214 protein-coding genes, 4 tRNA genes, 6 pseudogenes and 1 riboswitch (1 of these 225 running past the window's edge) are annotated in these 230,686 nt (G+C 65.8%); of the genes and pseudogenes, 70 read left to right on the top strand and 154 right to left on the bottom strand.

The features are described 5' to 3' along the window. From AB0L63_RS13365 to pgsA, 5 genes are all read right to left on the bottom strand, one after another. Positions 1-222: the 5' portion of a hypothetical protein gene (locus AB0L63_RS13365; protein ID WP_364499081.1), read on the bottom strand. 669 nt of this gene lie to the left of the window's left edge; 222 of the gene's 891 nt are visible here — the first part of the coding sequence; its start codon is at positions 220-222; the stop codon falls past the left edge of the window. Between the two features lie 148 nt (positions 223-370). Next, positions 371-1,207 (bottom strand): PspA/IM30 family protein, encoded by an 837-nt coding sequence (locus tag AB0L63_RS13360; RefSeq protein WP_364499078.1) that lies wholly within the window; start codon positions 1,205-1,207, stop codon positions 371-373. A gap of 202 nt (positions 1,208-1,409) precedes the next feature. After that, the gene (locus AB0L63_RS13355; protein ID WP_364499075.1) at positions 1,410-1,847 is read right to left on the bottom strand and encodes a helix-turn-helix transcriptional regulator; all 438 of its coding nucleotides are present in this window, start codon (positions 1,845-1,847) and stop codon (positions 1,410-1,412) included. A gap of 167 nt (positions 1,848-2,014) precedes the next feature. Further along, on the bottom strand, positions 2,015-2,509 hold the full coding sequence (locus AB0L63_RS13350) for a CinA family protein (protein WP_364499072.1): 495 nt from the start codon (positions 2,507-2,509) through the stop codon (positions 2,015-2,017). Next, on the bottom strand, positions 2,506-3,162 hold the full coding sequence (gene pgsA / locus AB0L63_RS13345) for a CDP-diacylglycerol--glycerol-3-phosphate 3-phosphatidyltransferase (RefSeq protein ID WP_364499068.1): 657 nt from the start codon (positions 3,160-3,162) through the stop codon (positions 2,506-2,508). The genes AB0L63_RS13350 and pgsA overlap by 4 nt, the downstream gene beginning before the upstream one ends. 317 nt (positions 3,163-3,479) lie before the next feature. Between pgsA and AB0L63_RS13340 the strand changes: the two genes are divergently transcribed. Together AB0L63_RS13340 and AB0L63_RS13335 are read left to right on the top strand one after the other, a co-directional pair. Then, the gene (locus tag AB0L63_RS13340; RefSeq protein WP_364499065.1) at positions 3,480-3,962 is read left to right on the top strand and encodes an amino-acid N-acetyltransferase; all 483 of its coding nucleotides are present in this window, start codon (positions 3,480-3,482) and stop codon (positions 3,960-3,962) included. 16 nt (positions 3,963-3,978) lie between these two features. Then, positions 3,979-4,263, top strand: a complete 285-nt coding sequence (locus AB0L63_RS13335) for a YciI family protein (protein WP_364499063.1) — start codon at positions 3,979-3,981, stop codon at positions 4,261-4,263. Between the two features lie 299 nt (positions 4,264-4,562). Here the strand turns inward: AB0L63_RS13335 and AB0L63_RS13330 are convergent. Further along, positions 4,563-4,916: pseudogene (locus tag AB0L63_RS13330) on the bottom strand (TerC family protein); the annotation flags it as partial. A gap of 567 nt (positions 4,917-5,483) precedes the next feature. Here AB0L63_RS13330 and AB0L63_RS13325 point away from each other — a divergent pair. Both AB0L63_RS13325 and AB0L63_RS13320 read left to right on the top strand, forming a co-directional pair. Further along, positions 5,484-5,557, top strand: a tRNA-Trp gene (locus AB0L63_RS13325). A 200-nt stretch (positions 5,558-5,757) separates the two neighbouring features. Further along, positions 5,758-5,834, top strand: a tRNA-Leu gene (locus tag AB0L63_RS13320). Here the strand turns inward: AB0L63_RS13320 and AB0L63_RS13315 are convergent. The 5 genes from AB0L63_RS13315 to dapA all read right to left on the bottom strand — a co-directional run bounded on the left by AB0L63_RS13315 (position 5,791) and on the right by dapA (position 12,665). Further along, the gene (locus AB0L63_RS13315; protein WP_364499223.1) at positions 5,791-5,937 is read right to left on the bottom strand and encodes a carbamoyltransferase N-terminal domain-containing protein; all 147 of its coding nucleotides are present in this window, start codon (positions 5,935-5,937) and stop codon (positions 5,791-5,793) included. The genes AB0L63_RS13320 and AB0L63_RS13315 overlap by 44 nt on opposite strands. Positions 5,938-6,006: 69 nt before the next feature. Beyond that, complete coding sequence (locus tag AB0L63_RS13310; protein WP_364499060.1) at positions 6,007-8,592, bottom strand: DNA translocase FtsK; 2,586 nt, start codon at positions 8,590-8,592, stop codon at positions 6,007-6,009. Positions 8,593-8,818: 226 nt separating this feature from the next. Next, positions 8,819-9,445: a TIGR03085 family metal-binding protein gene (locus AB0L63_RS13305; RefSeq protein WP_364499057.1), complete on the bottom strand. Its 627-nt coding sequence runs from the start codon at positions 9,443-9,445 to the stop codon at positions 8,819-8,821. 240 nt (positions 9,446-9,685) lie between these two features. Continuing rightward, a complete protein-coding gene (locus AB0L63_RS13300; protein ID WP_364499054.1) occupies positions 9,686-11,674 on the bottom strand; it encodes a ribonuclease J in 1,989 nt (662 codons plus the stop codon). A 67-nt stretch (positions 11,675-11,741) separates the two neighbouring features. Further along, positions 11,742-12,665, bottom strand: coding sequence for a 4-hydroxy-tetrahydrodipicolinate synthase (gene dapA, locus AB0L63_RS13295; RefSeq protein WP_364499051.1), 924 nt, complete (start codon positions 12,663-12,665; stop codon positions 11,742-11,744). Positions 12,666-12,873: 208 nt separating this feature from the next. Here dapA and AB0L63_RS13290 point away from each other — a divergent pair, with 208 nt between their 5' ends. Then, positions 12,874-13,323 (top strand): toxin-antitoxin system HicB family antitoxin, encoded by a 450-nt coding sequence (locus AB0L63_RS13290; RefSeq protein ID WP_364499048.1) that lies wholly within the window; start codon positions 12,874-12,876, stop codon positions 13,321-13,323. Positions 13,324-13,376: 53 nt separating this feature from the next. On the opposite strand, the gene AB0L63_RS13285 is transcribed toward AB0L63_RS13290, so the two are convergent. The 7 genes from AB0L63_RS13285 to dapB all read right to left on the bottom strand — a co-directional run bounded on the left by AB0L63_RS13285 (position 13,377) and on the right by dapB (position 20,142). Then, on the bottom strand, positions 13,377-14,576 hold the full coding sequence (locus tag AB0L63_RS13285; RefSeq protein WP_364499220.1) for a crosslink repair DNA glycosylase YcaQ family protein: 1,200 nt from the start codon (positions 14,574-14,576) through the stop codon (positions 13,377-13,379). 347 nt (positions 14,577-14,923) lie between these two features. Next, positions 14,924-15,937 (bottom strand): hypothetical protein, encoded by a 1,014-nt coding sequence (locus tag AB0L63_RS13280; protein ID WP_364499045.1) that lies wholly within the window; start codon positions 15,935-15,937, stop codon positions 14,924-14,926. Further along, complete coding sequence (locus tag AB0L63_RS13275) at positions 15,927-17,222, bottom strand: ATP-binding protein (RefSeq protein ID WP_364499042.1); 1,296 nt, start codon at positions 17,220-17,222, stop codon at positions 15,927-15,929. The genes AB0L63_RS13280 and AB0L63_RS13275 overlap by 11 nt, the downstream gene beginning before the upstream one ends. Positions 17,223-17,340: 118 nt before the next feature. Continuing rightward, positions 17,341-18,024: a response regulator transcription factor gene (locus AB0L63_RS13270; RefSeq protein WP_364499217.1), complete on the bottom strand. Its 684-nt coding sequence runs from the start codon at positions 18,022-18,024 to the stop codon at positions 17,341-17,343. A gap of 118 nt (positions 18,025-18,142) precedes the next feature. Continuing rightward, complete coding sequence (locus AB0L63_RS13265) at positions 18,143-18,595, bottom strand: NAD(P)H-dependent oxidoreductase (protein ID WP_364499039.1); 453 nt, start codon at positions 18,593-18,595, stop codon at positions 18,143-18,145. 276 nt (positions 18,596-18,871) lie between these two features. Continuing rightward, on the bottom strand, positions 18,872-19,315 hold the full coding sequence (locus tag AB0L63_RS13260) for a hypothetical protein (RefSeq protein WP_364499214.1): 444 nt from the start codon (positions 19,313-19,315) through the stop codon (positions 18,872-18,874). Between the two features lie 80 nt (positions 19,316-19,395). Beyond that, the gene (gene dapB / locus AB0L63_RS13255) at positions 19,396-20,142 is read right to left on the bottom strand and encodes a 4-hydroxy-tetrahydrodipicolinate reductase (protein WP_364499036.1); all 747 of its coding nucleotides are present in this window, start codon (positions 20,140-20,142) and stop codon (positions 19,396-19,398) included. A 376-nt stretch (positions 20,143-20,518) separates the two neighbouring features. Between dapB and AB0L63_RS13250 the strand changes: the two are divergent. After that, a pseudogene (locus AB0L63_RS13250) lies at positions 20,519-20,620 on the top strand (helix-turn-helix domain-containing protein); the annotation flags it as partial. A 240-nt stretch (positions 20,621-20,860) separates the two neighbouring features. Here the strand turns inward: AB0L63_RS13250 and AB0L63_RS13245 are convergent. Beyond that, positions 20,861-21,967, bottom strand: coding sequence for a zinc-binding dehydrogenase (locus AB0L63_RS13245; RefSeq protein WP_364499033.1), 1,107 nt, complete (start codon positions 21,965-21,967; stop codon positions 20,861-20,863). Positions 21,968-22,135: 168 nt separating this feature from the next. On the opposite strand from AB0L63_RS13245, the gene AB0L63_RS13240 reads away from it, so the two are divergent. Then, positions 22,136-22,531 carry a VOC family protein gene (locus AB0L63_RS13240; protein WP_364499030.1) on the top strand — a complete coding sequence of 132 codons (396 nt, stop codon included), beginning with the start codon at positions 22,136-22,138 and terminating at the stop codon, positions 22,529-22,531. A 14-nt stretch (positions 22,532-22,545) separates the two neighbouring features. Here AB0L63_RS13240 and AB0L63_RS13235 read toward each other — a convergent pair whose 3' ends face one another. Further along, positions 22,546-24,024: a pentapeptide repeat-containing protein gene (locus tag AB0L63_RS13235; RefSeq protein ID WP_364499028.1), complete on the bottom strand. Its 1,479-nt coding sequence runs from the start codon at positions 24,022-24,024 to the stop codon at positions 22,546-22,548. A 47-nt stretch (positions 24,025-24,071) separates the two neighbouring features. After that, positions 24,072-25,292, bottom strand: a complete 1,221-nt coding sequence (locus tag AB0L63_RS13230; protein ID WP_364499025.1) for an MFS transporter — start codon at positions 25,290-25,292, stop codon at positions 24,072-24,074. Positions 25,293-25,383: 91 nt separating this feature from the next. Between AB0L63_RS13230 and AB0L63_RS13225 the strand changes: the two genes are divergently transcribed. Further along, positions 25,384-25,713 carry a helix-turn-helix domain-containing protein gene (locus AB0L63_RS13225; RefSeq protein WP_364499023.1) on the top strand — a complete coding sequence of 110 codons (330 nt, stop codon included), beginning with the start codon at positions 25,384-25,386 and terminating at the stop codon, positions 25,711-25,713. Position 25,714: 1 nt separating this feature from the next. On the opposite strand, the gene AB0L63_RS13220 is transcribed toward AB0L63_RS13225, so the two are convergent. The 5 genes from AB0L63_RS13220 to AB0L63_RS13200 all read right to left on the bottom strand — a co-directional run bounded on the left by AB0L63_RS13220 (position 25,715) and on the right by AB0L63_RS13200 (position 32,746). Beyond that, a complete protein-coding gene (locus tag AB0L63_RS13220) occupies positions 25,715-27,184 on the bottom strand; it encodes a hypothetical protein (RefSeq protein WP_364499020.1) in 1,470 nt (489 codons plus the stop codon). Between the two features lie 61 nt (positions 27,185-27,245). After that, positions 27,246-28,568: a pitrilysin family protein gene (locus tag AB0L63_RS13215; RefSeq protein ID WP_364499211.1), complete on the bottom strand. Its 1,323-nt coding sequence runs from the start codon at positions 28,566-28,568 to the stop codon at positions 27,246-27,248. 68 nt (positions 28,569-28,636) lie between these two features. Further along, positions 28,637-30,910 (bottom strand): polyribonucleotide nucleotidyltransferase, encoded by a 2,274-nt coding sequence (locus tag AB0L63_RS13210; protein ID WP_364499017.1) that lies wholly within the window; start codon positions 30,908-30,910, stop codon positions 28,637-28,639. Positions 30,911-31,378: 468 nt separating this feature from the next. Further along, complete coding sequence (gene rpsO, locus AB0L63_RS13205; RefSeq protein ID WP_062991119.1) at positions 31,379-31,648, bottom strand: 30S ribosomal protein S15; 270 nt, start codon at positions 31,646-31,648, stop codon at positions 31,379-31,381. 126 nt (positions 31,649-31,774) lie between these two features. Further along, positions 31,775-32,746: a bifunctional riboflavin kinase/FAD synthetase gene (locus AB0L63_RS13200; protein ID WP_364499014.1), complete on the bottom strand. Its 972-nt coding sequence runs from the start codon at positions 32,744-32,746 to the stop codon at positions 31,775-31,777. 414 nt (positions 32,747-33,160) lie between these two features. Between AB0L63_RS13200 and AB0L63_RS13195 the strand changes: the two genes are divergently transcribed. From AB0L63_RS13195 to AB0L63_RS13185, 3 genes are all read left to right on the top strand, one after another. Next, positions 33,161-34,264, top strand: a complete 1,104-nt coding sequence (locus AB0L63_RS13195; RefSeq protein WP_364499012.1) for an AMP-binding protein — start codon at positions 33,161-33,163, stop codon at positions 34,262-34,264. Further along, positions 34,261-34,944, top strand: coding sequence for a DUF6875 domain-containing protein (locus tag AB0L63_RS13190; protein ID WP_364499009.1), 684 nt, complete (start codon positions 34,261-34,263; stop codon positions 34,942-34,944). The genes AB0L63_RS13195 and AB0L63_RS13190 overlap by 4 nt, the downstream gene beginning before the upstream one ends. Before the next feature lie 113 nt (positions 34,945-35,057). Continuing rightward, positions 35,058-35,834 (top strand): metal-dependent transcriptional regulator, encoded by a 777-nt coding sequence (locus tag AB0L63_RS13185; protein ID WP_364499006.1) that lies wholly within the window; start codon positions 35,058-35,060, stop codon positions 35,832-35,834. A 185-nt stretch (positions 35,835-36,019) separates the two neighbouring features. Here the strand turns inward: AB0L63_RS13185 and truB are convergent, their stop codons facing one another. The 11 genes from truB to rimP form a co-directional block, all read right to left on the bottom strand. Next, a complete protein-coding gene (gene truB / locus AB0L63_RS13180) occupies positions 36,020-36,934 on the bottom strand; it encodes a tRNA pseudouridine(55) synthase TruB (protein ID WP_364499003.1) in 915 nt (304 codons plus the stop codon). Continuing rightward, positions 36,934-37,605, bottom strand: coding sequence for a 4'-phosphopantetheinyl transferase Npt (npt, locus tag AB0L63_RS13175; protein ID WP_364499208.1), 672 nt, complete (start codon positions 37,603-37,605; stop codon positions 36,934-36,936). The genes truB and npt overlap by 1 nt, the downstream gene beginning before the upstream one ends. A 171-nt stretch (positions 37,606-37,776) precedes the next feature. Beyond that, positions 37,777-38,733 (bottom strand): metallophosphoesterase, encoded by a 957-nt coding sequence (locus AB0L63_RS13170; RefSeq protein WP_364499206.1) that lies wholly within the window; start codon positions 38,731-38,733, stop codon positions 37,777-37,779. A gap of 154 nt (positions 38,734-38,887) precedes the next feature. Then, positions 38,888-40,327, bottom strand: a complete 1,440-nt coding sequence (locus tag AB0L63_RS13165) for an MATE family efflux transporter (protein ID WP_364499001.1) — start codon at positions 40,325-40,327, stop codon at positions 38,888-38,890. A 147-nt stretch (positions 40,328-40,474) separates the two neighbouring features. Then, the gene (locus tag AB0L63_RS13160; RefSeq protein ID WP_364498998.1) at positions 40,475-41,494 is read right to left on the bottom strand and encodes a bifunctional oligoribonuclease/PAP phosphatase NrnA; all 1,020 of its coding nucleotides are present in this window, start codon (positions 41,492-41,494) and stop codon (positions 40,475-40,477) included. Positions 41,495-41,516: 22 nt separating this feature from the next. Further along, the gene (rbfA, locus tag AB0L63_RS13155) at positions 41,517-41,960 is read right to left on the bottom strand and encodes a 30S ribosome-binding factor RbfA (RefSeq protein ID WP_364498995.1); all 444 of its coding nucleotides are present in this window, start codon (positions 41,958-41,960) and stop codon (positions 41,517-41,519) included. Between the two features lie 102 nt (positions 41,961-42,062). After that, positions 42,063-42,353 (bottom strand): DUF503 domain-containing protein, encoded by a 291-nt coding sequence (locus AB0L63_RS13150; RefSeq protein ID WP_364498992.1) that lies wholly within the window; start codon positions 42,351-42,353, stop codon positions 42,063-42,065. Positions 42,354-42,438: 85 nt separating this feature from the next. After that, complete coding sequence (gene infB, locus AB0L63_RS13145) at positions 42,439-45,495, bottom strand: translation initiation factor IF-2 (protein ID WP_364498990.1); 3,057 nt, start codon at positions 45,493-45,495, stop codon at positions 42,439-42,441. A 108-nt stretch (positions 45,496-45,603) separates the two neighbouring features. Continuing rightward, positions 45,604-45,936 carry a YlxR family protein gene (locus AB0L63_RS13140; RefSeq protein WP_364498987.1) on the bottom strand — a complete coding sequence of 111 codons (333 nt, stop codon included), beginning with the start codon at positions 45,934-45,936 and terminating at the stop codon, positions 45,604-45,606. A 122-nt stretch (positions 45,937-46,058) separates the two neighbouring features. After that, on the bottom strand, positions 46,059-47,090 hold the full coding sequence (gene nusA / locus AB0L63_RS13135) for a transcription termination factor NusA (protein WP_364498985.1): 1,032 nt from the start codon (positions 47,088-47,090) through the stop codon (positions 46,059-46,061). After that, on the bottom strand, positions 47,087-47,755 hold the full coding sequence (gene rimP, locus AB0L63_RS13130; protein WP_364498982.1) for a ribosome maturation factor RimP: 669 nt from the start codon (positions 47,753-47,755) through the stop codon (positions 47,087-47,089). Before rimP ends, nusA begins: the two co-directional genes overlap by 4 nt. Positions 47,756-48,029: 274 nt before the next feature. Here rimP and AB0L63_RS13125 point away from each other — a divergent pair, with 274 nt between their 5' ends. Together AB0L63_RS13125 and AB0L63_RS13120 are read left to right on the top strand one after the other, a co-directional pair. Continuing rightward, complete coding sequence (locus AB0L63_RS13125; protein WP_364498979.1) at positions 48,030-48,659, top strand: hypothetical protein; 630 nt, start codon at positions 48,030-48,032, stop codon at positions 48,657-48,659. Positions 48,660-48,777: 118 nt separating this feature from the next. Beyond that, the gene (locus AB0L63_RS13120) at positions 48,778-49,212 is read left to right on the top strand and encodes a ferritin-like domain-containing protein (RefSeq protein WP_364498976.1); all 435 of its coding nucleotides are present in this window, start codon (positions 48,778-48,780) and stop codon (positions 49,210-49,212) included. Positions 49,213-49,376: 164 nt separating this feature from the next. On the opposite strand, the gene AB0L63_RS13115 is transcribed toward AB0L63_RS13120, so the two are convergent. Together AB0L63_RS13115 and AB0L63_RS13110 are read right to left on the bottom strand one after the other, a co-directional pair. Then, complete coding sequence (locus AB0L63_RS13115) at positions 49,377-51,128, bottom strand: acyl-CoA dehydrogenase family protein (RefSeq protein WP_364498973.1); 1,752 nt, start codon at positions 51,126-51,128, stop codon at positions 49,377-49,379. A 170-nt stretch (positions 51,129-51,298) separates the two neighbouring features. Further along, positions 51,299-53,053: a proline--tRNA ligase gene (locus AB0L63_RS13110; protein WP_364498970.1), complete on the bottom strand. Its 1,755-nt coding sequence runs from the start codon at positions 53,051-53,053 to the stop codon at positions 51,299-51,301. 135 nt (positions 53,054-53,188) lie between these two features. Here AB0L63_RS13110 and yaaA point away from each other — a divergent pair, with 135 nt between their 5' ends. Then, a complete protein-coding gene (yaaA, locus tag AB0L63_RS13105) occupies positions 53,189-53,932 on the top strand; it encodes a peroxide stress protein YaaA (protein ID WP_364498966.1) in 744 nt (247 codons plus the stop codon). Between the two features lie 317 nt (positions 53,933-54,249). On the opposite strand, the gene AB0L63_RS13100 is transcribed toward yaaA, so the two are convergent. The 3 genes from AB0L63_RS13100 to cobA all read right to left on the bottom strand — a co-directional run bounded on the left by AB0L63_RS13100 (position 54,250) and on the right by cobA (position 58,735). Continuing rightward, positions 54,250-55,731: an MFS transporter gene (locus tag AB0L63_RS13100; RefSeq protein ID WP_364498963.1), complete on the bottom strand. Its 1,482-nt coding sequence runs from the start codon at positions 55,729-55,731 to the stop codon at positions 54,250-54,252. A 2-nt stretch (positions 55,732-55,733) separates the two neighbouring features. Next, positions 55,734-57,284: an MFS transporter gene (locus tag AB0L63_RS13095; RefSeq protein ID WP_364498960.1), complete on the bottom strand. Its 1,551-nt coding sequence runs from the start codon at positions 57,282-57,284 to the stop codon at positions 55,734-55,736. 230 nt (positions 57,285-57,514) lie between these two features. After that, positions 57,515-58,735: a uroporphyrinogen-III C-methyltransferase gene (gene cobA, locus AB0L63_RS13090; RefSeq protein WP_364499203.1), complete on the bottom strand. Its 1,221-nt coding sequence runs from the start codon at positions 58,733-58,735 to the stop codon at positions 57,515-57,517. 282 nt (positions 58,736-59,017) lie between these two features. On the opposite strand from cobA, the gene AB0L63_RS13085 reads away from it, so the two are divergent. Next, a complete protein-coding gene (locus AB0L63_RS13085; RefSeq protein WP_364498957.1) occupies positions 59,018-59,488 on the top strand; it encodes a nucleoside deaminase in 471 nt (156 codons plus the stop codon). A 22-nt stretch (positions 59,489-59,510) separates the two neighbouring features. On the opposite strand, the gene AB0L63_RS13080 is transcribed toward AB0L63_RS13085, so the two are convergent. Together AB0L63_RS13080 and AB0L63_RS13075 are read right to left on the bottom strand one after the other, a co-directional pair. After that, the gene (locus tag AB0L63_RS13080) at positions 59,511-60,863 is read right to left on the bottom strand and encodes a DoxX family protein (protein WP_364498954.1); all 1,353 of its coding nucleotides are present in this window, start codon (positions 60,861-60,863) and stop codon (positions 59,511-59,513) included. A gap of 314 nt (positions 60,864-61,177) precedes the next feature. Beyond that, complete coding sequence (locus AB0L63_RS13075) at positions 61,178-62,365, bottom strand: carboxylesterase family protein (RefSeq protein ID WP_364498951.1); 1,188 nt, start codon at positions 62,363-62,365, stop codon at positions 61,178-61,180. A gap of 114 nt (positions 62,366-62,479) precedes the next feature. Between AB0L63_RS13075 and AB0L63_RS13070 the strand changes: the two genes are divergently transcribed. The 3 genes from AB0L63_RS13070 (at position 62,480) to AB0L63_RS13060 (ending at position 65,634) form a co-directional block, all read left to right on the top strand. Next, complete coding sequence (locus AB0L63_RS13070; RefSeq protein WP_364498948.1) at positions 62,480-63,049, top strand: TetR/AcrR family transcriptional regulator; 570 nt, start codon at positions 62,480-62,482, stop codon at positions 63,047-63,049. Between the two features lie 315 nt (positions 63,050-63,364). Further along, positions 63,365-64,495 carry a phosphotransferase family protein gene (locus AB0L63_RS13065; RefSeq protein ID WP_364498946.1) on the top strand — a complete coding sequence of 377 codons (1,131 nt, stop codon included), beginning with the start codon at positions 63,365-63,367 and terminating at the stop codon, positions 64,493-64,495. Between the two features lie 8 nt (positions 64,496-64,503). After that, a complete protein-coding gene (locus AB0L63_RS13060) occupies positions 64,504-65,634 on the top strand; it encodes a hypothetical protein (protein ID WP_364498943.1) in 1,131 nt (376 codons plus the stop codon). Between the two features lie 221 nt (positions 65,635-65,855). On the opposite strand, the gene AB0L63_RS13055 is transcribed toward AB0L63_RS13060, so the two are convergent. The 6 genes from AB0L63_RS13055 to mqo form a co-directional block, all read right to left on the bottom strand. After that, on the bottom strand, positions 65,856-66,269 hold the full coding sequence (locus AB0L63_RS13055) for a cobalamin biosynthesis protein (protein WP_364498941.1): 414 nt from the start codon (positions 66,267-66,269) through the stop codon (positions 65,856-65,858). After that, complete coding sequence (locus AB0L63_RS13050; protein WP_364498938.1) at positions 66,256-67,863, bottom strand: cobyrinate a,c-diamide synthase; 1,608 nt, start codon at positions 67,861-67,863, stop codon at positions 66,256-66,258. The genes AB0L63_RS13055 and AB0L63_RS13050 overlap by 14 nt, the downstream gene beginning before the upstream one ends. Before the next feature lie 166 nt (positions 67,864-68,029). Continuing rightward, the gene (cobO, locus tag AB0L63_RS13045) at positions 68,030-68,644 is read right to left on the bottom strand and encodes a cob(I)yrinic acid a,c-diamide adenosyltransferase (protein WP_364498935.1); all 615 of its coding nucleotides are present in this window, start codon (positions 68,642-68,644) and stop codon (positions 68,030-68,032) included. Positions 68,645-68,661: 17 nt separating this feature from the next. Further along, the gene (locus AB0L63_RS13040) at positions 68,662-70,764 is read right to left on the bottom strand and encodes a magnesium chelatase subunit D family protein (protein ID WP_364498932.1); all 2,103 of its coding nucleotides are present in this window, start codon (positions 70,762-70,764) and stop codon (positions 68,662-68,664) included. A gap of 312 nt (positions 70,765-71,076) precedes the next feature. Then, positions 71,077-71,526, bottom strand: coding sequence for a GNAT family N-acetyltransferase (locus tag AB0L63_RS13035; RefSeq protein WP_364498929.1), 450 nt, complete (start codon positions 71,524-71,526; stop codon positions 71,077-71,079). Between the two features lie 18 nt (positions 71,527-71,544). Next, positions 71,545-73,059 carry a malate dehydrogenase (quinone) gene (gene mqo / locus AB0L63_RS13030; protein WP_364498926.1) on the bottom strand — a complete coding sequence of 505 codons (1,515 nt, stop codon included), beginning with the start codon at positions 73,057-73,059 and terminating at the stop codon, positions 71,545-71,547. Positions 73,060-73,356: 297 nt separating this feature from the next. On the opposite strand from mqo, the gene AB0L63_RS13025 reads away from it, so the two are divergent. Further along, positions 73,357-74,448, top strand: coding sequence for an alpha/beta hydrolase (locus AB0L63_RS13025; protein ID WP_364498923.1), 1,092 nt, complete (start codon positions 73,357-73,359; stop codon positions 74,446-74,448). 26 nt (positions 74,449-74,474) lie between these two features. Here the strand turns inward: AB0L63_RS13025 and AB0L63_RS13020 are convergent, their stop codons facing one another. The 3 genes from AB0L63_RS13020 to map all read right to left on the bottom strand — a co-directional run bounded on the left by AB0L63_RS13020 (position 74,475) and on the right by map (position 77,703). Continuing rightward, complete coding sequence (locus AB0L63_RS13020) at positions 74,475-75,038, bottom strand: alpha/beta hydrolase (RefSeq protein ID WP_364498920.1); 564 nt, start codon at positions 75,036-75,038, stop codon at positions 74,475-74,477. Positions 75,039-75,110: 72 nt separating this feature from the next. Next, a complete protein-coding gene (locus AB0L63_RS13015; protein WP_364499200.1) occupies positions 75,111-76,658 on the bottom strand; it encodes a cobyric acid synthase in 1,548 nt (515 codons plus the stop codon). A 181-nt stretch (positions 76,659-76,839) separates the two neighbouring features. Further along, positions 76,840-77,703 (bottom strand): type I methionyl aminopeptidase, encoded by an 864-nt coding sequence (gene map / locus AB0L63_RS13010; RefSeq protein ID WP_364498917.1) that lies wholly within the window; start codon positions 77,701-77,703, stop codon positions 76,840-76,842. 144 nt (positions 77,704-77,847) lie between these two features. Here map and AB0L63_RS13005 point away from each other — a divergent pair, with 144 nt between their 5' ends. Next, on the top strand, positions 77,848-78,858 hold the full coding sequence (locus AB0L63_RS13005; RefSeq protein ID WP_364498914.1) for an LLM class flavin-dependent oxidoreductase: 1,011 nt from the start codon (positions 77,848-77,850) through the stop codon (positions 78,856-78,858). 21 nt (positions 78,859-78,879) lie between these two features. Here the strand turns inward: AB0L63_RS13005 and AB0L63_RS13000 are convergent, their stop codons facing one another. Further along, positions 78,880-79,173, bottom strand: a complete 294-nt coding sequence (locus tag AB0L63_RS13000) for a hypothetical protein (protein WP_364498911.1) — start codon at positions 79,171-79,173, stop codon at positions 78,880-78,882. Continuing rightward, complete coding sequence (locus tag AB0L63_RS12995; RefSeq protein ID WP_364499231.1) at positions 79,157-79,471, bottom strand: hypothetical protein; 315 nt, start codon at positions 79,469-79,471, stop codon at positions 79,157-79,159. The genes AB0L63_RS13000 and AB0L63_RS12995 overlap by 17 nt, the downstream gene beginning before the upstream one ends. A 39-nt stretch (positions 79,472-79,510) precedes the next feature. Between AB0L63_RS12995 and AB0L63_RS12990 the strand changes: the two are divergent. Both AB0L63_RS12990 and AB0L63_RS12985 read left to right on the top strand, forming a co-directional pair. Then, positions 79,511-79,759, top strand: a pseudogene (locus AB0L63_RS12990) (ABC transporter permease); the annotation flags it as partial. A gap of 18 nt (positions 79,760-79,777) precedes the next feature. Next, entirely contained in the window at positions 79,778-80,374 is a 597-nt protein-coding gene (locus AB0L63_RS12985; protein WP_364498908.1) for a DUF4126 domain-containing protein, read from the top strand. A gap of 6 nt (positions 80,375-80,380) precedes the next feature. Here AB0L63_RS12985 and AB0L63_RS12980 read toward each other — a convergent pair whose 3' ends face one another. After that, the gene (locus tag AB0L63_RS12980; protein ID WP_364498904.1) at positions 80,381-81,016 is read right to left on the bottom strand and encodes a class I SAM-dependent methyltransferase; all 636 of its coding nucleotides are present in this window, start codon (positions 81,014-81,016) and stop codon (positions 80,381-80,383) included. Positions 81,017-81,131: 115 nt separating this feature from the next. Between AB0L63_RS12980 and AB0L63_RS12975 the strand changes: the two genes are divergently transcribed. From AB0L63_RS12975 to AB0L63_RS12955, 5 genes and pseudogenes are all read left to right on the top strand, one after another. After that, a complete protein-coding gene (locus AB0L63_RS12975; RefSeq protein ID WP_364499228.1) occupies positions 81,132-81,272 on the top strand; it encodes a hypothetical protein in 141 nt (46 codons plus the stop codon). Positions 81,273-81,382: 110 nt separating this feature from the next. Next, positions 81,383-81,508 (top strand): hypothetical protein, encoded by a 126-nt coding sequence (locus AB0L63_RS12970; RefSeq protein ID WP_364498901.1) that lies wholly within the window; start codon positions 81,383-81,385, stop codon positions 81,506-81,508. 11 nt (positions 81,509-81,519) lie between these two features. Beyond that, entirely contained in the window at positions 81,520-81,738 is a 219-nt protein-coding gene (locus AB0L63_RS12965) for a hypothetical protein (RefSeq protein WP_364498898.1), read from the top strand. After that, on the top strand, positions 81,735-81,896 hold the full coding sequence (locus AB0L63_RS12960) for a hypothetical protein (protein ID WP_364498895.1): 162 nt from the start codon (positions 81,735-81,737) through the stop codon (positions 81,894-81,896). Before AB0L63_RS12965 ends, AB0L63_RS12960 begins: the two co-directional genes overlap by 4 nt. Positions 81,897-82,045: 149 nt before the next feature. Beyond that, positions 82,046-82,383: pseudogene (locus tag AB0L63_RS12955) on the top strand (helicase); the annotation flags it as partial. Positions 82,384-82,600: 217 nt separating this feature from the next. Here the strand turns inward: AB0L63_RS12955 and AB0L63_RS12950 are convergent. After that, positions 82,601-82,960 (bottom strand): DUF4254 domain-containing protein, encoded by a 360-nt coding sequence (locus tag AB0L63_RS12950; RefSeq protein ID WP_364499198.1) that lies wholly within the window; start codon positions 82,958-82,960, stop codon positions 82,601-82,603. Positions 82,961-83,610: 650 nt separating this feature from the next. Here AB0L63_RS12950 and AB0L63_RS12945 point away from each other — a divergent pair. Continuing rightward, positions 83,611-84,471 (top strand): helix-turn-helix transcriptional regulator, encoded by an 861-nt coding sequence (locus tag AB0L63_RS12945; RefSeq protein ID WP_364498892.1) that lies wholly within the window; start codon positions 83,611-83,613, stop codon positions 84,469-84,471. Here AB0L63_RS12945 and AB0L63_RS12940 read toward each other — a convergent pair whose 3' ends face one another. Together AB0L63_RS12940 and AB0L63_RS12935 are read right to left on the bottom strand one after the other, a co-directional pair. Then, positions 84,472-85,215 (bottom strand): ABC transporter permease, encoded by a 744-nt coding sequence (locus AB0L63_RS12940; RefSeq protein ID WP_364499195.1) that lies wholly within the window; start codon positions 85,213-85,215, stop codon positions 84,472-84,474. A 77-nt stretch (positions 85,216-85,292) separates the two neighbouring features. Then, the gene (locus AB0L63_RS12935; RefSeq protein ID WP_364499192.1) at positions 85,293-86,183 is read right to left on the bottom strand and encodes an ABC transporter permease; all 891 of its coding nucleotides are present in this window, start codon (positions 86,181-86,183) and stop codon (positions 85,293-85,295) included. A 415-nt stretch (positions 86,184-86,598) separates the two neighbouring features. Between AB0L63_RS12935 and AB0L63_RS12930 the strand changes: the two genes are divergently transcribed. Then, positions 86,599-87,099 carry a hypothetical protein gene (locus AB0L63_RS12930; protein ID WP_364498889.1) on the top strand — a complete coding sequence of 167 codons (501 nt, stop codon included), beginning with the start codon at positions 86,599-86,601 and terminating at the stop codon, positions 87,097-87,099. Here AB0L63_RS12930 and AB0L63_RS12925 read toward each other — a convergent pair. Both AB0L63_RS12925 and AB0L63_RS12920 read right to left on the bottom strand, forming a co-directional pair. Continuing rightward, the gene (locus AB0L63_RS12925) at positions 87,096-87,533 is read right to left on the bottom strand and encodes a DUF4254 domain-containing protein (RefSeq protein ID WP_364498886.1); all 438 of its coding nucleotides are present in this window, start codon (positions 87,531-87,533) and stop codon (positions 87,096-87,098) included. The two genes, AB0L63_RS12930 and AB0L63_RS12925, sit on opposite strands and share 4 nt — an antisense overlap. Before the next feature lie 189 nt (positions 87,534-87,722). Further along, positions 87,723-88,538, bottom strand: a complete 816-nt coding sequence (locus AB0L63_RS12920) for an SDR family oxidoreductase (RefSeq protein WP_364498883.1) — start codon at positions 88,536-88,538, stop codon at positions 87,723-87,725. Positions 88,539-88,601: 63 nt separating this feature from the next. Here AB0L63_RS12920 and AB0L63_RS12915 point away from each other — a divergent pair, with 63 nt between their 5' ends. After that, positions 88,602-88,946, top strand: a complete 345-nt coding sequence (locus AB0L63_RS12915) for a helix-turn-helix domain-containing protein (protein ID WP_364498880.1) — start codon at positions 88,602-88,604, stop codon at positions 88,944-88,946. A gap of 61 nt (positions 88,947-89,007) precedes the next feature. Here AB0L63_RS12915 and AB0L63_RS12910 read toward each other — a convergent pair whose 3' ends face one another. After that, positions 89,008-90,282, bottom strand: coding sequence for a TIGR03118 family protein (locus AB0L63_RS12910; RefSeq protein WP_364499190.1), 1,275 nt, complete (start codon positions 90,280-90,282; stop codon positions 89,008-89,010). 205 nt (positions 90,283-90,487) lie between these two features. Between AB0L63_RS12910 and AB0L63_RS12905 the strand changes: the two genes are divergently transcribed. Beyond that, positions 90,488-90,994 carry a peroxynitrite isomerase gene (locus AB0L63_RS12905; RefSeq protein WP_364499187.1) on the top strand — a complete coding sequence of 169 codons (507 nt, stop codon included), beginning with the start codon at positions 90,488-90,490 and terminating at the stop codon, positions 90,992-90,994. A gap of 377 nt (positions 90,995-91,371) precedes the next feature. Here the strand turns inward: AB0L63_RS12905 and AB0L63_RS12900 are convergent, their stop codons facing one another. From AB0L63_RS12900 to dxr, 5 genes are all read right to left on the bottom strand, one after another. After that, positions 91,372-93,159, bottom strand: coding sequence for a penicillin-binding transpeptidase domain-containing protein (locus AB0L63_RS12900; protein WP_364498877.1), 1,788 nt, complete (start codon positions 93,157-93,159; stop codon positions 91,372-91,374). A 64-nt stretch (positions 93,160-93,223) separates the two neighbouring features. Next, complete coding sequence (locus AB0L63_RS12895) at positions 93,224-94,087, bottom strand: GNAT family N-acetyltransferase (RefSeq protein WP_364498874.1); 864 nt, start codon at positions 94,085-94,087, stop codon at positions 93,224-93,226. A 79-nt stretch (positions 94,088-94,166) separates the two neighbouring features. After that, entirely contained in the window at positions 94,167-95,324 is a 1,158-nt protein-coding gene (ispG, locus tag AB0L63_RS12890) for a flavodoxin-dependent (E)-4-hydroxy-3-methylbut-2-enyl-diphosphate synthase (protein WP_364498871.1), read from the bottom strand. Between the two features lie 179 nt (positions 95,325-95,503). Continuing rightward, positions 95,504-96,706, bottom strand: a complete 1,203-nt coding sequence (locus AB0L63_RS12885) for a site-2 protease family protein (RefSeq protein ID WP_364498868.1) — start codon at positions 96,704-96,706, stop codon at positions 95,504-95,506. A 192-nt stretch (positions 96,707-96,898) separates the two neighbouring features. Next, the gene (dxr, locus tag AB0L63_RS12880; RefSeq protein ID WP_364498865.1) at positions 96,899-98,038 is read right to left on the bottom strand and encodes a 1-deoxy-D-xylulose-5-phosphate reductoisomerase; all 1,140 of its coding nucleotides are present in this window, start codon (positions 98,036-98,038) and stop codon (positions 96,899-96,901) included. 166 nt (positions 98,039-98,204) lie between these two features. Here dxr and AB0L63_RS12875 point away from each other — a divergent pair, with 166 nt between their 5' ends. Continuing rightward, positions 98,205-98,471: a DUF2631 domain-containing protein gene (locus AB0L63_RS12875; RefSeq protein WP_364498863.1), complete on the top strand. Its 267-nt coding sequence runs from the start codon at positions 98,205-98,207 to the stop codon at positions 98,469-98,471. 41 nt (positions 98,472-98,512) lie between these two features. Here AB0L63_RS12875 and AB0L63_RS12870 read toward each other — a convergent pair whose 3' ends face one another. Then, the gene (locus tag AB0L63_RS12870) at positions 98,513-99,445 is read right to left on the bottom strand and encodes a LysR substrate-binding domain-containing protein (protein ID WP_364498860.1); all 933 of its coding nucleotides are present in this window, start codon (positions 99,443-99,445) and stop codon (positions 98,513-98,515) included. 152 nt (positions 99,446-99,597) lie between these two features. On the opposite strand from AB0L63_RS12870, the gene AB0L63_RS12865 reads away from it, so the two are divergent. After that, on the top strand, positions 99,598-100,011 hold the full coding sequence (locus AB0L63_RS12865) for a DUF5997 family protein (protein WP_364498857.1): 414 nt from the start codon (positions 99,598-99,600) through the stop codon (positions 100,009-100,011). 55 nt (positions 100,012-100,066) lie between these two features. On the opposite strand, the gene AB0L63_RS12860 is transcribed toward AB0L63_RS12865, so the two are convergent. Next, on the bottom strand, positions 100,067-100,381 hold the full coding sequence (locus AB0L63_RS12860) for a hypothetical protein (protein WP_364498854.1): 315 nt from the start codon (positions 100,379-100,381) through the stop codon (positions 100,067-100,069). Next, complete coding sequence (locus AB0L63_RS12855) at positions 100,362-100,901, bottom strand: RNA polymerase sigma factor (protein ID WP_364499184.1); 540 nt, start codon at positions 100,899-100,901, stop codon at positions 100,362-100,364. Before AB0L63_RS12855 ends, AB0L63_RS12860 begins: the two co-directional genes overlap by 20 nt. 249 nt (positions 100,902-101,150) lie before the next feature. Between AB0L63_RS12855 and AB0L63_RS12850 the strand changes: the two genes are divergently transcribed. Then, complete coding sequence (locus tag AB0L63_RS12850) at positions 101,151-101,942, top strand: SAM-dependent methyltransferase (RefSeq protein WP_364498852.1); 792 nt, start codon at positions 101,151-101,153, stop codon at positions 101,940-101,942. Here AB0L63_RS12850 and AB0L63_RS12845 read toward each other — a convergent pair. Continuing rightward, positions 101,939-102,976: a hypothetical protein gene (locus AB0L63_RS12845; RefSeq protein WP_364498848.1), complete on the bottom strand. Its 1,038-nt coding sequence runs from the start codon at positions 102,974-102,976 to the stop codon at positions 101,939-101,941. The two genes, AB0L63_RS12850 and AB0L63_RS12845, sit on opposite strands and share 4 nt — an antisense overlap. Before the next feature lie 121 nt (positions 102,977-103,097). Here AB0L63_RS12845 and AB0L63_RS12840 point away from each other — a divergent pair, with 121 nt between their 5' ends. After that, positions 103,098-104,123, top strand: a complete 1,026-nt coding sequence (locus AB0L63_RS12840; protein ID WP_364498845.1) for an alpha/beta hydrolase — start codon at positions 103,098-103,100, stop codon at positions 104,121-104,123. 9 nt (positions 104,124-104,132) lie between these two features. Here the strand turns inward: AB0L63_RS12840 and AB0L63_RS12835 are convergent, their stop codons facing one another. The 3 genes from AB0L63_RS12835 to rlmN form a co-directional block, all read right to left on the bottom strand. Beyond that, the gene (locus AB0L63_RS12835; RefSeq protein ID WP_364498842.1) at positions 104,133-104,615 is read right to left on the bottom strand and encodes a cold shock domain-containing protein; all 483 of its coding nucleotides are present in this window, start codon (positions 104,613-104,615) and stop codon (positions 104,133-104,135) included. A gap of 121 nt (positions 104,616-104,736) precedes the next feature. Next, complete coding sequence (locus AB0L63_RS12830; RefSeq protein WP_364498839.1) at positions 104,737-104,880, bottom strand: hypothetical protein; 144 nt, start codon at positions 104,878-104,880, stop codon at positions 104,737-104,739. 61 nt (positions 104,881-104,941) lie between these two features. Then, on the bottom strand, positions 104,942-106,051 hold the full coding sequence (gene rlmN / locus AB0L63_RS12825) for a 23S rRNA (adenine(2503)-C(2))-methyltransferase RlmN (protein ID WP_364498836.1): 1,110 nt from the start codon (positions 106,049-106,051) through the stop codon (positions 104,942-104,944). Between the two features lie 190 nt (positions 106,052-106,241). On the opposite strand from rlmN, the gene AB0L63_RS12820 reads away from it, so the two are divergent. Next, positions 106,242-106,583 (top strand): lipopolysaccharide assembly protein LapA domain-containing protein, encoded by a 342-nt coding sequence (locus AB0L63_RS12820; RefSeq protein ID WP_364498833.1) that lies wholly within the window; start codon positions 106,242-106,244, stop codon positions 106,581-106,583. A 146-nt stretch (positions 106,584-106,729) separates the two neighbouring features. On the opposite strand, the gene AB0L63_RS12815 is transcribed toward AB0L63_RS12820, so the two are convergent. The 5 genes from AB0L63_RS12815 to rpsB all read right to left on the bottom strand — a co-directional run bounded on the left by AB0L63_RS12815 (position 106,730) and on the right by rpsB (position 111,403). Then, the gene (locus AB0L63_RS12815; protein WP_364499181.1) at positions 106,730-107,605 is read right to left on the bottom strand and encodes a phosphatidate cytidylyltransferase; all 876 of its coding nucleotides are present in this window, start codon (positions 107,603-107,605) and stop codon (positions 106,730-106,732) included. A 380-nt stretch (positions 107,606-107,985) separates the two neighbouring features. Next, entirely contained in the window at positions 107,986-108,543 is a 558-nt protein-coding gene (gene frr / locus AB0L63_RS12810) for a ribosome recycling factor (RefSeq protein ID WP_040693344.1), read from the bottom strand. Positions 108,544-108,592: 49 nt separating this feature from the next. Continuing rightward, complete coding sequence (gene pyrH / locus AB0L63_RS12805; protein WP_364498831.1) at positions 108,593-109,321, bottom strand: UMP kinase; 729 nt, start codon at positions 109,319-109,321, stop codon at positions 108,593-108,595. Between the two features lie 248 nt (positions 109,322-109,569). After that, complete coding sequence (gene tsf / locus AB0L63_RS12800) at positions 109,570-110,394, bottom strand: translation elongation factor Ts (protein ID WP_364498828.1); 825 nt, start codon at positions 110,392-110,394, stop codon at positions 109,570-109,572. 178 nt (positions 110,395-110,572) lie between these two features. Next, the gene (gene rpsB / locus AB0L63_RS12795) at positions 110,573-111,403 is read right to left on the bottom strand and encodes a 30S ribosomal protein S2 (protein ID WP_364498826.1); all 831 of its coding nucleotides are present in this window, start codon (positions 111,401-111,403) and stop codon (positions 110,573-110,575) included. Positions 111,404-111,998: 595 nt separating this feature from the next. On the opposite strand from rpsB, the gene AB0L63_RS12790 reads away from it, so the two are divergent. The 3 genes from AB0L63_RS12790 (at position 111,999) to AB0L63_RS12780 (ending at position 113,766) form a co-directional block, all read left to right on the top strand. After that, complete coding sequence (locus tag AB0L63_RS12790) at positions 111,999-112,583, top strand: hypothetical protein (RefSeq protein WP_364498823.1); 585 nt, start codon at positions 111,999-112,001, stop codon at positions 112,581-112,583. Between the two features lie 6 nt (positions 112,584-112,589). Further along, positions 112,590-113,132, top strand: a complete 543-nt coding sequence (locus AB0L63_RS12785) for a M23 family metallopeptidase (protein ID WP_364498820.1) — start codon at positions 112,590-112,592, stop codon at positions 113,130-113,132. Positions 113,133-113,247: 115 nt separating this feature from the next. Then, on the top strand, positions 113,248-113,766 hold the full coding sequence (locus AB0L63_RS12780; RefSeq protein ID WP_364498817.1) for a DUF1990 domain-containing protein: 519 nt from the start codon (positions 113,248-113,250) through the stop codon (positions 113,764-113,766). A gap of 80 nt (positions 113,767-113,846) precedes the next feature. Here AB0L63_RS12780 and AB0L63_RS12775 read toward each other — a convergent pair whose 3' ends face one another. The 17 genes from AB0L63_RS12775 to AB0L63_RS12695 form a co-directional block, all read right to left on the bottom strand. Continuing rightward, complete coding sequence (locus tag AB0L63_RS12775) at positions 113,847-114,212, bottom strand: hypothetical protein (RefSeq protein WP_364498814.1); 366 nt, start codon at positions 114,210-114,212, stop codon at positions 113,847-113,849. Between the two features lie 75 nt (positions 114,213-114,287). Continuing rightward, the gene (locus tag AB0L63_RS12770) at positions 114,288-116,186 is read right to left on the bottom strand and encodes an alkyl sulfatase dimerization domain-containing protein (protein WP_364498812.1); all 1,899 of its coding nucleotides are present in this window, start codon (positions 116,184-116,186) and stop codon (positions 114,288-114,290) included. 48 nt (positions 116,187-116,234) lie between these two features. Continuing rightward, complete coding sequence (locus tag AB0L63_RS12765; RefSeq protein ID WP_364498809.1) at positions 116,235-116,543, bottom strand: DUF202 domain-containing protein; 309 nt, start codon at positions 116,541-116,543, stop codon at positions 116,235-116,237. Further along, positions 116,540-116,905 (bottom strand): DUF202 domain-containing protein, encoded by a 366-nt coding sequence (locus AB0L63_RS12760; protein WP_364498806.1) that lies wholly within the window; start codon positions 116,903-116,905, stop codon positions 116,540-116,542. The genes AB0L63_RS12765 and AB0L63_RS12760 overlap by 4 nt, the downstream gene beginning before the upstream one ends. A gap of 158 nt (positions 116,906-117,063) precedes the next feature. Next, complete coding sequence (locus AB0L63_RS12755) at positions 117,064-117,792, bottom strand: acetoacetate decarboxylase family protein (protein WP_364498803.1); 729 nt, start codon at positions 117,790-117,792, stop codon at positions 117,064-117,066. 386 nt (positions 117,793-118,178) lie between these two features. Further along, positions 118,179-119,099, bottom strand: a complete 921-nt coding sequence (locus AB0L63_RS12750; RefSeq protein WP_364498800.1) for a tyrosine recombinase XerC — start codon at positions 119,097-119,099, stop codon at positions 118,179-118,181. 393 nt (positions 119,100-119,492) lie between these two features. Beyond that, entirely contained in the window at positions 119,493-120,938 is a 1,446-nt protein-coding gene (dprA, locus tag AB0L63_RS12745; RefSeq protein WP_364498797.1) for a DNA-processing protein DprA, read from the bottom strand. Between the two features lie 296 nt (positions 120,939-121,234). Beyond that, positions 121,235-122,743 (bottom strand): YifB family Mg chelatase-like AAA ATPase, encoded by a 1,509-nt coding sequence (locus AB0L63_RS12740; protein ID WP_364498794.1) that lies wholly within the window; start codon positions 122,741-122,743, stop codon positions 121,235-121,237. Next, the gene (locus AB0L63_RS12735) at positions 122,743-123,099 is read right to left on the bottom strand and encodes a YraN family protein (RefSeq protein ID WP_364498791.1); all 357 of its coding nucleotides are present in this window, start codon (positions 123,097-123,099) and stop codon (positions 122,743-122,745) included. Before AB0L63_RS12735 ends, AB0L63_RS12740 begins: the two co-directional genes overlap by 1 nt. 193 nt (positions 123,100-123,292) lie before the next feature. Beyond that, positions 123,293-123,598, bottom strand: coding sequence for a DUF2469 domain-containing protein (locus AB0L63_RS12730; RefSeq protein ID WP_011210678.1), 306 nt, complete (start codon positions 123,596-123,598; stop codon positions 123,293-123,295). Between the two features lie 46 nt (positions 123,599-123,644). Next, positions 123,645-124,433, bottom strand: coding sequence for a ribonuclease HII (locus AB0L63_RS12725; RefSeq protein ID WP_364498788.1), 789 nt, complete (start codon positions 124,431-124,433; stop codon positions 123,645-123,647). Positions 124,434-124,476: 43 nt separating this feature from the next. Next, the gene (lepB, locus tag AB0L63_RS12720) at positions 124,477-125,211 is read right to left on the bottom strand and encodes a signal peptidase I (RefSeq protein WP_364498785.1); all 735 of its coding nucleotides are present in this window, start codon (positions 125,209-125,211) and stop codon (positions 124,477-124,479) included. A 107-nt stretch (positions 125,212-125,318) separates the two neighbouring features. Then, positions 125,319-125,660: a 50S ribosomal protein L19 gene (gene rplS / locus AB0L63_RS12715; protein WP_011210681.1), complete on the bottom strand. Its 342-nt coding sequence runs from the start codon at positions 125,658-125,660 to the stop codon at positions 125,319-125,321. Positions 125,661-125,826: 166 nt separating this feature from the next. Then, a complete protein-coding gene (locus tag AB0L63_RS12710; RefSeq protein WP_364498782.1) occupies positions 125,827-126,696 on the bottom strand; it encodes a hypothetical protein in 870 nt (289 codons plus the stop codon). Between the two features lie 30 nt (positions 126,697-126,726). Beyond that, positions 126,727-129,078: a Tex family protein gene (locus tag AB0L63_RS12705; protein ID WP_364499178.1), complete on the bottom strand. Its 2,352-nt coding sequence runs from the start codon at positions 129,076-129,078 to the stop codon at positions 126,727-126,729. Between the two features lie 260 nt (positions 129,079-129,338). Then, positions 129,339-130,973: an AMP-binding protein gene (locus tag AB0L63_RS12700; RefSeq protein ID WP_364498779.1), complete on the bottom strand. Its 1,635-nt coding sequence runs from the start codon at positions 130,971-130,973 to the stop codon at positions 129,339-129,341. Continuing rightward, positions 130,973-132,700 carry an AMP-binding protein gene (locus AB0L63_RS12695; RefSeq protein WP_364498777.1) on the bottom strand — a complete coding sequence of 576 codons (1,728 nt, stop codon included), beginning with the start codon at positions 132,698-132,700 and terminating at the stop codon, positions 130,973-130,975. The genes AB0L63_RS12700 and AB0L63_RS12695 overlap by 1 nt, the downstream gene beginning before the upstream one ends. A gap of 96 nt (positions 132,701-132,796) precedes the next feature. On the opposite strand from AB0L63_RS12695, the gene AB0L63_RS12690 reads away from it, so the two are divergent. Further along, positions 132,797-133,651, top strand: a complete 855-nt coding sequence (locus AB0L63_RS12690; protein ID WP_364498775.1) for a LuxR C-terminal-related transcriptional regulator — start codon at positions 132,797-132,799, stop codon at positions 133,649-133,651. A 26-nt stretch (positions 133,652-133,677) separates the two neighbouring features. Here the strand turns inward: AB0L63_RS12690 and AB0L63_RS12685 are convergent, their stop codons facing one another. The 12 genes from AB0L63_RS12685 to ftsY all read right to left on the bottom strand — a co-directional run bounded on the left by AB0L63_RS12685 (position 133,678) and on the right by ftsY (position 146,023). After that, positions 133,678-133,944, bottom strand: a complete 267-nt coding sequence (locus AB0L63_RS12685) for a hypothetical protein (protein ID WP_364498772.1) — start codon at positions 133,942-133,944, stop codon at positions 133,678-133,680. A gap of 70 nt (positions 133,945-134,014) precedes the next feature. Next, on the bottom strand, positions 134,015-134,704 hold the full coding sequence (trmD, locus tag AB0L63_RS12680) for a tRNA (guanosine(37)-N1)-methyltransferase TrmD (RefSeq protein ID WP_364498770.1): 690 nt from the start codon (positions 134,702-134,704) through the stop codon (positions 134,015-134,017). A 25-nt stretch (positions 134,705-134,729) separates the two neighbouring features. Continuing rightward, the gene (gene rimM / locus AB0L63_RS12675; protein ID WP_364498768.1) at positions 134,730-135,254 is read right to left on the bottom strand and encodes a ribosome maturation factor RimM; all 525 of its coding nucleotides are present in this window, start codon (positions 135,252-135,254) and stop codon (positions 134,730-134,732) included. Then, complete coding sequence (locus AB0L63_RS12670; RefSeq protein WP_040693288.1) at positions 135,255-135,497, bottom strand: RNA-binding protein; 243 nt, start codon at positions 135,495-135,497, stop codon at positions 135,255-135,257. Positions 135,498-135,544: 47 nt separating this feature from the next. Next, positions 135,545-135,970, bottom strand: coding sequence for a 30S ribosomal protein S16 (rpsP, locus tag AB0L63_RS12665; protein ID WP_364498765.1), 426 nt, complete (start codon positions 135,968-135,970; stop codon positions 135,545-135,547). 584 nt (positions 135,971-136,554) lie between these two features. Beyond that, positions 136,555-137,649 (bottom strand): amidohydrolase family protein, encoded by a 1,095-nt coding sequence (locus tag AB0L63_RS12660; protein WP_364498762.1) that lies wholly within the window; start codon positions 137,647-137,649, stop codon positions 136,555-136,557. A 52-nt stretch (positions 137,650-137,701) separates the two neighbouring features. Next, complete coding sequence (gene ffh / locus AB0L63_RS12655; protein ID WP_364498760.1) at positions 137,702-139,264, bottom strand: signal recognition particle protein; 1,563 nt, start codon at positions 139,262-139,264, stop codon at positions 137,702-137,704. A 168-nt stretch (positions 139,265-139,432) separates the two neighbouring features. After that, positions 139,433-139,747 (bottom strand): hypothetical protein, encoded by a 315-nt coding sequence (locus tag AB0L63_RS12650; protein ID WP_364498758.1) that lies wholly within the window; start codon positions 139,745-139,747, stop codon positions 139,433-139,435. A gap of 108 nt (positions 139,748-139,855) precedes the next feature. Then, positions 139,856-142,324, bottom strand: coding sequence for a [protein-PII] uridylyltransferase (locus AB0L63_RS12645; RefSeq protein ID WP_364498756.1), 2,469 nt, complete (start codon positions 142,322-142,324; stop codon positions 139,856-139,858). A 164-nt stretch (positions 142,325-142,488) separates the two neighbouring features. After that, complete coding sequence (locus tag AB0L63_RS12640) at positions 142,489-142,827, bottom strand: P-II family nitrogen regulator (protein WP_040868325.1); 339 nt, start codon at positions 142,825-142,827, stop codon at positions 142,489-142,491. Between the two features lie 4 nt (positions 142,828-142,831). Beyond that, positions 142,832-144,211, bottom strand: coding sequence for an ammonium transporter (locus AB0L63_RS12635; RefSeq protein ID WP_364498752.1), 1,380 nt, complete (start codon positions 144,209-144,211; stop codon positions 142,832-142,834). 210 nt (positions 144,212-144,421) lie between these two features. Next, the gene (ftsY, locus tag AB0L63_RS12630) at positions 144,422-146,023 is read right to left on the bottom strand and encodes a signal recognition particle-docking protein FtsY (RefSeq protein WP_364498749.1); all 1,602 of its coding nucleotides are present in this window, start codon (positions 146,021-146,023) and stop codon (positions 144,422-144,424) included. A 111-nt stretch (positions 146,024-146,134) separates the two neighbouring features. Between ftsY and AB0L63_RS12625 the strand changes: the two genes are divergently transcribed. Next, a complete protein-coding gene (locus tag AB0L63_RS12625) occupies positions 146,135-146,524 on the top strand; it encodes a DUF2237 domain-containing protein (protein ID WP_364498746.1) in 390 nt (129 codons plus the stop codon). Positions 146,525-146,617: 93 nt separating this feature from the next. Here the strand turns inward: AB0L63_RS12625 and AB0L63_RS12620 are convergent, their stop codons facing one another. Together AB0L63_RS12620 and smc are read right to left on the bottom strand one after the other, a co-directional pair. Continuing rightward, positions 146,618-147,229, bottom strand: coding sequence for a helix-turn-helix domain-containing protein (locus AB0L63_RS12620; RefSeq protein WP_364498743.1), 612 nt, complete (start codon positions 147,227-147,229; stop codon positions 146,618-146,620). 198 nt (positions 147,230-147,427) lie between these two features. Beyond that, positions 147,428-151,042: a chromosome segregation protein SMC gene (gene smc / locus AB0L63_RS12615; RefSeq protein ID WP_364498741.1), complete on the bottom strand. Its 3,615-nt coding sequence runs from the start codon at positions 151,040-151,042 to the stop codon at positions 147,428-147,430. 374 nt (positions 151,043-151,416) lie between these two features. On the opposite strand from smc, the gene AB0L63_RS12610 reads away from it, so the two are divergent. The 3 genes from AB0L63_RS12610 to AB0L63_RS12600 all read left to right on the top strand — a co-directional run bounded on the left by AB0L63_RS12610 (position 151,417) and on the right by AB0L63_RS12600 (position 155,617). Beyond that, on the top strand, positions 151,417-152,553 hold the full coding sequence (locus tag AB0L63_RS12610; protein WP_364498738.1) for a hypothetical protein: 1,137 nt from the start codon (positions 151,417-151,419) through the stop codon (positions 152,551-152,553). A gap of 185 nt (positions 152,554-152,738) precedes the next feature. After that, positions 152,739-153,164 carry a DUF1707 domain-containing protein gene (locus AB0L63_RS12605; RefSeq protein WP_364498735.1) on the top strand — a complete coding sequence of 142 codons (426 nt, stop codon included), beginning with the start codon at positions 152,739-152,741 and terminating at the stop codon, positions 153,162-153,164. Positions 153,165-153,436: 272 nt separating this feature from the next. Beyond that, complete coding sequence (locus tag AB0L63_RS12600; protein ID WP_364498732.1) at positions 153,437-155,617, top strand: hypothetical protein; 2,181 nt, start codon at positions 153,437-153,439, stop codon at positions 155,615-155,617. A gap of 304 nt (positions 155,618-155,921) precedes the next feature. Here the strand turns inward: AB0L63_RS12600 and AB0L63_RS12595 are convergent, their stop codons facing one another. Beyond that, positions 155,922-156,878: a LysR substrate-binding domain-containing protein gene (locus AB0L63_RS12595; RefSeq protein ID WP_364498729.1), complete on the bottom strand. Its 957-nt coding sequence runs from the start codon at positions 156,876-156,878 to the stop codon at positions 155,922-155,924. Positions 156,879-156,947: 69 nt separating this feature from the next. Here AB0L63_RS12595 and AB0L63_RS12590 point away from each other — a divergent pair, with 69 nt between their 5' ends. Beyond that, positions 156,948-157,460: a GNAT family N-acetyltransferase gene (locus tag AB0L63_RS12590; protein ID WP_364498726.1), complete on the top strand. Its 513-nt coding sequence runs from the start codon at positions 156,948-156,950 to the stop codon at positions 157,458-157,460. A 70-nt stretch (positions 157,461-157,530) separates the two neighbouring features. On the opposite strand, the gene AB0L63_RS12585 is transcribed toward AB0L63_RS12590, so the two are convergent. From AB0L63_RS12585 to AB0L63_RS12565, 5 genes are all read right to left on the bottom strand, one after another. Beyond that, positions 157,531-157,980 (bottom strand): DUF350 domain-containing protein, encoded by a 450-nt coding sequence (locus tag AB0L63_RS12585; RefSeq protein WP_364498723.1) that lies wholly within the window; start codon positions 157,978-157,980, stop codon positions 157,531-157,533. Positions 157,981-158,009: 29 nt separating this feature from the next. Beyond that, complete coding sequence (locus tag AB0L63_RS12580) at positions 158,010-159,173, bottom strand: glutathionylspermidine synthase family protein (protein ID WP_364498720.1); 1,164 nt, start codon at positions 159,171-159,173, stop codon at positions 158,010-158,012. Next, positions 159,173-159,784 (bottom strand): hypothetical protein, encoded by a 612-nt coding sequence (locus AB0L63_RS12575; RefSeq protein WP_364498718.1) that lies wholly within the window; start codon positions 159,782-159,784, stop codon positions 159,173-159,175. Before AB0L63_RS12575 ends, AB0L63_RS12580 begins: the two co-directional genes overlap by 1 nt. 466 nt (positions 159,785-160,250) lie before the next feature. Then, positions 160,251-160,529: an acylphosphatase gene (locus AB0L63_RS12570; RefSeq protein ID WP_364498716.1), complete on the bottom strand. Its 279-nt coding sequence runs from the start codon at positions 160,527-160,529 to the stop codon at positions 160,251-160,253. After that, the gene (locus AB0L63_RS12565) at positions 160,529-160,999 is read right to left on the bottom strand and encodes an OsmC family protein (protein ID WP_364498713.1); all 471 of its coding nucleotides are present in this window, start codon (positions 160,997-160,999) and stop codon (positions 160,529-160,531) included. The genes AB0L63_RS12570 and AB0L63_RS12565 overlap by 1 nt, the downstream gene beginning before the upstream one ends. Before the next feature lie 384 nt (positions 161,000-161,383). Between AB0L63_RS12565 and AB0L63_RS12560 the strand changes: the two genes are divergently transcribed. From AB0L63_RS12560 to AB0L63_RS12545, 4 genes are all read left to right on the top strand, one after another. Continuing rightward, a complete protein-coding gene (locus tag AB0L63_RS12560; protein WP_364498711.1) occupies positions 161,384-162,091 on the top strand; it encodes a helix-turn-helix domain-containing protein in 708 nt (235 codons plus the stop codon). Further along, positions 162,088-164,694: a PEP/pyruvate-binding domain-containing protein gene (locus tag AB0L63_RS12555; RefSeq protein ID WP_364498709.1), complete on the top strand. Its 2,607-nt coding sequence runs from the start codon at positions 162,088-162,090 to the stop codon at positions 164,692-164,694. Before AB0L63_RS12560 ends, AB0L63_RS12555 begins: the two co-directional genes overlap by 4 nt. A 23-nt stretch (positions 164,695-164,717) precedes the next feature. After that, entirely contained in the window at positions 164,718-165,599 is an 882-nt protein-coding gene (locus AB0L63_RS12550; protein WP_364498707.1) for an alpha/beta hydrolase fold domain-containing protein, read from the top strand. Positions 165,600-165,838: 239 nt separating this feature from the next. Further along, entirely contained in the window at positions 165,839-167,482 is a 1,644-nt protein-coding gene (locus AB0L63_RS12545; RefSeq protein WP_364498704.1) for a CocE/NonD family hydrolase, read from the top strand. A gap of 75 nt (positions 167,483-167,557) precedes the next feature. Here the strand turns inward: AB0L63_RS12545 and AB0L63_RS12540 are convergent, their stop codons facing one another. The 3 genes from AB0L63_RS12540 to AB0L63_RS12530 are packed head-to-tail and all read right to left on the bottom strand — an operon-like array spanning position 167,558 to position 170,960. Beyond that, positions 167,558-168,265 (bottom strand): response regulator, encoded by a 708-nt coding sequence (locus AB0L63_RS12540; protein WP_364498701.1) that lies wholly within the window; start codon positions 168,263-168,265, stop codon positions 167,558-167,560. A 38-nt stretch (positions 168,266-168,303) separates the two neighbouring features. Then, positions 168,304-170,805 carry a sensor histidine kinase KdpD gene (locus AB0L63_RS12535; RefSeq protein ID WP_364498698.1) on the bottom strand — a complete coding sequence of 834 codons (2,502 nt, stop codon included), beginning with the start codon at positions 170,803-170,805 and terminating at the stop codon, positions 168,304-168,306. Then, entirely contained in the window at positions 170,802-170,960 is a 159-nt protein-coding gene (locus tag AB0L63_RS12530; RefSeq protein ID WP_364498695.1) for a hypothetical protein, read from the bottom strand. The genes AB0L63_RS12535 and AB0L63_RS12530 overlap by 4 nt, the downstream gene beginning before the upstream one ends. A 378-nt stretch (positions 170,961-171,338) precedes the next feature. On the opposite strand from AB0L63_RS12530, the gene AB0L63_RS12525 reads away from it, so the two are divergent. Genes AB0L63_RS12525 through AB0L63_RS12510 form a run of 4 tightly spaced genes read left to right on the top strand, consistent with a single transcriptional unit; the run spans position 171,339 to position 176,128 of the window. Beyond that, positions 171,339-171,425: a potassium-transporting ATPase subunit F gene (locus tag AB0L63_RS12525; protein ID WP_364499176.1), complete on the top strand. Its 87-nt coding sequence runs from the start codon at positions 171,339-171,341 to the stop codon at positions 171,423-171,425. Then, entirely contained in the window at positions 171,426-173,096 is a 1,671-nt protein-coding gene (gene kdpA, locus AB0L63_RS12520) for a potassium-transporting ATPase subunit KdpA (RefSeq protein ID WP_364498692.1), read from the top strand. It begins immediately after the preceding gene. A 1-nt stretch (position 173,097) separates the two neighbouring features. After that, positions 173,098-175,239, top strand: coding sequence for a potassium-transporting ATPase subunit KdpB (gene kdpB / locus AB0L63_RS12515; RefSeq protein WP_364498689.1), 2,142 nt, complete (start codon positions 173,098-173,100; stop codon positions 175,237-175,239). A 1-nt stretch (position 175,240) separates the two neighbouring features. After that, positions 175,241-176,128, top strand: coding sequence for a potassium-transporting ATPase subunit C (locus AB0L63_RS12510; RefSeq protein ID WP_364498686.1), 888 nt, complete (start codon positions 175,241-175,243; stop codon positions 176,126-176,128). An 80-nt stretch (positions 176,129-176,208) separates the two neighbouring features. Here the strand turns inward: AB0L63_RS12510 and AB0L63_RS12505 are convergent, their stop codons facing one another. From AB0L63_RS12505 to AB0L63_RS12495, 3 genes and pseudogenes are all read right to left on the bottom strand, one after another. Continuing rightward, complete coding sequence (locus AB0L63_RS12505) at positions 176,209-176,394, bottom strand: hypothetical protein (protein WP_040693417.1); 186 nt, start codon at positions 176,392-176,394, stop codon at positions 176,209-176,211. Between the two features lie 98 nt (positions 176,395-176,492). Continuing rightward, a pseudogene (locus tag AB0L63_RS12500) lies at positions 176,493-177,503 on the bottom strand (glycogen debranching N-terminal domain-containing protein). Beyond that, entirely contained in the window at positions 177,500-178,603 is a 1,104-nt protein-coding gene (locus AB0L63_RS12495) for a glycosyltransferase family 4 protein (RefSeq protein ID WP_364499174.1), read from the bottom strand. Before AB0L63_RS12495 ends, AB0L63_RS12500 begins: the two are co-directional and overlap by 4 nt. Before the next feature lie 783 nt (positions 178,604-179,386). Between AB0L63_RS12495 and AB0L63_RS12490 the strand changes: the two genes are divergently transcribed. Then, a complete protein-coding gene (locus AB0L63_RS12490; RefSeq protein ID WP_364498684.1) occupies positions 179,387-179,692 on the top strand; it encodes a hypothetical protein in 306 nt (101 codons plus the stop codon). A gap of 90 nt (positions 179,693-179,782) precedes the next feature. Here AB0L63_RS12490 and AB0L63_RS12485 read toward each other — a convergent pair whose 3' ends face one another. The 10 genes from AB0L63_RS12485 to AB0L63_RS12440 all read right to left on the bottom strand — a co-directional run bounded on the left by AB0L63_RS12485 (position 179,783) and on the right by AB0L63_RS12440 (position 187,894). Next, positions 179,783-180,223, bottom strand: coding sequence for a carboxymuconolactone decarboxylase family protein (locus AB0L63_RS12485; RefSeq protein WP_364498682.1), 441 nt, complete (start codon positions 180,221-180,223; stop codon positions 179,783-179,785). A gap of 65 nt (positions 180,224-180,288) precedes the next feature. Beyond that, positions 180,289-181,815 (bottom strand): substrate-binding domain-containing protein, encoded by a 1,527-nt coding sequence (locus AB0L63_RS12480; RefSeq protein WP_364498680.1) that lies wholly within the window; start codon positions 181,813-181,815, stop codon positions 180,289-180,291. A 120-nt stretch (positions 181,816-181,935) separates the two neighbouring features. Beyond that, positions 181,936-182,814 carry a hypothetical protein gene (locus AB0L63_RS12475; protein WP_364498677.1) on the bottom strand — a complete coding sequence of 293 codons (879 nt, stop codon included), beginning with the start codon at positions 182,812-182,814 and terminating at the stop codon, positions 181,936-181,938. 58 nt (positions 182,815-182,872) lie between these two features. Continuing rightward, complete coding sequence (locus AB0L63_RS12470) at positions 182,873-183,946, bottom strand: PHP domain-containing protein (RefSeq protein WP_364498674.1); 1,074 nt, start codon at positions 183,944-183,946, stop codon at positions 182,873-182,875. A gap of 5 nt (positions 183,947-183,951) precedes the next feature. Further along, entirely contained in the window at positions 183,952-184,533 is a 582-nt protein-coding gene (locus AB0L63_RS12465; RefSeq protein WP_364498671.1) for a dihydrofolate reductase family protein, read from the bottom strand. 58 nt (positions 184,534-184,591) lie between these two features. Further along, positions 184,592-185,458 carry a bifunctional DNA-formamidopyrimidine glycosylase/DNA-(apurinic or apyrimidinic site) lyase gene (gene mutM / locus AB0L63_RS12460; protein ID WP_364498668.1) on the bottom strand — a complete coding sequence of 289 codons (867 nt, stop codon included), beginning with the start codon at positions 185,456-185,458 and terminating at the stop codon, positions 184,592-184,594. A gap of 1 nt (position 185,459) precedes the next feature. Continuing rightward, positions 185,460-186,182 (bottom strand): ribonuclease III, encoded by a 723-nt coding sequence (gene rnc, locus AB0L63_RS12455; protein WP_364498665.1) that lies wholly within the window; start codon positions 186,180-186,182, stop codon positions 185,460-185,462. A 22-nt stretch (positions 186,183-186,204) separates the two neighbouring features. Continuing rightward, on the bottom strand, positions 186,205-186,387 hold the full coding sequence (rpmF, locus tag AB0L63_RS12450) for a 50S ribosomal protein L32 (RefSeq protein ID WP_364498663.1): 183 nt from the start codon (positions 186,385-186,387) through the stop codon (positions 186,205-186,207). Positions 186,388-186,441: 54 nt separating this feature from the next. After that, complete coding sequence (locus AB0L63_RS12445; protein ID WP_364498660.1) at positions 186,442-187,071, bottom strand: DUF177 domain-containing protein; 630 nt, start codon at positions 187,069-187,071, stop codon at positions 186,442-186,444. Between the two features lie 76 nt (positions 187,072-187,147). Continuing rightward, positions 187,148-187,894: a DivIVA domain-containing protein gene (locus AB0L63_RS12440; RefSeq protein WP_364498658.1), complete on the bottom strand. Its 747-nt coding sequence runs from the start codon at positions 187,892-187,894 to the stop codon at positions 187,148-187,150. A 394-nt stretch (positions 187,895-188,288) separates the two neighbouring features. Here AB0L63_RS12440 and AB0L63_RS12435 point away from each other — a divergent pair, with 394 nt between their 5' ends. Continuing rightward, positions 188,289-188,801 carry a GtrA family protein gene (locus tag AB0L63_RS12435; protein WP_364498655.1) on the top strand — a complete coding sequence of 171 codons (513 nt, stop codon included), beginning with the start codon at positions 188,289-188,291 and terminating at the stop codon, positions 188,799-188,801. 135 nt (positions 188,802-188,936) lie between these two features. On the opposite strand, the gene coaD is transcribed toward AB0L63_RS12435, so the two are convergent. The 3 genes from coaD to AB0L63_RS12420 are packed head-to-tail and all read right to left on the bottom strand — an operon-like array spanning position 188,937 to position 193,447. Further along, positions 188,937-189,431, bottom strand: a complete 495-nt coding sequence (gene coaD, locus AB0L63_RS12430) for a pantetheine-phosphate adenylyltransferase (protein ID WP_364498652.1) — start codon at positions 189,429-189,431, stop codon at positions 188,937-188,939. 54 nt (positions 189,432-189,485) lie between these two features. Continuing rightward, positions 189,486-190,046, bottom strand: coding sequence for a 16S rRNA (guanine(966)-N(2))-methyltransferase RsmD (gene rsmD, locus AB0L63_RS12425; protein ID WP_364498649.1), 561 nt, complete (start codon positions 190,044-190,046; stop codon positions 189,486-189,488). Continuing rightward, on the bottom strand, positions 190,043-193,447 hold the full coding sequence (locus tag AB0L63_RS12420) for a pyruvate carboxylase (protein ID WP_364498647.1): 3,405 nt from the start codon (positions 193,445-193,447) through the stop codon (positions 190,043-190,045). The genes rsmD and AB0L63_RS12420 overlap by 4 nt, the downstream gene beginning before the upstream one ends. 626 nt (positions 193,448-194,073) lie before the next feature. Then, a riboswitch (cobalamin riboswitch) is annotated at positions 194,074-194,284 on the top strand. A gap of 147 nt (positions 194,285-194,431) precedes the next feature. On the opposite strand from AB0L63_RS12420, the gene metE reads away from it, so the two are divergent. After that, positions 194,432-196,696 (top strand): 5-methyltetrahydropteroyltriglutamate--homocysteine S-methyltransferase, encoded by a 2,265-nt coding sequence (metE, locus tag AB0L63_RS12415; RefSeq protein WP_364498644.1) that lies wholly within the window; start codon positions 194,432-194,434, stop codon positions 196,694-196,696. A gap of 246 nt (positions 196,697-196,942) precedes the next feature. Here metE and AB0L63_RS12410 read toward each other — a convergent pair whose 3' ends face one another. After that, complete coding sequence (locus AB0L63_RS12410) at positions 196,943-197,185, bottom strand: limonene-1,2-epoxide hydrolase family protein (protein ID WP_364498641.1); 243 nt, start codon at positions 197,183-197,185, stop codon at positions 196,943-196,945. Positions 197,186-197,437: 252 nt separating this feature from the next. Between AB0L63_RS12410 and AB0L63_RS12405 the strand changes: the two genes are divergently transcribed. Then, on the top strand, positions 197,438-198,859 hold the full coding sequence (locus AB0L63_RS12405) for a short-chain fatty acyl-CoA regulator family protein (RefSeq protein ID WP_364498638.1): 1,422 nt from the start codon (positions 197,438-197,440) through the stop codon (positions 198,857-198,859). A gap of 61 nt (positions 198,860-198,920) precedes the next feature. On the opposite strand, the gene recG is transcribed toward AB0L63_RS12405, so the two are convergent. Together recG and AB0L63_RS12395 are read right to left on the bottom strand one after the other, a co-directional pair. Further along, on the bottom strand, positions 198,921-201,203 hold the full coding sequence (gene recG / locus AB0L63_RS12400; protein WP_364498635.1) for an ATP-dependent DNA helicase RecG: 2,283 nt from the start codon (positions 201,201-201,203) through the stop codon (positions 198,921-198,923). Positions 201,204-201,207: 4 nt separating this feature from the next. Further along, a pseudogene (locus AB0L63_RS12395) lies at positions 201,208-203,055 on the bottom strand (DAK2 domain-containing protein); the annotation flags it as partial. Positions 203,056-204,010: 955 nt separating this feature from the next. On the opposite strand from AB0L63_RS12395, the gene rpmB reads away from it, so the two are divergent. From rpmB to AB0L63_RS12380, 3 genes are all read left to right on the top strand, one after another. After that, complete coding sequence (gene rpmB / locus AB0L63_RS12390) at positions 204,011-204,202, top strand: 50S ribosomal protein L28 (RefSeq protein ID WP_011210730.1); 192 nt, start codon at positions 204,011-204,013, stop codon at positions 204,200-204,202. An 83-nt stretch (positions 204,203-204,285) separates the two neighbouring features. Then, positions 204,286-204,777, top strand: a complete 492-nt coding sequence (locus AB0L63_RS12385) for a GNAT family N-acetyltransferase (protein ID WP_364498632.1) — start codon at positions 204,286-204,288, stop codon at positions 204,775-204,777. A 28-nt stretch (positions 204,778-204,805) separates the two neighbouring features. Beyond that, positions 204,806-205,588, top strand: coding sequence for an enoyl-CoA hydratase-related protein (locus AB0L63_RS12380; RefSeq protein ID WP_364498629.1), 783 nt, complete (start codon positions 204,806-204,808; stop codon positions 205,586-205,588). Here the strand turns inward: AB0L63_RS12380 and AB0L63_RS12375 are convergent, their stop codons facing one another. From AB0L63_RS12375 to thiL, 4 genes are read right to left on the bottom strand one after another with little or no spacing between them, the layout of a single operon-like run. After that, entirely contained in the window at positions 205,589-206,452 is an 864-nt protein-coding gene (locus AB0L63_RS12375) for an alpha/beta hydrolase (RefSeq protein ID WP_364498626.1), read from the bottom strand. 57 nt (positions 206,453-206,509) lie between these two features. Continuing rightward, a complete protein-coding gene (locus tag AB0L63_RS12370; RefSeq protein ID WP_364498623.1) occupies positions 206,510-206,773 on the bottom strand; it encodes a hypothetical protein in 264 nt (87 codons plus the stop codon). Positions 206,774-206,817: 44 nt separating this feature from the next. Beyond that, positions 206,818-207,501 (bottom strand): uracil-DNA glycosylase, encoded by a 684-nt coding sequence (locus AB0L63_RS12365; protein ID WP_364498621.1) that lies wholly within the window; start codon positions 207,499-207,501, stop codon positions 206,818-206,820. 11 nt (positions 207,502-207,512) lie between these two features. Next, positions 207,513-208,628, bottom strand: a complete 1,116-nt coding sequence (gene thiL, locus AB0L63_RS12360; RefSeq protein ID WP_364499171.1) for a thiamine-phosphate kinase — start codon at positions 208,626-208,628, stop codon at positions 207,513-207,515. Positions 208,629-208,800: 172 nt separating this feature from the next. Between thiL and AB0L63_RS12355 the strand changes: the two genes are divergently transcribed. Further along, on the top strand, positions 208,801-209,673 hold the full coding sequence (locus AB0L63_RS12355) for a DUF3515 domain-containing protein (RefSeq protein WP_364498618.1): 873 nt from the start codon (positions 208,801-208,803) through the stop codon (positions 209,671-209,673). Positions 209,674-209,716: 43 nt separating this feature from the next. Here the strand turns inward: AB0L63_RS12355 and AB0L63_RS12350 are convergent, their stop codons facing one another. Both AB0L63_RS12350 and AB0L63_RS12345 read right to left on the bottom strand, forming a co-directional pair. Further along, entirely contained in the window at positions 209,717-210,814 is a 1,098-nt protein-coding gene (locus tag AB0L63_RS12350; RefSeq protein WP_364498615.1) for a D-alanine--D-alanine ligase family protein, read from the bottom strand. A gap of 65 nt (positions 210,815-210,879) precedes the next feature. Next, positions 210,880-211,875, bottom strand: coding sequence for an NAD(P)H-dependent glycerol-3-phosphate dehydrogenase (locus AB0L63_RS12345; RefSeq protein ID WP_364498613.1), 996 nt, complete (start codon positions 211,873-211,875; stop codon positions 210,880-210,882). A 43-nt stretch (positions 211,876-211,918) separates the two neighbouring features. Between AB0L63_RS12345 and cofC the strand changes: the two genes are divergently transcribed. The 3 genes from cofC to AB0L63_RS12330 all read left to right on the top strand — a co-directional run bounded on the left by cofC (position 211,919) and on the right by AB0L63_RS12330 (position 216,164). Next, positions 211,919-212,617, top strand: coding sequence for a 2-phospho-L-lactate guanylyltransferase (gene cofC, locus AB0L63_RS12340; protein ID WP_364498610.1), 699 nt, complete (start codon positions 211,919-211,921; stop codon positions 212,615-212,617). Between the two features lie 161 nt (positions 212,618-212,778). Further along, complete coding sequence (locus tag AB0L63_RS12335) at positions 212,779-214,938, top strand: RNA degradosome polyphosphate kinase (protein WP_364498607.1); 2,160 nt, start codon at positions 212,779-212,781, stop codon at positions 214,936-214,938. A gap of 257 nt (positions 214,939-215,195) precedes the next feature. Beyond that, the gene (locus AB0L63_RS12330) at positions 215,196-216,164 is read left to right on the top strand and encodes an NUDIX hydrolase (RefSeq protein WP_364498604.1); all 969 of its coding nucleotides are present in this window, start codon (positions 215,196-215,198) and stop codon (positions 216,162-216,164) included. 165 nt (positions 216,165-216,329) lie between these two features. Here the strand turns inward: AB0L63_RS12330 and AB0L63_RS12325 are convergent, their stop codons facing one another. The 3 genes from AB0L63_RS12325 to leuC form a co-directional block, all read right to left on the bottom strand. After that, positions 216,330-216,962: an HU family DNA-binding protein gene (locus AB0L63_RS12325; RefSeq protein WP_364498601.1), complete on the bottom strand. Its 633-nt coding sequence runs from the start codon at positions 216,960-216,962 to the stop codon at positions 216,330-216,332. 156 nt (positions 216,963-217,118) lie between these two features. Further along, positions 217,119-217,727: a 3-isopropylmalate dehydratase small subunit gene (gene leuD, locus AB0L63_RS12320; protein ID WP_364498598.1), complete on the bottom strand. Its 609-nt coding sequence runs from the start codon at positions 217,725-217,727 to the stop codon at positions 217,119-217,121. A 154-nt stretch (positions 217,728-217,881) separates the two neighbouring features. Then, entirely contained in the window at positions 217,882-219,303 is a 1,422-nt protein-coding gene (gene leuC, locus AB0L63_RS12315) for a 3-isopropylmalate dehydratase large subunit (protein WP_364498595.1), read from the bottom strand. Positions 219,304-219,453: 150 nt separating this feature from the next. Between leuC and AB0L63_RS12310 the strand changes: the two genes are divergently transcribed. The 3 genes from AB0L63_RS12310 (at position 219,454) to AB0L63_RS12300 (ending at position 221,042) form a co-directional block, all read left to right on the top strand. Further along, positions 219,454-220,155 (top strand): IclR family transcriptional regulator, encoded by a 702-nt coding sequence (locus AB0L63_RS12310; protein WP_364498593.1) that lies wholly within the window; start codon positions 219,454-219,456, stop codon positions 220,153-220,155. A 35-nt stretch (positions 220,156-220,190) separates the two neighbouring features. Continuing rightward, positions 220,191-220,727, top strand: coding sequence for a PPOX class F420-dependent oxidoreductase (locus tag AB0L63_RS12305; RefSeq protein WP_364498590.1), 537 nt, complete (start codon positions 220,191-220,193; stop codon positions 220,725-220,727). Positions 220,728-220,853: 126 nt separating this feature from the next. Continuing rightward, complete coding sequence (locus AB0L63_RS12300; protein ID WP_364498587.1) at positions 220,854-221,042, top strand: DUF5302 domain-containing protein; 189 nt, start codon at positions 220,854-220,856, stop codon at positions 221,040-221,042. 207 nt (positions 221,043-221,249) lie between these two features. Here AB0L63_RS12300 and AB0L63_RS12295 read toward each other — a convergent pair. The 4 genes from AB0L63_RS12295 to AB0L63_RS12280 all read right to left on the bottom strand — a co-directional run bounded on the left by AB0L63_RS12295 (position 221,250) and on the right by AB0L63_RS12280 (position 223,943). After that, a tRNA-Glu gene (locus AB0L63_RS12295) sits at positions 221,250-221,322 on the bottom strand. Positions 221,323-221,477: 155 nt separating this feature from the next. Further along, positions 221,478-221,549, bottom strand: a tRNA-Gln gene (locus AB0L63_RS12290). A gap of 134 nt (positions 221,550-221,683) precedes the next feature. After that, the gene (gltX, locus tag AB0L63_RS12285; protein WP_364498584.1) at positions 221,684-223,156 is read right to left on the bottom strand and encodes a glutamate--tRNA ligase; all 1,473 of its coding nucleotides are present in this window, start codon (positions 223,154-223,156) and stop codon (positions 221,684-221,686) included. Positions 223,157-223,169: 13 nt separating this feature from the next. After that, a complete protein-coding gene (locus AB0L63_RS12280) occupies positions 223,170-223,943 on the bottom strand; it encodes a fumarylacetoacetate hydrolase family protein (protein ID WP_364498582.1) in 774 nt (257 codons plus the stop codon). Between the two features lie 209 nt (positions 223,944-224,152). On the opposite strand from AB0L63_RS12280, the gene AB0L63_RS12275 reads away from it, so the two are divergent. From AB0L63_RS12275 to AB0L63_RS12265, 3 genes are all read left to right on the top strand, one after another. Then, complete coding sequence (locus tag AB0L63_RS12275) at positions 224,153-225,334, top strand: MFS transporter (protein ID WP_364498579.1); 1,182 nt, start codon at positions 224,153-224,155, stop codon at positions 225,332-225,334. Between the two features lie 365 nt (positions 225,335-225,699). Then, a complete protein-coding gene (locus AB0L63_RS12270; protein WP_364498576.1) occupies positions 225,700-226,167 on the top strand; it encodes a hypothetical protein in 468 nt (155 codons plus the stop codon). A 465-nt stretch (positions 226,168-226,632) separates the two neighbouring features. Continuing rightward, a complete protein-coding gene (locus AB0L63_RS12265) occupies positions 226,633-226,833 on the top strand; it encodes a hypothetical protein (protein ID WP_364498573.1) in 201 nt (66 codons plus the stop codon). Between the two features lie 95 nt (positions 226,834-226,928). On the opposite strand, the gene AB0L63_RS12260 is transcribed toward AB0L63_RS12265, so the two are convergent. From AB0L63_RS12260 to AB0L63_RS12250, 3 genes are all read right to left on the bottom strand, one after another. Next, the gene (locus AB0L63_RS12260) at positions 226,929-227,936 is read right to left on the bottom strand and encodes a 3-isopropylmalate dehydrogenase (RefSeq protein ID WP_364498571.1); all 1,008 of its coding nucleotides are present in this window, start codon (positions 227,934-227,936) and stop codon (positions 226,929-226,931) included. Between the two features lie 194 nt (positions 227,937-228,130). Next, positions 228,131-229,750, bottom strand: a complete 1,620-nt coding sequence (gene serA, locus AB0L63_RS12255) for a phosphoglycerate dehydrogenase (RefSeq protein WP_364498568.1) — start codon at positions 229,748-229,750, stop codon at positions 228,131-228,133. Between the two features lie 666 nt (positions 229,751-230,416). After that, positions 230,417-230,632 carry a hypothetical protein gene (locus AB0L63_RS12250; protein WP_364498564.1) on the bottom strand — a complete coding sequence of 72 codons (216 nt, stop codon included), beginning with the start codon at positions 230,630-230,632 and terminating at the stop codon, positions 230,417-230,419. Between the last annotated feature and the right edge of the window lie 54 nt (positions 230,633-230,686).

Here is a 230,686-nt window from a genome sequence, read left to right as displayed (position 1 = left end):
ACCCAGTTGGAAGCTCCGGCGGCGAGCCCGGCGGCGCCTACGCAGTTCCCGCTCGCGTGGGTCCGCCCAGCGCCGCACCGCCACCAGCGCATGCTCGCCCACCTCGCGCAGACTGTCGGGCAGGCTCCCCGGCGGCGGCGCGAGTACCGCCTGTGCGCGCACCAGCGTCGCACCGCGACGACGACCGCCCTTACCTTGCTCGCGAGGTCCCTGCGGGCTCATCGCTGTCCTCCAAGGCTCGCGTTCGACGCGACCCGTCGTGGCCGGACAGGCAGGGCCCGAGCATGATCGACGGCCGACCCGCCAGGTACCCGTGCCATGTCTTCCACCGAACCAGTCCTCGCCGAATGTATTCACTTCGAACGACGCGCTACTGCTGCGCGGTCTGCCCCTTGTTCATCTGCGGCTGGGGCTGCGCCGGATTCGCCTGCGCCGCACCCGGATTGATCGCTGGCGCGGGCGCACCGCCGGCGGGCAGCGCATCGCCGCGCATCGAAGCGCGGATCTGTTCCAGCTTGCTGTGTCCGGCCATCTGGATGCTGGCCTGCTGCACCTCGAGCATCCGGCCCTGCACCGAATTGCCCGCGAGTTCGGCGGCACCCAGCGCATTCGCGTAGCGGCGCTCGATCTTCTCGCGCACCGCGTCCAGGCTCGGCGTGGCACCCGGCGCGGACAGCGTTGAATCCATCTGCTGGAGCGAGGCCGAGACCTGCTCCTGCATCTTGGCCTGCTCCAGCTGGCTGAGCAGCTTGGTGCGCTCGGCGACCTTCTGCTGCAACAGCATCGCGTTCTGCTCGACCGCCTTCTTGGCCTGCGCGGCTGCCTGCAGCGACTGGTCGTGCAGCACCTTGAGGTCCTCGACGGCCTGCTCGGCGGTGACCAACTGCGCGGCGAACGCCTCGGCGGCGTTGGTGTACTGGATCGCCTTCTCGGTATCACCAGCCGCGGCGGCCTGATCGGCCAGTATGACGGCCTGGCGCGCGTTGGCATTGAGCTTCTCGACATCGTCGAGCTGACGGTTGAGCTTCATCTCCAGCTGACGCTGGTTGCCGATGACCGATGCGGCCTGCTGCGAGAGGGCTTGATGCTGACGCTGAGCTTCCTCGATAGCCTGCTGAATCTGGACCTTCGGATCCGCATGCTCCTCGATCTTCGAATCGAAGAGGGCCATCAGATATTTCCAGGCCTTGACGAACGGATTAGCCATCGATTGATTCCGCCTCCATAAGATGCGCCGCGCTTTACCGCGACTCTGGTGCGCGACCGTCACGCACCTGCTATGTGCCTATCCTCCACCATGTGGCACCCGGACCGGGCGAACCCGGCCCAACCGACGCCTAGTACAGAATCTATCCGCATTGGGCACCGGTTCGCAGCGTCGGCCGCGGACGCCACCTATCGTCTGTCGATCAGTTGCTTTTCACCAGGACCAGCATGTCGGCGTTGGGCGCCGGGATGACGATCCGGGTGTCCTCGGCGATCTGCGGGCGGGCGCCGGCCACCGACATCGTCGCGGTCGCGGGCTCCGACGCGGCCTCGGCGGGCTCTGCCGCGGCGGTCCGCTCCGCCTCGGGCGCATCGGCGGTCTGGGCGGGCGCGTCGGCAGGCAGGCGATCGGCGCCGTCCATGATCGTGCTCACATCCCACAGCACCCGCGACAGCGGCACATCCAGGGCCGCGCAGATGGCGGCGAGCAGTTCGCTGGAGGCCTCTTTACGACCCCGCTCGACCTCCGACAGATATCCCAGGCTCACACGCGCCGAGGTGGAGACCTCACGCAAGGTCCGGCTCTGGGCGAGACGAGCACGCCGCAGACTGTCCCCGATCGCCTCTCGCAGCAGCGTCATGTCGTTCTCCTTAGCTCCCAGTAACCGGTCCGCGGGCGCCTACCAGCGCTGCGCACGCCGTCCTTTCTGGCACAACGTCGAACCGGGGCCGGTTGGTTCCCACGGTGGCAAACTCGGCGCCGAAGCACCCAGCTAGCCGACCCTTTCGAGCGACCTGCAAGCAGTCCCTAACGGTCGCCTCCCACGATACGACGCAACTCCCGTACCGCGCTGTGCGTAGCGCCGATTCGGATCGCCCACCGGTCGCCGTCCAGTTTCAGCCGCATGACCTCGGTATGCCGGGGCCCGGCCAGTCCTAGGAAGACGGTGCCGACGGCGTGTCCGCCCTGGGATTCGGGCCCGGCGACGCCGGTCAATCCGATTCCCCAATCCGCACCGCAGCGCAGCCGCGCACCGACGGCCAACTCCTCGGCGGTGCTCGCGGCGACCGGCCCCTCGGTCTCGAGCACTTCGACACTGACACCGGCCAGGCTGTGCTTGAGTTCCGTCGCGTAGACGACCAGCCCACCACGCAGCACCGCACTGGCGCCCGGCACCCCGGCGATGGTCGCCGCGAGCAGGCCCGCGGTCAGTGATTCCGCGGTCGCCACGGTCTGCCGTGCGGCACCGAGTTCACGCACCAACTCGACGACGGGCGCTCCGGTCGTCAAAGGATCGGTCATGCGCCGCGCGCCCGACCCGGACCTCCCGCGAGCCACACCCGCGCCGCCTGCCCCAGATAGTCGAGGCCGGTGATGACCGTCAGCGCGACGGCCACATACATCAATGTCATGCCCGCGGTGGCGAATCCGCCGTGCAGTGGCAAGAGCAGGACGGCGATCGCGACGGACTGCACCAGCGTCTTCAATTTGCCGCCGCGTCCGGCCGGAATCACCCCGCGCCGCACCACCACCAACCGCACCAGTGTGATCCCGATCTCGCGACCACAGATCACCAGGGTGATCCACCACGCCAGATCGCCCAGCATCGAAAGTCCGATCACCGCCGCACCGATCAGCGCCTTATCCGCGATCGGATCGGCGAGTTTGCCGAAATCGGTGACCAGGCCGTATTTGCGCGCCAATTGCCCGTCGAAGCGATCGGTAATCGCGGCGATGCCGAACAGTGCGGCGGCCGCGATCCGCCAGCCGGTCTGCTGACCGCCGCCCGCGAACAGTGCGAGCACGAACAGCGGCACCAGCGCGATGCGCAGCATGGTCAGCACATTCGCGATATTCATCAGCGGGACGACGGGATCGGCCTGGGTGGGCGGGAATCCGGTGCGGACCACCGGCTCGACCCAACGTCGATCGATCTCTTCGGGCTGCACGTTCACGCCTCCGCCTCGCTCGCGCTCGGCTCCAGCGCGTGCGTGCACGGCTGTGACATGGTTCGCTCGCTGCGCTCCCGCACAGCCTCCGTCTCGCCGACGCCAGTCCCGGCCGCGCGGGCTATGCCATCCACCGCCACGAGGCTCCGACGCACGCCGATGCGATGCGGTGAGCGGAGCGGGTGGATGTGCGACACACGTTCAGAGTATCGGTAACCGAGCCGACTACTGTGCACCCCATGACCTCTCGGGGACCACTTGGTGGTTCGACTAGCGACGCGTATCCAGACGCGGCTGCGGCCGCGCACAAATCCGTACCCCTCATGCGACGCGCCCGAACCTCCGATGTGCCCCAGATCAAAGCCCTGGTCGATGTATACGCCGGTCGGATCCTGCTGGAGAAAAACCTGGTCACGCTGTACGAGGCGGTGCAGGAATTCTGGGTGGCCGAACTCGATGGCCGGGTGGTCGGCTGCGGCGCGCTACATGTGCTGTGGGCCGATCTCGGCGAGGTGCGCACGGTCGCGGTGCATCCCGATGTCAAGGGGCATGGCGTAGGGCGGCTGATCGTGGAGCGGCTGGTCGCGGTGGCCAGGGAACTCGAACTGGGGCGGCTGTTCGTGCTCACCTTCGAGGTGGACTTCTTCGGCAGGCACGGATTCGTGGAGATCGACGGCACACCGGTGACCGCCGAGGTGTACGCGGAGATGTGCCGAACCTTCGATCCGGGCGTTGCCGAATTCCTCGATCTCAGCTACGTGAAACCGAACACTCTCGGCAATACTCGAATGCTGCTGAACCTCTGACCGGAACGGATCGATCATGCCAATCTTCGCCGTGCATTACACCTATTCCGACGCCACGGTCGAGGGGCGCGACAGCTTCCGCCCCGAACATCGGGCCTGGCTCAACGGCCTGATCGATGCGGGTTCGCTGCTGACCAGCGGCCCCTACCCGGACGGTTCCGGCGCACTGCTGCTGTTCCAGGTCGCGGACGAGGCGACCCTTGAGCAACTGCTGGCGCAGGATCCGTTCGCGCGCGAGCACCTCATCGACGATGTGCGCGCGGTGGAGTGGCTACCCGTGATGGGCGCATTCGCTTCCTGACCGATCCGACAGAAGCCCGCCCGTCACCGCCCGACGATCAGCGAATTTTCGGCGACACACCGGTTCGGGTGTCGTCGAACCACAGCGTCGAGCCGCAGACTCCCCCGTACCCGCATACCCGCCGCGATCTTCGCGTCGATGCCAGCTGCGGTTCGGACGCTGGCCGTTTGTTCCTGGCCCGCGTGGGATAACAAGTCGGGCGATCCGGCAATTCCCATGGTCGCCGGTCGCCCACTGCTCTGCCGCAATGACACGACCGGGCGCGGCTTCGAGATCGCGCCCGAATACAACCGGGTGTCTTAATCGCCGATCCGGCTCTCGGCGGACCGGAGCGCGCCGCGGGTTTCGATCAGGCTCACCACGGTCGCGATGAGCAGGATCCCGACAATCACGCTCAGTGAGATCGGCGTGGAAATCTCCGGGACCTCGACATGTCGACCACCGTTGACGAAAGGCAGGGTGTTCTCGTGCAATGCGTGCAGCACCAGTTTGACGCCGCTGAACGCGAGAATCGCCGAAAGGCCATAGGACAGGTAGACCAGTCGATCCAGCAGGCCGCCGATGAGGAAGTACAGCTGTCGTAGACCCATGAGCGCGAAGGCATTCGCGGTGAACACGAGGTAGGGCTGCTCGGTCAGACCGTAGATCGCGGGAGTAGTGCGGTGACTACGTCGCCGAGCCCGTGGTTCCACTCATGTGTCACGGTCTGTGCGAGCTCCGTCTCGGTCTCGACATAAGTCGTTCCAGACGAAGACACAGTGGGCTCAAGCATTTCGAAGTAGGGATAGCCGACAGTCGGTCGGTGTGGGTTTCGTCCAGTCGAATGGCGAGTGGCGACTCCGCGAGCATCCGGAACGCCTTCCACTGACTTACACACTGCAGGCGCAGCGACAACTCGCCGGTAGGGAATAAATGGGTTCCTCATCGCGCCTTTCGGTGTTAGCGTTGTTATCTACAACGTAATCGAGCGGTAATCGGAACCACGAAAGGCAAAGGCAATGACCAGCACCCGAGACCAGGGGCTACGCTCCCGCGCCGGTGCCTGGCAATTGCGTTCCGCCACCCGACGGTCGATGTCACAGCCGCGCCTGACCTGGCGATTAATGTTCCAGCTACGCCAGGTGAGTATCCGGAGCCGCCCCTAAGGTCTTGATTCGAGAAGGCCTGAAGGGGCCGCTCCAGGCGAAATACTCGCCAGGAGCGGCCCTATTTCTTGTCCAGCGGATGTGGCTCAACGGGAAGAGCAACGATCTCCAAAGTCGTGAGGCTGGAGGTTCGAGTCCCTCCATCCGTGCCGATAACTTCACAGTGAATATACGGCTGCAGACATTTCGTATTACCGGATTTGAATAGTCCTGCTGCATAGCGGTTTTGAGCCGGGGTAGCTCAGCGCAGGGAGCTGACCCTTTCGAGCGAACTGCGAGCAGTCGCTAGCGGTGTCCTCCGACGGCGCAGGGTCGGTGGTTCGATCCGACCCACGGGCACCGAAAACACTCCCTCGTAGCCCAATTGGCAGAGGCACCGGACTTAGAATCCGGTTGATGCGAGTTCGAATCTCGCCGAGGGAACCAGTCCGCGCGATGTGCGTTTCTCCGGTTCGATGCCGAATATCAGCCGGTCGTCCTCGATAACCGCGACCCCACCGTGGTGCGACATGCTGATTCCGCAGATCACCACGCCGGACCACGGTACCGACGCCGCAGCCGCCCACCATCGGTGAGAATATCGGCCGCCGAAGCGTTTTCACGCCTCTGGGCTTTCCGGCTCCGCATCCCGGCCACCGCGGATCGTCCACAGCAGCCCCTCGAGCTCATCGGGCTTGATGAGCACATCGCGCGCCTTCGACCCCTCACTGGGGCCGACGACGCCGCGGGTTTCCATCAGATCCATCAGCCGACCGGCCTTGGCGAAGCCGACACGCAATTTGCGCTGCAACATGGAAGTGGAGCCGAATTGTGAAGTGACGACCAGTTCCACAGCCTGCACGAAGACATCCAGATCGTCGCCGATATCGGGGTCGACATCCTTCTTCTCACCGGCCTTGGCGGCGGTGACCCCCTCCTGGTATTCGGGTTCAGCCTGGTTCTTGGTGAAGTCGACGACCGCGTGGATCTCCTCATCGGAGATGAAGGCGCCCTGCAGCCGGGTCGGCTTATTCGCGCCCATCGGCAGGAACAGTCCGTCACCCATACCGATCAGCTTCTCCGCGCCGGGCTGATCCAGAATGACCCGCGAATCCGTCAGTGACGACGTGGCGAAGGCCAATCGGGACGGCACGTTGGTCTTGATCAGACCGGTAACCACATCCACCGATGGCCGCTGCGTCGCGAGCACCAGGTGAATGCCCGCGGCGCGGGCCTTTTGGGTGATGCGCACGATCGCGTCCTCGACATCGCGCGGCGCGGTCATCATGAGGTCGGCGAGCTCGTCGACGATGGCGAGAATGTACGGATAGGGCCGGTAGACCCGTTCGCTGCCCAGCGGCGCGGTAATGGCACCCGACTTGACCTTCTTGTTGAAATCGTCGATGTGGCGCACCTTATTGGCCTGCATGTCCTGGTAACGCTGTTCCATCTCCTCCACCAGCCAGGCCAGCGCGGCGGCGGCCTTCTTCGGCTGGGTGATGATGGGCGTAATGAGGTGCGGAATGCCCTCGTACGGCGTGAGTTCCACCATCTTGGGATCGATGAGAATCATCCGAACCTCGTCCGGCGTCGAGCGCGCCAGCAGCGATACCAGCATCGAGTTCACGAAGCTCGACTTACCGGAACCGGTCGACCCGGCAACCAGCAGATGCGGCATTTTCGCGAGATTCGCCGAGACGAAATCGCCCTCGATATTCTTGCCGAGGCCGATCACCAACGGATGGTGGTCATTTCGGGTCGCCGGCGCCTTGAGCACATCGGCCAGGCGCACCAGTTCGCGATCGGCATTGGGCACCTCGATACCGACGGCGGACTTACCCGGAATCGGGGCCAGCAGCCGAACGTTCTCGGTGGCAACGGCATAAGCGATATTGCGGGCCAGCGCGGTGATCTTCTCGACCTTCACCCCCGGACCGAGCTCCACCTCATAGCGGGTGACCGTCGGGCCGCGTACGAAACCGGTGACCGCCGCGTCGATCTTGAACTGCACCAGCACCTCGGTGATCGCCTCGATCATCGATTCATTGGCGGCACTGCGCTTCTTGGGCGGATCGCCGTCGGTGAGCAGCGTCAGCGGCGGCAGGGTGTAATCACCCTCGACCTCGCGGTCGGTGATGAACTCCAGCTGCTTGGGCGGCGGTGGGGTCTGGTCTTCGACCTTGATCGGCGCGCGCTTCTTCGGCTTGGGCTTTTCCTCGGGCGCCGCCGTCGCAATCGGTTTCGCATCGCGCAGTGGCGGTTGGCCGATGATCTCGGTGGCCGCGTCGGAGCCGCCGAATTCGTCGGGCGGATAGTTCTCCTCGGGCGTGCGACCGCGCCGCTTGGACTTGGTTTTGCGATGCAGCGGAAATCCGTCGGCATCATAGTCGGCCGGATCGAATCCGGATTCGCCGTCGAAGTCACCGTATTCGTCGCCAGCGCTGCCGGTGTCGAAGTACTCGCGCAACCGCTGCGGCACCTCGCGCACGGTGGTCCCGGTAACAAGCAACACACCGAAAATGCTGGCCAGCAACAGAATCGGCACCGAAAGCCAGGCCGTAAGCCCATTGGTGAGCGGTCCGCCGACCACCAATCCGACGAAACCCGCCGCGCGCGAACGCCCGTGCGCATCGGTCGGCGAATCGGCCGCGATATGCCACAGTCCCAGAACCGGCAATCCGATCAGCAATCCGCCGAGTACCAACCGCGGCCGGATCTCCGGACGTGCCTCGGTCCGCATCAGGACAACGGCGATTCCAGTGGCCACGAACGGCAATCCGGCCGAAGCCGACCCGGAGACCGCCCGAATCGCCTCCTCGACCCAGTGCCCGATCGGTCCGCCCGCCGAGAGCCATACCGCGGCCGCGATGACCGCACTGACGGCAATGAGGGCAAGCGCGATGCCGTCGCGACGATGCCCGTGTTCGATTTCCCCGGCCCGACTCACCGCACGGGTGGTGGCTCCGAGCCCGCGGGCGAGCATATTCCAGCCGCTGCTGATGCCGCGGTTGATCACCTCGAGCGGCGCGGTATTCGACGTGCGCCGGACTGGGCGGCGCGCCGGTGTGGTGCGGCCACGCGATGCGGGCGAGCGGCGTTGCCCGGTGGTGCGAGCCTGGGCCGAACGAGATGCCGCCGTGGTCCGCCCCCGGGCCGATCCCGCCCGCGCACGAGTGGTCGTGGAGCTGCGGGACTTACCTGCCATGGACCTAGGCTAGCGGCAAACGCCCCATCCAGACCATCAACCACACACGTATCACAGATCGCTCCCCCGCCTCCCCGCGTATTTTGCCGGGCGAAAGTGCCACTGATCTCCCGCACCGGACCGTAAGTAAGAGCTAGGCAGCTTTTGGGCGTACCCGACGAGCTACCCAGGTACGAACCGAATCAGTCGTCACGAAATTGCGCACTCTTGGCGTGTCGGGCCCCGATTACACGGAGCGATCCGCGTCGAGAACAGCCCGCACATCGGCTGGATCACCCGCGGTTTCGATTCGGACCTCATCGCGGCCGAAGGCGTGCAGCAGCAGTTCCGAGGGCTTGCCGGTCAACGTCACCTGCGCCGTTCCGGACTTCGTATGCACCACCGCGCGGCGGCCGTCGGGAGTGGCGAGTTCGACGGTGACCGGCGCTTTGCGATAGGCCATCCGGCCCATGCGCCGCAGCGTCGACCACAGCTTGTCCTCATCGGCGGCGGGCAGCTCACGCGGCTCCCAGCCGGGTGCACCGCGCCGCACATCCTCGTGATGGACGAACATTTCGGTCAGATTGACGACGGAATCGACCGGTTTGAGCGGGGACCACCACGGCGGGCCGGAGCGCACCTGCGCCAGCAGTTCCGGAAAGGGCCGCCGCGCCGCCTTGGCCTGCACCGACTCCAGATATCCGGCAAGCGGTTTCAGCATGATGCCAGGGGACGCGTCCGGGCGGCGTTCGCGAACTACCAAGTGCGCGGCCAGATCTCGCACGGTCCAGCCACCGCACAATGTTGGCGCGTCCGGCCCCACCGCGGACATCGTATCCAGCAGTGCCCGACGTTCCCGTTGCGCCATGCTCATCTGCCGAACATACCGGATGCGGTGTCGGCACAGCAGTCCGAATCCGAAGGCGCACCGGGCGTCCTCCGGACCGGACGGTATCGCCCGAAACTCGTGGTGGCGATCAGCAGCAGATCGCGCACCAATTCGTGTGCAGCATTGTGATATCCGCAGAGCTGGACTCGGCGGCCTGTCAGCAATAGTGCCGTAACATGCGAAAACCGCCGGATAGCAACGGCTTCCGGCGGTTTCCGGTAGGTGTCAGACGCCGATGACCGTCGGCACGATCATCGGGCGGCGGCGGTAGGTCTCGGCCACCCAGCGGCCGACCACGCGCCGCACACTCTGTGCGATGCGATGGGTGTCGTTCACACCCTCGCCCGCCAGTCGCAAGAGTTCGATCTCGACGAGTTCCGCGGCATCGACGAGCGCGGTCGGATCATCGGAGAATCCGCGCCCACTCACCTCGGGTGTGCTGACCGCCTTACCCGTGGTCGAGTCGACCGCGAGGGTGATCGAGATGAATCCGCCCTCACCGAGAACCAGCCGATCCGAGAGCGTCGACTCACCGACATCGCCGACCGAGAGTCCGTCGACGTACACATGCCCGACCGGCACGCGACCCACGATCGAGGCGATCCCGTCGACCAGGTCCACCACCACACCATCCTCGGCGAGCACCACCCGGTCCTCCGGCACACCGGTCGCCACGGCCAGCGCGGCATTGGCGCGCAGATGCCGCCATTCGCCGTGTACCGGCATGGCATTGGTGGGACGCACCGCGTTGTACAGGTACAGCAATTCACCCGCGGACGCGTGTCCGGAGACGTGCACCTTCGCATTCTGCTGGGTGATCACCGTAGCGCCGAGCCGCGCCAGACCGTTCACCACCGCGAATACCGAATTCTCATTGCCGGGAATCAGTGAGGAGGCCAGCACCACGAGATCGTCGGCGCGGATATTGATCTGGCGGTGTTCACCGCGCGCCATCCGCGACAGCGCCGAAAGCGGTTCCCCCTGCGAGCCGGTCGAGATGAGCACCAGCCGATCGCCCGGCAGGGTCGCGGCGACATCGAGATCGACGACCACACCATCGGGCACCGTCAGATAGCCCAGTTCCTGCGCGATCTCCATATTGCGCACCATCGAGCGACCGACGAAACACACGCGCCGCCCGTACTTCTGGGCGACATCGACCACCTGCTGGATGCGATGCACATGGCTGGCGAACGAGGCGACGATCACCCGGTTCCTGGCCTTGCCGATCACCGTATCGAGTACGCCGCCGATTTCGCGTTCCGGCGTGACGAACCCCGGTACCTCGGCATTGGTGGAGTCCACCAGGAACAGATCGACACCCTCGTCACCGAGGCGGGAGAAGCCGGCCAGGTCGGTGAGGCGACCGTCCAGGGGCAACTGATCGAGTTTGATATCGCCGGTGTGCAGCGCGACGCCGGCAGGCGTACGGATAGCGACGGCAATGGCATCGGGAATCGAGTGGTTGACCGCGAAGTACTCGCAGCCGAACGGGCCGTGCGTGGTGTGTTGGCCCTCGATCACCTCGACGAGCTTGGGGCGCTGCCGGTGTTCGCGGCATTTCGCGGCCACCAGCGCAAGGGTGAATTTCGAACCCACGACCGGGATATCCTGACGCAGCCGCAGCAGGAACGGCACCGCGCCGATGTGATCCTCGTGGCCGTGGGTGAGCACGATGGCTTCGACATCGTCCATCCGGCCCTCGATGGGCCGAAAGTCGGGCAGGATCAGATCGACGCCGGGCTGCTGGTCCTCCGGAAACAGCACGCCGCAGTCGACGATGAGCAGTTTGCCGCCGTATTCGAAAACAGTCATATTGCGGCCGATTTCGCCGATACCGCCAAGCGCGAAGACCCGCAGACCGTTCTTGGGCAGCTTCGGCGGGGCACCGAGCCGGTCGGCCGCTGCCCGCTCGACCGGGGCCGACACGGGTTGCTCGCCGCGTCCGCGACCGCCCTGCTGACGACCGCGCCCCTGTCTGCGGGGCTGCTCGGCCGGGGCCTGCAGCGCGGCCTTCTTGGCGGCCTTTTTCGCCGGGGCCTGCTCCGGCGCGGTCTGTCTGGATGCGCTATCCGGCCGCAATAGGTCGCCGACGTCGGATTGCGCTGCCTGATCAGACTTTTCGGCGCTGGCCGGACGCTGGGCGGCGGGTTCAGGTGCGCCCGCGGCCCTGGTCGCGGCCCGGCGGGGGCGACGGCCTGCTGCTTCGGTCATGACTGCACCTCGCTACTGGTCGGTTCGATCATGTCTGACAGTGCGGTGACTCTGATTCGCTTGCTCCTCATGAAAGCACCCCTGTCAGCCGGAGGTCGGCGGCGAGGGCATCGAGTTGTTCGGTGGTCGGCATCAATTGCGGCAGCCGTGGTTCGCCGACTTCCACACCGAGCAGACGCAGCCCGCCCTTGCTCATCGCGACACCACCCAGTCGCGACATCGCGGCGTTCAACGGCAGCAGGCTCGCATTGATCTCGCGGGCGCGCAGCACGTCACCGGCGGTATAGGCATCGAGCAGGGCGCGCAGCCGCTCGGGCACGAGATGTCCGATGACACTGATGAATCCGGTCGCGCCGACCGACAGCCACGGCAGGTTCAGCGCATCGTCACCGGAGTAGAAGGCCAGATCGGTATTCGCGATGAGATCCGCACCCGCGTTCAGATCGCCCTTGGCATCCTTGACCGCGACGATACGCGGATGTTCGGCGAGTTTGCGGATGGTGTCGCTGGCAATGGGGACCACCGAGCGCGGCGGAATGTCGTACAGGGTGACCGGAAGATCGGTGGCGTCGGCGACGGCGGTGAAATGCGCGATCAGGCCGTCCTGGGTGGGCCGGGAGTAATACGGGGTCACCACGAGCAGGCCGTGCGCGCCTGCCCGCTGGGCATTGCGGGCGAGTTCGACCGAATGCGCGGTGTCATAGGTACCCGCGCCCGCGATCACGGTGGCGCGCGCGCCGACGGCATCGACGACGGCGCGCAGCAGGTCCGCCTTCTCCGATTCGGTGGTGGTCGGCGATTCCCCGGTGGTACCGGAAATCGCCAGCAAATCGACGCCGCGGTCGACCAGCCGGGCTGCGAGCGCGACCCCGGCATCGACATTGAGCTTGCCGTCGACACCGAAGGGGGTCACCATCGCGACTCCTACAGTGCCGGACGCGCGCAGCTGTGTCGGATTCGCGGCGCTCGCCGACCCTCCGTCGTTACGCATGCTGCCGCCTCCGGGCCTGAGGCTCACACCGCGGTGTAGGCGTCGATTCACCGTTCGTCATGGTCAGAAAGGCTACCCGCTCCCGGGAACAGCCTCGACACCATCATCGCCGAACGGCCTGCCACGGCGAGTGATTCACCTCCCAGCCCCCGGCCATGATGTCAAATCCATCCTTGAATGACGCTACAAATGGCGTCACACTGATGTCATGGATTTGAACAAATACACCGCCCGGCTGCGCGAGGACCTGATCGCAGCCGCCGCACTCGGTGATGAAAAGACCCAGGCCACCGCCGCTGCCCTGGCCGCAGCGACGGAGAGTTCGGCGCGCTTGGCGCTGCTCGCGGCGCTATCGGACCTCGCCGCAGAGGTCAGCGCGGAGCTCAGCGACCGCACAGTTCACGTCTCGGTAGACGGCACCGATGCAACCGTTGACGTCCGCAAGAACCCGGCGACAGACAGCGAGCATCCGACAATCGAGGAGATGACCGGCGATATCAGCCGGGTCACCCTGCGGATGGTCGAGCAGTTGAAGGCCAAGGCCGAGGAAGCCGCTGCCGCCAGCGGAGTCTCCTTGAACTCCTGGCTCTCGAGTGCCGTCAGCGGCGCACTGCGCGACCAGATGCGTGGGTACGGCGGCCCCAAGCGCGACGTTTGAAGAGATCCGACCCAGCGCCCCGACGAGGACACCGCCAGAAGTTAGCGAGAAGTTCACAGTAGCGGCGCGAGATCACCACGTGCGCCGATCACCACCTCGTCCAACTCCAGCCAATCCGCCATCTCACGGAGGGCATCGGACAGTGCCGCAGCGGTTTCCGATGTGCGGTGGCCCGGCTCGGCGAACGCACCGGGCACCAGCAGCCTGCCCGATGCGCGCTCGGCACGCAGGTCGACACGTCCCACCAATGCTCCGTTCAGGAGAAACGGAAACACGTAATACCCGTGCACCCGTTTGGGTTCCGGCGTATAGATCTCGATCCGATAGTGGAAGTCGAAGATCCGCTCGGTGCGCGTCCGGAAGAAGATGAGCGGATCGAAGGGGCACAGCAGGGCCGCACCCTCGATCCGGCGTGGCGTCGCGGCACCGGAGCGCAGATAGGCGGGTTTACCCCAGCCCGCCACCTCGGCCGGTTCCAGCTCCCCGGCATCGACCAGCTCCGCGATGGCAGGTTCGGTTTGGGAGCGGTGCAGACGGTAGTAGTCGCGCAGGTCGGTCTCGGTCGCGATGCCGAGCGCGGTGCCCGCGCGCAGCACCAATTCCCGCACGGCTTCGGCCTCGGATACGTTGCGCGCCAAGATCTCCGGCGGAAGCACGCGCTCGGCCAGGTCGTAGTGACGAGTGAACCCGACCCGCTTGTCGACCGAGAGCGCACCGGCGGCGAAGAGCGCCTCGCAGACCATTTTGGTATCGCTGAGATTCCACCACGAGCCTTTAGGGCGCGGCTTGTCCAGTTCGAGGTGGCGTTCGACCTCACCGGCGGTGGTGGCGCCAACCTCGGTGATGACGTCGAGAATGTCCTTGCCGAGGGTGGGATTGCGTTCGGTCACCCGGCGCATGGCGTTCCACCGTCCGTGTTCGTATTTCCGCATCCGCCAGCGCATGAGCGGCCAATCCTCGACCGGAATCAGCGCGGCCTCGTGCGCCCAGTACTCGACCAGCCGCCGCGGACGGCGCACACCATTGCTCCAGACTGCCTCGTCCAGCAGCGCCCGATCGTAACCGCCGATCCGGCTGAAGACCGGCGCGTAGTGCGCCCGCACCACCGCCGATACCGAATCCAGTTGCAGCAGTTGGGTTCTGCCGAGCACATCGAGGACTGTCCGCCGGGTGGGCGTGGCCGGTTTACGCCGCCCGAAGCCCTGCGCGGCCAGCGCCGTCCGACGCGCCGCTGCCGCACTCATCGTCTGCATGATCACGACAATGCCATGGAGGTACGACAGTTTCGGAGACAGACGCAATAGCCTGCACGAGCGGGCATGAGGGCTACTCTGCATCCGACCCGGCGGCCGAAAACCAAGTCCGCTGGGAATGCACCTCCTGCGGCGGTAGACGAAACATGCGACACAGCAATACGTCGCCCGGAGTGGCAGAGAGACGCCGAACGGACATGGAGCCGACCAGAAGATCTGGGCAATACCGGGCAGGTGGCTGTGCGGCATCTACCCCGCAGTCGATCAGGTGCATGGCGGGGATCGTCGGCTGACAACGGCTGACCGCGGGCGCGTATCTGCCGACTCGCCCGCATCGGTACGACCGATTACGTCGAGACCGAGACCTCACCCGCAGTGTCGATCTCGGTCCGCCGATCCCGATCGGGTGCGTTCGCGAGAACTGTCGCCAGCACCCGTCGGCCCATCGGCAATACCCGCACCGTCACCGAACCGGCATTGGCCGCATCCAATTCCCGGGTCGCCGATTCGATCACCTGCTGGCGCACCCATTTCGGCACCCCAGCGAATCCGCCGTCGTCGAGCAGCACTACCTCGACCCCACGCGAACGCGCGCCGCGGGCGGCGCTGCTCAACTCGTCGGTCACCAATTGCGGTGCGCGCAGGCCGTCCCGGAGTTCGGCCTCCAGCAGCCGGCACTCTTCGCGTTCGGCCGCGGTGAGTTCGGCGCCTTCGGCAATGCGTTCCAGAATCGGCCGGGCCACCTTGTCGAGCCGGGCCAGCTGTCGATCCCGCTCGCCGTTCTGCGCGGCCATGGTCGCCTCGGCGGCGGCGCGCATGGTCGCCTCCTCGCGCAGCAGCCGCAACGAGCGCTGCATGGGCCGCATGACCGCCGCACCGATCGAGACTCCGGCCACCGTGGCGATCGGCACGATGGATCCGACCACCACCCGCAGTCCGTTCGTCGCGCTGACCACCGCGATCACCGCCGCGATGCCCGCGACACCGCACCACGCCGCACCCAGACGACCGCGCACCACCAGTACCGCGAGTACATAGGACGAGGCGAATGCGGTCCACACCTGCTTGGACATGCCGTGGTCGATATCCACGGCGGTCAAGGCCGCCGCGATCGGGCCGGCCGCGGCCACTGCGATAGCGGCGGGCAATGGCAGCGGATCGACCGGAATCACCAGGACCAGCACGCCGGCACCGGCCACCAGCGCCAGCGCGATCACGGCCAGGATCACCGGCGATTCGGCGAAATTGCGCACCATGTACAGCAGGATTGTGGCCTCGAAGATGACCAGGAAAAGCCAGGCCGATCGGTCCCGCAGGCCGAGCAGATCGCGCAGGCCGAATTCGTTATCGTTAGCAACCATCGCCGCCCCAGACCAGGGTCACCGTGGTCCCCTCCCCCGGTTGGGATTCCACGAAACCGGCGCCACCGGCCAACTGACGCATCCGGCCGAGGATGCTCACCGAAACGCCGAGCCGGTCGGCGGGCACCCGGTCCAGATCGAATCCCGCGCCGTCATCACGGAATACGACGCGGATACCGCCCGCACTGATGGTCACAGTGACGGTGCGCTGCACGGTACGACCCGCAACGGTGGCGTGGCGCAGACTGTTTCGCGCCGCCTCGGCCAGCGCGGCGGCGATGGTGCCCGCCGCCTGCACCGGCAGGCGCAGGTCATCGAGTCCGGCCCAGCGGCGCGCGGTGAACCGGATGCCCGGATTCACCTCGTACACCGCCGAGCGCAGGAAGCCGATCGCCGATTGCGCGTCCAGCAGGTCGGGTTCGGTATTGGTGCCGCGACATTCGTCTAGTTGTTCCAGTGTGCGTTCGGCCTGACTACGCAGCACCGGCGATTCGGCACCCGCCCGCGAGGCGTCGAGCAGGGTCGACAGCACCGCGTCATGGATCAATGCGGCGAAGCGGGCGCGCTCGCGATCCCGTGCCGCGGCACCGGCAACGGAGGCCGCGCGGCGGCTCGCGATCACCGATTCCCGGTCCACCCGCGCGGCCGCCGCGAGCGCGAAGATGCAGCACCACAGGAACAGTGCGCACAGCCCGGCGGCCCGGGCGAAGTCGCCGATCAGGGACAGGACCGTCGCATCGGGCACCACATACCGGTTCGCCAGGGCCGCGGTTGCCGCGGCGACCAGGAGATAGGCGGTGGCGAGCGCCGGACGCCAGGCCAATACCGCCGCCAACACACCGAGCGCGAGCACCCGATACATCCACACCGAGGTGATGTCGATCAACGGCACGGCGTAGATGAACGGAACCGTCGCAAGCGCCGCGAGATAACTCACCGCGGCCACACCGGCCACCACGCGAATCGCCCTGCGGCCCATGGTGAACGAGACAACCGCGAGCACCGGGAACCAGCCGAGCGCCACGCCGACCACCAGGCTCGCCCACGGGGCGGAGACGAATTCGGACTGGTCGGCAATGTCGGGCAGTTCGACGATCGCGACGATCATACCGGCGATACCGACGGCCAGACCCATGCGGCGCAGAATGCGATCCGAGGCCGCCTCGACAATCTTCTCCCTGGACACCGTGGTCCGCCCACGACGCCACCGACTCGCCCGGAACGGGTCGAGCGCGGCGGAGCCCGCGGTGGTTGTAGAGGTGTCCAGCGCGCTGGACGCGATCATACCAGCGCCTCGCTGGCGCTCGGATCCTGCAGGGAAGACCCCCACAGGATCCGAGCCGCGGGGCTTCGCCCCTTGGACCTCCCGTCGGGCTCCGATGTGCCCGCGAATGCGGCTGCGTTCATGGTCGCGGATGCCGCTCGGGAACCGGTAGCCATCCGTCCTCTACCGCCCGCTTGTAGAGGTCGGTTTTAGTGGGGGCCGGACGACCCGCATCGGCGTACTTCTGCCGGATGCGCCCGAGATAGTCGTTGACGGTCTGTTCGGACAGACCGGTCAGCCGCGCGACGCGGGAGGCCTTCTCACCGGAGGCGTAAAGGGTGAGCACCTCTTCCTGGCGCGGGCTCAGACCCACATTGGACAGTTGCGGATCGCCATCGATGGCGGCTGCCCAGTCGGTGGTCACCACCTGCTCACCGGAGGCGGCGCGGCGCACCGCCGCGACCACCGTCGGCACATCCTCGGATTTGCGCACGACCCCGAGCACACCGGCCTTGGCCGCGGCGCGCACCAGGAATGCGTTATCCGCGCCGGTGAATACGAGCACCTCGACGCCGCGGTTGCGCAGCGCGCGCACATTATCTTCGGGCGAGGATCCGTCGGCCAGTCGCAGATCGAGAACGACCAAATCCAGCGGGGCGCTATTCGCCGCCGCCCCGAGCAGTTCCGGTACGGTCCCCGCCGTCAGCACCAGATCGAGATCGGATTCCGGCGCCAGCATCGCAGCAAGCCCGATCGCCACCGATTCGTGATCTTCGACCAGCCCGATCCGGCGCGGTGCTGTTTCGCCCCCTTCGGCCCACATCGCCTCGACACTCCGTTCCCGAGCAAACTCGTCCACTTCCCTGCCGCTACAAGGTCACCTCGTAGTATGCCCGGATTCGCCGGACACCAGTCAGCCACCAAAATTCGGGGGACGTGCGTTACCCCATGAGCTGCGCGGCGACGGTCGCACCGAGTTCCCAGCACTGCTGGATCTCTTCTCTACCCGGCGCTCCCATCACGATGACCGGCGCGGCGACCTGCTCCCAGCCGAGCCCGGTGGTCACACTGCGCACGCCGCGCTCGGCTCCCTCGGTGCCCTCATTGCCATGTAGATAGAAGCCGAACGGCCGACCGCGCGTCGAGTCGAGGCACGGGTAGTAGAACGTGTCGAACGCATGCTTGAGCGCGCCGGACATATAGCCGAGATTCGCGGGGCTACCGAGCAGATAACCGTCGGCGGCCAGCACATCGCTCGCGGTGACCGCGAGGGCGGCCCTGCGCTCGACCTCCACCCCTTCGATCTCCGGATCCGTCGCCCCGGAGACAACCGCCTCGAACATCGCCTGCATATGCGGTGACGGAGTGTGATGAATGATCAGCAGCCGAGGCACATGCAGCAGCGTACTGCCGCCTTCGAACTCGAAGTGAGATCTAAGGGTGCCCGGCTCTTGACTGGCGACAAAATAGGAGGAAAATAGATATTCACACCAGAAGACCGGAAAGTGCCGAAAGGTCGGAGGAGACGTCCAAAGACATAGGAGACACTTTCAAGGATCTGGCCAGGCCCCCGGCAAGCCAGTCGAATATCGGAGCTGTCAGCGACGACTGAAACTCATGATTTCGATGGAGACTACCGGGGACTGATCTGTTTTGGGGGTCTTTTCAGGTCAGGGTTCGTGGGGAGTGCGATCCAGTTTTTCCAGGGCTACTGCGCGGCGCATGGTTTCGCGCGCGCGGGTGCGGTCCCCGGCGTAGTCGTAGGCGCGGGCGAGCCGGTAGGAGACGCGCCAGTTGTCGGGGTCGGCCTCCCATTCCTGTTTGACCTGGTTGAACAGTTCGTCGGCGGCGGTGCGTTCGATGCGGCCGGAGGCGCGGCGCGGGAGGTTCGAGGTGTCGAGTTCGAGGCCCTCGTCGTGGATGCGGCGGGCCAGGTGCTGGTGGGCCAAGGCGGCGCGGACGGTGGCGACGACAATCCAGACACCGAGTAGCGGCAGGATCAGCACGCCGATGCCGATGACGACGGCGGCAAGGTCGCCGGAGCCGATGAGGCTGACCGCGATGCGGCCGAGCAGCACGAAGTAGAAGCCGAGCACGACGACCAGGGCCGCGATGAACGCGACGACCTTGCGGACGTCGCTGCCGCGCGCGTCCGAATCCGAACCCTGGTCGTCCGGCTGGACCGGTTCCCGAGTCACAGATCCAGGAACGGGTCGAGCCCGACGGTCAGGCCGGGGCGATGCGCGATCTCGCGGACGCCGAGCAATACGCCGGGGGCGAAGGAGGAGCGGTCGATGGAATCGTGCCGGATGGTGAGGGTTTCGCCTTGGGTACCGAAGAGCACCTCTTGATGCGCGACGAGCCCGGCCAGGCGCACCGAATGCACCCGCACGCCATCGACATCGGCGCCGCGGGCACCATCGAGTTCCTGGGTAGTGGCATCCGGGCTGCGGCCGACTCCGGCCTTGTCCCGCGCGGCGGCGATCAGGCCCGCGGTGCGATACGCGGTGCCCGAGGGCGCGTCGACCTTATTCGGGTGATGCAGTTCGATGACCTCGACCGAATCGAAGAACCGCGCCGCCTGCTCGGCGAACCGCATGGACAGCACCGCGCCGATGGCAAAGTTCGGGGCGATGAGCACACCGGTCTCCGGTCGCCCCGCCAACCAGCCGCGCACCTCGTCCAGGCGGGCTTCATCGAATCCGGTGGTCCCGACAACCGCGTGTATTCCGCGCTCCACCAGGAACTTCAGATTCCCCATCACCACATCGGGATTGGTGAAGTCGACGACCACCTGAGTGCCCGACTCGGTGAACGACTCCAGCGAATCGTCTTTGTCGACGGTCGCGACCAACTCCAGATCGTCGGCCGCCTGCACCGCCGCACAAATCGCCTGACCGACTTTCCCCCGCGCACCGATCACTCCGACCCGAATGGTCACCGCACCTCCTAATTCCACCGCTGACCCCGCCAGCCTATCGACACTGCTCCCTTCCCGGTCCGCTGACCTCCGGTGATCGGCAACACTACGGCGACATGCAACTCAGGCGCCGGCCATATTCTCGGCCATCTTTTCCAGCAGGCGAACGGTCTCGACGTACTGGTCATTGCGGTCGAGTTCCTCGAGCCAGTAGCCGATCGGACGTTGCGATGCCAGCATTCCTTCAAATTACAACTATATGTAATATGACATGAAAATGAGGCCCGATGGAAGAGCATGATGCGGTTACCGCCGTCCGTCGAGGCAGCGATGGTGCGGATTCGGAGCGGCGGCAGACCCGCGGGACGCTCGGCCAGGATTCGCCGGCGCCGATCGCGTGTTCCACGTGCTGGACGCGGTGGCCGGCGCGAATGCCGACACCGTCGGCACCCTGGCCGCGGCATTGGGTGTCGATCAGCCACGCGCGAGCCGCCTTGTCGCCCAGGCGGTTTCATCCGGCCACCTGGAGCGGGTGGCGGATCAGCAGGACGGCAGGCGAGCCGTGCTGCAACTGACTCCCGCCGGAAGCGCCGCCGTGACAGCAGCACGCGACGGCCGCCGCGCCGCCATGGCGGACTGGACCGACCGCGAGCGCATCGAATTCGTCCGTCTCCTCGGACGATTCGTCGACGCCTCGACGAACACCCCCGGACTGGGCCACGCGCAACGCACCGTGGCGTTACTTGAACACAATGACCTGCCGCAGCGCATGCCCGGCGGCGAGGTCGTCCATGGCGTGGTTGATTTCGTCCAGCCCGACGTGCGAGGACACCAGCTTTTCGACCGGCAACCGACCTTCGCGCCACATGCGGACGTACTCCGGGATATCCCGGGAGGGCACCGCCGAGCCGAGGTAGCTACCGATGATGGTGCGCCCCTGAGCTACCAGCCCCAAGGGCGAAATGCTCGCACGTGCGTCGGGGGCGGGCAGTCCGACGGTGACTGTCGTACCACCGGGTCCCGTTGCGGCGACGGCGGTTTCGAAGGCACGAACATTTCCCGCGGCCTCGACCACGACATCGGCCGAGATGCCCTGTTGCGCGAGTTCGGCCGGTGTGTACGCGGCGCTCGCGCCGAGTTCCTTTGCTAGAGCGAGCTTTTCCGGCACGGTATCGACCGCGATCACCTCGTGCTTACCGAGCGCCAGCGCGACGAGCACCGCCGCCATACCGACACCGCCCAGCCCTACCACCATGATCCGGTCGGCCACACCGGGTTTCGCGGAGTTGAGCAGCGCACCACCACCGGTTAGCACCGCACAGCCCAGTACCGCGGCAACCTCCGGCGGCACATCGGCATCGACCGGAACCACCGATCGGCGATCGACGACGGCGTGCGTCGCGAAGGCAGACACGCCGAGGTGATGGTGCACCTCCACGCCCTCCCGGTGCAGCCGCCGCCCGCCGTTCAATAGCTCACCCGCGTTATTGGCGACACTGCCCGGACCGCACGGCGTGCGGCCGTTACTGGCGCAGCCCGCGCACTCCCCGCAGCGCGGCAGGAAGGTCATCACCACGCGCTGCCCCACTGCGACGTCGCTGCCACCGGGCCCGATCGCTTCGACAATGCCCGCCGCCTCGTGTCCGAGCAGCATCGGCACCGGTCGCACCCGGTTACCGTCCACCACCGACAGGTCGGAATGACATAACCCGGCGGCCTCGATACGCACCAGCAGCTCACCCGGACCCGGCTCCCCCAGGTCCAGCTCACAGATGGTGATCGGCGCCGACTCGGCGAACGGCGTGGGCGCTGCGATCCGCTCCAGGACCGCCCCTCGAATCTTCATTCCACCGACGCTACCGTGCGGCGTCACGGACAGACCACCATGGCCCGCATCACTCGGGGGTGGCACCGTGGAGTGCGATTAGCTAATCTCGACGCCCGTGACGGTGCTCCCGTAGGCCGCCTTGTACCGAGCCCGGGGTCGGGACCGTCACGACATAAGGAGAAATCCGTGTCTGTACAGTTCAATCACACCATTGTCGGCTGCCACGACAATCGGGTGTCCGCCGAATTCTGGTCGGACATCCTGGGTTTGGAGCCAGGAAAGGAATGGGGTCCGTTCATCCCGTTGCCCACGGGTAATGGAGTCACCTTCGACTTCGCGAACGTGCCACCGCACATCACCGAAATCCAGCCCCAACATTACGCATTCCTGATCTCCGAGGCCGAGTTCGACGCGGCCTACGCCAAGATCCAGCGCTACAAACTGGAACATTGGGCCGACCCCCGCCGACAGGGCGTCAACGAGATCAATCACAACGATGGTGGTCGCGGCGTCTATTTCCTCGACCCAAGTGGGCATTTCATGGAACTGATCACCGTTCCCTACGGTGGTTGGCCGACGTAAGCGCACTCCGGCCGTCACGCCGAGGTGGCCGGGGGCCACGGATTCGGTTTGACGCCGGTCGGTTTGCGGGTGGGCACGTCATCCCAGTCGAAATGCGTGCCCACCCAGGCTTTCGGCCGATCGAAGTGGATTTCCTGGGCGGCGAAGCGCGTGCCGAGGAAGGAGATGTCGCCGAAGAAGTCGGCCTCGGTGAAGTCGACCGTGCGTCCGCCGAGCACGGTGCGGGCAAAGGTGATGGCCCCGTGGAATTCGGCCAGGGTGAAATCGGTTTCGCGGGTTCCGCGCACGCGCAGCCGGGGGGTCACGCCGATCCGCGCATCGTCGAATGCAACAGTTGTGGCGCGAAACTGGCTGCCGGTGAACATGATCCGCGCACTGGAGAATTCGGCGCGGTCGAATGCGATGTGATCGCCGTCGAAGATCGCGCATTCGAACGATGTGAATTCGGCACGGAATGCCACATCTGTGAACGACGTCTCGGGGCCGACGAATCGCGCACCGACAAAGCTGGTGAGCTGTCCCTCGAACCGGACGCCCATGAACGAGGACCGCGTACCTTCCATCAGGGCCCCTTCGAAGGTGGTCCGCACACCGCGAAATACCGCACGCTCGAACGAGATCGAACATCGGAAGATCGCGTCGACGAACGCGGTACCAAATCCGCCGAGTTCAGATCGACCGCCGCCACCGGGGCTGAACTCCGCATCGTCGAATATTGCTGCGCCGCCGCAGAACAATGCACCGCGAAATGTCACATGGGTGCCGATGAATTTCGCGCGATCGAAGCGCGTACTCGACGAGCCGACCAACTTCGCTCGGGTGAAGTAGGTGTGCTGACCGGCGAATATCGCATGCGAGAAGTCGGCATCCTCGAGCAGTGCTCCGGTGAAGTCGAAGTCGCAAGCCGACCACGACACATCGGCGCCGCGGCGTAGGTGATTCGCGATCAGCGCCACGATGGTGCGCCGCACATCCCGATCGTTCTGCCGGTACTGGTATTTGCGTTCCATCGTGGTTCCGGCCTGCACCGTCGACTCCGTCAGCGACACAAGGTGGTTCGCGCCATCGTCGGGGCTGTACGGCATACGCAAATAGCCGCACAACACATCGATGCATTGCTGCCTGCGACTCGGCGTTGAGAACTCATCCGCCACCCCCGCCATCGCATACACCCCGGCCATTCGAACAGCCGGGTCCACATCTCCCAACTGCCGCGCCGCCGCTCCGAACAACTCCGCGAACCGCCCGCGCTCCAGATCTCGCTGCCGCCGATACGCCACCACCAGCGCGACCGCCGCGCCAACCCCGGCGGCAACCGACAGCGCAATCTTGGTGAGGTCCAACTGATTCGGTGTCTCGGCCTTCACCCCCAGCAGCCACCACAACAACCACCAGGTCAGCCCGGCAATCGCCAAGCCACCGACCACCGCACCCAACACCGCGAGCAACAGTGCCGCGCGGTGTAGTCGGTTGCCCAACCGCCCCCATCGCATCACCGCATGGTAGTCGGGTTGTCGCTCGACGACTACCGGACCAGCGGCTACCTCGCCCCTTGCGTTTTCGCTTCCCCCTGATTACGCAACCCCACCCCTGCCGCCACTAGGCAGGCGATTGCGACCACACCGACGAACCAGGGGAATACCTCGCTCAGCCCCCATTCGGTGGCCGCCCACCCGGCGAGAATGGTCGGCAGCGCCATGGCCGAGTAGGCGAGCAGGTAGTACGCCGACATGGTCTCGCCCCGCTTGTGTTGCGGCACAACCTCGGACAGATGCCGCAAGGAACCACCGAATCCGAGCCCGAAGGTCGCACCGAGCAACACTCCGGCCAGCAGCACCATAACCCAGTTGCCGGTGTGCAGGGCGGGCACCGTGAGCACCAATGCCACCGCCATACCGGTATCACCGCCGATTGCCGCGCGCCGCGCTGGAATTCCGGTCGCGAACAGTTGCACCATGGCACCGGCCACCGCGGTCGACGCGACCACCGCGCCGCCGAAGACCAGATTGTGGATGCCGGTCTCCGCCGAGGCAAGCGACGGATACAGCGACAGCAGTACGCCGAGCACCGACCAGGCCGCCATCACACCCAGCGCCGAGAACCAGAAGTCACCGCGAATCTCCTGCGGCACCGCTGGTTTCGCGATCGTGATGCGTCCGGCGATCCGGGCGGTATGCGGTTCCCGCAAGGCGATGACACCGATGCCGATGAGCAGGCACACCACCGTGACGACGACATAGGGCATGCGCAGCGGATGCGGCGCGTACTGCGCCAGCAATGCCGATCCCAGAATCGCCACGGCCATACCCACATTGAAGGCAACGCCGCTGAGCTGACCGGACCGCGCACCGCGCTTCGGCCGTAGATCCAGCAGCGCCGCGGCCCCGGCGACCACTGTCGAACCGACCGCAAACCCATGTAGCGCCCGCGCCACCAGCAGCATCGCGACATTGTCCGCCAACAGGAACACCACAAGCCCGATTATCATAGTGGCGAATGCGCCGAGTAGCACTGGCTTGCGACCGACCACATCGGAGATTCGCCCGGAGACCAGCACCGCGGCCAGCGCCGCGAATGCGTAGACCGCGAAGACGAACGTCGTCGTCAGCGGCGTGAAATGCCATTCCTTCTGGTACATCCCATACAGCGGCGCGGGCACACCGGAGACGCCGAGCGCCACCCCGCTCGCCGCCAGAATCAGCGCATAGGCCCAACGCTGCGCGGTCTGCTGGTCGGCCTCCACCGTCATTGTCGCTGCCATCGGAACCCCGATCAGGTAAGTTTGATGATGATCGAACGTTGATTGACGATACAGCCGGTACGATGCTCATCAAACCACTGTGAGGTAGATCATGACCGAAACTAAGGAATCGGCCAGCGAGGCGCCGCCAGTCGCCTCGTTACCCGCCGTGCTCGGCGCACTCCAGGATCCGGTGCGGCTGGAGATGGTGCGACGACTGAGCAATGCGGGCACCGCCGTGCGCTGCGGTGCGCTCTATGAGGTGATCAACAAGTCGACCGCTACTCATCACTTCAAGATTCTGCGCGAAGCCGGTGTTATCGAGCGACTGATTATCGATGGCCAGACCTGCCAGCGCCTGCGCTCCGAGGACCTCGACAATGCCCTACCCGGACTGCTGCCACCGATCGTCGCTGCCGCGAACCGCGCCCGCAACGACTGATCTAACCCGCAGGTGGCGGCGGCAGCGACGGGGTGAAGTGGAAGGTCGGAATGGGCGGCGGTGATTTCGGGGCGGTCGGCACCGGAGCCCGCTCATCGCTGTGGAAGGTCTGCGTCGCGGTCTGCTGCCAACCCCACCAGATGGCGAGTGCCAGCAATGCCGCGACGAACAGCACGCCCCCGGCGTACGCATCGAACATCCGCCACCGGTACTCCAGCGCCTGCACCAGCAGAATCTCGAGCAGCAATGTCACGACCACCATGCCGACGATCGCGACGAACACTCCGAACGCCGCGGGCTGACGAGCCCAATGCCGCAGCGCGGCAAGCATTCCCACGAGTAGCAGCCCACCACCGATCACGATGATCACGCTCAGCAGTGCGAACTCCTCCCCCGCACGCCGATCCGACTCGCCGTCCCGCCGCCCGACCCACGCCGCGAACAGCAGCAGATGCGCCAGCGCGGCACCCATCATGCCGACCAGCACCACGATGTACCCGCCGCGGACGCCCTCGGCCGACCATTCCGATCGCACAACCGCCGCACCGATTTCGACGACAAAACTCGAGACCAGCCCGATCACCAACGCCAGCAAGGCTTCCGGACGCCGCAGCAGTCGCTTGCGCAGATACCCCTGCGGCAAATGGCGACTCAGCTTCCGGAATACACCGAACCACGCACCGAGCACACCTACGAACAGCGCCGGTGTCAGCACCCGCAAGCCACCCGCGGGAATCCACATCGACAGCGCCACCACGGCCGCCGCGAAGAACCACCCCCAAGCGGCCAGCCCGATCAGCGCACGCCACATGATTTCGGCGAGCAGCCGCTGCGCGCCGACATTGCCCGGATTCGAGCCCAGCAGTCCACGCAGCGTCGCGATGGCCATATCTCTGGTCGCGACGTTCTCGAAGTCCAGCCGCGCCCGGGTCTGCAGCAGTTCGGTATGTACCGGATCCTCGGCGAGACCGGCCTCGACATGACGCCGGGCGGCATCCGAATCATGCAGTCGGCGATAGGTTTCCGCCGCGTGGGCATGCGTACTCGGATGCGTGGGGGCGAGTTGGGTCGCCCGTTCCAGAGCGTCGCGGGCTTCGGCGCGCGGTTTGTCGGATGTCGCCGCATTGGCGATGACCCGAGCCAGCACCAGTAGCGCGCCGACATGGTCCGGCGCCAAGCGAGTCGCCATGCGGGCGTGCCGTTGCGCTTCGGCACGCATGGTGTACGCGTCGTAGGCCAGGGCCGCGGTCAGATACGCGTCGATGCGCGCCGGATCGGCCGCGATCGCCGCGCTCGCGTAACGCAGCGCCGCATCGGTCTGATCGAGTCGATAGGCGATATCCGCCATGCGTTCCAGCAGCACCGGGTCATCGGGTTGGGCAATCAAGGCCTCGCCGATGATCCGACGCGCCTCGTCGAGCCGACCGAGTTCGGCCGCCACCTCGGCACGACCGAGCGCCGAGTTCGTCATATCCACCCCCGATCGGATCGGTGGCCGGCGTGAATCGTACCGGCCACCTTGGTGATCTACCTCAGTCCTCGACCAATCGCCGCACCGTGGCCGGCAAGTCCCGCGTGCGCCGATACGGTCCGGCCACCGAGGCCGCGAACGGCCGCGCCAGCAGAGTGCGGGCGATCGCCGAAACCTCGTCGGTGGTCACCGCATCGATGCGGGTCAGCGTCTCCGAGACACTGCGGTGGTTGCCATAACTCAGCTCGCTGCGACCGATCCGGTTCATCCGCGATGCCGAATCCTCCAGGCCGAGCACCAGTCCACCACGCAACGACCCCTTCGCGCGCGCGCATTCCGCGTCGGTAATGCCATTGGCCGCGATCTCTTCGAGCACCCCGCGCGCCAGTGACGCCACCTTGCCGAGGTTTTCCGGCTGGCAGCCGATGTACACCGAGAACGCTCCGGTGTCGGCGAAGGTGTCGACGCTGGAGTACACCGAGTACGCGAGTCCGCGTTCCTCCCGAATGCGTTGGAACAGCCGCGAACTCAGGCCGCCGCCGACCACGGTATTGAGCACCGACAGCGGCCAGCGCCGCTCACCCTCGTGCCGTCCGAAGGCCCGCACACCGAAGGCCAGATGTGCCTGCTCGCTGTCGCGATGGCTCCAGTGCAGTTCCGGTGTGCAGTGCGGCCGGAAGCGGCCCTCGCGACGGCGGGCCGGCTCGGCGGTCGGGTCGAGCCGGGATGCGAACGCGCGGTGCACCAATTCCACGGTGTGGTCGTGCTCCACATTGCCCGCGACCGCGACGACCATCCGGTCCGGCCGATACCGGCGCAGATGGAAGCCGCGCAGCTGCGCGGCATTCATCGCCTCGATGGTTTCGATGGAGCCGATCACCGGACGCCCGATCGGATGATCGCCGAAGAGCGCGGACAGGAATGCGTCTCCGACCAGATCCTCCGGATCGTCGTCGCGCATGGCGATCTCCTCTAGCACCACCTGCCGCTCGACATCGACATCCTCGGCCCGGCACAGACCGTTGAGTACGACATCGGAGACCATATCCACGGCCAGCGGAAGATCCTCGTCGAGGACGTGGGCGTAGTAACAGGTCTGCTCCTTCGCGGTGAACGCGTTGAGCTCGCCACCGACCGCGTCCATCGCCTGCGCGATATCCAATGCCGAACGCGTCGGGGTCGCCTTGAACAGCAGGTGTTCCAGGAAATGGGCGGCACCCGCGACAGTCGGTCCCTCGTCGCGCGAGCCGACCCCAACCCAGACCCCGATCGATGCCGAACGCACGCCGGGCACATGTTCGGTAACCACGCGCAGCCCGCCGGGTAATACGGTGCGCCGTACCCCCGAGTCGGTGCCCCGCACCTGGTCTATCCGCAGCTCCAGAGACGAACCCCCCTGCTCGCCGCGGAGCAGAGGGGTTGCCGTCTTCTTCTTCGTCACAGAGACAAGTACTACTCGGTCTCCGCCGGGCCCGCATCAGCGGTTTCGGCGGCCTCGGGCTCGTCGGCGTTCTCGTCGACCGGCACCAGCGAAATCTTGCCGCGATTGTCGATATCGGCGATCTCCACGCGCAGCTTGTCGCCGACGTTCACCACGTCCTCGACCTTGGCCACGCGCTTTCCGTTGCCCAGTTTGGAGATGTGCACCAGGCCGTCGCGGCCCGGCAGCAGCGAGACGAACGCGCCGAAGGCGGTGGTCTTGACGACCGTGCCCAGGAAGCGCTCGCCGACCTTCGGCAGCTGCGGATTGGCGATGGCGTTGATCTGGTCGATCGCTGCCTGCGCCGCCGGACCGTTGGTCGCACCGACGTAGACCGTGCCGTCGTCCTCGATGGAGATATTGGCGCCGGTCTCCTCGGTGATCTGGTTGATCACCTTGCCCTTCGGGCCGATGACCTCGCCGATCTTGTCGACCGGGATCTTGATCGCGGTGACGCGCGGTGCGTACGGGCTCATCTCGTCCGGCGTGGCGATGGCCTCGGCCATGACCTCCAGGATGGTGGTGCGGGCATCGTGCGCCTGGCTCAGCGCACCGGCCAGCACCTGCGAAGGGATGCCGTCCAGCTTGGTGTCGAGCTGCAGCGCGGTGACGAAGTCGTGCGTACCCGCGACCTTGAAGTCCATATCACCGAAGGCATCCTCGGCGCCGAGGATATCGGTGAGGGCCACGTAGCGGACCTCGTCCTCGCCCTTATCGTTCTTGACGGTGTCCGACACCAGGCCCATGGCGATACCGGCGACCGGCGCCTTCAGCGGCACACCGGCGTTCAGCAGCGACAGGGTCGAGGCGCAGACCGAACCCATCGAGGTGGAACCGTTGGAGCCCAACGCTTCCGAGACCTGACGGATGGCGTAGGGGAACTCCTCCTGACTCGGCAGCACCGGGATGAGCGCCCGCTCGGCCAGCGCGCCGTGGCCGATCTCGCGACGTTTCGGCGAACCGACGCGACCGGTCTCACCGGTGGAGAACGGCGGGAAGTTGTAGTGGTGCATGTAGCGCTTGGAGGTCTCCGGGCCGAGCGAGTCGACCTGCTGGGCCATCTTCACCATATCGAGGGTGGTGACGCCCATGATCTGGGTCTCGCCACGCTCGAACAGCGCCGAACCGTGCGCCCGCGGGATCACCGCGACCTCGGCGGACAGGGCGCGGATATCGGCCAGCCCGCGACCGTCGATGCGGAAGCCGTCGGACAGGATGCGCTGGCGCACCAGCTTCTTGGTGACCGAGCGGAATGCCGCGCCCAGTTCCTTCTCGCGACCGGCGAAGTCGTCGGCCAGCCGGTCCAGCACGGCGAGCTTGATCTCATCGATCTTGGCTTCGCGCTCCTGTTTGTCGGCGATGCTCAGCGCCTCGCCCAGTTCGCGCTTGGCGGTGCCCTCGACGGCGTCGTAGACATCGGCCTCGTACGGCGGGAAGAGCGGGAACTCCTCGGTCGGCTTGGACGCCAGCGAGGCCAGATCCTGCTGCGCCTTGCACAGGCGGGCAATGAACGGCTTGGCGGCCTCGAGCCCCTGTGCCACCACAGCCTCGGTCGGCGCCGGCGCGCCGCCCGCGACCAGTTCGATGACCTTCTCGGTGGCCTCGGCCTCGACCATCATGATGGCCACGTCGCCGGATTCGACAACCCGACCGGCGACGACCATGTCGAAGACCGCGCCATCGAGCTGCTCGACGGTCGGGAACGCGACCCACTGGCCATCGATCAGTGCGACGCGCACGCCGCCGACCGGACCGGAGAACGGCAGGCCCGCGATCTGGGTGGACGCGGAGGCGGCGTTGATGGCCACGACGTCGTACAGATCGTTCGGGTCCAGGCTCAGCACGGTGACCACGACCTGGATCTCGTTGCGCAGACCGTCAACGAAGGACGGACGCAGCGGACGGTCGATCAGGCGGCAGGTCAGGATCGCATCGGTGGAGGGGCGGCCCTCCCGGCGGAAGAACGAACCCGGGATGCGGCCCGCGGCGTACATGCGCTCTTCGACGTCGACAGTCAACGGGAAGAAGTCGAACTGATCCTTGGGGTGCTTGCCCGCGGTGGTCGCGGACAGCAGCATGGTCTCGTCGTCCAGGTAGGCGACGACCGAGCCGGCGGCCTGGCGGGCCAGACGGCCGGTCTCGAAGCGGACGGTGCGGGTTCCGTAGGTGCCGTTATCGATCAACGCGACGGATTCGAACACACCGGGTTCGACCTCGATGGCCGAGGATGTAGTTGTTTCGGACATTTTTCTGCTCTCAACCTCTCGTCTTCGCTGGATCGAGCGCCGGCGGGCGCGATCCAGCTGTCGTCAGCCGTACCGGATACGGACGCGCGGCAACCCTCCTGGCCGCGACGCGCACACCCGGCCGAATCCCCTTGGAAACGGCGACGCGGAGGCGGTCATCGATCGAAGCCCGCCGGCGACTGCTCGCCTGCCGGGAGGCCACTACCGAAGACCGACGCCACGCGCGGGTGCATACGACTGTGCAATGTTGTCATGCAAACGAGGTGTGAATACCCCTCATACACATATAGCCAACGGGGAGATTGTACTTCTCCCCGTTGGCCACCGGATCGACCGCCTCGGGTATGCAGCGTGTCGGGACCACTCGTCCTCAACCCGGCAACCACGGAGCGAGCCTTACGAGCAACGTTCGCGAGACACCAGGGGCCGCGAACACGCAGCGCCGTCGGCGCTGCAAATCGAACACAATTACCGACGCAGACCCAGGCGCTCGATCAGCGAACGGTAGCGCTGGATGTCCTTGTCGGCGAGGTACTTCGACAGGCGCTTGCGACGACCGATCAGCGCCATCAGGCCGTGGCGGGTGTGGTGGTCGTGCTTGTGCTTCTTCAGATGCTCGGTGATGTCGGCGATCCGCTTGGACAGCAACGCGATCTGCGCCTCCGGAGAACCGGTGTCCTTCTCGTGCAGGCCGTACTCGGCGAGAATGGCCGACTTCTGCTCGGTGGTCAGCGCCATGGGGCATCCACTCCTATTTCTCAGTTCCGCGCTCGAGGATTCCAGTTACCCGGCCGGGTGCCGCCGCGGACCGCAGCAAACCCGAGGATCCACCCTACCCGACAGCACCGCGCCCACCGAATCCGGTCAGGAGTCGGCGGCGGCGGTGAGCACCTTGCGGGCGTTCTCGACATCGCGGGCCATGGCCTCGAGCAGTTCGTCGATGGAATCGAATTTGCGCATGCCGCGCAGGTGCTCGACGAAATCCACCGCGACGTGCTGGCCGTACAGATCGGCCTCACCGTCGAGCACGTAGGCCTCGACGGTGCGGGCGCGCCCAGAGAAGGTGGGATTGGTGCCGACCGAGATCGCGGCCATCGCGCGCTCCCCCGGCGTCACGGTCCCGATGGTCGGGCCGGGACCGAGCACGGTGAACCAGCCCGCGTAGACGCCGTCGGCCGGAATGGCGGCATACATGGGCGGCGCGATATTCGCAGTCGGGAAGCCGAGCTCACGGCCGCGGCCGTCGCCGTGCACGACCACACCCTCGACCCGATGCGGACGGCCGAGCGCCTCGGCGGCCGCGGCCATATCGCCGGCGTCGACGCAGGCCCGGATATAGGTGGAGGAGAAGGTGACCGCGTGCTCGCCGAGCAGTTTCACGCCGTCGACCTCGAAGCCGAAGCGTTCACCCAGCTCGCGCATGGTCTCGACGGTGCCGGCGGCCTTCTTACCGAAGGTGAAATTGTCACCGACCACGACCTCGGTCACATGTAGGTGCTCGACCAACAAGTCGTGTACGTAGCTCGCCGGGGTCAGCTTCATGAATTCTTGGGTGAAGGGCATGACGTAGAACACATCGACGCCGAGTTCCTCTGCCAATTCGGCACGCCGGGTCAGCGTCGTCAACTGCGCCGGATGCGAACCGGGGCGCACTACTTCCATCGGGTGCGGATCGAAGGTCATCAATACCGCCGGAACACCGCGTGCGGCAGCGGACTTCACGGCCCTGCTGATCAGCTGCGCATGGCCGCGATGCACACCGTCGAATACGCCGATCGTGAGTACGCACCGCCCCCAGTCCGCGGGCACCTCGTCGAGACTTCGCCATCTCTGCACAGTCCGCAGCCTACGCAAAACAGGTAGCGAGCAGTATTCGGAGGTGGCCATCCGCACTCCGACGGGACCCATTGTGTACATGGGGTGAATTGCAGGTTCAGCTGGCTGACGACAGTTGCGAGGTAATCACGATCCGCGTTCTTCCCCTGCTCGCGAGGCTCGCCATTGCGATCCTGGAACTTTGAAGCTGATCGCCTGTCGAGAAAGGTGGTTCCCGATGTCTTACGACTCCGCTCTGCCTCAGGCGGCTTCCTGGCTGGGCACCCGCCGATAACCCCGGATCACACTGCTGTCGCAGTGGGCCCGGTCCAAACCGTGAGCTCCGGCGTTCGACCGTGATTTCCGCAGAGCCGGGTCAAGATCTCCCGCAGTGCGCGCCTGCACATGAGCACCTCTGGACCGAAGGGGTAATTGATGAACGCACCGGCAACTCCGCTTGGCGACGGCCCTGTTGGTTCCCGCAGCACGGATCCGTTCCCGTTGTCGTCCCGGCCGGCCGAAATCCGGAACGAGCAACGGCTCGCTCCCGAGGTGCCATCGGCGGTGGCGCACTATGTGGAAATCCACGGCGAACTGGAACCAGCGCAACGAGCCGATCCAGTGACCCACGCGGGAGCACCCGCACTGCCGCCTGTTCAACTGTTCGACCTGCTGACAGCGGCCGTCGCCCAGAATCCCGATGCCACCGCGATCGTGTTCGGCGGCCGACATCTGACCTACCGCGAGCTCGATGAGCGATCGAACCGGCTGGCCCGGGTCCTGATCGCCCTGGGTGCAGGCCCGGAAACCATTGTCGCGATGGGTATTCCACGGTCGCCCGAGCTCGTGCTCGCGATATGGGCGACAGCCAAATCCGGCGCGGCCTTCCTCCCCGTCGACCCGAACCACCCCCCTGAACGCATCATCGGCATGCTCGCCGATTCCGGTGCCACCATCGGGCTCACTGCGACATCCGTACGTGCGAAACTGCCCGACTCCGTCGACTGGTCGACCTTGGACGATCTGGACGACATCACCCGCGACCCCCAACCGGTCACCGACGCCGAACGTGCCACCCCACTACGACCACAACACCCGGCCTACCTCATCTACACCTCGGGCTCCACCGGAACGCCCAGAGGCGTCGTCGTCACCCACACCGAGATAGCAGACCTAGCCACCGAGACCCGAGCGCGCTTCCGCCTCACCCCGACATCTCGGGTGCTGGCGGCGGCTTCGCCCACTTTCGATGTCTCGATCCTCGAATGGCTCAGCACTGCCGCTGCCGGAGCCACACTGATCCTCGCGCCGCCGTCGATAGTCGCCGGTACCGAACTGGCGGAACTGATTGCGACCGAAGACATCACCCATATTGCCATCACCTCCACGGTGCTCGCGTCGATGCACCCGGACGAAATCGTCGCCCTCGACACCATCGTCCTGGGCAGTGAGACATGTCCAGCGGATCCGACCGCGCAATGGACACCAGGTCGCGCGGTGGTCGATACCTACTCCTCGGCAAAAAGAGGCCGATCATGAATGCTGAAGGAATTATCGGGAAACGCTCCGGCGTGCAACCGACCAATCTGTTCTCCACCGATCCGGCAATTCGCGCCGCCGAGCATCCGCGCGCCGCCGAACTGCGCCGATGGGCAAGCGATTACCTGTCCAGACCCCATCGTGACCTCGGCCGCTCCGGCCCCGTCTGCCCCTACATCGGACGCGCCATCGGCGGCCGATACCTTTGGGTTTGCTTCGTCGAAGGCCGCCATATAGACGCAGAACGGATAACCGCCATCGTCGATGATCTGAACGACCTGTTCCCCGCGCTGCCGCCACGAGACGAACCCGACAATGAACTCAAAGCCGTGCTCGCGGTCTTCCCAGACCTCACCGAATACGTCGACATCGACGTTGTCCAACAGGTCCAGAAAACCCGGTTCGTCGACAAGGGATTGATGCTCGGCCAGTTCTATCCCGGCTGCACCGTCGCCGGGCTGCACAATCCGAACTTTCCAGCACTCGACGCGCCCCTGCCCATCCTCGCCGTCCGCTATATGGCCCCCACCGACTTCCCATTCCTCAACACCCGCCAGGAATGGATCGATACCTACCTCAAAGTCTTCGCCCCCGCGATTCCCGGCTTCATCAGCAATTCCATGGCCGCCAAACTCGTCGAAACACCGGCCGGTCGCTTCGGCTCCGCGTCGCAGGGCTGACGGAACACCGGCGGACCCGAGGTCGGTCCGACCAGCCGGAACCGACGCGGCGGCACTGCCGAACAACGGCATTGCCGCTGTTCAAGCGTCTGAATGTGTTAATCGGGGGTCCAATGCATAAGCTCGAACATGTGCCCGGTAAACGAGACATCGCCACCCGACGCGAGCTGGCCGACACCGCAGCGCAGCCGACCGAGACCACAGGCCCACACGGCAGCACCGCGACGGTTGCGCGGGAGCTCACCTCGGTCGCCCAGGACTATTTGAAAGTGATCTGGACCGCTCGAGAATGGTCGCAGGAAAAGGTATCGACGAAACTGCTCGCCGAACGGATCGGTGTCTCGGCTTCCACCGTCTCGGAGGCGGTACGCAAGCTCGCCGATCAAGGGCTTGTCGAACACGCTCGGTACGGGGCCATCACCCTCACCGAACACGGGCGTCGCGCGGCGGTCGCCATGGTACGTCGGCATCGGCTGATCGAGACATTCCTCGTCAACGAGCTCGGCTACGGTTGGGATGAGGTGCACGATGAGGCCGAAGTGCTCGAGCACGCGGTCTCGGAGTTGCTGATGGCGCGCATCGACGCGAAGCTCGGCTATCCGGACCGGGATCCACACGGCGATCCCATTCCCTCGGTCGACGGCGCGGTGCCGAAGCCGCCCGCTCGCCAGCTCAGCGATTTCCGCGCGGGCGAATCCGGCCATGTCGCGCGGATTTCCGACGCCGATCCGGATATGCTGCGCTACTTCGATTCGGTCGGCATCGCGCTCGATACGCCGATCGTCGTGATGGAGCGCCGAGACTTCGCGGGCACCATCGCGATTCGCATCGAGGACCGCACCATCGATCTCGGCAGCCCCGCGGCCGAAGCCATCTGGCTCCGCGACTGACGCACGCTGCCAGGGCCACCGCAACCCGCGGCAATAACACACTCCGATCCCCTTATCGGATCGCCATGCCTCGGAGTCGGCACAGGTCGAGCCCCATAGAAATGAGGCCCGCCGAATCGGTCAGCGCACCAGGAAATCCAGCCGTGCCAGTTGCCGCATAGCCACTGACCGGTATGCGACACCTGTTAGAGATTGGAGGGGCGCACGACCATCACCGAGGCGGCGCGCTTGCCGGTTTCCTGCAACAGGGCGATTGCGCGGCCGGATGGGTCGATGGCGGCATAGACGCCGGAGAGGCCGACCGGATCGAGCCAGCGGCCGTTGCGGAGATCTTCTGCTTGCTTGTCATCGATAGCGCGGTGTGGGAATGCGGTTCGGATAGCGTCGTCGATGTCCAGGCTCAGCAGCGCGTCCTCGGATTCGGCGGCGGCGGCCAATTCGTCGAGGGTTCTGGCGTGTTCGAGGGTGAATGGGCCGACCCTGGTGCGGCGCAACGCGGTCAGGTGGCCGCCGACACCGAGCGCGGCACCCAGATCGCGTGCCAGTGCACGAATGTAGGTGCCGGACGAACATTCGACGACCACGTCCAAATCGACGAACCCCGAAATATCGCGGCGGGCAAGGATATCGAAGCGTGAGATGGTGACCGGGCGAGCGGCGAGGCGCACCTCTTCACCGGCCCGATGCCGGGCATAGGCGCGTTCACCGTTCACCTTGATGGCGCTGACCGTGGCAGGTACCTGCTCGATAGCACCGGTCGATTTCGCGGTGTGCGCGGCGATTTCGGCATCGGTGAGATGGATCGCCGCCGCGGTCGAGAGCACTTCACCCTCGGCATCGTCGGTGGTGGTGGCTTGTCCGAGCCGAATGGTCGCGGTGTATGCCTTGGTGGTCAGGGTGAGCAGGCCGAGCAGTTTGGTGGCGCGTTCGACGCCGAGCACCAGTACCCCGGTGGCCATCGGATCGAGCGTCCCGGCGTGCCCGATCTTCTTGGTACGCAATAGTTTTCGACATTTCGCGACGACATCGTGGCTGGTCCAGCCACCGTCCTTGTCGACGATCAGCAGACCGCCGAGCGCGTCGATCCGTGCGTCGGCCATCAGTCGTGCACGATCGCGGTCAGGATGAGTCCATCGCCGATCATCCAGCGGCCGTCGAAGGAAATCAGCGGCGCGCCACCGTCGGTGACCTGTCCCGGCACCAGGATCTGGCTATGGAATGTGCCCGAACCGGTGCCGTCGGAGCTCTCATCGATGGTGAAGGTGATGTGGGCGTCCTCGAAGCCGAGCCAGCGCGCGGTCAATGGCCACCACGCCTTGAAGGTTGCTTCCTTCGCGCAGAACAGCAAGCGGTCCAAGTGCAGACCGGAGCCGTCGACATGCGCCAACCAGTCCCGCTCGGGTGGCAGGCTCACCGAATCCAGCACACCCTCGGGCAGTGCGTCATGCGGTTCGGCATCGATGCCGATCGAGCGGAACCGCAGCTTGTGGCCCAAGGCCGCCGCCCGGTAGCCGTCACAGTGCGTCAGGCTGCCGACGATGCCGCGCGGCCACACCGGCGCACCCCGCTCGCCCTTGCCGATCGCGACCGGCGCCTCACCCAGTTCCACCAGCGCCAGCCGGGCGCAGTGCCGAGCACCGATGAAATCCCGGCGACGCTTCTCCACCGACTTCTCGATGAGGTGCGCCTCGGCCGGATGCGGCTGCAGGTCCTCGGGATAGTCCAAGAGCTCTGCCGAAGCCACACCTGCGGGAAGAATTTTCTCGATCAGCTCGTCCGCCTCCTCGCACCTTCAAGCCGGACTCGAGTGTCACGCGAGCGACGTCGGCGTCCGGCGGTCAGGGGGCAAGTGAGCTTGCCCGTGCCCGACGAGTTACCCATGTACACACCAAATCAGTAGTTGCGCCGCGAATCAAATTGCCGCCGCGAATCCGGACCAGGCTCAGATGCCGCGGCGACGCTCGGCTTTGGCGCGCATCTCGACGGCTGCGGCCTCCATCTCGGGGGTGACCTCGAAGTGGCCGCCCCATTTGTTCAGCGAGCCCGGCGGGTAATCCGGGGTCGGGAGGATTTGGCGCAGCAACTGGTCCGGCAGTCCGCGGCGCTGCCATTCACGGGGGTAGCCGAGCGACACCTCTTCGAAGCGCACACCGTCGTAGTAGGAAGTGCGCGGGATGTGCAGGTGGCCGTAGACCGAGCAGACCACGTTGTAGCTGGTGTGCCAGTCGGCGGTCAGATCGGTGCCGCACCAGAGCGCGAATTCCGGGTACCACAACACCTCGGTGGGCTGGCGGACCAGCGGGAAGTGATTGATCATCACGATCGGTGTTTCGGGTGGCAGCGCGTCCAGCTTGCGCCTGGTGACCTGAACTCGGGCATGACACCAGGCGTCCCGGGTCAGGTACGGATCCGGTGAGAGCAGGAATTCGTCGGTGGCCACCACATTGCGTTCCCGGGCCAGGGCGAGCCCCTCGGCCTTCGTCTTGGTGCCCTTGGGCAGGAACGAGTAGTCGTAGAGCAGGAACATCGGAACCAGTGTCACCTGGCCGCCGTACTGTTCGGACCCCGCGCCGGTCCACACCGGGAACGGATCCTCCGGTGTGATGACATCGAGGTCCCGGCAGATCGACACCAGATAGTCGTAGCGCGCGACACCGTGCATCTGCACCGGATCCTTCGCCGTGGTCCACAATTCGTGGTTGCCCGGCACCCAGATCACCTTGGCGAAGCGCCCGCGCAGCAGCTCCAGCGCCCAGCGAATATCGTCGGACTTCTCCGCGACGTCCCCGGCCACAATGAGCCAGTCCTCGGGCGAATCCGCCCGAATCTGCTCGACAACCGGACGATTCCCCTGGTGCCCGACATGAACGTCGCTCACCGCCATCAACTTGGGTATCACCACACCTACATTGGCATATCTGCGGCGGCACGCGCCGTCCGACTCGATGATCATGGGCAATTCGATTTCGAATCCGCCGCTGACGGCCACGTTCGTACGCGAATTCGCCCGGCCGAATCATGCGTCGCAGGCGAATTCGTGGGCGGGGCACGGGCTACGCACTGACGCGGGGAATCTCGGTGCCGATGCGGGCCCAGCGGCCGGATTCGGCGCGCCAGACTACGGCGACGAGGCGCAGGAGCATGAAGGCTACGAGGCCGGTCCAGATGCCTGCTATGCCCCAGTTGCAGATGAGGGAGAGCCAGATGGCGGGGAGGAAGCCCAGTAGGGCGGCACCGAGGGTGGTGTTGCGGAGGTAGGCGGCGTCGCCCGCGCCCAAGAGGACGCCGTCGAGGGCGAAGACGATGCCTGCGATCGGGATGATGGCCACGAAGAACCACCAGGCGACCTGGGTGCGGTCGAGGACGGCCGGATCGTCGGTGAAAAGTTCGGGGATGACGGTGACGCCCGCCGCGAAGACCGCCGCCAGGACCAGCGCGAATCCACCCGACCAGCGGGTGACGCGGCGTGCGAGTCCGCGCGCACCGGTTGCGTCGCCCGCGCCGAGCGCCGCACCGACCAGGGTTTGGGCGGCGATGGCGAGCGAATCCAGGGTCAGGGCAAGGAAATTCCAGAGTTGCAGGACCAGTTGATGCGCGGCCACCGAGGCCGCACCGAATCGGGACGCGACGGCCGCCGCCGAGACGAAGCTGGCTTGGAAGGCGAGACTACGGGCGATCAGATCACGACCGAGGACCAGTTGCGCTCGCATGACCGACCAGTGCGGCGCCAGCGGAACACGCGCGCCCACCAGCGCGGTCAGGAACAGCCCGGCCGTCACCGACTGGCCCGCCACATTCGCAACCGCCGAACCCACCAACCCCAGCCGTGGCACACCTAGTAGCCCGTGCACCAGCGTCGGGCACAGCACTCCCGAAACCAGCAGTCCCGCAACAACGAACAACAGCGGCCTACACGTCTCCTGTACCCCGCGCAACCACCCGTTACCCGCCATGGCGATCAGAATCAGCGGTACCCCGAACAGCGCGATCCGCACCCAGACCAATGCCTCACCCGCAATATCCCCACCACCAGCGATCACATTCGTCAGCGGAACCGCAATCGCCTGCCCCACAACAAGCAGCAGCGTCCCGCCGAGCACCGCGACCCATGTCGCCTGCACCCCCTCCCCGATCGCACCGCGCTCATCCCCGGCCCCATGCCGCCGCGCCGCCCGCGCCGTGGTCCCATACGACAGGAACGTCAGCTGCGAACCGACCTGCGCCAGAATCAATCCGCCGACCGCAAGCCCGGCCAATGCCAACGCCCCGAGCCGGCCCACCACCGCCAGGTCGAACAGCAGATAGATGGGTTCCGCGATCAACACACCCAACGTCGGCACGGCGAGTCCGAGAATCCGTCGAGGCCCCACCCCATCGATCGGGTCCGACGCATCCGCGCTGATCTCCGCGGCAGTCGCGGACTCGCGCCGCAGATTCGCCACCGGATCGAGGCCGTCCCACGTAGGCGACGCATCCGGTCGTATCTCATTCATCAGTGCCTCGTCCCGACTCCGCCGGATGGAGCCGAAAAGACACGCCATGCCAAGCATCTCGCGGGCCACCCCACGACGATGGCCCACCCGAACAGCGCTGGGGCGTGGTGCGCCGCTGCTCAATCGGCCGACCCGTAACCGCCATGCTCACCCGAGTTCAGCCAACAGCGCCGCGACCACCGACTCAGACGTGCCGTGCGTGGTATACCCGGCCGCGAACCGATGCCCACCACCGCCCAAAGACGTTGCGACAGTGGCCACATCGACACTGTCCCGCGCTCCCGGCGCACTATCGCGTGAGCGCAGCGACACCGTCCACCGATCCGGAATCGTGCGAGATTCCTTGAACACCGCGGCAACCCCGGCCTCCGATGTGGTGCGGACGATATCGACCACACTCTCCACCTCTTCCGAGCGCACACCATCGACATCCTCACGCCGCACGATGGCGTACACCAGCCCGGTCCCACCGCCGGCCTGTGGCTCCAACCGAGCCGAGCCGAGCACCCGCGACAGCATCGGCAACCAGCCGAACGGATGCGTATCCATCAGTGAGCGCGTGATTTCGGCGCCATCGATGCCAGTGGCCAGCAGCCGTTCGGCCAGCTGATGGGTGCCGGGCCGCACCCAGCGAAACGATCCGGTATCGGTGACCAATCCGGCGTAAAGACAATGTGCCACTTCGGCATCGATCGGCTCCTGCCAGATATCGAGCAATCGTGCGATCAGACTCGTCGTCGATTCCGCACCCGCATCGATCACATTGACCGTCCCGAACCGGGTATTGGAGCGGTGATGATCGAACACCAAAGTCGTTCGGGCCCCGGCCAATCGATCGGCGAGCACACCCAGCCGACCGGCACTGCCGCAGTCCACGGCAACCAGCAGATCCACCTCGGCGGGGACATCCGCGGGCGGCACCAGATGCTGCACACCAGGAAGCGTCCGCATCGTTGCGGGCAGTTCGGCGGGTTCGGCGAACGATACCCATACCGGGACACCGCGCCGGTGCAACACCTGGGCCAAGGCGAGCCCGCTGCCGATGGTGTCGGCATCGGGCTGCACATGGCACAGGATGGTGACCGAACGCGCCGCACTCAATGCGGCAACGGCAGGTCCGAACTCGACCGCATCGACAGCGACCCCCCTACCCGGGTCGACGGGCATCGTCGTCATGGTCTACCGCACGTCACTCGTCGGAGTCGCGTTCGACCTTGTACGGATCGGCATCGCCGGCATGGGTAGCGGTGGCGGCCACCTTCGCGACCGCGTCATCGGCGGCCCGCGCCCTGGCCAATAGCTCTTCCATATCCCGTGCCGCATCGGGCACCTTATCGAGCACGAACGCCAGCGTCGGGGTGAATTTCACGCCGGTGCCCGCGCCCACCTTCGAGCGCAGTACACCCTTCGCCTTCTCCAGACCGGCGGCCGCGGCCGCGTAATCCGGTTCCACGTCGAGGGTTTCGCCCATCACCGTGTAGTACACCGTCGCCTCGCGCAGATCGCCGGTGACCTTCGCATCGGTCACAGTCACGAAATTCAGACGCGGATCCTTCACCTCGTATTCGATCGCGGTCGCCACGATCGCGGATATCCGCTTGGCGAGTCGGCGTGCCCTGGCTTGATCCACCATGGCTGAACCCTCCTCACTTACTGCTGTGTTCATTGTGCGGCGGGACCGGGGCCCTGCGTGGTTACGCAAACCACCCTCCAGACCCGTCATTCCCGCCGCGAGTCAGTCTTCGGGTCCGAAGATCCTGCGGCGCACTGCCAGCAACTCTAACTCCGGACGAGCCGCGACGTGTCGCTCGCATTTGTCGAGTACCTCGGTCAGGTGTTCCATACCGGAACTGACCATGGCGACTCCGAGCAGCGAGCGACGGTGGCGGTCTTGATCCCCGCCCTCGGCGGCACTCACGCCGAAGCGCTGCAATTCGGCCAGCACGGGCCGGATCACCGAACGCTTCTGCTTCAACGAGCGCACGTCTCCGAGCAGGATGTCGAACTCCAGTGCACCCAGGTACACCCAAGCCTCCTGTATCGGCGCCTACGAAAGGATTGTCTCGGTGGTCCGGCCCGGTATTGATGGACCGGACCACCGCGGCACAATCTCAGTCGCGCGGCTTCTCGCGCAGCTCGTAGGCCTCGATCACGTCGCCTTCCTTGATGTCGTTGTAGGTCAACGTCATACCGCATTCGAAGCCCTCGCGGACCTCGGTGACGTCATCCTTTTCCCGACGCAAGGTGGAGATCGTGACCGTCTCGGCGACCACCAGGTTGTCGCGAAGCAGGCGCGCCTTGGCGTTGCGCTTGACCGAACCCGAGGTGACCATGCAGCCGGCGATATTGCCGACCTTCGACGAACGGAAGATCGCGCGGATCTCCGCCCGGCCCAGCTCGACCTCTTCGTAGATCGGCTTGAGCATGCCCTTGAGGGCCTTCTCGATTTCGTCGATGGCCTGGTAGATCACCGAGTAGTACCGGATGTCCACACCTTCACGGTTGGCCAGCTCGGTCGCCTTGCCCTCGGCCCGGACATTGAACCCGATGATGATCGCGTTCGACGCCGACGCCAGGTTGACGTTGGTCTCGGTGACGCCACCGACACCGCGGTCGATGACCCGCAGGCGCACCTCGTCGTCGATCTCGATACCGAGCAGCGCCTCCTCGAGGGCCTCGACGGTACCGGAGTTGTCGCCCTTGAGGATCAGGTTGAGCTCCGAAGTCTCCTTCAGCGCGGCATCCAGATCTTCCAGGCTGATCCGCTTGCGGCTGCGCGCGGCCAGTGCGTTGCGCTTGCGCGCATTGCGGCGGTCGGCGATCTGGCGAGCGATCCGGTCCTCGTCGACGACGAGCAGGTTGTCACCGGCGCCGGGCACCGACGTGAAGCCGATGACCTGGACCGGCCGCGACGGCAGCGCCGCGGCGACATCGTCGCCATGCTCGTCGACCATGCGGCGGACGCGACCGTAAGCGTCGCCCGCCACAATCGAGTCGCCGACGCGCAGCGTGCCGCGCTGGATGAGTACGGTCGCCACCGGACCACGGCCGCGGTCGAGGTGCGCCTCGATGGCGACACCCTGGGCGTCCATATCGGGGTTGGCCCGCAGATCCAGCGCCGCGTCCGCGGTCAGCAGGACCGCCTCGAGCAGCTGGTCGATATTGGTGCCCTGCTTGGCGGAGATGTCGACGAACATGGTGTCGCCACCATATTCCTCGGCAACCAGGTTGTACTCGGTCAGCTGCTGCCGGATCTTGTCCGGGTTGGCGCCTTCCTTGTCGATCTTGTTGACCGCCACCACGATCGGCACATCGGCCGCCTGCGCATGGTTGATCGCCTCCACCGTCTGCGGCATAACGCCGTCATCGGCGGCGACAACCAGGATCGCGATGTCGGTGGCCTTCGCACCACGGGCACGCATGGCGGTGAACGCCTCGTGACCCGGGGTGTCGATGAAGGTGATGAGCCGGTCGTTATCGCCCAGATGGGTGAGCACCTGGTAGGCGCCGATGTGCTGGGTGATGCCACCGGCCTCGCCCTCACGGACGTTGGCCTTACGGATCGTGTCGAGCAGTCGGGTCTTACCGTGGTCGACGTGACCCATGACGGTCACCACCGGCGGACGCTGTTCGAGGTCTTCCTCGCCGCCCTCGTCCTCACCGTAGGTCAGGTCGAACGATTCCAGCAGCTCGCGGTCCTCGTCCTCAGGGCTGACCACATGCACGACGTAGTTCATCTCGCTGCCGAGCAGCTCGAGGGTCTCGTCGTTCACCGACTGGGTCGCGGTGACCATCTCACCGAGGTTGAACAGGGCCTGCACCAGGGCAGCCGGGTTCGCGTCGATCTTCTCCGCGAAGTCCGACAGCGACGCGCCGCGGGCGAGCCGGATGATCTCGCCGTTACCGCGTGGCAGCCGCACGCCGCCGACGGCGGGCGCTTGCATGCTTTCGTACTCCGCGCGCTTCGCCCGCTTCGACTTGCGGCCACGACGAGGCGCGCCACCGGGACGACCGAACGCACCAGCCGCACCGCCACGGCCACCGGGACCACCTGGACGACCGCCACCGCCACCGGGACGACCACGGAAACCACCAGCCGCCGGAGCACCCGTACCGGCACCCGGGGCACCCGTGCCGCCGCCGCCCTGGCCACCGCCGCGGTAGCCACCGCCACCGCCACCGCCACCGGGACGACCGCCGCCACCACCCGGACCGCCACCGGGACGACCCGGACGGCCCGCACCTGCGCCGCCGCCCGGACCCGGACGAGCCGAACGTGCGGGCATGGCACCCGGATTCGGGCGCGGCGGCATCGAGCCGGGGCTCGGCCGCGGACCACCGGGCCGCGGACCACCTTGGCCGGGAGCCGGACGCCGCTCGCCCTGAGCGCCACCCGGACGGGGACCGGGACCGCCCTGGGCCGGACCTGGGCGCGGCCCCTGGCCGGGACCCGGACGTGGCCCCTGGCCGGGACCCGGACGGGGTCCACCCTGACTGGGGGCCGGACGCGGCGCGGGACGCTCACGATCGGGCGCGGAGGAGAAGGGATTGTTGCCGACGCGCGGGGCCTTCGGACCCGGCTTCGGTCCGGCCGCGGCCGGACCACCGGGACGCGGACCACCCTGCGCGGGTGCACCGGGACGGTGCTGACCGGGACGTGCGCCACCCGGCGTCGGGCGGGGTCCGCCCTGAGCCGGAGCGCTCGGCGCCGGAGCAGCCTTCGCGGCCGGAGCCGCCGGGGTCTCCTGGACCGGGGCGGTGTCCCGCGGGGCGGGCTTGGCCGCAGGACCGGGCCGCGCGGCCGGACCGGGCCGGACCACATCGGAGGGACGGGCGGCCGGAGCCGCCGTCTCACGGGCGGCCGGAGCCGCCGGGGTCACCGCCTGCGCGGGGGTCCGTGGTCCCGGACGCGGACCGCCACCCGCGCCGGGCTTCGCGGCCGGGGTGCTCGACGGAGCGGAGCCGGAGCGCGTCCCCGACTTCGCGGTGCCGTTCGCCGGGGCGGACTTGCCTGCCACCGACTCGCGCAGCCGACGCGCGACGGGTGCTTCCACCGTCGAGGACGCCGACTTCACGAACTCGCCCTGCTCCTTGAGCGTTGCGAGTAGTTCTTTGCTCGTGACACCGAGTTCTTTGGCCAACTCGTGCACGCGGGCCTTGCCTGCCACTGCTCTCCTCACTGAGAGGTCGAGCAGTACCTCCGCCTAGGGAAGGCGGGCCCGCACGACCTCGGGTTATCTCCGATGGACGTTCATCGTTGGTGCTTCACGGTGTGCTCATGAGTGCTCGTGCCTGTTCTCGAGGTACTGCTCCAGGGCTGAGATATCCAGATTTCCGGACACTCGTAGTGCTCTGCCGAATGCTCGGCGTCGTTCTGCCGTGCTCAAACAAGCCGAAAAGGGGTGCAACCAAGCACCCCGTCCGGGAAGTCTGCGCCGCGGATCGGGAACGATCGCGACGACGTGAGAGCCGTCGCCAGCCTCACCTTCTTGCGCCACGATCCGCAACAGATCGACGGCCAACTCGCGCTTCCGGCACCCGATGCACGTCCGCACCGGAGCCGCTCGACACCGGGGCGCCGGGACTTGCTCGGTAGTGCGTTCGGACAAGGGAACCGAAGGCTCGCGCTGAACCGTCAACCACTCTACCGCTGTCCCGCTCGGAACGCCGAACCCCGCCCCCGTCGAAGTTACGAACCTGCCATTCCGAGGGCTCGATTCGCGGGAATCGGTCAACTGCGATGCGCCTCCGTCCGCAGACTGCCGCTGCCCGCATCCGGGGTGGCATCGCTGCGGATATCGATGCGCCAACCGGTCAGCCGGGCCGCCAACCTGGCGTTCTGCCCTTCCTTGCCGATCGCGAGCGAGAGCTGGAAGTCCGGGACGACCACACGCGCGGCGCGGGCTTCGGGATCCACGATCGTGACCGATACAACTTTCGACGGGGACAGCGCATTCCCGACGAAGGTCGCCGGATCATCCGCGTAATCGATGATGTCGATCTTCTCCCCCGCCAATTCGCTCATCACATTGCGCACGCGCTGACCCATCGGGCCGATGCACGCACCCTTGGCATTGACGCCGGGCACGGTGGTGCGCACCGCGATCTTGGAGCGGTGTCCGGCCTCGCGGGCGACCGCGACGATCTCGACCGAACCGTCGGCGATTTCGGGCACCTCGAGTGCGAACAGTCGGCGCACCAGATTCGGATGCGTGCGCGAGAGGGTGATCTGCGGGCCGCGCGGGCCGCGGGAGACACCGACGACGTAGCACTTGATGCGGTCGCCGTGCTCATAGCTCTCACCCGGCACCTGCTCGGCGGGCGGGATCAGTCCCTCGGTGCCGTGCAGTTCGCTGCCGATGCGTACCACGACGGTGCCGCGGGCATTGGCGCGGGTATCGCGCTGCACCACACCGCCGACGATATCGCCCTCATGAGTGGAGAATTCGCCGAAGGACTTCTCGTTCTCGGCATCACGCAGCCGCTGCAGCACTACCTGGCGCGCGGTGGTCGCCGCGATCCGGCCGAAACCCTCTGGGGTGTCGTCCCATTCTGAGATGACATTGCCGTCGGCGTCGAGTTCGCGCGCCATCACCCGGACCACGCCGGTCTTCTGATTGATATCGATGCGCGCGTTGGGCTGGTGCCCCTCGGTGTGGCGGTAGGCCGTGAGCAGTGCCGACTCGATCGCGGAGATCACGGTCTCGATCGAGATCCCTTTATCGGCGACAATCGCGCGCAGGGCTTCGATTTCGATGTTCATTCCACGATCCCTTCGGTCGGCGAATCTGATGCTGCTATTGATTCGATTGGCACATCGGTTGTGCCTTGGACATCTGCGGTCAGGTCCACCGCTTCCTCATGCCCCGGTCGCGGGCGACCGGGCGCGACTCCGCCCGCGAGTTCCAGTTCCCGTGCGGCGGGCGGGTTGAATTCCACCTGGACGACCGCCTCGGCGATATCGGCGAGCGGAATCGTCACCCGGTGCGGCTTGGTCTTTCCGCCGAGCACCAGCGCCACCGTGTCATCGGTGAGGACACCGACCCTGGCCTCGAACTTGTCTGATGACTTCGGATCCGGCGATGCCGCGCCGGAGCGCAACGTGATCCGCACCTTGCGACCCTGGGAGCGGCGCCAGTGGCGGTCGGTGGTGAGCGGGCGGTCGATGCCGGGGCTGGTCACCTCGAGCAGGTAGGGCGTCTCGCCGAACTCACCCGCATTGTCGAGGGCCTCGGAGAGCTCCGTGCTCAGTCCGGCAATGGTATCGAGATCGGCAGCGGCATCGCTGTCGACGATCACCTTCACCCGAGCCTGGGCATTCACATGCTTGCCCGCTGTCGAGATCTCGACACCCTCGAGGTCGAATCCTCGGCGCTCGACGAGTCCAGCAACGAGCTGGCTCACCCTTTCCTCGGTCGGCATGGGCATGTGGGGCGACTCCTGGTTCAGTTGTCAGACGGCTGATCTTTCGAGCGACCTGCAAGCAGTCGCTACCTGGCTCTTTCGAGCGACCTGCAAGCAGTCGCTACGAAAAAAAATTCTCTACCGGAGATCTAGCGTAACGCGCCTCGAGAGTGTAATGGACCAGCGGCCTCGAGCAAGTTTCCTGGCCACGCGCCCGCGACACGGCGCGCGGGTACCGTACCTACCGCGCGGTAGACGCCCGGTCGGCGGTACCGCGCGAGTCTGGCACGATAGTGCCGTGCCCATCCGCCTTCCCGCCCCGCCGCCGCGCGCCGGGTGCACTTCCGGCATCCCCATCGACCGGCACCGATCCCAGCCCGGCAGCGCTGGCGTCGGTCGCACCAGCATCGTCGACCGTCGCACCGCATTGCGGCTGGCCGGCGGCACGACCATGGGCGCGCTAACCATCGGCGCGCTGGCCGGATGCACGGATGAGGCGGTGTATCAGCCCGATCCGCTTGCCGCACAGGAGATCCTGGCGCGCGCCGATGCCGCCGCCGCGACGGCGGCGATCGCAGTGGCCCCGCAGCGACATGTCGAATTGACCGTGATCGCGGACGAACGCACCGCACACGCGGATGCGCTGCGCGCCGAAATCAACCGTGTGATCGGCGTTTACCGTGACGGCACTACCCCGGCACACCGCACCCGTGAACTCACCCCGCCCACTTCCGGCACCGCCCCCGCGGCATCGGGCGCAGCCACATCGCCGACCACGCCGCCGAGTATCGACGAGTTGCGCACACGCCTGGCCGAGTCGCAGCAGTCCGCGGGTGACCTCGCCCGCACCCAATCCGGTTATCGCGCAGGGCTATTGGCCTCGATCAGCGCATCGTGTGCGGCGCAGGCGGGGGTATTGCTGGCATGAGTTGTGCCGGACACCACGCCTTGTCCGAGGCCGGGGACGCGAACGCGACCGCCCCAGGATGCCGCACCGCGCCGCCCGCCGGGCGCACGATACAACTCCCCAAGGCAGAGACGAGCGCATGACCGAAGCCGAACGCCAAGCCCTGCTCGACGCCTTGCGCGCCGAATACGCGGCGATATACACCTACGGTGTGATCGCGGCGTATGCCTCCGCCGAGCGCACCCGCTTGGTCGCCCACGACACCGCAGCCCATCGAGCCCGCCGCGATAGCACCATCGATGCATTGAAGGCGGCCGGAGTCGCGGTGCCACCACCGGACGCCGCCTACACCACGCCGTTCCCGGTGAACGATCCGATCCCCGCGGCGAACTTGGCCGTCACCATGGAAACCGACACCGCCGTCGCCTGGCGCGCGGTCGTCGAAAACGGCAACTCCGATCCCATCCGCCGGATGGGCACCGACGCTCTCACCGAATGCGCCCTGCGCCTGGCCACCTGGCAAACCATCCTCGGCGCCTCCCCACCGACAGTCGCCTTTCCTGGCAAGGCGTAACCCATACGCCGCTCACCTTTTTGCACGCCACGCACGGATTCGTCAGCGAATTCGTGCGTGGCGCGCCAACTCGTCGGCGGCACACCAAATCCGTACGCGGCGGCCCGATTCATGTGTGGCGCTCGATCCGGCGCGCGCGGCGGTGAACGGTGCGCCCGTAGTGGCTACGGGCGCATTTCGTAGGTGCCGTCGTAGGCGGCGACTTCGGCCCAGACGCGGTCGAAGCGGGGGCGGTCGGTGACCGGCGGGCGCAGGGCGGATGCGGCCCATGCCTGCTGGTCGGGAGTGGCGGAGGGCTTGCCGTAGAGGGTGGTGGCGTGGGCGTTGAAGTCGCGGATCTGGAAGTCGAAGATCTGCTCGATGATGTCGCGGTCCAGCCCAGTGATGGCGGCCTGCTCCAGAATCAGCTGACCGTAGACCACCAAGGCGAACAGGTGGCCGATGGTCAGCATGAAGTCCAGGTCCCGCTGTTGGTCGACGTCGGGTGCAGCCGTGGTGAGCAAGGTGCGCAGGGCCTGGGCCTGTTCGTAGAAGCGCGCGACGTTCGGCAGGTCGGCGTGCTTTTCATACACCGGGGTCCAGTCCGCGAACTGCACCTTGCCCGCGCCACGAGCCGGCCCCTGCCGGAAGAAGAACTCGTCGTCGGCCGCATCGAGCCGGGTGCCGATCTCCGGGTAGTCCTTCGGATTGAACAGGTAGTTCGGCATGAACTTCAGGATCTGGCCGACATTGACATGCACCGTGCCCTCTAGCCGCGGCAACGTGCCGATGTAGCGGGCGACCTGTGCGAAGTAGGTGTTCTTCTCGAACCCCTTCGCGGCCAGCACATCCAGCAGCAGCGTCATGACGGTCTCGCCCTCGGAAGTCACCTTGGACTTGGTCATCGGGTTGAACAGCAGATAGCGACGGTCCTCGAGGCTCGCGCTGCGGAAGTAGTCGACGGCGCGGTCGCTGAACAGCTTCATCGCGACGATGCGCGCGTAGGCATCCACGAAATTCATACGCACATGCGGGAATTCGGTGACGGCCTTGCCATAGAGAACGCGGTTGTTGGAGTGCGTGATGGCCTCGTAGAACGAGTGCTCGACCATGCCGATGCTGCCGTGGCACAGGTTGAACTTGCCGACATTGACGGTATTCAGTGCGGCGGAGAAGGCCTCGGGACCGGTGGACAGGATGTCGGCGGCGGTCACCGGGTAGTCGTGCAGCGCGAAGGTGCTCACATACAGCTGACCATGGATGACATTGTCGATGAGCTCGTAGTCGTCGTCGCGGCTGTCGGCGGCGAACCACACATAGCCGTCCGCGCCCTCGATATCGGCGCGGCGGGAGAAAACCGACACCATCGATGCGACATTGCCGTTGCCGATGTAGTACTTGACGCCATTGGCGCGGAACAGGATTCCGGCCTCGGCATCCGCACTGCCCGGCTCGGTCGGCGTCAGAATCAGATCGGTGTTGTAGATATCGGCACCGTGGTCGCGCTCGGACAGACCGAACGCCATCACCTGACCATGGGCGAGGTCGGCGGCCGCGCGCTTCTTGGCGTCCTCGTTATCGCTCTGCCAGATCGGGCCGAGGCCCAGGATGGTGACCTGTTCGGCGTACCAGTACGCGAGACCGTAGAAGCCGAAGATCTCCGACAGCGCCGCATTGCGCGCACCGTCCCACCGCCGGTTCGGGTCACCGTCGGCATAGGCGGCCGGGGTCAGGAAGGTCGCGAACAGCCGCTCCTTCTTGACGAACTCGAGGAAGTCCGACACCCACACCGCGTCCGCGTCATCGGCCAGCAGCTGCCGCTTGCCGCGCGACTCGAACCACTCGATGGTGGTTTTGAGCAGCCGTCGCGTCTCGGCGTCGAACTGCTTCGGATCGTAAGTGGCGGGGTTGAACAACAACGCGTCGGTGCTCGTCATGCCGCTAACTTACCAGCGGGTAACAGCAGGCAGGAGCGGGTCCCCGATTACCGTCCGCGACAAATCGTGCCTACGGAACCGTAGGCCCGGACGAAATGCGCGAAGCCCTGCCGACTCGGCGGCAATGTCGCAGTCGTCCGGGCTTCGCTACCGGTTGTCGGCGGCCGAACCTACTGTCCGCCGCGGACTTGCGCGAGCACCGATTCGACCACCGAATCGGCCGGGACCTCGGCGGATTCGCCGGTGAAGCGGTCACGGATCTCGACCTTGCCCTCGGCCCAGCCGCGCCCGACGACCACGACCAGCGGGACACCGATCAGCTCGGAATCCTTGAACTTCACACCGGGTGAGGCCTTACGGTCGTCGAGGACGACGTCGAGTCCGGCCGAATCCAGCAGCGCCGCCACCTGCTCGCCGCCCGCACGCGAGGATTCGTCCTTGTTCGCGATGACCACGTGCACATCGAACGGCGCGACCTCACGCGGCCAGCGCAGGCCCTTCTCGTCGTGCTGCTGTTCGGCGATCACCGCGACCATGCGGGAGACACCGACGCCGTAGGAACCCATGGTGAGCCGCACCGGCTTGCCGTTCTCGCCCAGCACATCGACCTCGAAGGCGTCGGTGTACTTATTGCCGAGCTGGAAGATGTGGCCGATCTCGATGCCGCGCGCGGACACCAGGACGCCGCGCCCGTCGGGTGAGGGATCGCCATCGCGCACCTCGGCGGCCTCGATGGTGCCGTCGGGGGTGAAATCACGGCCCGCGACCAGGCCGACGACATGTTTGCCGGGCTCGTCGGCACCGGTGATCCAGCTGGTTCCGGTGCCGATACGCGGATCGACCAGATAGCGAACACCGTTGGCCTGCAATGCCTTCGGGCCGATATAGCCCTTGACCAGGAACGGGTTGGCGGCGAAATCGGCCTCGGTGAGCAGTTCCACCTCGGCGGGTTCAACCGCGGCGCCGAGGCGCTTATTGTCGACCTCACGGTCGCCCGGAATGCCGATACCGAGCAGTTCGGTCTTGCCGTCCGGGTGGCGCAGCTTGACCATAATGTTCTTCAGGGTGTCGGCCGCTGTGACCGGGCGCTCGGAGATGCCCGCGCTGTTCGCCCAATCCACCAGCGACGCGATGGTCGGGGTATTCGGGGTGTCGTGGACGATGGCCGCGGACAGGCCCTCGATGGGACGCGGTTCGGCAGCAGGCGTGACCACCGCTTCCACATTCGCGGCGTAGCCGGACTCCCGGCACACGACATAGGTGTCCTCGCCGACCGGACTGTCGGCGAGGAATTCCTCCGACGCGCTACCTCCCATCGCCCCCGAGGTCGCCGCGACGATGACGTACTTGACCTCGAGGCGGTTGAAGATGCGCTGGTAGGCCTCGCGGTGCGCGTTGTAGCTGGCCTTGAGTCCATCCTCGTCGAGATCGAAGGAATAGGAGTCCTTCATGATGAATTCGCGCCCGCGCAAGATGCCCGCGCGGGGACGCTCCTCATCGCGGTATTTGGTCTGGATCTGGTACAGCGTGACCGGGAGATCCTTGTACGAGTTGTATTCACCCTTCACGGTGAGCGCGAACAGCTCCTCGTGCGTCGGCCCGAGCAGATAGTCCGCACGCTTGCGGTCCTGCAGTCGGAACAGGCTGTCGCCGTATTCGGTCCACCGGTTGGTGGTCTCGTACGGCTCGCGCGGGAGCAGCGCGGGCAGCGAGATCTCCTGTGCGCCGATGGCGTTCATCTCTTCCCGCACGACCTGCTCGACCCGCCGCAGCACCCGCAGGCCCAGCGGCAGCCACGAGTACACGCCCGGGGCGATGCGCCGCACATATCCGGCGCGGACGAGGAGTTTGTGACTGGGCACCTCGGCGTCGGCGGGATCGTCGCGCAGGGTACGCAGGAACAGGTGGGAGAGGCGGGTGATCACGGACGACAGGGTAGTCGCTGGCCGGATGATGCCTGCAAGGCATTGGCCCATTTCGGCATGGGCGGAGGCGTTACGTGGGTTACGCCGGCTACCGCGTCCGCACGCTGGCCACCGACGCCGGTACCGTATCCGCTCGTGCTGGTGCTGCTGCCTCCTTCCGAAACCAAGTCCGATGGCGGAGCCGAGGGGCCGCTGGAGCTGGAGTCGCTGGCGATGCCGCAGCTCACCGCGGTGCGTGACCGGCTCATCGGCGAGGTCGTCAAGCTGGCCGCTGATCCGGAGGCCGCGCGCGGGGTGCTCGGCCTCGGCAAGGGGGCCGATACCGAGATCGCGCGCAATGCGAGCTTGCGCACGTCAGCCACCCGGCCCGCGCTGGAGCGCTACACCGGCGTGCTGTACGACGCACTGGCTGTCCGCTCCTTCACCAAGGTTCAACGTGCCAAGGCCTATGCCCGCCTCGGCATCGGCTCCGCCCTGTTCGGTGCCGTCCGCGCCGATGACCGCATCCCCGCCTACCGACTCTCCGGCGGTGCCAAACTTCCCGGCTTGCCGACGCTTTCCGCCATCTGGCGCGATGTCCTGCCCGACGCCCTGGTCGCCGAAGCCGCCGGTGAACTCGTCATCGACTTGCGCTCGGGCACCTACCAGCAGCTCGGCCGCATCGCCGGCGCCATCACCGCCGATGTCCGCACCGAACACCCCGACGGCTCCCGAACCGTGGTGAGCCATTTCAACAAACACCACAAGGGCCTGCTCGCCCGCGCCCTCGTCCTCACCCGCGCCGACCCCACCGACATCCGCGCTGTAGCCCGCATCGCCACCAAATCCGGCCTCCGCACCGAAATAGCCTCCCCCACCGAACTCCTCATCATCACCTGAGCTGGCGCACAGCCAGGCGGCTAGCGGCGGGCGGCGGCGAGGGCAGTGCGGATTTTTTCGGTAGGGGCGGGGGTGGCGGCGTGCTTTCAGAAGGGGAGGGCTTCGGCGACTCATCGACGATATGGTCAACGGCCGCGTCCGCGACGAACGCGATGCACCGGCCAGGGCAGCGGCGCTGGGTTGTCGACCCGACGCGTGCACTACCTTCCGCTGGCGATAAACGGTGCCCGCTTCCGTCAACGACGGACCCCGCGTCATCGTCCGTGTGACTCCGCGCAAGGTCGCCGGTCGCCTGTGAGCTCGTGGCCGGGCGGGGTTCAGCCCAGCTCGGCCTCTTCCCGCGCATGTTGCGCCTGGCCGACCTCGGCCGCCGTATAGCGCAATGTCAGTGCCACCAGTCCCACCACAAGTGCGCCGACGGCGGTGATGAGAAGTACGAGCGTGTAACCACTTCCGAGTGCATCCAACTCCGCGGGCGTCATATCGATGGGCTTACCCGTGCGGCCGCCGAGCGCCAGCGTGCGGGATGCGGCGACCGGCGCGAGCAAACCGATCGCGAAGGGGGTACCGAGGTTCATGAACATCTGGCCGACCGCGGCGAGCGGCCCGATATTCTGCGGCGCGACACCGACCACTATGCACAGCGGGACGATCACCACGGCGACACCGATGCCGAACCCGATCACAATGAACAGCAGCGCCAGGGTCGGCCAGTACGACACCTCCCGTTCGAGCTTCGAGCCGAACAGCAATCCGATGACCAGCGTCGCCGCGGCACCGCTGAGCAACCAGCGCGGCGCGACCGTCATCGCCAGCCGCGACGCCGCGGCGGTGCCGATACCGGCGGCGATGGTGAACGGGATGAACGCGACCCCGGCGACGAGCGGGCTGTAGCCGACGACATTCTGAACGAACAGGCCCGCGAAATAGGTGGTAGCGGCGAACACTGCGCTGGCCAGGAAGATGGCGCCGAACGTGGTGACCCGATCGCGCTTATCGAAGAGCGACCAGGGCAGCAGCGGGTTGTCCACCCACCGCTCGGCGAAGACGAAGACGATCAACAACACCAGACCGGCGACAATCGAACCGATGATGACCGGACTGTCCCAGCCGATTTCGGGCCCTTCGGTCGCACCGAAAACCAGGGACACGCAGGCAAGGGTGCCGAGCACAGCTCCGCGCACGTCCAGGGATAGTCGGTGGTGGGCGGTCTCACGCAGTCGCAGTACCGCACCCAACAGGATCAACGCACCGATCGGCACATTGATCAGGAAGATCCACCGCCAGCTCACCTCGGTGAGCGCACCGCCGATCACCAGCCCGCCGACCGACCCGACCGCCATCATGGAGCCGAAGATCGCGATCGCCTGATTGCGCACCCGGCCGGGTGCGAAAGTGGTCGCTACCAGGGCAAGTGCGGTCGGGGCCGCGAGCGCGGCGCCGGTGCCCTGGATCGCGCGGGCCGCGATCAGCATGCCCTCGTTCTGGGCGATTCCACACAGCAGCGAGGCCGATGTGAACAGCGCGACGCCCACGATGAACATGTGCTTGCGGCCGAACGAGTCGCCGATCCGGCCGCCGAGCAACATCAGACCCGCGAACGGCAGACCGTATGCGGTGACCATCCAGGCGCTACCGAAACTCGATAACGCCAGTTCGTCCTGAAGTCGAGGCAGGGCCAGGATCACCACGGTGCCATCGAGCACGACCATTAATTGCAGCCCACTCAGCACCAGGATCGCGAGGCCGAAGGCCCGCCGCGTCACCGGATACGGCTTCGTAGCGGGATTGTCTGGCATAGTCAGTCACTGTAGTCAGAGCGACGGATGATGGGCAGCGGTCCGGTCCGTGGCACCACCGGCATGGAGCCGGTGCGTTGCGATTCCTCTTGCGCGTGTTGTGCCTCGGCCAGTTGTTTCGGCGTATAACGCAATGTCAGTGCGATGAAGCCCGCCACGACCGCGACCAGCGAGCAGACCGCGAGCACGAGTGTGTACCCGCTGCCTAGTGCAAAGATCTCGGCCTCGTTCATATCCGCCGCCTTACCGGTGCGACCACCCATCGACATGGTGCGCGATGCCGCGACGGGAGTGAGCAGACCGATGAATACCGGCGTCGCCAGATTCATGAACATCTGCCCTACCGCGGACAGCGGGCCGATATCGGACGGCGGCACGCCGACGAGCACGCACAGCGGTCCGAGCACCATTGCCACGCCGACACCGAAGCCGATCACGATCAACAGCGGCAACAGAGTGGTCAGGTAGTTCACGTTGCCGTCGAGCTGCGAGCCGACCAGCAGTCCGGCGGCCAGCACGAATGTCGCACCGCATACCAGCCAGCGCGGCGCGACGATCAGCGCCGCCTTGGACGCCAGCGCGCCGCCGATACCGATGCCGATGGTGAACGGGATCGATGCGATGCCCGCGACCAGCGGTCCGTAGCCGAGCACATTCTGCAGGAACTGCGCGACGAAGAAGGTCATCGCGCCGAGTACGCCACCGGCCAGGAAGATCAGCAAGAAGGTGGTGACCCGATCGCGGCTGTCGAACAGCGACCACGGCAGCAGCGGACCATCGACGGTGCGCTCGACGACCACGAAGACAATCAGCAGCACCGCACCCGCCACCAGCGCGCCGACTACGGCCGGACTGCCCCAGCCCAGCTCCGGTCCCTCGGTCGCGCCGAACACGATCGATGCGCAGGCCATGGTGCCGAGCACCGCGCCCCGAATATCCAGTGCGGATCGGTGGTGTTCGGTATCCGCGAGCTGGGACAGCGCACCGAGGATGATCAATACGCCGATGGGCACATTGATCAGGAAGACCCACCGCCAGGACAGCTGGGTCAGCGCACCGCCGACCACCAGACCGCCCACGGAGCCGATACCGACCATCGAGCCGACGATCGCGATCGCCTGATTGCGCGCCTTCCCGGGCGCGAAAGTCGTTGCCACTAGCGCGAATGCCGTGGGTGCCGCGATTGCCGCGCCCGCCCCCTGCACCGCGCGGGCGGCGATCAGCATGGCCTGGCTCTGCGCCAACCCACACAGCAGCGAGGCGAGGGTGAACATCCCGACGCCCAGCATCAGCATCGGTTTGCGACCGAACACATCCCCGAGTCGCCCGCCGAGCAGCATCAGCCCGGCGAGGGTCAGGCCGTAGGAGGTCACGGTCCACGCGCCGCCCGCGCTCGTCATGCCCATCTCCTCTTGCAGCCGAGGCAGCGCGAAGATGACCACGGTGCCGTCGAGCACAACCATCAGCTGCAGCCCGCTCAGCACGAGAATCGCGAGACCAAAGGCCCGCTGCGTCACCGGATACTGCGTCTTCGCAGGGGGATTATCGAGCACGATGAGCCACTGTAATTGATCCGGAACCCAGTTCTCCGTTCCCGCAGGTGCGATTCACCGAGTCATAGCGAAATTCACTGGGCGGTTGTGACACCGTCCAGTTGCGGGAGCCGAGTGGCTGTGCCATCGGATATCGCGCGGCGGTCGCGGGCCACATCGGGCACCGATGAACCCGGAACGAACCCACAGGCGCACCGACGCGATGATCCGAGGGTCGATGCGACGTCGCGTTATCCGGCCGAGGACTCGGCCTGCAATTCGACGGCATCGGCGGAAAAACCTGCCGTGGGGCCGATCACGACGATCGCGGGCGGACGGATCGCCTCTTCGCGAACGCGGGCGGCGACAGTGCCGAGGTCGGCGCGCAGGACGCGCTGGGTGCGGAGGGTGCCTTCCTGGATCACCGTCGTGGGCGTGTCGGCCGGGCGGCCACCCTCGATGAGGGCGGTGGCGAATTGTTCGATGCGCTCGACCGCCATCATGAGGACGATGGTGCCGCGCAGGCGGGCCAGAGCGGGCCAGTCGACAAGGGAATCCGGATGATCGGGGGCGACGTGGCCGCTGACCACGACGAATTCGTGGGTGACGCCGCGATGGGTCACCGGAATGCCCGCGGCCGCGGGAACGGAGATCGGACTGGTGATGCCAGGGACCACGGTCACCGGAATGCCCGCCTCGACGCACGCCTCGAGCTCCTCGTAGCCGCGCCCGAACACATACGGGTCGCCGCCCTTGAGCCGCACCACGAACTTGCCCGCCCTGGCGCCCTCGATCAGCGCGGAATTGATCGCCTCCTGCGCCATCGCCCGACCGTATGGAATCTTGGCCGCGTCGATCACCTCGACGTCCGGGCCGAGTTCGGCCAGCAGTTCCGGCGGTGCGAGCCGGTCGGCGACAACGAGATTCGCGCGGGCCAGCAGACGGCGGCCGCGCACCGTGATCAGATCCGGGTCGCCAGGACCACCGCCGACCAGTGCGACGCCCGGGGTGATCGGCGTCGAATCATCGGTCACCACACCCGATTGCAGCGCCTCGAGCAATGCGTTGCGCACCGCGGCGGACCGCCGATGCTGACCGCCGGCGAGCACACCGAGCGTCAGTCCGTCGTGCCGCGCGGTAGCCGGAGTTACGGCGGTGCCCAGCCGCGCCACATCGGCGCGCACACAGAAGATCCGTCGCCGCGTGGCCTCCTCGACCACGGCCGCATTGGTCTCGGGTTCGTCGGTGCACGCGATCGCATACCAGGCACCGTCCAGATCGCCGTCGGCGTAGGCGCGCAATGTCAGTGTGAGTTGCCCCGACGTAGCCATCCCTTCCACGGCCGGGGTGACTTCGCGGCTGACGACATGCACATCCGCCCCGGCGGCGATCAATAGCCCGAGCCTGCGCTGCGCCACCGTCCCGCCGCCGACCACGACGACCCGCCGTCCATTGAGATCGAGCCCGACCAGGTAGTTCGGATCACTCGCGGGACGTTCGGCCGGGTCGGTTCCCGGCTGGTCATCGGCAGGTACTGACGTGTTCGGCACAATGCTCGAGACTACGTCCTGCGTGCGTGTCCCCGGCAATCACCCGCCATCCGGGCGCAATAACGGACACCATGCCGGCCGTGGAGCCCGGCAGACGGTCTCCTTCCGTGCGTCGGCCCATGAATTCGGTGGCGCCGGGCGGTATCTGCCCCCGCGCCGAACCGTGCGTTGCGGCAGCCACCTGGTTGGGGCGGGGTTGGAGCCGTGACACAGGCGATATCGGCACGGCAACTGCTTGAGGTGGCTTACGAGGAGGCACTGAGCGGCCTGGCCGAAGGCGGGATTCCGATCGGCGCGGCCCTGTTCACGGCCGATGGCACCCTGCTCGGACGCGGGCACAACCGCCGGGTGCAGTCCGGCGATCCCAGCATGCACGCCGAAACCGATGCGTTCCGTAACGCGGGCCGCCGCCGCGACTACGGCTCGACCATCATGGTGACCACCCTGTCTCCGTGCTGGTATTGCAGCGGGCTGGTGCGCCAGTTCGGGATCGGCGCGGTGGTCGTCGGAGAAGCGCGGACCTTCCACGGCGGGCAGGACTGGCTGGCCGAGCACGGCGTCGCGGTCACCGTGCTCGATGACCAGCGCTGTGTCGACCTGATGACCGAGTTCATCGCCGCCCAACCGCTGCTCTGGCACGAAGATATCGCGGTCACCGGGGCGATTGACGGTTGATCATGCTGGCGGACAAGGGATTTCAGCGGAAGTACCCATAGTCCTGCACCCAGTTGAACCCACGGCCACGCAACGGGAAGCTGTTCAGATCCACCTGCTGCAAGATGATGGTCACCGGGCGATCGTTCAACTGTCCGTTCAGCGTCAGGCGGTCGGGCGCGGGCTGTTCGAAGCTGAAGTCGGCGATCTGGGCGGGTTGCCCGGCCGACGGCGCGGACACCGAGATCTTGTGTGCGGCGGTATCGACAGTGGAAACCGCGGGCACGAGGGTGCCGTCCATCTTCTGGTAGGTCATCCCGGATATATCGAAAACGACGCGCTGCCAACGTGTCTCGTCGGTGGTCAGCGGCGCGAGCGGCACACCGTCCTGGGTGAATTCCGATACCGTCCAGATCCCGTACAGCGGCGGCTTCGGGCTGCCACCGCCGCCCTCGTTCCAGTACTTCAGGTCGGTTTGCGCGAAACCCAGTGACATCCACACGCCCACTGCGACTTGCAGCGCTATCGCGATCGAGCGAATTCGTTTGCTACGGAACGGATCCGGCTGTGTTGCGGGTTCGGACGGCCGGTTCAGTACCAGCATATTCGCCAGTCGGCGCGCCTGCGGCGCGAGCAGCACCATGCTCAGCAGCAGGAGGTGGAAAGACAGGATCTTGACCGGGACGTCGAAGGTCATATTGAGCACGAATACCTGCGCCATGCTCACCAGGCTCACCATCGCGCCGAGCGTCGCGGTCCTCGGGAGGAAGAGCAGAAGGCCGCCGAGCACTTCGGCGCTGCCGAGCAGGATTTCGTAGGCGGGTGAACTCCCGACCTGATTCCACAACACCGAGACGGGACTGAACTCACCGTAGGGTTGTAGCAGTTTCGCCAGCGCCGGCTGGGACATCTGCGTCGGAATCATCTTGGCGAATCCGTAGAACAGCATCTGCCCGCCCAGGCACATCCGGATGAAGAGCAGGAACCAGGCCTGTAGCTGTCGATAGTTCGGCCTGCGCCGGTCCAGCACGGTCCAGACGAGGGTCGCCACCACCGCGGCGATCAGTACGCAGAAGGTGAATGACCAGATGAAGTATTGATCGCCGCTACCCGAATCCTCGTGCAGCACGACATCGGTATCGAACAACAGTCGTCCGACCGGTTCGACGATCGGGCGCAAGGCGCGAAATTCCCAGAGCACCGCCTTGTCCGGCAGCGATCTGGCGAGCAGCCCGGTGAAGGCGAAGAGGATCTGGGTGAACAGCAGGCAGAACAGGCCGAAATAGACGAAGGAGAACCGAAAAGCGATCCTGGTCAACGGATGCCACCGGGAGGGCTGCTCGGGCGGTTCGACGATGTCTTCCCGATCGAGAACCTCTGTACCGACCGCACTCACACCTATCCCTCACCTTCACGACGCCACGTCAACTGACCGTATCGGCGCGACGGCCGCGCCCGCTTCCAGGAAAACCCCGATATCCGCCCTCGGTCCATCGGTGTACGCGACTACGCCGAAAGTATGACATCCCAGCGGCGGCGGTCCAGTACAGCGATCGGTTGACCGGACTATCGGGTCGGAGTGCCGGGAACTCGGCGAGGACAGCATCGCGGGCGCGGGCGGGCACCATCAACCCCATGACAGGCACGAGGGCTGGCTTCGGTTGTCCGGCTGAGGTGCACCTCGGCCGGACGGTCGAGTACGGCTCGGCTTCAGACCCAATGCAGGGTCGGTGGTGGTGGCGGGGTCGTGCCGGTTCGCGCGAATTCGCCCCAAGCGCGGCGCATCTGACGACCGAGCTGGTCGATGTCATCCCAGGAAGCCGAGCCGAGCATGGGTGCGCGCTGCCATGCCCGCTGGTCACCCAGCAGCAGGGGTAACTCGATGCCGTGGGTCGCGCCGAACTGGGAGCCGTCGGGCCACCAGGTGAATCGATAGCCGCGCGCGTTGGCTCCAGACCGGTTGAGTTGGTCGATGAAGGCGGTGATCGGCTCGGCGAAGAGCTGGTGGGTCAACTCCTGCACTCGCGGCCCAGGGCCGGTGAAGGCTGAGGCATCGTCGGCGTTCCAGCCGCAGAGCACCTCCAGCCTGGCGACGTTGTCGGCGAAGGTAGCACCGAGCTGCGCAACCGGGGCCGCACCGTGGACGGGGTAGAACGGCGGCACGCTCACCGCGCCGGAACGCGCCATCGCGGCCGCGGTCTCCCCGGCGGCGGCAAGCAGCGCCGGCACCGACGCGGTGCGCGCATCGGCGGCGAGGTGGCGGGCGAAGACAGCACCGATCTCCTCGGCCTCGTCGCGTGGGCGGGCGAGGTAGGCGGCGGGCCCGCTCTGCAGGATCGCACGGGTGAACAAGCCCTTGGCTTCGGGAACTTCCATGAGAAGCCGGATCGACAGCGCGCCAGCGGATTGCCCGAAGACGGTGACGTTATCGGGATCTCCGCCGTAGGCAGCGATGTGGACCTGGACCCAGCGCAATGCTTCGAGCTGGTCGTAGAGCCCAAGGTTGGGCTCGCTGACCCCGTCCAGGCACAGGTAGCCGAAGACCCCGAGCCGGTAGTTCACGCTCACCACCACCACGTCGGCGTCGCCGGCCAGGGCAGTGCCGTCGTACCAGGGCATCAGCCCGGCGCCGCTGCCGAACGCACCGCCGTGCAGGAACACCATCACCGGCCGGCGCGCGTGGTCACATCCTGGCGTGGCCACCACCAGGTTGAGGCAGTCCTCTCCCTGCGGCAGTTCCGCGCAAGGCCCCATCGCCGCGGCCAGGCGCTGCGGGGCCTGGGGGCAGATCTGCCCCGCTGTGTCGTCCTCGATCACGGGAACCGGCGCCGGGCGCTGAAAACGGGCAGCGCGGGCGTAGCGGATCGGCCCGATGCGGGTCACCGATGGCGGGGTCATCGAACCATGCTCCCGGCCTCGTCGAGCGACGGACCAAGAGCCGACATCCGATATGAAACAAGTGTTACATGCATGGGCACAATGTCTACATGGAACAGTCGTTACAGTCAACGGGTGCCACCCACGCTGTTCGAAGCCCGCCGTGCCGAGCTGCTGACCGGGGTCATCGGCTATATCGCCGAGTACGGCCTGGCCGGGTTGTCGCTGCGCCCGCTCGCCGCCGAACTCGGTACGAGCGCGCGGATGCTGGTGCACTATTTCGGATCCAAGGAACAGATGCTGATCGCCGCGCTAGCGGCCCAGCGCCCCGACATCGAGAACGCCTTCGCCGACGTCTGCGACCCCGAGACGCTGCGGCATCGACTGCTCGAAAGCTGGAGCGCCAACACCAGCGGCCCCGGAGCCACGAGCACCACGGTGCTGCTGCAGGTGCTCGGGCAGGCGTGTGTGCCCGACGGCCCGTTCTCCGGCTACGCCCGCGCCGCCGTCGACGTCCTCGTCGAGGCGCTCACCCAGGTTCTGCACCGCATCGACCCGGCGGTACCCGACGCCGAAGCCTCGGCGACCCTGCTGATCTCGGGCATCCGCGGCCTCGTCCTCGACCGCCGCATCACCGGCGACACCGCCCGCACCGACACCGCCGCCGGCCAATTGATCGACCAGGTCATCCATCGGTACCGATGAGGACGACCGCGGCCCAGGTGGGCGGAGTCTCCTCGCGAACCGACCTCCGGCGATACCAAAGTGCGTCCACGGTCGCGGAGGAAAAGCGATCGCGGCCGTGACGTCCTCGGCTTGCGGCGGTCCAGATCGCTTCCGCCGCTGGAGCCGGTAGTCGATCCGCGGCTCAGGCGATGCCCGCCGCCATTACTTCGGTAAAGGATTGTCAATACCGAATATCACCCAGTGAGGATCGCTCGATTTCTTCGTGCATTTCTACGGTAAGCACCGACTAGAACGCGTTACAGTTTCCGCAGGCAATGCGTCAGGAGGACAGGAATGGCCGATGATCCCGATCCCACCGCGCGGCGGCAGCTGACCGTCAGCGAGCGGGACCTCGACGCCCTCGCCGGGAACCTGTCGCGGTGGCTGGACGGCAAGGTCCACGCGGATCACCCGCCCAAGATCTCGGCGCTGTCACGGCCGCAGGGCGCGGGGATGTCCAGCCCGACGGTGCTGTTCGATGCCGAGTGGAGTGTGGACGGGCACGTCGAGGGCGGTTCGTTCGTAGCCAGGATGACACCGGAGGCAGATTCATTCCCGGTCTTCGAAAACTACGACCTCGAGCTGCAATACCAGATCATGGCCGCGGTCGCGGCCGCCTCGGCGGTGCCGGTGCCCGAACTGTGCTGGCTGGAGACCGACGAGAAGCCACTCGGCACAAAGTTTTTCGTCATGCGACGCATCGAGGGCCGGGCGCCCTCGGACAACCCGCCGTATGTGTTCATCGGCTGGCTCTTCGACGCGAGTCCCACCGAACGTGCCGAACTGACCGCGAAGACCGTCGAGATCATTGCGAAGGTACACGAAATTCCGGATGCGACAACGCGATTCCCGATGCTGGACGGTCCCGGTCAGGCACTGCGCCGACATGTGGAATGGCACCGCAACTGGTACCGCTGGGCCCTGGCCGATGACGGCTATCCGATTCCCCTGATCGAGCGGACCTTCGACTGGCTCGACGCGCACTGGCCCGCCGACCCCGGTCCGGACGTGCTGAGTTGGGGCGATTCGCGACCGGGCAACATTCTGTACGACGGCTTCACCCCGGCCGGTGTACTCGATTGGGAGATGGCCGGACTCGGCCCACGCGAACTGGATATCGCCTGGCTCATCTTCATCCACCGCTTCTTCCAGGACCTCGCCACCCGCTTCGATCAGCCCGGACTGCCGGACTTCCTGCGGCGCGCCGATGTGGTCGCGAAATACGAAGCGATCACCGGTTATCCGGTTCGGGATCTCGACTTCTACATCGTTTACGCCGCGCTGCGGCACGCGATCGTCATGGCCCGGGTCAAGCGCCGGATGATCCACTTCGGCGAGGACACCGACACCCCCGATCGCGACGACTACGTGATGCACCGAGCCAGCCTGGAGGCCCTGCTCAACGGAACCTACGAATGGGATTAGAGAAAATCATGGCTGTATCCGATGGTCGGTCCGCAGGCTCCGCCCCCTCACCCCTCGACGAATACCCCATCCACCAGACCCACCTGTCCATGGCCCGAGTCGCCAGCAGCGACCGGAACTTCTACGACAGAAGCTATTTCAACGGCCACGACCGCGAGGGCGGCACCTTCTTCGTCACCGGCGGCGGGGTGTATCCGAATCTCGGTGTGATCGACGCGTACGCCTGCGTCCGGCGTGGTGACGTTCAGCGCACGGTCCGCTTCTCCGACGCGCTCGGCGATCGCGGCGTCGACCTGCGCGTCGGCGGCTACCGCATCGAGGTGCAGGAACCGCTGCAACGGGTCCGGGTGGTCTGCGAACACGATGACCTCGGCTTCGACCTCACCTGGCACGGATCGTTCCCCACCGTCGAGGAACAACCGCATCTGATCCTCAACGGCAATCGCCCGATCATCCAAGCGACCCGGTTCGCGCAGGTCGGCTCGTGGGAGGGGACGCTGCATGTCGACGGTACGGACCTCACCGTCGACCCGGCCGTCTGGATGGGCACCCGGGACCGCTCCTGGGGCATCCGCCCGGTCGGCGAACCCGAGCCGCCGGGCCGGGCCGCCGCCGAACCGTCCGGCGGATTCTGGTGGATGTATGTCCCGCTGCGCTTCGACGATTTCGCCATCGTGGTCATCCTGCAGGAGGAGCCCGACGGCAAGCGTACCCTCAACGATGCCGTCCGCATCTTCCCGGACGGCCGCATCGAACAGCTGGGCTGGCCGCGCTACCACATCGAATACCGTTCCGGCACACGACATCCCATTGGCGCGAGGCTGGAATTGACCACCCCCGACGGTAAGCCGCTCGCGGTCGAGATCCAGACCGTCACCAATATCCCTTTGCACGTCGGCTGCGGCTATGGCGGGGATCCGGACTGGTTGCACGGTCGCTGGATGGGCCGCGGCTGGTCTTCGAGCAGCAGTTACGACCTCACCGATCCGGCCATCGCGGGCCGCATCCCGTTCGGAGTCATCGACCATGTCGCGCATGCGCGCTGCGGGGAATCCGAGGGGTGGGGCCTGTTCGAACACGGGAGTCTCGGGCGGCACGATCCGACCGGGTTCGCCGACTGGAGCTCGGTCGCGCCGTAGGCTTGTCGGGTGGGCACGCACTCGCGTGTGCCCACCCGTCCTCGACGACGAAACGATGGGCTTCCGGTGGCTGAGAACTGTCTCGCCGGCGGGCACGCCGGATGCCTGGCACCATGCCGATCCACGATCGTATTTCCTACTCACCGTCGTTCTTCACCGTCGGCTCGTTGTCCTTGCCGATCGAAATGGGAACTGTCGCGCAGTCCCTGACTCCTGTTACGTCAGTGGTGATTCGAGGCGAGCGCGGCCGCGATCACTATGCCGTCGACGGTCCGCTTGGGGATAACCAGCGGACCGTCGGCAGTAAGTAGCGCGGCCGCTTCGGCGACACTGGCGGTGCCGAGCGCGTCCTCGGTGCGTGCCGAGGGATTCGGTACGTCGACTTGGGCGAGCTCTGCCGCCGTAAAGCCATGGACCGAGACGCCCAAACGCGCGGCGGCACCACGAATTCCCGATTCCTCGGCGCGCCGATCGATGGTCGCGAGACAGGCAATGGGCTTGTCGCCCAGCACTTCTCGCAGCACAGTGAGAATCCGTTCGCTCGATATGCCCGGCCGAAACCCGAGGCCGACAACCCAACCCTGCGGCGATATCGGTTCGGCGGTTGGCGATGCCGAGGTGTCAGATGCTGGCACGGGTGCGCGCGTAGTCGGTGGCGGCGACGACGAAACGTCTGGTGGCGCTGGGGTTTCCGGCGGGGTGGGTGTGGAGGTAGGAGGCGTGTACGCGGTGGCGGAGAGCGCCCTCGCTGATGCGCTCGCCTGCGAGGTGCCAGCCCCAGGCGGGTGTTTCGGTGCCGGTGGTGACAAGGCGGGTGCGGTGGAACTCGTGGCCGCGCACCCGTTCTCCCGCGCGCCATAGGACAGAATCGGCCAGCGCCACGGCATCTCGATAGCCGAGGGTCAGGCGGGGGCTGAATTCGGCCGCCGCATCGACTACACCCGCCATCGGATGGCCATCCAGCGAGCGGGTGAGATAGAGCAATCCAGCACATTCGGCATGTACCGGCAGTCCGGCCCAAGCCTGCTCGGCCACTTGCGCCAATAGCCGATCATTGGCCGCCAGCGCCGCCGCGTGCTCCTCCGGAAATCCACCGGGCAATACCAAACCGGCTGTCCCCGTGGGAAGTTCATCCCGCATCGGGTCGAAGACCACAACTCGCGCCCCAGCGGCTGCCAAGAGCTCCCGATGCTCGGCATATCCGAAGGTGAAGGCAGGCCCGCCGGCCATCGCGATCACGGGACCCAGCCCGTCCGCCGTAGCCACACCCGAGCCTCGTGCGGCTGCCGACATCGCAGGACTCGCGCGTTCCGCGACCGCATCAGCCGCACACGCTCCGTCGCCGACGTTTACATGAGCTATACCGGCAGGGCCGTTGCCAGCGTGGGCATTCCAATGATGCGCGCGGGTCACATCCGCGGCGATCGCTTCGTCCATGCTCGCGGCAGCTGTGCTCTGCGCGGAGGCCGCGTCCGCGGTTTCGCGGATCGCGGTTGCCGGGTCCCACGCCGGGGCGCTGGTGGTCGAGTGAGCGAGACGCGCGATGGTCGGGAGATCGACGTGGGCGGCGACCAGGTCGGTCATTGCTTCGACGGCGGCGGTGGCGGCAGGGCCGTGTTCGACCGCGGGGATGAGGCCGAGGTGGCGAGAGGGGACCTCGAGTTCGGCCATGCGCGGTAGCGATCCGAGTACCGGCAGGCCCACCCGATCGCAGGCGGCGCGCAGCACCTGGTCGTGGCGTTCGCTGCCGACGCGATTGAGGATGACGCCACCAAGGCGGATCGCGGTATCGAAGGTGGCGAAGCCGTGCAGGAGGGCGGCGAGGCTCTGACTGTGTCCGCGCGCGTCGACCACCAAAATCACTGGGGCGCTGAGCAGTCCGGCAACCTGTGCGGTGGATCCCTCGGCGATCGGTGCGACGTGGTTCTCGTCGATGCGGCCGTCGAACAGGCCCATTACGCCCTCGACCACCGCCAGATCACACCCCTGGGCACCGTGGCGGTACAGCGAGACAACACGTTCCGCGCCGACGAGCACCGGATCGAGATTGCGGCCGGGTCGCCCTGCCGCCAAGCCGTGATACCCCGGATCGATATAGTCCGGCCCCACCTTGAACGGCGCGACCCGATGCCCGGCTCGCCGCAGCGCCCCGATCAGACCGGTCGCCAGCGTTGTCTTCCCACTTCCCGATGCGGGCGCGGCGATCACCACCGCCGGAACACCGCTCACGACTGCAACGCTCCTCGGTTTCCGCACTCCTGCGGGTCACCCACCAGGAGTGCGAATCCTGGCAACGGGTGCGGATCGTACGGTGTGGCGCGGTCGAGTAGCGCGGGGCGGTGACCGGCGAGCGGGCATCTCGATACCGGCCGCACCGATGCGCCGCTCGATGCGATCACCATTCGATGCCTCGCTGGCCCTTGCGGCCCGCGTCCATGGGGTGTTTGACCTTGGTCATTTCAGTGACGAGGTCGGCGGCGTCCACAAGGGCTTCGGGGGCATCGCGGCCCGTGATGACCACATGCTGATTGCCGGGCCGGTTGCGCAGGGTTTCGACGACCTCGTCGACATCGACCCAGCCCCATTTGAGGGGATAGGTGAATTCGTCGAGGACGTAGAAGCGGTGCTGTTCGGCCTGGAGCCTGCGCGCGATCTCACGCCAACCGGCCAGTGCGGCGGCGGCGTGGTCTTCGTCGGTGCCCGGTTTGCGGGTCCATGACCAACCCTCGCCCATCTTGTGCCATTCCACCGGCCCGCCGGCGCCGGTCTCGTCGTGCAGGCGGCCAAGCGTGCTGAATGCCGCCTCCTCCCCCACCTTCCACTTGGCGCTCTTGACGAACTGGAATACCGCGATATCGAATCCCTGATTCCACGCCCGCAACGCCATCCCGAATGCGGCCGTCGACTTCCCTTTACCCGGCCCGGTATGCACGGCGAGCACCGGTAGATTCCGCCGCTGTCGCGTGGTCAGCCCATCATCCGGAACCGTCTCCGGCACACCCTTGGGCATCGAAACTCCTTCGTAGCTCAGGCGGCTCGGGTCACGCCGAGGCGACCCGATCCGGCGCGGACGATATCGGCGACCGAGTCGCCGGTCAGTTCGGCGAGTCGGAGGTAACCGGCACGGAGGGTGCGAGCCAGGTCGACGGCGAGACCGAGGCGGACCATGCCGCGTTCGCAGTCCACGACGATCGAGGTGATCGCTTCGGCGGCAAGCAGATTCGCGGCGGCGCGGGCGCGGGGCACCGGATCGACGCCGCCGGTGGCGCGGCCGTCGGTGAGCAGGACCAGCATCGGACGGCGGCGCGGATCGCGGACGCGTTCGCGGTGCACGACCTCGCGGGCCTTCAAAAGCCCTGCGGCGAGCGGGGTTTTGCCGCCGGTGCGAATGCCGGATAGGCGCCGCACCGCAATATCCACCGAGGAGGTCGGCGGCAGGACGAGTTCGGCTTCCCTGCCACGCACGGTGATCACGGCGACCTTGTCGCGCCGCTGATAGGCGTCACGCAGCAAAGCGACGACCGCACCGGTAACCGCCGAGAGACGGTCGCGCGCCGCCATGGAACCGGACGCATCGACCACGAAGACCACCAGATTGCCTTCGCGCCCTTCGCGATACGCGCCGCGCAGATCATCGACGGTCAGCTTCAACGGCCCTTCGGCTCGGCCGCGGGAATGCTGGTGCGGTGCCGCGGCGAATACGGTGCCGAGCAGATGCAGCCCGCCGGAAGTATCGGTACTGGACCGCACCGTGCGTCCCTGCCTGGTCTGCGCGCGCGAACGGCGGCCCACCGCACCCTCGCCGACGCCAGGCACCTCCCAACGCGGCGGTGTCACAACGGATGTCGCGGGAGCGCCGATGCGCCCATCCCGCGTGGATGGCGATTGCCCACCGCCCGGCGAATCCGGACCAGCACCGTCGGGACCTGGAGCGCCCGGGCCGCCATCCGGATCATCTTCTGGGCCTCGACCATCCGGGCCATGATCGCTCGAATCGTCCGCATTGTTCACTGCGCCATCCGAACCTGCGTCATCGGCATCGCTGGGGCGGCTGTTCGGACGGCCGTCGTCGAGCTCCTCAGCTCCGTCTTGCTCCGATTCCGCACGCTCACCGGACTTTTCCGCCTGCGCCGCCTCCTCCCCCGCGGCACGCATCGCCTCATCCAACTGCTCTTCGCTGATCCCCGGCTCGTCGAACGGGTCCCGCCGCCGCCGATGCGGCAATGCCAACTCGGCCGCAACCCGGACATCCGCCTCGGCCACGGCATCGGCCCCACGCCAGGCCGCATGTGCGGTGGCGGTCCTGGCCACCACCAGATCGGCCCGCATCCCGTCCACATCGAAGGACGCGCACAGCGCGGCGATCCGCCGCAGCTCCACATCATCGAGCGCGACGGATGCGACCCGCTCGCGGGCGGTCAGAATCCGCTCGGCCACCTCCCGATCGGCCGTGGCATAGCGCGCGGCGAATCCGGCCGGGTCCGCCTCGTAGTCCAGCCGACGCCGCACCACCGCCATCCGGACGTCCACATTCCGCGAGGCCGCGACATCGACGGTGAGCCCGAACCGGTCCAGCAGCTGCGGCCGCAGCTCGCCCTCCTCCGGATTCATGGTGCCGACCAGCACGAACCGTGCCGGATGCGAATGCGATACCCCATCACGCTCGATATGCACCCGCCCCATCGCGGCGGCATCGAGCAACACGTCCACCAAATGGTCGTGCAGCAGATTCACCTCATCGACGTAGAGCACACCGTGATGCGCGGCCGCCAACAGTCCGGGCCGGAACGCCTGCTCGCCATCACGCAGCACCCGCTCCAGATCCAGAGAACCGACCACCCGGTCTTCAGTGGCTCCCACCGGCAACTCAACCAGCCGAGCCGGTCGCGCACCCGTCTCATCGACAACGGGCGGCAGCAATTGCGCAAGCGCCCGCACCACAGTCGATTTCGCGGTCCCCTTCTCCCCGCGCACCAAGACGCCGCCGATCCCGGGATGTACCGCGCACAGAATCAACCCCAGCTGCAACCGCTCCTGCCCCACCACCGCCGAAAACGGAAACCCCGCATCACCATCCACACCGGTCAGTGATCGGGCATGCGGCGCGTTTTCCGTACGGGACAATGACATCCCCCAACTCTATTAGCGCCACCACGCCCACCCACCAGCACCCTCCGCCGCGGGACACCTCCAGGGCGCATCAAGGGAAGGAGCGGGCCTTCCCCTCAATCAACCACCACGGAGCTGTGTTACGAGCGAGGAGTTCGCGGCCCCGTCTCGCGTCCGCGCGAAGGCACGGCCATCGACTCAGCCGAGTCGTCGAAGCACCCGCGCCACAGGCGCGAGTCTCGACGCGCGCACCAAGTGCCGAACGATCCACCGTCACCAGCCACCACGGAGCGAGTCTTACGAGCGCCGCAGGCGCGGCAGATTAGACACAGCTCAGCCCTTGCGCATGGGGAGGTGCATGATGCCGTCGTCATCGAATTCGTCGCCGTCGGGTTTGAAGCCGAATTTGGCATACATGTCGACCAGATAGGTCTGGGCGCTCAGGCGGACGGTTGCCGAACCCGCTTCGGCGAGCGCGGCCTGAACCAGCCGGGTGGTGTACCCGTGACCGCGCGACGGGACCGAGGTGCACACCCGTCCGATGCGGAACGATTTCACACCGTTCTCGTGCTCCTCGAGCAACCGCAGCGTCGAGATGATCTCCCCCTCGTCATCGAGCCAGAAATGGCGCGTCTCCGGCAGCAGGTCGAGACCATCCAGCTCCGGGTACGCGCATTTCTGCTCGACAACGAAGACTTCGACGCGAAGTTTCAACAGCTGATACAGGGTGGCGGTGTCGAGATCGAGCGCCCAGGACCGTTTGAGTGCAACCGTTGACATCATCGCGTCTTGCTACCACAACTACGCGATCGGCGCGACCCCTGCGGCCTTATGCGTGTTGTCCGACACACTGTTCAGGTTCAGGGTTTTGGTCGACCAATCCCAGACTTCCTGGAACAGTGCCTGGTTCTCCGAGAGCTTCACGCCCAGCGAAGGCACCATTTCCTTCAGCTTCGGGGTCCAGTCAGCGTACTCGCGCGGGAAGCAGCGCTGCAGCACGTCGACCATGGCGCTCACACAGGTCGACGCGCCGGGTGACGCGCCGAGCAGGCCCGCAATAGTGCCGTCTTCGGCGGTGATAACCGCCGTGCCGAACTCGAGCACGCCGCCCGCACCCTTGCGCCGGATGACCTGCACCCGCTGCCCCGCGGTGATCAGCTCCCAGTCGTGGCCGTTCGCACGCGGCACGAACTCCTCCAGCGTGGCCACCTTGCCCGCCTCGGACTTGAGCAGCTCACTGATCAGGTACTTGGTCAGGCCGAGTTCGCTGACGCCGACGCCGAGCAGCGAGAAGATATTGTTCGGCTTGACCGACTTGAACAGATCGGTGTTCTTACCATCCTTGAGGAACTTCGGCGTCCACCCGGCGTACGGACCGAACAGCAGGCCGGGCCGGCCCTTGATGATGCGAGTATCCAAGTGCGGCACCGACATCGGCGGTGCACCGACGGCTGCCTTGCCGTAGACCTTGGCCCTGTGCTTGTAGATCAGATCCGGATTGGTGCAGCGGATGAACTGACCGCTGATCGGGAAGCCACCGAAACCCTTGGCCTCCTTGATGCCCGACTTCTGCAGCAGCGGCAGCGCACCGCCACCCGCGCCGACGAAGACGAATTTGCTGATGAGCGTGCGGGTTCGGCGGGTACGCAGGTTGCGCACCTTGATCAGCCAGGAGCCGTCGGACTGCTTGGTGAGGTCGCGCACCTCGTGACCGAAGGCCAGATCGACGCCGCTGCGGCCGAGGTAGGCCAGCAGTTCGCTGGTGAGCGAACCGAAGTCGATATCGGTGCCCTCGTCGGTCCAGTTGAGCGCGATCGGATCGGAGAAGTCGCGGCCCCTGGCCATCAGCGGCAGCCGCTCGGCGAATTCGTCGGGACTGTCGATGTATTCCATCGTGGCGAACAGCGGATGCCGCGACAGCGCCTCGTACCGCTTGCGTAGGTAGTCCACATTGTCCGCGCCGTGCACGAAGCTGACGTGCGGGACGGGGTTGATGAAAGCGGCGGGATCACCGAGAATGCCGTTTTCCACGCCGTAGGACCAGAACTGGCGCGAGACCTGGAAGCGCTCATTGATGTCGATGGCCTTGCTGATATCGACCGAGCCGTCCGGACTCTGCGGGCTGTAGTTCAGCTCGCACAGGGCGGAGTGTCCGGTGCCCGCGTTGTTCCACGGATCGCTGCTCTCGGCGGCGGCCGCGTCCAGCCGCTCGAACAGGGAGATCGACCATTCCGGCTGCAGCTGCCGAAGCAGTGCGCCGAGAGTGGCACTCATGATGCCGGCACCGATGAGTACTACATCGGTCTTTTCAGTCATGGCAGCGTTCGGCACGGGTAGATCGACTTCCTTGTCCTTCTGCGCACGCCCACCCCCAAGGGTGGGCCTGCTTGGCACGGGCGCTATGTGGTTGTTGCGAGTACTGGCTGACTCGGCGGGGTGTAGGTTACCCGCCGTTCACCTAGCCCAATTGTGCACCTCAGCTGTTCGAAGCCAGGCAACGAACCAACCGAATGTGACATAGATTCCTTCCGGGGTTCGATCGTCGAAACGGCACTGATGTCGCTGCCTCTTTCGAGTGACCTGCAGGCAGTCGCTACGGCTACATTGATCGTTGTGACGAACGAAGCCTCGCTCAGCGTGTCCGATCTCACGGCCCTCGCAGCCGAGCGATGGAAGCCAGATGTCCTCGGCGCGGGCTATCAGCAGCGCGCCCTGCCGCTCGGTCCGGACCCCGACGGTGAGGGCGAGGCCGTGGCGACCCTCGTTCGCTACACCCCCGACACCGAAGCCGCCGCCAGCGATCGCTTGCGGGTCGCTGGAAACAACACGGTCGCCGAACCCGCTGTGCTCTACGTGCACGGTTTCACCGACTACTTCTTCCAACAGCATCTCGCCGAACACTTCGCCGGGCGCGAGCATCGCTTCTACGCGCTGGATCTACGCAAGTGCGGCCGCTCGCTACGCGACGGGCAGACGCCGCACTACGTCACCGACCTGGCGGCCTACGACGCCGAACTGAACGAGTCGCTGCGAATCGTCCGGGAAGAGACGGGCGATAACGTGCTCGTGGTCGCGCATTCGACCGGCGGACTCATCGTGTCGCTGTGGCTGGACCGGCTCAACAAGGCGAAGGGCACGGCCGAATCGGGAATAGTCGGCCTGGTGCTCAACAGCCCCTGGTTCGACCTGCAGGGCCCCTCGTACTACCGGACCATCGGCACCCCGGTGATCAAGATGCTCGGCCGGTTCCGGTCGATGGTCGAACTACCCGGCAACAAGATCAGCTCCTACGGCGACAGCCTGCACCGCAGCGTGGCCGGCGAGTGGGACTACAACCTGGACTGGAAGCCGCTGGCGGGCTTCCCCGTCCGGCTCGGCTGGCTGCGCGCGATCCGCAACGGGCACGCCAAGCTGCAAGCGGGGCTGTCGGTCGGCGTGCCCGCGTTGATTCTGCGTTCGCGCATCACGAAATTCGCGCGCAAGTACGGTCCCGCCATCGATGTGGCGGATGCGGTGCTCGATGTCCGGCAGATTCAGCGCTGGTCGGGCTGCCTGGGCGATCGGACCAATATCGTCCCGATCGACGGCGCACGCCACGATGTCTTCCTGTCCTCGGCCGAACCGCTGGCCAAGGCCTTCGCCGAACTCGACAGCTGGCTGGATTGGCTAGCTGACCATTTCGAGCGACCTGCAAGCAATCGCTAGCGGTCTTCCGCACGAAGACCGCCGGTTCACCAGAGGCTGGTGCGTAGCACGATCTCGGTGGCAAATTCGTGGTCGGCCTCGGTCGCCACATTGTCTACATCGATCTCTACGACCCGGAATTCGCCACAGACGTAGCGACCGGAGGCATCGGCGACCGAACGCGGCATATTCTTGGTGACCAGCACGGTGGCGGCGACCTCCACCGGACGACATGTCGGGTCCGCGACGGTACCGTCGGCGGCCGGCACGGCGGGATGGCCGCGATCGGCGACGACAAGGCTGATGAACCGCCCGAAACCGCCCGCGCAGACCTGCCAGCCCAACTGCGCGCCCAGCCCGCGTCCGGCGACATTAACCCAGGGGATGCCGAGTTCGTCGAGGATGGCGTGTACGCCGGCCGGATCCAGGTCCGCTACCGATTCCACCGCAATGGTGCGCAGGTCGGAGTTGTGCAAACGCGCGCACACCTGATCGTAGACGTCGACCGGATCACCGGCATCGGGCAGCAGCAGCACGCTGTGCCTAGACTCCGGGCCGTCGACCCGCACGGTCCATGCCCGGTCACCGACCGTGATCCGCCGAGATTTCATGCCGGAGTACGGTACACGCCCTAATTGAACAAAGCCGCGCGTCAGTTGCACGCGAGCCGGACGCGGTGGTGCTCAGCGTGCGGCGCTGCCGACGCCCAGGCCGGAGACGATGGTGGGCAGATCGGAAGGTGCGCCGGCGGTGAGCAGGCGTTCGATGTGAGCGATGTCGAGGTGCTGTTCGATCAGGTCGGCGAGCAGATCGAGTTGGGACGAGCGGATCGCGGCTACCGATACGTTGTCGTCGACGATGAAACCGGGCCGTCCGGCGTGCCCGGCGACCTCGCGGAGCCAGGAGCGACGGAACTCATCCGACTCCAGCAGGCCGTGCAGGTGGGTGCCCCAGATCGCCCCACGCGCACTGCCCTCCATGATCGGCGAGCTGTCCAGCTCCAGCCAGGCCGGATCACCGCTGTGCCCGACCCGACCATGGTGAATCTCATAGCCGTGCACGGGAATTCTGTTACCGATGCCCCGTCCGGTGCTGCGCCGCAATACCTTCGGATCGGCGAATTCGATCTCCAGCTCGAGCAGACCCAACCCCGCGACCGTCCCCGCATCCGATTCGACCCGATCGACGATGCGACTCCCGAGCATCTGATATCCGCCGCAGATACCGAGGATCGGGCGACCCGCTGCGGCCCTGGCAAGCAGCGCATCGGCGATTCCGGTGCGCCGCAACCACTCCAGATCCGAGACGGTCGCCTTACTGCCCGGCAGCACCACCAAATCGGCATCGGCCAGCCGGGACGGGTCGCTGACCCAGCGCACCGCGACACCGGGCTCACAGGCCAGCGCTTCGACATCGGTGGAATTGGAGATGCGCGGCAGCCGGATGGCGGCGACCGTGAGCCAGTCGGCGCCGATCGGCGGACTCGGACGGCCGACCGGGGCGTCGGCGACGGTGCCGAGCGAGTCCTCCGCATCGATCCACAGTTCGTCCACGTAGGGAATGACTCCGAGAGTCGGGCGCCCGGTCAGCTCGGCGAGCCGGTCGAGTCCGGGACGCAACAACTCGACATCGCCGCGGAACTTATTGACGATGAAGCCGGAGATCAGTTGCTGGTCTTCGGATTCCAGTACGGCCACGGTGCCGAACAGATGAGCGAGCACGCCGCCGCGGTCGATATCGCCGACCACGAGCACCGGCAGCCGCGCCGCGCGCGCCAGCCCCATATTCGCCAGATCGGTGGCGCGCAGGTTGATTTCGGCGGGTGAACCGGCCCCCTCGCAGATCACCACCTCGAATTCGCTGCGCAGCGAATCCAGTTCGCCGGCAACGACCTCGCGCAGATCCTGCCGATGCCGGAAATAGTCGCGCGCGCCGACCGCGCCGATTGCCTTGCCGCGTACTACGAGTTGCGAGCGTCGGTCGCTGCCGGGTTTGAGCAGCACCGGATTGAACCGCACACTCGGCTCCAACCCGCACGCCGCCGCCTGCAGCGCCTGCGCGCGACCGATCTCACCGCCGTCGAGGGTAACCACCGAGTTGTTCGACATGTTCTGCGCCTTGAACGGTGCGACTCGGATGCCGCGCCGCGCCAGCATCCGGCAGAGTCCCGCCACCACAACGCTCTTCCCGGCGTCGGAGGTCGTACCGGCGATCAGGAGTGCGCCCCGCAATGTATTCGTCACGGCAGCTCCGTCAACCGCGCGACCGACGCATCCCCACAATGGAATCGCACACCATCCGACCCCCGGCACTCCCGTGCGAGACGGGCCCGCATCACCGCAAGGACAGAACTTCGACACCTGCCTCTGTCACGACCCAACAGCACAAGCTTCGAACTGCGCGGTCCACCCGTCACGGCAAGGTCAGAACTTCGACGCCTGCCTCTGTCACGACCAACGTATGTTCGAACTGCGCGGTCCACTTGCGGTCCTTGGTGACCACGGTCCAGCCGTCGTCCCAGATCTCGTAGTCGATGCCGCCGAGATTGATCATCGGTTCGATGGTGAAGGTCATGCCGGGCTCGATGACCGATTCGATGGCGGGCTGGTCGTAGTGCAGGATAACCAGGCCGCTGTGGAAGGTGGGGCCGACGCCGTGCCCGGTGAAATCGCGCACCACGCCGTAGCCGAAGCGGTTGGCGTAGGACTCGATGACGCGCCCGATCACATTGAGCGCCCGGCCCGGCCGAACCGCCTTGATCGCCCGCATGGTCGCCTCTTCGGTCCGCTCGACCAGCAGTCGCACCTCCTCGTCGACATCACCGGCCAGGAAGGTCTTATTGGTATCACCGTGCACGCCATCGATGTAGGCGGTCACATCGATATTGACGATGTCGCCGTCCTGAATCACCGTCGAATCCGGAATGCCGTGGCAGATCACCTCGTTCAGCGAGGTGCAGCACGATTTCGGAAAACCCTTGTACCCCAGGGTCGATGGGTAAGCGCCGTGATCGCACATGTACTCGTGCGCGATCCGATCCAGCTCATCGGTGGTGACACCGGGCGCGACCGCCTTGCCCGCCTCCTCGAGCGCCTGCGCCGCGATCTTGCCCGCGATCCGCATCTTCTCAATGGTCTCGGCCGTCTGCACCCAGGGTTCGCGGCCCTCGTTCACGGTCTTCTTCCACGCATACTCCGGACGCTCGATCGAGCGCGGAACCTCACGGGTGGGCGAGAGCGTGCCGGGTACAAGTGGCTGGCGGGTACGCACTGACATGGCACAAGACTATCCGCACCGGTCATCGCGCATCGTCCGTCCCCGCGCCCGACCTGGTCGCGAATGCGCGTGGAATAGCATCGGACCATGGTCCGTTTAGCCTAGTGGTTGACGTAGAAACTACACAGGAACAGGACTCGAGCTGTGGAACTGGGACTCACGACTTTCGCGGAGCTGTACCCGGTCGGCGACCGACCGGCGCCCACCGCGGCCGAACGGCTGCGCGAGGTGGTGGACGAGGCGGTCGCCACCGAGCGCGCCGGACTCGATGTCTATGGCGTCGGCGAACATCACCGCAAAGATTTCGCGGCATCCGCACCCGCCGTCGTACTGGCCGCGATTGCGGCGCGGACCGAACGTATCCAACTGACCAGCGCGGTGAGTGTGCTGAGTTCGGACGATCCGGTACGGGTATACCAGGATTTCGCCACGCTGGATGGCCTCTCGAATGGTCGTGCGGAGCTGATGGCCGGACGCGGTTCGTTCACCGAAAGCTTTCCGTTGTTCGGCTATGACCTGAGCGACTACGACGAACTCTTCGAAGAAAAACTGGCGCTGCTGCTGCACATTCGCGCAGACGCGCCGGTGAGCTGGCATGGCAAATTCCGTGCCCCGCTGAGCGATGCGGTGATCTACCCGCGTACCGATAACCGGCCGCTGCCGGTCTGGATCGCGGTGGGCGGCAGCCCGGAATCTGTGGTCCGTGCCGGACTGCTCGGCTTACCGCTGGCGATCGCGATCATCGGCGGTCAGCCCGCACGCTTCAAGCCGCTGGTGGATCTCTACCACCGCGCGCTCGACGAGGGCGGCCACGAGCGGCAGCCGGTAGCGGTACACGCACACGGCTACATCGCCGATAGCGACGAACAGGCTGTGGCCGACTTCTATGAGCCGTACGCCGGAGCGATGAGCACCCTTGGGCGCGAACGCGGTTGGGGTCCGATGACCCGCGTACAGTTCGACGCCTTGCGCTCGCAAAACGGTTCCCTCTTCGTCGGCACGCCGGATTACGTCGCCGAAAAGATCACCGATATCCGCGACACCCTCGGCCTGGACCGCTTCATGCTGCACACCAGCGTAGGAACCCTGCCGCACGAAAAGGTGCTGCACAACATCGAATTGCTCGGCGCGAAGGTGGCGCCCCAGGTGCGCTGAAGATCCCGTCGCGCCAGGTATTCACGAGGTCAGCACTTCCGGGGTGTTCTGCGGGTGCCGGGATTGCGGTGTGGGAAGCGCGGCGAGAATTCCCAAATCAGGTCGCGCGCAGGCATAGAAGCGATCTCTGGCTGCCGAGGCGGCCTCGAGAGCGAGTCCGACGGTCGCCGCGGAAACCAACTCATCGGTGTGTAGCACCCGTAGGTCCCACACCTTCTGTTGCCAGGCCCGCGCCGCCTCCACGGTCGGGCCGCCCGCGAGCAGAAGGATCGCTTCGAGCAGGTCCGCGCGCGCATCCTCAGCGGCGACCAGCATCGGCCAGCCTTTGCGCCACCGCCAATGTTTCATGCCCCGGCCACAGGTCCGGATGTCTGCCCGCCGCCATCTTGGTGTGCAGCCGGACCTCGTGCTTGATGGCCGCGGCGAAGGCGACGTACGCCTCCCGCCGAGCGCCATCCCATCGTGTCGCATGCTGGCGATCCCACTGCAGACGATCCTTGCGGATATTGAAGTAGTAACCGATCCAGGCCGAAGTGGCACCGGTCACGATCGCGATCGCGGCACTGTAGAGGGCAAACACCGGCCCACGATACGCGGCGGACCACCAACGCACGCAACATATCTCGACGACGGTGATGGTCAGCGGATCTTCGTCCCGCTACTGCTGCCCGCCCTCGGCGCCGCCGCCGGTCTGGCGATCGCACTGTCGATGGGCGAGCTCGGCGCGACCGTCATGGTGTACCCGGCCACCCTGGAAAACGTTGCCGGTCACCATTTTCGGGCTCACCGATCGCGGTGAGGTGTTCGACGTGTCACCGCCAGCACCTGCCTGCTGTTGGCGGTGACACTGGTCGCCTTGGTCGTGCTCGGTCGGCTGCGTGGTCGCGCCGCGCTGCGCTGAGCGCCATACGATGGCCCCATGTCAGCACTGCCCCTGATCTTCACCGCGGGCTGGGCGAGCGGGGTCAATGCCTATGCGGTGGTCCTGCTGCTCGGCGTGTTCGGCGTGACCGGTCTGTCCGATGAGGTGCCGGAGGCACTGCAACGCACCGATGTATTGATCGCGGCCGGTGTGTTGTTCCTCATCGAGGCGATCGCGGATAAGGTCCCCTATCTCGACAGTTTCTGGGATGCGGTGCACACCATCGTGCGCCCGGCATCGGGTGCGGTCGTGGCCGCACTGCTCGCGGGCCAGGACGGTTCGCTGCCCCAGCTGGCGGCCGGCGCGGTCGGCGGAACCACTGCCCTGGCAAGCCATCTCGTCAAGGCCGGAACCCGGATGGCGATCAACACCTCGCCGGAGCCCGCGAGCAATATCGTCATGAGCCTCGTCGAGGATCTGGCCGTCGGCGGCATCGTCACCATCGCGCTCTTCCACCCGGTCGTGGCGGCCGTCTGCGCGGGCACACTGCTGGTGATCGGCATGCTCCTGGCGTATCTGCTGGCGAGCCGGATCCGCCGCTACCGCATGCGGCGCAGACAGCGTCGCGAGGCCAAGCGCGTGGCAGCCGTCTGAGCACGCCTACGCCGGTTTGCGCCACACCAGCGAGTAGCGCCAGAAGACCAGCCGTCGCACCCGGGCACCGGGCAGAATCGCGGCGACTTGCGCCCGCACCTGCCGCGTCGTCAGCGGCGGATCGAGCACAACCGGCATGACATCATGCGTCGCCTCGACCGCATACCAACTCCCCCGCCCACGCGCCCGAAGCATCCGGAACACGATCCCGAACACCCGATGCCCGATCGTCGCCGCCAATTCGACGGGCAATTCCCGAATGAGGTCGGGTCGCGGCAATGCCACGGCCGCGATCACACCACCCGGCCGCACCGCCCGCGCCAATACCGGCAACACCTCATCGAGGGACATATGGTGCAACGTGCTGATCGACACGATCGCATCGTAGGTTCGGTCCGGTAGCGGCTGCTCCAACACATCCCCGAGCATGCACCGAACATTCTCCGGTACAGCCTGCTTCGCCATGTCGATCATCACCGCGGACCGATCGATCGCATCGACATGCTCGACACACCGTGCGAGTTCCGTCGCGAAACCCCCGGCCCCACAGCCGACGTCCAGCACTCGGGCACACGGGGTGGGCAGCTGCCGCATGAGAAACCGCTGGTAGTACGCGTTATGACTCCAATTGAGTTTGCTCATCCAGGACACCTTGCCACGCGTGCGCCGAAAGTGCTTGCGCACCCGAAATCAGGTTCCGATCGCGGCGAAATTCCGTTGCGGAGCAGAGGATGTCGATCACACCATTGGAGACAGTATGGCCGAGTCGGTCATCCAAGACCGCCTCGTCGAGCCGATCAACGTCGGCGGCGGGCAGCTCGACGCGCTGGACCCGGCGACCGGCGAAGTCAAGCGCTGCACGCTGCACTGGATCACCTCGGTCGCGCTCGTGGAATAACCGCCGACGAACGCACGATCAAAACGCCCCGAACTGCACGACTGGCGTTTTCTTGGAAATGGGCTATGGTCTCGAACAAGTGAATTGCCACTTCCATTCCAGGAGCGACAATGGCCGAACGAAAATCTGGCAAGAGCCTGAAAAAGCCCACCCAGTCCATCAAGGAAAAGCGTGCGGAAAAAAGGGAGCGCGCCACCGAGGCGAACGAGTTGATCAAGAAGCGCAAGCGCCACTGAGCAGACGCCCCATGACCCGCGAGTCCACCGCACCCGCGATCCTGGACGTCCTCGACCACCTGCACCGGAAGATCGACGGTCTGCTGCCGGACACCCTGCTGGAACCCCGGTCCGAGGGCTATCGATCCGGCATCGCGTCGGCGAAGATTTTTGTTCTCGACGAACGCGCGCAGCATTCCGGAATTCTGATCGGCGCCGACCCGCGTAAAAAGACAAGGACCCGACTGTGAAGCGGACCCTACTCGCCCTGGACCGAATTCAGGCGAGACTGGAAAACGAACTCGACTGCACCGCCGGACTCTCCGAAAGGGAGGTCGGCTACCGTGCCGGAATTTCCGAGGCGCTCATACAGGTGATGGAAACGAAGAAATCCATCGCCCCGCGCTGACCCGGTCGTGCAGGATTTCCGTCGGGACCCGACGGAAATCCTGCACGATCACTCTCGCCGGCGGGTGCGGACACCACATGGCGGGACATCGCCGCCGTCTGGACCATGGTCTGGTTTCCGTTGCTGGGCGTCGCACGTGACCGACGACCCGCTACGGCCGACTACAGCTGGTGAGGAACCCGGCACACGGTGTCACGCTCGTCAGCCTCGACCGCGCGGTGCTCACCTAGGTGATGTGGCACAAGAAGATCGCCCCATGCTCGGGGCCAAGATCGACGACGACACCGTGATCGTGCACCCCAGCGAGCACGGGCACCTCGAGCAGATGCTGCGCGAGATCGGCTGGCCGGCCGAGGACCTCGCCGGCTACGTCGACGGTGAGGCGCACCCGATCGACCGCACATTCGAGGAGTGCCACTGGCAGCTGCGCGACTATCAGGAGATGGCTGCCGACCCGTTCTGGTCCGGCGGCTCCGGTGTCGCGGTCTGGATGGTTACCGAATGAGTTCGCGCACTATCGAATTCAGGGTAGCGTGCGAATTCGTGGCGGGCGGGGCGCCCCGTTGCGCCCCGCCGTCACTGTGCCGGTGACGCCGACGTCCGGGTCGGGTCATTTGTCGGATGCGGACCCAGGACATCGCCAATGGAGCAGTAACGCTGTGGAGGCGGTGCCACTATTGCGAACGAAGGTCGCCGTCGGCATTTCACTGTTCAGGCAAACGGCGGCGGCCACCGGCCACGTCGATTACCAGATCAGTGTAGCCGTCGACGAGTTCCGCCAAGTGGTACCAGTGTTTATGGGTATTGTCGCTGCGCGCGCCATCTACATCGATGGCTGTGTTGGCGACCACCCAGCTGCTCGCCATCCGATCCACCACCGCACCTAGGCTCTCGGTATGTAGCGAGGCACCATTGCGGTGCTGCGGGATCTCCTGCGTAATCCACTCATTGATATCGTCGATGAGTTCGCCACGACGGCAATCGATTTCGGCTACGAGGTTCATGTCGTGAACCTCGGCACGGCGGGCGTGCAGTTCCGCAAGAGCATGTGCGGAACGCAGCAATTCACGATCTTGAAAACGTCGCCCCTGGAATGCACACAATATCTGCGGAGCGGTCGGCAGCACCCCTACCGTCGGCGCGCTCATCGCCCTACTCCGAATTCACCCGACACCAACGCGCTTTGTACCAACATGATTGGCTCTCGATTCGGTTATCCCGGTCAGCGGATCGGATCTTCACAACTAGCGTAGCTGGATCATGCTCTTACATATCCAAGAACGCAAGAGTGCGTTCTCATTGCTGCGGTCACGAGGTGATCACCGAGTGCGACCCCACAGACCGCTAGCGACAACGACTTTCACGCTCGATACTCGCCGGGGACTGGACCGGCCGCCAAAAGTTTGCCATATCCCCGCCCGGCGTGTGGGCGGTATGCGATCAACCGAGACCGCTGCCACGATGTAGTCGCGCCTCCGCCGATCCCATGCCCCAGGCGGTGCCGCGGCTACCAGGACATACACCTCGAATCCGGACATCGAGTCGTGGATCCGCGGCGACGAAGCACTAGCGCACCGAAAACTCCGAACTCCGTTGCTGCGAAAGGCGGTAGTCTCGAACCACGCTGCGATTGCATATTTGCGGTGTGTGGCGGGCACTTACTACAGATATGTACGCCAGAGTGCTAGCCAGTGCGCAGGGCGAAAGGGTTGTCATGGCAGGCAAGCGCACAGTTCTCACGGCGGGTTTGCGGCGACTCTCGGTGCTGCTGACCGAGATGCGCGAACACGCGGGGCTGAGCAAAGAGGATGTCAGCGGCAAGACCGGCATCAATATCACCACGCTGTACCGCATCGAGACGGCGCAGGCGCGGCCGCAGCGGCGCACGCTGATGGCGATGCTGGATCTCTACAGCGTTACCGAACAGCAGCGCGCCGATGCGCTCGAACTCCTGTCGGACGCACTCAAGCCCGGCATGTCCCGCCCGTACGAGGCGACGCTGACCGAGGTATACGCGGCCTACATCAACTTCGAATCCGAGGCGCTCTCGGCCCGGCACTACCAAACCTCTTACATCCCAGGGCTATTGCAGACCTCGGAGTACGCCGAGGCGGTCATCGACACCAATATGCCGAAGCTGGACGGTGCCACGGTGCAGCACAATGTGCGGGCGCGGATGGATCGGGCCATGCATCTCACCAAGCCGGATCCGCTCGAGCTGTGGGTGGTGCTCGACGAGGCGGCGATCCGGCGGATGGTCGGCGGCCCCGATGTCATGAAGGCGCAGCTGAAACGACTGCTCGACGATTCGCAGATGAAAAACGTTATCCTGCAGATACTTCCGTTCAGCGCGGGGGTGCATCCCGGCATGGCCGGATCCTTCACGCTGCTGGACTTCAAGGATCCGGCCGATCCAGAACTGGTGTATGTCGAGGGCATCGCGGGCGATCAATTGATCGAGGGCCATCCCCAGATCCGCCGTTTCGGCATCATTTTCGACCAACTGCGCGCAATGGCGCTCAGCCCACGCGACTCCATGACGCTGATCGACAAGGCCGCCAGAGAGATGAGCTGATCAGCTGCGGCTGGCGCGCCGATAGCCGACCGCCGCGGGAATCGCGAAGACGACGAGCGCGCCGACACACCAGGCCACGGTGGCCAAGAGCGGGTTACGCACCGGACCGCCGAGCGACAGCCCGCGCATCGCATCAATGGCATAGGACATCGGCTGATGCCGCACGATCGGCCTAGCCCACGCCGGATACGCGACGAGCGGTACGAATCCGGAACTGAAGAACATCAGCAGTGACGAACCGAGCGAAACCGCCTCGACCAGGGCGGCTTTCGCACTGAATACCGCCACCGCCGTCACCATGGTGGCGAAGGCGATACCGAACAGCAGCGGCACCCCGAACAGCGCGATGCTCGCGATGAAACCCTGCTGGAATCGGAAGCCGAGTACGACGCCCACCGTGAACAACACCACGGTGCACAACAGGATCCGGATCGCCTCCGCCACAATGCGCGCGACAAGTCCGGACGCACGGTGCACCGGCAACACCCAGAAGCGGGCCAGCAGACCCTCGTCTCGTTCCCGGCCGAGGGTGATGGCACCGGCCACCGATCCGGACATCACGCCGACCAGCGCCACCATCGGCACCGAACCGTAGAGCGCGCTCGCACCGGAGAAGGCCGAAATCTGCTGGCCGAGTATGGTATTCAGCATCACCAGCAACAGCGCTGGAAAAGCCAACGACTGCATGACGGTCAATGGATCGCGCCACCAGCGCACCAGCAGCCGCTTGGTCTGGATCAGCATCTGCGGAATCAGCAGACGCCAGGTCTCGGTCTGACCGGAGACCTTGGGCAGTTCCGCCGTGGGAGTCAATACCTCGGTCAAGCCGACCTCCGGATCGAAACGAGTACCGCACCAGCACCGAACAGGATGGCCTGACCGAGCGTCCAGGTCAGCGCGGGCCCGAAGATCGACCAGCCGACCACGCCCGCATGGCCGGTCGGATCACCGGCCAGTGCCCGCAGCCCATATACGTAATGCGATACCGGCTGGTTGCGTGCGAAACCCTGGATCCAGTGCGGGAACTGGTGGGCCGGCGCGAACCCGGTGGAGACCATGCCCAGGATCAACTGCGGCAGGATGAGCGCCTGCGTGGTCGCCTCCGGACTCTTGGTCACGCTGCCCAGCAGATCGGCACCCAGGCACAGCGTCAGTCCGATCAGCATCGCGAATGCGATGAAACCCAATGTGTCCCAACAGGTCCCATAGAAGCGGAAGCCGATTACATAGCCACACACCAATGCCGCGGCCAAGGCGACCCCGGCCCGGTACATTCCGGCCGTGACCCGCGCCGCCAGCGGCACCGACAACCCCATCGGCATCGATCCGAAGCGGATATTGAGCCCGTCCTTGGCGTCGGAGGCGGCTCGAAATGCCGCGGTGATCGCACAGAAGGCGATCGCCTGCATCACGATCATCGGCATAAGGAATTGGGCGTAGCTGCTCAGGCCGTGCCCGTAGACGGTCATCACCAGGTTCAGCGGCACATAGAAGCCGACGGTGAAGAACGTGGGCGCCAGCAGTGCGGTGATCAGTTCACCATTGCGCCAGGACGGACGGACCAGGCGCCAGGTCAGCGCCCACCATTGCGCAACCGTCGACATGCGCGGCGGCGGCGCGTCAACCAACCGTTCGCTGCTCAGTCGGCGCGAATCACCCGCGCCGGGCTCCCGTTGGACGGTGCTCGAACCCGCGTCGCTACCGCTGTTCATCTGCACGCTCCCATCCTGCGCGTGGCCCGTGCCGTTTGGTGCGGAACCGGCTGGTCTCAGCATGTCGCACGCAGCCGCACCGGTACAGCTTTCCGCGCTCGTCGAGTACGTAGCGCATGATCATCCTCGCTCGCTTTCGTTCCCTGCCCACCGAAGATCAGGACCGCCGTTACCGGGGCGGCCAGGTCGTCGTCCAATCTCGCGGTCGCGTCGACGTTGCGATACCGCCCCCAGTGTCGAAACGATGACTCCGAGGGGGGCCGAGAACCCCACCAAGGTGTCTGCGCCTGTCAGAGGCACCCCAAGCGAACACCCTCCAACGGGCGCGTGAATTATGCAGTGGCGCTGTCGTTTTCGGCGGAATGTCCAATTCGCGACGTGACTACCGCGCACGCGGTGAGTAAGGTGTGCCCCGATGACCAGCATGGAAGCCCGTTTACGTGAAGCAGCGCGGACCGTGCCCCTCCCCAGTCCTTGGAACCTGTCCGCCTACCTCGCAAGTGTCGCCGCGCACCGTGGTCGTTCCATCTCGCTGCAGGCGATTCCCGCGGACGCGCTCGCTGATATCGGGTGTCGTGGCAGCGGACTCTGGGTGGCGCGCGGTCACGACGACATCATCGTCTACGACGCGTCCGCCTTCGAGCGCAATGCGGACCACATCATCCTGCACGAGATCGGCCACATGCTGTTCGGGCACGGCAAGGAGGGCATCCAAGCGGGTGGGCCGAGCACACCGTCGCCGGCCGCACTGCTGCCGTACATCTCACCGTCCTCGACCGAGCACGTACTCGGCCGCGAGCACTTCGGCGCCGATCGCGAACGGGAAGCGGAGATATTCGCCGATATGACCATGGTCTACGCCACCCTGCCGCGCCGACCGGCGCGTTCGTTCCGGCTGTTCGGCCGTGGCCGCTAACCACCGGGTAGTCGGCGCACGCCCTCGCGTAGGTCGTCGATGAGATCCTGATAGCTAGCCGCCAGTTCGTTGACCTGCACCCACGCGTCATAGCAGACGGCCTCCGGCGCCGCGGACAGCGGCATGAAGGCCTGTGCGGTCATTCTGGCCAACCGATCCACCATCTGGCCGACGGTTTCGGAGTGCAATTGCGCCGCGGAGTTCGGCACCGGCATTGCCAGCGTGACCCAGCGGTCGATCGACCGCACCAGTTGGACGCGCCGCCGCTCCAGCTTGGCGATCTCGAACGCCGGCGTCCGCTCGCGGATTTCGTGCAACTGCACCAATTCCCCCGCCGCCTCCAGCATCGGATGATCGTCGTGCGGTAGCCCACGGCATGCGGCCAGCAACATATCCCGACCCGGAACCATCCGGCCATTTCCATCGCCCCTCATCCCAGCCTCCCGTCGACACCAGAGCCCGTCGCCGTCGACAGGAGCTCCCGACCAGCAATGTCGTTGCCGCACGGCACGACCGCGCCCCAAGCCTCGATTATCGACCCAGATCCCCGCCCGTGACCACAAACCGGCTATATCAATTTGTTACAGACATACGAGCATGTAGCAAATGTTCAGTAATCAAGATTATGGTCCGGCAGTCGACTCGAGCGGTGCCACGCTGAACCCGTTCGACTGGGCAGGAATGTCCCCGGCCACACCCTGCGCAAGATAGTCCGGACCGCCGACATAGAACGCCTGGCCGGATTCGCTTGCGGCACTTGCGGCTTCGCCGACAACGGCGGCGAACTCCGCGACCGTCGGCAGTGCGCCGTGGTCGCGGCGGTCCGAAACCGCCTCGGGATTACGGCGTTCCAACAGGCGCACAATGATCGTGCCGTCGATCATGTCGCCAGATACCACATTCAGCCCGACACCACGTTCGGCCAGCCCTGGAATCATTGCACGCAAGGCGTCTTCGCCCGCACGCTTGCTCGCAGCGATCGGCTCGTAGTCCGCCGGAACGGGTTTGCGGCCGTGGAAGTGGGCCTGATGGCTGGTCACGAAGACGATCCGGCCACCGGATGGCAAGTGCGGCAATACCTCTCGCACCAGACGGACCTGCGCGTCCCGGTTCAACGCCATCGCGTAGCCGGGCGCTGCCGCACGCTCGAGGCCGCCGGATGCGTTGAGCACCAACACATCCAATCGACCGAACTCCGCCACCACACCGACGATCAGCGCCGCCGCGGCGTCCGCATCCGCGATATCGGCACCCGCGATCGACGCACTGCCACCAGCCGCGCCGATCTCATCGGCGATCATCTGGGCGCGCTTGCGCTTCTCCCGATAGTTGATGATCACATGATCACCGGCCGCCGCCAGCACTTTCGCCGTCTCGGCCCCTATCCCCCGCGATGCGCCGGTGATCAGCACAATCCGTCGTTCCGTCGAGTCGCCCATCATCCGCCTCTTTCGTCAGCCCAAGGCAATGCTTCTAATTTAGAATCACTATGGTAGTTCGAAATGAGAAGCGCAAATGAACCCGCGTCGTCGCGCGGGCGAAACGACCCGGCGCACGCACCCATGCTGGCCACCATGGAGCTCATCGGCCAACGCTGGATCCTGCGCGTCCTCTGGGAATTGGAACCCGGCCGCCTCGGCTTCCTCGAACTACGCCGCCGCATGGGCAACTGCTCGTCGAGCATGCTCTCGACCCGCCTGCAATACCTGCAGGCCGCGGGCGTGATCGCCAAGAATGCGGACAAAACCTACGAACTCACCCCCGCGGGCCACGAACTCACCGCGGCCCTCCAACCACTCTGGACCTGGTCCGAACGCTGGACCCCGCAATCCCCCACTTCCGGCTAGGACCTACAACAAAGGCGGTCCCCGGCGCACTACCGGGAACCGCCTTCGCCCTGCCGCAGGGCTACTTCAAGCGGAGCTTTCCGAACAAACCGTCCTTCTCGTCGTGCGGGCCAGCGGTGAAGTACAGCGAATCGGCGTCGCCGAGGCTCTCGCCATTGCCGAACATCAAGGCCCATAGACCTTCGATCTCGACCGGCCGGCCCTTCGCATCGCGCAGATAGTCGACGAATTTGCCGGTGGCATCGTCATAGGCGAGCACATGGCCGAGACCGCCGAAGTTGCCGACCAGCAGCTTGCCGCTGAGCGGACCGAAGTTCGCGGGAGCCACCGCGACGCCCCACGGCGCATTGAGGCGGCCGCCGTCGTCGAGGATGCGCACCAGCTTGCCGTTGCCGTCGAACTCCGCGACCTTACCCTTGGCCGGCTTGCCCTTGGCGGCCTTCTCCTGGTCCTTGTCGAGCGAATCCTCTTCGGCCTTGTCGAACTTGGACGCGTTGCGCTCATCTGGCTTGGTATCCGCGTAGGAGACGAATACGCGGTTACCGATGGTGGTCACATTGAACGGCGCGGGATCGCCGGGCTTGGCCGCCTTGCCCTTATCCAGTGCCGCCGCGTCGATCTGGTCGCCGGTAGCGAAGGGGTTGGCGAAGCCGACGGTCGGGATCAGCTGCCAGTCCTTGTCGAAGGTGCGAATCTGCGGGTTCTCACCGAAATCGGCAGCGAGCAGCTTGTCACCGGACGGGGCGAGCGCGATGCCGAAGAACGCCATGCCCTGGGACTCGCCATCGAAGACCAGATTCGCTGGACCGTCGTGCCGGATGATCGCGCCTTCGGGCCCCTGCTCGGTCCAGGCCGAAATCTTGCCGGAGTCGGTAGCGAAGATGAACCGCGACGAACCGGTCAGCAGCACCGGCGCACCGTCGACGTCCACCGGCTGATCGCGCACGACGAACAGATCGGAGGTGATGGGAGCGCCGTTGAAGACGACACCGGTGGTCTTGCCGATGCTCTTATCCGAGGTGTCGGCATCCGCGCCCGGAATCGTGACGATCTTCAGCGGATCCTGGAACAACTTCTGCACCTTGGGATCCGCGGATGCGCTGACATCGCCGACGAATTGGAAGGACTTACCGCCCGCGCCGACCCAGAAATGCCCGCCCTCACCCTTCGGGCGATCGGCGATTCCCCACGCGTTCACCATGTCCGGAAAGGTGTACTGCGCTTTGTATTCGGCCTTGTTGGCGGCGAGGTTGGTCTGCGCATAGTGATTACCGTCGAGGGCAGGCACTTCATCGTTCGACGACTTCGAATCCGAGCATGCCGCGGCCACAACCAGGGCAGCGCCGAGCACCGATGCGCGCAGCAGACCGTTGCGGGTCCGCGACCGCCAGGCACCGGTGCGGCGCGATTCCCTAAGGCGTGCATTCAACTTCTTCGTCCTTTCCAGCCACTCGCAATCTCATTTAACGATTAGGCGACGCTAACCTTAGCTTGGAGGAATTTCGACCGTATAGGAGCACCCCGGATCCGACAGGTTTAAGCTGTCGCGCGTGGTCGCCCCCCAACCTGCCATTGCCCCCCATCCCGATATCGCTCCGCTTGCACCATTGCTCGGCACATGGCGCGGACCCGGGCACGGTGAATACCCGACCATCGAGTCATTCGACTATGTCGAAGAAGTCGAGTTCGGTCACCTCGGCCGACCGTTCCTCACCTACCGGCAGCGCACCCGCACCGCCGACGGCAGTCGGCCGATGCATGCCGAAACCGGTTATCTGCGCTGCCCGCGCCCGGATCACGTCGAGTTGATCCTCGCCCACCCGACCGGCATCACCGAGATCTGTGAGGGCAGCCTCACCATTGCCGATGGCGAACTGCGTATGGAGTTCGAATCGACCAGCATCGGCCGCAGCAGTACCGCGAAAATGGTGACCGCGCTCGGCCGTTCGATCATATTGACCGACGACACCATCGAATACACGCTGCGCATGGCCGCGGTCGGCGAACCATTGACCCACCACCTGGCGGCCACCTTGCACCGTGCCTGACGACTCGCACCGGTTGCGCACCACCACCCACCGCGTCGCACGCACCCTCTGATGACGAATTCGCCTGTGTGCTCAGCGCTCGTGCCATCAGTCGCACCAGCGCGATCGGCCGGTCGGCCAGCGTGAACCCTCGATCTCGTTCTCCAGGCCGTTTCGCCGATGGCGTATTCGCGGCGGGCCGTTGCGGGCACAGCGCGTCATCGGGAGCGTATGTTGAGTTCCGATAGCATTGCCCGGGGCCACAGTCCGCGCGCTGCTCGCCATGCTCGTCATCAACCGCCGCCATGCCGTCGCGAAAACCACACTGGTGAATAGCATCTGGGGAGAGGAGAGGCCGAATCGCTCCGTTGACGGCCGCTACGCCGCTGTCTCCGGGATCAGTAGCCCGCGGGTAGGGCGGCGAGCATATCGCGCGTCACCGCGACGGCATTATCCGAACTGCCGCCCTTGACCAGCAGTGTCGCGAAGGCCAGATCGCCGCGATAACCGACGAACCACGAATGCGAGCCACCGTCGACCTCGGCCTCCCCGGTCTTCCCGTACACCTCGCCCTGGTCGGCAATGCGTTCGGCGGTACCACCGGTGACCACTTTGCGCATCATCAGGCGCAAACCATCGATCACCTCGGCGCCGAGAGCCGGACGGTCACCGTTTATCTCGGTGGTTCGTCCGGCGATCAGATACGGCACCGGCGCCGATCCGTGCGCGACGGTCGCGGCGAGCATCGCCATTCCGAACGGACTCACGACCACCTTGCCCTGCCCGATACCGTCCTCGGTGCGCTGGATCAGATCGTCGTCCCGTGGCACCGAACCCGATTCGGTCGGCAGCCCGGGAATCGTATATCGCTGTCCCACACCGAATTTCGCAGAAGTATCCGACAGCGCGTCGCCCGGCAGCTCACTGGCCAGCTTCGCGAATGCGGTATTGCAGGACCGCTCGTAGGCAGTGGCCATCGGCACATCGCCGAGTTGGAAGAGGTTGTAATTCGGAATCGTTCGCTCCCCGATGACAATTCGGCTCATGCATGGCAAAACCGTTTCGGGAGTGGCCTTTCCGAGCGTCATCGCGGCGGCCGCGGTCACCGTCTTGAACACCGAGCCCGGCGGATACTGGCCGATGGTCGCCACCGGACCGTCACGGTCGGCTGCCTTGTTCTGTGTGACAGCGAGAATCGCGCCGGTCGATGGTCGCAGCACCACCATCATGGTCTGCTCCGCGCGGCCGTCGACGGCGCGCTGTGCGGAGTTCTGCACATTGCGGTCGATGCTGAGCGAGAACGACGGGGCCGGTTGTGCGGGTACTTCGGTCAGTACGTCGGTATCGGCACCGTTGGCGTTCATGGTGACAACGCTCCAGCCCGCCTTGCCATCCACCTCGGCGATCACCGTCTTGCGCACCTGCGCGAGCAGATCGGGTGCGAAATCCCGGTCGGTGGGGACCATATCCCACTGCTGGGTCACCGTTACTCCGGGCAGGCCGATGAGATCGGCACTCACCTGCTCGAATTCGTTCTCGCTCAGGAGCGCAACGGTGTACGCGCCCTTGGCCGCGTACGCCGCGCTCAGGATCGCCTCGGGGGTGAGCCGCTCGTCGAAACGGTTCAGTGCCGCCGCCAACGAGGTCACCGCATAACCCGGATCCGGTGCGGTGGCCACGGTGAACGTGACCCGAGATACCTTGCCCGGCACCAGCACATCGCTGCCGGACTGCTCGTTCACCCTGGCGCGCGGGGCCGGGTTTGCACGCAATGCCATGGTCTGGGTGTTGCCGAGTTTGGGGTGGATATCCGAGGATGTCCAGCGCACCATCCAGCGGCCGTCACTGCGCCCCATCTGCAATTGTCCGGTGTATTTCCAGATCCGGTCCTTCGGCAGCTGCCACTCGTAGGTGTAGTCGACGGTCGCGGTATCGCCGGCGACCCGGGCCGCGCCGGTATGCGCGCGCAATTTCTCGGCCTGCAACTCGTCCCATGTGGCACGCAGTGCGGCGGTTGCCTTCTCAGGCTGACTGGTGAGTTCGGCCGCGGCCTCGATGTCGTGGTCGGCGAGGGCGGCAAGGAAGGCATCGGCCGCTGGCACCGGGCCCTGTGGGCTGGCCGAACAGCCGGATCCCGCCGCCGCGAGTGCCGCGACGGCCAGCGTGATGAGCATGCGAGTCGACATCGGGACAGATCGTATAGCCAACGGCGAGCAAACGGCTGTGGCGCACCGGTGTTCGGTGCCGCGTTCAATCGAGCAACACGGTCGCGAAGGTGGCGATCTGCCGGAATCCGACCCGGCTGTAGGCCCGGCGGGCGATGTTGTTGTAGTCGTTCACGTACAGACTGGCGGTGCGGCCGGATGCCACCACCGCATTCGCCACCGCGGCTGTGCCTCGGGTGCCCAGGCCCTCGCCGCGGCGTTCGGGATGTACCCAAACGCCTTGGATCTGCCCGGTACGCCGGGACAGCGATCCGACCTCGGCCTTGAACACCACCTCGCCGCCCTCGAAACGCGCCCAGGCACGGCCGGATTCGATCAGGCTCTGGATCCGGCGCCGATAGCCGCGGCCGCCGTCACCCGCGCGCGGATCGACCCCGACCTCCTCGGTGAACATGGCGATCGCCGCAATGAGATAGCGCTCCAACTCATCCGGCCGGACGCGGCGGACCTGCACGTCGGCGGTGGCCCGTGCGGGCTGGCCGAGCGCGAGCAGCGGCTGCGCACCGCGTAGCTCGCGTTCCGGTCCCCAATGCGCGGACAACATCTCCCACAGCGGCAACGTCAATTCCTGACGCCCGACCACCGACGAACACACCCGCGGCCAGCGGACCGCCCGCGCGGCGAAGGCGCGCAATGCATCCTCGTCGCCGCGCAGGGGCACCAGATTCGCACCGGAGAAGCACAGCGATTCGGCCGGACCACCCCGACTCCACAGTTCACCATGGCCGACGCCGGTATCCAGACCGAATTCCTGTAATCGCGCCGCCACCATGCACGAGGCGATCGGATCGCTATCCAGCACCCGCAGCACCTGTGCCAGATCCCGGTTCGCGAGCTGACGCGCGGGGGCATCCTTTGCCCGTCGCGCCGGCTCCAGCAGACTCCGCACATCGCCAGCCTGCCACGAATCGGTCGACTGTGGTACGGCTACTCGGGAACCCGCGATAGCTCTCTGGTCGCTCGAAGAGTCAGCCGACCGTGACCACGGGTTCGCCGGCGACGACTGTCTCGCCCATCTCTTCGGCGATGCGCATGGCCTCTTCGATCAAGGTCTCCACGATCTGCGCCTCCGGCACGGTCTTGATGACCTGACCCTTCACGAAAATCTGGCCCTTGCCGTTACCCGAGGCGACACCCAGGTCGGCCTCGCGCGCCTCACCCGGACCGTTCACCACGCAGCCCATCACCGCCACCCGCAACGGCACCTCCATGCCCTCCAGACCGGCGCTCACCTCATTGGCCAAGGTGTACACATCGACCTGGGCGCGACCGCAGGACGGACAGGAGACGATCTCGAGCTTGCGCGGGCGCAGGTTCAGCGACTGCAAGATCTGCCCGCCGACCTTGACCTCCTCGGCCGGCGGCGCGGACAGCGACACCCGAATCGTGTCGCCGATGCCCTCGGACAGCAGCGCACCGAATGCGACGGCGGATTTGATCGTGCCCTGGAACGCCGGACCGGCCTCGGTCACACCGAGGTGCAGCGGGTAATCGGACCGCGCGGCCAACTGACGGTAGGCCTCGACCATGACCACCGGATCGTTGTGCTTGACCGAGATCTTGATATCGCCGAAGCCGTGGTCCTCGAACAGGCTCGCCTCCCACAGCGCCGATTCGACCAGCGCCTCCGGGGTTGCCTTGCCGTACTTCTCCAACATCCGCTTATCCAGCGAACCGGCGTTCACGCCGATGCGAATCGGAATGCCCGCCGCGCCCGCGGCTTTGGCCACCTCGCCGACCCGGCCGTCGAATTCCTTGATATTGCCCGGGTTCACGCGCACCGCGGCACAACCCGCATCGATGGCGGCGAAGATATAGCGCGGCTGGAAATGGATATCCGCGATAACCGGGATCTGGCTCTTGCGCGCGATGGTCGCCAGTGCGTCGGCGTCCTCCTGACGCGGGCAGGCAACGCGCACGATATCGCAGCCCGAGGCCGTCAGTTCGGCGATCTGCTGCAGGGTGGCGTTGACGTCATGGGTCTTGGTGGTGGTCATCGACTGCACGGAAATCGGGGAATCACTGCCGACGCCCACATTGCCCACCATCAATTGGCGAGTCTTGCGGCGAGGCGCGAGAACGGCCGCGGGTGCGGTCGGCATCCCCAATCCGATTGTGCTGGTCACTTTCGGCTGCCTACTTTCGTGCGTACTTTTTGGGCCGTTCGCCTATCGAGCTTAACCGCGCACTGCGGCTGCTCCCCCTGTGACAGCCATAACATGAGTCATGACGCACAGATGTCCCGAAATACCAGCAATCCAGCCTGCGCGGTGGCTATCGCGGTACAACCGCGACAGGTGGCGCGTCAGCGGAACAACTGAATCGGATTCACGATGTCGGCGACCAGCGTGAGCACCATATACGCACCACCGATCACCACTGCGACATAGGTCACCGGAAGCAGTTTCAGATAGTCGACCGGACCGCCCGGTGCCAGCCCCTTCCAGCCGCGCACGGTATTGCGGATCTTCTCGTAGAGCACCACTGCGATATGACCGCCATCCAGCGGCAGCAGCGGCAACAGGTTGAAGGCGCCGAGGAAGAAGTTCAGGCTGGCCAGGACCAGGATGAACACGCCCCACAGGCCGCGCTCGGCGGTCTCGCCGCCGATCTTGCTCGCACCGTACACACTGACCGGGGTTTCCGGATCGCGCTCGCCGCCGGTCACCGCGGTCCACAGCGCGGAAACCTTCTGCGGCAGCTGGGCCAGCGACTCCACGGTGCGCACGAACATCTGCCCGGCGTACGCGCCGGCGGCCGGAATCGCGGCCAACACGTTGTACTTCAGGGGTTCGTAGTACTCCGAACCGACGCCGACCGCGCTGACTTCACGGCCCGGACTGCCGTCCTCGGGATAGCGCGTGACACGTTCGGGAGTGACCTCGATGGTCTTGGTCTGACCGTCGCGCTCGATGGTGTAGGTGAACGGGCCGGTCTGCTTCTGGGTTTCGGCGGTGAATTGCTGCCAGGTCGTCACCTTCACGCCATTGACGGCCTTGACCACGTCACCGCGCTGCATCCCGGCCCGCTGCGCCGGACCGGTGCCCTGACAGTCGGCCAGCGACTTATCCGGATTCTGCTGGGCGACGCATTTCATCGCGCCGATGGTGGTGGCGGGCGGCTGATCGAAGCGCGGCAGGCCCCAACCGATCGCGAGCACGACCAGCAGGAGAAAGCCGAGCACGAAGTTCATCCCGATCCCGCCGAACATCACGACCAGGCGCTTCCAGGTGGCCTGACGATACATGGCCCGGTCGAGATCCTCCGGTGCGAGTTCGTCCAATGCGGTCATGCCCGCGATATCGCAGAAGCCGCCGAGCGGCAGCGCCTTGAGGCCGTATTCGGTTTCACCGCGCTGGAACGAGAAAATCTTCGGACCGAAGCCGATGAAATAGCGCCGCACCTTCATGCCGGTGGACTGAGCGGCCCACATATGCCCGCATTCGTGCAACGCGATCGAAATCGTGATGCCGAGGGCGAACAGTACGAACCCCAACGCGAACACCATTTGCTGTACAGCCCTCCTGCGTTACGCAGCTCGCCTCGAATGAAGTGCCGCCGCCCACAGCGGCCGCGACTACCCGCACAGGCGCGTCCGTCCGCGCCGCGAGCACCCCGACCACAGTAACCGGACGCCGACCAACCCTCTCCGTCAAGTCTGCCAGGCCACCGTCCGTCGGCGCGTCATATGCCGCTCGATCTAGCGGTTGACCAGTGTGCGCGCGTAGTCGCGGGCCCAGGTATCGGCGGCAAGTACGTCCTGCAAGGTCTCCGGTTCGGCGCGCCACTGATCGGCTGCCTCGACAGCGCGGGCGACGGTGCGCACGATATCCGGGAAACGAATGACGCCGTCCAGAAAGGCTTGCACCGCAATCTCATTCGCCGCGTTGTAGACCGCGGTCACGCTGCCGCCAGCAATGCCTGCCTGCCTGGCCAGCTCGACCGCCGGGAATACCGCATTGTCGACCGGCTCGAATTCCCAGGTCGAGGCGGTGCTGAAGTCGCATGCGGCGGCTGCGCCCGGCACCCGATCGGGCCAGCCGAGAGCCAATGCGATCGGCAACTTCATGTCGGGCGGGCTGGCCTGGGCCAGGGTGGAACCGTCGGTGAAGGTGACCATGGAGTGCACGATCGACTGCGGATGCACCGTGACATCGATGCGGTCGTAGGGCACGCCGAACAGCAGATGCGTCTCGATCAGTTCGAGGCCCTTATTCACCAGCGAGGCCGAATTCAGCGTGTTCATCAGGCCCATCGACCAGGTCGGATGTGCCTTCGCCTCGGACGGGTTCACCGATTCCAGCATTTCGGTGGTCCAGCCGCGGAACGGGCCGCCCGATGCGGTCAACACCAGCCGATCCACCTCCTCGGCCCGGCCGCCGCGCAGGCATTGGGCGAGCGCGGAGTGTTCGGAGTCGACCGGCACGATCTGCCCGGGTGCGGCGGCCCGGGTCACCAGCGAGCCGCCCGCGACGAGGGATTCTTTATTGGCCAGCGCCAAGCGGGTGCCCGATTGCAGCGTGGCGAGGGTCGGTTCCAGGCCGAGCGAGCCGACCAATGCGTTGAGTACGACATCGGCCTCGGTGCGGCGCACCAGTTCGGTGACCGCGCCCGGACCGCTCAGCGCCAAGTCGAGGTGTGCACCCGCGGCCGGATCGGCGACTGCGACATTGCGGGTCCCGGTGGCCGCCATCTGTGCCGCGAGCAGTTCGGTATTGCCGCCGCGCGCGGCCAGGCCGACCACCTCGAACTTATCGGGATTGGCGGCAATCACCTCGAGCGCTTGGGTACCGATGGAACCGGTACTGCCGAGCAGAAGGACTCTCACAATGTCGGACACAGCCCCATTGTGGCAGCGGGGCCAGCGCCGGACCCGAAGGCGGTAGCCTGCGTAACCACCCAGGGGGCCGCTGACCCCGCCGATCAAACACAGCCCTGCTGGCTACGACGAGCGGTCGTATGCCACGATATCGGCAGCAACGCCCACACCGAGCTAAGGAGCGATCGTGGCCGCCACGGAACTCGAACCCACCAGTGACCGCGCAATCGTCACCCACGTGGATACCGCCGAGGTTCCGTCCGCCGAATGGGGCTGGAGCGGGGAATCGCGCCGCACCTTCCGCGCCGCGGGCTGGATCGTCTGCTTCATCCTGGTGGCCATGACGATCGGCAACCACAAGGGCCATATCGAGGACGTGTTCCTGGTCGGCTTCGCCCTCGTGATCGCGGGCGCGATGATCCGCGACTCGATCCTGCGCCGCAAGCCTCGATAGTCCACGCCGAAAGGCATTGACTCGGTTGCGGATTCGCCCGCCTAACGCCCTCGTCGCTTGGCGGGCTTTTTCTTGGCTCCGGCGTTCTTGACGACGCTTTTCGCGGCACCCCGCGTCGAGCGCGTCGCGGTGATCTTCTTCGGCTCGGTCTTCTTGCGCTGCGTCTGGGTACGCGAACTGCGTTCCGAGCGGCCGCGCACGATGCCGACGAACTCCTCGATCAGCTCGGTGGTCTGCGCGGCGGGCCAGGCCAGGGCGATTTCGGTTTCCGGGACGCCCATCATCGTCCGGTAGACGAGGTCGCGACGGGCGTGCAGGCGGGCAATGGAATGCGGGACGATAGCGACGCCGACACCGGCCGCGACCAATTCGATGGTGCCCGAGATCGCATCGATATCGCTCGCGTCCTGGATCCGTTCACCCGCCAGATCGCCCATGCCCACCTGCTCGAACAGTGACAGGGTGTGGTCCTTGGGCACTACAACGACGGGCAGCTCGCGGTAGAGCGGAATCGCGCTCAGACCCGCACGATCGATGGGCAGGCGAACGAAGCAGGCGTCGACGCGCCCATCACGGAGCGCGGCGAGTTGTTCTGCCATCGGAATCGGGATCACCTCCAGCGGAGTGTCCGGAAACCGCTCACCCCAGATCCGCGTCCACTTGGAGACCGTGACACCCGGCACGAAGCCGACCCGCAGCACGACATCCGCAGCGGCCACGGGCTCGGGCTGCTCGGCGCGCCCGATGATGTCCCTGGCATCGCGCAGCAACTGCTGTCCGGCCTCGGTCAGCTGGGTCGGCTGCGCGCCTGGCACAAAGAGTTTGGCCCCCAGTTCGTGTTCCAAGTCGATCACCGTGTGACTCAACTTCTGCCGCGAAATGTGCAGCGATTTCGCCGCGCGGGCGAAATGCAGTTCCTCGGCAACCGCGACGAACCAGCGCAGGCGGGTCACGTCGATGGATTCGGGGTTCATTCGTATCAGCGTATTGCCCTCGGGGCCGGGGGCTCGCGAGGCGGGTGGTCCGGAGCCGCGACGGGCCGGATAGGCCGTGGCCTCGCATACTCGTCCGAGCGCAAACAGACCGCGGGCCGACCGCATCCGGCTGTGCCCATTAGGCTGTACCGGTGAGCCCGGATAAGAAACCGCAGACCATGAAGCCGCAGACCGCGGCGAACAAGCTCGGCATCTACCTTCCGGCGACGCCCGAGGAATTCCGCAACTCCCCGATCTCCCGCGCCGAACTCGAAGAACTGCGCACCAATCCCCCGGCCTGGCTGGCCGAACTGCGCAAGACCGGACCCTTCCCCCGCGATATCGTCGCCCGCAAACTCGGAGTTTCCAATACCGGCCTGGCCCGCGCCGAAGTCTCCGACGCGATGAACGCCGAGGAAATCGCTGACCTGCTCGCCGACCCGCCGGAATGGCTGATTCGCGAGCGCGAGAACTTCGCCGAGGTGCGGAAGGAGAACGAGCGCATCAAAGCCCAACAGGCCGAACGCCGCGCCGCCTCCAACCGCCCCGCCAAGAACCGCACCTAGCGCAGCAACACCCGGTCGGGGTGCGGCTGCACTTTGTGCGGGGCGATGGAAGCGGTTATGTCGCACCGGATTTCGTGGTCACCAGTTGGCAGGTTCCATCGGTGCACGAACGCTGCAGTCGGCCATGTGAGAGGGTCTGCAGCAAGCCGATCGCCCAGCAGGTTGGACAGCCACGCAGTGCGACGAGGCCGACCGGCAGGAGCAGCAGGCTGGCGAGGCCGAGTACGGGCATCAGCGCGAACGAACCGATTACCGCGCCGAATCCGATTGCGCCACGGACCAAATGGCGCGATAACGACGTGCTGGCGAACTCACCCGCCCATCCCCGACCACCACCTCGCATGGCATCGCTACGCGCTGTTTCCGTCATTACCGACCTCCAGACTCCGCTGTACCGCCGAACGTGCCCGATGCAGTCGTGATTTCATCGCCGCGGTGCTCAGTCCGAGCAGATCCGCGACCGTCCGGCCGCTGTACCCCTGCACATCTCGCATGATCAGCACCCGCCGCTGATCGCCAGGCAGTGCCGCGATCGCCGCGGCCACCCGCTCGGCCTCCAGGCGATTGATCGCCTCCTCTTCCGCCGATGCGACGGCCGAATCGGGATCAGGTTCAGCCCGGCGCGTGCGCAATCGCAGTTGCCGCAGGCATTCGTTGCGCACGATCCGAAACATCCACGAGGCCAACGCACCCGATGCCCGCAGCGTCCCGATCTTGCGGTACAGAATGATCAACGCCTCCTGCGCCGCGTCCTCGGCATCCTCCGGCGTCGCGCACAGCGAGTACGCGAATCGCCGCACATGCGGATGCGCTCCGGATATCAGCGTGCTGATCGACTCGATATCGCCCTCGCGCGCCGCGGCGACGAGATGTTCGTCGGGCCAGCACATCCCGGTCACTGCGACCGGCTCCGCCGCCGCAGCACGGTGATGCTGCACGCACAAATGAGCAGTGCTCCAACAACAATCGCGGCAAGGATCACGTCAACCTCCCGATCTCGTGCCGGCCGTGTTGCCGACACAAGTATGAGAGGTGTAAGCCCGCGCAAAGGATTCACCGCGATCATGCGCCGCGGCCCGACCCATGCAACAAATAATCAGGCGTTGTTACTATGTGCCGAAGGACATAGAGGAGGTGCGGTGGCTGAGGCCGATCGGGCACCGGCGGGCGTCGATCCATCCAAGCCGAACGCAGCTCGGGTGTATAACTACATGCTCGGCGGTAAAGACAATTACACGGTGGACCAGCGGGTCGCCGAGCGCATGCTCGCGGTCGCGCCCGACGCCAAGACGACCGCATGGTTCAGTCGCAAATTCCTCCTCAGAGCCGTGCAGGACGCCGCCGAGGCGGGGATTCGGCAGTTCATCGATATCGGTGCTGGCATCCCCATCTCACCCAACGTGCACCAGGTCGCGCAGAAGGTCGACCCCTCGGCGCGTGTGGCGATGATCGACTACGACCGGGTCGTGTACGTACACACCAACGCGCTGCTGTCCGGCACATCCGGCGTCACGGCGATACTTGGTGACATTCGCCGACCGGACGAGATCATCGAGAAGGCGAAGACCGAAGGGCAGATCGACTTCGCCCAGCCGGTAGCGATTCTGATTGTCGGCGTGCTGCACTTCGTGATGGACGATGAGCGGCCAGCCGAGATCATCGCACGCTTGCGCGATGCCATGGCGCCAGGAAGCATCCTGGCCTTCACCCACGGATCCGCGGATACGATCCCGGAGTTCGTCACGCGGTCGACCGGCGATACCAACGGCAGCTCGGCGCAGGTCCGATTCCGGACCCCGGAAATGGTGGCGGCCTACCTGGACGGTTTCGAGGTGGTCGAACCCGGGCTGGTACCGGTACAGGAATGGCTCGGCAACGACCTGCCCCCCACCAAGTTGGTGATCTTGGGCGGCGTCGGACGCAAGCCCTAGCTTGCGGCGAGCGTATCGGCCCGCGCCGCCAGCGCATCGGCGATCGGACGTGGACGGCGACCGAGGCCACAAGCGCTCGCGACGCCGTCGACTGGTCTGCCCAGTGCGTTCTCGATCATCCGTAGGGTCTCGACCTGATGTGCCACCGTGGGCGTGTCGTGGACGAATCCCGCATAGAAATTGGTGCCGTCGCCGAGGGACAGGTCCGCAAGAGGTGCGTAGTACGCGGGATTCGTCGACGGCGGGATATCTCCCGCCGCGAGCGGGCCGTGCACATAGGTCAGCGGGCGATCCGACGGCCACTGCCGGACAACGGAATTGGCCAGCTCCACGAACGGGCGCAGATCACGCATACCGGCCCGGGACTTGTTGTGCATACTGCCGACGCACAGGTGCACGCCGAATCTGGTTCCCGCAGGGGCGGATTCGGCCAGTGCGGCAATTCCCTCGCCCAGATGCAATGCCGCGTCCAGCCGCCGGTGCAGTGGTTGTGTCTTTGCCATGAGGACCATTTCCGCGGTGGCCTCCAGCTGCACGGTCCCGTCGGTACCGACCAGTTCGTGGATGGCCGCGATATCGCGCACGGTGGCATCACGAAATGCCCTGCGGTGCAACCGGACACCGGGAATACCCATGGCGATGAATGCCAACGTGAAATCGGTCGGCATCCCGATTTGGAGAGACAGTTCGAGCAACTCGCGCGCCGCGCGCAGATCTCGGAATATCGGGAGCGCCTCCTCGGCCTCGGCGAGATAGCCGAGGTCCATCATGTCGCCCGTCAGCTCGCGACCGTCCGGGACCCGATGGATGGTCCGCTCCCGACTCGACCCCCACGTGCCCGCCTTCTTCACCTCCAATGCGCCCTGGGCCACCAGATCCTCGATGATCGGCTGGATATAGAACTCGTAGCGACGCGTCTCACCGGTCGGGAGCGTGCGTAGCCGTGGCCCCGCGGCATCGAGCATCGCGCCCATCGCGTCTTCCGTACTCGTTCCCGGAAAGCTGCCGACGAAATGCACACCACGCGAACCCATGCCGTGCATCGTAGAACGTGTCTTCGTCACGCAACCCCATAGCGACGGATCTTCGTGTGCGGTATGGTGATTCGCCAGAAGATGGCGCGGCGCACAATATTTCCCATTCGGAGGGAACGCGGTGACGAAGCTCTACACCCGAATGCTGGTAGCCGCTACCGCGGCGGCAACAATGTTCGGTGTGGTGCCGGGCGTGGCCGATGCCGATCCAGCCACCTCGCCAGACCGGTGTCAGGAGCTCACTTTCCCGGTACCGCAGGGGACCCTGGGCGCTACCCTGTGCCTGCCGGACCAGCCGACCGATACCGTCATGGTGTTGATGGCGGGTTCCAACTACAACCACATCTACTGGGATTTCCCTTACGCCCCAGAGACTTACAACTTCCGGCACGCGATGAATGCCGCGGGCTACGCGACGCTGGTGGCCGATCGACTCGGTAACGGCGCGAGCACTCGCCCGCCGAGCATGTCACTGACCGCGACCGCCACCGCAGAAGCCCTGCACGACATCGTGCAGGCCCTGCGCAACGGACTCGCGGGCGGACAACCGTTCGGCAAGGTCGTCACCGGTGGTCATTCCCTGAGTTCTGGAACCTCGGTCATGGAAGCCACCACCTATCACGACGTCGACGGTGTGCTGCTCACCGGATATTCGCACACCCTGAGCGTGCCGGACGTCCTCGGCGTGATCGGCAGCTATTACCAGGCTGTACAGGACCCCGTATTCGCCAGCCACGGATACGATTCGGGCTATCTCGTGACCCGACCGGGCACCCGCGCCAGTGCTTTCTTCGGACCGGACAATTTCGATCCCCAGGTGCTCGCGATCGATGAGGCAACCAAGGAAACCTTCTCGCTCACCGAATATCCCGACGGGTTGACCTCCACTCTGCCCGGGATGTCCAGTTTGATCACCGCCCCGGTCATGCTGGTCAATGGCAGTGTGGACCGGTTGTCCTGTGGACCCGCCTATTCGATCTGCACCGACAGCGCAACCCTGCAGGCCGCAGAGGAGGCGTTTTTCACTCCGGCCGCGCGGTTGCGCACCTTCGTGCTGCCAGGCAGCGGACACTCGGTGAATCTCGCGCGGAATACCGCGCAATATCAGGCCGCCGTTATCGACTGGATGAAGTCGATCGCCGAATAAGTCGGTAGCTCAATCCGCTTGCGGCAGTTGCGGTTCCGTGATCATAACGGGCACATAGGGGCACACGACCGCGGCGGCGCGACCGTGCGCCTGCGGATCGCACCGGTAACGCACCGGCTGACCTTCCGCCAGCGCGCGGTAGCCCGGCACATCGATATGGCTGTATTCGACGAATACCGGCCATTGCCGGACACCGTCGGGATCGATGAAGCCGAACCCCCGCTGTTCGTCGAACCAGGCCACGGTACCGGTCAGCCATACCGAAGTCGGATCGATAACGCTGCTCATGGCGGGCGCCGATGCGTGCCATGATGCCGGATGCACCACGTCCTCTTCTGCGCGCTCGTGCACGGCCAGCGTGCGGACCAACTCCTCGAACGACCCACGCTTGGCCGCACCTTGCGCGAGCTGTACTTTTTCGATCAGCCCCTTGATCAGTTCGTGCTGTGCGCGCAAGAGCGTGACGACGTCTTTCTGCTGACCGGTGGCCATTGCGTACCTCCTCGATCGGGGACGGAGCGACCGCGGCTCCTCTCGTCCGCGCATACCCGCAAGCGGCACAATCACACCTGAGCCAGGGCCGTGCGGGAGCCGAGTCGGTCATGGGGGACGGTCAGTCCGTTGACACCGCCTCCACCGCGCCGCCGGTATCGGTATTGCCCAGCGCGACGGCCACATCGGCCGGCGCCACAATGCCCACCAACCGGTCACCGTCGAGCACCGGAACCCGGCCGGATCTGATGCATCGATATGACATTCAGTACCTGATGACGACCGCACGTGAACATGCGCTGCACGGGCTGGAACGCCGAGCGCGGCTAACCTTCGGCGGCGAGTTGTCCGCAGGCGGCGGCGATTTCCTGGCCGCGGGTGTCACGCACGGTACACGGGACGCCCTGTGCGTTGACGCGGCGAACGAATTCGGCCTCAACAGGTTTCGGGCTGGCATCCCACTTGCTACCCGGAGTCGGGTTCAGCGGGATGACATTCACGTGCACTCGGGAGCCAAGGGCCTTGTGCAGCTTGGCGCCGAGCATATCCGCGCGCCACGGCTGGTCGTTGATATCGCGAATCAGCGCGTATTCGATGGATACCCGACGACCGCTCTTATCGGCGTAGTAGCGGGCAGCATCAAGGACCTCGGCGACCGGCCAGCGGTTGTTCACCGGCACCAGGGTGTCGCGCAGTTCGTCGTCGGGGGTGTGCAGCGACACCGCGAGGGTGACCGAGAGGTCCTCGTCGGCGAGCTTGCGAATCGCCGGAGCCAGGCCGACGGTGGAGACGACCACGTTGCGCTGAGAAATACCGAACCCGTCCGGCGCGGGTGAAGTGATGCGACGGACTGCGGCCACCACTCGCTTGTAGTTGGCCAGCGGCTCGCCCATACCCATGAAAACGATATTGGACAGGCGGCCCGGACCGCCCGAGACCTCGCCATCGCGCATAGCGGCAGCCGCGGCACGGACCTGATCGACGATCTCGGCGGTGGAGAGATTGCGGTTGAGGCCGCCCTGACCGGTCGCACAGAACGGGCAGGCCATACCGCAGCCCGCCTGGCTGGAGATACAGAGGGTGGCGCGGTCGGGATAGCGCATCAGCACGCTCTCCAACAGGGTGCCATCGCCCGCGCGCCACAGGGTCTTTCGCGTCTCGCCGCCGTCGCAAGCGACATGCTTTACTACCGACATCAGCGGCGGGAACAGCGCCGCGCCGACCTTTTCACGCACCGTGGCGGGCAGATCGGTCATCTGCTCCGGATCGGCCTGCAGGCGGCCGTAGTACTGGCGCGCGATCTGGTCGGCGCGAAACTTCGGCAAACCGAGCTCCTCGACCGCGGCCTTGCGGCCGTCGGCATCGAGGTCGGCGAGGTGGCGCGGCGGCATGCCACGGCGCGGAGCATCGAACACGAGGGGCAGGGAGGCCGTCATAGTTCCTCCAGTGTCCCATCTCGCGTGAGTGGCCCTGCCCGAAGGTGACCATCACGACCTCCGACGCGACGAAGGTCACGTTCGATCAACCGGCACCCGCAACAGCGCGCCCCTTGCCGGGGTTCGCAACATGCCGATCCTCGACACCGAAACGCGTACGCCGGCCATAGCGATCAGCGATGATCGGACCATGACCAGCCACGCCGAGTCCCCGGAGCCGGAGCGCACCGGAGAGGTCACACCTCCGTCACCGACCGGCGGCAAGACTGTGGAGCCATCCGGCCGCAAGACAGTGACGACGACTCGGACCGGCCAGACCTGGGTCGGATTGATCGCCGCGGCGCTGATCGGGATCGTGGTGCTGATCTTTATCCTGCAGAACCTGGAACAGCAGCGAGTGGATCTGTTCTTCTGGAACTTCTCGCTGCCGGTCGGAATCATGGTCTTGCTGTCGGTGATCGCCGGCGCGTTGGTGATGGCGCTGGTGGGCGGTCTGCGCATTTTCCAACTCCGCCGCGCGGCGAAGCGCTAGCACCATCCCCTCGCCGCCGCCAGCGTGGTGGGAGGCGCCGAATCGACTGGAACGCTCGGCCGAACCGATCCATACCCAACGACTGCCCGATGCGCGACACCACATCGGCAGTCGATCGCCTCGGGTACGCGGCGTGGTCGAGGCGATCAGATCAGCGTGGACAGCACCAACCAGGACACGAAGGCCGAGGGCAGCATCGAGTCGAGGCGGTCCATGATGCCACCGTGGCCGGGCAGCAGGGTGCCCATGTCCTTGATACCCAGTTCCCGCTTGACCTGAGATTCGATGAGATCGCCGACGGTCGCGACCAGTACCAGGCCGACGCCGAGCACCACGCCGACCATCGAATTGGCGTCCAACAGCAGGGTGACCGTCAGCAGCCCGCCGATCACGCTGAACACCAGCGAACCGCAGAAGCCTTCCCAAGACTTCTTCGGGCTGATCGCGGGCACCATCGGATGCCGCCCGAACAGCACACCCGCCACATAACCGCCGACATCGGAGCAGACCACCAGGATCATGAAGGTCAGCACCCGCAGATTGCCGTTGGGCTCGAGCAGCAGCAGCGTCGCGAACGAGGCAAGCAGCGGGATCCAGGCCAGGGTGAAGATCGCGATCGCGGTGTCGCGCAGGAAGTTTCGCGGCGCGGTCTGCAAGCCGTGATCGAAAAGGCGCCACACCATACAGATCAGCGTGGTCGCGGCGAAGGCGCCCGCCACACCGCTGGCGCCCCATGGCCAGCCGAACCAGAACATCGCCTGACCGCCGACGATGAGCGGGATCCGCGGGACGAGCACGTCCGCCTCCCGCAGTCGCTTGGCGACCTCCCAGGTGGCGACGCCTACACTGGCGGCCGCGACACCGATGAACACCTTCGGTACGAACAGCAGGATCGCGATGAGCGAGAGACCGAGGCCGAAGCCGACGGCCAAGGCGGCGGGCAGATTGCGGCCGGCACGCGAGGCGGGCGCCGCGGCTTCCGCCGAGTTCTGCTGGCTGGTGGCATTCACCGGCTCGCCCATCGAATGTTCAGGGGTCGTGGATTCGTTCTCGGATCCCGGCGTGGCCGGTCCCCAGGCCGAGATCCCACCGCTCGCGGGTCCGGGCGTCGTCGGCCCTGACGGTGCGGTCATCGCCTTTCCGCTGGTCACGGGCGCGGTGGATTCCCGTCGCGCGGCCTCGGACGTCGCGGAGTCGGTGCGCACGGGTTCAGGAGGTGCGGCCTTGGGAATCGCGGCATCGACCGCGCGCCCATCCTTCGCATCAACTGTGCCGTTGGCCGGCCTCGGCTCCTCGGCCGCACCGGTCGCGTCGGCGTTCTCGGCCACGATTGTCCCGTCGCTCAACTCGTCGTTCCGTTCGTCCCCCGCCCGGGCGGGCCCGAAAGATCCGGCCTCGGACCTCAGACCTCGAGCAGTTCAGCTTCCTTGTGCTTGACCAGTTCATCGACCTGGCCGACATATTTCGCGGTGGTTTTGTCGAGCTCCTTCTCGGCGCGCCCGACCTCGTCCTCACCCGCCTCGCCATCCTTCTGGATCCGCGACAGTTCGTCCATGGCCTTACGGCGGACATTTCGAATCGAGACCTTGGCGTCCTCGCCCTTGCCCTTGGCCTGCTTGGCCAGTTCACGGCGCCGCTCCTCGGTGAGCTGCGGGACCGAGATCCGAATGATGTCACCGTTGTTGGTGGGGTTGACACCGAGATCCGAATTGCGGATCGCGGTTTCGATCGCGCCGAGCGTCGACTGCTCGTACGGCTTGATCACCACCATCCGCGGCTCGGGCACGGTAATGCTCGACACCTGGGTAATCGGTGTCGGCGAACCGTAGTAGTCGATGACAATCCGTTGGAACATACCCGGATTCGCCCGACCGGTACGGATGGACCCGAGATCGTCCTTCGCCACCGAGACGGCCTTCTCCATCTTCTCCTCGGCATCGAAGAGCGCTTCTTCAATCACGACCGTTTCCTCCACAGCGTCGTCATCGTCATGATCCGCGGGCGCGGGGTCAGGACCGAACCAATGTGCCGATCTTCTCACCGGCGACCGCACGGGCGATATTGCCCTTCGTCAACAAATTGAACACCAGCATGGGCATTTCGTTGTCCATGCACAGGCTGAAGGCCGTCGCGTCGGCGACCTTCAGGTCACGCTCGATGACCTCTTTATGGGTGATTTCGGTGTACATGGTCGCACTCTGGTCGACGCGGGGATCCGCGGTGAAGACCCCGTCGACGGCCTTGGCCAGCAGCACCACATCGGCGCCGATCTCCAGCGCACGTTGGGCGGCGGTGGTGTCGGTGGAGAAGTAGGGCATGCCCATACCCGCGCCGAAGATGACAACGCGCCCCTTCTCCAAGTGCCGCTTGGCGCGCAGTGGCAGGTACGGTTCGGCCACCTGCCCCATGGTGATCGCGGTCTGCACGCGGGTGTCGATGCCCTGCTGTTGCAAAAAGTCTTGCAGCGCAAGGCTGTTCATCACCGTGCCGAGCATGCCCATGTAGTCCGAGCGGGCGCGTTCCATACCGCGCTCCTCGAGTTCGGCGCCGCGGAAGAAGTTGCCGCCGCCGATCACGACGGCCACTTGAACTCCGCTGGAAACCACCTCGGCGATCTGCTCGGCGACCATCTGCACCACATCGGGGTCGAGCCCGACCTTGCCACCGCCGAACATCTCCCCGCCCAATTTGAGAAGCACCCGGCGATATCCTGGGCGGTCGGTCCCGGGGTACGTCATGGGTGTTCGTCTCCTTCGGCGATAGATTTCGGTCTGTCTACACAGCACGTGGGCCGGATGGCAACGCGGAGGCTCAATACGGAGCGCCTTTATCCTGCCCTACTCGGATTCGATGTGGGTAGAAGCCCCCCTCGGACGCAAGGAACTCGCCCGGTCAGGCTCGGGAATTGCGGATGAACGAGCAGCATCCGGACAGCCGAAACCCCTCGTACACCAGATCCGGTGTACGAGGGGTTTCACGGGCGTGATCAGGCCTGGCCGACCTCGAAGCGGGCGAAGCGGGTCACGGTGACACCGGCCTCGTCCAGCAGCGCCTTGACGGTCTTCTTCGAATCGGTGACCGACGCCTGCTCCAGCAGGACGACATCCTTGAAGAAGCCGTTGACGCGGCCCTCGGTGATCTTCGCCAGCGCGGCCTCGGGCTTGCCCTCTTCCTTGGCGGTTTCCTCGGCGATGCGGCGCTCGTTCTCCACCACGTCGGCCGGTACATCCTCGCGGGTCAGGTACTTGGCCTTGAGCGCGGCGACCTGCATGCCGACGGCACGCGCGGCCTCGGCGGCTGTGTCACCCTCGCCCTGGTACTCGACCAGCACGCCGACGGCGGGCGGCAGGTCGGTGGCACGCTTGTGCAGGTAGACGGCGACCGGGCCGTCGAAGGCGACGACGCGACGCAGCTCGAGCTTCTCGCCGATCTTGGCCGCGAGTGCCTGCATCGCCTCCTCGACGGTCTGGCCGTCCAGCTTCAGCGCCTTCAGCGTGTCCAGGTCGGCGGCCTTGGCGGCCGCGGCGGCGGTCACGATCTTGTCAGCGAGGCCCTGGAACTCGTCGTTCTTGGCGACGAAGTCGGTCTCGGAGTTGATCTCGATCAGCACGCCGTCCTTGGCGACGACCAGGCCCTCAGCGGTAGCGCGCTCGGCGCGCTTGCCGACATCCTTGGCGCCCTTGATGCGCAGCACCTCGACGGCCTTGTCGAAATCGCCGCCGGTCTCGACGAGCGCGTTCTTGCAGTCCATCATCCCGGAGCCGGTGAGCTCCCGCAGCCGCTTCACGTCAGCGGCGGTGTAAGTCGCCATCGGTGGCGATCCTCCTGTGTGTTGTCTCGGGTGGTAACACCACCTTGCCGACCACTCCTACTCAGGAGGGGTCGGCAAGGTGAACAAACGCCATTGCGTCGGCAGCCTCAGGGTCGGAGGCGGCAGCCCGCGTAGCCGTGCAGGCCCCGCTGCCGCCGCCCATCCAACACTGCGTCGATCAGGCGTCGGCCGGGGTCGCGGGCGCCTCGGCGTCGGTCGCCTCGGTCGCGGCGGGCGCGGCCTGCGCGAGCAGCTCCTGCTCCCACTCGGCGAGCGGCTCGCCCGCACCGGCTTCCGGCTTCTCGTCACCGGTGGCAATGCCGGCCCGCGCCTGCACGCCCTCGGCCACCGCGGAGGCGACGACCTTGGTCAGCAGTGCGGCGGAACGGATTGCGTCGTCGTTACCCGGGATCGGGTAGTCGACCAGGTCGGGATCGCAGTTGGTGTCGAGGATCGCGATGACCGGGATGTTCAGCTTGCGCGCCTCGCCGACGGCGATGTGCTCCTTGTTGGTGTCGACGACCCAGATCGCCGAGGGCACCTTGGCCATATCGCGGATACCGCCGAGGGTGCGCTCCAGCTTGTTCATCTCACGCGTGAGCATGAGGATTTCCTTCTTGGTGCGACCCTCGAAGCCACCGGTCTGCTCCATCGCCTCGAGCTCCTTGAGGCGCTGCAGGCGCTTGTGCACGGTGGAGAAGTTGGTGAGCATGCCACCCAGCCAACGCTGGTTGACGTAGGGCATCCCGACGCGAGTCGCCTCGGCCGCGATCGACTCCTGGGCCTGCTTCTTGGTGCCGACGAAGAGGACGGTGCCACCGTGGGCGACGGTCTCCTTGACGAACTCGTAGGCCTTGTCGATGTAGGTCAGCGTCTGCTGCAGGTCGATGATGTAGATGCCGTTGCGGTCGGTGAAGATGAACCGCTTCATCTTCGGGTTCCAGCGCCGGGTCTGGTGTCCGAAGTGTGCGCCGCTGTCGAGCAGCTGCTTCATGGTTACGACAGCCATGGTGCCGTATCTCTCTTTCGTTGCCGGTTGCCGCAGCGAATCGGTGATCCGCCGCCCTGGCGCCTCCGAATCATCGGACCTGATCGTGAGGATCAGGACCAGCCGATGATTCCCTGCTTCGCATGCGCTGCCGAGTCACGAAGTCGAGCTTCGTTCGAACAGCGCCGTTACGAACAAGCACGGGGTGGCGCGCGAAGTCGGTCCGTGCAGGCACAGACCGCTCGACTAGTCTACGGGCTGCGGGGCCGAGTTTCTAAATCGCCCTGTCACGGGTGGAAACGGGCGATCTTCACAACCGGGCACGTTGTCCACACTCGCCGAAGCGAGGGTACTGCGGCTGCTGTGCGCGGCCGACGCTTGAAGCATGAATCGCATAGCTATCTCGATGACCATGCTCATCCCACCGCTGTTCCTGCTATCACTGGCTTTGGCGCCGCCGGTTTCGGCCGCACCACCGAATGGCGTGGCTGCCGTCACGCTACCTTCGGGACCTACGGCAATCGCCACGTCTGATGGCGGTTTTCCTGGATCGGAAGTCGTGTTCGGGGAGTGCACAGGCTCGGTTTGTTCGACGCCGCAGGCGGAAGGTGGGCCGATGCGGGTGCCGGATCCACTCCGGGCCGCGCCGCTCGTAGTGCGTGTTGCGCCCGGTACGTTGGGTTTGGATGTCGCACTGAATGCCCGCGTGAATATCGCGCCTCATGCGTCGGGTGTAGCCGTCGTGCTCGACGCAGCCTTGGTCAACATTGCGCCTGGCACGCTGGGAGTCAACCTTGCGTCGAATGCGCTCCGGGTTGCTGGTGCGCCGGATGCAGTGCACGCGAATATCTCATCCGACGAGCTCTGCGGAAATGTCACTCCCGAGCCACCTCCGGTAAACGTCGCGTCTGATGCACCACAGGGGAACGTCACCCCGGACGCACTCCACGTCGATGTAGCGCCCGACGCACTCCGTGCGGACCGTGCACCCAACGTGCTCCGGGCGGGCAGTGCGTTCGATGCGGGTGCGGCCGATGGCGGGCAGACACCGAGCTCCGATGCGGACGCGGCACCATTCACCGCCGATATCGCCCGGGCGGATGGCACCGGGTCGGCGAGTTCGTTGCCGCGGATTGTCAGCGATCTGATGTCGCGGCTGCGGGATCTGGTTCGGCGGGCTCCGCTCCCCCTGTCCCGCTGATCACGGATGAACCGCCTTGGCAGGGTCAGCTGGCCGCATCGGCGGCGGCTGATTCCGATTGTCCTCGCGGTCATCGCTCTGCTGGGACTCGGTGCGGAGCAGTCGGTTTCGGCTGCTCCGCACGGGGAGTTCAGCTGGCCGATGCAGCCACGGCCCACAGTCGAGCGGCAATTCGACAAACCGGCGCAGGACTGGCTACCCGGGCATCGGGGGGTCGATCTGGCAGGTGTGCCTGGGCAGGCGGTGCTGGCGGCCGGAGACGGAATCGTGGTGTTCGCGGGGACGGTCGCGGGCAAGCCGGTCGTGTCGATCGATCACCCCGGCGGGTTTCGAACCACCTACGAGCCGGTGCAGGCAGAGGTTTCAGTGGGCCTGCGCGTCGGCCGCGGAACGCGAATCGGCACCTTGGTGGCGGGACATGAGGGTTGCGCGGCGGCCGCGTGCCTGCATTGGGGTGCGAGACGGGAAGCGAGCGGACACAGCCGCCGTGAATACATGGATCCGCTCGGACTACTGCACCCGACTCTGCGACTGAAGCCGGTGACCTGACTGCCTCCCCGCACCTACAGGTGGGGATTCGGACCTTCGCACCGCTTCACGAACGCCTCCAGCAGCTTCGGAGGTTGCTCTTCCGTCATGACAGTTCCGGGGTGAGGATCGGGTTATGGGATATGGGCTCGGAGATCCGCCGTTCACCTATACCGAGGTCGGCGCGACTAAGGGGGTGCCGCCTGCGGGCTATCACCGGTTTCGGCTGCGCCGCCGGATCGGATACGGGCGAGCGCTGTTCGAGCGCGCGGGCGCGGAAATCCTGGCGTATCGAATGCAGAAGGGCACCCGCATTTTTCGGGACGCCGACACACCGACCGCGGAGCCGGGGACGCGACTGACGATGCGATTGGGCGTCGGTCCGATCGGCATCACCGCACCATGCCGGGTCGTATACATCCTCGACGAACCGGACCGGCGCGGCTTCGCCTACGGCACGCTGCCCGGACATCCGGAGATCGGCGAGGAACTGTTCGCCGTCGAATACGACCCGACCGATGACACCGTCTACGGCCTGGTGACGGCCTTCTCCCGCCCCGGAGCCTGGTACGTCCGGCTCGGTGGACCGGCGGTTCGAGCCATTCAGCGCATCATCGCCGGAAAGTACATCGACACGCTTCCGATGTCCGCCTAGGAGCCCGGCACGTCACGCCTGGCATGGAACGTCGAATTCGGCTGGAGCACAGCCGAATTCGATGTGCCCGCTCGAAGGACTTAGAGCTGCGCCGCGAGTGCGGCGGCTTCGGCGCGCAACAGGTCACCGTGGTGGGAGCCACCGAGAGTGTCGTATTCGGCAGCCGCCTGCTGTCGGTCGGAGATTTCGGCGCGAACGATCTGCTCGATATCGGCCTCGGTGAGTTCACGGCGGCGAGCTTCGGCGGCGCCGAGTCCGACTGCGCTGCTCTCGATCGCACCGGCCTCGATATCCACGGTGTCGATCGCTTCGGCGTTATCGATGGCACCGAGGGCGGAGCGCAATCCGGCGATCGCGCTGCGGTCGTGGGTCTTCATCGCGGCGGACAGCGCGGTGCGCAGGCGCGCATGCAGGGGCACGGATTTGTCGATGGCTGCGGTGGACATGGTCGACGACCGTACGCGGCCGCACCCCACGGGTCGAGCGATTCAGCCTAATGCCCCACAAGGTCGCGCGCTATCTCACGGTGTGACGATCGCGAAGTCCGGATCCGGCGCGTCGATCACACCGACCATCTGTGCCAGCCCGGTCGGATCGCCGGCGATGGCGATATCGCCTGCGGCGACCAGCGCGCCGAGATCCGCGCCCGCCAACAGGACTCGAATCAGGATCGACCTGGTCAGGGTGAAGGAGGCGTCCGGATCGGGTAGGTCGACGCCGTCGAGCTTGTCGTAGTGGACCAGCAGGCCGTTGCGCAGTTCGAGGCGATAGGTGCGTTTCTCGTCGGTGATGTGCCAGTCGGTTACCACGCGCAGATTCCATGCCTTCGCCCCGTCGATGCGCAGCGTGATCGCGTCGAAGATCTGCTCGATGGTCAGCGCGGCGAGCATCGACGGCGAATCCGTCGTCGTCGGCGTGCCGAACGAGCCGTTGCGCAGCTCATAGGCTCCGCTGAGGTAGAAGTTGCGCCAGGTAGCGTTCTCCGCGCCGTAGCCGAGTTGTTCGAAGGTATCGGCCTGCAACGCTTTCGCCGCCTCGTTGGCCGGATCTGCGAAGATGACATAGTTGACCACCTGGGCAACCCACCGGTAATCCCCTGCACTGTAAGCGGTTTGCGCCTTACGCAACACTTCGCCGGCGCCGCCCATGAACTCCACATGGCGTTTGGCGGATTCGACCGGCGGATGCTCCCACAGATGCGCCGGATTACCGTCGAACCACCCCAGGTACCGCTGGTAGATGGCCTTGACATTGTGGCTGACCGAGCCGTAATAACCGTGCGTATGCCACACATCGGCAATGGCCGGTGGCAGTTCCAGCATCTCCGCGATCTCCCCGCCCACATACCCCTGATTGAGCCGGCGCACCGTCTGATCGTGCAGGTATCCATACAGATCCCGTTGCAGCGAGAGGTATTCCACCAGCCGGTCGGTACCCCAGGTCGGCCAGTGATGCGAGGCGAAAACCACGTCGGAATTACGGGCGAACAGATTGATCGACTCGGTCAGATACTTGGCCCACACGTGCGGGTCGCGCACCAGCGCACCACGCAGCGTCAATAGATTGTGCAGTGTGTGGGTCGCGTTTTCGGCCATGCACAACGCGCGCATATCCGGGAAGTAGAAGTTCATCTCGGCGGGCGCCTCGGTGCCCGGGGTGAGCTGGAAGACGATTCGGATTCCATCGACCGTTAGTTCCTGACCGGTGGTGGTGATATCCAGCGTCGGCGGAATCAAGGTGATCGTGCCCAGCGACGTGGTCTGTCCGAGCCCAGCCCCGACCTGCCCCTTCGGCCCCCGCGGTAGCGCGGCGCCGTACATATAGGCGGATCGACGCCCCATCGCCGTTCCCACATAGATGTTTTCGGCAACCGCGTGTTCGAGGAATCCGGCCGGTGCGAGTACCGGGCAGCGGCCCGACGCGGCATCCGCGGCCGTCGTCACACCCATCGCACCGCCGAAATGGTCGACGTGCGAATGGGTGTAGATCAACCCGGTCACCGGTCGATCGCCCCGGTGCGCGCGATACAGCGCCAGGCCCGCCGCCGCGGTCTCCGCCGAGATCAGTGGATCGATCACGAGCACACCGGTGGCGCCCTCGATCAGGGTCATATTCGACAGATCGAGACCGCGGATCTGATAGATACCCGGCGCGACCTCGTACAGGCCCTGTTTGACGACCAACCCGGACTGCCGCCACAAGCTCGGATTGACCGACGCCGGACAGGTTCCCTGCAGAAAGGCGTAAGAGTCGTTGTCCCACACCACCTTTCCATCTGGCGTGCGCACCTCCCCGGGCTCGAGTGCCGCGACGAACCCGCGATCCACGTCCGCGAGATCGGCTGTATCAGCGGGCAGTCCGGCCGCCGCTCGATGCTGCTCGGCGACGATGAATTCGCTCGGCTCGGTTGCTGTGCTCATATCCGTCCTCCTGTGGTTGTCAGCCGAACATGTCAAGCCCGCAACGCATTAGGGCCGTGGATCCGTGAAATCGACTGTGGCCGCAATACATGCGACCGCCACCACCGCCAGCACTGTCGAGGCAATGACGCTCCCGCCGTGCCCGAAACGCCCCTGATGCAAGGCACGATTGCGCGAGATACACAGGGCCGCAACGGCTGCCATGGTGATCGCCGCACCGATCGATGCGATGGCCGTGGCGCGCCACCCGCTGGACACGGCATGATTGAGGAAAAGCGCGGCGACGACCATCGCGGCAATGGCTGTGCGCCGCCACGCCAATGCGGTGCGCTCGGCGGCCAGCCCCTTGGGGCTCATCGGAACAACACCACCACGCACGCGAATACCGAGACGACTGCGATACCCGCCGACAGAATCGGCACCATGATCGTGTCGGGCAGCGGTTCGCCGTTTCGCATGGCCCGACCAACGCGCCGCCAATGTCCGTACGCACCGACCGCGATGATCACGGCGAGCACGATGCAGCTCATGGCGAGCGTGCGCCGCAACCCCGACATCCGCAACGGCTGCACCAGCGTGTGCACCGCGACACCGCCCGCGAGCAGGCCGAGCGAGGTACGCATCCAGGCCAGGAAGGTGCGCTCGTTGGCGAGGGTGAAGCGGTAGTCGATCTCCTCTTCCCCGTCCTCGGATTCCTCGGCGGGGTTGGGCAGGGTCACGCCGCCTCGGCTCGGGTTTCAAAATTCACGGGCACCTCTCCATCGCTGGTCGGTTTCCTAGCGCATGCGAACGCTCCGCTACGTCAGGTTATCGACCGGCGTTGTCGTCGTCTACGAAGAGCACGACCACAGGTGCCGCGGACCGGTAGGAACACGGGTCAGACGGGTGTGGCGTCCTGGAAGGTCATCGCGAGCCGATCGACGGCAGAGGCCATGAGTGCGCGCTTGGGTAATCCGAGGGAGCGCAACTCGTCGGCCCAGGCATGCTCACCGAGGGCCAGTTCGACGCCGCCGGGGCGAACGTGCGTGCCGGACGGTTTCATCTGCCACCGCGTGCTGCGGGTGACCCCGTCGATGTGGGAGTACGCGTCGAAGGACGAGCCGCCTCGGCGTTGCGGAACCGGCAGGCCGGTGCGGATAGCGAGATCGACGATCAGCTGCCCGCCCTGGCGCAGCACGCCACGTCGCACGCTGCCCTCATGCTGTGCGTCGAAATCGGCGATTTCTTTGGGGAATCCCCAGATGTCGCGGCCCGCGGCCAGGGTGAATTCGCCGTCGACGGGGAGACGATGGATGAAGGCGCCCGCGCGACCGGCGGACAGCGCGCGCAGATCACCGAATGCGCCGGCGGGCCCAGCGGTGTGGTGCCGGACCATGAAGGACACACCGAATTCGTTATACGGCCCGAGGTCGCCATCGATGTAATCGACGAAAACGAGGGTGCACATGGCGCGACCGCCCGGCAGCCGAAGGATCTCCAGGCCGGAGTAGTCGATGAGTCGCTGCGCGGCAGCCGCCGGTACCGAGTAGGTCGCCATGAAGGCGCGCGCGAGCCGAATCCGCACCGGCATGCGCACTTCCTTGCCCAGCACAGTATGCGTACTCATCGGCTTCACCCCGAAACGGCGGTGCGGTATCCGTCGACTGCCGACCGGTCGACCAAACGCGCGGCGTCCACAAATCCTCCAAACTGGAACTCGTGCCAGAATAGTCGCGATTTCACGCTTGCCGCACGGCTTTCATTCACACGAGCACGTTTCAGAATCACCACTGGATCCGCTAGCGAGCAGTTCGTGTCGAGCTCGTACACTATCGCCCCTGACCAGGGCGAGTTCGGTGCGATTCCGCCTGCGAGAAGGGCTAACGCCCCAGTCAGGGCCCCAGTTCCGATAGTCGCCCCCACCTGCGGGCAGTCACACGCGGCCTATTCGATGATTCCGACCACGGACAGCGGGTGTCGCTCCGATCGGGCCACTGATCTGTCCGTGGACGGTCAGGCGCGGGGGTGGGCCTGGTCGTGGACCTTTTTCAGGCGCTCGATGGAGACGTGGGTGTAGAGCTGAGTAGTCGCCATGCTGGCGTGGCCGAGGAGTTCTTGTACTACGCGCAGGTCCGCGCCACCCTCGAGCAGATGGGTTGCGGCCGAATGCCGCAGGCCGTGCGGACCCATATCGGGTGCGCCCGGGATTGCCGAAACGACCTCGTGGACAACCGTTCTGGCCTGACGTTGGTCCAGCCGTTTACCGCGACGGCCGAGCAACAGGGCGCGGCCGGATTCGACTGTCGCGAGTGCCGGGCGGCCGTACCGCAGCCAGTTCGCGATCGCCTCGTCGGCCGGAACACCGAAGGGCACCGAGCGCTCCTTATTGCCCTTACCGATAACACGGACCAGCCGCCGCTCCCTATCGATATCGTCGATATCGAGGCCGCACAACTCGCTCACCCGAATTCCGGTCGAGTACAGCAGTTCCGCGATCAGCCGATCGCGCAACGCCATCGTATCACGTTGCACCGCACCGGATTCCGCCGCATCCATGGCTGCGACAGCCTGCTGCGTGCCGAGCACCGCGGGCAGCATCCGATGCGCCTTCGGCGATCCGAGCCGCAACCCCGGATCGATCGACAGCCGCCCGGTACTGGTCAACCATGCGGTAAACGTCCGCGCCGAAGACGCCCGCCGCGCCATGGTCGTCCGCGCCGCCCCGCCGGCCGACAGCGCCGCCAACCACGACCGCAATAACGCCAGATCCATTTCCCGCACCGCCGAATCCGCCGACCGCGCAACCAAATGCCCCAACAACGACCGCGCATCCCCCACATACGCCCGCGCCGTATGCGCCGACCGATTCCGCCCGAGCCGCAAATGCCGCTCATACTCCGCCAGCAACGCCTCGAGATCCTCCGGCAACTCCATGCTCCCACCGTCACCGCGCCATCCCCCCTTGGCAAGTCAGCACGCCGCAGCGCCACTGGTTTACCTACTGTGGACCCGGCTATACCGCGTCACCCTGTCAACTGCTACACCTCGACCGGATTCCGAGCGCAAGCCACGACCGTCTTTGCCTCCCATCGCGGCGAAGCACCCGGTTCCCAGGCGGGAGCCTCCCTCGCCGCGAAGGAACCGGCCCCGACGGCACAGGTCTGAGGGTTCTCCTGGTTGCGGCATTGCCGGATGTCACCCGTGAGCACGTGACTTCGAGGTTCGGAACCCGACATGACCGACGCACGAGGCGCCGCACAGCGGAGCGGGCACTCCCCTCCTAGCCGGGTGTGGGCAGCCGTCGCCGCGGAGCGCGACCCGCACCGTTCACGAAGTGACAGCTTCACCTCCCTTCGCGCGGCTGGGCGTTGAGTTGTCGGGGGATCGGCTCTGGGGATTTGCGGTTCGATGCCAACCGTTTTCGTCCATGCCGACCAGGCCCGCGAGTTCTAGCGCTGGGAGGATGGCACGGACGGTGGGGAGTTCTACGCCGGAGTTTTCGGCGATAGCGCGGGGTTGGCGGGAGCCGACTTTCGGGAGGGCGGCGTAGACCGATGCTTCGTTACCTTGTAATCGGTCGCTGGGGTCGGACAGCTGGGTAGTTGGTAGCGAAAGGCGTAGTGGGCCTGCTTCATCGACGACCTCATCGGCGCGGGTGACCAGGAGGGCCTCGCCTTCGCGGATCATGCGGTGGCAGCCTGCCGAGGCGGCGGCGGTGACCGGGCCGGGTATGGCCAGGGCGGGGCGGCCGAGGCGGCGAGCCCATTTCACGGTATTGCGAGCGCCACTGCGGAGTCCGGCTTCTACGACGAGGACGCCATCTGCCAGGGCAGCGATCAAACGATTGCGGGCCAGGAACTGATTCTTGTGGGCGACCGAGCCTGGCGGATATTCGCTGATTACCACACCGGTTTCGGCAATCTCGGCCAGCAGTCGCGCATGCTGGGCCGGGTACGGGCGATCGATACCACATGCAAGAACGGCGATCGTCGGAGCACCGACGGCGAGGGCCGCGCGATGCGCCATACCGTCGATGCCGAATGCGGCACCGGAGACGATGGTCCAACCCTGGGCGGCCAGATCACCGACGATCTCGCCGGTGACGTGCTCCCCGTATCCGCTACTGCACCGCGCCCCGACCACCGCGATCGCCCGCTCGCTCGACTCCAGCAATGACCGTGGCCCGCGTACCCACAGCACCAACGGGACCGCCCCATCACGATCACGTCCGGGCTCGAGCTGGCGGAGCCCGAGCATCCGCCAGGCCGGCCACTCCGGATCATCCGGCGTGACCAACCGCCCGCCCATCCGCGCCATGATCTCGAGATCCCGTGCCGCACAATCGATCTCCCGCCGCTTGGCCGTCGGCCCGAACAACGACTCCGGCAACTCACATTCCCGCACCGCCCGCGCCGCCTCTACCACCCCCACCGATTCGATCAACGACGACAACGCAGCACACGGCCCCTGAACAACCCGTGACAAATACGCCCAAGCCAACCGCCGCTCATCAGCATCCCCGCTGGGAACCGTCGCCCCCGAACCCTCCGACGCCCAACCAGCCAGATCCACCACCCCACACCCCGCACCGCAATGCCCCGCCGCATCCATCCTGCTGACCACCAAGGCGACCGGATACGTATCACTTCCCACCGCCGCACCCGCGGTCTTCGTCGCCTCGCTTGCCGAAGCAGCAGATCCGTTGCCGACCGGCATCTCGGTGCCGGCGGTAGCAACGTCCAAATCTCCTGCGACACAATGGCTGTCGCTCATCGAGGAGTTTTTGGCTGCGGGACGCCGGCCACAAGCCGCCACGGACGCGCAAGCCGAGTCACTGCCCGTCGGCTCGCCCACCCACCAGGCGGCAGCAGAATCACTATCCGCCGCCACGCCCGGATAACCGTCGGTAGAACCATTACCCGCTGGCGCCGCCGCGAAATCCGATGCGGTCGTGCCGATGTGCGCCGTATCGGCGCACCCTGAGGCGCTTGCGCTGTCCACCTCTGTCGCAGCGACCCTGGTCACGAGGATATCTCCGTCGATCGGACGCTGGTCTCTCGTTGCCCCGCTCATTGTGCGCCCCGTTGACGGAAGTTCAAGGCGGCCAATACATCTTGGGCGCTGGGTCGGTCGGCGTTGCGGAGATCGCAGATGGTCCAGGCTACACGGATTGCGCGGTCGGCGCCGCGGGCGGAGAGGCGGCCGAGGCGGAGGGCGGCTTCGATGGGGGCGGTCGCTTCGTGCGGGAGCCGAAAGCGTTGGCGCAGGATGTGGCCGGGAACTTCGGCATTGGTTGCCCAGCCGTAGTCCTTCCAGCGCTGTACTGCGGCGTGCCTTGCGGCCGCGACTCGGCGGCGCACGACCGCACTGCTCTCGGCCTCCTCGGCGGCGAACGATGCGCCGGAGTGGCCGTGCATTGGGACCCAGATATCGATGCGATCCATCAACGGTCCGGATAACTTGCCGAGGTATCGGCGGCGGGCGAGTGGCGCACAGATGCAGTCGACATCGCGGGCGGGGGCACACGGGCAAGGGTTCGCGGCCAAGACGAGTTGGAAACGGGCTGGGTAGCGAGCCACGCCGTCGCGGCGAGCGATGCGAACTTCACCCTCCTCCAAAGGAGTTCGCATCGCTTCCAGAACCTTGGTGGCAATCTCAGCGCATTCGTCCAGAAACAGTACGCCGCGGTGGGCGCGGCTGACCGCCCCCGGGCGAGCGGTCCCCGAACCACCGCCAACCATGGCGCTCGCGGAGGTCGAATGGTGTGGTGCGACGAACGGCGGCATGGTGATCAGCGGGTGCTCGTCGGACAACAGGCCCGCTACCGAATGGATGGCGGTCACCTCGAGTGCCTCTGCCTCGGTCAGCGGCGGCAACAGGCCTGGAAGGCGTTGCGCCAGCATCGTTTTCCCGATACCTGGCGGCCCGGTTAGCAGCAAATGGTGTCCGCCCGCCGCCGCCACCTCCAGCGCCCACCTGGCCTCGTCCTGACCGACCACCTCACTCAGATCGCCGCCCTTGCGGGGGGTATCCGGCATCGTGTCCTCCGGCTCGGCGAGCATGCCCTCGCCGCGCAGCCACACGATCACGGTACGCAGGCTCACCGCCCCGAGTACCTCGATCCCGGCCACCAGACCGGCCTCGGCCAAGGCGGACTGCGGCACGATCACCCGCGAGTACCCCGCATTGCGGGCGGTCATCACCGCGGGCAGGATCCCGCGTACCCGCCGGACCCGGCCGTCGAGACCCAACTCTCCCAGCAGCACTGTCTGCGCCAGGCGTTCGGAAGGCACAGCCCCCGCCGCATCCAGCACGGCAGTGGCGAGGGCCAAGTCATAAACGCTACCGATCTTCGGCAACGTCGCGGGCGACAGCGCCAGGGTCACTCGCCCATCGGGCCACTTCTCCCCGGTATTAACCACTGCGGACCGGACCCGATCTCGGGATTCCTGCAGTGCTGTGTCCGGCAGTCCAACCAGGTGCAACGATGGCAGCCCCTGTCCGATATCTGCCTCGATTTCGACCAGTTGACCGTCCACTCCGGCAACCGCGACCGAATACGCCCGCCCCAGCGCCATCAGAACACCGCTTTCAGATGATCGATGACCGGTTGATGGCCGCGATGCAGCAGCACCGAAATGACATCGAAGCGGATATCGCGCCACGGACCGTCCTGTTCGGCCAGCCACAGCAATGCCAACCGCCTGATCCGCTGCTGCTTATCGAAGGTGACCGCCTCGGCGGGCGTGCCGAATTTCGCTCCGGTTCGCGTTTTGACCTCGATGAAGGCGGTAACGCGGCCGTCCCGGGCGATCAGATCCAGTTCGCCGTACCTGCACCGCCAATTCCTGCGGATGATCTCCACCCCGGCGGCCTGCAGGAATCGGGCCGCCAGTTCTTCCCCTTGTGCGCCGAGCGCCTGGTTGTCTGCCACCGGTTCAGCGTGCCTGGGCCGCGCTCGCGGCCGATGACAGCGACCAGCGCAAACAGAAAGCCTGTGGATATCCGCTCAGCTGTGGACAACCCGGGCCTCCGGCCCCGGCACTCCGCCTACTTGTCGGTGCGCAATGCTATTGGACCGCGGTAGATCAGCACGGACCGCAGTCTGCGCTGATCAGCGCGCTCACCTACTCCGGCAACCGCAGATCGGGCTTCTCCAACTCCTCGATATTCACGTCCTTGAACGTGATCACCCGAACATGCTTCACGAAGCGTGCGGGCCGGTACATATCCCACACCCACGCATCGCTCATGCGCACCTCGAAGTACACCTCGCCGTCGGCGTTCTGCGGCCGCAATTCGACGGAGTTGGCCAGATAGAAGCGGCGCTCGGTCTCCACCACGTACGAGAACTGACCGACGATGTCCTTGTACTCCCGATACAGCGAGAGCTCCATCTCGGTTTCGTATTTCTCCAGGTCCTCGGCACTCATCGGGTGGGACGTCCTCCTTCTCGCCGCACTGCGTCTGCTGACACCATCATCGCGCATGCGCCGCGTGGGTAGCCACTCGGCCATCCGGTTCGACGCCTTCCAGCAAAACCTCATCGGCCAGTTCCGCGTCGGCATACTCCGCCGCCGCTACCGGCCGCAACCCCGCCGCCTCCCGCACATTGCGCCAGGATCGGCGGTGCTCACTGCTCGGTCCGAGCCGCTCCAGCGCGGCCGTATGCTCGGGCGTGTTGTAACCCTTGTGGGCTGCGAATCCGTAGCCCGGAAACCGCTCGTCCAGCTCGACCATCATCCGATCCCTGGTCACCTTGGCCAGAATGCTCGCCGCGGCGATGCAGGCCGCGGCCGCGTCACCGCCGATGACCGGCAGCGACGGCACCGGAATTCCGGGCACACGGAATCCGTCGGTCAGCACATAACCCGGTGTCCGGCCGAGACCGGCGACCGCCCGGCGCATGCCCTCGATATTGGCGACGTGGACGCCGATCGAATCGATCTCCCAGGCCGGAATGACGACAACCTTCCAGGCCAGCGCCAACCGGGTGATGACCGGGTACAGCTCCTCGCGCACGGATTCGGTGAGCTTCTTGGAATCGTCGAGTCCGGCCAGCCTGTCGTAAGCCTTGGGAGCGAGCAGACAGGCGGCGACCACCAGCGGCCCCGCACAGGGTCCGCGCCCGGCCTCGTCGACACCGGCAACCGGGCCCAGTCCGCTGCGGATCAGCGCCGCCTCCAGCGTGCGCAACCCACCGGCTCGACGCATCACGACCCGCGGCGGCCACCCGTTGCCCGGAGTCGCGCCATTAGCCCTAGCCACTCGCCCCTGCTCCACTCTCCAATTATCCTGCGGCCAGCACCGATCAGTTCGTCTGGGGATCCTGTGCTTTCACCGGACCGATCCGGTTGGGCGGCCAGATCTTGAAGACCGTCTTACCGCGCACATTGTCCATCGGGACAGTGCCCTGCAGGTTGTCGCTGACATGGGCACGTGAGTCGGCGGACTGGTTGCGGTTGTCACCCATCACCCACAGGTTGCCCTCGGGGACCTTGACCGGGCCGAATACCCGGCCCGCCGGATAGGTCGCGTTCTGCTGACCCGGGTACCACGGGTAGTCGTTCAGGACATACGGCTCATCCAGCGGCTTGCCATCCACCATGACCCGCCCCTGCGCGTCACAGCACTGCACGGTCTGGCCACCGACGGCGATCACCCGCTTCACCAGATCGTTCTCATCCGGTGGCACGAGCCCGAAGAAGGAGAAGAAGTTCTGCACGCCGCGCACCATGACATTGCTGGACCGGATCGAGTGGTAGCGCGTATTCCAGGACGGCGGGCCGACGAACACCACGACGTCACCGGGTTGCGGCTCGCCCCAGTAGTAGCTCGGCTTTTCCACGTAGATACGGTCGCCGATGAGCAGCGTTTCTTCCATCGACTGAGACGGAATGACGTACGGCCGACCAACAAAACTGACCATGAGTGCCGCGATTACCGCGGCGATGACAATGAGGATCGGCAGTTCCTGCCAGAAGGGGCGCTGCTTGCGCTTCGAGCGGCGGCTCACGCCCTCGTCGTCCGAATCGGACACCGTCATCGACCCACTTTCGTCTGCCACGCCGAACAGATTAGCCCGGCACCGTGACTGACGTCCGATACCGGGCTAGCTGAAGAACTTTCGTGCCAAGCGGTGCCGCTACTCGGTCAGCGCTTTTCCTTGATCTTGGCGGCCTTGCCGCGCAGATCACGCAGGTAGTAGAGCTTGGCACGGCGGACATCACCGCGGGTCACGACATCGATGTGGTCGATGTTCGGGCTGTGCACCGGGAAGGTGCGCTCCACACCGACACCGAACGACACCTTGCGGACGGTGAAGGTCTCGCGGATGCCACCGCCCTGACGCCGGATCACGACGCCCTTGAAGACCTGGATGCGCTCCTTCGAGCCTTCGATGACCTTCACATGCACGTTGAGCGTGTCGCCCGGACGGAAGTCAGGGACGTCGCTGCGCAGCGACTTTTCGTCGACGAAGTCAAGGGTGTTCATTTCATCCTTCTGATGTTTGCGCGAGCAGAGGACCCTGGCGGCACTCGCGTGCTCGACCGGTTCATGCTCCGAATAAGAGGTGCTCCGTGGGCTGAATGCACCCAGGGCAACCTGTGCATTGTGCCAGATCGGCGGCTCGCGGGAAAAATCGGGCCGCAGGCTTCGATCAATCGTGATGGGAGTGGTCGGACATCGAAGGCAGGTGCCAATGGGCGGGTGCGGGTGGGGCGGGGACGACAGTTCGGGCCAATTCGGCCTCCGCGGCCTCGCGTACGTGGACGACGTCGGGTTTTCCGGCGATCAGGTCTTGGATGAAGATTTTGGCGCGGATCACCGGGCGCCGGTAGCGGCGTTCGCGGACTATCGCCCGATACATCAGACGTCGCCTGCCCGGATAGCGCCAACGGGCCCACGGCGCGCCCGGTCTGCTCAGGCGGAATGCGCCGACCACGAGTAGCGGCAGGAAGAACATGCCGAACAGGCCGGTCCAGATCTTGCCCTTGGCAATCACGATCGCCGCCAGTCCGAGATTCACCACGGCGAAGCAGACGACGAAGATACGGACTTCGGTGCTGGGGTCGCGCCGGAAGTCGTTGATATCCAATAACCACAGTGGATGGAACCCGAGCAACAGCAGCCCGGTCACCGCGAGCGCGACGAAGACCGCGTCGACCGAGGTGCGGCCCTGCTCCTCCCAGTACACATCGCGCAGATAGAAGATCAGCGCGAATTCGTCGAGGGTCAGGGCCGCGCCGACACCGAAGGAGGCGGCGAGCAGGCTTGCACTGAGCGTATCGGCGCTCTCATACGTGGTGACCATCCCGATGCCGGACAGCAGCACCAGGATGACCCCGAACACCATGTGGTGGATGTGCACACCGCCGGAGCGCAGATTGCCGGGCCACCAGCGGACCTGCTTGCGGATCAATCGGACGCTGAGCCGGATCAGCAGAAAGCCGACGATGAACCCGAGGAGGAAGCACAGCAGCGGCAAGCGACCGTGCGCGATCACCTCATCTTCGAGCCACCGTCGCATTGCCGCCCACAAACCTCCGCCCGTATCGCCCTACTGCCCGAAACCGGCCCGCCGCAGCGCATCCGCCATCGATCCGCTCGGTGCGGGGGCGCTGCGCCGCTGGTTGCCCTGGTTGCGGCCCTGGTTCTGCTGTCGGCCCTGGCCCTGCTGCCTCCCCTGACCATTCTGCCGCTGCGCACTGCGGTCCTGCCCGCCCCGACCGCCTTGGCCACGGCCGCGACCATCGTCGCCCTTGGCCGGAGCGCCCGGCTCGTCGTCCAGCCGCAGCGACAGTCCGATGCGCTGACGTGCGACGTCGACCTCGAGCACCTTAACCTTGACGACATCGCCGGACTTCACGACCTCGCGCGGATCCTTGACGAAGTTGTGCGACATGGCCGAGACGTGCACGAGTCCGTCCTGGTGCACGCCGACATCGACGAATGCACCGAATGCGGCCACATTGGTGACAACGCCCTCGAGCACCATGCCGGGCTCCAGATCCGCGACCTTCTCCACGCCCGCCGCGAATTCGGCGGTCTTGAACTCAGGACGCGGGTCGCGGCCCGGCTTCTCGAGTTCGGAGATGATATCGGTGACAGTGGGGATACCGAACTTCTCATCGGTGAAATCGGCGGGCCGCAACGCGCGCAAGGCCGTGGTGTTGCCGATCAGTTCCGCCATGCCGCGTCCGGTCGATTCCAGGATGCGCCGCACTACAGGATAGGCCTCGGGGTGCACGGCGGAGGTGTCGAGCGGATCGTCGCCCCCGCGGATGCGCAGGAAGCCCGCGCACTGTTCGAAGGCCTTGGGGCCCAGGCGGGGAACGTCGAACAGCGCGCTACGGCTGCGGAAGGGCCCGTGCTGATCCCGGTGCGCCACAATGCTTTCGGCGATCGAATTGGCAATACCGGATACCCGCGACAACAGCGGCACCGATGCGGTATTCACATCGACACCAACCGCATTCACCGCATCCTCGACCACCGCGCCCAACGAGCGGGCCAGCAGCGTTTCGGAGACATCGTGCTGGTACTGCCCGACGCCGATCGACTTCGGGTCGATCTTCACCAATTCGGCCAGCGGGTCTTGCAGCCGGCGGGCGATGGATACCGCACCGCGCAGCGAGACGTCCATATCCGGCAGTTCCTGCGAGGCATAGGCCGATGCGGAGTACACCGACGCGCCCGCCTCGGAGACCACGATCTTGGTCGGCTTGTGCTCCGGAATCCGCGAAATCAGTTCGGCGGCAAGGGCATCGGTCTCGCGCGAGGCCGTGCCGTTGCCGATGGCGATGAGCTCGACGCCGAAGCGGGCGACCAACGCGCCGAGTACGGCCAGGGATTTCTCGGTTTGGCCCTGCGGCTTGTGCGGGTAGATGACCTCGGTCGCGACGACCTTGCCGGTGGCATCGACGACAGCGACCTTCACGCCGGTGCGGTAGCCCGGATCCAGGCCCATGGTGGTGCGGGTACCCGCGGGCGCGGCCAGCAGCAGGTCGCGCAGATTCGCGGCGAAGATGTCGACGGCGTCCTTCTCAGCGGCCTGACGCAGTCGCATGCGGGTGTCGATGCCGAGGCTCACTTGCAGTTTCGTCCGCCACGCCCAGCGCACCGTATCCAGCAGCCAGGTGTCCGCGGCCCGGCCGCGATCGGCGATATCGAACTTCACCGCGATGCGGCCTTCGTAGACCGACCGCTCGCCCGGCTCGCCGGGATCGGTGTCGGGTTCGAGCTGCAGTTGCAGGATCTCTTCCTTCTCACCACGCAGCAACGCCAGGATCCGGTGTGAGGGCAACTTGCTGAACGGCTCGCTGAATTCGAAGTAGTCGGCGAACTTCGCGCCCGCCTCCTCCTTGCCGGGACGCACACTCGAGCTGACCTGGCCGCGGTTCCACATCAGCTCGCGCAGCTCGCCGACCAAGTCGGCATCCTCGGCGAACCGCTCGACCAGAATGGCGCGAGCACCGTCGAGCTGTTCGGCGGTGTACTGCGCGGGATCGGTGGTCGGATCGCCGATCAGCGCATCGGCGACGGGTTCGTGACCGGCCTCGCGGGCGATCTGGGCCTTGGTGCGCCGCTTCGGCTTGTACGGCAGGTAGATGTCCTCGAGGCGGGCCTTGGTCTCGGCGGTCATCAGCTGTCCGAGCAGCGCGTCGTCGAGTTTGCCCTGGCCCTTGATGGATTCGATGATCGAGCCGCGGCGCTCGTCGAGTTCACGCAGATAGGTCAGGCGCTCGTCGAGCTGGCGGAGCTGGGCGTCATCGAGGCCACCGGTGACCTCTTTTCGGTACCGCGCGATGAATGGCACGGTCGAACCCGCGTCCAGCAGCTCGACGGCGGCCCGGACCTGGGTCTCGCGCACGCCGAGCTCATCGGCGATGCGCCGGCCCACGCTGGCCAGAGCTGTGGTCGCGGCCGGTGCGGCGGCGGTCGTGTCGGTGTTCGTCGCTGAACTGGCGATCTCGGGCGCTGTCGTCACGCCCGAGACACTACCGTTGTCACCTGACGAACAGCCCACGCCCAGGTATACCGGCCTGCTCCCGCGCCTCCCCCGGCCTTTTGCCGGTGGTGCGGTGCTCGAAAACTTTCGTCGTGAGCCGGCGGTCGCGCCCCGGACAAAGTTTCGGACGTCACCGACGAGTTACCCATGCCCTCATGAAATCAGTGGTCGCGGTCCGAAGATAGGAGCAGTTCCGTGGCCAGCTCACGCATTTCGGCCTTGCGGATCTTCCCGGTGACGGTCATCGGGAACTCGTCGACGATATGCACATAGCGCGGGATCTTGAAGTGGGCGAGCTTGCCGGTGCAATAGGCGCGGATCGCGTCGGCGCCCAATGGTGTTGCACCGTCCTTCATTCGGATCCAGACCATCAGCTCCTCGCCGTACTTCGGGTCGGGGACGCCGATCACCTGGGCGTCGAGGATATCCGGGTGGCTATAGAGGAATTCCTCGATTTCGCGCGGGTAGATGTTCTCACCGCCGCGGATCACCATATCCTTGATCCGGCCGGTGATCGCGAGGTATCCGTCGTCATCCATCACGCCGATATCGCCGGTGTGCATCCAGCGGGCGGCATCGATGGCCTCGGCGGTCTTCTCGGGTTCGGACCAGTAGCCGAGCATGACCGAGTAGCCGCGGGTGCACAGTTCGCCGGGTGTGCCGCGCGGCACGGTCAAACCTGTTGCGGGATCGACGATTTTCACCTCCAGGTGCGGGCCGACCCGGCCGACGGTCGCGGTGCGTCGGTCGATGCCGTCGTCGCGGCGGGTCTGGGTCGATACCGGCGAGGTTTCGGTCATGCCATAGCAAATGCACACCTCGCCCATCCCCATGCGATCGATCACCCGCTTCATCACCTCGACCGGACAGGGTGATCCGGCCATGATGCCGGTGCGCAGGCTGGACAGATTCACGTCCATACCCGAATCCAGTTCCGCGAGTATGGCGATGAACATCGTCGGTACACCGTAGAGCGACGTGCACCGTTCCGCCGCGACCGCATCCAGGGTCGCGACCGGATCGAATGCGGGCGCCGGAATCACCACGGCCGCACCGTGACTGGTGCTTGCCAGGTTGCCCATGACCATGCCGAAGCAGTGGTAGAAGGGCACCGGCACGCAGATCCGGTCCTGTTCGGTATAGCCGCAGAGCTCGCCGACGAAGTAACCGTTGTTGAGGATGTTGTGGTGGCTCAACGTCGCCCCCTTGGGGAAACCCGTTGTACCGGAGGTATATTGGATGTTGATGGGATCGTCCATGGACAGTGTCGCGGCAATCGCCGCGAGTCGTTCCGCATCGATATCGGTCCGCGCCACCGCATCCCATTCGGGAGTGCCGAGTATCAGCACGTGCTCCAGACCGGGGCAATTCGGCCGGACCTGCTCGATCATCGCGACGTAGTTCGCCGTCTTGAATTCCGCAGCGGCGATCAGCATGCGCACATCGGCTTGGCGCAGCACATATTCCAGTTCGCTCATGCGGTAGGCCGGGTTGATATTGACCAGGATCGCACCCAGCTTGGCGGTCGCGTACTGGGTGAGGAACCATTCCGCGCAATTCGGGGCCCAGATGCCGACCCGGTCGCCCTTGGCGATGCCGCGTTCGGCCAATCCGGTGGCCAGTGCGTCGATCGCGGCGCCGAGTTCGCGATAGGTCCAGCGGCGACCGGTTGGACAGTCCACCAAGGCTTCTCGGTCTGCATAGGCGGCGGCCATGCGATCGAAGTCATCGCCGATGGTATCGCCGAGCAGCGGGGTTTCCGCGGTTCCGGATGCGTAGCTCGGAAGTGCGGACATCACCGAACTCCCTGCTGCCGCAGCATGAACCGTTGCACTTTGCCGCTGGGTGTCGTGGGTAGAGCGTCCACGAAATGCACCTTGCGCGGATACGCATGTGCGGCGAACTTGCGTTTCACCAGGGTCTGCAATTCGGCCTCGAGTTCGGCATTCCCCTCGAAACCATTGCGCAGCACCACGAATGCCTCGAGTACCTCGCCGCGCAATTCGTCGGGCATGCCGACCACTGCGGCCTCGACCACCCGCTCATCCAGTACCAGCACGCTTTCGACCTCGAACGGGCCGATGCGGTATCCGGCCATGATGATGACATCATCGTCGCGGGCGGAGAAGTGGAAGAATCCGTCCGCATCTTGGGATCCGGCATCTCCGGTCAGATACCAGCGGCCGTCGGCGGTGTAGCGCTGCGCGGTGCGTTCCGGGGCGTCGAGATAGCCGAGGAACCACAGCAGCGGGCTGCGTTCGGTATCGATGGCGACGCGACCCAGTTCACCGACCGGCGCTTCGACATCGGCGTCGTCCGCGAGCACCGCGCAATGCCATCCCGGCAGTGCCCGGCCCATCGAGCCCGCGGGTACGTCCACACGCAGCGTGTCGTGCCAGGAATTGCAGATGACCATGCCATGCTCGGTCTGCCCGTAGTGGTCACGCACCGCGACGCCGAGCTTCTCGACCGACCACCTCACCACATCCGGCGTCAGCGGTTCGCCGGCGGAGGACGCCCGCCGCAAGCGGAGATCCGTCGGGGCAGCGGCACTATCGGCAGACAACGCGCGGTAGACCGTCGGCGCGGCGGTGAAGTTGGTGACGCCGAACCGTTCGAGCACCTGCCAGGTCAGCGGCGCGGAGAAGGCGGCATGCAGCAGTAGGCTGCGGATACCGGAGGCCAGCGGGCCCAGAATCGCCCAGTACAGTCCGTATGCCCAGCCCGGATCCGCCGCATTCCAATAGACGTCGTCCGGGCGCACGTCCAGCGAAAACTCTTGGTACGCATGGAATGACGCGAGCGCACGCACCGGAATCGGCACGCCCTTCGGCGTGCCCGTCGTGCCGCTGGTGAACAATTGCACCAATAGGCCGGCCCCGCCGACCTGCGCGGCAACCGCTCGCGGATCGTCGGAGGTATGCGCGGCAAGCAGATCCGCGAACCGCAGTGGGGTGGTCGTCGCCGGTTTCGAAGCCGTCGGATCGGCGCTCTCAGCGGCATCGCCGATCTTTCCGGCTTCGCCACCAGCCCGAGGTGCGGTCGCATCGGCTGCCGGGCCGTCCCCGGCGATGATGACCCGCCAGGGTGGATCGGCTGGGATGTCATCGCTCGGTGCCAGCTTTGTCGCCTGACCGACGTCGGCGATGACGATCGTCGCGCCGCTCGCAGCCAGCCGGAAGGCGATCGCGGGTGGGGCGAAGGCGGTGAAGAGCGGGACGTGAACCGCGCCCCGGCGCCAGATGCCGAGCAGCGCCACCACCAGATCGGCGGACTTCGACATGAGGGTGGCGACGCGGTCGCCGGGTTCGACGCCGAGGTCGGCGAGGGCGACGGCAAAGCGCTGGGAACGGTCGCGCAGCTCACCGTAGGTGAGATCGGTCGAGGTCAGATCGGGGTCGACGATGGTGAAGGCGACTCGGTCGGCGGGGTGCCGGTCACACAGCAGATCCGCCGCACTGACGTCGGGTCCGTCGTAGGTCTCCAACAGCTCACGCACACGCGTGTTCAGGTCCGCAGTCATATCGCCTCTCCTCATCGGTGATCCAGGCCACCTCGATCTCCCATAGGATGTGGGTCACACCATGTCCGGCACTACCCCCGAAAAGGGGTGAGTCTTTTGACCCACATCACCGCGCTGCTGCGGCCGCGCGACGGCGATGCGTTGCGCGCGGAGATCCGCTGGGTGGCGAATAAGGCCGGCGTACCGGTGGTGTTCGGCGGCGAGGTGCACGACGACGCGCTGTTGCTCACCGAATTCGTCGGCACTGTCACCAATGGCCTGCGCGGACTGACCGTGCTGCGCACCTCCGGGCTGGGTGGCCGAGTCATAGATATGCGCCGACCCGCCTCGGTCACCGACTACCGCAACGCCTCGGAGATCACCCACCACTACGACGCTCCGGTCTCCGGCGAACGCATCCGCTCGGTGGTCGCGGTGCCCGTTGTGGTCGACGACCGCTCCCGTGCGGTGCTCTACGCCGCCACCCGCGGCGCCACACCACTCGGCGACCGCACCGCCGATCTGGTCGTCGCGGCCGGCCGCCGCCTGGCCACCGAGATCACCATCCGCGACGAGGTGGACCGTCGCCTGCGCCTGCTGGAAATGACCACGCCCGCACCCGATACCGCATCCGCCATCGCCGAGGAACTCCGTGAGATCAATGCCGAACTGCGCGGCGTGGCCCGCTCGGCCGAGGACGAAGGCCTACGCGAACGCCTACATTCGGTATGCGAACGCCTCACGCGGGTCCTGGTCGGCGCCCCACCTGCGGATGGCCCGCGCCTGTCCCGACGAGAACTCGATGTACTCTCCGAGATCGCACTCGGCTGCACCAACCAGGAAGCCGCCCAACGCCTATCACTAGGCCCCGAAACCGTCAAAAGCTACCTACGCAACGCCATGACCAAACTCGACGCACACTCCCGCCACGAGGCGGTCGTCACCGCCAGACGACTCGGCCTCCTGCCCTGACCGACGAACTCCCGCAGGACGACCGGTCAGCGGCCGCCGGTGCAGACGCCTTCGGGAGTGTACTCGCATGGGCGCTCGGTGCGGCCCTTGTATTGGCCGTGGTTGCTACTGCGGCCGCGCTGACCTGCACTATTGCCGCTGCGGCCGACATCCGGCTCATGGGTGTCCCGATCCGCGGCGACTCTGACTTCGACGAGTTCCGGTGCGACCAGGTCCGATAAGACCAGCATCGCGCCGCCGAGCAGAGTCGAGGCCACCGCTCGACGCACGGTCCCGAACCGAGCCACTGTCACTATAGCCACCTACCGTTGTTTAACGCGCCGTTAATTAACGATACATTCAAGAGGCGTAAAGGTTACGAGTTCAGTCTTCGGTGTCGGCAAGGAGATCCGGACGCCGTTCGCGGGTCCGGGCGAGCGACTGTTCACGCCGCCACGCGGCTACCTTGGCATGATCACCGGACAGCAGGATCGGCGGCACTTCGAGGCCGCGCCAGGAAACGGGCCGTGTGTAGCTCGGCCCCTCGAGCAGTCCGTCGGAAAATGAATCCTCTTGGTGGGATTGCTGATTGCCGAGCACGCCGGGGAGCAGGCGGACCACGGCCTCGACCATGACGAGAACCGCGGCTTCACCGCCGATGAGGACGTAGTCACCGATGCTGACCTCTTCGACGCGAACCCGGCGGGCGGCGTCATCGAAGACGCGTTGATCGATGCCTTCATAACGGCCACAAGCGAATACCAGGTGTTTCTCGGTCGTCCAGCGTTGCGCGGTGGCCTGGGTGAAGGGCACGCCGGCGGGCGTCGGCACCACGAGCAGGGCGTCATCTGGACAGACCTCGTCGAGGGCATCGCCCCAGACCGTCGGCTTCATGACCATGCCCGGCCCACCGCCGTAGGGCGAATCGTCGACGGACTTGTGCACGTCGTGCGTCCAGCGACGCAGATCGTGCACGTCGAGGGAGATCAGGCCCTTGTCGATGGCCTTGCCCAGCAACGCCGTTCGCAGCGGCTCCAGATACTCCGGAAAAATCGTGACGACATCGAGTTTCATGCTGTCCTCTGTCCCGGTGGATCGGCTACTCCGGATCGAGCAGACCCTCGGGTGGATCGATGACGACCAGTTGATCGGCGAGTGCGACCGTCGGAACGATCGCGGTGACGAACGGGATCAGGATCTCCCTGCCGTCATCGGCAGCGCACACCGAAAGCAATTCTCCCGCAGCCGAATGCAGCACCTCGGTGACCTTGCCGACCACGGTGCCATCGGTGAGCTGGACGGTCAGTCCCTCCAACTCGTGGTCGTAGAACTCGTCGGGATCCTCCGACGGCGGCAGCTCCGCACTGTCCACGACGAACAGCGTGCCGCGCAGCGCATCGGCGGCGGTGCGGTCGGAGACGCCGACGAGTTGCAGGAGAAGTCGGCCCGAATGCTCTCGGGCCGACTCCACGGTGAACTCACGGACTTCGCTGGATCGCGCCGCCCGCCCACGCAGCCGCGCACCGGGTGCGAAACGCGCGTCGGGGTCGTCGGTGCGTATCTCGACGACCAGCTCGCCGCGCACACCGTGCGACTTGGCGACCCGGCCTACGACGAGTTCCATTTAGGCGTCGGTATCGACCACGTCGACCCGGATGCCCCGGCCGCCGATGCCGGCGACGAGGGTGCGCAGCGCGGTCGCGGTACGACCGCCGCGACCGATCACCTTGCCCAAGTCATCGGGATTGACGTGCACCTCGACGGTGCGGCCGCGGCGTCCAGTGATCAGCTCGACCCGGACGTCATCCGGGTTGGCGACAATGCCGCGAACCAGATGTTCCACGGCATCGGCGACGACGGCGCTCATGACTGCGCCTCTGTGCCCATGATTCGCTCGCTGCGCTCACTCACGGGTTATTCAGCAGCCTCGGTCTCGGCGGCCTCGTCCTTCTTGGTGGCCTTCTTCTTGGGGGTGACAGCCTCGGCGACCGGCTCGTTGTCGGCGGCGGCCAGCGCGGCGTTGAACAGGTCCAGCTTGGAGGGCTTCGCGGGCTTCACCTTCAGGGTGCCCTCGGCACCCGGCAGGCCCTTGAACTTCTGCCAATCGCCGGTGATCTCCAGCAGCCGCTGCACGGCCTCGGTCGGCTGCGCGCCGACGCCAAGCCAGTACTGCACGCGCTCGGAGTCGATCTCGATCAGCGACGGCTCTTCCTTCGGGTGGTACTTGCCGACGTTCTCGATGGCACGGCCGTCACGACGGGTACGAGCGTCGGCGATGACCACGCGGTACTGCGGGTTGCGGATCTTGCCGAGACGGGTGAGCTTGATGCGAACAGCCATGTGCTGATCTGCCTTTCAGTGGTTGGTCACGGCGCAATTCAGCGACCCACACGGTCTGCGAGCCCGGTTTTGCGCTTGGAGTGTGTGACCGCCGCGCGGTACGTAACCGGAGACGGGCTGACACTTGTCCAGGAAGGACGATGGTCCATTGTGCCAGACCGGTCCCCGCTACCGAAATCGGCGGTGACGCGGCGATGGAATTGCTGGCGCCCAGCCTTGCGCGGGCCACGCTCGGAGGCATTCGCGGCACGAGCAGCGGGGTGGCGAACCTGTTCAGCTGACAATCGACTTACCCGTTCGATAGCACAGCGGCACGACGTCGGAGCGGTATTACGACGCTCGGTCGGCAGCGACTCAGCGCAGATCCACCGTGTTGACGGCGATCGGAACAGGCCCCGGGGCCAAATAGCGCGCACGAGGCGATTCAAGGCGGACGTGCGGCGCAGCACCCGCGATGCCTCGCGAACGGCGGCGGCACGGGCTTTCGGGCTTCGGGCTTCGGGATGTCCTGTCAGTAGTGGAGGGAGGTGCTGCCGCAGGAGACAACCCATTGCCTGTGAGATGCCCGCACGGTATGCGGAGGGTCAGCGGTGGCCGGTGACCGGGTTGTGGGTTTTGACGAGGCGGCCACGCAGCACGACGTATTGGGGAGTGGCGAGGGCGGCGGGGTTGATACGCGGGTCTTCTTGGTAGACAACGAAATCCGCGGGGGCGCCGGCTTCGATGCTCGGGCGGCCGAGCCAGGTGCGGGCATTCCAGGATGCGGCGCCGAGTGCGTCGTGTTTCGACAGGCCCGCACCGGAGAGGGCGGCGATTTCGTCGGCAATGCGGCCGTGGCGGATGGATCCACCCGCATCGGTGCCCGCGTAGATCGGAACGCCCGCATCGTGCGCATGGGCGACGGTGCGGCGCACGCGCGCGTGCAGATCGCGCATATGCGCGGCGTAGATGGGGAATTTGCCTGCGCTGTCGGCGATTTCGGGGAAGGTATCAATATTGATCAGCGTCGGGACCAGTGCGGTGCCGTGTTCGGCCATCAGCTCGATGGTGTCGTCGGTCAGGCCGGTGCCGTGTTCGATACAGTCGATGCCCGCGTTGATCAGGCCGGGCAGCGCATCCTCGCCGAAGACATGAGCCGTCACCCGCGCCCCGTTGGCATGCGCGGCGTCGATCGCCTCCTTCAGGATCGCATCGCTCCACAGCGGTCGCAGATCGCCCACCGAGCGATCGATCCAGTCCCCGACGATCTTCACCCAGCCATCGCCGAACCGAGCCTGTTCGGCGACGATCTCCGGCAGATCGCGCTCATCGTCGAGTTCGATGCCGAGCTCCCGGATATATCGCCGTGGGCGAGCGATGTGGCGGCCTGCGCGGATGATCCGCGGCAACTCCTCATGCTCATCGATGAACTGCGTGTCGATCGGTGCCCCCGCATCGCGCAGCAGCAACGCACCCGCGTCCCGCTCGATCTCGGCCTGCGCGATCGCCCCCTCCCGATCCTCGTTGCCCCCGCCGTAGCGGATCCCGACATGACAGTGCGCATCGACGAGTCCGGGCACGATCCACCCTGTGCCGCACAGTGTTTCGGCCCCCGCGATGGGCTCGAACGACACCAGCCCATCCCGCACCCACAGGTCACGCACCTCGCCATCAGGGAGCACCACACCCCGTAGATGCACAGCAAACCTCCTCGGCGTCGTCGGCACGGTCGCAGCGCGACGCCGAAACGCCCTACTTCTTGGGGAAATTCAGCTTGGACAGGTCGAAACCCTCCAGCCCGGGTGGCAACTGGTCCAACCCGGCGGGCATTCCGGACAGATCCGGCATCCCCGCGGGCATACCGGGCATACCAGGCATGCCGGGGAGCCCGCCGCGCATCTTCGGCGGCGTCGGTCCGCGCCCACCCTTCTTGCCCTTCTTGCCCTTCTTGGTATTGCCGCGGCGCGAACCGGGCAGGCCCATCTGGCGGCCCATCATGGCCATCATCTTCTTGGCGTCGAAGAAACGGTCGACGAGCTGGTTGACCTCGGAGACCTGCACGCCGGAGCCATTGGCGATGCGCAGGCGGCGAGATGCGTTGATGATCTTCGGGTTCGCACGTTCGGCCGGGGTCATACCGCGGATGATCGCCTGCACCCGGTCGAGCTGCTTATCGTCGACCTGGGCCAGCACGTCTTTCATCTGCCCCGCACCAGGGAGCATGCCGAGCAGGTTGCCGATAGGGCCCATCTTGCGGATGGCGAGCATCTGATCGAGGAAGTCCTCGAGCGTCATCTCGCCGCTGCCGATCTTGCGAGCGGCTTCCTCGGCCTGCTGCTGGTCGTAGACCTGCTCGGCCTGCTCGATCAGGCTCAGCACGTCACCCATGCCGAGGATGCGCGAGGCCATCCGGTCCGGATGGAAGACATCGAAGTCCTCGAGCTTCTCACCGGTGGAGGCGAACATGATCGGCGCACCGGTCACATTACGGACCGACAGCGCGGCACCACCGCGGGCATCACCGTCGAGCTTGGTGAGCACGACGCCGGTGAAGCCGACGCCGTCGCGGAAGGCCTCCGCGGTATTGACGGCGTCCTGACCGATCATCGCGTCGAGCACAAATAGCGTCTCGTCGGGCTTGACCGCATCGCGGATGCCTGCGGCCTGCGCCATCAACTCGGCGTCGATACCGAGACGACCGGCGGTGTCGACAATGACCACGTCGTACTGCTTGCTGCGCGCCTCCTCGACACCGGCGTAGGCCACCGCGACCGGATCGGCCGCCGAAATGCCGAGCGGATTCTCACCACCGCCGATGGAGGTACCCGGATGCGGCGCGAAGACGGGCGCACCAGCGCGCTCACCGACCACCTGCAGCTGGGTCACCGCGCCGGGACGCTGCAGGTCGCAGGCCACCAGAAGGGGTTGATGCCCCTGTCCCTTCAGCCATTTCGCGAGCTTGCCAGCCAGGGTCGTCTTACCGGAACCCTGCAGACCGGCGAGCATGATCACCGTCGGCGGGTTCTTGGCGAGGGTCAGCCTGCGGGTTTCTCCGCCGAGGATCCCGATGAGCTCCTCGTTGACGATCTTGACGACCTGCTGGGCCGGATTGAGGGCCGCGGAGACCTCCGCCCCCTTGGCCCGCTCCTTGATCTTGGCGATGAAACCGCGCACCACGGGCAGCGCGACGTCGGCCTCGAGCAGGGCCAAGCGAATCTCGCGACAGGTCGCGTCGATGTCGGCCGGTGACAGACGCCCCTTACCGCGAAGATCCTTGAGGGCACCGGTAAGCCGGTCGGACAGGGATTCGAACACCGATCGCGCTCCTGATCTCGTGGGACGTCACTTGGTATCCCAGGGTAATGGGACTCGCCCCAGCGCGAGCGACGGGCCCAGAGGAGGAAGCGCAGCGTAACCACAGAGGGACCCGCGAGCGCCATAATTGCAAACAGCGTTCGCACAAGGGGTGCTCGCTTCGCGGCGTTATTCCAGCGCGCGGCGGCGCGGTTTGGCGGTTCTGCGGTAGTCGTGGTTCTCCTGCGCAACCATGAAAACCGCCTCCCGACCGGTGAGACCAACCTCGAGGGCCAAGTCGTCGAGCATGGCCCAGTCGGCATCGGTCGGCACATCGTGGGTAGCAACAGTGGTGGCAATTGTCATAGCGGTCACAGCCTGCTGTCCGGACAGGGTCCGGCCGGGCAGCCAGGAGACCACCCACCGATCACCGCCGACGCAACGCGCCATATGCGTGGTCTCGTCACTCGTCATCATCGACGCCGAAACGACTTCAATTGCCACCGACCTGCTCCCCTCATGCTCGCGATAGCCAGACGCTCTGATAGTAGGGTGCGGCGAGCCTGCTGCATATGCTTTCAGCAAATCATGTGCAAATGTCAATCTGCCCGGTCAGGAGCCCGAGTTGGTACCGGGTGGTCCGACTCCCTCCGGTGACTTCGGGGCAGGGCGCGGAACCACGCCCATAACCGCCTTTTCGATGGTTTCGCGACGCTCCGGAATGTCGACGCCGAGGTCGAGACCGAAGGCGTCGACCACCACGGAACCCATGGTCACCACCTTCGCCCAGCGCACATCGGCGCCGCATTGGGCAAATGCCGCGGCCAACCGACTGAGCAGGCCGATCCGGTCCTCGGCGCGCAATTCGAGGACCACCTGGCCGGGGGTCGTGGTCGCCGACCAGATCACCCGGGGCTGTGCCTGCGCATACGGGCTCGGGCGAGCCCCGGTGGACTCGCGCTCCCGCTTCGCCAGCAGCGCCGACAGATCCAGATCGCCCGCGGTCGCCCGGATCAGCTCCTGTCGTAACAGTCCACCGTCCGGCGGATCGCCGAACTTCGGGGAGACCACGAAGCTATTGATGGCGGAGGTACCTTCGCCGCCGACAGTCGCCGAGAGCACGCGCAGCGAATGCACGGCCAGCACCCCAGCGGCATCCGAGAGCAGACCCGGCGTATCCGGCGCGATCACGGTGACCGTGTAGGTGTACTTGCCCTCGCCGGGCCGCAGATCGACGTGCACACCGCCCGCCGCGGCCTTGGCCAGCAGCTCGGGTGCGATCGATTCCGGCTGCGGCAGCTCGCCCCCCGCCATGACCAGGCGGCAGCGGTGCACGAGTTCTCCGATCAGCGAGGCCTTCCAATCGCCCCACACACCGGGTCCGGTGGCCAGCGCATCGGCCTCGGCCAAGGTGTGCAACAGTTCGAGCAGTTGCACGTCGCCGCCGAGGGCATCGACGACGAATTGCACGGTGTCGGGATCGGCCAGATCGCGCCGAGTCGCGGTGTCGGGCAACAACAAATGGTGGCGCACGATGGCGCTGAGCGTTCGCACGTCCGATGGCCACAGGCCGAGCCGTCGCCCGATGTGGGTGGCCAGTTCGGCGCCGACAATGCTGTGGTCACCGGCCCGGCCCTTGCCGATATCGTGCAGCAGCGCACCGAACATCAACAGGTCGGGACGCGCCACGTGGGTGCTCGACACGCTGGCGTAGGCGACTGTCTCCATCAGGTGCCGGTCCACGGTCCAGGTGTGCAGCGCATCGCGCGGCGGCAGGTCGCGCACCGCACCCCATTCGGGGAGGAGCCTGCCCCACAAGCCCGTTCGGTCCAGCGCCTCGACCGCATCGATGACACCGCGACCGGCTCCGAGCAGGATCAACAGGTCGTTGAGCGCATCTTTCGGCCAGGGTTCACGCAGCTCCGGCGCATCCTCGGAGAGTCGATTGAGCGTGGTCGCGGACATCGGCAGCCCCGTCTGCGCCGATGCCGCGGCCACCCGCAGGATCAGTCCGGGATCGCGCTGCGGCCGCGCATCCCGCGCCAACACCACCTCCCCCGCGTGTTCGACCACCCCCTCATCGAGTGGTCGACGAACCGGCATGCGTCGCAGCCGAGCGAGGCCACGACGCGGTAGCGCATTGGCCGCGGTGCGCAGGCCGACATCGACGGAATAACTCACCGTCCGCGCCGAATCGCTCAGTGTGCGAGCGAGATCGAAACGGTCACCGATGCGCAAGGCCGCGCCGATCTCGTCGGCATCCTGGGCGCGCAGCTGATCGCGCGCCCGGCCCGCCACCCGATGCAGCTCCGTGCGAACATCCAGCAAACGGCGCCGCGCATGCTTCAGACCGCCGCCCGGCACGTCCGGCCCGAGCCCCGGCATCGCATCGGTCAGCTGGGCGATGGCCAGCGCGTCGAGCAATTGAATATCGCGCAATCCGCCGCGCCCGTTCTTCAGATCGGGTTCTGCGCGATGGGCGATCGCACCGCTGCGCTGCCATCTGGTCTCGGCCTGTTCGAGCAATTCGTCGAAGCGCGACCGGATTCCGGTCCGCCATTCCCTGCGCACTCCGTCGATCAGCAGATTGCTCAGCTCCATATCGCCGACGATGTGCCTGGCCTCGAGCATGCCAAGGGCCGCGACGAGATCGTCGGAGGCCACCCGCAATGCCTGCGACACGGTGCGTACGCTGTGGTCGAGCTTGATATGCGCGTCCCACAGCGGATACCAGAGCTGATCGGCCACCTCGGCCACCCGCGCCGGATCGACGTCACCGTGCAGCAACACCAGATCCAGATCGGAATACGGCAGCATCTCCTTGCGACCCAGACCACCGACGGCGACCACCGCGAGACCGCTGTCGCGGTCGATGCCGAGTTCGGTGCCCTTGGTCGTCAGCCACAGGTCGAACAGATCGACCAGCGCCGAACGCAGAGATTCCGCGTCCAGCCGCGGATTACGGGGCAGTCCGCCCTCGAGCAATTGATTGCGTGCCCGAACCAAGTCGGTCGCGTCATGAGAGACGTTCGTGCCGACATCGTCGGCTACCCGTCTGCCGTCTTGCTCGTGACTACCCACAAATCACCGTCCATCCACATGCGTACGGCCCCGCCCCGACCGGGCTATCCGGTGGGAGCGGGGCCGCCGCTCGATATCGATTTGCTCGAGTTGGATCGCGACGCTCCCGGGCCCTACGTGGCCACGCTGCGCTACCGCCTCCGGGTCCGTCGCACGCGTCGCGGTTACAGCGCGTCGGTACCGCGTTCGCCCGTCCGCACTCGGATGATCGACTCCACCGGGGTCACCCAGACCTTGCCGTCACCGATCTTGCCGGTGCGGGAGGCCTCGACGATCACCTCGACGACCTTGTCGACCGATGCATCGTCCACGACCACCTCGACCCGAACCTTCGGCACGAAATCCACCGAGTACTCCGCGCCGCGGTACACCTCGGTGTGGCCCTTCTGGCGGCCATAGCCCTGTACCTCGCTGACCGTCATGCCCAGCACACCCGCCTGCTCCAGCCCGGACTTGACGTCCTCCAGAGTGAACGGTTTGACGATTGCGGTGATCAGTTTCATGTCGTCATGCCTCCTTGACGGCGGTACGTGCCGTGCCACCCACAGCAGCGAAATCGTATGCCGTTTCAGCGTGCTCGGATTCGTCCATGCCCACCGACTCGGCTTCCCCGCTGGCGCGCAGCCCAATGGTGAACTTCACGATATAGGCAACGATCAGGGTCGCGATGAAGGAAAACGCAAGTACCGCACCGGCACCGACGGCCTGCCGCCACAGCTGGTCGAAACCGCCGCCGTACAACAGGCCGGTCTTGCCCGCGCCCGCCTCCGGAGCCGCGACCAGGCCGACCATCAGAGTGCCGATAATGCCGCCGACGAGGTGTACGCCGACCACATCGAGTGAATCGTCGAAGCCGAACCTGAACTTCAGGCCGACCGCCAGCGCACAGACCGCACCGGCCACGAAGCCGATCGTCAGGGCTCCGACCACGTTGACCGAGGAACAGGACGGAGTGATCGCGACCAGACCGGCCACCACACCCGATGCCGCACCCAGCGAGGTGGGCTTGCCGTCGCGGAACTTCTCCACCAGCAGCCAGGCCAGCATCGCGGCGCAGGTCGCGAGGGTGGTGGTAATGAAGGTCGAACCGGCCAGACCACCCGAGGTGACCGCCGAACCGGCGTTGAACCCGAACCAGCCGAACCACAGCAGACCGGCGCCCAGCATGACGAATGGCAGGTTGTGCGGACGAAACGGGGTGCTCGGCCAGCCCTTGCGCTTACCGAGGACGAGTACCAGGGCCAGGCCCGCCGCACCGGCATTGATATGGACCGCGGTACCACCGGCGAAGTCGACCGCGAGCAGCTTGTTGGCGATCCAACCGCCCTCGTGCACGATATTGCCGTCGGCATCCTTGACGTCGAAGTCGAAGACCCAGTGCGCGACCGGGAAGTAGACGACTGTCGCCCAGATACCGGTGAACAGCAGCCAGGAGCCGAACTTCAGGCGGTCAGCGACCGCACCCGAGATGAGGGCAACCGTGATGATCGCGAACATCAGCTGGAACGCGACGTATACGGTCGCGGGAATGGTGCCCGCGAGCGGAATGTTCACGGCCTCGGTGGTGACGGTGCCCGCGGCGTCCTTGACCTCGGCAACCGAATTGCCGCCGATCAGACCCTTGAGACCGAAGAACTGCGCCGGATCGCCGATCACGCCGAACTTGTTGTTGCCGAACGCGGTCGAGTATCCGTATAGCGACCACAGCACGCCGACCAGCCCCATGGCGCTGATGCTCATCATGATCATGTTGAGCACATTCTTGGAGCGGACCATGCCGCCATAGAAAAACGCCAGGCCGGGCGTCATCAACAACACGAGCGCTGAACTGGCCAGCATCCAGGCGGTGTCACCGGTGTTCGGTGCGCCGGTAAGGGGAAAAGCCACCTCAATGTCCTCCTCATCTCGGGCCCAGCCGACTCCGGCAATTGGACCTGCACAGAAGGGTCCTTATTCGGTGTTTCATCCGTGATGATGCTGTGTTTCGCCTAAGTGACGCGTGGGGCAGTTGTGTTGCTACCGCGTTTCCTGGCGGTGTTCGATGGCCGCGCTCCGCGCGGCGTGGTTGTGTCCGCGCTGCCTGTCGCCGCCAGTTGGTCAGCCCAAGAGGGCGTCCACGAAGGCCGCGGGTTCGAAGGGAGCCAGGTCGTCGGCGCCCTCGCCGAGGCCGACCAGCTTCACCGGAACACCGAGTTCGTGCTGCACCTGGAAGACGATGCCCCCCTTGGCCGTTCCGTCCAGTTTGGTGAGCACGACGCCGGTGATATCGACGACCTCCGCGAAGACGCGGGCCTGCATGAGACCGTTCTGTCCGACGGTGGCGTCCAGGACCAACAGGACCTCGTCGACCGCGGCCTTCTTCTCCACCACGCGCTTGACCTTGCCGAGTTCGTCCATCAGACCGGTCTTGGTGTGCAGTCGGCCCGCGGTATCGATCATGACGACATCGACGCCGCCCTCGATCCCCGCGCTGACCGCGTCGAAGGCGACGGCCGCCGGATCCGCGCCCTCCCGGCCACGAACCGTATCCGCGCCCACCCGTTCACCCCAGGTCTGCAGCTGATCGGCGGCGGCGGCGCGGAAGGTATCGGCGGCGCCGAGTAGGACCCGGCGTCCGTCGGCGACGAGTACGCGGGCGAGTTTGCCGGTCGTGGTGGTCTTTCCGGTGCCGTTGACGCCGACGACCAGCAGGATCGACGGATGGTCGTCGTGCGGGAGCGCGCGCACCGAGCGGTCGAGTTCGGGGCGCAGTGCCTCGATCAGTACCTCGCGCAGCACGGCGCGCGCCTGTTCGGTATTGCGGACGCTGCGTGTGGCCATTTCCTCGCGCAGCCGATCCACCACCGCGGCGGTGCTCGCGGTGCCGAGATCGGCCAAGACCAGGGTGTCTTCGACCTCTTCCCAGGAGTCGTCGTCCAGGTCGCCGCCGCCGAGCAGGCCGAGCAGGCTCTTGCCGACGGCGTTCTGGGAACGGGACAGACGGCCGCGCAGCCGGACCAAGCGGCCCGCGGTGGGCTCGATGTAGTCCAGGGCAGGGGCGGTGGCCGCGTCGGCGGCGGTGGGTTCGGGGACGGCTTCCACGGAGGCTTGTTCCGGGGTTGCCGCTGGTGCGGTGGTGGCTGCGGGCGGGGCGATGTCCGTTGGCGCGCCGGTGTCGGTCGGCGCGGCGGTTCCGGGGTCCGCGGCGGTGGTGAGGTCCGCAGCCGCGGTGGTGTCCGAGGACGCGGCAGCATCGGCGCTCGTGGGCGGGGCCGGCGCCGCATCCGATTCGACCTCGGTATCCGAATCGACCGTGGCCGTTGTCGATTCGGCCGTGGTGGCGGCGCCATCGGTTTCGACCGAAGGGGGCTCCGTGATTTCGACATCGCCCTCGGGTAGCGGCACATTGGTGATGCCACGCTTCGGCGCGTCACGCGGAATCGCCGCGTCATCACCGATGTGGGGCTGCCCCTCGGTATCGGTTCGCTCGATCGGCGCGGGCTCCGGGCGTGTCGCGGTGGCCGTGCCGCCCTGACTGAAGTTGAAGCCACCCGAGGCCGCGTAACCACCCGACCGGTCGGTCAGTTCTTTGTCGGCGGTGGGTGGCGTCAGCGTGACGCGACGGCGCTTGTACAGGACGAATCCAGCGACAAACGCCACCACCAACAGGGCGGCGACAACGGCGATCAGGATCCAGGCTTCGGAACTCACGCCGACCATCCTTGCAGAACCAGGTCCTGCGCATTACCACAGCGTCCCGGACCCGACACACAGCCCCCGAGATTTCTTGTCCTGCGGAACTTCTCGCGATGAGACAATAATATCGGCGACGTGACCGATCGAAACGTGCTTGGGGGGCCGCTGGAAGAGTGCGGCACCGATCCTCTCACCGGCTTCTACCGGGACGGCTGCTGCAGCACCGGGCCGGAGGATCTGGGCAGCCATACCGTGTGCACCGTCGTCACGGCTGAATTTCTGGAACACCAGGCGTCCATCGGCAACGATCTGAGTACGCCGCGGCCGGAGAACAGCTTCCCGGGCCTGCAGCCGGGGGACCGGTGGTGCGTGGTGGCCGTGCGCTGGTTACACGCCCACGAGGACGGTGTCGCCGCGCCCGTGGTGCTGGCGGCCACCCATGAAAACGCCCTGGAAGTGATCTCGATGGATATTTTGCGCAAATACGCCGTCGACGTACCGGACGACGTGAGCGACCTGCTCTGACTCCGTGCCTCCGTGCCGACCGTCTGTCCAGACCGGTTCCATCCCGGGCAGACGGTCGCCAGGCGGAATCCGGAACATTCTGCCGTCTCGGCGTCATCGCAGCGCATCGGCCAGTGCGGCGCGGGCCGATCGTTGGCGATGCGCCTTCTGGCGGCAGGCCGCGGAACAGTAGCGGGCTGGGCGGCCGGTGCCGGTGGGGCAGATCTCGGTGCCGCAGATCGGACAATGCGACGTTTCGTCACGATGGTCAGTTTCGTTACTAGTTTCGGCCCCGATATCGGGTTTCGTTACGGGCCGGATTGCGGGGTTCGCGCGCATGGCGTCGAGCATGATCGCGACAGCCCGCAACAGCGGTCCGCGCGCCTTCGGCCAGCCGTCATCGGATTGGATGACATCGCAGAGTGTCTGGCTGCGCGGGGCGGAGCTGACCACCTCGGTACAGACCGCGAAGAATGCGGCACCGGGATCCGGCGCGTCGAGAGATTCGACGGCGAGTGTCGCCAGCCGGTCGATGCGCTGTTGCATAACCGCTTCCAGCAGATCGGTTTTCGTGGGGAAGTGTCGATAGACGGTGCCTGCGCCCACCCCGGCCCTGCGCGCGACCTCGGCCAATGAGACCGAGGTGCCGTGTTCGGCGAAGGCGCGTTGCGCGGCGGCCAGCACCAGCGCGCGATTGCGGCGGGCATCGACCCGCGCGGCGACCATGGACGGTTCCGGCGTGGACCGCGAAGCAGAGCCTGCGGCGGATTCGGGCCATTGCCCCGAATCCGCCGATGCTGCGGTCGTTTCCGTCGTAGTGGGTGATACGGGTGCGGCGAGTGTCGTTGAGGCTGGCGAGTACCTTGTTGCCGAAAGATCACCAGACGTGTTGCCTGTGCGGGCCTCTGGATCGCGGCCTTACCTTCAGCTGGCCGCGCCGACCGGGGTGAGGGTCTCCCCGCGCAGTCGTTGACTGATCACCTGGGTAATGCCGTCGCCGCGCATGCTGACACCGTAGAGGGCGTCGGCAATCTCCATGGTCGGCTTCTGGTGGGTGATGACGATCAGCTGACTCTTCTCGCGCAGCTGTTCGAACAGGCCGATGAGACGGCGCAGATTGGTGTCGTCCAGCGCGGCCTCGACCTCGTCCATCACGTAGAACGGCGAGGGGCGGGCGCGGAAGATGGCCACCAGCAGGGCAACCGCGGTCAGCGACTTCTCGCCGCCGGACAGCAGCGATAGTCGCTTGACCTTCTTGCCGGGCGGGCGCGCCTCCACTTCGATACCGGTGGTCAGCATGTCCGACGGGTCGGTCAGCACCAGCCTGCCCTCGCCGCCCGGAAACAGTTTCGCGAAGACGCCGACGAATTCACGCTCGACATCCTCGTAGGCATCGGTGAACACCTGCAGGATGCGCGCGTCCACTTCGGCCACCACATCCAGCAGATCCTTGCGTGCGCTCTTCACGTCCTCGAGCTGAGTGGCGAGGAAGTTGTAGCGCTCCTCGAGCGCCGCGAACTCTTCCAGCGCAAGGGGATTCACCTTGCCGAGGGTGGCGAGGTCCTTCTCGGCGCGTTTGGCGCGGCGCTCTTGAGTCTTGCGGTCGTACGGCATCGGGGCGGGCGCGCTGACCTGTTCGCCGCGCTCCTTGGCTTGCTCGTACTCCTGCCACTCCAGATCCGATGGCGGCATCGGCACATCCGGACCGTATTCGGCGATCAGATCGGCCAGCGCGATGCCGAACTGTTCGGCGATGGTCGCCTCGATCTGCTCGATGCGCAGTGCCGCTTGGGCTTTGGCGACCTCGTCGCGGTGCACGGCGTCGGTGAGTTGGGCCAGCTGGGTGGTCAGCGCGCGGACCCGCTCCTTGACCTGTTCGACCTGGGCAGCGCATTCGGTGCGGCGGCGTACCAGTTCGTCGCGGCGCGCACCCGCCTGCGCCACAACGGATTCCAGTTCGGCGGCGACCTTGGCACCGGATTCGGCAACGGCGGCGGCGACTTCGGCGGCCTGTCTGCGCGCGGCCTGTGCGCGTTCGGCGCGCGCCCTGGTCTCGCGTTCGGCGCGCGCGGCCCGGCGCAACGAATCCGCTTTGCCGCGAACCGATTCCGCGCGTTCCTCGGAGGTGCGCACAGTCAAGCGGGCCTCCACCTCCATGGACCGTGCCTCGGCCAGTGCGGCGGCGGCCTCCTCGCGCTCGCGGCCGGCGGATTCGGTGCCAGCCGCGCCCATGCCGTCGTCGACCTCGGATTCGAGTTCGATGCGGCGCAGCCGTTGTTCGAGATCGGCCAGCGCCGCCAGTGTCTCTTCCCGACCGGACTCGGTTTCCGCGCGCTGGGCGGTGAGCCGGTCGATATCCGTTTGGGCCGTGCGGGCCATCTCGCCGAGCCTGCCGAGGCGGTCGTAGATCACGACCAGGGCCTGATCGGATTCGTGCAGTGCGAGCAGTGCGTGATCGACCGCATCCTTGCGATCGGCTTGTTCGGCCAACGCACCGGACAGGGCCGCCTCCAGTTCTTCGGCGCGGCGTTGCGCTGCGACCAAATCGGCCTTGGCGGCATCGATATCGGCCTGGATCTCCAGCTGACTCGGTGCGCGATCGGATCCGCCGAGCACCCAACCGGTTCCGGTGAGATCGCCGTCGCGGGTGACCACGCGCAGTTCCGGCCGGGCCCGGACCAGTTCGGCTGCGGCGGCGAGATCGTCGACCACGGCGACACCGGCGGTCAGCGCCGCAATGGCGGCGCGAACGTTGTCCGGTCCGTCGACCACAGCGGCCAGCCAGCGCGCCCCGCCGGGCAATACACCGTTGGGCGTGATCGACGCGGCCGCGGCATCGAAGACGAGCGCGGCCCGACCACCATCGGCCTCCTTCAACGCCCGCACCGCGGTATGCGCGGAATCTCCGGTGTCGGCGGCAACGGCGTCGGCGAGCGGGCCGAGGGTCGCGGCGACAGCGGCCTCGAAACCACCGTGCACCCGGATCAGCCCGGAAAGCGGACCGAGCAGGCCCTGCGCGCGATTCTCGACCAACCAGGCGGCGCCGTCCTTGCGCGCCAAGCCCATCCCCAATGCTTCGATGCGGGCGCTCAGCGACGCGACCCGCTTGCTCGCGTCGCGATCCTGTTCGCGCAGTTCGGTCACGCGCTGATCGGCCAGTTCGAGGGCCTGCACCGCGTGCTCGTGCTGGGCGTCCAGACCAGCCTCACCGGCCTCGAGTTCACCGAGTTCGGCTTGGCCCGCCTCGAATTCGGCCTGGGCCGCCTCGCCGCGCTGGCGGGCCTCACCGATGGCGACGGTGAGCCGGGTGACCTCCGCATCCACCGACTGGGATCGGGTGCGCAGGGTTTCGACCTGACCGGACAACCGGGCCAACCCCTCACGCCGGTCGGCGATGGCGCGCACCGCGGCCAGATGCGCCTGTTCGGCGGCCTTCGCGGCCTGCTCCCGTTCGGCGAGTGCCTCGCGCGCGGCCTCCAGGGTCTCGGCCGCGATTTCGACCGCTTCGCGCAGTTCGGCCTCCTCGGCTTCCACCCGTTCGGCCTCTGCCTCGAGCTGCTCCGGATCACGACCGCTGCCGACGGGCAGTTCGGTATGCAGGTTGCGGGCGCGGTCGCCCGCGATTCGGATGGTCGCATTGACCCGCTCGGCCAGCGCGGACAGCTGGAACCAGATCTGTGCGGCGGCCTCGGCGCTCGGGTTCAGCCGGGACAGCTGGAATTCCTGCTGCACCAGTGCGGCATTCGCGGCATCGAGTTCGGTCTGCACCGTGATCTGCTGTTCGCGCGCGTACGCCTCTTTGCTCTGCTGACTCTCCAGCTCGTTGCGCCGGGTGACCAGGTCGTCGGCGGCCAGGCGCAGACGCGCGTCGCGCAGATCGGCCTGTACGGTCTGGGCGCGGCGGGCCACCTCGGCCTGTCTCCCGAGCGGTTTGAGTTGGCGGCGCAGCTCGGTGGTGAGATCGGTGAGGCGGGCCAGGTTGGCCTGCATCGCCTCCAGTTTGCGGACCGCCTTTTCCTTGCGCTTGCGGTGCTTGAGCACACCGGCGGCCTCTTCGACGAAGGCACGGCGGTCCTCGGGGCGCGATTCCAGGATGGCCGAGAGTTGGCCCTGTCCGACGATGACGTGCATTTCCCGGCCGATGCCGGAATCGCTGAGCAGTTCCTGCACATCCATCAGGCGGCAGGAGCTGCCATTGATCTCGTATTCACCCGCGCCGTCGCGGAACATGCGCCGGGTAATGGAGACCTCGGCGTAGTCGATCGGCAGCGCACCGTCGGAGTTGTCGATGGTCAGCGTCACCTCGGCGCGACCGAGCGGCGCGCGTCCGGAGGTACCGGCGAAGATGACGTCCTGCATCTTGCCGCCGCGCAGCGCCTTCGCACCCTGCTCGCCCATCACCCAGGTGAGCGCGTCGACGACATTGGATTTGCCCGAGCCGTTCGGGCCGACCACACAGGTGATGCCCGGCTCGAACCGCAAGGTCGTCGCGGACGCGAAGGACTTGAAACCCTTCAACGTCAGACTCTTCAGGTGCAAATTCGACGCCCCTTCCCTGCCCGCGGTCGGACACTTCGTCGTCCCATAGGAGGGCGACCAGTCATGGTATCCGTCGAGCATCGGTTACCCGGTAAGCGGGCGGACACCGCTCGGCCACTTCGGTAGGTTATCGATTCGGCGCCCACCATCCCGCATTTCGGCGACCTCGCGCATGGTCTCCTCGGGTCCGGCGGAGGCGAGCGCAACCAAGTGCGCAGCCTGTCAGCACACCGGATGGTGTGTCCCCTGACTTCGCAGTAACTCCAACTCCGCCGAACCGACCGGTATGCGCTTGCGGTATCGCCGGACTGCCGGGGCGCATACGATCCAGTCTGATTCGCCAGCGGACCGGCAGTTCGGGGGGAGTGCAGAGCATGTCATCGGCCAAGACCAGCACCGTGCTCGGTCTAGTCCGTCATGCGACGACGCTGCGGCTGACCCGCATCACGACACTGGTCGTGGGGAGCCTGGTGTTTCTGCATGCGTGCGAGGTCAGCCGGAAAAGCGATTTGTCCGATGTCTGGGTGCAGGTCGGCGTCGCCGCCGGATTCGCGCTCATCGGCCTGATAGCCGCCTGGTTCGAGGTGCGGGCCGCCGACCACGCCACCACCCGTGCCCGCACCGACATCCGCGGTTTCCGCATCGAATCCGACGGCATAACGGTCCGGGCCCGCATCACCCGCTCCGGCGATCTCGTCTTCCACGGCCACGACACCAGCGGCGCTGCTCCGGCCTACGAATGGGATTGGGCCTTCCGGACCACCACCTTCTCCGCCATCCGCGCCGCTCTCGGCGGTGGCCGGGGCGACCTGATGGACCTCCTCGAACACACCGTCCCCGACCTGGACCGCCACGACCCCGGCGCTTGGCTGCACAACCAGGGCATCCCCGCTGCCTTCCGCGAACGCGGCGACACCTCCCACCGCATCACCCGCGAACTGCCGGTGCTGGACCCTGAAGCTCCCCGCCGCGATCAGTCCCGCGAATCCATTGGGGCACATAAGCTATCGAGCAAGCGCCGCAATGTACGCGACCACGTGGACCCGCCTCGCCCCAGCCGAAGCCGCCGCCAACCACCCGACCAAGACACTCCAGCTCCCACCCGCCACCGGGCCGACGCCCCGCGCTCCCAAAATCACCGTAACTCCGACAACCGCTTCGACGAACCGCCGACTCGACGCGACCAGCCGTCGAACACGCGCCGAAGAGCGAGCGAGCGGTCGGAGTGGCGTGCGGATAGAACAGGCGAGAGACCTCGCTCCCGTAGGAACGAATCGCTCGACGACTCGTGGGACGAGCAACCCGACTCACGCCACCACGGCCCCTCCCGCCGCCCTTTCGACCAGAATTCCGGCGCACACCACACCTGGTCGGACCCATACGGCCACGAACCTCCGAGCGCACACCGCCAAGGGCTGTCCGGCGCACACCCCAGCGAACCGTCTCGGCCATCGCAGCGCGAACCATGGGGACTGAACGAGCAACCGGTCCGGCGTCATCGCAGGTCATAGGCCGAACGAACAGCAGAGTTCAGCAAGGCTTCGGTTACACCCGGAATCTTGGACTCATCGGCGCCGAGGCCGACTCGACCGCGTCCCGGTACACCGCCACACCAGAGGTTGACATTCCACATTGGAGGGTTCATGCTGTTTCATATTCCAATGTGGAATATGGATCTAGTCGTTAGGAACTGGACATGGAAATCTCGCCTGGTACTCGGGCTTCCGATGCGGAGCGCGAGAAGGTTGTGCGCCTGCTCGGACGGCATATGGCCGACGGTCGGATCGATCTCGCCGAATACGATCAGCGCGTCGCGCGCGTCTACGAGACCGGCGTTCGCGACGATCTGCAACTGGTGCTGTCGGATCTGCCGAAGCTGCCGAAAGAGTCGGCCGTACAGAAGAATTCGATGAGCCGCTTCCCGATCTGGCAGCAGATCGAAGGTACTTCGTGGCTCGGCGTGAGCGTGCTGGTGCTCGCCATCTGGGCGGCGATCTCGATGAGCGTCGGGGAACTCACCTACCCGTGGCCGATCTGGGTCATCGGTCCGTGGGGTGCAGTGCTCGCCTTCCGCATGCTGGCCGGTTTCGAATCGGGCCGGTTCGGTCGTCACACCAACTGACACATCGTGCCGGTCGGGTCCGCCGTGGCGCAATTGCGCACGGCGGAGCGGGCCTCCCGTTTCCGGCCTGATCGAGCTGCTCGAGACCGAGCACAGACGCACAGCCGAATCACCGAGCCAGCGCGCCGCCACCGTGCCCACGCACGTCGACATCCCGCCCGAAGCAAGATCGCGCAGGCTTGCCGCCAGGTACTCCCCGCCGGCAAGAAGGCACGCCGCGCGTGGGCGCGAAGTTGTCGACCGGCTCGGGCGTGACACTACGGTGGGGTGACATGGACAGCGTCGCGGTGTTGGAGTGCGTCGATGTCGCGCCTGTGCCTGCGCGGTGTTGGCGGGCGCTCGGGGTGGCACGGGGTGTGCTCGGCGTGGCGTTGGGGCTCGTGCTGGTGCAGTTGGTGATCCGGTGGTGGGTGGCGTGGAGCGGTTTTTTCTATTGGGACGATCTGATTTTGGTGGGGCGGGCCGGTAGTTATTCGCTGTGGTCCGCTGATTTGCTGTTGTACGACCATGATGGGCATTTCATGCCGTTGGCGTTCGCTACGGCTTGGGTGGTGACCGCGGTTGCGCCGTTGACATGGGCTGGGCCGGTGGTGTCACTGGTGGTATTGCAGCTCGCGGCGTCGGTGGCGGTGGTACGGATGCTGGTCGTGCTGATGGGGATGCGGTGGGCGATTCTGGTGCCGCTCGGGTTCTATCTGTTCTGTCCGCTGACGCTTCCAGCGTTCGCGTGGTGGGCCGCCGCGCTCAATGCACTGCCACTGCAATTCGCGCTCGCGTGGGTGATCGGTGATGCCGTGCGGCTGGTCGAGACGGAGCGGCGGCGGTACGCGATATCGGGGGTCGTGGTGCTGGCGGTGGCGCTGCTCTTCTTCGAGAAGTCGGTGATCGTGCCGTTCGCCGCATTCGCCGTCGCTGTACTCGCTCGGCACGTCGACGGTCTCGGATCCGCGCTGCGGGTTGTGGCGCGGCGTGGGGCGGCGCTGTGGGTCGGTTCCGGCGTGGTGATCGCCTGCTGGCTGGCCGGATATCTTGCGGTGGTGGATGTTTCGGCGGTGCATACCACTCCGGCGGAATTGCGTGACTTATTGCCCGGCGCAACATCATTGGGGATTGTGCCGACATTGTTCGGCGGACCGTGGAGTTGGGAGCGTTGGTTGCCGTCGACACCGTGGGCGGATCCGCCGAGTTGGACGGTGGTGTCGGCGTGGGTCGCACTGTGCGCATTGGTGCTGTTGTCCCTGCGTGCTCGGCTCCGCGTGTGGCCGGTGTGGGTGGCAGCGGCGGCGTACGTGCTCGTCGCCCAACTGCCGGTCGCGTTGGCCCGCAGCGGACCGAACACCGCCGCCGAACTGATGCAGTCCCTGCGCTATTTCGCCGATATCGCAGTGGTGTTGACCGCAGCGGGTGCGCTGATACTGCGTGCTCAACCGCGCGGCCGTGTTCCGGACCTGCTCCCGGATTCGAGTGACGACGCGACTGCAACGGGCAGTGGGGTTGCTGCGGCGGCTCACGATTCGCGGCGTGGAGCGGCTGCGGCACGCGGCCGCGTTGGCGCGTTGCTTGCGGGTGCACGCAACCGCGCCGCTGCGGTGCTCCCCGACTCGCCATGCGACGCGACCAACCCGCATGAACGCACTTCGGCGCGGCGGTCCAGTCCGGCAGATGACGCGACAGTCCCACGCAGTGGGGATGGAGCGGCTCGCGATTCGCGAGATGGGGCGGGGGTGTTGGCGGGGCAGAGTTCCGGGTTGCTGGGAGGTCGGGCGGCTGGGCGGGTCTTCAGGGTGGGTGGGCGCAGGGTGAGAGCGGTGGATGGGCGGGTTATGGCCTTGTTGGTAGTGGCGTTTCTGGTGAGTTGTCTGTGGTCTACTGCGGGTTTTGTGGAGTCTTGGCGGGTCGATCCGACGAGGGCGTATGTGGCGAATGTGAAGGCGGGGTTGGCTAGGCTCGATGGAGGGCCGCTGCTTGAGCAGGAGGTGCCGTGGAATGTGTTGAATCCGACGGCGTATCCGCAGAATTTGACGAGTCGCGTGTTTGCGCCGTTGGCGAAGCCCAGTACCTTTGCCGACTCGACGCCGCATCTGCGGATGATTACTGATAGCGGCGAGATCGTCGAGGCGGCGGTGTGGTGGAACCGCAGTATTCTGCCGGGGCCGGAGCCCGGCTGCGGCTACCGGATCCAGGGGCCGCAGCCGACCGATGTTCCGCTCGACGGGCCGATGCTCGAACACGAATGGACTGTGCAGCTCAACTATCTGGCCAACCGGGATGGACGCATTACTGTCTCGTTCGAACACGGCGAACCGGTGGGCGCGCCGGTTCGCAAGGGGTTGAATACCGTCTACGTTCGCGTTGTCGGCAGCGGGACCACGCTTCGAATCAGCCCTCGCACACCAGGACTCGACCTCTGTCTCGGGGTCGGGCCCGTAGGAGTCGCCTCCTACGACAACTGACCCATGGACACATGAACGCTATGTGCGATTGAGCTCCACTCGCAATCGACGGCTGCCAGAACAATGATAACGACACCGACGAGGTGGCGAAACGGCTGTGCCACAGTCGTATTGCTGTCTGCGGTGCGAAGTCCCATGCATCTGGCACCGGCTTTGCCGCCAGACGCCACCGCCCCGCGTGAATCAGCGATACCGAGCCGACGAGTGACCTCCCGCTTGTTGCGGCTACAGCGCCTGATTTCTGGCGGCAATCCACCGACCAGAGGACGGCGGCAAACAGGACAGTCGCAGGTGATTTCGCCGACTACTCGACCACCGCAGTGAGATCTGCTGCCGCACATGCCGTTCGAGCCTCTGGTCCGCTCGGTCGAGCGTCACCGTTCGGCAGTAGCGCCAGGAAGTTGCGGATGAGAGCGCGATCGTCATCGCCCCGGTGAGCCACGTAAACCGTTGTCGTGGCGGCAGTTTCGGTGAGTGGCACGATGCGGACGGTCCGCGGCGCAGTGAACGTCGCGCTACGCGGTGCGATGGTGACGCCCAGCCCCTCACCCACCAAGTAGAGGATGGTGGTCCAGTTGTTGCCCTCCTGCACGATGCGGGGCCGATGACCAGCTTCCACCAGGGGCCGCAGGTTCTTGTCGTGGGCATGGGAGCCCGCGACCCGGGGGAAGAACACGAGCGGGTCCTCGGCGAGGTCGGGGCCGGTGAGGGCGGCATAGTCAGCCAGCGGGTGATCGACCGGCAGCACTGCCATGAACGGCTCGGTGACCAACGGGAATACGACGGTGTCGGGCTGCTCGTCGGGGTCGCGCACGATCGCCATATCGAGCGCGCCGTGGCCGAGCTGCGCCATCATGTGGGTGGTGTAGCCCTCGATGAGGTCGATCTGGACCAGCGGGTAGCAGTCTCGGAACTGCCGGACACTGCGAAGCAGTTTCAGCGGCAGCACCGACGGGACAAAGCCCAGGTAAAGCCGTCCCTGGCTACCCTGGCCGATGCGCGCGACCTCGTCCAGGTCGCGAGCCGCATGACCGAGGATCGCCGCGGCCCGCTCATGCAGCACCGCTCCCGCCGGGGTCAGGGCGACACTGCGCGAGGTGCGGTCGAACACACGGGTCCCCAACAGCGTCTCCAGCCGCTGGATTTGCTGGGTCAGCGCGGGTTGAGCGATGTGCAGCCGTACGGCAGCCCGGCCGAAATGCAGTTCCTCGGCGACTGCCAGGAAGTAGCGCAGGTGCCGCAGTTCAACCCCTTCAATCATAAGTTCAACATATCAATCGGACCCATCAAGTATTGGACATGATGATTTACGGCCCGGCATGCTGACAACGTGACACAGCAGACCGAACCCGCTGCCACCGAACAGATCGACATCATCGTCGTCGAGCCGATGTCGAGCCCGGCCGATGCACGGGCGTTCAAGGAACTCAACGAGGAATGGATCGTCGAGCTGTTCTCCCTCGAACCCGCCGACTCCGTCAAACTGGACAACCCGGAGCGCGAGATCGTCGCCAAGGGCGGACAGGTACTCATCGCCCGCGACGGCGAGGACATCGTCGGATGTGTGGCGCTGGTGCTGGCGGGTGACGGCGTGTTCGAGCTGTCGAAAATGGCTGTGGCGCGGCGGCGCCGCGGCCGCGGCCTCGGTCGCATCATCCTGGAGGAGGCCATCGACTACGCCCGACGGCAGGGCGCCACGGCGTTGTTCCTCGGTAGCAGCACTAAGCTGGCCGACGCTGTGCATCTGTACGAATCGATCGGTTTCGTGCACGTCCCGAACGATCGAATCGGGCCGATGCCGTATGAGCGCGCGGACGTGTTCATGCGGTACGAGCTGGACTGACCGGTTGTGGCTGAGGCGCAACCGCGCGCCTTGGACGTGGGTCCGCCGCACCGGCCTTCCGCTCGGGGAACTACAGAATGGCGAAGGCGACAACCAGACCGAGCGCGAAATGCGCGGCGGCCACCACGAGCACCTTGGTGGTGTAGACATCGGATGCCAGCGCGGCGCCGATATCGATGCCGAGCGCGCGCTCGATGACCCGCACCGAGATAACCTGCGCGACAATGCCGACCAGCCCATACACGCTGGCCGCGATGAGCCCTTCTGAAAGCTTGCCCGCCGATGCGTAGGTCGCAACCACCACGATCAAGGCCATGCTGACCATGCCCGCGGCGGCGACGATTACGGCATTGGGTTTACCCGCGACGACCAGGGCCCGCAGCCTACCGGGTGTGGTCAGATCGATGGCGTAGAAGCCGACGAGTATGAGAGTCAAGCCGACAATGGCGTAGAGGACGATGGCGCCGACGCCGGTGCCGAGCGAGTTCCAGTAACCCGATTCGAGGGCAACTGCGGTCATCGTGATCCTTCCGAGGTGAGGTCGCGTGGTTACTGCGTAATGCGGTGCGGGACAAAGGCCGAGCCGTCATCGGTGATCAATCCGGCGGTTTCGCGTAACCCCAGCCCTGCCGCGTTGTCACCGACGATCCAGGCACCGAGGACCGGACGCATATCGTCGAATTCCGGTAGCGGGTCCAGCAATTGGTAGACGAATCCCTCTTCGCCGTAGACCCCACCGGTGGCCGTCTCCAGACCCGCGCCGACAATGGTCATGTTCGCACCCTCGCGCCCCAGCTTCGGCTTGCGAATGTATTCGGTGAGCTCATTGGGCTGATCGAGATAGGCGGGCAATAGATTCGGGTGCCCGGGATACATCTCCCACAGGATCGCGAGGATCGCCTTATTGCTCAGCAGGGTTTTCCACAGCGGCTCGACCCACATGGTCTGCGGCAGGCTCGCGACCACACGCTTACCGAAATCGTCGTCGAGCACCCACTCCCACGGATAGAGCTTGAAGATCGCATCGATCGACCCCTCGGCCAGATCGACGAAACGCTCCAGCTCGCTGTCGAATCCGACCTCCTCGATCGGCAGCGCGATGGTGTCGAACCCGGCCTCGGCCGCGGTCTCCTGCATGTACGCGGTGGTGACATTGTCCTCACCGGTGGCGTCCGCACCAGACCAGGTGAAATGCAATTGCGCCGACGGCAGGATGTCGCGCAACTCGGTCCAGCGCTCGACCAGCTTCTCGTGCAGGGAATTCCACTGATCGCCGTCCGGATAGAGTGCGGTGAGCCAGTGCCACTGCACAATTGCCGCCTCCAATAGTGAGGTCGGTGTATCGGCATTGTACTCCAACAGTTTCGCCGGACGGCGGGCGTCATAGCGCAGATCGAAGCGCCCGTAGACATGCGGGTCATTGCGCTTCCAGGATTCTGCGATCGGCCCCCAACTCCATTCGGGCAGACCGAAATCCTTGTACCGCTCGGTGAGCACGACATGTTCGACGGCATTCAGACACATCGAATGCAGCAGTTCGACATCAGCTTCCAGCGCGAGGATTTCCGGCATCTCGAACTCGTAGTGCACCGATTCATCCCAATACGGCCGGGGCAGACCGCTCGCATCCCGGCCGGGCGACCCGTAGACCAGCCCCTGGCCCTCGATGATCTGCTGCCAACCGGACCGCGGCGTACCGCGCACGCGTCGCATTACGAACCTCCGCCACTCTTGCTGCTGGTACCGAGACCGCCGCGGGTAATGGTGCTGCCGCTCTTGGTCGAGATCTGAGCGCCCTTGGGCTGCACCGTGGTTCCGCCGGTCGGCGGTTTGCCGACGGTGTTGTTGCCGCCGTAGTAGTAGCGGTACTGGTGCCCGTTGTAGATGAAGATCCCGTTGAGGCCGGTGTACGCACCGGTCGCGCCGGACCCGACGGCGGTCGAGGCGGTCTCGCACTGATCGTCGGGTGCGACGACCTCTTGACCGTTCTGATCGATCACGGTGCAATACGCGGTCACCTGAGCGGGTTTGGTGACTGCCCGATAGGCGAGATAACCACCACCGACCAGACCCGCGACACCGACAATCGCGACGCCGCCGATGAGTACGCGCTTGCGAGTGCGCTTCTTGTGCTCGGCGGCAGCCGCGGCGGCCCGCTGCTCCTCCTCCGCGCGTTTGCGTGCCTTATCGCGCGCCCGTGCCTCGGCCACCGTCGGCGGTCGCGGCTGGGTAACACCGGCCTCTTGCCGGTGGATACTGCCCGCGCGCGGTGGCGTGCCGAACCGCTTGGGCTGAGTCCCCGGCGACGGCCCGGTGCCCGGCACACCAGATTCACCTGGTGTACCAGACCCCGCGCCTGGCGAACCAGGATCGCCACCCGACGTACCTGACCCAGTACCAGCCGAACCAATACCGCTGCTCGGCGAACCAGCCCCAGCGGACCCGCCGCCCGGCGAGCCACCCGCACCACCCACAGAACCAGTCCCAGCCTCTGCCCCACCACCTCGTGCATCGGGCACATCAAGACCGGCACCCGGCGAGCCGAGCCCGCCCCCAGACGAACGAGGACCGCCGCCCGGGGAACCCGACCCGGCACCCACAGAACCAGGTCCGGCACCCGACGACAACGGTTGGGGCGGTGTAGTTTCGCGGCCCGCAGACCCAGCGCCGGGCGCGGGACTATTGGGCGTCGACGAGCTCGACTCCAGATCGGACTCCGGCCGATCCGCGTCGTCTCCCGCCCCTGGACCGCCGGTACTCAACGGTCACATCGCTCGGTCGAACGCACCACTACCGCTCCTCGAATCCGGACAAATCACCCCGCGCGAACTCCCAGCTTTCCACAACGAGGTCGACCCGACCAGGAGCATCTCCAGAACGCAGCAGATCCAGCAACATTTCGCATGCGGGTCGTGGACCTTCGGCTACTACATGCACCCGACCGTCGCGGGCGTTGGTGGCGTGTCCGACCAGTCCGAGCGCCAGCGCCCGCGAGCGCGTCCACCAGCGGAAGCCGACGCCCTGGACGTAGCCATGCACCCATGCGCTGAGCCGAACCGATTCCGACATCACGCGTCGATGGCGTCGATATCGAATGTCAGCGTGACCTTGGTACCGGCCTTCAGCGTCCGGCCGACGGTGCACACCTTGTCGATGGCGCGCTGCACGGTGACCAGCAGTCGCTCGCGGGCCTCCTCGTCCAATTCGCTGAGGTCCAGCTCGAATACCTCGTCGAGCTGCGGATACACCTCGTTCTCGCGGTCGGCGTCGCCGGAGACGCGGATGGTCGCGTCGAAGGCGTCGCCGAGCTTGCGCGAGAGCGGGAAGTCCGCGCTCAGTCCAGAGCAGCCCGCCAGGGCGATCTTCAGCAGCTCACCCGGGGTGAAGGCCCCGGGTACGCCCTGCGATGCGATCAATACCTCGGCACCGCGCGAGCTGCGGCCGGTGTACGCCCTGGTCCCGGTGCGCTCGACCCACAAGGTAGTGGGCTCGGTCGCAGCGGTGGTCGTGGTCGCGGATGCGGTGGTCTGGTCAGCCATGGTCTCGATCCTGCCAGTTCCGCCTTCCCGAATATTCAGGCCATACCAGTTGGGAGCCCCTCGAGTCAGGTTCAGATCCTGCGTCGTGTGCCTGGTCAGGTCTTGGGCGTACCCGACGAGTTACCCCATGTGCTGGCTGAAGAAGGGCCACAGGTAACACGGGAGAGTGGGTCCAGCCGGGGCGGTGGGCTACTTCGTCCAGCGAGACCGATCAGCGGCTCCTCGAGCCGATCCGCATTCTTCGGGCGCGACGGCGAACCCGCCTTCAACCTGCGCTGACGGATTGCCAGCCGGACAGCCGTGGATCGGATCTGTTGACGCGGGCATACACACCGCCTAATCTCAATTTTGACACTTTCACACAATTTGTCAGAAGGTCAATTGATGGTTGTCGACGAGCTGGAACGTGAGCGGGCGATCCTCGACACGGCGGCGGTGCTGCTGCTGCGGTTGGGTTACAACAGGCTCACCATGGGCGATGTTGCTGACGGGGTCGCGCTGCACCGGGGGCTGGTCTATCTGCACTTCAAGTCGAAGGACGAGTTGGTGGAGGCGGTGGCGCGGCGAGAGTTGGAGCGGTATTCGGGGCGGTGGCGCGAGCGCCTGTTGGCCGATCCGCAGGGCGGCAGTGTGGCCAGCGTTTACCGGGCTATGGCGGGGGCGCTACAGCAGTTGCCGCTGGCGGCAGCGGTCGTCGCCCGCGACCAGGGGATCTTCGGCAAGTATCTACGTCGCCCGGAGAACTTGTTCGAGAAGCTTGAAACTGTTGGTACCCAATCCTTTCTACAGGCCATGCAACAGGCGGGCGCCATCCGGGCGGAGATCGACACCCGGGCAGTGGCTTTCGTTCTCGATGCGTTGACTCCCGCGCTGCGGCAGACGTTTCCACGGCATGGCCAGGCGGTCACGGCATCGGCATTGCCATCAACCGAGCAGGTGGTAGATGCCCTGGCCGAGCTTCTGGAACTCGGGCTGACCCCGAGCTCCGGCGCCGATCTCGAGGCCGGAAAGGCGGTCATGCTCGACGCACTGGCGGGGGCGCAGGCCAAATTTTCCGACCGTTTCCGCTGCACCGAAACGGAGCAACGATGAATGCCATTGCAATAGAACCGAATTCGTATGTTCTCGCTTTGGCCGACCCCACCGCGACTCTGGCGGTTGCCGGTGGCAAGGGCAGCTCGCTGGCCCGGATGGCCGCGGCCGATCTGCCGGTACCGCCGGGCTTCCATGTGACGACGACTGCCTACCGAAGGTTCGTCGCCGCAGGCGGTCTGCACGACCGCATCGTCGCGGCGGCCGCCCGCGCGGTGGCCGACCAGCCCGAGGCCTGGACTACTGCAGCCGCGGAAATCTCCGATCTGATTGCCAGCCAACCCATTCCCGACGATGTTGCACGGCAGATCAGCGCCGCCCATGAGCGCCTGGGCGGCGTGGCGGTCGCGGTCCGATCCTCGGCGACGGCCGAGGATCTGCCCGGCATGTCGTTCGCCGGTCAGCAGGAGACCTACCTCAATATCCACGGCATCGCGGAGACGTTGGACGCGGTACGGCGGTGCTGGGCGTCGCTGTGGACCGACCGCGCCATCGGTTATCGTGCGCGTCAGCAGGTTTCCTCCGACGATGTGGCTTTAGCTGTCGTGGTGCAGGAGCTCGTGCCCGCCGAGGTCGCTGGAGTCGCCTTCACCGCCGATCCGCTGACCGGCGCGCGGGATCGTGTTCTGATCAACGCCGCGTGGGGTCTGGGTGAGGCCATTGTGAGCGGCCAGGTCACCCCCGACACGCTGGTCGTGGCGAAATCCGACGGCACGGTGCTGCGGCAGGATGTCAGCGACAAGCGGACCATGACCGTACGGACCGCGACCGGCACCCGGGAGGAACCGGTGCCCGAGCATCGGCGGCTCGAGCCGGCGCTGCGCCCAGCGGAGGCTGCCGAGCTGGCCGGCATAGCGGCCGGTATCGAGAATTACTACGACCAGCCGATGGATATCGAATGGGCGCTGCACGCTCACCGGTTCTATATCGTGCAGGCCCGCCCGATCACCGCACTGCCGGATCCCGCACCTGCGCCGGAGTTGCGCTGGGAACTACCGAATCCCAAGGGCAAGTATGTGCGGGGCAGTGTGATGGAGTTGCTGCCCGACCCGCTGTCGCCGCTGTTCGCCACGCTCGCGATTCCGGCATGGGAGCGGGCCACCAGCGCGCACTATCACAACATCGGGCTGCCCTACTTCGACGACCCGCTGGCGGTGATCAACGGCTACGGCTACTACAACACCAACTACACTGGCATGCTCGCGGTACGAATGGCGTTGGCGCAACCGCGGTTTCTGACCCGCACCCTGCCCCGCTATCTGCGCACCGCAGCGCAACGCTGGCGGACCGCGCACGACAGCTACCGAGCCACGGCCGACCGGTGGCAATCCAACGGTATCGCCACCGCACCGGCGGCGCGGCTACTCACGGGTATGCGTGAAATCGTCGATGAGGCCGCCGACTACTACCTGACCATCCAGGGCGGTGCCATACCCGCGGCCTATCTGAGCGAATTACTGTTCACGAAGGCCTACAACACCCTTCGCCACGACGACGATCCACCGGCTACGGCATTCCTGCTGGGTTACCTCAGCAAACCGATCCGGGCCGAGCGCGCGCTCTACGATCTGGCGCAATGGGCGCGCTCGCAACCCGGGCTGGCGCAACGATTGACAAGTCTGTCGCCCGCCGAGCGCGCCGACATCCTCACCGCCGACGATGCGGACGATCCCGCATGGCAGGAGTTCCGCAGCCGGTTCCAGGCACACCTGGCGGCCTACGGTGACATGGTCTACGACCTCGACTTCGCCAAGCCGCTGCCCGCCGAGGACCCCGCGACGCTGCTGCAAACGCTGCTGTACTTCCTCACCGATGACGTACCGGATCCCCATGTGCGCCAACGCACCGCGGCCGGCAACCGCGCCGCGGCGGTCCGCACCCTCGAACACAAACGTCACGGCCTACGTCGTTCGCTGGCGCTGCGACTGTTGGGCTGGGCGCAGTCGGCGGCCCCGCTGCGGGAGAACGCGCTCGCCGACATCGGGCTCGGCTGGCCTGCGGTACGACAATTGCTCGGCGAGTTCGGTAACCGATTGGCCGCGGTCGGCGCCATCACCTACGCTGCCGACCTGTGCTGGCTGGAGCTACCGGAGCTGGAAGCCGCTGCGGCAGCATTGGATTCCGCGCTGACGCCAGCAGATTACCGTGCTGTGATCGCCGAGCGACGCACCGTGTGGCAGGCCCAGCGTGCGATGAAGGCGCCGCATATGCTCCCGGAAAAGGCGAAGGTTCTCGGCATCGACTTCGCCGGAGAATCCAACCACGACTCCGTCGAGGGTACCGTCATCAGGGGAACCCCCGGCAGCCCCGGATCGGTGAGCGGTCCGGCTCGAATCATTCACGGCCCCAGCGAATTCGATCGCATGCGCCCGGGTGACGTGCTGGTCGCGACAATAACCACACCGGCCTGGACGCCGCTGTTCGCGCTCGCCTCCGCGATCGTCACCGACGTCGGCGGCGCACTGAGCCACAGCTCGATCGTCGCACGCGAGTACCACATCCCCGCCGTGCTCGGCACGGGCATCGCCACCGAACACCTGCACGACGACCAGCAGATCACCGTCGACGGCGATGCCGGCACAGTGACCGCGCACAACCACTGATCCCCGGCTTGGAACATCCCGACATGCACCCGATCATCGACGAGCTCATTCCCCTGTCACCGCAAGCACCCGACCCACAACGGAACCCGACACCGTACGGACAGTCGACAGTCATCCCTGAGCTCCAGGGCCACCGAAACCTGACAGTAATCCGTAACGTCACCCAACCGGCGCTGAGCGTCCATCGTCCGGATCCGGGTCGGGCCACCGGCACCGCCGTAATCGTCTGTCCCGGTGGCAGCTTCATCACCCTCACCCAGAGCGCCACCGAAATCTCCACACAACTTGCACGCCAGGGCATTACGGCCTTCACGCTGCGTTACCGCCTACTACCGACCCCGACACAGGACGGGCAGTTCCTCCAAGACTGGGGCGGACACACGATGGCGGAGATCCAGGCCCATTCCCGCATATCCATCCAGGACGCCCGGCAGGCTGTCCGGGTGGTCCGCGCCCGCGCCGCCACCGAACGGCTGGATCCGCACCGGATCGGCATCCTCGGCTTCTCGGCCGGCGGTCTGCTCGCCCTGGCCGCCGCCACCGACTACGACACCACCGCGCGCCCCGACTTCGCAGCGCCGATCTACCCGGCCGTTTGGCACGACTACCAGGTACCGAGCGACGCACCACCACTGTTCCTGTGCTGCGCCGCCGACGACCCGGGCGACAAGGTAGTCGAGAAAAGTATTGCACTGCAACAAGACTGGCGAAATGTCGGACGACCGGTCGAAATGCACATCTACGAGCGCGGTGGCCACGGCTTCGCCGAGAGACCACAAGGGCTACCTTGCGACACCTGGCTGGACCGCTACCTCGACTGGGTCCGATCCCACGGATTCCAAGTCGGCACGACTCCTGCTCTCCGAGATAAAACTCGGCAGTCGAGCATGCCGGCACAGGGATGAGAGGACTTCCGGTGGAGCCGTCCACTTCGCACCGTGTCGATGAATGACCGAAAAGGGCATGACATGTCGGCGCCGACTCCGCATTCGATCACCTTCGAGGACCGGCAGGCCATCGAGGAGACCATCCACCGCTACTTCGCAGAGCGGCTCAATCCGCCGCTTGGACACGAGTTCCCAGGCACAACCACATATTTCGGCAGTGCGAGGGCCAGCTCGGCTCACGAAAGAGGATGATTCACATGACCATTGACGCCGCCCGGACCACACCCACCCGGCCTGATCGGTGGGAGCGAACCGTCGACCGGTTGATCTCCCGGCAGTTCGGTCTGCGCCCGCAGACCAGCGAATACCAGGTGAGCCGGAACCTGCGGATCCCAATGCGCGACGGGGCCGAACTGCTGGCCGACCACTACGCGCCGGTGGGTGCGGCCGTCGGCACGGTGCTGGTGCGGTCGGTGTATGGATGGGAGGGCATCGTCGCCGCGATGTACCGAGCCCAATTCCCCACGCGTGGTTATCATCTCGTGCTGGTGCGCTGTCGGGGCACCTTCGGTTCCGGCGGCGAATTCCAGCCGTTGGTGCGCGAAATCGACGACGGCGCCGACACCGTCGCGTGGCTGCGGACGCAGCCCTGGTTCGACGGCAGGCTCGCGACCGTCGGAAACTCCTATCTCGGCTTCACGCAGTGGGCGCTGCTGATGGACCCGCCGCCGGAGCTGGCCGCCGCGGTGATCCAGACCGCGCCGCACGACTTCAGCCAGGCCCTGTATTTCGGTGGGTCGTTCAACCTCGACTGGCTCGGCTGGAGCGAGAAGCTGGCCGTCCAGGAACGTCTCGGTACGCTGCGCTTGGCACTGCGTGCGGCCACGGCCCGGCGGCGGCACGAGCGCGTGCTGTCGTCTATGCCGCTCGCGGATGCGGCCGACCAGCTCTGTGAGGGACGCGCGCCGTGGTTCCGGGACTGGGTCGGCACCGACGATCTCACCGATCCACGCTGGGCGCCGATGCGGCTCACCGAGGCCCTCGACCGGACGCAGATACCGGTGCTGCTGCAGTCCGGATGGCAGGACATCTTCCTCCCACAGACCAGGCAGCAGTACACGCGACTACGCGAGCGGGGTGTGGACGTGGCCCTTACCATGGGGCCGTGGACCCACCGGGAAACCGGCGGCAAGGGAATGAAGGTCCTCGCGCAAGAAACCCTCGACTGGCTCGACCGGCACGTCGCGAAGATCCCGGCACCGGCTCGGCCCGCGCCCGTCAAGATGTTCGTCACCGGCGCGAACGAGTGGCGCGAGTTCGATGACTGGCCCGAATACCCGTCGGATGAACTGCTGCACCCGACACCGACCGGTGGGTTGAGCGAGCAGCCCAGCACCGGCGAGCGCGAGTTCACCTACGACCCCGCTGACCCCACCCCGACCATCGGCGGTCGGCTGCTGGACCTGACCGGCGGCTACCGCGACGACAGCGCACTCGCCGACCGTGATGATGTGCTCACCTTCACCAGCGCACCGCTGCCGGACGCGCTGGAGATCGCGGGGATCCCATGGGTGGAACTGGCACATCGCAGCGACAACCCACGCGCCGATCTGTTCGTCCGCCTCAGCGAGGTCGATCCGAAAGGACGGTCGCGCAACGTCAGTGACGGATTCCTGCGACTGCAGACGGACCGAGCGAACGACATCATCCGAATCGAACTGGACCCCATTGCGCACCGGTTTGCCGCCGGCAACCGGATTCGGCTACTGATCGCCGGCGGATCCTTCCCGCACTGGGAACGCAACCTAGGCACCGGCGCGGACCCGGCCACCTCGACAAGGCTTGTGCCGGCCGGCCACATCCTCGAACTCTCGACATCGCGGCTGCACCTTCCGACATAAGGCTGACGCGTGCCGGCCGACCCACACCGGCCCATCGGTTGTCACGGTGCTCGCAACAGCTGCCGCCTGGCGTCGCTATTCCTGGAAGCGGTAGCCCATTCCGGCCTCGGTCAGCAGATGTTTCGGATGCGACGGGTCGATCTCGAGCTTGCGCCGCAATTGCGCGAGATACACCCGCAGATAATGCGTTTCGGTGGCATACGACGGCCCCCACACCTCACGCAGCAGCTCGCGCCGCCCGACCAGTTTGCCGCGGTTGCGCACCAGCATCTCGAGCATGCCCCACTCGGTCGGGGTCAAATGTACCGGCTGACCGTTCTTGGTGACCTGCTTCGCGCTGAGGTCGACGGTGAACGAGGACGTCACCACCACGGGATCGGAGGTATCGGTATCGGTCGCGCCGCGCCGGACCGCGGCCCGCAGCCGGGCCAGCAGCTCATCCATCCCGAACGGCTTGGTGACGTAGTCGTCCGCGCCCGCGTCCAGCGCCTGCACCTTGTCGGTCGAATCCGTTCGCGCCGAAAGCACGATCACCGGCGCGACAGACCAGCCACGCAGCCCGGCCAGCACCTCGATGCCGTCCATATCGGGTAGACCCAGATCCAGAATGATCACATCGGGATGCTTATCGGCCGCCGCGCGCAATGCCGCCGCGCCCGTGCCCGCGGTGATCACCTCATAGCCGCGCACCGACAAATTGATGCGCAACGCGCGCACGATCTGCGGTTCGTCATCGACCACCAGCACCTTGGTCGACGGTGCTTCCTGCTTCTTGTCGGTCATTACGACTTCCTGTGCCGTCCGCGGTGTAGTTGTGCTAATCATCGGCTGCTCACCTCGGTTTCGTCGGCAGGCAGGTCCACGATCATCGTCAATCCTCCGCCCGGTGTCGGTTCGGCGTGCACGGTTCCGCCCATCGCCTCGACGAATCCGCGCACCACCGACAGACCGAGCCCGACTCCGGTGGTGTTGTCACGATCGCCGAGCCGCTGGAACGGCTCGAATAATTGCTCCTCGGTCCCTGGCGGCACACCGGGCCCTACATCGACCACGGCGATCGAGACCTGGTCGCCGTCGCGTTCCGCGGTGACCCGCACAGGTGTATCGCGTGTCGAATGCCGCAGCGCGTTATCGATCAGATTGGCCAACACCCGTTCCAGCAGGCCGCTGTCCGCCCGCACCGAAACCTCGCCGACCTCTACCTTCACCCGATCCATTGCCGCGCGGCGCAGCCCGCGCGCGCCCATTCCAACACTCACCAGCGCCTGGTGCACGACCTCGTCCATGTACACCCGACGGAACTGCGGCTGCACCACGCCGACCGCCAGGCGTGAGGAGTCGAGCAGATTGCCGACCAGCGCCGTCAGCTGATCCACCGATTCCTCGATGGTTTCCAGCAATTCGACGGTGTCCTCGGGCGAGAACTCGATGTCATCACTGCGCAGGCTGGATACCGCGGCCTTGGCCCCGGCCAGCGGTGTGCGCAGATCGTGACTCACCGCGGACAGCAGCGCCCGGCGCAATCGGTCGGCCTCGAGCAGGGCCGCGGCGGCGCTGGCCTCCTCGGCCAGCCGGGACTGGCGGACCAACCCGGCCGCCTGATTGGCGACCGCGTTGAGCACCGGACGATCGGTCGCGGCGAGTGGACGTCCGGCCAACAGCAGCCAGCTCGTCGCATCGCCCGCCTGGATGGCGGTCTCGGCCTCGGCGGCCCGCTGCGGCGGACTCGTGCCGACCGCCGCGATCACCTCATCGCCGCACTGCATGCTCACCGCACGGAGCCCATACGTCTCGCGGACCTGCTCCAGCAGATTGGGCAGATCCGCACCATGCAGCACGGCACCGGCGAACAGGGTCAGCAATTCGGCCTGCTGGGAGGCCCGGCGTGCCTGGCGGGTCTGTTTGGCGGCCACATCCACCAGCGCCGCGACCGCCACCGCGACGATCAGCAATACCACCACCGTGATGAAGTTGTCCGGTTCGGCAATGGTCAAGCTGTAGCGCGGTTCGACGAAGAACCAGTTCAACAGCACACCCGACAGCAGCGCCGAAAGTGCCGCGGGCACAACGCCACCGAGCAACGCCACCGCGACGACGCCGATGAAGAACAGCGCGCTGAGGCCGCCGAGCTCGAGATGGGCTTCGAGGATGTAGCAGATCGCCGAGACCAAAACCGGCACAAGCACCGCCGCGAGCCAGGCCCGGATCGGCTGGTGCGGCCTCAGCGAATAGCGACGCAGCCCACGGTTGGCCTCCTCATGCGTGACCATGTGCACGTCGATCTTCCCGGATGCCTGCACCACGGCCGAGCCGATGCCCTCATCGAGCATGCGCGCCCAGCGCGAGCGTCGGGAGGTGCCGATCACCAGCTGGGTCGCATTCACCTCGCGGGCGAACTCCAACAACGTATTCGGCACATCGTCACCGGTGACCGTGTGCAGCGAGGCATCCAGGCTGGCGGCCAATTCCCGCAGTCGATGCAGCCGTTCGGTCGATACCCCGGCCAAACCGTCGCCGCGGACCACATGCAGCAGCATGAGATCGGCACTCGATTTGGTCGCGATGCGGCTGGCCCGGCGCACCACGGTCTCCGACTCCGGACCTCCGGTCACCGCGACGACTACGCGTTCGCGTGCTTCCCACAGCTCCGTGATCTTGTGGTCGGCCCGGTATTTGGCCAATGCGGCATCGACCTGGTCGGCCAGCCACAGCAGCGCCAATTCGCGCAGGGCGGTGAGATTTCCGGGTCGGAAGTAGTTGCGCAGCGCCGCGTCGACTCTGTCGGCGGCGTACACGTTGCCGTGGGAGAGCCTGCGCCGCAACGCCTCCGGCGTGATATCCACCAGTTCGACCTGATCCGCGCTGCGCACCACAGCGTCGGGCAGGGTCTCCTTCTGCTGGATGCCGGTGATCTGCTCGACGACGTCGTTGAGGCTCTCCAGATGCTGCACATTGACCGTCGAGATGACGTCGATGCCCGCGGCCAGCAAATCCTCGACGTCCTGCCAGCGCTTGTCATGCTTGCTGCCGGGCGCATTGGTGTGCGCGAGTTCATCGACCAGAACCACGGCCGGTGCCCGACGCAGCACCGCCTCGACATCGAGTTCGGGCAGCCGGGTACCGCGGTAGTCCACCATGCGCGGCGGAATCTGCTCGATGCCCGCCAGCAGTTCGGCTGTCTTGGCTCGACCGTGGGTTTCGACTACCGCAGCTACTACGTCGCGGCCGCGTTCGAGTCGACGATGGGCCTCGCCCAACATGGCGTAGGTCTTGCCGACTCCCGGTGCCGCACCGAGGTAGATGCGCAGTTGGCCGCGTTTCACTCGTCCATCATCGCGCGATTCGGCGTGTCACCGAAGATCCGTACCCGTTCTGTCGCGATATCCGATTCCCGCCCATACTCCAGCATCGCCAGCGCGCGAATGATCAGCGCGCAACAGACGAATCCGATGAGCACCGCGACCGTGACAGCCGACATGACAATCCTTTCAGCAACCAATAGGAACCCGGTCGTGCTGGAATCCCCCGCATGCCGGTCGATGAATTTCTACTCCCGTATCGACCGGCTATCTGGATCTTTACGGTGTGTTGACGGGTTGTCCGCCTACCTTGACGGCATCCTTTCACTCAGCGTCCGAGCCGCACCTGTAAACGAAGCGTCAATGCTCCGCAACGAGCCGCTAAGGACCCGTAAACAGGCTCCGCACCAGCTCGAACGACCCGCTTAACTCACCCTGTCGCGCTCCATGCAGGGAGCGCCAATGGAGGTTGTGTAAATGTCTGTCGTGGTGTTCGCGGTGCTGACCGTGGCGATCTTCGCGCTACTGGGCCTGATTCAGCGGGGAGTGGAAAAACTGTGATCGCGAACCTGATCGGCCTGATTCTCGCCATCCTCGTCGCGGTCTACATGGTGGCGGCGCTGCTCTTCCCCGAGAGGTTCTAGGTGAACACGACAACAGCGGGGATCGCGTTCGTCGCATCCCTGATCATCGCGTTGGCCCTGGTGCATGTGCCGCTCGGCGACTACATGTTCCGGGTGTACAACACCAAGAAACACTCCCGTGCGGAGCGGGTCATCTACCAGGCCATCGGCGTAAAGCCCGAGGTCGAGCAGTCCTGGGGCGTCTACGCCCGCAGCGTGCTGGCGTTCTCGGCGGTCAGCATTCTGTTCCTGTTCTTCCTCCAGCTGATCCAGGGCAAACTGCCGCTGCATCTGCACGATCCAGCGACCGAGATGACTCCGGCACTGGCCTGGAATACCGCGGTCAGCTTCGTGACCAATACGAACTGGCAGAACTATTCCGGCGAGTCGACCCAGGGCCATCTGGTGCAGATGGCCGGGCTCGCGGTGCAGAACTTCGTCTCCGCAGCGGTCGGCATCTCGGTGGCCGTTGCCCTCGTGCGTGGCTTCGCCCGCAGGCATACCGGCGACCTCGGCAATTTCTGGGTGGATCTGATCCGCGGCACCATTCGCATTCTGCTGCCGCTGGCATTCATCTTCGCGATCATCCTCGTCGCCGGTGGCGCGATCCAGAACTTCCACCTGCACGATCAGGTCGCGCAGACGCTGAACGGCACCGAACAGACCATTACCGGCGGTCCGGTGGCCAGCCAGGAGGTCATCAAGGAGCTCGGCACCAATGGCGGCGGCTTCTACAACGCGAACTCCTCGCACCCATTCGAGAACCCGACCACCTGGACCAACTGGGTCGAAATCTTCCTGATCCTGGTGATCAGCTTCTCGCTGCCGCGCACCTTCGGTCGCATGGTCGGCAGTAAGAAGCAGGGCTACGCGATCGTGGCGGTGATGGGCACGATCGCGCTGATCAGCGTCACTCTGCAGAACTTCTTCCAGTTGCAGCACCACGGCACCGTCCCGACCGCGATCGGCGCATCCCTGGAGGGCGTCGAAACCCGTTTCGGCGTGCCGAATTCCGCGACCTTCGCGACCGCGACCACGCTGACCTCGACGGGTGCGGTCGACTCATTCCACGACTCCTACACCAGCCTCGGCGGCATGATGACGATGTTCAATATGCAGCTGGGAGAAGTCGCTCCTGGCGGTACCGGTTCGGGTCTGTACGGCATGCTCATCCTCGCGGTGATCACCGTCTTCGTCGCCGGTCTGATGGTCGGTCGCACGCCGGAATATCTCGGCAAGAAGATCACGCCGCGCGAAATCAAGCTCGCCGCTTCGTATTTCTTGATCAGCCCGCTGATCGTGCTGGTGGGTACGGCGGCCGCGATGGCGATGCCGGGCCAGCGCGCCGGCATGCTCAACTCCGGGCCGCACGGGCTCTCGGAAGTGTTGTACGCCTTCACCTCCGCGGCCAACAACAACGGCTCGGCCTTCGCGGGTCTGACCGGCAATACCGAGTGGTACAACACCGCCCTCGGCCTAGCGATGGTGTTCGGACGCTTCCTGCCGATGATTTTCGTACTGGCGCTTGCCGGTTCGCTCGCCCAGCAGGGGCAGACCCCCGAGTCGATCGGCACGCTGCCGACGCACCGGCCACAGTTCGTCGGCATGGTCGTCGGCGTGACGTTGATCCTGGTCGCGCTGACCTTCCTGCCCGCACTCGCACTCGGGCCGCTCGCTGAAGGAATCCACTGATATGTCCACTAAGACAACCGAAACGACCGCGGAGACGGCCAACAAGAGCCGCGGCGTCCAGCGCGGCCTACTCGATCCGAAGATGCTGCTGACGTCCATTCCGGACGCGGCGAAGAAGCTCGATCCGCGCTCGATGTGGCGCAATCCGGTGATGTTCATCGTCGAGATCGGCGCAGTGTGGTCGACCGTGCTCGCGCTGGCCAAGCCGACGTTCTTCTCTTGGGCCATCGTCGTATGGCTCTGGCTCACCGTCATTTTCGCCAATCTGGCCGAGGCCGTCGCCGAGGGGCGCGGCAAGGCGCAGGCCGATACCTTGCGCAAGGCCAAGACCGACACCATGGCTCGGCGGCTGGTCGATTGGTCACCCGGCGCACGGATCGTCGAGGAAAGCGTCGGGGCCCCGGCACTGCAACGCGGCGACTATGTCGTCGTCGAGGCCGGCCAGGTCATCCCGGGTGACGGCGACGTCGTGGAAGGCATCGCGTCGGTCGACGAATCGGCCATCACCGGTGAGTCCGCCCCAGTCATCCGGGAATCCGGCGGCGACCGATCGGCGGTGACCGGCGGCACCACGGTGCTGTCCGACCGGATCATCGTCAAGGTCACCCAGGAGCCCGGCGCGAGCTTCATCGACAAGATGATCGCGCTCGTCGAGGGTGCGTCGCGGCAGAAGACACCCAACGAGATCGCGCTGAACATCCTGCTCGCCGCGCTGACCATCATCTTCGTCTTCGCGGTCGCCACACTGCAGCCGTTGGCGATCTTCTCGAAGTCGAACAACCCTGGGGTGCCGGACACATCGGCACTGGACGGGCATGGTGTCACCGGGATTGTCATGGTCTCGCTGCTGGTGTGCCTGATCCCGACCACCATCGGCGCGCTGCTGTCCGCCATCGGCATCGCCGGTATGGACCGGCTGGTGCAGCGCAATGTGCTGGCCATGTCCGGCCGCGCGGTCGAGGCGGCCGGTGACGTGAACACCCTGCTGCTGGACAAGACCGGAACCATCACTCTCGGCAACCGCCAGGCCGCGGAATTCGTGCCGATGCCAGGCGTCCCCGATGACGAATTGGCCGATGCCGCACAGCTTTCCAGCCTCGCCGACGAAACCCCTGAAGGGCGCTCCATCGTGGTCTACGCCAAGCAGGCGTTCAACAAGCGCGAGCGCACCCCAGGTGAGCTGACCGGTGCGACTTGGGTGGAATTCACCGCCCAGACCCGCATGTCGGGTGTGAACTTGCAGGACGGGCACCAGTTGCGCAAAGGTGCCGCCAGCGCCGTCACCGAATGGGTTCGCGCACAAGGTGGGAAGGTACCCGACGAGGTCGGCATGATCGTCGACGGGATCTCCGCATCCGGCGGCACACCGCTGGTCGTCGGTGAGGTCAATGACGGCAACGCCCGGTTGCTCGGCGTCATTCATCTCAAAGACGTTGTCAAGCAGGGCATGCGGGAGCGTTTCGACGAGATGCGTCGAATGGGCATCCGCACGGTGATGATCACCGGTGATAACCCGTTGACCGCCAAAGCGATTGCCGATGAGGCCGGTGTGGACGACTTCCTCGCCGAGGCGACGCCGGAGGACAAACTGGCGCTGATCAAGAAGGAGCAGGACGGCGGTCGCCTGGTCGCGATGACCGGTGACGGCACCAATGACGCTCCGGCCCTGGCCCAAGCCGACGTGGGCGTCGCGATGAACACCGGTACCTCGGCGGCCAAGGAAGCCGGAAATATGGTCGATCTGGATTCGGATCCGACCAAGCTCATCGAAATCGTGGAGATCGGCAAACAGCTGCTCATCACCCGGGGTGCGCTGACCACCTTCTCGATCGCCAATGACATCGCCAAGTACTTCGCGATCATTCCCGCACTGTTCGTGGCGCTGTTTCCGGGCCTCGACACGCTGAATATCATGCGACTGCACAGCCCGCAGTCGGCGATTCTGTCCGCGGTCATTTTCAACGCGATCGTCATCGTCGCGCTGATCCCGCTGGCGCTACGCGGTGTGAACTACCGGCCGAGCAATGCGTCGTCGCTGTTGAGCCGCAACCTGACGATCTACGGTCTCGGCGGCATCGTCGCGCCGTTCATCGGCATCAAACTGATCGACCTCGTTGTCCAACTCCTCCCCGGGATGTCCTGATATGCGTATGTCACCTTGGATCCGGCAGCACCTGGCCGCGTTGCGTGCGCTGCTCGTGCTCACCGCGATCACCGGAATCGTCTATCCGCTGACGGTTTTCGCGGTCGCACAGCTGCCCGGCCTACACGACAAGGCCGAGGGCTCGCTTGTCACCGTGGACGGAAAGGTGGTGGGCAGCAGCCTGATCGGGCAGTCGTTCACCGATAAGGGCGGCAAGGCGCTGGCGCAGTACTTCCAGAGCCGTCCGTCGGCGGCGGGCAACGGCTACGACCCGCTGTCCACCTCGGCGTCCAACCTCGGCCCGGAGAGCATTGTCGACACCCTCGACGCCGACCCGGCCCATGTGAAGTTGAGCCTGCTTTCGACGGTCTGCGCGCGCAGCAAGGAGGTCGGCGACCGTGAGGGGGTCGACGGCAGTCGTCCGTTCTGCACCAAAGACGGTGTCGGCGCAGTGCTTTCGGTAATCGGACCGCGCGACGCCGACGGCGAGGTTTCGCGTCCGGTGCGGGTCGTGAGTGTCAACGAGGCGTGCCCGGCGCCGCCGTTCCTGGCCACCTACAAGGGAGTCCAGGTCGATTGCGCCAAGCCGGGCGAAGACTATTCGGTCGGCCGGATCGTCCCGATCATCGGCGATGCCTCGACCGACACACCGGTGCCCACCGATGCGGTCACCGCCAGCGGCAGTGGCCTGGACCCGCACATCTCACCCGAGTACGCGGCCATTCAGGTCGCACGAATCGCCAAGGCCCGCAATACTGCCGAGGATCAAGTACGCGTACTCGTCGATGCGCACACCGACGGCCGGACTCTCGGCTTCCTCGGTGAACCGCGCGTCAATGTGGTCGAGCTGAACCTCGATCTCGACAAGCGGTACCCATTCCGCGGCTAGCGACCCGAGCGCTCATTCCCGAACGGGCATCCACCAGAACTGCTGGAACGCCACGGAAATGGGCGCTCGGCCGTTTCCACTCAGTTGTCCTCGACGCAGGCGAAGCAATACGCCGATGCGGCGAGATACTGGTGACAGTCCGGACCGTGGCCCGCATGCGTACTGCAGATGAAACGCGCCAGGTCGAGATCGAGATCCATGGGCTCGGCGCTGCAATCACGATGCTGAGTGCTCCACAGATCCCGCCGATCCAGTGATGTCTGCATTTTGCACCTCCAGCCTGCTGGTATTCAGTGGAGAAGCAGTCCCGTGTTCTTACGGTGGTGGATTACCCGATCCGGCGCCGTACATCCCACTACATACTTCATCGCGTGATCTGCCAGTCATCGGGCAGCCGCACCGTGTGATCTGATCGCCCTCGGCCTCGAGATCCACCGTCGCCGAACCCAATCGCAGATCGCTCAGCGTGACCTTGCCCCAGTGCGACGGCAGTTGCGGGCTGACAGTTAGCATGCGCGACGGCGCGCCCGGATCCAGTCCGAGGAACGAGCGCACCAGCAAAAGCGGTGCCGCACTGGCCCACGCCTGTGGTGAGCAGTGGGATACGGGGCGGGAACCGCGAACTGATCGCGCGAAAATCCGCAGAACAGCTCGGGCAGCCGGCCACCGAAAGATGCTGCCGCATCGAGCAATCCGCCCGCCAGCCGGGTGGCGAGCTCGACCGCGCCTGGCACCTCGGCCGGGCCACGATCTCGGTCTGCCAGCGTTGGCCGGGCCGGACGACTACCCGCCAGAGCAGGGTGCCTGGCAGAACAGCGGGCTCTACGGTCGCCGAAACCGTGAGCCCGCGCATCCGATCGGTGCGGTCGTGCAACAACAACTCGCCCTCGGCCACGGTGACCTCGGCGCGGCCGTTCGCGGCGCGCCCCTCCTTGACCGCGAACAGATCGACGAAATCCGCGTCGATATGCAACTCCAAGGTGACCTCAGTCGGCTCCCGACCCATATTCTCCAGGGTCAGAATCTCGTGCATGCCATCGGCGATGAGGCGTTCGCGCACCACCAGCAAAGTGCTGTCGGCCTGTCCGGCCTGCGGTGGTCGGCGCAGCACGAATTCGGCGGCGAACGCCTCCGGGCTGAGCACCGATAGCGATTCGGCGGGTTGGCCGTCCACCTGCAGTTCCCAGCGGGAGATGACGCGGGCGTCGCGGAGGAACAACCCATGCGGGTGTCCCGGTTCGATATCGCCGAGCCGATTCGACAGGCAGAAGGTGCCGCGCTCGACCAGGGTCACCGAACTACCGCAACCACCGAATCCGGTCGGCTCACCGGAATTCAGCGGTGCGGGATTCGCGGCGCCGGCGTCCGCGGTCATACGCGTTCGCTCGCCGGAATACGAACCGGCACCGTCTCATCGAGCAGCCGTGCCGCGCGCGCATTGCGCCGCGAACGCAGGAGCTGATGATAGACCTGCTCATAGCCGCGACCGAGCGTGCCCGCGCCGAAGTTCGCCTCGACGTGCGCACGGCACGCCGCCGGATCGAACTTGCTCACCTCGGCGATCGCGGCGGGCAGCTCGGCGGGATCGTCACAGATCCGGCCGGTCACACCATCGACGATGACCTCGGCAACCGCACCGCCGCGGAGTGCGACCACCGGCGTGCCGCAGACCATCGCCTCGATCATCACCATGCCGAACGGTTCCTCCCAGTCGATGGGGAACAACAGGCAGCGCGCGCCCGCGAGCAGCTTGCGCTTGGCCGACGCATCCGCGAGTCCGAAAAGGTGGTCTCGCGCAGTGATCAGCGGGCGCACTTGCTTTTCGAAATACGCCTGCTCATGGGCCTCACTGCACTTGCCAGCGAGCACCAACGGAATATCGGCCTCGTGCGCGGCTTGCAATGCCAGATGCGTTCCCTTGGTCGCCGTGAAACGGCCGAGAAACAGTGCGTAGTCACCTTTTTCGGTTTGGTACGGCCACTGATCGACATGCAGTGCATTGTGTACGCGACCGACCCAATTCAGATCGGGCGCCAATTCGCGCTGCCGATCGCTGATGGCGACCAGCGATACTTCCTGACCCAATTCGCGGTAGTAGTGGTAGCAGTCACCCTCGTCGACCGGCCCGTGCACGGTCACCACTGTTGGTAAGCCCAGACCCATATACGCCGGGGCATTCAGTGGTCCGGCAAAGGTGTGGTCGTGCACGAGGTCCACGCCGGAGGTAGCGGCGACCTGTTCGATCGCCCTTCGTACCTTCAGAGCGTGCACGACCTCGGGAAACGGCTCCCCGAGCCGTTCTGGCAATGCGCGATCCCACACCGGAACGAATTTCGCCGTGGTGCCGGGCTCACCAGCGCCGAACAATGTCACATCATGTCCGCGCGCGACCAATGCGTCGACCAAATCGGCGACGACGGCCTCGACGCCGCCATAGGCCTTCGGCGGTACGTCGAAGTACGGCGGAACAACCATCGCAATGCGGAATCGTTCACCGACATGATTGGTAGACAGCAAATCCGAAGCGGCGATTTGCGCCGAATGCGGCGCGACCAGACCTGCGCTCATGACCATCCTTCCAGGGACAACCGTGTGCACATCCACCCAGCACTCGGTGCGCTGGGCGCCGAACGTGGTGGCCGCCGCGGCGGAGGTGGAGACTCGAGCCTGCACCGCCGTCCAGAGGGGCTTGGTTGGCCTGGTCACGCTGGATCGCGTGAACAGGGGGGCCGAACACAGACGTACCTTATTTCCGGCTACTCAAACCAGGCAGTTGGTCTGAAATCTCAGCATTTGGGATAAAATGACCCATTATCCGGCCTTGGCATCAAGGGGACTTACAGGGATTTTGACTTATATCGAAATGACTCGAACTCAGAACTCGTCAGCCCGAGACCGTACCAGCGATGCCACGCTGGATCACGCCGGGGCTGCACTCCGCGCGTACCGCGGCGAGCTCTGGTTGCACAGCAGGTTCTCTCGCCATAGAGCGCCGTGACAACGGCGAACATCGCGATCGAGATCGCACCACTGCGGTTCGCGCGAGCAGCATTGGGCGCCTTGGGCTTACGGAAGGCCGGTACACGGTAGAGATCACCTCGGCTCCAGACACCCTGACGAAAAGGCCTGCACGACAAGAAAGGCCAACCTGGCCGTGCCGAGTCCGACTTGTCCGGAGCGGATTTCGTAGTACGCCCTCTCGGCACGCTGATCGATGACCTACTACCATCTCGGTATACGCATACATATAATGCATCTATGTTCGATCCAATCACCCTCGCTATCGGAGCTGGGATCGCATGTGCGGGCTGGGCGGTCGGGCGGTTCGGCCGACGTTCGGCCGCGCAACCCGCTGTTGCGCAGTGTGGCTGCGGCCACGACCTGGCACTGCACGATCCGAAGGCGGGCACCTGCCATGCCGAGCTGGGCCGCAAGACGATGGTCGGTCGCGTATGGGTGCAGTGCACGTGCCGCCGCTACACCGGTCCGGTCCCGGTCGAGGATTTCTTCAGCCGACCGATCATGCCCTTGGCCGATGAACCGATGCCACGCTCGGGCGACTGACTGTTCCGGAGTCGCCCATTACGCTGCCGCCCAGCGCGATACGCCGAGCAACAGCGTGCGGTTGAGCTGTGACGGCACCAGTCCGATTCGTCAGACGGACGCGGGCTGCATCCGCAACGGCACCCCGATCCGGTTCCACAGGTTGATCATCGCGGTGACCGCGACCAGACCGGCCAGCGCGCCCTCGTCGAAGTTCATCTCGACATCGGCCCAGATCTCATCGCTGACACCGTGTTCACCGAGTCTGGTGACCGCCTCCGCGTAGGCGAGGGCGGCTCGCTCGGCCGCGGTGAACTTCACCGACTCACGCCAGGCATTGAGATAGTAGATCCGCTGTTCGGTCTCGCCCGCCATCCGCGCGTCGGTGGTGTGCATATCGATGCAGAACAGGCAGCCGTTCATCTGGGATACGCGGATCTTCACCAGTTCCCGCACGGTCGGATCCAGTGGTCCGCGGTGGATGCCCTGTTCGGCGGCGAACCAGGCCTGGTAGATCTCGGGTGCCACCTCGGCGAGTTGCATGCGTGACATGAATCGTCCTCTCTCGAAATCGCTTACCCGAGTTAGACGAGATGGCCGCCGAATTCGTGACAATGTCACGAAGACGGCAGGCAGCGGGCCCGATCGGGCAGCTCACTACACGGTTCGTTGCCGTGCTCGCGCAGCACATCCTTACCGGTCAGATCGGTCAGGAAGTGCAGGAAGCCGGCGCCGAGCGAATCGCTGGGGAGTTCGCCGTAGCTGTAGGCGTATTCGACGCCCCAGAAGGGATAGCTGCGATTGACAGCGACGTCACGTCCCGGCGTCACGCCATTGATGGTGAGGCTCGTGGCTCCCGCCTTCGCCGCCTCGGAGAACTCGCTGTAACCGACGGCGCCCGGAATCTCGCTCACCGCCTTCTGCATATCCTTGGTGACCTGCACATCGCAATATCTGGCCGCCGTCGGTGCGCCATCCTTGATCGCGACACAGCTGACATGCGGCCGATCGGGCTGTGGACCGCCGAGTACCCTGCGCTCCAATGTATTTCGGGTACCCGATCCAGGTATCCGGTTGACCAGCACAACCGGCAGATCCGGACCGCCGATATCGCGCCAGTTGGTGATCCGGCCCTGATACAGATCCTGGATCTGCGCGACCGTCAGGTTGGTGAGGCCGACATCCTTGTGCACGATCATAGTGAACAGCGACAGCGCCAGCGGACGGTCCAGCAGTGGCTGGTAGCCATCACCTTTCGGGCCGTCGCTGATCGCGAGCAGATCCGGATTGTCCTTGCCCTCCTCGGCGACCCGGTCCAGACCGCGTTCGGTGCCCTCGAAGCCGAACGCGAATTCCGCTCCAGTGCACCGCTTCCCGTACTGCGCGGCCGCATCGCGGATGACCGGTTCGAAGGCCGACGAGCCGACCACCGTGAGTTTGCCCGCGGCACAGTCCAATGGCGTCGGATCAGGCACAAGCACAGACACCACCAGCTGGACGACGATCACCGCGACCAGAAAGACCGTGAGCGCCACCATCACTCGCGAAATGCCGGTGCGGCTCTGGGTTTCGATGATCCGCCCGCCCTTGATGCCGCCGCTCAGCACCGGTGCCGAATACTCCCCCGTGCCCTCCGAACGTTGCAGAATGGCCAGGATCTTGTAGTGATCGGCACGATTGAGCGGCACCCTCGGCAGATCGATGACGCCGATATGCCCGGCCGTATCCTCGCGAACCGCGATGCCCGAATCACGGTCCAGTGAATCGGCCAGCCCCGGATCACTCAGCTCGGTGACCGCCATTCCGATGACCCGGCGCTGTGGAAAGTTCAGATGCAAACCGACCTGGCCCGCCTCCGGCGCCCGGTAGTCGTGCGTATCGATCGGTGTCGCACCGCTGTTTTCGATGCGGACCAGCACCACCGACAGATCCTTCAGCGGCGGACTCGCACCATCGTGCGCGGGGCGCAGCTGCGGCAGTACACCGGGAAAGACTGATTCGATCTCACCGGTGACCGGCGTATCCATCTGTACCCGATAGCCGAGCTCCTTGCGTCCGACAAAGACGAACTCCCACAGGAACGCGATGATCGGCACCGCGACACCGATGAGTCCGAGCACGATTTCGATCGGAAATCCACCCACCGGTGCCGCCACCCCCAAGAGATCTGTGTATCAACCATTTTCGAACGTCATCCGGAATCCGCCCAGATACCGCACGAGTGTTCGGCAACAGTTAACCCGGCGGCCAACCTGCCCGCACCGTCAGAAGCCGCTGCCGAAACAGCCGAAATGACCCGATCCGTAGTCGCTGCCGTGTATTCCGTAGACCCCGTTCCGGCGATTCGACCGGGGCTTGTTCGGATCACGCGGAAACGGTTCGATCTCGATACCGGTGAGCGCCTGCCAACCGGCCACCTCGGTCTGGTACTTCTCCCGCAGTGCCTGACCCGTTTCCAGTGCCCACATCACCGAGGTATACGGATGCTCCGCGCGTTCGGCCACCAGCTCGGCCTGGATCTCGACCGGTGTCAGTCCGACCTCCTCGACCGCCGGATAGGGGTGCTCGAGGCCGGTCTGGTAGATGCAGAAGCAGCGATCGCCGGAGAGTTCCCTGATCTGATAGGTCCACCGCGGATCGGTGTCACTCGCCACGGCCGCCTCGCGCCGTAGGCGTGCCTGCTCTTGTTCGCGCTTCAGTCGTTGCTGCTCTTGCCTGCGGTACCGCTCCTGATACTCGGGCAGATCACCGGCCCGGACCTGATATTCCGCAAGCGCCGCGTCGAACTCGGCCAGCAGTTCGGCCTTCACATGGTCGTATTGCCTGCGCAGCAATCGATTTCGCTGTGCATACCGCAGGCGCCATCGCAGCCGACCTTGCCAGGGCGGGTGCAGGTGCAAACTGACCAGTCGCTCCTTTTCCTGTAACGCACCGATAGTCGCTACCAAGCGCTCGGTCGCCGCGCACCAACGATTGCAGTCCGCCTCAGCGGCCACGAGATCCGAAGAATACGAGCCCCGCCTGGAGCCGGGCGCGACCGCGCACCGCAGATCTCTGTTTTCACTGACCCGGGCACCGATCACATTCACCGTCCACGCGCCGACCAATGACCCGAGTGACGTCACATGTACTGTGCGGTCCATCGCACCACCCTGGTAGATCGGAGGCGACTACCCATCCACTCTACGGCCGCGGCCGCGATCAAACCGCATCCCTCGCTGCCGATTTCGTCCAGGCCAGTAACTGCTCCGCCGGCCACGTATTGATGACCCGCTCCGCCGCAACGCCGTTCGCGACCGCGCGCTCGCATCCGTAACCCAGCCAGTCCAACTGACCAGGAGCATGCGCATCGGTATCGATCGAGAAATAGCAACCCATCTCGACCGCCAGCCGCAGCAGCCGAGATGGCGGATCGAGCCGCTCGGGACGGCTGTTGATCTCCACGGCCGTGCCGTAACTCCGGCACGCCTCGAAGACGAGTTCGGCGTCGAAACTCGACTCCGGCCGCAGACCCCGCTCTCCATCGATCAGTCGACCGGTACAGTGCCCCAAAACATCCACATTCGGATTCGCCACGGCGTACACCATGCGCTTGGTCATGGTCTCGCTGTCGGCACGCAGATGCGAATGGACGCTGGCGACAACGATATCGAGTTCGGCAAGCAGATCGCTCTGCTGGTCCAGCGTCCCGTCATCGAGGATGTCCACCTCGATTCCGGTGAGAATTCGGAATGGCGCGACTCGTTCGTTCAGCTCCGCGACCACATCCAACTGCCGCCGCAATCGGTCGGCGGAGAGCCCGTTGGCGACGGTCAACCGCGGCGAATGATCGGTCAGCGCACAGTATTGGTGACCGAGCGCGGCCGCGACGCCCATCATCTCCGCGATCGGACTGCCCCCGTCGGACCAGTCGGAGTGGGTGTGCAGATCACCGCGCAACTGGGCCCGCATGGGCTTGCCCCGTGCCCCGATGGGCTGCGCGGCTTTGCGGAGTTCGCTCAAATACTCCGGTACCGCACCGGAATGCGCCTGTTCGATGACGGCGGCGGTCTTCGGCCCGATCCCGGCGAGTTCGCGCCAGCTGTGTGCCGCGTGATGGGTCGCCCGTTCGTCCTCGGAAAGCTCCGCCACGGTATCGGCAGCCCGCCGGTACGCCTTCACCCGATGCGTTTGCGCCCGTGCGCGTTCGAGCCAGAAGCCGATCTCGCGCAACGCCTCGACCGGACCCGGAGCGCTCTCCGGATCCGGGGCGACGATCGAATCGTCTTCCGCCACAGCGGTTATCGAATCCTGCCGTATTTCACGAAGGCGACGCCGTCCTCGAACACCCGGCTGGTGATCACCCGGAAGCGGGCCGCCTCCGGCAGGCGCGGGCCGGAACCGAACAGCGGACGGCCCCGGCCGAGTACCACCGGATACAGCTTCAGGAAGATCTGATCGATCTCCGGCAGCAGCACCTGCGCCAATTCCCCGCCGCCGCACAGCCAGATCCCTAGTCCGCTGTCCCGCTTCAACTCTCGCACCGTGGCGAGCGGATCGGCCGAGATCAGCTCCACCGACGGATCCGGACTTTCCGGCAACGTCGTCGACACGACGAATTGACGCAGATGCGAATACGGGCTGGCGGTTCCGGTCCGCACGCCGAAATCGTGGGTCTTTCGACCCATCAGTACGGTGTCGAAGTAGCGGTTGCGCTTATCGATGCCGAGGGCCTCCCGCACCTTCGTCGGCAAGGTCTCGGGATACTGTGCGGTGATCGCCGGGCCGTGATCGCCGCCGACCGGGAAGAAGTCGACCGACCCTTCCTCGGTGGCGATGAACCCGTCGATAGTCGAAGCGACGTAGTAGGTGAGCTTGCGCATATGTCCTTCCTTCACGGCCGGTCAGCTTCTACGAACCACCTAAAAGAACGGTAGCTCGCTAACGCGAACTGCGACGGGCCTTCGGTTGGCAGCGCGGGCAGGAGTAGGACGAACGGTTCATGAACTTCTCCCGCAGGATGGGCGCACCGCAGCGACGGCACGGTTCGTCCTGGCGGCCGTAGACCGCGAGCGAGCGTTCGAAGTAGCCGGATTGGCCGTTGACGTTGACATACAGCGCATCGAATGAGGTGCCACCGGCAGCGAGCGCCTCCCCCAGCACCGCGCCGACCTCGGTGAGCAGGGTGCGCACGGCGGGTCCGGTCAGACCGGATGCGAGCCGGCTGCCGTGGATCTTCGCCCGCCACAGCGATTCGTCGGCATAGATATTGCCGACGCCGGAGATCACGGTCTGATCCAGCAGCACCCGTTTGATCTCGGTCTGTTTGGCGCGCAGCGCGGCCACCACGACCTCGGGGTCGTAGCGCGGGTCCAGTGGATCCCGGGCGATATGCGCGACGGGCTCGGGCACCAGCGTTCCGTCCACCTCCAGCAGTGGTGCGAGCGCCCAGCCGCCGAAGGTGCGTTGATCGACGAAGCGCAATTGTGCGCCGTCGTCGAGCGAGGCGAGGATATGCGCGTGCTTCTCCACCGGAGCCTCGGCGGGCTGCACCAGCATCTGCCCACTCATACCGAGATGAACCACGAGCGAGATGTCCGGATCGTCGAAGGTGAGCCACAGGTATTTGCCGCGCCGCTCGGCGGCGGCGACCCGCAGACCCTGCATTCGGGCCGTCAGATCGTCCGCACCTTCGAGATGACGGCGTACCGACCTGGGATGGTTCACCGTGACGGATTCGATCACTCGCCCGACAACATATTCGGCGAGTCCGCGCCGGACGACCTCGACCTCGGGAAGTTCGGGCACGTCAGGCTTCGTCGGTCAGCGCCTGATAGGCGGCGCCCGCGGCCTTCTGCTCGGCTTCCTTCTTGGAGCGGCCGATGCCCTGACCGTACGGACGACCGCCGATCACGGTGGTCGCGGTGAATTCCTTGTCATGGTCGGGACCTGTCGAGGTGATCTCGTAGCTGGGCACACCGAGGCCACGTTCGGCAGTGAGCTCCTGCAGGCTGGTCTTCCAGTCCAGTCCGGCGCCCATCCGCGGACCGCGCTCGAGCAGATCGGCGAAGAGCCGCAGCACCACCTCGCGCGCGACATCGATACCGTGCTCGAGATGGACGGCGCCGAGCAGCGACTCCATGCCGTCGGCGAGAATGCTCGGCTTATCCCGGCCGCCCGTGAGCTCTTCGCCCTTACCGAGCAGCAGGTGCACGCCGAGCCCGCCCTCGCCGAGCCCGCGCGCCACCTCGGCGAGCGCGTGCATATTCACCACGCTCGCCCGCAGCTTGGCCAGTTCGCCCTCGGATTTGTCCGGGTGCTCATGATAGAGCCGCTCTGTGATACTCAGCCCGAGGACCGAGTCACCGAGGAACTCCAGACGCTCGTTGGTCGGCAGCCCGCCGTTCTCATACGCGAACGACCGGTGCGTCAGCGCCAGGCGCAGCAGATCGGCCCGCACGTCGACGCCGAGCGCCGCGAGCAGGCTCGCATGTTCACCGGACGGGCCGGTTTCGTCCTTGCTGACGGTCACGTCGATACGACAGGTCGAACGATCAGACAGCGGCGGTGATCTGGCGGCCCTTGTAGGTGCCGCAGGAAGGGCACGCGATATGCGGCAGCGTCTTCTCGCCGCAGGCGCGGTTCGGGCACGTGATCAGGGTCGGCGCGGCGGCCTTCCACTGGCTGCGCCGCGACCTGGTGTTGGAACGGGACATCCGGCGCTTGGGAACGGCCACGACTACTTCTCCTCTTGTCCTATTGCTTGCCGGTACGGCAGCACTGTCTCGGTCTTAATGGTCTGTGTTGGTTGCACCCGAATCGGGGCTGCCATTGCCGGGCGACTCGGCGGCGAACTTCGCCAATCCGGCCCAGCGAGGGTCAAGTATCTCATGCCCATGGCCGGAACCCGCAATCGCCATCCGCACACCGCATTCCGGGCACAGGCCCGCGCAGTCCGGAGTACACAGCGGCTGCAGCGGAAGTTCGAGTCCGATCGCGTCCGCGATCACCGGTTCCAGGTCGATCTTGTCATCGACGATGCGGTAGATCTCGTCGTCCTCGGTGGTCTGCTCGGTCGCGCTGTCCGGGTAGGCGAACAGTTCGGTGAGCTGGATTTCCACCGTGCCGGTAAACGGTTCGAGGCAACGCGCGCACTCCCCGGTTGTCGGCGCGGCGACCGTTCCGGTGACGAGCACCCCTTCGGATACCGCCTGCAATCGCAGATCGCAATCCACCTCGACGTCCGCAGGGATGGCGATCAGGTCCAGCCCGATCCGCTCGTCGGTGGTGACCACGCGGTGCAGCTCTTTCATCGTGCCGGGGCGACGGCCCAGGCTGATGACATCCAGCACGAAACCCGCGTCCGGCGCACGGCGCGAGGCCGAACGAGGGCGCGAATCGGAACCGGAACCGGCGGACATCACGAACTCACTTCACATTCGAGGGAAATGGGCAACCACTCCACAATACGCGAGGGCACGGCGAGCGCCCAAACCGTCAGCGGCGATAGTCGGCCCCGTAATCCGGAGCGCCCGCACCGGAACGCAGTTGGTGCCGTCCGCCGCGCACGGTCCGCAGGGCAGCGTTGAGGGTCTCCTCGAAGTCGGCGAGCCGGCTGTCGACGTAGTGGTCGCATTCGTCGCGCATCCGATCGACCTCTTGGTTCGCACCATCGATCAATCGGGCCGATTCGGCATGCGCGGCACGCACCACTTCGGTCTGTCCGACCAAGCGATCACGCTCGGCCACCCCCTCGGCGACCGAACGGCCATAGGCGGCCTTACCCGCCTCGATCATCCGGTCGGATTCGATACGGGCCCGACCGGTGACGGCCTCGAATTCAGCATTGCCGTCGGCGACAACGCGATCAGCCTCGGCCTGTGCGGTATTCACCAGATGATCGGCATGCGCACTGGCCTCGGCGACCATGCGGTCGGCATGCGCCTTGGCATCGGCGAGAATCCGGTCGGCCTCCTCGCGAGCCGATCCAACGGTCCGATCTGCCTGGTCGTTGGCGGTGGTCACGGTCTTCTCGGCGGCGGAGCGGGCGTCGGAGACGATCTTGTCGCGATGATCGAGCACATCCTGGGCGTCGTCGAGTTCGCCAGGCAATGCATCGCGCACGTCATCGAGCAATTCGAGCACATCACCGCGCGGCACTATGCAGCTACGGGTCGGCGGGATGCCGCGCGCTTCCTCGAGGATGGCGACCAGCTCGTCGAGTGCTTCGAATACGCGGTACATGCTCTTACCCCACTCTCCTGCAGACCTACGGCGAAATTACCGCCGAGGCCCAGTGTGCCTCTCGTCACGGCTCCCGCCGAGTCATCCACCGGTGTGTCGTGCGGGTGTCTCGTATGCCACAAAAACAAACGGAGGATCTGCCTCCACTTGATGTTACATTTATCCAGGGAGCTCCGAACAAGATCTTCTCGAGTGGACCACAGGCCCGGACCGGGACTGTGGAGATACAAGGAGGCCGACGGGGTGGATCCCTCCAATTCGATGATTGACATGTTCTGCATGTTCAGTACATGCTGAACACGCGATAGGCAAGGAACATTCTAGAGTCTGCGGGAAGGATGCGATCACCATCGCGGTTGTCCGTACCGAAGGCTCGTGTGGGATCGGAAAGACAATGACCGTACTGGAACTACCGCGGACGACGGTTCTGCCGAGCAGCCTGTACATACCGTGGGCTGGCCCATACCCCGTGCCGCGCACGGCGACGGCCGCTCGGTCCGGGCAGTTGATGCAGTACCTGCGTGGCGATCGGGCACTGGCGCAGCTGATCCGCTTCGCCCTGGTCGGTGGTTCCAGCAACGTTGCCTATGTGCTGCTGTTCTTCGCGATGCACGGCGTCGGCCCCTTGGTCGCCAATATCGCGGGCTCGGTCGTGAGCACCGTGATCGCCAATGAAATGCACCGGCAGCTCACCTTCCACGCGGCGGGCCGGGTCGGCTGGTTCACCGCGCAGTGGGAGGGCGGCGGACTCGCGCTGGTCGGACTCGGCATCACCACCGCCGCACTGGTCGCGCTCGAGATGTGGACGCCCGGTATGGGCGGGACTTACCAGGCCGCGGCCGTTCTGGCCATCACCGCCGCGGTCGGAGGTATGCGCTTCCTCGCCCTGCGCGGCTTGGTCTTCTGATTCGCGTTCATCGATACTTGGTAGGCGACAACTGATTTCGTAAGTACATCAGCACCTCACCGGGTACGCCCAAAAGTCATTACGCACACGACGCAGGACCTCAGCGGAACCTCCGCTGCACCCAACCGGTATGGCCTAAATACGCGGAGAGGCGGATGAGCCGAGGCGATCGAGGAGGCGTTTGCGGACCGCGGGCGGGAGCATGTCGGTGACATCGCCGCCGTAGGCCGCGACCTCCTTGACCAGTGAGCTGGACAGGAAGCTGAAGGTCGGGTTGGTGGCGATGAAGAAGGTGTCGACGCCGGTGAGCTTCTTGTTCATCTGCGCCATCTGCAGTTCATAGCCGAAATCGATGGCATCACGCAGTCCCTTGACGATCGCGCCGATCCCCTCCTGTTTGGCGAAATCCACCAGCAGCCCCTGCCAGGACTCCACCCGGACATTGGGCAGGTGCGCGGTGGCCTCGCGCAGCATCTCGATGCGCTCCTCCACACTGAACATGCCCTGCTTCTTGGGATTGATCATGACGGTCACCACGACCTCGTCGAACTGGGCCGCGGCCCGCTCGAAAACGTCGATATGTCCATTGGTCACCGGGTCGAACGAGCCCGGGCACAACGCTCCTGCCATGCACAGACGGTATCAGGAGGCCCGATCGCGACCTCGAATGCCGCGATGGCGACGTTACTCCGGGGCGAATTCGGCTAGTTCGATACGGGTTTCGCCGTATTTGCGCGCCTTCGCGGGGATATAGCCTGCGGGCCAGACGATCTCGGGGGAGCGGATGGAACGCTCCACCACGACGAGGGCGTCCGGTGCCAGCCAGTCGTGTCCGACGAGGGCGCGCAAGTCGTCGGTGACCGTCGCGGTGTCGACCTCGTAGGGCGGATCGGAGAAGACGATGTCGTATTTGCCCGCACCGCCGCCCGCCAGGACAGTGGCGACGGATCCGATGCGGAGTTCGGCGCCGGGCAGTCCGAGATCGGTGATATTGCCGCGCACGATGGCTGCGGCCTTGCGGTCGGATTCGATCAGCAAGGCGTGGGCGGCGCCGCGAGAGAGGGCCTCCAGGCCCAATGCGCCGGATCCGGCGTAGAGGTCGAGTACGCGGACGCCGTCGAAATCGATGCGGGCGTCGAGGGCGCTGAACAGCGCCTCGCGCACTCGATCGGACGTGGGCCGGGTACCTGCGAGCGGGACGCGTAACCGCCGCCCACCCGCGGCACCCGCGACAATCCGGGTCATTCGGCCGTGGACTCGCGCACCGTGAGTTCGACCAGCAGGTCGCCGCCTTCGACCTGCTGCACCTTGCCGATCGCGACTCGACCGACGATGCCGGCGCGCGGCGCGGTGATGGCGGCCTCCATCTTCATCGCTTCGATGGTGCCGACGATATCGCCCGCCGCGATCGAATCACCTTCGGACACAGCAAGTGTCACCACACCGGCGAACGGCGCCGCGATATGACCGGGGTTATTCTTATCGGCCTTCTCCGCAGCCGGGATATCGCTGGCGATGGAGCGGTCGCGCACGGCGACCGGGCGCAGTTGGCCGTTCATGATGCACATGACCGTGCGCATACCGCGCGCATCGGGTTCGGAGATGGCCTCCAGTCCGATGAGCAGAGTGACGCCCTTCTCCAGTTGCACACGGTGTTCCTCGCCACGGCGCAGTCCGTAGAAGAACTGGTTGGCCGAAAGGCCCATGGTGTCACCGTACTTTTCCCGGTGTGCGAGGAATTCCGCGGTGGGACCGGGGAAGAGCAGGCGGTTGAGCGTGGCGCGGCGTTGCTCGGACGAACCCGCGAGTCCGGCTTCGTCCGCCGGGGTCAGCGGTGTCTCCGGTTTGGCCGGACCGCGCCCGGCCAGAGCCCGACTGCGGAACGGCTCGGGCCAGCCGCCCGCCGGATTGCCGAGTTCGCCACGCAGGAAACCGATGACCGAGTCCGGAATGTCGTAGCGGCCCGGATCGGCAGCGAAGCTTTCGATCTCGACCCCGGTGCCGACCAGGGCGAGCGCGAGGTCGCCGACCACCTTCGAGGAGGGGGTGACCTTGACCAACCGGCCCAGCAGTCGGTCCGCCGCAGCGTACTTCGCCTCGACCTCTTCGAATCGGTCGCCGAGACCGAGCGCGATGGCCTGCTGACGCAGATTCGACAGCTGACCGCCTGGGATTTCGTGGGTGTACACCCGGCCGGTGGGCGCGGGCAGCCCGGATTCGAAGGGCGCGTATACCTTTCGCAGCGCCTCCCAATACGGCTCGAGATCACAGACCTTCTGCAGGTTGATACCGGTGTCGTATTCGCTGTGCGCGGCGGCCGCGACGATCGCGGAAAGTGCTGGCTGACTGGTGGTTCCGGCCATGGCGGCGCTCGCACCGTCGACCGCGTCGGCACCGGCCTGCCACGCGGCGAGGTAGGTGGCCAGCTGACCACCCGGGGTGTCGTGGGTGTGCACATGCACCGGGAGGTCGAAGTTGCTGCGCAGCGCGGAGACCAGGGTCGCGGCGGCCGGAGCGCGGAGCAGGCCGGCCATATCCTTGATAGCCAGCACATGCGCACCCGCGTCGACGATCTGCTCAGCGAGCTTGAGGTAGTAGTCGAGGGTGTAGAGGTTTTCGTCCGGGTTGGACAGGTCGCCGGTGTAGCTCATCGCGACTTCCGCAATGGCCGTACCGGTTTCGCGCACCGCATCGATGGCCGGACGCATTTGGTCGACATTGTTGAGCGCGTCGAAGATGCGGAAGATATCGATGCCGGTGGCGGTGGCCTCGGCGACGAACGCGCGCGTCACCTGCTCCGGATACGGCGTGTAGCCGACGGTGTTACGGCCGCGCAGCAGCATCTGCAGACAGATATTCGGCACGGCCTCACGCAATGCCGCCAGCCGCTCCCACGGATCCTCGAACAGGAAACGCAGTGCCACATCGTAAGTCGCGCCGCCCCAGGCCTCGATGGACAGTAGCTCCGGTGTCAGGCGCGCGACATGTCCGGCGACGCCGAGCAGACCATTGGTGCGCACGCGGGTGGCCAGCAGTGATTGGTGCGCGTCGCGGAAGGTGGTGTCGGTGATGCCGACAGCCTTCTGCTCGCGCAGCGCCTGCGCGAAACCTTCGGGGCCGAGACGCAGCAGCCGCTGACGGGAACCGTCCGGCGGCGGCACGCTCAGATCGATGGCGGGCAGTTTGTCGTGCGGATACACCGTGGTCGGGCGCTCGCCGTGCGGCTTGTTCACGGTGATATCGGCAAGGTAGTTCAGGATCTTCGTGCCGCGATCGGCCGAACCGCGCAGGGTCAGCAGCTCCGGGCGCTCATCGATGAACGACGTGGTGACCCGGCCCGCCTTGAAGTCGGGATCGTCGAGCACCGCGAGCAAGAACGGGATATTGGTGGTGACGCCGCGGATGCGGAATTCCGCGAGCGCGCGACTGGCCCTGGCCACCGCGGCGGGCAGATCGCGGCCGCGGCAGGTGAGCTTGACCAGCATCGAGTCGAAGTAGGCGCCGATCTCCGCGCCCAGGTTCGCACCGCCGTCGAGACGGATGCCCGCGCCGCCGGGGGTGCGGTAGGCGGTGATGCGGCCAGTGTCGGGGCGGAAGCCGTTGGCCGGATCCTCGGTGGTTATCCGGCATTGCAGGGCCGCGCCGCGAATGGCGACCTTGTCCTGGCTCAGGCCGAGCTGTTCGAGGGTCTCCCCCGCCGCGATGCGCAGCTGGGACTGCACCAGATCGACATCGGTGATCTCCTCGGTCACGGTGTGCTCCACCTGGATGCGCGGATTCATCTCGATGAACACGTGGTTGCCGCGCTCGTCGAGCAGGAACTCCACGGTGCCCGCGCAGCTGTAGCCGATCTGACGGGCGAAGGCCACGGCATCGTTGCAGATACGCATCCGCAGTGCGGGATCCAGATTCGGGGCGGGCGCGAGCTCGATCACCTTCTGGTGGCGGCGTTGCACCGAACAGTCGCGCTCGAACAGGTGCATGACATTGCCGTGCTGATCGGCCAGGATCTGCACCTCGATGTGGCGCGGGTTCACCACGGCCTGTTCCAGGAAGACGGTCGGATCACCGAAGGCCGACTCCGCCTCGCGAGACGCCGCCTCGATCGATTCGCGCAGCTGCGCCGGATCGGCGACCCGGCGCATGCCGCGCCCGCCACCGCCCGCGACGGCCTTCACGAAGATCGGATAGTCCAGGTCCGCGGCGGCGGCCAGCAGTTCGTCCACATCGGCGGAGGGGGCGCTGGACTTCAGCACCGGCAGACCCGCCGCCCTGGCCGCTTCGATCGCGCGGGCCTTGTTACCAGCCAGTTCGAGCACTTCGGCCGACGGACCGATGAAGGTGATGCCCTCGCGCGCGCAGGCGGCCGCGAGGTCCGGGTTCTCGGACAGGAAGCCGTAACCGGGGTAGATGGCATCGGCACCCGCGGACTTGGCCGCCGCGATGATCGCCTCGATCGACAGGTACGCCCGGACCGGGTGCCCCTGCTCGCCGATTTGATAGGACTCCGCGGCCTTCAACCGGTGGACCGAGTTGCGGTCCTCGTATGGAAAGACTGCGACGGTCCCGATGCCGAGTTCGTAGGCCGCGCGGAAGGCGCGGATGGCGATCTCGCCGCGGTTCGCAACCAAGACTTTCGAGAACATTGAACTAAGGTACCCGGCCCGGAATGGTGCCCTGACAGGGAAGTCCCATTAGCAGAAATCTTCACAACGAGTCCTAGCAGAGTTGCGAAGTTGTGCAGTGTTCGATTTGCCGCGCCTGCGGCGCGGCGTGTTCGCGGCCCCCTGGTGTCTCGCGACTGACCCTTTCGAGCGACCTGCAAACGGTCACTAGCGGCGCCGTCGAGACTCACGACTTCGTCGCATGCGCTTCGACGACTCGGCTGCGTTCGATGGCCGCGCCTGCGGCGCGGACGCGAGACGGGCCGCGAACGGGTCGCTCGTAAGACTCGCTCCGTTGGGGACGCCTGAGCAGGTCGTTCGCGACCCGCTGCACACCTGCCAGACGGTCGAGACTCGCATGTGAGACCGGCCGCGAACCTCGCTCATGAGACTCGCTCCGCGGTGGTCGACTCAGGGGGACCGTTCGGCGTCGGGTATGTGCTCAGACCGGCCGCGAACTCCTCGCGCGTAAGACTAGAGAGCCGTGGTAGGTCGCCAGTGCCGACTGACTTGGCCCGAAAATCGGGTGGCGCGACCGACTATGCTGGACAACGCAGCTGGTTCGCCGTGCGCAGACGAGATGGAGCCCCGACGTCGCGTTACGGAGTCGAGTTCGCGGATCGGTCGATCCGATACGCGGACAAGAGGGAACCCGGTGAGAATCCGGGACTGTCCCGCAGCGGTATGCAGGAACGACCGCCGTCATCAGCACTGGGTATCCACCCGGGAAGCGACGGCCAGTAGGTGAGCCCCGTCCGGGGTCGGCCAGAAGGCCCGTGCCTGCAAGTCCGAAGACCTGCCAGCCGTGTCGGATACGCCGTATCCGGCGGCCACCGCCTCGTGGATTGGGCGCGCGGACCTCTGTGCGATTGTCGGGCTCCGTCGTTCGGTCGGTGCGCCGGCACATCACTCGGTCTCCGCTAGCTCGTAGGGCGATGGTCTTCGATCTCAGCACTGGAGAAATTCGTGACTGTTACGCATAACCCGTTCACCGCGACGGTTCTCGGTCTCCCGCGGGTGGGGCCGCATCGTGAACTCAAGCGCGCCACCGAATCCTACTGGGCCGGACGCATCGACGCGACGCAACTGCACGCGATCGCCGCCGGCCTACGGCGCCATCAGCTGACCGAATTACAAAGCGCCGGAATGGATTCCATCCCTATCGGCACCTTCTCCTACTACGACCAGATGCTCGATACCGCCGTGCTGCTCGGCGCGCTGCCGCCTCGGGTGGCCGGCATCACCGATCCGCTGGATCGCTATTTCGCGGCCGCACGCGGCACCGCTACGGTCGAACCGCTGGAGATGACCAAGTGGTTCGATACCAATTACCACTATCTCGTACCGGAAATCGGTCCGGAGACGGTGTTCTCGCTGCATCCGTCGAAGGTGTTGGATGAGCTGCGCGAGGCGCTCGCACTCGGGGTGCCCGCGCGGCCGGTGGTGGTCGGGCCCATCACCTTCCTGAAGCTGGCGAAGGCGCGCGGCGGCGCGGCGCTGGATCGCCTCGACGAGTTGGTGCCGCTCTATCGGGAGCTGTTGCGACTGCTGGCCGTGGCGGGCGCGGAGTGGGTGCAACTCGACGAGCCGATTCTGGTCACCGATCTGACCGTTGACGAGGTCGAACTGGTACGGCGCACCTACGCCGAACTATCGGCAGCGAAGGATCGACCCGCGCTGCTGGTAGCCACTTACTTCGGCAGGCCAGGTGCGGCGTCGAGCGCACTGGCCGAGACCGAAATCGAAGGCATCGCACTGGATTTCACCGTTGCCGCCGATCTGTCCGAAGTGGCAGGTGCGACCGCGCTGGCGAACAAGCTGCTGGTGGCTGGTGTGGTCGACGGCCGAAATGTCTGGCGGGCCGACCTGGACAGGGCTTTGGCGACGCTCGGCACGCTGCTGGGGTGCGCGAAATCCGTTGCGGTGTCCAGTTCCTGCTCGCTACTGCATGTGCCCTATACCTTGGCCGACGAAACCGGCCTCGACGAGCGGCTGCGCTCGTGGTTGGCGTTCGGTGCGGAGAAGGTTGCCGAGGTGCGGTTGCTCGCGACCGGCCTGAGTGCGGGGCCCGAGGCGATCGCCGCTGAATTAGCCACAGTCCGTGCGGCTCTGGCCACCAGGCGCGCTGATCCTCGGCTGGATAATTCGCAGGTGCGGGCGCGGCTGGCCACGCTCGGTCCCGATGCCACGCGACGGGCTCCCGCACAGCAGCGGCGGATATTGCAGGCCGAGCAGCTGCGGCTGCCCTCGTTGCCGACGACGACGATCGGTTCGTATCCACAGACCTCGACGATCCGGCTGGCACGTGCGGCACTGCGCAACGGTGAGATCGATCAGACCGAGTATGTGCGGCGGATGCGGTCCGAAATCGCGGATGTCATTGCGCTACAGGAGAAACTGGGCCTGGACGTGCTCGTGCACGGTGAGCCGGAGCGCAATGACATGGTGCAGTACTTCGCCGAACAACTCGACGGATTCGCCACCACCGAAGCGGGCTGGGTGCAGTCCTATGGCACCCGCTGCGTGCGGCCACCGATTCTGTTCGGCGATGTCGCGCGGCCCGAGCCGATGACCGTGGATTGGATCGGCTACGCGCAATCGTTGACCGATAAGCCGGTCAAAGGCATGTTGACCGGCCCGGTGACGATTCTGGCCTGGTCGTTCGTGCGCGATGACCAACCGTTGGCGGATTCGGCACGTCAAGTGGCGCTGGCCATCCGGGACGAGACGGTCGATCTGCAGGCCGCGGGCATTCGGATCATCCAGGTCGACGAGCCCGCGCTGCGGGAATTGCTGCCGCTACGCGCGGTCGATCAGGACGCGTATCTGGAGTGGTCGGTCGGTGCATTCCGGTTGGCTACCTCCGGGATCTCGGATGCCACCCAGATCCACACTCACCTCTGCTATTCGGAATTCGGTGAGGTCATCGATGCGATCGCCGGCTTGGATGCGGATGTGACCTCGATCGAGGCGGCGCGCTCGCATATGGAAGTGCTCGACGATTTGAATGCCGCAGGCTTCGATCTCGGCGTCGGACCGGGCGTTTACGACATCCACTCACCCCGGGTGCCGAGCGTTGCGGAAATCACGGCTTCACTCCGCGCCGCACTGAAGGCCGTTCCCGCCGAACGGCTTTGGGTCAATCCGGACTGCGGGCTGAAGACGCGTGGACCAGTCGAAGTGGAAGCGTCGTTACGCAATCTCGTCGCGGCCGCGGCCGCAATGCGTTAACCGGATCCGCCAAGACCGCGCATCCCGATAGCGCGGTGTGATCACCGCGCTATCGGGATGCATATCAATGAGAATCGGCCCCCGGAAAGGGCCGGAGCCGACGACGCGGCGTATACCGCTCACAACTCTCGCCATGGCGCACCATCGGCCGCATGCGCGACCGCGCGCCCAGCGGCTGCCGCCAGGCCGTATGACATCCCGAGCAACGATCCATGCGTAACCCCTCCTCATACGTCGCCATCAGAATCACCTCGATGCCCTATTCGACGCATGGGCAACCGATTCGGTTCCGCTGATCCGCGAGCCGATTATTCGGCCACGGGTTCGGGTTCCGAAGGCACGGTTGATGGCGGCCATATCGAAGTAGTCGCGCCAAGCGGTGATGACGCCGTCAGCGACTTCGAAAACACCCATGGCGGGCAGTGGCGTGCCTTTGCCGAGGCCGCAGAGGGTATCGCTCACGATCATCGCGCTGACCTCGACGGTCACTTCGACCGGATCAGCGGAGACCTCAGCAATTCTAGTCGCCCAAATGTTCTGTGCGCGGAAAGTCCGCGGCGGCGGCGCGGGCGCGTACGATGTGGATTTTCATCCATGCCCCGGTTCCAGACGGGCCCGCTGTCCTACTTCGCACGCTACGCAGGATTGATCTTCGGCAAAATCCCTTGCAACAGCAGATTTCTGCGGGCGAGAATCCTGTAATCTGCGATGATTGCGAATTGCGAGGGCTACCATCTTGCGGTGCGCAAGATGTACGCAGGCGCCCGACTGAGACGGTTGCGCGAAGAACGGCGGATGACCCAGGCGGCACTGGCGAAATCCCTGGATCTATCGCCCAGCTATCTCAATCAGCTCGAGCGCGACCAGCGACCGCTCACCATTCCGGTGCTGCTGAAGCTCAACTCCACCTTCGACCTCGACGTGCAATTCTTCGCCGCCGACTCCGATGCCCGGTTGGTCTCGGATCTGCACGAGGTACTCGTCGATGCGGCGGGTGGTGACAGTGCGCCACTGACAGAGGTGGAGGAGCTGGCGACGCGACTGCCGGAGGTGTCCCGAATCGTTGTCGCGATGCATCGGCGACTACGCGCCGCGACCGATCAACTCGATCTGCTCTCCGCCCGGGTGGCCGCGCCGACCGGCGCCCCGGGTGTGCCCATGCCGTACGAGGATGTGCGGGACTTCTTCTACGACCACCACAATCACATTGCCCAACTCGATCATGCGGCCGAACAGCTCTTCGAGGAGTGTGGTCTGAGCATCGGATCACTCGATCGACAACTCGCCAGAGTGGCCGAGGAGCGCGCCGGGGTCACCGTACTGGTGCGCGGGGACGGCGCGGATCCGTCCATCCCGAAACGGCATTACGATCCGGACAGCCGCACGCTTACGCTGGCCCGGCGGCTGCGTCCTGGGCAACGCGCGTTTCAAATCGCAGCGACCCTCGGTTTTCTGCTGTACGGCAAGGATTTGGATGCTGTCCTGGCCGAAACACCGTCGCTCACCGGCGAGTCCAGGACATTGGCGCGCATCGGGTTGGCCAATTACTTCGCGGGCGCACTGGTACTGCCGTACGGCCGCTTTCTGCGGTCGGCCGAGGAACTGCGCTACGACATCGATCTGCTCAGTCTGCGTTTCGAGGTCGGCTTCGAGACCATCTGCCACAGATTGAGCACCCTGCAGCGGCAGGGGCAGCGCGGGGTTCCGTTCTTCCTCGTCCGAACCGACCGCGCGGGCAATATCTCGAAACGCCAGTCCGCCACGGCATTCCATTTCTCCCGGGTCGGCGGCAGCTGCCCGCTGTGGGTGGTGCACGAGGCCTTCGCCAATCCAGGTCGCATTCTGACCCAGATGGCGGCGATGCCCGACGGCCGCCGCTACCTCTGGATTGCCCGCACCGCACTGGCGGGACCACACGGATTCGGCACGGCGACAAAGAATTTCGCGATCGGACTGGGTTGCGATATCGAATATGCCGACCGGCTGGCGTATTCGAACGGTCTCCAGCTGGACAGCCCGGTCGCGGCGGTGCCGATCGGCGCCGGCTGCAAGGTCTGCGAACGACCCTCCTGTCCGCAGCGCGCCTTCCCCCAGATCGGCAGCCCACTCGCGGTCACCGAGCACACCAGCACGGATCTGCCCTACCCCCGAGCCCTGCGCTAGGTACGCCCAACCGATCACTGCAAACGTCTTGACGGCCTCTCCACCAGCGCATTCTCGACGATCACGACTTCGCTAGGTACTCGAGTCGTTCGGCGTCGACGGCGGCGTGCATCATGGTGGCGAGACCTGGGTGGTGGTGCAGGCCCGGATCGGATTCGACTACTTGGCGGGCGAGCTCTTGCGCGGCGGTAATGACTTCGAGATCGTCGAGTAGGGAGAGCAGGCGCAGCGAGCGAGCGGTGCCGGATTGGGCAGCGCCGAGGACGTCGCCTTCGCGGCGTTGGCGCAGGTCGAGGACGGCGAGTTCGAAGCCGTCGGTGGTGGCGGCGACGGCATCGAGGCGGGCCATGGCAGTGCCGGTGGGACCCGCGTCGGTAATGAGCAAGCACAGGCCCGGATGTTTGCCGCGGCCGATGCGACCGCGCAGCTGATGCAACTGGCTGACACCGAAGCGGTCCGCGTCCACGATGACCATGACGGTCGCATTCGGGACATCGACGCCGACCTCGACGACCGTGGTGCAGACGAGCACGTCGATGTCGCCATCGTTGAATGCACGCATGACCTGGTCTTTTTCGTCGGTCGGGAGCCTGCCGTGCAGCAGCCCGACCCGGAGGCTCGCGAGCGGACCGGTGCGCAGCATGTCGAAAACCTCGAGGGCGGCAGCCGTGGTCGGGCCCTCTTTCTCCTCCGGTCCTTTCGACTTGCCGGACTTCTTGCCGTTGCGGCCCTTGCCGTTCTCCTCGTCGTCACCGATGCGCGAACACACCACATAGGCCTGTCGCCCGGCGCCGACCTCCTCCACGATGCGCTCCCAGGCACGGTCGACCCAGTTCGGATGACGCTTGCGCGGCACCACCTTCGACACGATCGGCGAGCGGCCGCGGGGCAGCTGGGTGAGGGTGGAGGTCTCCAGATCGCCGAGCGTGGTCATGGCGATGGTCCGCGGGATCGGGGTCGCGGTCATGACGAGCAGATGCGGGCTGGCACCGGATTTCGCCTTGGCGCGCAACGCATCCCGTTGTTCGACACCGAACCGATGCTGTTCGTCGACGATCACCATGCCGAGATCGAAGAACTCCACCGCGTCCTGGATGAGCGCGTGCGTGCCGATCACGATGCCCGCCGCACCGGTGACCGCATCCAGTAGCGCGGCCTTCTTCGCCGACGCCGACATCGAGCCGGTGACCAGTACCACCTTGGTCGCGTTGTCGGCGGCACCGAGTTCACCGGCGGCGCCGAGATCGCCCAGCATCGTGCGCAGTGACCGATAATGTTGGGCGGCAAGAACTTCCGTCGGTGCAAGCAATGCGCACTGCTGACCAGCGTCGACCACCTGCAGCATGGCGTGCAGCGCGACGATGGTCTTGCCCGAACCCACCTCACCCTGCAGCAGCCGGTGCATCGGATGGGGGCGCGCGAGATCGTCGGAGATCTCCGCGATCACCGTCTGCTGCCCCTCGGTCAGTTCGAAGGGCAGTCGGGTGTCGAAAGCCGCCGCGATACCGTCGGATCGCGATGGACACGGCCGGGCCGCCCGGGCCTCCGCATCGTGTCGCCGCTCGGCGAGCACCAGTTGCAGCGCCAGTGCTTCATCGAAACGCAAACGCTCCCTGGCCTGTTCGATATCGGAGTTGCGTTCGGGCAGGTGGATCAGGCGCAGTGCGTCGGAGATCTTCAGCAGCCCGCGGTCCTCGCGCAGATCACCGGGCAGCGGATCATCGATCGGTTCGAGTTGATCGAGTACCTGACGGACGCAGGCGAGCAGATCCCAGCTCTGCACCTTCGCAGTCGCGGGGTAGACCGGGATGTATCCCCGTTCGAAGAACGAGACATCCAGTCCCCCTTTACCTTTCGCACTCTGCGCCAATCCGCGCAGTGCACCGCCGCCGCGCACCGAGGTGAGGTTCTCGATCGAATCCTCTTCCTTCTCGGGCAGGATCAGATAATCCGGATGCGAAAGGTTCCAGCGATCCGGTCGCCACCAGTGTACGGTGCCCGACATCATGGCCCGAACCCCTTCGCGGACAAGGTAACTCACCTTGTCGCCATTGAAGAAGGTGATATCGATCGGGGCGACCGAACCGGTGTCGAGGGCGACCTTGAGCAGTCGGCCCCTGCGGTTCTTCATCGGGCGTAGTTCGGTTTTCGTCACCCGGCCGATGACGGTGATGTGCGCGCCCTCCTCCGGTTGCTCCTGGGTGAGCGGCTGGCCCTGGGTGGCGTAGCGCAATGGGTAGTGCCGCAACAGATCCTCGACGGTGTGCATGTCGAAGGCATCGGCCAGCGGCTCGGCCGCCTTTACGCCGAGCAGGTGGTCCAGCCGATCGCTGAGTGTCGCCATATCCCTATTCCACCCCTATCTGCACCAGATCCGCTTGCTGCCCACCGGAATACACGCTCACCTCGACACCGGGGAAACCGTTCGCGATATGCGCGGCCAGTTCGTCCACGAGTTCGGCGGGTGCCGCCACACCCATGAGCAGGGTGACCAGCTCACCGCCGAAGCCGAGCATCCGGTCGAGCAGGGTCCGGGCCGCGGTCGGCACATCCCGATCGATCACCACGACATCGTGGCCGACCAACCCAAGCCCATCACCGGCCTCGCAGGTGCCGACCATGGTGAGCGCCCGCTCCGCCGCGGCGCGCAATGATCCCCAGCGGGTTGCTGCCGCCGCCTCCGACATCGCGAACGCATCGTCCACCGCGATCCGGCCACTATCGTGCACCGCCAAGGCCGCCAACCCCTGCACCATGGACCCGCTCGGCAACAACAACACGTCCCGGCGCGCGTCACGAGCCGCGACACCGACCGTGACCAATTCGTGCGCGGGCAGCGCACCGTTCGGCAACACCAGCACCTCCCGATTCGGCAGTCGTCGAATCGCCCCGAGCAGCGCGGCGCTGGTCACGGGCCCGTCACCGCCGAGCACCACCGCGCCCCCGGCCTCGAACAACGCCGCCGCCCCATCCCCCGACGCGACAGCCAGAACCGCACGATCCGCAGGATCATCGTGCTCGGATCCGATGTGCTTGGTTGCACCCGATCCGACGGACGTACGTCCAGCACCAGCCCGCGCGACGACATCAGTGCTATCCACAACATTCGCCGAGGCGCAATCGCGGCGCCCGCCAGCATCAGGGCGACCCGCAACGTCCGTCAGGGCTGCGTCTGGATGCTCGCCAACCTCGGCGCCGCAGGCTGTATCACGGTGTGCACTCCGCGCGGTCGCTACCGCACGTCCACCATCACCAGGCCGCACAGCGGCATCGGCGCGATCCGCAGCGTCGTGGTGACCGACAATCTCCGGATGGCCAGCGATACCGGCGTGCGCGGCTACGCCACTGTGCGCGGTCGCGTCGGGATACGCGGGGGTGGGGCAGGTGGTGATGGTGAAGCTTTCGATGCGGATGGAGCTGAGGGTGCCGGTGGCTATGCCAGCTTCTACGGCTGCGCCGGCGTCGGCGCAGTGGACGTGAGCGGACCAGGAGCCCGCGCCGTCGCCGACGACCACGACGGAGTCGCCCAGATCAGCCAGGCGGTCGCGGAGGTGGGCGATTCGTTGGTCATCGGTGTCGAACAGGAGGTACATGACCTCGAAGTGGGGTTCGGCACTGGTCAGGGGTTCGGCACAGCTGCCGTGCGGTTCGGCAGCGGCTCGCGGTGCGGAATCGGCATGCGCCGCAGCGGCGGCACGGTCAACACCTGCGGGGTCACCAGCGAATGCGAATTCGCCGCGCGTGTATTCCGGCCGAGTGGGCGTCTCACCGAGGGTGACCGCGACCAGACTGTCGAGCAGTACCACCAACCCGCGCGCACCCGCATCCACCACCCCCGCCTCGCGCAGCACGCCGAGCTGGGCAGGTGTATCACCGAGCGCTTTGACGGCACCGTCGGCCGCCGCCACCGCCACCGCAGCCACGGCAGACTCCGGACAGGCCGCAGCGGATTCGGCCGCCCGCTCCAGGACGGTCAGAATGGTCCCTTCGACCGGCACACTCAGCGATCCCCGCACCAGCACCGCTGCCGTGGCCAGCGCATCACGCAATGTCTGCGCCGTCAGCGGTCCACCGCGCGACGCCTCGGCAATCCCGCGCAACACCTGCGACAGGATGATGCCGGAGTTCCCGCGCGCACCGAGCGTCGCCCCACGCGCCATCGCCGCAGCAACAGCATGCGTCGAGAGCGATTCGCCCTGTTCGATATATCCGCCCGCAGCTCCAGCCCACAGCCCGCCGTCGGGGATATTCCGCGAGATCCCACGCGCGGCAGGACCAGGCAAGGTCTGGCTATCAACACCGTTCGTGACGATGACTCGGTCCATCAACTCCGCCGAGGACGCCGCTACGGGATCCGATACTCCGGCATCACCGACCACCCGAGCATCCGCGGTAAAACCACGGACTGCCTCCGACATCGCGCCATCGTCGACCACCTCAGCCCCCGCACCATCGACGGCCGCGGCATCGGCCTCGGCGGCACCGCCGACCACCCCGGCATCCGATTTCCCGCTATCGGCTTCCGCAGGAAGATCGTCGGCCACGAAATCAGCCAACCGCTCGGACCCGCGTGCCGAGAACACCGCGGCCTCGGCAGCCTGCACTGCCGCTCGCATGGTGGCGAGCATGTTCGTACCGGTGTCGGCATCGGCGATGGGGAAGACATTGAGCGCGTTGATCTCTGCGCGCCGTTGTTGCAGGCCCTCCAGGCAGATCCGGCCCCAGCGCAGCAGAGCCGTGCCGTTCAGTTCTTTCGGCCCGGCAGCGGCAGGCAGTCCCGCGTCCGGGCCATCGCCCATCATGTCCCGCACTCCGGGCACCGCCACCTCTCTCCCCGATCGTCCACGCCACCCGCAGCCGAGCGGCTGCTGGCAGATCGCTCGAAAGGATCTGCCGCCGTTGGCCAGGTTAGCTGGCGATACCGACACTGGGTCGGCGACACCGATTCACTACAATCGGGTGTGCCCGCGGGTCGGCACCGTATGACCCGGTTTGGCGGATCCGGGCGCCGCCAGCTACCCTTGCAGGGTTGCCTAGCGCGGCCGAGAGGGTTCGCGCTGGCCGGCATCAGTCGGCAGGGCATTAAGACATTGTTTCCGGACATGCTGCCGACGTGCGGCGGTCCCCACATGACATGAAGGAGTTCGCGACATGGCTGCCGTCTGCGACGTCTGCGCCAAGGGCCCCGGGTTCGGGAAGTCGGTCTCGCACTCGCACCGGCGTACCAACCGTCGTTGGAACCCGAACATCCAGACCGTGCGTGCACAGGTCGCGCCGGGCAACACCCGCCGGATGAACGTGTGCACCTCCTGCCTGAAGGCGGGCAAGGTCGTTCGCGGCTGACTCCCAGAGACCGACATACGCCCCGACACCACCAGGTGCTCGGGGCGTAGTCATCTGCGGACCCCTCGGCAACGATGGTCTCCATGCCCCAGCCCACCTGGCAGATAGCCCTGCTCGGCGCCGAACACGTCCATAGCCTCGCCGAATGCCATATCGCCTGCTGGCGTGAGGCCTATCGCGGCTTGGTCCCCGATCACGTCTTGGCTGCGTTCGATGTCGAGCGCAGCGCGGAACAATGGGAACGCGTCCGGATCCGTTACCCGACCAGCACCTACGTTGCCGTCGTCGATGATGAAGTGATCGGCTTCGCGAGCACGGGTGCATCACGCGACGAATCACCGGTCACCCCAGGCGAACTCAACGCCCTCTATGTCCGCGCCGCCTGGTATGGCACCGGCGTCGCCCACGACCTGATCCGTGCCGCCGTCGCCCCCGACATCCCGTGCTCGCTCTGGGTGTTCGAGAAGAACCAACGCGCCCAGGCCTTCTACCGCAAACACGGCTTCGAACTCGACGGCGCCAGCCGCATCGAGGCTTTCACCCCATCCATCGAGGTTCGTATGGTGCGCCGCTGACCGAAAGGCGCGAGCTAGTGTGCTGACCATGACATCCACGCACACCGAGTACGCCACCATCGTCGATGGCGTACTACAGATCACCATCTCGACCGCCGCGAACGGCACTTCCCTTGACTTCGCCGGCATCGAGGCGGGCACCAAGGCATTGCGGGCGGCCGGCCGCGAAATTGGGGCCGTGCTGTTGACGGGCACCGGACCGAACTTCTCTGCGGGCGGCAATGTCCGCGGTTTCGCGGCGGCCGAGGATCGGGCTGGTCATATCTACGGCCTCGCGACGGATCTGCACAATTTCGTGCGGGCGCTCGACGAGGCCATCGCGCCCGTCGTTGCCGGGGTGCAGGGCTGGGCGGCTGGAGCCGGGATGAGCCTGGTGTGCGCGGCGGATATCGCGATCGGCGGTCCGAGCACTAAGCTGCGCCCGGCGTATCCGGGCATCGGGTTGAGCCCGGACGGGGGCATGTCGTGGACGCTGCCGCGGATCGTCGGCACCGGACGCGCCCGCGAAATCCTGCTCACCGACACGATTCTCGATGCCGAAACGGCGGTGCGCCTCGGTATCCTGAGTCGGGTCGTCGATGACGAGCAGGTGCGGGCCGAGGCGCTGGCCGTGGCCCGAACCATCGCCGCCGGACCGCGATCCGCCTACGCGAGCATCAAATCGCTACTGGCACGGTCGAATTCGTCGACCTTGAGCGATCAGCTCGACCACGAGCGCGATGCCATCACCGCCGCGGCGAACAGCCCGGCCGGACGCGAAGGCGTCGATGCCTTCGTCGAGAAGCGCAAGCCCGACTATCAGAATCGGTAGCTAACCGCGCACCTGGAGCACGAATTTCGCGACCGCGTCGGTGAACGAATCATTGTCATCACCGGCCGCGGTATGCGCGGCCCCGCCGATCTCGACCAGCTGCGCATGCGGCACCAATGTCTGGAATTCCGCTGCGCCCTCCGGCGACACCACATCGGATTGCATGCCGCGCACCAGCAGCACGGGCACGGTGAGAGCGCGCGCGGCGGCCTCCATCTCCTGGGCCATTTCGCTCGCATCCTCGACGCGGTGGCCGAGCATATCCGGATCCCAATGCCAGTACCAGCGGCCGTCGCGCTGGCGCAGATTGCGCAGCAGGCCGTCGGTGTTCTTGGGCCGTGGCCGATGCGGCATATATTCCGCGACCGCGTCGGCCGCCTGTTCGAGGCTGTCGAAGCCGTCGCGATGTTTGCCGAGGAAGTCGATCACCCGCGCGATACCGGCGGGTTCGGGGCGGGTGACGATATCGACGAGCACCAGGGCGGTGATCGCCGCGCCGCCCGGATCCGCGGTGGTGAGCAGGCCGGTGATCCCGCCCATACTCGCGCCGACCACCACCGCGGGGGCAGCCAGCTGTTCGAGGACCGCGACGAGATCGGCGACCATCGTGGTACGTCGGTAGTCGGCGTTCGGCGACCATGCGCTGTCGCCGTGGCCGCGCGCGTCGAGCGTGACGACCCGCATCCCGGCGGCGGCCAGCTTCGCACCGGTCTGTTTCCACGAGTGTCTGGTCTGACCGCCACCGTGCAGAAACAGGACGAGCGGGCCGTCCGCCGGGCCGAACTGGTCGGCGGCCAGCTCGATCCGATCCGAACCGCGCAGCCGCAGCCGGATCGGATCGAGAAGGTTGTTCGCAATACTCACGATCCGAGGATCGCACAGTTAACGCTGGGGCTCGTGCGTGCCCCGGTCAATGGGATCTCAGCAGTTCCATTTGCCTTGCGCGCTGATGGTGTTCTGCAGCAGGCACGCGACCTTGGCATTCACCGAGGACGAGATGGACGAGGAGCCATTGGACGTGTATTCCTCGCCGACCGGAGCGGCGGTGGTCGGCGCATGATCCGCGGCGGGCTCGAGTGGCAACCCGGCCGCATTGGCGGCCGCGCTGCCGCCGGCCAGGGCCGCGCACAGAGCCAGCGTAGCGATGGTGCTGCGCAGTGCGCCGCGAACGGTCTTGTTCTGCATGAAATTATGCTCCTCTACTGTGATTCAACCTCGACGCCCGAGTTCTAGGGCAGGCGCCAGTCAACAGGCTCGGCCCCCAATTCGTCGAGTAGTTCATTCACTCGCGAGAAGGGTCGCGAACCAAAAAAGCCGCGCGAGGCCGACAGTGGTGACGGGTGCACGGATTCGATATAGGGCACCTCGGCCGCGGCGAGTTGCGGTTTCAGTGTCTGCGCGTCACGACCCCACAAGATCGCGACCAGTGGCTTGTCCCTGGCCACCAGCGCGCGAATCGCCTGGTCGGTCACCGCTTCCCAACCTTTGCCGCGGTGCGAGGCGGGCTGTCCCGGCGAAACCGTCAGAACTCGGTTCAGCAGCAGCACGCCCTGATCCGACCATGGGCTCAGATCGCCATTGGATGGCGTCTGGTAGCCGAGGTCCTTGCTGTATTCGGCGAAGATATTGGCGAGGCTGCGCGGAACTGGCGAAACATCCGGGGCGACAGAGAAACTCAGGCCCATCGGATGTCCCGGCGTCGGATACGGATCCTGACCCACGATGAGCACGCGCACCGCATCGAACGGACGCTGGAAGGCGCGCAGCACATTCTCACCGGCCGGTAGATAGCCGCGGCCCGCCGCATTCTCCACGCGCAGGAATTCGCCCATCGCCGAGATCTGTGCCGCAACCGGTTCGAGAGCCTTCGCCCAACCGGGATCCATGATTTCCGTCAGTGGTTTCGCGCCCATGACCGCACAACCTATCGTGGCTCGGGCTCGGATACCGAGTCCACCCCGCTGAACGATTCCCAGCCCGCACTGCCGGCGTGCCGCACACCGTCCACGGTGACGCCGTGACCTGCCAGCACCTGCCCGATCGGCACCCAACCGGGCGGCAGATCCCGGTGCGCGGGCCAGGTTCCGACGAAGGCGTGATCCTCGCCCCCGGTCAGAATCCATTGCGCCGCATCGGTATCCAGACGCCGCGCGATTGTCGCCAGCACCGGATCACGCAATGTCTTCGAGTGGATATCGATGGCGACTCCGGACGCCTCGGCGATATGGCCCAGATCCGCGAGCAATCCGTCCGAGATGTCGGTGAGCGCGGTGGGTATGGCGCGCAATTCAGTGGCAGATCCGATAACGCCTTCCGACCCGAACTCCGCCGCGTTGGACTGATCCGAGCCCCCGATATGCTCCGAGCCGAGCACTGCTTCCGCCGCGACAGCACCCGAGTTATCCGCTCCAGCAACGGAATCGGCAACGACGGCCAGTACCGCCGAATAGGGCGGCTGTGGGACCCGATGGGCCGCAAGCACTTCGGCGAAAAGTTCATCCGCCGGATCGGCTCCGGCGGTCAGCACTGTCAACCCGGCGGCGGACCAGCCGAGTCGACCCACCACCGCGACCGTATCCCCAACGCGCGCGCCGGCTCTGGTGATCGGCGCGCGACCGTCCAGATCACCGAATGCGGTGACCGAAATGACCAGCTGCGGGCTGCGCACCACATCGCCGCCCGCGATGGAGCCACCCGCACGGCGCGCCTCGGCCCACATCCCATCGGTGAGCCCGTCGACCAGTTCGAGCGGCGTATCGGCCGGACAGCCGAGCGCCACCACGAACGCCGTCGGTACCGCACCCATTGCGACCACATCAGCGGCATTCTGCGCGATCGCCTTGCGCCCGATATCGCGCGGACCGGACCAGTCGAGCCGGAAATGTCGATCCTGGACCAGCATGTCGGTAGTGACCACGAACCGGCCGTCCGGCGCGGCCACCAGGGCGGCGTCGTCACCTGGCCCGAGCAGCACGCCGGGCGCCTGCACCCGCCCCGTGTTCATCCGCTCGATCAGCGCGAACTCCCCCAGCTCGCGCACTGTCTTCGGCCGTGTGCTTCCGCTGATGACCTGGTCCCTTCCCCGGCGTCGTGCTGGCTGAAATCGCACCGAGAGTACCCTTTCCAGGGCAAGTGAGTATTACCAGGCCGGTGCGCGCATCCATCTCGCAAGTGACCCGGCCCACCAGCGCGAACAGGAAGGATCGGTGAGCATGGCGGCGCAGGCGTCGGACCGCGATTCGTCGGCGGCGGAGTCGTCGAAGGCCGAGCTGTCGAAAGACTCCGCGCTGTCGAAAGGGACGGCCGATGCGGCCGCGGACGGCGCGGCGGCAGCAGCCACGCCCCTTGTCGATCACAATGGCGCCGTGCGCCCGTCCCCAGCCGCCGATGCCGAGCCCGCAACAGCCTCAACCGGCGCCGCCGGCGAGCCCATGAGCTCCGACCGCGCTGAATCTGCCGCAGCGCCCGCATCCTCCAACAGCGGCGAACCCACCGACGAACCCGCTTCCTCCGACAGCGTCGAACCCACCGACGAGCCCGCAACCGAATCCAGCGGTTATCCGCCCGCGCTGATCGCGACCGCAGTCGCACTCCCGGTCGTGCTGGTAGTCGCCGTGCTGGTGGCGGCTGTCCTGGCCCGCCGGGCGCCGACCGAACGCGAACCTCTGGTCCTCGGTCCGGTTCCCGCACCCGCCGCGGACGGGCCGGCGTGCACCACGCTGCTGCCCGCATTGCCGGTCGATCTCGGCGACTACTCCAAATCCACGCTGGTGGAACCGGCTCCCCCCGCGACCCGCGCCTGGCAGCGCAAAGACGGCGGGGATGCCATCGTGCTCCGGTGTGGTTTGGAGCGGCCGCTGGAATTCAACCGTGCCTCGCCATTGCAGATCGTCAACGGCGTGCAGTGGTTCGAGGTCCGTGATCCGGCCGCGAAGGCAAGCACCTGGTTCGCTGTCGACCGCGCGACCTATATCGCGCTGACCGTCCCCGACGGCTCCGGACCGACTCCGCTGCAAGGAGTTTCGGACACGATCACCGCGAGCCTGCCCGCCCAGCCGATCGATCCCGGTCCGCTGCCGAATTGATCGACGGCAGGCCGAAGCGCGCCGAAAGCGCTATCCAGAACAGCTAGCGCAGTCCGGTCCCGCGCGCCAACGCCGTCTCGATCAGTGTGGAAACCAGTGTCCGGTAGTCGATTCCGGTCGCCTCCCACATCCGTGGGTACATGGAAATCGATGTGAAGCCGGGCATCGTATTGATCTCATTGATCACCGGCCCCCGCGCCGTGACGAAGAAGTCCACCCGCGCCAGCCCTTGGCAGTCGAGCGCTTTGAACGCCCGCACCGCGAGTTCCCTGATGCTGTCGGACACCTCGTCGTCCAGCTTCGCCGGAACATCGAATTCACACACATCGTCGAGGTATTTGGTGTCGAAGTCATAGAACTCCGGTGCCGCCGCATCGGCCTCCGGCATCCGGATCTCGGCGACCACACTGGCCGCCACCCGGCCATCCGGGAATTCCAGTACGCCACATTCGACTTCACGTCCGACAATGCCCGCCTCCACGATCACCTTCGGGTCGTGTTCGCGTGCCGTCGCGATCGCCGCGTCCAACTCACGCCAATCGGTGACCTTGGTGATGCCGATCGAGGAACCACCGCGCGCCGGTTTGACGAACACCGGTAGACCGAGCAGCGCCCGATCGTCCGCACCCAGGGTGTCGGTCCCGCGGCGCAGCACCACCTGGCGTTCGATCGGCAGCCCCTCCGCGGCGAGCAGCTTCTTGGTGAATTCCTTATCCATGCCCGCCGCACTGGCCAGTACGCCCGGCCCGACGTACGGCACCCCGGCCAATTCGAGCATGCCCTGCAACGTGCCGTCCTCACCGAACGGGCCGTGCAGGATCGGGAACACCACATCCACCGACCCCAGTGCCGCACTCGGATCATCGAGCGCGACCAACGAACCGGACCGGCTCGGGTCGGCGGCCAGCGTGAGCGCGGTGCCGCTGCTGTCCACGGCGGGCAATGCATTGTCCATGAACCCGAGCTCCGCCACCTCGGCACCGCCGAGCACCCAGGCGCCGTCGAGGGTGATGCCGATGGGCACGGCCTCGTACTTTTCCGGATCGAGGTTGCGCAGCACACTGCCGGCCGACACACACGAGACGGCGTGCTCGTTACTGCGCCCGCCGAACACCACAGCAACCCTGATCCGGTTCCTCATGCACGGAACCGTACCCGTTTCCGATGTCGAACCAACCTAGCGCCCGTGCGGTTATACCGTTCGCCCTATTCCGGTTTGATCCGCCGACCCAGCAGATTGCCGACCGCCTCGCGCACCGAAAGGCCCTCGTGACATACCTGGTGCACCGATGTGGTCAGCGGCATCTCGACATTGTGCGCCACCGCCAAGGCCCGAACCGATGTGCACGACTTCACCCCCTCGGCGACCTGACCATGGGTGGCCGCCTGGGCCGCCTCCATGGACCCGCCGGCCCCGAGCACATGCCCGAACGACCGGTTGCGCGACAGCGGCGAGGTACAGGTGGCAACCAGATCGCCGACCCCGGCCAGCCCTGCGAGTGTGGCCGGCTCCGCGCCGAGCGCGACCCCGAGCCGGATGATCTCGGCCAGCCCGCGGGTGATCAGACTGGCGATCGAGTTGTCGCCCAACCCCATTCCGGAGGCGATACCGCAGGCGAGCGCGATGACGTTCTTGCATGCGCCACCGATCTCGCAGCCGATCACATCGGTATTGGTGTAAGGCCGGAAGTAGCCGTTGGCGCAGGCCTGCTGCAGTGCGACCGCCCGAGCAGCATCGGTGCACGCGATCACGGTTGCCGCGGGCTGCTCGGCCGCGATCTCCTTGGCCAGATTCGGGCCGGACAGCACCGCGATGCGACTCTCGTCCGCACCGGTGACCGCACCGATGACCTGGCTCATCCGCAGCAGCGTGCCGGTCTCGATGCCCTTGGCCAGACTCAGCAGCGCGGCATCCGGTCCGATCGAGTCCCGCCACGTCTCTAGATTCGCGCGCAACGATTGCGATGGAACCGCGAGCACGACGATGTCCGCACCGTCGAGCGCTTCGGCGTGATCGTGGGTGGCCGCCATGTTGGGTAATTGCACATCGGGCAGATAGAACGGATTGCGATGTTCGGTGGCCAGGGCCTTGGCCACCTCGGGCCGCCGTGCCCAGATCGTGACGTCGGTTCCCGCGTCCGCCAACACCTTCGCGAACGCGGTCCCCCATGAACCCGCGCCCAGCACTGCCGCCCTCGTCATCTGCCCAATATGCCACGGAACCACTCATGGAAGGATCAGGGCCATGCGTCCGCATGCGTTGCACGCCGTGATCGCGGTGAAGAGCCTCGATCAGGCCAAGAGCCGCCTGTCCGATCGGCTGCCCCCGGAACACCGGGCCCGGCTGGTGCTCGCCATGCTCGCCGACACCGTGTCCGCCGCCGTCGCGGTGCCGCGGATCACGTCGGTCACCGTGGTGACCCCGGATCCGGTCGTCGCCGAGTTGGCGCGCACGCTCGGCGCGACAGTGCATCCCGAACCTCGCGGCGGGGTGATCGACGCGGCCGATCCGGACAGCCTGAACACCGCGCTCACCGACGCGGCGACCGCACTGCGACACCGGCACGGCCCGGTCGAACTGCTGGCCCTGCAGGCGGACCTGCCCGCCTTGCGCCCGGACGAACTCTCCGACATGCTGTCCTGCGCACCGCTCGGCGTTCGTTCGGTCGTCCTCGACCATGCGGGCAGCGGCACGGCCGCGCTGTTGGTTCGCGATGCCGCCGCCGCGCTGGATCCGCGTTTCGGTCCCGGCTCGGCGCGTCGGCATATCGCCGCGGGCGCGGTCGACTTGCACGGTGACTGGCCCGGATTGCGGCTCGACGTCGACACCGCCGACGATCTGGACCGCGCCATCGAACTCGGCACCGGGGATTCGACAGGAGCTGTCCTGCACGACATCGGTTGGCCGATTCACGTTCATGAGCGGGTACGCCGGGTGTGCTAGCCGGTCGCCACATCCACGGTGATAAGCGTGGCAATGATGACGTCGGGCTGTGCATGGCCTGGTTCGTAGGGGATGATCGTTGGCGTGAGTGAGCGAAGCAAGCGATTTCGGAACCAGCGTGCCTCGCGCGTGTCGGGACCGCGTCCCAGCGAGGCGCGGGCATGAGTGAGATCGAAACCGTCAAACAGCAGGTGCTGCCGACTGCACTGCCCGCCGCGACCCCGCCTGCCGCGGATGCCGGCGTGCAGCAGTTGCCACGTGATCGCTATCTTAACCGGGAACTCAGTTGGCTGGACTTCAACACCCGAGTACTCGCGCTTGCCGAGGACGCATCGCTGCCATTGTTGGAGCGCGCGAAATTCCTCGCGATCTTCGCCTCCAATCTGGACGAGTTCTATATGGTCCGCGTCGCCGGTCTCAAACGCCGTGCGGAGACCGGGCTTTCGGTGCGTTCGGCCGACGGCCGCTCGCCCACTGAACAATTGGAGCTGATCGCGGAGCGCGCCCAGGAGATCGCCGATCGACACGCCCGCGTGTTCCTGGACTCGGTACTGCCCTCACTGACCGCCGAGGGCATCGCTGTCATCGACTGGTCCGATCTGGACGACGATGAGCGCCAACGCCTCTCGAGCTATTTCCAAGATCAGGTCTTTCCGGTACTCACCCCGCTCGCGGTGGATCCGGCGCATCCATTCCCCTACATCAGCGGGCTGAGTCTCAACCTCGCGGTGACGGTGAAGGATGCCTCCACCGGTGGTGAGCATTTCGCCCGGGTCAAGGTACCCGACAACGTCGATCGCTTCATTCGGGTGCGGCGTACCGATTCCAGCTCCCCCGTCGCGGCGTTCCTGCCGATGGAGGAACTGATCGCCGCGCACCTCGATATGCTGTTCCCGGGTATGAAGGTGGTCGAACATCATTCCTTCCGGATCACCCGCAATGCCGATTTCGAGGTCGACGAGGATCGCGACGAGGATCTGCTACAGGCGCTCGAGCGCGAACTCGCCCGGCGCCGCTTCGGGTCGCCGGTCCGACTAGAGGTCTCCGACGATATGACCGAGCACATGCTCGATCTGCTGCTGCGTGAACTCGAGGTCGATCCCGGCGATGTGATCCAGGTGCCCGGTCTGCTGGACCTGTCCTGCCTGTGGCAGGTGTACGGCGTGGACCGGCCCAATCTCAAGGACGCACCGTATGTGCCCGCTACGCCGCCGGCATTCGGCGAGCGAGAGACCCCGCGCAACGTCTTCCAGGCGCTGCGCGAAAGCGATGTACTGGTGCACCACCCCTACGACTCGTTCTCCACCAGCGTCCAGCGGTTCATCGAACAGGCCGCCGCCGACCCGCAGGTGCTAGCGATCAAACAGACCCTGTACCGCACCTCCGGTGACTCCCCGATCGTGAACGCGCTGATCGACGCGGCCGAGGCGGGTAAACAGGTCGTCGCACTGGTCGAGATCAAGGCCCGCTTCGACGAACAGGCCAATATCAAATGGGCCCGCGCGCTGGAACAGGCGGGCGTACATGTGGTGTACGGCCTCATCGGCCTCAAGACGCACTGCAAGACCTGTCTGGTGGTGCGCCGCGAGGGTTCGACCATCCGCCGCTACTGTCATATCGGCACCGGCAACTACAATCCGAAGACGGCGCGCCTCTACGAGGATGTCGGATTGCTCACCGCCGCACCGGAAATCGGCGCCGACCTGACCGATCTGTTCAATTCGCTGACCGGTTACTCGCGAAAGGCCAACTACCGCAACCTGCTTGTCGCACCGCAAGGTGTGCGCGCTGGCATCATCGAGCGAATCCAGCGCGAGATCGAGCTGGCCCAGGAGGGTGTCCCGGCGCGAATCCGGATGAAGGCCAATGCAATTGTCGACGAGCAAGTCATCGACGCGCTCTACCGAGCTTCTCAGGCCGGTATACCGGTGCAGGTCGTGGTGCGCGGCATTTGTGGTCTACGCCCCGGTGTCGAGGGGATGAGCGAGAACATCGAGGTGCGCTCGATTCTCGGTCGTTTCCTCGAGCATTCGCGGATCCTGCACTTCCAGGCCCAGGACGAATACTGGATCGGCAGCGCCGACATGATGCACCGGAATCTGGACCGGCGCGTGGAAGTCATGGCGCAGGTGAAAGATCCGAAGCTGTGCGAGCAGTTGGGCTCGGTGTTCGACTCGGCGCTGTATCCGACGACCCGCTGCTGGGTACTCCAAGCCGACGGCAGCTGGCATGCCTCGCCCGACGGCGCCGATCGCAACGGCGTCGAGGTGCGTGACCACCAGGAATTCATGATGCGAGTACGGAGACCGGATCAGCCGTGAGTAAGCGGCAGCCAGTGAACCGTCAACACAGCGTGCCATCGCGTGCGATGGAGCCGAGCGCCAGCGAGGCGCAGTCGTGAGCGAGCGAGGCGCAGTCGTGAGCGAGCGTCAGCGAGTGAACCATCAACACAGCGTGCCATCGCGTGCGATGGAGCCGAGCGCGAGCGAGGCGCAGTCGTGAGCGAGCGTCAGCGAGTGAACCATCAACACAGCGTGCAACCGCGCACGACGGAGCCGAGCGCGAGCGAGGCGAAGTCGTGAGTGGTTCGACGGGATACGAGAAGGGCGGGGGACCGTTCTTGGATCCCCGGGTAACAGCCAATATTCACGCCGCGGGTGCGGTGCTGTGGCGCAAAGCCGCCGCTGGATCCGACGCCATCGAGATCGCCGTGGTGCATCGTCCCAAGTATCAGGATTGGTCGCTGCCGAAAGGCAAACTCGATCCGGGCGAGACGCCGGTGCTCGCCGCCGTGCGCGAGGTCGGCGAGGAAACCGGCCTCGACTGCCGGCTCGGCCGTTACCTCGGGCACGTCACATATCCGATTCCGGGTCACCGGAAACTCAAGCGGGTCGACTATTGGGCCGCCCGGGTCTGCGGCGGTGAATTCAGCGCCAATTCCGAGGTCGATGTGCTGTCCTGGTACACCTTGGACCGGGTGATGGACCAATTGTCGTATCCGATGGACCGACAGGTGGTGCGCGCCTTCACCCGCCTGCCCGCAGCCACCGACACGCTGCTGCTGGTGCGGCATGCGAAGGCGGGCAGCCGGGACCGATTCGACGGTCCGGATGAGCAACGCCCGCTGGAGCGAGCCGGGCGGGCCCAAGCCGCCGCGCTGGTCCCGAATCTGCTGGCATTCGGTGCATCCGAGATCTATTCGGCCGATCCGGTGCGCTGCGTCCAGACGGTGGAACCGCTGGCGGAAAAACTCGGCACGACCATCGAGATCGAACCGTCGTTCTCCGAAACCGCTTATGCCGCAGCGCCGGACAAGGCCCGACAATGCGCGGCAGCACTGGTCTCGGATCGTGCGGTGCGCGTTCTGTGCAGTCAGGGCAAGGTAATTCCCGATCTGCTGCGGTGGTGGGCCGATCGCGACGGCGTCACGCTGCCGTCCGCGCGCAACCGCAAGGGCAGTGTGTGGGTGCTGTCATTCGCCGCGGGTCGATTGGTCGCCGCCGACCACCTGGACCGGTCGCTGTCGGACGCCATCGTCAAGTCCTGACGTCCTAGGAGGACCACAGCCGTCATACGGTTGCTTCTCGACGCCGAATCCAGACATGGACAGCCGAAAGGGCCCCGGGGCGAGCCCCGGGGCCGTTTCGAGCCGGTATGCCAGTGATTCCGCCTAGCGGAGCCGAATCACCTGACGGCACTGCATCTGCCAGTGTCAGCGCGCGCGGCGGGCCGGAGCCTTCTTGGCCGCAGTCTTCTTGGCGGGCGCCTTCTTGGCGACCGTCTTCTTGGCGGCGGTGGCCTTCTTGGCCGCCGCCTTCGTGACCGGAGCCTTCTTGGCGACGGTCTTCTTGGCGGGCGCCTTCTTCGCGGCCGTCTTGGCGGCAGTTGCCTTGCGCGCGGTCGTCTTTGCCGGGGCCTTCTTGGCCGCCGCCTTCTTCGCGGGCGCCTTGGTGGCGGTCGCCTTCTTGGCGGCGGTCTTCTTCGCGGCCGTCTTCTTGGCGGCCTTCTTCGCCGCCACCGCTACATTCGCGCCGCGTTTGACGGCGGGGCCGGTCGCGGTCAGCTTCTGCTTACCCGCGATAACCGCCTTGAACTGCGCGCCCGGACGGAACGCTGGCACCGAAGTGGGCTTCACCTTCACGGTTTCGCCGGTACGCGGGTTCCGCGCGACGCGAGCCGCACGCTTACGCTGTTCGAACACACCGAATCCGGTGATTGTGACGCTCTGACCCTTGTGCACAGCGCGCACGATGGTGTCGACCACATGCTCGACTGCCGCGGTGGCCGTGCGCCTGTCCGTACCCAACTTTTCGGTCAGAACGTCGATCAGTTCCGCCTTGTTCATTGAATCCTCCGCAGACTAATGGCCCGTCGTCGGACCGACTAGGTACCACGGTAAACCCACATTGAGCAAGAGTCTATGTGCCACGCCAAAATTCATGTGGTTTAGCACACGTCCAGCTACCTCCCCAAGGCGAACTCAGCTATCACTACCGGGTGATTACGCCTGCGAAATATGTGCCGGGAGGGTTGTGGGTTTCCAACTTGGCCTTGCCTTTTCGAACTCGCCGATGACGTCACTGCGCCGCAGTGTCAGCCCGATGTCGTCCAATCCTTCGAGCAGACGCCACCGTGTGTAGTCATCAATATCGAACGGCAACACGACGGTTCCAGCCGTCACGGTGCGTGCCTCGAGGTCCACTACCAATTCGAGACCGGGCTGTTCCTCGAGCAACTTCCAGAGCATTTCGACATCGTTCTGTGACATCTGTGCGGCCAACAGTCCACCCTTGCCCGCATTGCCGCGGAAGATGTCGGCGAAGCGCGCGGAGATGACAACGCGAAAGCCGTAGTCCGACAGCGCCCATACGGCGTGTTCGCGCGAGGATCCGGTGCCGAAGTCCGGACCGGCCACCAACACACTGCCCCGGTTATAGGGATCGGTGTTGAGAATGAAGTCCGGATCCGATCGCCATGCTGCGAACAGCCCGTCCTCGAATCCCGTTCGCGTCACCCGCTTCAGGTACACGGCCGGAATGATCTGATCGGTGTCGACATTGGATCGGCGCAGCGGCACTCCGATCCCCTTGTGCACGGTGAAGGCTTCCATTTGCTGATTCTCCTGGGTCATTAGACGATTTGGGCCGGTCGTTTCGAGCGACCTGCAAGCAGTCGCTACGGCTGCCGTTTCGAGCTACCTACAACCAGCCGCTGACGGCCGGAAAGAGCGATTCGGCGCGGACACAACGGCGTCCGCTGGTCGATCAGTCCAGATCCGCGGGCGAGGACAGGGTGCCGCGAACTGCCGTAGCGGCCGCTACGAGCGGGGAAACCAGGTGCGTACGGCCACCTTTGCCCTGCCGGCCCTCGAAGTTGCGGTTCGAAGTGGAGGCACAACGCTGGCCGGGCGCGAGCTGATCGGGATTCATTCCCAAGCACATCGAGCAGCCCGCCTGACGCCATTCGGCACCCGCCTCGGTGAAAATCTCACCAAGTCCTTCTTTTTCCGCCTGGGCGCGTACCCGCATAGATCCCGGTACAACCAGCATTCGCACCCCGTCGGCGACGCGGCGTCCCTTCAAAATCCCGGCCACGGCACGCAAATCCTCGATGCGTCCGTTGGTGCACGAACCGACGAATACGGCGTCGACCGATACATCACGAAGTGGAGTACCCGGCTCCAAATCCATGTATCGCAACGCTTTCTCCGCGGACTCGCGCGCCGTCTCGTCGGTAATCTGCGCCGGATCGGGCACCTTCTCGCCAAGCGGAGCACCCTGTCCAGGGTTGGTACCCCAGGTGACGAACGGGGTCAGCGAGCTGGCGTCGATGTGCACCTCGGCGTCGAAAACCGCGCCCTCATCGGTCTTCAGCGCCTCCCAGGCGGCCACTGCGGCATCCCAGTCGGCTCCCTGCGGCGCGTGCGGGCGGCCTTTGAGGAATTCATAGGTCGTTTCGTCAGGAGCGATCATGCCGGCCCGCGCGCCCGCTTCGATCGACATGTTGCAGATGGTCATTCGGGCCTCCATGGACATGGCGCGAATGGCCTCGCCGCGATACTCGAGCACATAGCCCTGACCACCGCCGGTACCGATCTGAGCGATGACGGCCAGAATAAGGTCCTTGCTCGTGACACCGGGCGGCAATTGGCCGTCGACGGTGATCGCCATGGTCTTGAACGGGCGCAGCGAGAGTGTCTGCGTGGCAAGGACGTGCTCGACCTCGCTGGTGCCGATGCCCATCGCCAGCGCGCCGAACGCGCCGTGCGTCGAGGTGTGGCTATCGCCGCACACCACCGTCATCCCCGGCTGGGTCAAACCCAGTTGCGGCCCGACGACGTGCACAATGCCCTGATCCAGATCACCCATCGGATGCAGGCGCACACCGAATTCCACGCAATTGCGGCGCAGCGTCTCGACCTGGGTGCGCGAAATCGGATCGGCGATCGGCTTATCGATATCGATCGTCGGGACGTTGTGGTCCTCGGTCGCGATGGTGAGATCGGGACGGCGCACCGGACGGCCTGCGGCGCGGAGCCCGTCGAAGGCCTGCGGGCTGGTCACCTCATGCACGAGGTGCAGATCGATATAGATCAGATCGGGCTCGCGCGAAGCCCCCTCGCCCTCCCCCCGGGCGACGACGTGCTGCTCCCACACCTTCTCGGCCAGTGTGCGGCGCTCGGCCATTCTCGATCACCTTTCCGACGAGCAACCGATGCACGCGATCCGGGCTGAGGCGCGCGCACGGCTACACAAGTTTTGGACTGTTTCCGACGCGTCCGGAGCGAGCAGACCTTGAAGTGGCTTTCTCAGTATCCGAGACGCTAGTATCGTTATATGAGACAGCATAGCGGTATCGGCGTCCTCGACAAAGCGGTGTCAGTGCTATATGCCGTCGCGGAGCATCCATGCGGTCTCAACGAACTATGCACCCGCACCGGCCTACCCCGGGCCACCGCCCACCGCCTGGCCGTCGGGCTCGAGGTACACCGACTGCTCGCCCGCGACAACAACGGTCTGTGGCGGCCCGGCCCGGCCCTCGCCGAACTCGCCACCGGGGCCACCGATCCACTGCACGAGGCCGCCGCGGCCATTCTCCCGCGCCTACGCGAGATCACCGGCGAGAGCGTCCAGATCTACTGCCGAGACGGCAATGCGCGGGTCTGCATCGCCGCCCTGGAACCGCCCGTCGGCCTGCGCGACACCGTACCGATCGGGGCGCGCCTACCGCTCACCGCGGGTTCGGCAGCCAAGGTACTGGTCGCCTGGGCGGATCCGGAACTGCAGGGCACCATCCTGGCCGATGCGGTATTCGGCGAGCGAGCGCTGGCCGAGGTCCGCAAGCGCGGCTGGGCCCAGAGCGCCGCCGAGCGGGCCAGCGGCGTAGCCAGCGTCTCGGCACCGGTGCGCGACGCCGCAGGCCACGTCATCGCGGCGGTGTCGGTATCCGGTCCGATTGATCGCATGGGCCGCAGACCCGGCGCCCGCTGGGCGGCCGACCTGGTCGCCGCCGCGGACGCATTACACAAGAGGCTGTAACATGTTCCAGTTTCGAGCATCTAGAGTTGGTGCGCATGGGAGTAAACCAACGGGCCCAGATCGTCATGTCCGACGCCGAGATTTCCGAATTCCTGGAGCGCAGCCGCATCGCGACGCTAGCCACCATCGGTCCGAACGGTGCACCGCACCTGACCGCGATGTGGTACGCACTCATCGACGGCGAGCGTGCGGCCGACGGCTCGGTCCACAAGCTCCCCGAGCTGTGGTTCGAGACCAAGGCCAAATCACAAAAGGCGGTGAATCTACGCCGCGATCCCCGCATCACCTGCATGGTCGAAGCAGGCCATACCTACGACCAGCTGCGCGGCGTCTCCATCGAGGGCCACGCCGAGATCATCGATGATCCGGACAAGCTCTTCGCCGTCGGTGTGAGCGTCTGGGAGCGCTACACCGGCCCCTACAATGAAGAGGTCCGCCCGCTCGTCGAGCAGATGCTCACCAAGCGGGTAGCGGTCCGTGTCATCCCGAATCGTCTGCGCAGCTGGGACCACCGCAAACTCGGCCTCCCCCAACTCCCCCTTGGCGGCACCACCGCCCAAGCCCTCGACTGATCGCGCCACGCGGGCAAAATCCGGCTGACACACCGCACCCGGCACAGTAGCGTCAACCCTGTTCGACCCGAATCGGCCGTGCGACGCCTTTGGCGCGACGCACGGCCGCGACGACGAGGAGCAGACATGGCGGAAAGTTCCAACGGCAAGGCGGCACCGAGCACCGAAGAGGTCAAACGCAAGTTCAAGGAAGCCTTGGAACGCAAAAACCAGCATCACGCCAAGTCGAACGACCACCTCGACGGCCGCTCCAAGGCAACTGCCACCCACGGCAACGCCAGCCACAAGCGAGAGTTCCGCCGCAAGAGCGGATAGTAAGCCCTACCGGCCGCGAAAGGCCCTCCAGCGAAACCACTGGAGGGCCTTTCGAGAAAACAGCGGGCCCCACCAGCCACCCGCACCCCGCCAGTCCAGCCCGGGGCGAAGCCCTCCGGGTAGGGGTGTGGGGGTTTCACCCCCACAAAGCAATGCGAAAACGAGAAAGGCTCATGCTCTATGTGAGCATGAGCCTTGCACTCGTTGTAGCCCCGACGGGATTCGAACCCGCGCTACCGCCTTGAGAGGGCGGCGTCCTAGGCCGCTAGACGACGGGGCCAGGACTCGATCTCCCACATTTCGGTGAGTGATCTTTCCGGTTGATCTTTCGATCAGTGGAAGCTCGGTTAGCTTAGCTGACCGAAGCCCGGCGACCAAATCGCCGGATGCTGAACAACTTTCGGTCGCGCACCGAGAGACGAACAACATTCTCCGCTGGGGTACCAGGACTCGAACCTAGAATGGCTGAACCAGAATCAGCTGTGTTGCCAATTACACCATACCCCAATGACCAGGACGTTTGACCTCGTGTCCGGCTGACCCGAGGCCCGGTTCCGAGCCGAGAAGAAGAGTACCAAACCGCATACGGTCTACTACAAATCGCCTGGTCAACGCCCTGTTTTTCGGTCAGCGACGGGGTTTCAGGCCGGTACCGTCCAGTCCCGCGCCGAGCGCAGGCGAGCCAGGCTCGTCTGCCGGCCGAGCAGTTCCAGCGATTCGTACAGCGGCGGGCTGATATGCGAACCCGTGACTGCCACTCGCACTGGTGCGAACGCCTTGCGCGGCTTGAGCCCCAGATCATCGATGAGCGCGGTTTTGAGCGCATCCTCGATAGCGGAGGTGGTCCAAGCCGTCAGCGGCTCCAGCGCGGCAATGGCGGCATCCAATACCGATGTCGCATCGGAACCGAGGTTCTTCGATCCCGCCGCCGGATCAATCGCGAACTCTTCCGCCGGCGCGAACAAGAAACGCAGCAGATCCCAGGCGTCGGACAACACCACGATCCGCGTCTGCACCAGTTCGGCGGCGGCGGCGAACACCTTGTCGTCGATGTCGGCGCCGATGTGACCGTGTTCGGTGAGGAACTCACGCAAGCGGTGCGCGAAATCACCCGGCTCCAGCAATCGGATGTGTTCGGCGTTGAGTGCGTCCGCCTTCTTCTGATCGAAACGGGCCGGATTCGAATTCACCTTCGCGATATCGAAGGCCGCCACCATCTCGGCCATCGAAAACACATCGCGATCCTCCGCGATGCCCCAGCCGAGCAACGCCAGGTAATTCAGCAAACCCTCCGGGATGAATCCCCTATCCCGATGGAGGAACAGATTCGACTCTGGATCGCGCTTGGACAACTTCTTGTTGCCCTGCCCCATCACGAACGGTAGATGACCGAACTCCGGAGTGAACTCCGCGACACCGATTCGGCGCATCGCCGCATAGAGCGCAATTTGACGCGGAGTGGACGAGAGAATGTCCTCACCGCGCAACACATGGGTGATCTTCATCAATGCGTCATCGACCGGGTTAACCAGCGTATAGAGCGGATCGCCATTACCGCGAGTGAGTGCGAAATCGGGCACGGTACCCGCTTTGAAGGTGGTTTCTCCCCGCACGAGATCGTGCCAGGTGATGTCTTCGTCGGGCATTCTGAGCCGGATTACCGCCGGGCGTCCGGCGGCGCGATAGGCCGCGATCTGCTCGGGGGTGAGATCGCGATCATAGTTGTCGTAGCCGAGTTTCGGATCGCGGCCCGCGGCGCGATGACGCTCCTCGACTTCCTCGGGCATGGAGAAAGATTCATACGCTTCACCGGCCGCCAGCAAATTCCGCACGACCTCCATATGCAGCTCGCGTCGCTGCGATTGCCGATAGGGCGCATAGGGCCCGCCGACCTCCGGGCCCTCGTCCCAGGTGAGGCCGAGCCAGCGCAGCGCGTCCAGGATCGCACCGTAGGATTCTTCGGAATCGCGTGCGGCATCGGTATCTTCGATGCGGAAGACGAACTTGCCGCCGGTATGGCGGGCGTACGCCCAATTGAACAGCGCCGTCCGGACCAGGCCGACATGTGGCGTCCCGGTCGGTGACGGGCAGAAGCGGACCCGTACTTCAGTCATGGCTCTCTTTCGACTAGCGCTTGGCGGCAACAGGATTGGTGAGGGTTCCGATGCCCTCGACGGTCACGGAAACGTTCTGCCCGGTCTGCAGCGGGCCGACACCCTCTGGGGTGCCGGTGAGTAGCACATCGCCGGGCAGCAGCGTCATCACCGTCGTCACCCATTCGATGAGCTTCGGAATATCGTGCAGCAGAAGCGAAGTGCGGCTGCGTTGGCGGACCTCGCCGTCGACTTCGGTGACGATCTCCAGATCCGAAGGGTCGAGCGAGGTTTCGATCCACGGGCCGAGCGGGCAGAAGGTGTCGTAGCCCTTGGCACGGGTCCACTGGCCGTCGTGCTTCTGCTGATCGCGCGCGGTCACATCGTTGGCGACGGTATAGCCGAGCACCACGTCGAGCGCGCGGGCGGCGGGCACATCCTTGCATGGACGGCCGATGACGATCGCCAGCTCACCCTCGTAGTCCACCTGGGAGGAGCTGGGCGGCAATAGGATCGACGCGTTCGGGCCGATGATCGAGGTGCTCGGCTTCATGAAGATCACCGGATCCGCCGGTGCGACCCCGCCCATTTCGGCCGCGTGCGCGGCGTAGTTCTTGCCAATACAGACCACCTTGCTGGCCAGAATCGGCGCGAGCAGGCGCACATCGGCCAGCGGCCAACTCCGCCCGGTGAATGTCGGAGTACCGAACGGATGTTCCGCGATCTCCTTGGCGACGCTCTCGCTCCCCTCCCCTTCGATGCTGACGAAAGCGACTCCATCGGGACTGGCGATTCGACCTAGACGCATGCACCGCAGTCTATCGACCGCCCTCGACCTGCTCGAACGCGCCCGACCGCGCGGTCCGGAACAGCGCGCGGCAGCGGTCTCGGCCGCTGGCTGTGTGAGCAGTTCGGCAGCACCACAGCCGAATCCGCTTGTCCACGGGTGTACGGTGAGACTAAATGTTCACAGAATGAGAATTCATTCCCACATTTTGAGAATACGAGGTGAGGGCGATGGCTACGACCGTGACGCAGATGCGCGACCTCCGACGATGGTCCATGCTCGGCCTCGGCGTATTTGCACAGGCCTCCAGTGCCGTCTTCGTGCACGGGGTGCCATTTCTCTTGCCCGCGCTCACGGCCGATGGCATGCCGTTGGCTACCGCGGGGCTGCTGGTGGCCATGCCTACCGTCGGACTGGTGTGCACGCTGATCGCCTGGGGATTTGTCGTCGACCGGATCGGTGAGCAGAAAGTGCTGGTCGGCGGACCACTACTGATGTTCGGCGCAGGCGTCGCGGCGGCCACCGTCTCCGATTACGTGCTGCTCGGGGCTTTATTGTTCCTCGGCGGCGTCGGCGCCGCGAGTACCAATGGCGCCAGCGGCAGGGTGATCGTCGGCTGGTTCCCGCCACGGCGGCGCGGACTGGCCATGGGAATCCGACAGGCCGCACAGCCCATCGGCGTCGGTATCGGCGCGCTCAGCGTTCCGACCGTTGCAGCCGCGCACGGTGTCTCGACGGCCATTCTCGTGCCCGCGGTGATGGCGGGAGCCGCCGCGCTCGGCTGCCTGATCGGGATCATCGATCCACCCCGACCCATGGGCGCGGCGGCAGATCGAGCCAACCCGTATCGCGGCGATTCCACGTTGTGGCGTATCCACACGGTGTCGGTGCTGTTGTGCATTCCCCAGGGCACCGTATGGACTTTCGCATTATTGTGGTTGCATAGTGACGTTGGCTGGTCGCTGCCCGTAGCGGGCGTTCTGGTAACCGGAACCCAATTCCTCGGCGCCCTAGGGCGAATCGGCGCGGGCGCCTGGTCCGATCGCGTCCGCAGCCGCCTGAGACCGCTGCGCACCGTCGCCATCGCCGCCGCAATCTCCATGGCCGCCTTGGCTTTTGCCGCATGGACGCATGCGTGGTTGGCCGCGATCCCGCTGCTGATCGCCGCATCGGTCATCACGGTTTCCGACAACGGTTTGGCCTTCACCGCGGTCGCCGAAATCGCCGGACCATACTGGAGTGGACGCGGACTGGGCATCCAGAACACCGGCCAGAACCTCGCAGTAGCCGCCATCCCACCGGTTTTCGGTGCGCTGATCACCGCGAGCGGCTTCCCCTCCGCTTACCTGCTGGCCGCCGTACTGGCGATGGCCGCGGTTCCCCTGGTTCCCGCCGATCGACGATCCGAATAACGGCCTCTGCCGAAATCGCGCCCGTCCCGGTCCCGCCGGGAGGCGCTTCGCATGTGCGCCAAGCACATTCGGCCGCCTCGCCTATGAGACTCGCCGAATCAGCAGTCGAGCAGTAGCGGCGGAATCGCTGTTTACCCGAAAGACGTTGTCCGCCTCGATTTCTGGGACTGAACTCGGCGCGAGAGTTCCGGCGGTTGCACACCATCTTCGAAGCGGCGGTTCGGAACTCCGATTGAAGGCCCATTGCGAAATGCCGAGCGCGGCATACTCGAGCGCCCCTGGCACGGCCAGACTAGATCACGTCGCGTCACCCGCGATGTAAACCCAGCCTTGACAAGGCGGGTGCGTCAAGTCAGGCTTTACATATGTCTGATGAACAGCAGCGCGTCGACGCACAGGACGAACGGGCGATGCTCGGAAAGTTGTTGTCCGCCAATGCGGAACTGGTGGTGGGTGTGCTACGCCCGGAGGAGGGCAAACCCGGCGTCCCGGTGCTCGCGGCACTCACGGCGACCCGCAATCTCAGTCGACTCGTCGACGACATCCTGCACACCTTGGCCCGGCAGGCCCGCGAAGAAGGCCACACCTGGGCCGAAATCGGCGATCTCCTCGGCACCTCCCGCCAAGCGGCCTTCCAACGCTTCAGCGGCCCGATGCCCCCGATGGTCCCGCTTTCCACACCTCCGGCTCCGCCCGTCCCCCCGACACCACCCGGATTCCGCACCCCGCCAGCCGGATTCCCGGCCCCACCACGCCTGCCCATGCCACCCGGCCCACCCCCGATGCCAACCCCACCCGACATGCCGAAGTCCCCTGCCCTGCCGCCCCTTTGATCCCCGCTCAACGAATTCTCCTACAGCCACAGGAGAGACAACCATGTCCACAGACACCGCCCCGGGCTGGCCAACGCCTCCACTGCCCGACCCCGCCCAATTCGGCTGGCCAACCCCGCCGCTCGACTGGGCAACACCTCCGGTACTGCCGAACCCACCGGCCACGCCACATTGGCCGCCCCCTCCGCACCCGCACAGCTGGGCGGCGCCTGGCTCAGCGAGTTCTCCTACCGCGCAGCATCTTCCCGGCAGATGGCCCGCTCCGGGGCCACCCGATCCGCACACTCCACCACCATCCCTTCGGACGATCGGCGCGATGCCGCCCGATTCGACTGCCGCACAACAGGTACCGACGCCGCAAGCCAAGTGGCGGCCCCACATCTCGGCGAATCCCCGTGGAGCGATCCAGCACCCCGACTCCGGTGCCGAGCCGCAGAAATCCGACGACGCCACCGGGCGGCAATCATGACCGCACGACAATCCACCGCCGAACAACTGAGCGAACAGCGCAAGCCCGGACCATCCGGCGCCGAATTCATCAGTGCGGCAACCACCGTCGTCGAACAACAGCATCAAGCGATCGCCGGTGTGGTGTTCGATGCCATCGGTCCGATCGCCGAGCCCGCGGTACGGGTCCACGATGCCATCGCGAGTCGCCGGCGCTGATTACAACCCCATGGTGAAGCGCGCTGAAACGGACGAGGCGGTATGACCACCGCTGCGGGCCCGCGCTCGAAACCGAGCGCGGGGCCGGGTACGAATCAGACCGCCGCGGCGATCCGGTCGCCGATCTCGACGGTCGAGGCCGCGCCGGTGCGCGAGGCGAGATCCTTGGCTACCGCGGCTTCGATGCGTGTGGCGCCTTCGGTATTTCCGAGGTGGTTGAGCAGCAACGATACCGACAGAATCGCGGCGGTCGGGTCGGCCTTGGACTGACCCGCGATATCGGGGGCACTGCCGTGGACCGGCTCGAACATGCTCGGGTTGGTGCCGGAGGCATCGATATTGCCGCTGGCCGCCAGGCCGATACCGCCGCTGACCGCCGCCGCGAGGTCGGTGATGATGTCGCCGAAGAGGTTGTCGGTGACGATCACATCGAAGCGGCCCGGGTCGTTGACCATGTGGATAGTGGCGGCATCGATGTGCTGGTAGGCGGTCTGCACCTCCGGGAACTCCGCCGCGACCTCGTTCACCGTGCGCTGCCACAGCGAACCGGCGAAGGTCAGCACATTGTTCTTGTGTACCAGCGTGAGGTGCTTGCGCCGGGCCTGCGCCTTGGCGAAGGCGTAGCGGACAACGCGCTCGATGCCGAAGCGGGTATTGGTGCTGACCTCGGTGGCGATCTCGTGCGGCGTCTCCACCCGGATGGCGCCGCCGGTGCCGGTGTAGGGCCCCTCAGTGCCCTCGCGCACGACCACGAAGTCGATATCCGGATCGCCCGCGAGCGGACTGGTCACACCCGGGTACAGCTTCGACGGACGCAGGTTCACATGGTGATCCAGCGCGAACCGGGTGCGCAGCAGCAATCCGCGCTCGAGCACACCGCTCGGCACCGACGGATCGCCGATCGCGCCGAGCAGGATCGCATCGTGTTGCTTCAGCTCGGGCAGCACCGAATCCGGCAGAATCTCCCCGGTCGCGTGATAGCGCCGCGCCCCCAGGTCGTACTCGGTCTTCTCAACCCCCGGCTGCACCACGTCGAACACCTTGAGCGCCTCCGCGATGACCTCGGGCCCGATCCCATCACCAGCGATAACAGCAAGCTTCATAACACCAACGCTCCGTTCATTGATACCAACGCCACCGTACTTCGCCCCCACCACAGCCTGCTGCCGGGCATCGCGGCACACGTTTTCGCACGCCACGCACTGTTTTGCCGGCAATTACGTGCCTGCCTTGACATTTCGTACGCGGCAGATGTGGCGGTGCCGCGCATAGTAGGGGTGCGCGGCGCCGGTGGTTGTCAGAAGAGGTCGACCAGGACGATCTTGGCGGCGCCGACGGATTCGGCGATCGCGGCTTGGATGTCCGTGGGGACTTCGCGGGCCACACGGAGAACTACGGTTGCGCCTTCCTTGTCGACATCCTGGCTCAGCTGTGCGGCGAGGATGTCGATCTCGGCCTCGCCGAGCTTGGTGCCGATCTTGCCCAGCGCGCCCGGCTTGTCCTCGTAGTTCAGCACGGCCAGGTTCAGGCCCTCGGCGCGCATATCGTAGTTGCGGCCGTTGATGTTGACGATCTTCTGCACCAGCTGCGGCTCGGTCAGCGTGCCCGCCACATTCAGGGTGCGGCCGTCGCCGAAGACCGCACGCAGGTCGACGACACTGCGGTGGCTCGGGCTCTCCGAAATCTTGGTGACCTCGGCGGTGATGCCGCGGTCCTTGGCCAGCGCGGGGGCGTTGACGAAGGTGACCGCCGGGCTCTGCCCGTTTGTCCCAGGCTCGACCAGTGCGGAGAAGAGGCCGCGCAGCGCGGCCAGCTCCAGCACCGCAACATCTTGTGCGGCCAGCTCGCCGCGCACCTGCACCTCGATGCTGACCGGCAGCTCGTTGGATACCGCACCGAGCAGGTGCCCCTGCTTGCGCACGATCTCCAGCCACGGCGCGACCTCGTCGCCGACGGTGCCACCGGTGACGTTCACCGCGCCAGGCACGAATTCACCGGCCAGGGCCAGCAGTACGGACTTGGCGACATCGGTGCCCGCGCGGTCCTGTGCCTCGGCGGTGGAAGCACCCAGGTGCGGGGTCACCACGACCTGCGGCAGGTCGAACAGCGGGCTGTCGGTGCACGGCTCGGTATCGAATACGTCCAGGCCGGCGGCACGCACATGACCCGACTTGATGGCGTCGGCCAGCGCCTGCTCATCGACTAGCCCACCGCGTGCGGCATTGACGATGATGACGCCCGGCTTGGTCTTGGCGATTGCCTCCTTGCCGATGATGCCCCTGGTCTCCGGGGTCTTCGGCAGGTGCACCGAGATCAGGTCGGCGCGCTCGAGCAGTTCATCCATGCTCAGCAGTTCGATGCCGAGCTGGGCGGCGCGGGCCGGGGAAACATAGGGGTCGTACGCGATCACCTTGGTCTCGAAGGCAGCGAGACGCGCGGCGAACAGCTGGCCGATGCGGCCGAGGCCGACGACGCCGACGGTCTTGTCGAAGATTTCTACACCGTTGAACTTGCTGCGCTGCCAGGTGCGCTCGCGCAGGGTCGCGTCGGCCGCCGGGATCTGGCGGGCCGCGGCCAGCAGCAGCGTGACGGCGTGCTCAGCAGCAGTATGGATGTTGGAGGTGGGCGCGTTGACCACCATAACGCCGCGCTCGGTGGCCGCGGGCACATCGACGTTATCGAGGCCGACGCCGGCGCGGGCGACGATCTTCAGGTTCTTCCCGGCCCCGAGCACCTCGGCATCGACGGTGGTCGCCGAGCGGACGAGTAGGGCGTCCGCCTCGGGCACCGCGGCCAGCAGCGCCGGACGGTCGGGGCCATCGACCCAGCGGACCTCGACACCGTCACCGAGCGCGTCGACGGTCGACTGGGCGAGCTTGTCGGCGATCAGAACAACAGGACGGCCTGCTTGGCTCACTGTGGGGTACTCCTGGGAGGAAGGGGGGTCGGCAATTACCGCGCACCAGCTTAGTTGGCCGGAATCTGCCGCGGCCTACCCCCCGGTAGACGGGTGCCTCGACATGCAGGCGGGCCCCGCACCAACGGTGCGAGGCCCGCCTCGTCCACGCCGTCACAGCGGCGTCGGCACGGTCGAAACCATCGACCGAGACAGCGTCACCAGCCGCCGAAAGAACCCGTCCACAGGGTGTGGAAAATACCGTGCAGAGCAGCGCTACCGGTGGAGAACAGGCCGTCCAGGGCAGCGGAACCGGTGTGGATGATAACGGGGATCATGAAGTTTCCTCTTCGTCGAAACAAATCCAGTCGAACTGGCTGACACATGGCACATCGGGGGCCGAACAAATAGGGTTACGGAATTCTGATCCATTGTGATGCAGACTGCATATCGCTTTTAATTGTGATCTGGACAACTGACCAGCATCTCTCTGATCAGGCCGGATCTGACCGAGTGCAGGTCAAGAGCAGTTTCTCGCACTGTAATTAGCTCCGCAAATGAACGTTTCTAAGAGATATCTGAGAGAAAGCTCGATGCCACCTGAGATCTATCCGAGATAAGACGCTGAAACCCGGCAACCGTCGTACATATACGACCGCGACACCGCCTTATCGCAAGCCGGCGGTATCAGTCGGAGCGATACATCAGATACAAGCGCGCCAGGATCAGCGCGACAGCGAGCATGGCGCGACCGAAATACACCGGAACCAGATGGACGAACGCGGCGTAGTGGATGAAGAAGTGGATCACCAGCGCGCTGGCGGACCTGGCGACGGCCGCATCGAGCAGCGTCCACCAAACCCACGCCTCGCCCTGCCGCCAGCCCCATAGTCCCAGCAACACGCATGGTGCCCGCCGACTTCTTCCGCAAGGAAGTTCTGGCCGCCGGAGATGAGC

It is taken from the genome of Nocardia sp. NPDC051990 (assembly GCF_040680755.1).
GTDB lineage: Bacteria > Actinomycetota > Actinomycetes > Mycobacteriales > Mycobacteriaceae > Nocardia.
This window is presented reverse-complemented; position numbering and strand designations above follow the sequence as displayed.

Coding starts and splice junctions, on each gene's coding strand:
- AB0L63_RS12970 (WP_364498901.1), top strand. CDS start 81,383: ATGGCCGAACGAAAATCTGGCAAGAGCCTGAAAAAGCCCACCCAGTCC.
- AB0L63_RS12510 (WP_364498686.1), top strand. CDS start 175,241: ATGCGTATGTCACCTTGGATCCGGCAGCACCTGGCCGCGTTGCGTGCG.
- AB0L63_RS13270 (WP_364499217.1), bottom strand. CDS start 18,024: ATGTGGGCCGAAGGGGGCGAAACAGCACCGCGCCGGATCGGGCTGGTC.
- AB0L63_RS12770 (WP_364498812.1), bottom strand. CDS start 116,186: ATGAGCACAGCAACCGAGCCGAGCGAATTCATCGTCGCCGAGCAGCAT.
- AB0L63_RS12435 (WP_364498655.1), top strand. CDS start 188,289: ATGACCGTACTGGAACTACCGCGGACGACGGTTCTGCCGAGCAGCCTG.
- AB0L63_RS12695 (WP_364498777.1), bottom strand. CDS start 132,700: ATGACTGCGGACCTGAACACGCGTGTGCGTGAGCTGTTGGAGACCTAC.
- AB0L63_RS13100 (WP_364498963.1), bottom strand. CDS start 55,731: ATGCCAGACAATCCCGCTACGAAGCCGTATCCGGTGACGCGGCGGGCC.
- AB0L63_RS12580 (WP_364498720.1), bottom strand. CDS start 159,173: ATGCGACGCGTGCGCGGTACGCCGCGGTCCGGTTGGCAGCAGATCATC.
- cofC (WP_364498610.1), top strand. CDS start 211,919: ATGCGTCCGCATGCGTTGCACGCCGTGATCGCGGTGAAGAGCCTCGAT.
- AB0L63_RS12345 (WP_364498613.1), bottom strand. CDS start 211,875: ATGACGAGGGCGGCAGTGCTGGGCGCGGGTTCATGGGGGACCGCGTTC.
- AB0L63_RS13020 (WP_364498920.1), bottom strand. CDS start 75,038: ATGAAATCTCGGCGGATCACGGTCGGTGACCGGGCATGGACCGTGCGG.
- AB0L63_RS12730 (WP_011210678.1), bottom strand. CDS start 123,598: ATGAGTGCCGAGGACCTGGAGAAATACGAAACCGAGATGGAGCTCTCG.
- AB0L63_RS12440 (WP_364498658.1), bottom strand. CDS start 187,894: ATGTACCGCGTATTCGAAGCACTCGACGAGCTGGTCGCCATCCTCGAG.
- AB0L63_RS12930 (WP_364498889.1), top strand. CDS start 86,599: ATGACCAGCATGGAAGCCCGTTTACGTGAAGCAGCGCGGACCGTGCCC.
- AB0L63_RS12275 (WP_364498579.1), top strand. CDS start 224,153: ATGGCTACGACCGTGACGCAGATGCGCGACCTCCGACGATGGTCCATG.
- AB0L63_RS12900 (WP_364498877.1), bottom strand. CDS start 93,159: ATGTCGACTCGCATGCTCATCACGCTGGCCGTCGCGGCACTCGCGGCG.
- AB0L63_RS13340 (WP_364499065.1), top strand. CDS start 3,480: ATGCGACGCGCCCGAACCTCCGATGTGCCCCAGATCAAAGCCCTGGTC.
- AB0L63_RS13065 (WP_364498946.1), top strand. CDS start 63,365: ATGGCCGATGATCCCGATCCCACCGCGCGGCGGCAGCTGACCGTCAGC.
- AB0L63_RS12620 (WP_364498743.1), bottom strand. CDS start 147,229: ATGGTCGCCGCGCGGGTCGATGCCCGCCGCAATCGCGCGCTGGTGCTG.
- AB0L63_RS13290 (WP_364499048.1), top strand. CDS start 12,874: ATGGATTTGAACAAATACACCGCCCGGCTGCGCGAGGACCTGATCGCA.
- AB0L63_RS12670 (WP_040693288.1), bottom strand. CDS start 135,497: ATGAGCGCCGTCGTCGCCGATGCCGTGGAACATCTGGTTCGCGGCATT.
- AB0L63_RS12310 (WP_364498593.1), top strand. CDS start 219,454: ATGAGACAGCATAGCGGTATCGGCGTCCTCGACAAAGCGGTGTCAGTG.
- AB0L63_RS12980 (WP_364498904.1), bottom strand. CDS start 81,016: ATGAGCAAACTCAATTGGAGTCATAACGCGTACTACCAGCGGTTTCTC.
- AB0L63_RS12380 (WP_364498629.1), top strand. CDS start 204,806: ATGACATCCACGCACACCGAGTACGCCACCATCGTCGATGGCGTACTA.
- AB0L63_RS13195 (WP_364499012.1), top strand. CDS start 33,161: ATGAACGCACCGGCAACTCCGCTTGGCGACGGCCCTGTTGGTTCCCGC.
- rpsP (WP_364498765.1), bottom strand. CDS start 135,970: ATGGCTGTTCGCATCAAGCTCACCCGTCTCGGCAAGATCCGCAACCCG.
- AB0L63_RS12550 (WP_364498707.1), top strand. CDS start 164,718: ATGCACCCGATCATCGACGAGCTCATTCCCCTGTCACCGCAAGCACCC.
- AB0L63_RS13210 (WP_364499017.1), bottom strand. CDS start 30,910: ATGTCCGAAACAACTACATCCTCGGCCATCGAGGTCGAACCCGGTGTG.
- rsmD (WP_364498649.1), bottom strand. CDS start 190,046: ATGACCCGGATTGTCGCGGGTGCCGCGGGTGGGCGGCGGTTACGCGTC.
- AB0L63_RS12940 (WP_364499195.1), bottom strand. CDS start 85,215: ATGCTGATCCAGACCAAGCGGCTGCTGGTGCGCTGGTGGCGCGATCCA.
- AB0L63_RS12820 (WP_364498833.1), top strand. CDS start 106,242: ATGACCAGCCACGCCGAGTCCCCGGAGCCGGAGCGCACCGGAGAGGTC.
- AB0L63_RS13285 (WP_364499220.1), bottom strand. CDS start 14,576: ATGCAGACGATGAGTGCGGCAGCGGCGCGTCGGACGGCGCTGGCCGCG.
- AB0L63_RS12870 (WP_364498860.1), bottom strand. CDS start 99,445: ATGAACCCCGAATCCATCGACGTGACCCGCCTGCGCTGGTTCGTCGCG.
- AB0L63_RS13300 (WP_364499054.1), bottom strand. CDS start 11,674: ATGACCGAAGCAGCAGGCCGTCGCCCCCGCCGGGCCGCGACCAGGGCC.
- AB0L63_RS12465 (WP_364498671.1), bottom strand. CDS start 184,533: ATGCGCAAGCTCACCTACTACGTCGCTTCGACTATCGACGGGTTCATC.
- AB0L63_RS12475 (WP_364498677.1), bottom strand. CDS start 182,814: ATGGACCGCACAGTACATGTGACGTCACTCGGGTCATTGGTCGGCGCG.
- AB0L63_RS12260 (WP_364498571.1), bottom strand. CDS start 227,936: ATGAAGCTTGCTGTTATCGCTGGTGATGGGATCGGGCCCGAGGTCATC.
- rpsB (WP_364498826.1), bottom strand. CDS start 111,403: ATGGCTGTCGTAACCATGAAGCAGCTGCTCGACAGCGGCGCACACTTC.
- AB0L63_RS12530 (WP_364498695.1), bottom strand. CDS start 170,960: ATGTCGGCTGTCACGGTCGCGGTGCTCATCGGATTCGTCTGTTGCGCG.
- AB0L63_RS12845 (WP_364498848.1), bottom strand. CDS start 102,976: ATGGGTTCGCGTGGTGTGCATTTCGTCGGCAGCTTTCCGGGAACGAGT.
- AB0L63_RS12790 (WP_364498823.1), top strand. CDS start 111,999: ATGCGGGTGCCGGATCCACTCCGGGCCGCGCCGCTCGTAGTGCGTGTT.
- AB0L63_RS12965 (WP_364498898.1), top strand. CDS start 81,520: ATGACCCGCGAGTCCACCGCACCCGCGATCCTGGACGTCCTCGACCAC.
- AB0L63_RS12945 (WP_364498892.1), top strand. CDS start 83,611: ATGGCAGGCAAGCGCACAGTTCTCACGGCGGGTTTGCGGCGACTCTCG.
- AB0L63_RS13350 (WP_364499072.1), bottom strand. CDS start 2,509: ATGACCGATCCTTTGACGACCGGAGCGCCCGTCGTCGAGTTGGTGCGT.
- AB0L63_RS13245 (WP_364499033.1), bottom strand. CDS start 21,967: ATGAAGATTCGAGGGGCGGTCCTGGAGCGGATCGCAGCGCCCACGCCG.
- AB0L63_RS13225 (WP_364499023.1), top strand. CDS start 25,384: ATGACCGAAACTAAGGAATCGGCCAGCGAGGCGCCGCCAGTCGCCTCG.
- rbfA (WP_364498995.1), bottom strand. CDS start 41,960: ATGGTGGATCAAGCCAGGGCACGCCGACTCGCCAAGCGGATATCCGCG.
- mqo (WP_364498926.1), bottom strand. CDS start 73,059: ATGACTGAAAAGACCGATGTAGTACTCATCGGTGCCGGCATCATGAGT.
- gltX (WP_364498584.1), bottom strand. CDS start 223,156: ATGACTGAAGTACGGGTCCGCTTCTGCCCGTCACCGACCGGGACGCCA.
- AB0L63_RS12355 (WP_364498618.1), top strand. CDS start 208,801: ATGGCGGCGCAGGCGTCGGACCGCGATTCGTCGGCGGCGGAGTCGTCG.
- AB0L63_RS12555 (WP_364498709.1), top strand. CDS start 162,088: ATGAATGCCATTGCAATAGAACCGAATTCGTATGTTCTCGCTTTGGCC.
- AB0L63_RS13000 (WP_364498911.1), bottom strand. CDS start 79,173: ATGCTGGTCGCCGCTGAGGATGCGCGCGCGGACCTGCTCGAAGCGATC.
- AB0L63_RS13075 (WP_364498951.1), bottom strand. CDS start 62,365: ATGACCCCGCCATCGGTGACCCGCATCGGGCCGATCCGCTACGCCCGC.
- AB0L63_RS13040 (WP_364498932.1), bottom strand. CDS start 70,764: ATGTCATTGTCCCGTACGGAAAACGCGCCGCATGCCCGATCACTGACC.
- AB0L63_RS13115 (WP_364498973.1), bottom strand. CDS start 51,128: ATGACGAGCACCGACGCGTTGTTGTTCAACCCCGCCACTTACGATCCG.
- AB0L63_RS12860 (WP_364498854.1), bottom strand. CDS start 100,381: ATGACGGAAACAGCGCGTAGCGATGCCATGCGAGGTGGTGGTCGGGGA.
- AB0L63_RS12540 (WP_364498701.1), bottom strand. CDS start 168,265: ATGACCGACAAGAAGCAGGAAGCACCGTCGACCAAGGTGCTGGTGGTC.
- ftsY (WP_364498749.1), bottom strand. CDS start 146,023: ATGGTCGGCGTGAGTTCCGAAGCCTGGATCCTGATCGCCGTTGTCGCC.
- cobO (WP_364498935.1), bottom strand. CDS start 68,644: ATGCCCAAGGGTGTGCCGGAGACGGTTCCGGATGATGGGCTGACCACG.
- truB (WP_364499003.1), bottom strand. CDS start 36,934: ATGGCCGACGCACGGATCGACGCGCTCGGCGGTCTGCTGATCGTCGAC.
- AB0L63_RS12545 (WP_364498704.1), top strand. CDS start 165,839: ATGACCATTGACGCCGCCCGGACCACACCCACCCGGCCTGATCGGTGG.
- dprA (WP_364498797.1), bottom strand. CDS start 120,938: ATGAGCGACAGCCATTGTGTCGCAGGAGATTTGGACGTTGCTACCGCC.
- AB0L63_RS12785 (WP_364498820.1), top strand. CDS start 112,590: ATGAACCGCCTTGGCAGGGTCAGCTGGCCGCATCGGCGGCGGCTGATT.
- trmD (WP_364498770.1), bottom strand. CDS start 134,704: ATGAAACTCGATGTCGTCACGATTTTTCCGGAGTATCTGGAGCCGCTG.
- lepB (WP_364498785.1), bottom strand. CDS start 125,211: ATGACGGTGTCCGATTCGGACGACGAGGGCGTGAGCCGCCGCTCGAAG.
- AB0L63_RS12815 (WP_364499181.1), bottom strand. CDS start 107,605: ATGGGCGAGCCGGTGAATGCCACCAGCCAGCAGAACTCGGCGGAAGCC.
- AB0L63_RS12765 (WP_364498809.1), bottom strand. CDS start 116,543: ATGAGCCCCAAGGGGCTGGCCGCCGAGCGCACCGCATTGGCGTGGCGG.
- AB0L63_RS12370 (WP_364498623.1), bottom strand. CDS start 206,773: ATGCAGAACAAGACCGTTCGCGGCGCACTGCGCAGCACCATCGCTACG.
- AB0L63_RS13360 (WP_364499078.1), bottom strand. CDS start 1,207: ATGGCTAATCCGTTCGTCAAGGCCTGGAAATATCTGATGGCCCTCTTC.
- AB0L63_RS12385 (WP_364498632.1), top strand. CDS start 204,286: ATGCCCCAGCCCACCTGGCAGATAGCCCTGCTCGGCGCCGAACACGTC.
- AB0L63_RS13220 (WP_364499020.1), bottom strand. CDS start 27,184: ATGACGAACTCGGCGCTCGGTCGTGCCGAGGTGGCGGCCGAACTCGGT.
- AB0L63_RS13335 (WP_364499063.1), top strand. CDS start 3,979: ATGCCAATCTTCGCCGTGCATTACACCTATTCCGACGCCACGGTCGAG.
- AB0L63_RS13120 (WP_364498976.1), top strand. CDS start 48,778: ATGACCGAAGCCGAACGCCAAGCCCTGCTCGACGCCTTGCGCGCCGAA.
- AB0L63_RS12420 (WP_364498647.1), bottom strand. CDS start 193,447: ATGTTCTCGAAAGTCTTGGTTGCGAACCGCGGCGAGATCGCCATCCGC.
- AB0L63_RS12835 (WP_364498842.1), bottom strand. CDS start 104,615: ATGGCCACCGGTCAGCAGAAAGACGTCGTCACGCTCTTGCGCGCACAG.
- AB0L63_RS13355 (WP_364499075.1), bottom strand. CDS start 1,847: ATGACGCTGCTGCGAGAGGCGATCGGGGACAGTCTGCGGCGTGCTCGT.
- AB0L63_RS12775 (WP_364498814.1), bottom strand. CDS start 114,212: ATGTCCACCGCAGCCATCGACAAATCCGTGCCCCTGCATGCGCGCCTG.
- AB0L63_RS12505 (WP_040693417.1), bottom strand. CDS start 176,394: ATGCAGACATCACTGGATCGGCGGGATCTGTGGAGCACTCAGCATCGT.
- coaD (WP_364498652.1), bottom strand. CDS start 189,431: ATGGCAGGAGCGTTGTGCCCGGGCTCGTTCGACCCGGTGACCAATGGA.
- rplS (WP_011210681.1), bottom strand. CDS start 125,660: ATGAACACCCTTGACTTCGTCGACGAAAAGTCGCTGCGCAGCGACGTC.
- AB0L63_RS12935 (WP_364499192.1), bottom strand. CDS start 86,183: ATGAACAGCGGTAGCGACGCGGGTTCGAGCACCGTCCAACGGGAGCCC.
- dapA (WP_364499051.1), bottom strand. CDS start 12,665: ATGCGTAACGACGGAGGGTCGGCGAGCGCCGCGAATCCGACACAGCTG.
- AB0L63_RS12305 (WP_364498590.1), top strand. CDS start 220,191: ATGGGAGTAAACCAACGGGCCCAGATCGTCATGTCCGACGCCGAGATT.
- AB0L63_RS12975 (WP_364499228.1), top strand. CDS start 81,132: ATGGCCGAGTCGGTCATCCAAGACCGCCTCGTCGAGCCGATCAACGTC.
- AB0L63_RS12445 (WP_364498660.1), bottom strand. CDS start 187,071: ATGTCCGCCGGTTCCGGTTCCGATTCGCGCCCTCGTTCGGCCTCGCGC.
- AB0L63_RS12740 (WP_364498794.1), bottom strand. CDS start 122,743: ATGGCGCTGGGGCGGGCGTATTCGGTCGCGGTTGCCGGAGTGGACGGT.
- AB0L63_RS13305 (WP_364499057.1), bottom strand. CDS start 9,445: ATGAGCATGGCGCAACGGGAACGTCGGGCACTGCTGGATACGATGTCC.
- rimP (WP_364498982.1), bottom strand. CDS start 47,755: ATGCCCATGCCGACCGAGGAAAGGGTGAGCCAGCTCGTTGCTGGACTC.
- recG (WP_364498635.1), bottom strand. CDS start 201,203: ATGGCGACACTCAGCGATCGGCTGGACCACCTGCTCGGCGTAAAGGCG.
- nusA (WP_364498985.1), bottom strand. CDS start 47,090: ATGAACATCGAAATCGAAGCCCTGCGCGCGATTGTCGCCGATAAAGGG.
- AB0L63_RS13160 (WP_364498998.1), bottom strand. CDS start 41,494: ATGCCCGTCGACCCGGGTAGGGGGGTCGCTGTCGATGCGGTCGAGTTC.
- AB0L63_RS12710 (WP_364498782.1), bottom strand. CDS start 126,696: ATGCGACGGTGGCTCGAAGATGAGGTGATCGCGCACGGTCGCTTGCCG.
- AB0L63_RS12490 (WP_364498684.1), top strand. CDS start 179,387: ATGTTCGATCCAATCACCCTCGCTATCGGAGCTGGGATCGCATGTGCG.
- AB0L63_RS12560 (WP_364498711.1), top strand. CDS start 161,384: ATGGTTGTCGACGAGCTGGAACGTGAGCGGGCGATCCTCGACACGGCG.
- AB0L63_RS12610 (WP_364498738.1), top strand. CDS start 151,417: ATGTCATCGGCCAAGACCAGCACCGTGCTCGGTCTAGTCCGTCATGCG.
- AB0L63_RS12780 (WP_364498817.1), top strand. CDS start 113,248: ATGGGATATGGGCTCGGAGATCCGCCGTTCACCTATACCGAGGTCGGC.
- AB0L63_RS12920 (WP_364498883.1), bottom strand. CDS start 88,538: ATGGGCGACTCGACGGAACGACGGATTGTGCTGATCACCGGCGCATCG.
- AB0L63_RS12755 (WP_364498803.1), bottom strand. CDS start 117,792: ATGAGTACGCATACTGTGCTGGGCAAGGAAGTGCGCATGCCGGTGCGG.
- AB0L63_RS12350 (WP_364498615.1), bottom strand. CDS start 210,814: ATGAGGAACCGGATCAGGGTTGCTGTGGTGTTCGGCGGGCGCAGTAAC.
- AB0L63_RS13165 (WP_364499001.1), bottom strand. CDS start 40,327: ATGAATGAGATACGACCGGATGCGTCGCCTACGTGGGACGGCCTCGAT.
- AB0L63_RS13190 (WP_364499009.1), top strand. CDS start 34,261: ATGAATGCTGAAGGAATTATCGGGAAACGCTCCGGCGTGCAACCGACC.
- AB0L63_RS12495 (WP_364499174.1), bottom strand. CDS start 178,603: ATGGTTGTTCCGCCGTACTTCGACGTACCGCCGAAGGCCTATGGCGGC.
- AB0L63_RS12325 (WP_364498601.1), bottom strand. CDS start 216,962: ATGAACAAGGCGGAACTGATCGACGTTCTGACCGAAAAGTTGGGTACG.
- rpmB (WP_011210730.1), top strand. CDS start 204,011: ATGGCTGCCGTCTGCGACGTCTGCGCCAAGGGCCCCGGGTTCGGGAAG.
- leuD (WP_364498598.1), bottom strand. CDS start 217,727: ATGGAAGCCTTCACCGTGCACAAGGGGATCGGAGTGCCGCTGCGCCGA.
- AB0L63_RS12565 (WP_364498713.1), bottom strand. CDS start 160,999: ATGGCTGACCAGACCACCGCATCCGCGACCACGACCACCGCTGCGACC.
- AB0L63_RS12485 (WP_364498682.1), bottom strand. CDS start 180,223: ATGTCACGCATGCAACTCGCCGAGGTGGCACCCGAGATCTACCAGGCC.
- AB0L63_RS12265 (WP_364498573.1), top strand. CDS start 226,633: ATGACCGCACGACAATCCACCGCCGAACAACTGAGCGAACAGCGCAAG.
- AB0L63_RS12270 (WP_364498576.1), top strand. CDS start 225,700: ATGTCTGATGAACAGCAGCGCGTCGACGCACAGGACGAACGGGCGATG.
- AB0L63_RS12595 (WP_364498729.1), bottom strand. CDS start 156,878: ATGATTGAAGGGGTTGAACTGCGGCACCTGCGCTACTTCCTGGCAGTC.
- AB0L63_RS13235 (WP_364499028.1), bottom strand. CDS start 24,024: ATGCGATGGGGGCGGTTGGGCAACCGACTACACCGCGCGGCACTGTTG.
- AB0L63_RS12925 (WP_364498886.1), bottom strand. CDS start 87,533: ATGAGGGGCGATGGAAATGGCCGGATGGTTCCGGGTCGGGATATGTTG.
- pyrH (WP_364498831.1), bottom strand. CDS start 109,321: ATGACGTACCCCGGGACCGACCGCCCAGGATATCGCCGGGTGCTTCTC.
- AB0L63_RS12985 (WP_364498908.1), top strand. CDS start 79,778: ATGTCAGCACTGCCCCTGATCTTCACCGCGGGCTGGGCGAGCGGGGTC.
- AB0L63_RS13275 (WP_364499042.1), bottom strand. CDS start 17,222: ATGATCGCGTCCAGCGCGCTGGACACCTCTACAACCACCGCGGGCTCC.
- AB0L63_RS12280 (WP_364498582.1), bottom strand. CDS start 223,943: ATGCGTCTAGGTCGAATCGCCAGTCCCGATGGAGTCGCTTTCGTCAGC.
- map (WP_364498917.1), bottom strand. CDS start 77,703: ATGTCAGTGCGTACCCGCCAGCCACTTGTACCCGGCACGCTCTCGCCC.
- AB0L63_RS12640 (WP_040868325.1), bottom strand. CDS start 142,827: ATGAAACTGATCACCGCAATCGTCAAACCGTTCACTCTGGAGGACGTC.
- AB0L63_RS12335 (WP_364498607.1), top strand. CDS start 212,779: ATGAGTGAGATCGAAACCGTCAAACAGCAGGTGCTGCCGACTGCACTG.
- rimM (WP_364498768.1), bottom strand. CDS start 135,254: ATGGAACTCGTCGTAGGCCGGGTCGCCAAGTCGCACGGTGTGCGCGGC.
- AB0L63_RS12605 (WP_364498735.1), top strand. CDS start 152,739: ATGGAAATCTCGCCTGGTACTCGGGCTTCCGATGCGGAGCGCGAGAAG.
- rlmN (WP_364498836.1), bottom strand. CDS start 106,051: ATGACGGCCTCCCTGCCCCTCGTGTTCGATGCTCCGCGCCGTGGCATG.
- AB0L63_RS12570 (WP_364498716.1), bottom strand. CDS start 160,529: ATGTCGGAATCGGTTCGGCTCAGCGCATGGGTGCATGGCTACGTCCAG.
- AB0L63_RS12365 (WP_364498621.1), bottom strand. CDS start 207,501: ATGGGCGCGAAACCACTGACGGAAATCATGGATCCCGGTTGGGCGAAG.
- AB0L63_RS12915 (WP_364498880.1), top strand. CDS start 88,602: ATGAGAAGCGCAAATGAACCCGCGTCGTCGCGCGGGCGAAACGACCCG.
- AB0L63_RS12750 (WP_364498800.1), bottom strand. CDS start 119,099: ATGGAGTTGCCGGAGGATCTCGAGGCGTTGCTGGCGGAGTATGAGCGG.
- leuC (WP_364498595.1), bottom strand. CDS start 219,303: ATGGCCGAGCGCCGCACACTGGCCGAGAAGGTGTGGGAGCAGCACGTC.
- tsf (WP_364498828.1), bottom strand. CDS start 110,394: ATGGCGACTTACACCGCCGCTGACGTGAAGCGGCTGCGGGAGCTCACC.
- AB0L63_RS12300 (WP_364498587.1), top strand. CDS start 220,854: ATGGCGGAAAGTTCCAACGGCAAGGCGGCACCGAGCACCGAAGAGGTC.
- AB0L63_RS13280 (WP_364499045.1), bottom strand. CDS start 15,937: ATGGTTGCTAACGATAACGAATTCGGCCTGCGCGATCTGCTCGGCCTG.
- AB0L63_RS12585 (WP_364498723.1), bottom strand. CDS start 157,980: ATGACCGCAGTTGCCCTCGAATCGGGTTACTGGAACTCGCTCGGCACC.
- AB0L63_RS13185 (WP_364499006.1), top strand. CDS start 35,058: ATGCATAAGCTCGAACATGTGCCCGGTAAACGAGACATCGCCACCCGA.
- AB0L63_RS13230 (WP_364499025.1), bottom strand. CDS start 25,292: ATGGCAGCGACAATGACGGTGGAGGCCGACCAGCAGACCGCGCAGCGT.
- AB0L63_RS13060 (WP_364498943.1), top strand. CDS start 64,504: ATGGCTGTATCCGATGGTCGGTCCGCAGGCTCCGCCCCCTCACCCCTC.
- AB0L63_RS12600 (WP_364498732.1), top strand. CDS start 153,437: ATGGACAGCGTCGCGGTGTTGGAGTGCGTCGATGTCGCGCCTGTGCCT.
- rpsO (WP_062991119.1), bottom strand. CDS start 31,648: ATGGCGCTGACCACCGAGCAGAAGTCGGCCATTCTCGCCGAGTACGGC.
- AB0L63_RS12885 (WP_364498868.1), bottom strand. CDS start 96,706: ATGGTGTTCGCGTTGGGGTTCGTACTGTTCGCCCTCGGCATCACGATT.
- AB0L63_RS12700 (WP_364498779.1), bottom strand. CDS start 130,973: ATGTCCGCACTTCCGAGCTACGCATCCGGAACCGCGGAAACCCCGCTG.
- AB0L63_RS13310 (WP_364499060.1), bottom strand. CDS start 8,592: ATGGCAGGTAAGTCCCGCAGCTCCACGACCACTCGTGCGCGGGCGGGA.
- kdpB (WP_364498689.1), top strand. CDS start 173,098: ATGTCCACTAAGACAACCGAAACGACCGCGGAGACGGCCAACAAGAGC.
- AB0L63_RS13035 (WP_364498929.1), bottom strand. CDS start 71,526: ATGATGTCAACGGTTGCACTCAAACGGTCCTGGGCGCTCGATCTCGAC.
- AB0L63_RS12830 (WP_364498839.1), bottom strand. CDS start 104,880: ATGTCATATCGATGCATCAGATCCGGCCGGGTTCCGGTGCTCGACGGT.
- AB0L63_RS12855 (WP_364499184.1), bottom strand. CDS start 100,901: ATGTGCTGGCCCGACGAACATCTCGTCGCCGCGGCGCGCGAGGGCGAT.